General features: G+C 67.2%; 214 protein-coding genes, 2 tRNA genes and 1 riboswitch (2 of these 217 cut by a window edge). Of the genes, 125 read left to right on the top strand and 91 right to left on the bottom strand.

Going from position 1 to position 227,473, the window contains the following annotated elements; all coding sequences use genetic code 11:
- The 7 genes from ACL9RL_RS10095 to ACL9RL_RS10065 all read left to right on the top strand — a co-directional run.
- A protein-coding gene (locus tag ACL9RL_RS10095; protein ID WP_422780112.1) for a glycogen debranching N-terminal domain-containing protein crosses the window boundary here: on the top strand, positions 1-27 show its 3' end. 693 nt of this gene lie to the left of the window's left edge; the window shows 27 of its 720 coding nt (coding positions 694-720); the start codon falls outside the window, past its left edge; its stop codon occupies positions 25-27.
- 21 nt (positions 28-48) lie between these two features.
- Positions 49-1,236 carry an amylo-alpha-1,6-glucosidase gene (locus tag ACL9RL_RS10090; RefSeq protein WP_422780111.1) on the top strand — a complete coding sequence of 396 codons (1,188 nt, stop codon included), beginning with the start codon at positions 49-51 and terminating at the stop codon, positions 1,234-1,236.
- A 210-nt stretch (positions 1,237-1,446) separates the two neighbouring features.
- On the top strand, positions 1,447-2,718 hold the full coding sequence (locus ACL9RL_RS10085) for a DUF6350 family protein (protein WP_422780110.1): 1,272 nt from the start codon (positions 1,447-1,449) through the stop codon (positions 2,716-2,718).
- Positions 2,719-2,727: 9 nt separating this feature from the next.
- Positions 2,728-3,384: a phosphoribosylglycinamide formyltransferase gene (gene purN, locus ACL9RL_RS10080; RefSeq protein ID WP_422780109.1), complete on the top strand. Its 657-nt coding sequence runs from the start codon at positions 2,728-2,730 to the stop codon at positions 3,382-3,384.
- Positions 3,381-4,988: a bifunctional phosphoribosylaminoimidazolecarboxamide formyltransferase/IMP cyclohydrolase gene (gene purH, locus ACL9RL_RS10075; RefSeq protein ID WP_422780108.1), complete on the top strand. Its 1,608-nt coding sequence runs from the start codon at positions 3,381-3,383 to the stop codon at positions 4,986-4,988. The genes purN and purH overlap by 4 nt, the downstream gene beginning before the upstream one ends.
- Before the next feature lie 133 nt (positions 4,989-5,121).
- Positions 5,122-6,363, top strand: a complete 1,242-nt coding sequence (ddaH, locus tag ACL9RL_RS10070) for a dimethylargininase (RefSeq protein ID WP_422780107.1) — start codon at positions 5,122-5,124, stop codon at positions 6,361-6,363.
- 102 nt (positions 6,364-6,465) lie between these two features.
- Positions 6,466-6,837, top strand: a complete 372-nt coding sequence (locus ACL9RL_RS10065; RefSeq protein WP_422780106.1) for a hypothetical protein — start codon at positions 6,466-6,468, stop codon at positions 6,835-6,837.
- Between the two features lie 403 nt (positions 6,838-7,240).
- Here the strand turns inward: ACL9RL_RS10065 and ACL9RL_RS10060 are convergent, their stop codons facing one another.
- Together ACL9RL_RS10060 and ACL9RL_RS10055 are read right to left on the bottom strand one after the other, a co-directional pair.
- Complete coding sequence (locus tag ACL9RL_RS10060; protein ID WP_422780105.1) at positions 7,241-7,492, bottom strand: hypothetical protein; 252 nt, start codon at positions 7,490-7,492, stop codon at positions 7,241-7,243.
- A gap of 637 nt (positions 7,493-8,129) precedes the next feature.
- The gene (locus ACL9RL_RS10055; RefSeq protein ID WP_422780144.1) at positions 8,130-10,571 is read right to left on the bottom strand and encodes an ATP-binding cassette domain-containing protein; all 2,442 of its coding nucleotides are present in this window, start codon (positions 10,569-10,571) and stop codon (positions 8,130-8,132) included.
- A 773-nt stretch (positions 10,572-11,344) separates the two neighbouring features.
- Between ACL9RL_RS10055 and ACL9RL_RS10050 the strand changes: the two genes are divergently transcribed.
- From ACL9RL_RS10050 to ACL9RL_RS10035, 4 genes are all read left to right on the top strand, one after another.
- Positions 11,345-11,785, top strand: coding sequence for an OsmC family peroxiredoxin (locus ACL9RL_RS10050; protein ID WP_422780104.1), 441 nt, complete (start codon positions 11,345-11,347; stop codon positions 11,783-11,785).
- A 156-nt stretch (positions 11,786-11,941) separates the two neighbouring features.
- Positions 11,942-12,787, top strand: coding sequence for a helix-turn-helix transcriptional regulator (locus ACL9RL_RS10045; protein WP_422780103.1), 846 nt, complete (start codon positions 11,942-11,944; stop codon positions 12,785-12,787).
- Positions 12,788-12,945: 158 nt separating this feature from the next.
- Positions 12,946-14,142, top strand: coding sequence for a mandelate racemase/muconate lactonizing enzyme family protein (locus tag ACL9RL_RS10040; protein WP_422780102.1), 1,197 nt, complete (start codon positions 12,946-12,948; stop codon positions 14,140-14,142).
- Positions 14,139-16,985 (top strand): FAD-binding and (Fe-S)-binding domain-containing protein, encoded by a 2,847-nt coding sequence (locus ACL9RL_RS10035; protein WP_422780101.1) that lies wholly within the window; start codon positions 14,139-14,141, stop codon positions 16,983-16,985. Before ACL9RL_RS10040 ends, ACL9RL_RS10035 begins: the two co-directional genes overlap by 4 nt.
- A 123-nt stretch (positions 16,986-17,108) precedes the next feature.
- On the opposite strand, the gene ACL9RL_RS10030 is transcribed toward ACL9RL_RS10035, so the two are convergent.
- From ACL9RL_RS10030 to ACL9RL_RS10020, 3 genes are read right to left on the bottom strand one after another with little or no spacing between them, the layout of a single operon-like run.
- A complete protein-coding gene (locus ACL9RL_RS10030) occupies positions 17,109-17,855 on the bottom strand; it encodes an SDR family NAD(P)-dependent oxidoreductase (RefSeq protein WP_422780100.1) in 747 nt (248 codons plus the stop codon).
- Positions 17,852-18,703 carry a fumarylacetoacetate hydrolase family protein gene (locus ACL9RL_RS10025; RefSeq protein WP_422780143.1) on the bottom strand — a complete coding sequence of 284 codons (852 nt, stop codon included), beginning with the start codon at positions 18,701-18,703 and terminating at the stop codon, positions 17,852-17,854. The genes ACL9RL_RS10030 and ACL9RL_RS10025 overlap by 4 nt, the downstream gene beginning before the upstream one ends.
- A 29-nt stretch (positions 18,704-18,732) precedes the next feature.
- Positions 18,733-20,052 carry an enolase C-terminal domain-like protein gene (locus ACL9RL_RS10020; protein WP_422780099.1) on the bottom strand — a complete coding sequence of 440 codons (1,320 nt, stop codon included), beginning with the start codon at positions 20,050-20,052 and terminating at the stop codon, positions 18,733-18,735.
- Between the two features lie 291 nt (positions 20,053-20,343).
- Between ACL9RL_RS10020 and ACL9RL_RS10015 the strand changes: the two genes are divergently transcribed.
- The 4 genes from ACL9RL_RS10015 to ACL9RL_RS10000 all read left to right on the top strand — a co-directional run bounded on the left by ACL9RL_RS10015 (position 20,344) and on the right by ACL9RL_RS10000 (position 25,809).
- A complete protein-coding gene (locus tag ACL9RL_RS10015; RefSeq protein ID WP_422780098.1) occupies positions 20,344-22,515 on the top strand; it encodes an alpha-galactosidase in 2,172 nt (723 codons plus the stop codon).
- A gap of 113 nt (positions 22,516-22,628) precedes the next feature.
- On the top strand, positions 22,629-23,477 hold the full coding sequence (locus tag ACL9RL_RS10010) for a carbohydrate ABC transporter permease (RefSeq protein ID WP_422780097.1): 849 nt from the start codon (positions 22,629-22,631) through the stop codon (positions 23,475-23,477).
- A 9-nt stretch (positions 23,478-23,486) separates the two neighbouring features.
- Positions 23,487-24,443 carry a carbohydrate ABC transporter permease gene (locus ACL9RL_RS10005; RefSeq protein WP_422780096.1) on the top strand — a complete coding sequence of 319 codons (957 nt, stop codon included), beginning with the start codon at positions 23,487-23,489 and terminating at the stop codon, positions 24,441-24,443.
- 4 nt (positions 24,444-24,447) lie between these two features.
- Positions 24,448-25,809: an ABC transporter substrate-binding protein gene (locus ACL9RL_RS10000; RefSeq protein ID WP_422780095.1), complete on the top strand. Its 1,362-nt coding sequence runs from the start codon at positions 24,448-24,450 to the stop codon at positions 25,807-25,809.
- A 57-nt stretch (positions 25,810-25,866) separates the two neighbouring features.
- On the opposite strand, the gene ACL9RL_RS09995 is transcribed toward ACL9RL_RS10000, so the two are convergent.
- Positions 25,867-26,157: a hypothetical protein gene (locus ACL9RL_RS09995; protein WP_422780094.1), complete on the bottom strand. Its 291-nt coding sequence runs from the start codon at positions 26,155-26,157 to the stop codon at positions 25,867-25,869.
- A gap of 241 nt (positions 26,158-26,398) precedes the next feature.
- Here ACL9RL_RS09995 and ACL9RL_RS09990 point away from each other — a divergent pair, with 241 nt between their 5' ends.
- Positions 26,399-26,740, top strand: coding sequence for a hypothetical protein (locus tag ACL9RL_RS09990; RefSeq protein WP_422780093.1), 342 nt, complete (start codon positions 26,399-26,401; stop codon positions 26,738-26,740).
- Between the two features lie 74 nt (positions 26,741-26,814).
- On the opposite strand, the gene ACL9RL_RS09985 is transcribed toward ACL9RL_RS09990, so the two are convergent.
- From ACL9RL_RS09985 to ACL9RL_RS09960, 6 genes are all read right to left on the bottom strand, one after another.
- Positions 26,815-27,849: an LLM class flavin-dependent oxidoreductase gene (locus ACL9RL_RS09985; protein WP_422780092.1), complete on the bottom strand. Its 1,035-nt coding sequence runs from the start codon at positions 27,847-27,849 to the stop codon at positions 26,815-26,817.
- Positions 27,846-28,889, bottom strand: coding sequence for an adenosine deaminase (gene add / locus ACL9RL_RS09980; protein ID WP_422780091.1), 1,044 nt, complete (start codon positions 28,887-28,889; stop codon positions 27,846-27,848). The genes ACL9RL_RS09985 and add overlap by 4 nt, the downstream gene beginning before the upstream one ends.
- 86 nt (positions 28,890-28,975) lie before the next feature.
- Positions 28,976-29,782 (bottom strand): amino acid ABC transporter ATP-binding protein, encoded by an 807-nt coding sequence (locus ACL9RL_RS09975; RefSeq protein WP_422780090.1) that lies wholly within the window; start codon positions 29,780-29,782, stop codon positions 28,976-28,978.
- On the bottom strand, positions 29,779-30,708 hold the full coding sequence (locus ACL9RL_RS09970) for an amino acid ABC transporter permease (RefSeq protein ID WP_422780089.1): 930 nt from the start codon (positions 30,706-30,708) through the stop codon (positions 29,779-29,781). Before ACL9RL_RS09970 ends, ACL9RL_RS09975 begins: the two co-directional genes overlap by 4 nt.
- Positions 30,705-32,003 (bottom strand): LLM class flavin-dependent oxidoreductase, encoded by a 1,299-nt coding sequence (locus ACL9RL_RS09965; protein WP_422780088.1) that lies wholly within the window; start codon positions 32,001-32,003, stop codon positions 30,705-30,707. Before ACL9RL_RS09965 ends, ACL9RL_RS09970 begins: the two co-directional genes overlap by 4 nt.
- A gap of 1 nt (position 32,004) precedes the next feature.
- Positions 32,005-32,901, bottom strand: coding sequence for an ABC transporter substrate-binding protein (locus ACL9RL_RS09960; RefSeq protein WP_422780087.1), 897 nt, complete (start codon positions 32,899-32,901; stop codon positions 32,005-32,007).
- Positions 32,902-33,212: 311 nt separating this feature from the next.
- Between ACL9RL_RS09960 and ACL9RL_RS09955 the strand changes: the two genes are divergently transcribed.
- Positions 33,213-34,367 (top strand): LLM class flavin-dependent oxidoreductase, encoded by a 1,155-nt coding sequence (locus ACL9RL_RS09955; RefSeq protein WP_422780086.1) that lies wholly within the window; start codon positions 33,213-33,215, stop codon positions 34,365-34,367.
- 298 nt (positions 34,368-34,665) lie between these two features.
- On the opposite strand, the gene ACL9RL_RS09950 is transcribed toward ACL9RL_RS09955, so the two are convergent.
- The gene (locus ACL9RL_RS09950) at positions 34,666-35,343 is read right to left on the bottom strand and encodes a class I SAM-dependent methyltransferase (RefSeq protein WP_422780085.1); all 678 of its coding nucleotides are present in this window, start codon (positions 35,341-35,343) and stop codon (positions 34,666-34,668) included.
- Positions 35,344-35,471: 128 nt separating this feature from the next.
- Here ACL9RL_RS09950 and ACL9RL_RS09945 point away from each other — a divergent pair, with 128 nt between their 5' ends.
- Positions 35,472-36,557 (top strand): Gfo/Idh/MocA family protein, encoded by a 1,086-nt coding sequence (locus ACL9RL_RS09945; protein WP_422780084.1) that lies wholly within the window; start codon positions 35,472-35,474, stop codon positions 36,555-36,557.
- Here ACL9RL_RS09945 and ACL9RL_RS09940 read toward each other — a convergent pair.
- The gene (locus tag ACL9RL_RS09940; protein WP_422780083.1) at positions 36,539-37,186 is read right to left on the bottom strand and encodes a TetR/AcrR family transcriptional regulator; all 648 of its coding nucleotides are present in this window, start codon (positions 37,184-37,186) and stop codon (positions 36,539-36,541) included. The two genes, ACL9RL_RS09945 and ACL9RL_RS09940, sit on opposite strands and share 19 nt — an antisense overlap.
- Complete coding sequence (locus tag ACL9RL_RS09935; protein WP_422780082.1) at positions 37,183-38,979, bottom strand: glycoside hydrolase family 3 protein; 1,797 nt, start codon at positions 38,977-38,979, stop codon at positions 37,183-37,185. The genes ACL9RL_RS09940 and ACL9RL_RS09935 overlap by 4 nt, the downstream gene beginning before the upstream one ends.
- A gap of 195 nt (positions 38,980-39,174) precedes the next feature.
- Here ACL9RL_RS09935 and ACL9RL_RS09930 point away from each other — a divergent pair, with 195 nt between their 5' ends.
- Positions 39,175-40,503 carry an MFS transporter gene (locus ACL9RL_RS09930; protein WP_422780081.1) on the top strand — a complete coding sequence of 443 codons (1,329 nt, stop codon included), beginning with the start codon at positions 39,175-39,177 and terminating at the stop codon, positions 40,501-40,503.
- Positions 40,500-41,273 (top strand): tyrosine-protein phosphatase, encoded by a 774-nt coding sequence (locus ACL9RL_RS09925; protein WP_422780080.1) that lies wholly within the window; start codon positions 40,500-40,502, stop codon positions 41,271-41,273. The genes ACL9RL_RS09930 and ACL9RL_RS09925 overlap by 4 nt, the downstream gene beginning before the upstream one ends.
- A gap of 92 nt (positions 41,274-41,365) precedes the next feature.
- On the opposite strand, the gene ACL9RL_RS09920 is transcribed toward ACL9RL_RS09925, so the two are convergent.
- The 4 genes from ACL9RL_RS09920 to ACL9RL_RS09905 form a co-directional block, all read right to left on the bottom strand.
- Positions 41,366-42,313: a formylglycine-generating enzyme family protein gene (locus ACL9RL_RS09920; RefSeq protein ID WP_422780079.1), complete on the bottom strand. Its 948-nt coding sequence runs from the start codon at positions 42,311-42,313 to the stop codon at positions 41,366-41,368.
- 15 nt (positions 42,314-42,328) lie between these two features.
- Positions 42,329-43,870 (bottom strand): arylsulfatase, encoded by a 1,542-nt coding sequence (locus ACL9RL_RS09915; protein WP_422780078.1) that lies wholly within the window; start codon positions 43,868-43,870, stop codon positions 42,329-42,331.
- Positions 43,871-44,229: 359 nt separating this feature from the next.
- Entirely contained in the window at positions 44,230-45,096 is an 867-nt protein-coding gene (locus ACL9RL_RS09910) for a hypothetical protein (protein WP_422780077.1), read from the bottom strand.
- Positions 45,093-45,719, bottom strand: a complete 627-nt coding sequence (locus tag ACL9RL_RS09905) for an RNA polymerase sigma factor (protein WP_422780076.1) — start codon at positions 45,717-45,719, stop codon at positions 45,093-45,095. The genes ACL9RL_RS09910 and ACL9RL_RS09905 overlap by 4 nt, the downstream gene beginning before the upstream one ends.
- 185 nt (positions 45,720-45,904) lie before the next feature.
- On the opposite strand from ACL9RL_RS09905, the gene ACL9RL_RS09900 reads away from it, so the two are divergent.
- The 5 genes from ACL9RL_RS09900 to ACL9RL_RS09880 all read left to right on the top strand — a co-directional run bounded on the left by ACL9RL_RS09900 (position 45,905) and on the right by ACL9RL_RS09880 (position 54,055).
- Positions 45,905-47,110, top strand: a complete 1,206-nt coding sequence (locus ACL9RL_RS09900; protein ID WP_422780075.1) for an FAD-dependent oxidoreductase — start codon at positions 45,905-45,907, stop codon at positions 47,108-47,110.
- A 636-nt stretch (positions 47,111-47,746) separates the two neighbouring features.
- Entirely contained in the window at positions 47,747-49,630 is a 1,884-nt protein-coding gene (locus ACL9RL_RS09895) for an ABC transporter ATP-binding protein (RefSeq protein ID WP_422780074.1), read from the top strand.
- Positions 49,627-51,444 (top strand): ABC transporter ATP-binding protein, encoded by a 1,818-nt coding sequence (locus tag ACL9RL_RS09890; RefSeq protein ID WP_422780073.1) that lies wholly within the window; start codon positions 49,627-49,629, stop codon positions 51,442-51,444. Before ACL9RL_RS09895 ends, ACL9RL_RS09890 begins: the two co-directional genes overlap by 4 nt.
- A 174-nt stretch (positions 51,445-51,618) precedes the next feature.
- Positions 51,619-52,296: a LuxR C-terminal-related transcriptional regulator gene (locus ACL9RL_RS09885; protein WP_422780072.1), complete on the top strand. Its 678-nt coding sequence runs from the start codon at positions 51,619-51,621 to the stop codon at positions 52,294-52,296.
- Complete coding sequence (locus tag ACL9RL_RS09880) at positions 52,289-54,055, top strand: sensor histidine kinase (RefSeq protein ID WP_422780071.1); 1,767 nt, start codon at positions 52,289-52,291, stop codon at positions 54,053-54,055. Before ACL9RL_RS09885 ends, ACL9RL_RS09880 begins: the two co-directional genes overlap by 8 nt.
- Before the next feature lie 28 nt (positions 54,056-54,083).
- Here ACL9RL_RS09880 and ACL9RL_RS09875 read toward each other — a convergent pair whose 3' ends face one another.
- Complete coding sequence (locus tag ACL9RL_RS09875) at positions 54,084-54,410, bottom strand: MGMT family protein (RefSeq protein WP_422780070.1); 327 nt, start codon at positions 54,408-54,410, stop codon at positions 54,084-54,086.
- Positions 54,411-54,431: 21 nt separating this feature from the next.
- Entirely contained in the window at positions 54,432-54,887 is a 456-nt protein-coding gene (locus ACL9RL_RS09870) for a GNAT family N-acetyltransferase (protein WP_422780069.1), read from the bottom strand.
- Positions 54,888-55,190: 303 nt separating this feature from the next.
- Between ACL9RL_RS09870 and ACL9RL_RS09865 the strand changes: the two genes are divergently transcribed.
- Positions 55,191-56,408 carry an NADP-dependent isocitrate dehydrogenase gene (locus ACL9RL_RS09865; RefSeq protein WP_422780068.1) on the top strand — a complete coding sequence of 406 codons (1,218 nt, stop codon included), beginning with the start codon at positions 55,191-55,193 and terminating at the stop codon, positions 56,406-56,408.
- Positions 56,409-56,646: 238 nt separating this feature from the next.
- Here the strand turns inward: ACL9RL_RS09865 and ACL9RL_RS09860 are convergent, their stop codons facing one another.
- Positions 56,647-57,462, bottom strand: a complete 816-nt coding sequence (locus ACL9RL_RS09860) for an SDR family oxidoreductase (RefSeq protein WP_422780067.1) — start codon at positions 57,460-57,462, stop codon at positions 56,647-56,649.
- Positions 57,463-57,642: 180 nt separating this feature from the next.
- On the opposite strand from ACL9RL_RS09860, the gene ACL9RL_RS09855 reads away from it, so the two are divergent.
- Positions 57,643-58,173, top strand: a complete 531-nt coding sequence (locus ACL9RL_RS09855; RefSeq protein ID WP_422780066.1) for a winged helix-turn-helix transcriptional regulator — start codon at positions 57,643-57,645, stop codon at positions 58,171-58,173.
- A gap of 33 nt (positions 58,174-58,206) precedes the next feature.
- Here ACL9RL_RS09855 and ACL9RL_RS09850 read toward each other — a convergent pair whose 3' ends face one another.
- Together ACL9RL_RS09850 and ACL9RL_RS09845 are read right to left on the bottom strand one after the other, a co-directional pair.
- Positions 58,207-58,830 carry a dihydrofolate reductase family protein gene (locus tag ACL9RL_RS09850; RefSeq protein WP_422780065.1) on the bottom strand — a complete coding sequence of 208 codons (624 nt, stop codon included), beginning with the start codon at positions 58,828-58,830 and terminating at the stop codon, positions 58,207-58,209.
- Positions 58,827-59,429 (bottom strand): hypothetical protein, encoded by a 603-nt coding sequence (locus tag ACL9RL_RS09845; RefSeq protein ID WP_422780064.1) that lies wholly within the window; start codon positions 59,427-59,429, stop codon positions 58,827-58,829. Before ACL9RL_RS09845 ends, ACL9RL_RS09850 begins: the two co-directional genes overlap by 4 nt.
- A gap of 101 nt (positions 59,430-59,530) precedes the next feature.
- Between ACL9RL_RS09845 and ACL9RL_RS09840 the strand changes: the two genes are divergently transcribed.
- Entirely contained in the window at positions 59,531-60,802 is a 1,272-nt protein-coding gene (locus ACL9RL_RS09840; RefSeq protein WP_422780063.1) for an ROK family transcriptional regulator, read from the top strand.
- Positions 60,803-61,032: 230 nt separating this feature from the next.
- Complete coding sequence (locus tag ACL9RL_RS09835) at positions 61,033-64,122, top strand: alpha-mannosidase (RefSeq protein WP_422780062.1); 3,090 nt, start codon at positions 61,033-61,035, stop codon at positions 64,120-64,122.
- Positions 64,123-64,193: 71 nt separating this feature from the next.
- On the opposite strand, the gene ACL9RL_RS09830 is transcribed toward ACL9RL_RS09835, so the two are convergent.
- Positions 64,194-64,619, bottom strand: a complete 426-nt coding sequence (locus tag ACL9RL_RS09830) for a hypothetical protein (protein WP_422780061.1) — start codon at positions 64,617-64,619, stop codon at positions 64,194-64,196.
- 229 nt (positions 64,620-64,848) lie between these two features.
- On the opposite strand from ACL9RL_RS09830, the gene ACL9RL_RS09825 reads away from it, so the two are divergent.
- The 6 genes from ACL9RL_RS09825 to nagB all read left to right on the top strand — a co-directional run bounded on the left by ACL9RL_RS09825 (position 64,849) and on the right by nagB (position 71,228).
- Complete coding sequence (locus ACL9RL_RS09825; RefSeq protein ID WP_422780060.1) at positions 64,849-66,102, top strand: ROK family transcriptional regulator; 1,254 nt, start codon at positions 64,849-64,851, stop codon at positions 66,100-66,102.
- 69 nt (positions 66,103-66,171) lie between these two features.
- A complete protein-coding gene (locus tag ACL9RL_RS09820; RefSeq protein WP_422780059.1) occupies positions 66,172-67,521 on the top strand; it encodes an extracellular solute-binding protein in 1,350 nt (449 codons plus the stop codon).
- Between the two features lie 97 nt (positions 67,522-67,618).
- Positions 67,619-68,578, top strand: a complete 960-nt coding sequence (locus ACL9RL_RS09815) for a carbohydrate ABC transporter permease (protein WP_422780058.1) — start codon at positions 67,619-67,621, stop codon at positions 68,576-68,578.
- On the top strand, positions 68,575-69,495 hold the full coding sequence (locus ACL9RL_RS09810) for a carbohydrate ABC transporter permease (RefSeq protein WP_422780057.1): 921 nt from the start codon (positions 68,575-68,577) through the stop codon (positions 69,493-69,495). The genes ACL9RL_RS09815 and ACL9RL_RS09810 overlap by 4 nt, the downstream gene beginning before the upstream one ends.
- 49 nt (positions 69,496-69,544) lie before the next feature.
- Positions 69,545-70,456, top strand: a complete 912-nt coding sequence (locus tag ACL9RL_RS09805) for an ROK family protein (RefSeq protein ID WP_422780056.1) — start codon at positions 69,545-69,547, stop codon at positions 70,454-70,456.
- Positions 70,449-71,228, top strand: coding sequence for a glucosamine-6-phosphate deaminase (nagB, locus tag ACL9RL_RS09800; protein ID WP_422780055.1), 780 nt, complete (start codon positions 70,449-70,451; stop codon positions 71,226-71,228). Before ACL9RL_RS09805 ends, nagB begins: the two co-directional genes overlap by 8 nt.
- A 317-nt stretch (positions 71,229-71,545) precedes the next feature.
- Here the strand turns inward: nagB and ACL9RL_RS09795 are convergent, their stop codons facing one another.
- Positions 71,546-73,468, bottom strand: coding sequence for a BglG family transcription antiterminator (locus ACL9RL_RS09795; RefSeq protein ID WP_422780054.1), 1,923 nt, complete (start codon positions 73,466-73,468; stop codon positions 71,546-71,548).
- Positions 73,469-73,661: 193 nt separating this feature from the next.
- On the opposite strand from ACL9RL_RS09795, the gene ACL9RL_RS09790 reads away from it, so the two are divergent.
- The 6 genes from ACL9RL_RS09790 (at position 73,662) to ACL9RL_RS09765 (ending at position 79,498) form a co-directional block, all read left to right on the top strand.
- Positions 73,662-73,979: a PTS sugar transporter subunit IIB gene (locus ACL9RL_RS09790; RefSeq protein ID WP_422780053.1), complete on the top strand. Its 318-nt coding sequence runs from the start codon at positions 73,662-73,664 to the stop codon at positions 73,977-73,979.
- A gap of 160 nt (positions 73,980-74,139) precedes the next feature.
- Positions 74,140-74,421, top strand: a complete 282-nt coding sequence (locus ACL9RL_RS09785) for an HPr family phosphocarrier protein (protein WP_422780052.1) — start codon at positions 74,140-74,142, stop codon at positions 74,419-74,421.
- A complete protein-coding gene (gene ptsP / locus ACL9RL_RS09780; RefSeq protein ID WP_422780051.1) occupies positions 74,408-76,204 on the top strand; it encodes a phosphoenolpyruvate--protein phosphotransferase in 1,797 nt (598 codons plus the stop codon). Before ACL9RL_RS09785 ends, ptsP begins: the two co-directional genes overlap by 14 nt.
- Entirely contained in the window at positions 76,201-77,790 is a 1,590-nt protein-coding gene (locus ACL9RL_RS09775; RefSeq protein ID WP_422780050.1) for a PTS mannitol transporter subunit IICB, read from the top strand. Before ptsP ends, ACL9RL_RS09775 begins: the two co-directional genes overlap by 4 nt.
- 119 nt (positions 77,791-77,909) lie before the next feature.
- On the top strand, positions 77,910-78,347 hold the full coding sequence (locus ACL9RL_RS09770) for a PTS sugar transporter subunit IIA (protein ID WP_422780049.1): 438 nt from the start codon (positions 77,910-77,912) through the stop codon (positions 78,345-78,347).
- Positions 78,344-79,498, top strand: coding sequence for a mannitol-1-phosphate 5-dehydrogenase (locus tag ACL9RL_RS09765; RefSeq protein ID WP_422780048.1), 1,155 nt, complete (start codon positions 78,344-78,346; stop codon positions 79,496-79,498). The genes ACL9RL_RS09770 and ACL9RL_RS09765 overlap by 4 nt, the downstream gene beginning before the upstream one ends.
- Positions 79,499-79,772: 274 nt before the next feature.
- On the opposite strand, the gene ACL9RL_RS09760 is transcribed toward ACL9RL_RS09765, so the two are convergent.
- From ACL9RL_RS09760 to purU, 5 genes are all read right to left on the bottom strand, one after another.
- Entirely contained in the window at positions 79,773-81,131 is a 1,359-nt protein-coding gene (locus ACL9RL_RS09760; RefSeq protein ID WP_422780047.1) for an FAD-binding oxidoreductase, read from the bottom strand.
- Complete coding sequence (nagA, locus tag ACL9RL_RS09755; protein WP_422780046.1) at positions 81,128-82,327, bottom strand: N-acetylglucosamine-6-phosphate deacetylase; 1,200 nt, start codon at positions 82,325-82,327, stop codon at positions 81,128-81,130. Before nagA ends, ACL9RL_RS09760 begins: the two co-directional genes overlap by 4 nt.
- Entirely contained in the window at positions 82,324-82,677 is a 354-nt protein-coding gene (locus ACL9RL_RS09750; RefSeq protein WP_422780045.1) for a YrdB family protein, read from the bottom strand. The genes nagA and ACL9RL_RS09750 overlap by 4 nt, the downstream gene beginning before the upstream one ends.
- A 318-nt stretch (positions 82,678-82,995) precedes the next feature.
- Entirely contained in the window at positions 82,996-84,615 is a 1,620-nt protein-coding gene (locus tag ACL9RL_RS09745) for a DUF222 domain-containing protein (RefSeq protein ID WP_422780044.1), read from the bottom strand.
- A gap of 276 nt (positions 84,616-84,891) precedes the next feature.
- Positions 84,892-85,791 carry a formyltetrahydrofolate deformylase gene (gene purU, locus ACL9RL_RS09740; protein ID WP_422780043.1) on the bottom strand — a complete coding sequence of 300 codons (900 nt, stop codon included), beginning with the start codon at positions 85,789-85,791 and terminating at the stop codon, positions 84,892-84,894.
- A gap of 223 nt (positions 85,792-86,014) precedes the next feature.
- Between purU and ACL9RL_RS09735 the strand changes: the two genes are divergently transcribed.
- On the top strand, positions 86,015-87,229 hold the full coding sequence (locus ACL9RL_RS09735; RefSeq protein ID WP_422780042.1) for an MFS transporter: 1,215 nt from the start codon (positions 86,015-86,017) through the stop codon (positions 87,227-87,229).
- A gap of 17 nt (positions 87,230-87,246) precedes the next feature.
- Here ACL9RL_RS09735 and ACL9RL_RS09730 read toward each other — a convergent pair whose 3' ends face one another.
- The 7 genes from ACL9RL_RS09730 to ACL9RL_RS09700 form a co-directional block, all read right to left on the bottom strand.
- Entirely contained in the window at positions 87,247-89,325 is a 2,079-nt protein-coding gene (locus tag ACL9RL_RS09730; RefSeq protein ID WP_422780041.1) for a sigma-70 family RNA polymerase sigma factor, read from the bottom strand.
- 563 nt (positions 89,326-89,888) lie between these two features.
- Positions 89,889-91,394 (bottom strand): family 20 glycosylhydrolase, encoded by a 1,506-nt coding sequence (locus tag ACL9RL_RS09725; protein WP_422780040.1) that lies wholly within the window; start codon positions 91,392-91,394, stop codon positions 89,889-89,891.
- 198 nt (positions 91,395-91,592) lie between these two features.
- On the bottom strand, positions 91,593-92,384 hold the full coding sequence (locus tag ACL9RL_RS09720) for a DeoR/GlpR family DNA-binding transcription regulator (protein ID WP_422780039.1): 792 nt from the start codon (positions 92,382-92,384) through the stop codon (positions 91,593-91,595).
- Positions 92,385-92,400: 16 nt separating this feature from the next.
- A complete protein-coding gene (locus tag ACL9RL_RS09715) occupies positions 92,401-93,312 on the bottom strand; it encodes a class II fructose-bisphosphate aldolase (protein WP_422780038.1) in 912 nt (303 codons plus the stop codon).
- Positions 93,309-94,262, bottom strand: a complete 954-nt coding sequence (locus tag ACL9RL_RS09710; protein WP_422780037.1) for a 1-phosphofructokinase family hexose kinase — start codon at positions 94,260-94,262, stop codon at positions 93,309-93,311. The genes ACL9RL_RS09715 and ACL9RL_RS09710 overlap by 4 nt, the downstream gene beginning before the upstream one ends.
- Positions 94,259-95,338 (bottom strand): ROK family protein, encoded by a 1,080-nt coding sequence (locus ACL9RL_RS09705; RefSeq protein WP_422780036.1) that lies wholly within the window; start codon positions 95,336-95,338, stop codon positions 94,259-94,261. Before ACL9RL_RS09705 ends, ACL9RL_RS09710 begins: the two co-directional genes overlap by 4 nt.
- On the bottom strand, positions 95,338-96,282 hold the full coding sequence (locus ACL9RL_RS09700; protein WP_422780035.1) for an SIS domain-containing protein: 945 nt from the start codon (positions 96,280-96,282) through the stop codon (positions 95,338-95,340). Before ACL9RL_RS09700 ends, ACL9RL_RS09705 begins: the two co-directional genes overlap by 1 nt.
- A gap of 174 nt (positions 96,283-96,456) precedes the next feature.
- A riboswitch (ZMP/ZTP riboswitch) is annotated at positions 96,457-96,576 on the top strand.
- A gap of 17 nt (positions 96,577-96,593) precedes the next feature.
- Between ACL9RL_RS09700 and glyA the strand changes: the two genes are divergently transcribed.
- Both glyA and ACL9RL_RS09690 read left to right on the top strand, forming a co-directional pair.
- Positions 96,594-97,895, top strand: a complete 1,302-nt coding sequence (glyA, locus tag ACL9RL_RS09695; RefSeq protein WP_422780034.1) for a serine hydroxymethyltransferase — start codon at positions 96,594-96,596, stop codon at positions 97,893-97,895.
- Between the two features lie 283 nt (positions 97,896-98,178).
- The gene (locus tag ACL9RL_RS09690) at positions 98,179-99,054 is read left to right on the top strand and encodes a bifunctional methylenetetrahydrofolate dehydrogenase/methenyltetrahydrofolate cyclohydrolase (RefSeq protein WP_422780033.1); all 876 of its coding nucleotides are present in this window, start codon (positions 98,179-98,181) and stop codon (positions 99,052-99,054) included.
- Between the two features lie 80 nt (positions 99,055-99,134).
- Here ACL9RL_RS09690 and ACL9RL_RS09685 read toward each other — a convergent pair whose 3' ends face one another.
- The 3 genes from ACL9RL_RS09685 to galT all read right to left on the bottom strand — a co-directional run bounded on the left by ACL9RL_RS09685 (position 99,135) and on the right by galT (position 102,495).
- Positions 99,135-100,040 carry an endonuclease domain-containing protein gene (locus tag ACL9RL_RS09685; RefSeq protein ID WP_422780032.1) on the bottom strand — a complete coding sequence of 302 codons (906 nt, stop codon included), beginning with the start codon at positions 100,038-100,040 and terminating at the stop codon, positions 99,135-99,137.
- Between the two features lie 146 nt (positions 100,041-100,186).
- Positions 100,187-101,347: a galactokinase gene (gene galK / locus ACL9RL_RS09680; protein ID WP_422780031.1), complete on the bottom strand. Its 1,161-nt coding sequence runs from the start codon at positions 101,345-101,347 to the stop codon at positions 100,187-100,189.
- A complete protein-coding gene (gene galT / locus ACL9RL_RS09675; protein ID WP_422780030.1) occupies positions 101,344-102,495 on the bottom strand; it encodes a galactose-1-phosphate uridylyltransferase in 1,152 nt (383 codons plus the stop codon). The genes galK and galT overlap by 4 nt, the downstream gene beginning before the upstream one ends.
- Before the next feature lie 82 nt (positions 102,496-102,577).
- Here galT and ACL9RL_RS09670 point away from each other — a divergent pair, with 82 nt between their 5' ends.
- Positions 102,578-103,420 (top strand): DeoR/GlpR family DNA-binding transcription regulator, encoded by an 843-nt coding sequence (locus tag ACL9RL_RS09670; protein ID WP_422780029.1) that lies wholly within the window; start codon positions 102,578-102,580, stop codon positions 103,418-103,420.
- Positions 103,421-103,554: 134 nt separating this feature from the next.
- Here ACL9RL_RS09670 and ACL9RL_RS09665 read toward each other — a convergent pair whose 3' ends face one another.
- Positions 103,555-104,559, bottom strand: coding sequence for a lysostaphin resistance A-like protein (locus ACL9RL_RS09665; RefSeq protein ID WP_422780028.1), 1,005 nt, complete (start codon positions 104,557-104,559; stop codon positions 103,555-103,557).
- A gap of 69 nt (positions 104,560-104,628) precedes the next feature.
- Here ACL9RL_RS09665 and ACL9RL_RS09660 point away from each other — a divergent pair.
- Positions 104,629-104,701 (top strand) — tRNA-Lys (locus tag ACL9RL_RS09660).
- 34 nt (positions 104,702-104,735) lie between these two features.
- Here the strand turns inward: ACL9RL_RS09660 and ACL9RL_RS09655 are convergent.
- Positions 104,736-105,458, bottom strand: a complete 723-nt coding sequence (locus tag ACL9RL_RS09655) for a hypothetical protein (RefSeq protein WP_422780027.1) — start codon at positions 105,456-105,458, stop codon at positions 104,736-104,738.
- Positions 105,459-105,522: 64 nt separating this feature from the next.
- Positions 105,523-106,062 (bottom strand): DinB family protein, encoded by a 540-nt coding sequence (locus ACL9RL_RS09650; RefSeq protein WP_422780026.1) that lies wholly within the window; start codon positions 106,060-106,062, stop codon positions 105,523-105,525.
- Between the two features lie 168 nt (positions 106,063-106,230).
- Here ACL9RL_RS09650 and ACL9RL_RS09645 point away from each other — a divergent pair, with 168 nt between their 5' ends.
- Entirely contained in the window at positions 106,231-106,653 is a 423-nt protein-coding gene (locus tag ACL9RL_RS09645; protein WP_422780025.1) for a DUF2510 domain-containing protein, read from the top strand.
- 571 nt (positions 106,654-107,224) lie between these two features.
- Here the strand turns inward: ACL9RL_RS09645 and ACL9RL_RS09640 are convergent.
- Complete coding sequence (locus ACL9RL_RS09640; protein ID WP_422780024.1) at positions 107,225-108,151, bottom strand: SMI1/KNR4 family protein; 927 nt, start codon at positions 108,149-108,151, stop codon at positions 107,225-107,227.
- Between the two features lie 284 nt (positions 108,152-108,435).
- Between ACL9RL_RS09640 and ACL9RL_RS09635 the strand changes: the two genes are divergently transcribed.
- The 3 genes from ACL9RL_RS09635 (at position 108,436) to ACL9RL_RS09625 (ending at position 110,891) form a co-directional block, all read left to right on the top strand.
- Positions 108,436-109,065 carry a DNA-directed RNA polymerase subunit beta gene (locus ACL9RL_RS09635; RefSeq protein WP_422780142.1) on the top strand — a complete coding sequence of 210 codons (630 nt, stop codon included), beginning with the start codon at positions 108,436-108,438 and terminating at the stop codon, positions 109,063-109,065.
- 309 nt (positions 109,066-109,374) lie between these two features.
- The gene (locus ACL9RL_RS09630; RefSeq protein WP_422780141.1) at positions 109,375-109,992 is read left to right on the top strand and encodes a sigma-70 family RNA polymerase sigma factor; all 618 of its coding nucleotides are present in this window, start codon (positions 109,375-109,377) and stop codon (positions 109,990-109,992) included.
- Positions 109,989-110,891, top strand: a complete 903-nt coding sequence (locus ACL9RL_RS09625; RefSeq protein WP_422780023.1) for an anti-sigma factor — start codon at positions 109,989-109,991, stop codon at positions 110,889-110,891. Before ACL9RL_RS09630 ends, ACL9RL_RS09625 begins: the two co-directional genes overlap by 4 nt.
- A gap of 51 nt (positions 110,892-110,942) precedes the next feature.
- On the opposite strand, the gene ACL9RL_RS09620 is transcribed toward ACL9RL_RS09625, so the two are convergent.
- From ACL9RL_RS09620 to ACL9RL_RS09565, 12 genes are all read right to left on the bottom strand, one after another.
- Positions 110,943-111,944 carry an NAD(P)-dependent alcohol dehydrogenase gene (locus tag ACL9RL_RS09620; protein ID WP_422780022.1) on the bottom strand — a complete coding sequence of 334 codons (1,002 nt, stop codon included), beginning with the start codon at positions 111,942-111,944 and terminating at the stop codon, positions 110,943-110,945.
- The gene (locus ACL9RL_RS09615; RefSeq protein WP_422780021.1) at positions 111,941-112,168 is read right to left on the bottom strand and encodes a helix-turn-helix transcriptional regulator; all 228 of its coding nucleotides are present in this window, start codon (positions 112,166-112,168) and stop codon (positions 111,941-111,943) included. Before ACL9RL_RS09615 ends, ACL9RL_RS09620 begins: the two co-directional genes overlap by 4 nt.
- The gene (locus tag ACL9RL_RS09610) at positions 112,162-112,602 is read right to left on the bottom strand and encodes a hypothetical protein (protein WP_422780020.1); all 441 of its coding nucleotides are present in this window, start codon (positions 112,600-112,602) and stop codon (positions 112,162-112,164) included. Before ACL9RL_RS09610 ends, ACL9RL_RS09615 begins: the two co-directional genes overlap by 7 nt.
- Before the next feature lie 190 nt (positions 112,603-112,792).
- Positions 112,793-113,572, bottom strand: a complete 780-nt coding sequence (pstB, locus tag ACL9RL_RS09605; protein WP_422780019.1) for a phosphate ABC transporter ATP-binding protein PstB — start codon at positions 113,570-113,572, stop codon at positions 112,793-112,795.
- A 21-nt stretch (positions 113,573-113,593) separates the two neighbouring features.
- Positions 113,594-114,691, bottom strand: a complete 1,098-nt coding sequence (gene pstA / locus ACL9RL_RS09600; protein ID WP_422780018.1) for a phosphate ABC transporter permease PstA — start codon at positions 114,689-114,691, stop codon at positions 113,594-113,596.
- Positions 114,691-115,635 (bottom strand): phosphate ABC transporter permease subunit PstC, encoded by a 945-nt coding sequence (gene pstC, locus ACL9RL_RS09595; protein WP_422780017.1) that lies wholly within the window; start codon positions 115,633-115,635, stop codon positions 114,691-114,693. Before pstC ends, pstA begins: the two co-directional genes overlap by 1 nt.
- A gap of 160 nt (positions 115,636-115,795) precedes the next feature.
- Positions 115,796-116,887 (bottom strand): phosphate ABC transporter substrate-binding protein PstS, encoded by a 1,092-nt coding sequence (gene pstS / locus ACL9RL_RS09590; RefSeq protein WP_422780016.1) that lies wholly within the window; start codon positions 116,885-116,887, stop codon positions 115,796-115,798.
- A gap of 334 nt (positions 116,888-117,221) precedes the next feature.
- On the bottom strand, positions 117,222-118,439 hold the full coding sequence (locus ACL9RL_RS09585; protein WP_422780015.1) for an ice-binding family protein: 1,218 nt from the start codon (positions 118,437-118,439) through the stop codon (positions 117,222-117,224).
- 115 nt (positions 118,440-118,554) lie between these two features.
- On the bottom strand, positions 118,555-119,490 hold the full coding sequence (locus ACL9RL_RS09580; RefSeq protein ID WP_422780014.1) for an NUDIX hydrolase: 936 nt from the start codon (positions 119,488-119,490) through the stop codon (positions 118,555-118,557).
- Positions 119,487-121,685 carry an RNA degradosome polyphosphate kinase gene (locus tag ACL9RL_RS09575; protein ID WP_422780013.1) on the bottom strand — a complete coding sequence of 733 codons (2,199 nt, stop codon included), beginning with the start codon at positions 121,683-121,685 and terminating at the stop codon, positions 119,487-119,489. Before ACL9RL_RS09575 ends, ACL9RL_RS09580 begins: the two co-directional genes overlap by 4 nt.
- Before the next feature lie 116 nt (positions 121,686-121,801).
- On the bottom strand, positions 121,802-122,734 hold the full coding sequence (gene mshD / locus ACL9RL_RS09570; protein WP_422780012.1) for a mycothiol synthase: 933 nt from the start codon (positions 122,732-122,734) through the stop codon (positions 121,802-121,804).
- Positions 122,706-123,395 carry a response regulator transcription factor gene (locus ACL9RL_RS09565; protein ID WP_422780011.1) on the bottom strand — a complete coding sequence of 230 codons (690 nt, stop codon included), beginning with the start codon at positions 123,393-123,395 and terminating at the stop codon, positions 122,706-122,708. Before ACL9RL_RS09565 ends, mshD begins: the two co-directional genes overlap by 29 nt.
- Before the next feature lie 112 nt (positions 123,396-123,507).
- Between ACL9RL_RS09565 and ACL9RL_RS09560 the strand changes: the two genes are divergently transcribed.
- From ACL9RL_RS09560 to ACL9RL_RS09545, 4 genes are all read left to right on the top strand, one after another.
- Positions 123,508-123,798 (top strand): hypothetical protein, encoded by a 291-nt coding sequence (locus ACL9RL_RS09560; RefSeq protein WP_422780010.1) that lies wholly within the window; start codon positions 123,508-123,510, stop codon positions 123,796-123,798.
- Positions 123,799-123,933: 135 nt separating this feature from the next.
- The gene (locus ACL9RL_RS09555; RefSeq protein WP_422780009.1) at positions 123,934-124,656 is read left to right on the top strand and encodes an FABP family protein; all 723 of its coding nucleotides are present in this window, start codon (positions 123,934-123,936) and stop codon (positions 124,654-124,656) included.
- 1 nt (position 124,657) lies between these two features.
- The gene (locus ACL9RL_RS09550; protein WP_422780008.1) at positions 124,658-125,788 is read left to right on the top strand and encodes a YgfZ/GcvT domain-containing protein; all 1,131 of its coding nucleotides are present in this window, start codon (positions 124,658-124,660) and stop codon (positions 125,786-125,788) included.
- A 14-nt stretch (positions 125,789-125,802) separates the two neighbouring features.
- Positions 125,803-126,948, top strand: coding sequence for an FUSC family protein (locus ACL9RL_RS09545; RefSeq protein WP_422780007.1), 1,146 nt, complete (start codon positions 125,803-125,805; stop codon positions 126,946-126,948).
- Positions 126,949-126,986: 38 nt separating this feature from the next.
- Here ACL9RL_RS09545 and ACL9RL_RS09540 read toward each other — a convergent pair whose 3' ends face one another.
- A complete protein-coding gene (locus ACL9RL_RS09540) occupies positions 126,987-127,799 on the bottom strand; it encodes a class I SAM-dependent methyltransferase (protein ID WP_422780006.1) in 813 nt (270 codons plus the stop codon).
- Positions 127,800-127,830: 31 nt separating this feature from the next.
- Here ACL9RL_RS09540 and ACL9RL_RS09535 point away from each other — a divergent pair, with 31 nt between their 5' ends.
- The 3 genes from ACL9RL_RS09535 (at position 127,831) to ACL9RL_RS09525 (ending at position 130,841) form a co-directional block, all read left to right on the top strand.
- Positions 127,831-128,583 (top strand): phosphoglyceromutase, encoded by a 753-nt coding sequence (locus ACL9RL_RS09535; RefSeq protein ID WP_422780005.1) that lies wholly within the window; start codon positions 127,831-127,833, stop codon positions 128,581-128,583.
- 187 nt (positions 128,584-128,770) lie between these two features.
- Positions 128,771-129,682 carry a hypothetical protein gene (locus ACL9RL_RS09530; RefSeq protein WP_422780004.1) on the top strand — a complete coding sequence of 304 codons (912 nt, stop codon included), beginning with the start codon at positions 128,771-128,773 and terminating at the stop codon, positions 129,680-129,682.
- 91 nt (positions 129,683-129,773) lie between these two features.
- Positions 129,774-130,841, top strand: coding sequence for a chaplin family protein (locus ACL9RL_RS09525; RefSeq protein WP_422780003.1), 1,068 nt, complete (start codon positions 129,774-129,776; stop codon positions 130,839-130,841).
- A 109-nt stretch (positions 130,842-130,950) separates the two neighbouring features.
- Here ACL9RL_RS09525 and phoU read toward each other — a convergent pair whose 3' ends face one another.
- Positions 130,951-131,619 carry a phosphate signaling complex protein PhoU gene (gene phoU / locus ACL9RL_RS09520; protein WP_422780002.1) on the bottom strand — a complete coding sequence of 223 codons (669 nt, stop codon included), beginning with the start codon at positions 131,617-131,619 and terminating at the stop codon, positions 130,951-130,953.
- Between the two features lie 166 nt (positions 131,620-131,785).
- On the opposite strand from phoU, the gene ACL9RL_RS09515 reads away from it, so the two are divergent.
- Positions 131,786-132,952: a sensor histidine kinase gene (locus tag ACL9RL_RS09515; RefSeq protein ID WP_422780001.1), complete on the top strand. Its 1,167-nt coding sequence runs from the start codon at positions 131,786-131,788 to the stop codon at positions 132,950-132,952.
- On the top strand, positions 132,949-133,632 hold the full coding sequence (locus tag ACL9RL_RS09510) for a response regulator (RefSeq protein WP_422780000.1): 684 nt from the start codon (positions 132,949-132,951) through the stop codon (positions 133,630-133,632). Before ACL9RL_RS09515 ends, ACL9RL_RS09510 begins: the two co-directional genes overlap by 4 nt.
- 121 nt (positions 133,633-133,753) lie before the next feature.
- Here the strand turns inward: ACL9RL_RS09510 and ACL9RL_RS09505 are convergent, their stop codons facing one another.
- Positions 133,754-134,281 carry a hypothetical protein gene (locus tag ACL9RL_RS09505; protein ID WP_422779999.1) on the bottom strand — a complete coding sequence of 176 codons (528 nt, stop codon included), beginning with the start codon at positions 134,279-134,281 and terminating at the stop codon, positions 133,754-133,756.
- A gap of 198 nt (positions 134,282-134,479) precedes the next feature.
- Here ACL9RL_RS09505 and ACL9RL_RS09500 point away from each other — a divergent pair, with 198 nt between their 5' ends.
- Complete coding sequence (locus ACL9RL_RS09500; protein ID WP_422779998.1) at positions 134,480-134,962, top strand: CarD family transcriptional regulator; 483 nt, start codon at positions 134,480-134,482, stop codon at positions 134,960-134,962.
- Positions 134,963-135,086: 124 nt separating this feature from the next.
- A complete protein-coding gene (gene ispD / locus ACL9RL_RS09495) occupies positions 135,087-136,322 on the top strand; it encodes a 2-C-methyl-D-erythritol 4-phosphate cytidylyltransferase (protein WP_422779997.1) in 1,236 nt (411 codons plus the stop codon).
- A gap of 78 nt (positions 136,323-136,400) precedes the next feature.
- Here ispD and ACL9RL_RS09490 read toward each other — a convergent pair whose 3' ends face one another.
- Complete coding sequence (locus ACL9RL_RS09490; RefSeq protein WP_422779996.1) at positions 136,401-137,576, bottom strand: winged helix DNA-binding domain-containing protein; 1,176 nt, start codon at positions 137,574-137,576, stop codon at positions 136,401-136,403.
- 40 nt (positions 137,577-137,616) lie between these two features.
- Here ACL9RL_RS09490 and cysS point away from each other — a divergent pair, with 40 nt between their 5' ends.
- Both cysS and rlmB read left to right on the top strand, forming a co-directional pair.
- On the top strand, positions 137,617-139,095 hold the full coding sequence (cysS, locus tag ACL9RL_RS09485) for a cysteine--tRNA ligase (RefSeq protein WP_422779995.1): 1,479 nt from the start codon (positions 137,617-137,619) through the stop codon (positions 139,093-139,095).
- A 19-nt stretch (positions 139,096-139,114) separates the two neighbouring features.
- A complete protein-coding gene (rlmB, locus tag ACL9RL_RS09480; RefSeq protein WP_422780140.1) occupies positions 139,115-140,110 on the top strand; it encodes a 23S rRNA (guanosine(2251)-2'-O)-methyltransferase RlmB in 996 nt (331 codons plus the stop codon).
- 121 nt (positions 140,111-140,231) lie between these two features.
- Here the strand turns inward: rlmB and ACL9RL_RS09475 are convergent, their stop codons facing one another.
- From ACL9RL_RS09475 to ACL9RL_RS09465, 3 genes are all read right to left on the bottom strand, one after another.
- Positions 140,232-141,518: a DUF4032 domain-containing protein gene (locus ACL9RL_RS09475; RefSeq protein WP_422779994.1), complete on the bottom strand. Its 1,287-nt coding sequence runs from the start codon at positions 141,516-141,518 to the stop codon at positions 140,232-140,234.
- A gap of 80 nt (positions 141,519-141,598) precedes the next feature.
- Positions 141,599-142,708 (bottom strand): ABC transporter ATP-binding protein, encoded by a 1,110-nt coding sequence (locus ACL9RL_RS09470; RefSeq protein ID WP_422779993.1) that lies wholly within the window; start codon positions 142,706-142,708, stop codon positions 141,599-141,601.
- On the bottom strand, positions 142,696-142,845 hold the full coding sequence (locus tag ACL9RL_RS09465; protein ID WP_422779992.1) for a hypothetical protein: 150 nt from the start codon (positions 142,843-142,845) through the stop codon (positions 142,696-142,698). Before ACL9RL_RS09465 ends, ACL9RL_RS09470 begins: the two co-directional genes overlap by 13 nt.
- A gap of 107 nt (positions 142,846-142,952) precedes the next feature.
- Here ACL9RL_RS09465 and ACL9RL_RS09460 point away from each other — a divergent pair, with 107 nt between their 5' ends.
- Both ACL9RL_RS09460 and ACL9RL_RS09455 read left to right on the top strand, forming a co-directional pair.
- Entirely contained in the window at positions 142,953-143,921 is a 969-nt protein-coding gene (locus ACL9RL_RS09460) for a DsbA family protein (RefSeq protein ID WP_422779991.1), read from the top strand.
- A gap of 119 nt (positions 143,922-144,040) precedes the next feature.
- Positions 144,041-144,116 (top strand) — tRNA-Thr (locus ACL9RL_RS09455).
- A gap of 61 nt (positions 144,117-144,177) precedes the next feature.
- On the opposite strand, the gene ACL9RL_RS09450 is transcribed toward ACL9RL_RS09455, so the two are convergent.
- From ACL9RL_RS09450 to ACL9RL_RS09440, 3 genes are all read right to left on the bottom strand, one after another.
- Positions 144,178-145,341 carry a site-specific integrase gene (locus tag ACL9RL_RS09450; RefSeq protein ID WP_422779990.1) on the bottom strand — a complete coding sequence of 388 codons (1,164 nt, stop codon included), beginning with the start codon at positions 145,339-145,341 and terminating at the stop codon, positions 144,178-144,180.
- A 65-nt stretch (positions 145,342-145,406) separates the two neighbouring features.
- The gene (locus ACL9RL_RS09445) at positions 145,407-145,532 is read right to left on the bottom strand and encodes a hypothetical protein (RefSeq protein WP_422779989.1); all 126 of its coding nucleotides are present in this window, start codon (positions 145,530-145,532) and stop codon (positions 145,407-145,409) included.
- Between the two features lie 64 nt (positions 145,533-145,596).
- Positions 145,597-146,199: a helix-turn-helix transcriptional regulator gene (locus ACL9RL_RS09440; protein WP_422779988.1), complete on the bottom strand. Its 603-nt coding sequence runs from the start codon at positions 146,197-146,199 to the stop codon at positions 145,597-145,599.
- Between the two features lie 166 nt (positions 146,200-146,365).
- Here ACL9RL_RS09440 and ACL9RL_RS09435 point away from each other — a divergent pair, with 166 nt between their 5' ends.
- From ACL9RL_RS09435 to ACL9RL_RS09380, 12 genes are all read left to right on the top strand, one after another.
- Positions 146,366-146,512, top strand: a complete 147-nt coding sequence (locus tag ACL9RL_RS09435; protein ID WP_422779987.1) for a helix-turn-helix transcriptional regulator — start codon at positions 146,366-146,368, stop codon at positions 146,510-146,512.
- A gap of 134 nt (positions 146,513-146,646) precedes the next feature.
- Positions 146,647-147,555 (top strand): phage antirepressor N-terminal domain-containing protein, encoded by a 909-nt coding sequence (locus ACL9RL_RS09430; protein ID WP_422779986.1) that lies wholly within the window; start codon positions 146,647-146,649, stop codon positions 147,553-147,555.
- Positions 147,552-147,944, top strand: a complete 393-nt coding sequence (locus ACL9RL_RS09425; RefSeq protein ID WP_422779985.1) for a hypothetical protein — start codon at positions 147,552-147,554, stop codon at positions 147,942-147,944. The genes ACL9RL_RS09430 and ACL9RL_RS09425 overlap by 4 nt, the downstream gene beginning before the upstream one ends.
- Complete coding sequence (locus ACL9RL_RS09420; protein WP_422779984.1) at positions 147,941-148,150, top strand: helix-turn-helix transcriptional regulator; 210 nt, start codon at positions 147,941-147,943, stop codon at positions 148,148-148,150. Before ACL9RL_RS09425 ends, ACL9RL_RS09420 begins: the two co-directional genes overlap by 4 nt.
- Positions 148,143-149,129, top strand: a complete 987-nt coding sequence (locus ACL9RL_RS09415) for a hypothetical protein (protein ID WP_422779983.1) — start codon at positions 148,143-148,145, stop codon at positions 149,127-149,129. The genes ACL9RL_RS09420 and ACL9RL_RS09415 overlap by 8 nt, the downstream gene beginning before the upstream one ends.
- An 11-nt stretch (positions 149,130-149,140) precedes the next feature.
- Positions 149,141-149,680, top strand: coding sequence for a hypothetical protein (locus tag ACL9RL_RS09410; RefSeq protein ID WP_422779982.1), 540 nt, complete (start codon positions 149,141-149,143; stop codon positions 149,678-149,680).
- A 106-nt stretch (positions 149,681-149,786) separates the two neighbouring features.
- A complete protein-coding gene (locus ACL9RL_RS09405; RefSeq protein WP_422779981.1) occupies positions 149,787-150,071 on the top strand; it encodes a hypothetical protein in 285 nt (94 codons plus the stop codon).
- Positions 150,068-150,598 (top strand): hypothetical protein, encoded by a 531-nt coding sequence (locus ACL9RL_RS09400; protein WP_422779980.1) that lies wholly within the window; start codon positions 150,068-150,070, stop codon positions 150,596-150,598. Before ACL9RL_RS09405 ends, ACL9RL_RS09400 begins: the two co-directional genes overlap by 4 nt.
- Positions 150,595-151,554, top strand: coding sequence for a hypothetical protein (locus ACL9RL_RS09395; protein ID WP_422779979.1), 960 nt, complete (start codon positions 150,595-150,597; stop codon positions 151,552-151,554). Before ACL9RL_RS09400 ends, ACL9RL_RS09395 begins: the two co-directional genes overlap by 4 nt.
- A complete protein-coding gene (locus tag ACL9RL_RS09390) occupies positions 151,551-152,252 on the top strand; it encodes a helix-turn-helix domain-containing protein (RefSeq protein WP_422779978.1) in 702 nt (233 codons plus the stop codon). Before ACL9RL_RS09395 ends, ACL9RL_RS09390 begins: the two co-directional genes overlap by 4 nt.
- Positions 152,239-153,522, top strand: coding sequence for a replicative DNA helicase (locus ACL9RL_RS09385; protein WP_422779977.1), 1,284 nt, complete (start codon positions 152,239-152,241; stop codon positions 153,520-153,522). Before ACL9RL_RS09390 ends, ACL9RL_RS09385 begins: the two co-directional genes overlap by 14 nt.
- A gap of 10 nt (positions 153,523-153,532) precedes the next feature.
- Positions 153,533-154,393 (top strand): hypothetical protein, encoded by an 861-nt coding sequence (locus ACL9RL_RS09380; protein WP_422779976.1) that lies wholly within the window; start codon positions 153,533-153,535, stop codon positions 154,391-154,393.
- Positions 154,394-154,672: 279 nt separating this feature from the next.
- Here the strand turns inward: ACL9RL_RS09380 and ACL9RL_RS09375 are convergent, their stop codons facing one another.
- A complete protein-coding gene (locus ACL9RL_RS09375) occupies positions 154,673-155,179 on the bottom strand; it encodes a hypothetical protein (RefSeq protein ID WP_422779975.1) in 507 nt (168 codons plus the stop codon).
- A gap of 307 nt (positions 155,180-155,486) precedes the next feature.
- Here ACL9RL_RS09375 and ACL9RL_RS09370 point away from each other — a divergent pair, with 307 nt between their 5' ends.
- The 25 genes from ACL9RL_RS09370 to ACL9RL_RS09250 all read left to right on the top strand — a co-directional run bounded on the left by ACL9RL_RS09370 (position 155,487) and on the right by ACL9RL_RS09250 (position 176,448).
- The gene (locus tag ACL9RL_RS09370; RefSeq protein WP_422779974.1) at positions 155,487-156,098 is read left to right on the top strand and encodes a DUF4145 domain-containing protein; all 612 of its coding nucleotides are present in this window, start codon (positions 155,487-155,489) and stop codon (positions 156,096-156,098) included.
- 619 nt (positions 156,099-156,717) lie between these two features.
- Entirely contained in the window at positions 156,718-157,011 is a 294-nt protein-coding gene (locus tag ACL9RL_RS09365; protein ID WP_422779973.1) for a hypothetical protein, read from the top strand.
- 76 nt (positions 157,012-157,087) lie between these two features.
- Entirely contained in the window at positions 157,088-158,476 is a 1,389-nt protein-coding gene (locus ACL9RL_RS09360; RefSeq protein WP_422779972.1) for a hypothetical protein, read from the top strand.
- Positions 158,473-159,918, top strand: coding sequence for a hypothetical protein (locus ACL9RL_RS09355; RefSeq protein ID WP_422779971.1), 1,446 nt, complete (start codon positions 158,473-158,475; stop codon positions 159,916-159,918). Before ACL9RL_RS09360 ends, ACL9RL_RS09355 begins: the two co-directional genes overlap by 4 nt.
- The gene (locus ACL9RL_RS09350) at positions 159,839-160,618 is read left to right on the top strand and encodes a hypothetical protein (protein WP_422779970.1); all 780 of its coding nucleotides are present in this window, start codon (positions 159,839-159,841) and stop codon (positions 160,616-160,618) included. The genes ACL9RL_RS09355 and ACL9RL_RS09350 overlap by 80 nt, the downstream gene beginning before the upstream one ends.
- An 89-nt stretch (positions 160,619-160,707) precedes the next feature.
- The gene (locus tag ACL9RL_RS09345) at positions 160,708-161,181 is read left to right on the top strand and encodes a hypothetical protein (RefSeq protein WP_422779969.1); all 474 of its coding nucleotides are present in this window, start codon (positions 160,708-160,710) and stop codon (positions 161,179-161,181) included.
- Positions 161,182-161,194: 13 nt separating this feature from the next.
- Positions 161,195-162,391: a phage major capsid protein gene (locus ACL9RL_RS09340; protein ID WP_422779968.1), complete on the top strand. Its 1,197-nt coding sequence runs from the start codon at positions 161,195-161,197 to the stop codon at positions 162,389-162,391.
- Positions 162,392-162,462: 71 nt separating this feature from the next.
- The gene (locus tag ACL9RL_RS09335) at positions 162,463-162,897 is read left to right on the top strand and encodes a Gp19/Gp15/Gp42 family protein (RefSeq protein ID WP_422779967.1); all 435 of its coding nucleotides are present in this window, start codon (positions 162,463-162,465) and stop codon (positions 162,895-162,897) included.
- A complete protein-coding gene (locus ACL9RL_RS09330) occupies positions 162,894-163,238 on the top strand; it encodes a hypothetical protein (protein ID WP_422779966.1) in 345 nt (114 codons plus the stop codon). The genes ACL9RL_RS09335 and ACL9RL_RS09330 overlap by 4 nt, the downstream gene beginning before the upstream one ends.
- 1 nt (position 163,239) lies before the next feature.
- Positions 163,240-163,485 carry a hypothetical protein gene (locus ACL9RL_RS09325; protein ID WP_422779965.1) on the top strand — a complete coding sequence of 82 codons (246 nt, stop codon included), beginning with the start codon at positions 163,240-163,242 and terminating at the stop codon, positions 163,483-163,485.
- On the top strand, positions 163,482-163,862 hold the full coding sequence (locus ACL9RL_RS09320) for a hypothetical protein (RefSeq protein WP_422779964.1): 381 nt from the start codon (positions 163,482-163,484) through the stop codon (positions 163,860-163,862). The genes ACL9RL_RS09325 and ACL9RL_RS09320 overlap by 4 nt, the downstream gene beginning before the upstream one ends.
- An 84-nt stretch (positions 163,863-163,946) precedes the next feature.
- The gene (locus ACL9RL_RS09315) at positions 163,947-164,777 is read left to right on the top strand and encodes a hypothetical protein (protein WP_422779963.1); all 831 of its coding nucleotides are present in this window, start codon (positions 163,947-163,949) and stop codon (positions 164,775-164,777) included.
- 89 nt (positions 164,778-164,866) lie between these two features.
- Entirely contained in the window at positions 164,867-165,190 is a 324-nt protein-coding gene (locus ACL9RL_RS09310) for a hypothetical protein (RefSeq protein ID WP_422779962.1), read from the top strand.
- Between the two features lie 98 nt (positions 165,191-165,288).
- Positions 165,289-165,561, top strand: a complete 273-nt coding sequence (locus ACL9RL_RS09305) for a DUF5361 domain-containing protein (RefSeq protein ID WP_422779961.1) — start codon at positions 165,289-165,291, stop codon at positions 165,559-165,561.
- A gap of 39 nt (positions 165,562-165,600) precedes the next feature.
- Positions 165,601-167,856, top strand: a complete 2,256-nt coding sequence (locus ACL9RL_RS09300) for a phage tail protein (RefSeq protein WP_422779960.1) — start codon at positions 165,601-165,603, stop codon at positions 167,854-167,856.
- Positions 167,817-168,686 carry a hypothetical protein gene (locus tag ACL9RL_RS09295; protein WP_422779959.1) on the top strand — a complete coding sequence of 290 codons (870 nt, stop codon included), beginning with the start codon at positions 167,817-167,819 and terminating at the stop codon, positions 168,684-168,686. The genes ACL9RL_RS09300 and ACL9RL_RS09295 overlap by 40 nt, the downstream gene beginning before the upstream one ends.
- Entirely contained in the window at positions 168,683-169,813 is a 1,131-nt protein-coding gene (locus ACL9RL_RS09290) for a hypothetical protein (RefSeq protein ID WP_422779958.1), read from the top strand. Before ACL9RL_RS09295 ends, ACL9RL_RS09290 begins: the two co-directional genes overlap by 4 nt.
- Positions 169,806-170,342: a hypothetical protein gene (locus ACL9RL_RS09285; protein WP_422779957.1), complete on the top strand. Its 537-nt coding sequence runs from the start codon at positions 169,806-169,808 to the stop codon at positions 170,340-170,342. The genes ACL9RL_RS09290 and ACL9RL_RS09285 overlap by 8 nt, the downstream gene beginning before the upstream one ends.
- 720 nt (positions 170,343-171,062) lie before the next feature.
- Positions 171,063-171,461 (top strand): hypothetical protein, encoded by a 399-nt coding sequence (locus tag ACL9RL_RS09280; RefSeq protein ID WP_422779956.1) that lies wholly within the window; start codon positions 171,063-171,065, stop codon positions 171,459-171,461.
- Positions 171,462-171,463: 2 nt separating this feature from the next.
- Positions 171,464-172,165 carry a hypothetical protein gene (locus ACL9RL_RS09275; protein ID WP_422779955.1) on the top strand — a complete coding sequence of 234 codons (702 nt, stop codon included), beginning with the start codon at positions 171,464-171,466 and terminating at the stop codon, positions 172,163-172,165.
- Positions 172,166-172,192: 27 nt separating this feature from the next.
- Entirely contained in the window at positions 172,193-172,597 is a 405-nt protein-coding gene (locus tag ACL9RL_RS09270) for a hypothetical protein (RefSeq protein WP_422779954.1), read from the top strand.
- A complete protein-coding gene (locus ACL9RL_RS09265) occupies positions 172,594-172,980 on the top strand; it encodes a hypothetical protein (protein ID WP_422779953.1) in 387 nt (128 codons plus the stop codon). The genes ACL9RL_RS09270 and ACL9RL_RS09265 overlap by 4 nt, the downstream gene beginning before the upstream one ends.
- 62 nt (positions 172,981-173,042) lie before the next feature.
- Positions 173,043-173,774: an RHS repeat domain-containing protein gene (locus ACL9RL_RS09260; RefSeq protein ID WP_422779952.1), complete on the top strand. Its 732-nt coding sequence runs from the start codon at positions 173,043-173,045 to the stop codon at positions 173,772-173,774.
- Between the two features lie 152 nt (positions 173,775-173,926).
- A complete protein-coding gene (locus tag ACL9RL_RS09255; protein WP_422779951.1) occupies positions 173,927-175,207 on the top strand; it encodes a hypothetical protein in 1,281 nt (426 codons plus the stop codon).
- Positions 175,208-176,139: 932 nt separating this feature from the next.
- Positions 176,140-176,448: a hypothetical protein gene (locus tag ACL9RL_RS09250; protein ID WP_422779950.1), complete on the top strand. Its 309-nt coding sequence runs from the start codon at positions 176,140-176,142 to the stop codon at positions 176,446-176,448.
- A gap of 70 nt (positions 176,449-176,518) precedes the next feature.
- Here the strand turns inward: ACL9RL_RS09250 and ACL9RL_RS09245 are convergent, their stop codons facing one another.
- Positions 176,519-176,878 (bottom strand): hypothetical protein, encoded by a 360-nt coding sequence (locus ACL9RL_RS09245; protein WP_422779949.1) that lies wholly within the window; start codon positions 176,876-176,878, stop codon positions 176,519-176,521.
- 180 nt (positions 176,879-177,058) lie between these two features.
- On the bottom strand, positions 177,059-178,066 hold the full coding sequence (locus ACL9RL_RS09240) for a Fic family protein (RefSeq protein ID WP_422779948.1): 1,008 nt from the start codon (positions 178,064-178,066) through the stop codon (positions 177,059-177,061).
- A gap of 592 nt (positions 178,067-178,658) precedes the next feature.
- On the opposite strand from ACL9RL_RS09240, the gene ACL9RL_RS09235 reads away from it, so the two are divergent.
- On the top strand, positions 178,659-178,955 hold the full coding sequence (locus ACL9RL_RS09235) for a hypothetical protein (RefSeq protein WP_422779947.1): 297 nt from the start codon (positions 178,659-178,661) through the stop codon (positions 178,953-178,955).
- A gap of 20 nt (positions 178,956-178,975) precedes the next feature.
- Here the strand turns inward: ACL9RL_RS09235 and ACL9RL_RS09230 are convergent, their stop codons facing one another.
- Complete coding sequence (locus ACL9RL_RS09230) at positions 178,976-179,242, bottom strand: hypothetical protein (RefSeq protein WP_422779946.1); 267 nt, start codon at positions 179,240-179,242, stop codon at positions 178,976-178,978.
- A 92-nt stretch (positions 179,243-179,334) separates the two neighbouring features.
- A complete protein-coding gene (locus tag ACL9RL_RS09225) occupies positions 179,335-180,612 on the bottom strand; it encodes a tyrosine-type recombinase/integrase (protein WP_422779945.1) in 1,278 nt (425 codons plus the stop codon).
- Between the two features lie 158 nt (positions 180,613-180,770).
- Here ACL9RL_RS09225 and ACL9RL_RS09220 point away from each other — a divergent pair, with 158 nt between their 5' ends.
- On the top strand, positions 180,771-181,697 hold the full coding sequence (locus ACL9RL_RS09220) for a hypothetical protein (protein WP_422779944.1): 927 nt from the start codon (positions 180,771-180,773) through the stop codon (positions 181,695-181,697).
- Positions 181,698-182,161: 464 nt separating this feature from the next.
- Positions 182,162-183,118 carry a DMT family transporter gene (locus tag ACL9RL_RS09215; protein ID WP_422779943.1) on the top strand — a complete coding sequence of 319 codons (957 nt, stop codon included), beginning with the start codon at positions 182,162-182,164 and terminating at the stop codon, positions 183,116-183,118.
- A gap of 120 nt (positions 183,119-183,238) precedes the next feature.
- On the opposite strand, the gene ACL9RL_RS09210 is transcribed toward ACL9RL_RS09215, so the two are convergent.
- On the bottom strand, positions 183,239-183,775 hold the full coding sequence (locus ACL9RL_RS09210) for a nitroreductase family protein (RefSeq protein WP_422779942.1): 537 nt from the start codon (positions 183,773-183,775) through the stop codon (positions 183,239-183,241).
- Positions 183,776-183,778: 3 nt separating this feature from the next.
- Positions 183,779-184,183 (bottom strand): peptide-methionine (R)-S-oxide reductase MsrB, encoded by a 405-nt coding sequence (gene msrB / locus ACL9RL_RS09205; protein WP_422779941.1) that lies wholly within the window; start codon positions 184,181-184,183, stop codon positions 183,779-183,781.
- A 189-nt stretch (positions 184,184-184,372) separates the two neighbouring features.
- Between msrB and ACL9RL_RS09200 the strand changes: the two genes are divergently transcribed.
- The 5 genes from ACL9RL_RS09200 to ACL9RL_RS09180 all read left to right on the top strand — a co-directional run bounded on the left by ACL9RL_RS09200 (position 184,373) and on the right by ACL9RL_RS09180 (position 188,941).
- Positions 184,373-184,693 (top strand): DUF3263 domain-containing protein, encoded by a 321-nt coding sequence (locus ACL9RL_RS09200; RefSeq protein ID WP_422779940.1) that lies wholly within the window; start codon positions 184,373-184,375, stop codon positions 184,691-184,693.
- 24 nt (positions 184,694-184,717) lie between these two features.
- Positions 184,718-185,299, top strand: coding sequence for a LytR C-terminal domain-containing protein (locus ACL9RL_RS09195; RefSeq protein ID WP_422779939.1), 582 nt, complete (start codon positions 184,718-184,720; stop codon positions 185,297-185,299).
- A 280-nt stretch (positions 185,300-185,579) separates the two neighbouring features.
- Positions 185,580-185,783 carry a cold-shock protein gene (locus ACL9RL_RS09190; RefSeq protein WP_422779938.1) on the top strand — a complete coding sequence of 68 codons (204 nt, stop codon included), beginning with the start codon at positions 185,580-185,582 and terminating at the stop codon, positions 185,781-185,783.
- 217 nt (positions 185,784-186,000) lie between these two features.
- Complete coding sequence (groL, locus tag ACL9RL_RS09185; RefSeq protein ID WP_422779937.1) at positions 186,001-187,620, top strand: chaperonin GroEL; 1,620 nt, start codon at positions 186,001-186,003, stop codon at positions 187,618-187,620.
- 343 nt (positions 187,621-187,963) lie between these two features.
- Positions 187,964-188,941 (top strand): hypothetical protein, encoded by a 978-nt coding sequence (locus ACL9RL_RS09180; protein ID WP_422779936.1) that lies wholly within the window; start codon positions 187,964-187,966, stop codon positions 188,939-188,941.
- A 66-nt stretch (positions 188,942-189,007) separates the two neighbouring features.
- Here the strand turns inward: ACL9RL_RS09180 and ACL9RL_RS09175 are convergent, their stop codons facing one another.
- The 5 genes from ACL9RL_RS09175 to aroA all read right to left on the bottom strand — a co-directional run bounded on the left by ACL9RL_RS09175 (position 189,008) and on the right by aroA (position 194,477).
- Positions 189,008-190,702 (bottom strand): ATP-binding protein, encoded by a 1,695-nt coding sequence (locus tag ACL9RL_RS09175; protein WP_422779935.1) that lies wholly within the window; start codon positions 190,700-190,702, stop codon positions 189,008-189,010.
- 10 nt (positions 190,703-190,712) lie between these two features.
- The gene (locus tag ACL9RL_RS09170; RefSeq protein WP_422779934.1) at positions 190,713-191,402 is read right to left on the bottom strand and encodes a response regulator transcription factor; all 690 of its coding nucleotides are present in this window, start codon (positions 191,400-191,402) and stop codon (positions 190,713-190,715) included.
- A gap of 159 nt (positions 191,403-191,561) precedes the next feature.
- Positions 191,562-192,041, bottom strand: a complete 480-nt coding sequence (gene bcp / locus ACL9RL_RS09165; RefSeq protein ID WP_422779933.1) for a thioredoxin-dependent thiol peroxidase — start codon at positions 192,039-192,041, stop codon at positions 191,562-191,564.
- Between the two features lie 21 nt (positions 192,042-192,062).
- Positions 192,063-193,121: a ribosome small subunit-dependent GTPase A gene (gene rsgA, locus ACL9RL_RS09160; RefSeq protein ID WP_422779932.1), complete on the bottom strand. Its 1,059-nt coding sequence runs from the start codon at positions 193,119-193,121 to the stop codon at positions 192,063-192,065.
- A 3-nt stretch (positions 193,122-193,124) separates the two neighbouring features.
- Positions 193,125-194,477: a 3-phosphoshikimate 1-carboxyvinyltransferase gene (gene aroA, locus ACL9RL_RS09155; protein WP_422779931.1), complete on the bottom strand. Its 1,353-nt coding sequence runs from the start codon at positions 194,475-194,477 to the stop codon at positions 193,125-193,127.
- A 109-nt stretch (positions 194,478-194,586) separates the two neighbouring features.
- Here aroA and ACL9RL_RS09150 point away from each other — a divergent pair, with 109 nt between their 5' ends.
- Together ACL9RL_RS09150 and ACL9RL_RS09145 are read left to right on the top strand one after the other, a co-directional pair.
- Positions 194,587-195,198 carry a sigma-70 family RNA polymerase sigma factor gene (locus ACL9RL_RS09150; protein WP_422779930.1) on the top strand — a complete coding sequence of 204 codons (612 nt, stop codon included), beginning with the start codon at positions 194,587-194,589 and terminating at the stop codon, positions 195,196-195,198.
- Positions 195,195-195,446, top strand: a complete 252-nt coding sequence (locus ACL9RL_RS09145) for an anti-sigma factor family protein (protein ID WP_422779929.1) — start codon at positions 195,195-195,197, stop codon at positions 195,444-195,446. Before ACL9RL_RS09150 ends, ACL9RL_RS09145 begins: the two co-directional genes overlap by 4 nt.
- Before the next feature lie 131 nt (positions 195,447-195,577).
- Here ACL9RL_RS09145 and ACL9RL_RS09140 read toward each other — a convergent pair whose 3' ends face one another.
- Together ACL9RL_RS09140 and ACL9RL_RS09135 are read right to left on the bottom strand one after the other, a co-directional pair.
- A complete protein-coding gene (locus ACL9RL_RS09140) occupies positions 195,578-197,311 on the bottom strand; it encodes a cation:proton antiporter (RefSeq protein WP_422779928.1) in 1,734 nt (577 codons plus the stop codon).
- 151 nt (positions 197,312-197,462) lie between these two features.
- Positions 197,463-201,206 carry a multifunctional oxoglutarate decarboxylase/oxoglutarate dehydrogenase thiamine pyrophosphate-binding subunit/dihydrolipoyllysine-residue succinyltransferase subunit gene (locus ACL9RL_RS09135; RefSeq protein WP_422779927.1) on the bottom strand — a complete coding sequence of 1,248 codons (3,744 nt, stop codon included), beginning with the start codon at positions 201,204-201,206 and terminating at the stop codon, positions 197,463-197,465.
- 133 nt (positions 201,207-201,339) lie between these two features.
- On the opposite strand from ACL9RL_RS09135, the gene ACL9RL_RS09130 reads away from it, so the two are divergent.
- A complete protein-coding gene (locus tag ACL9RL_RS09130; RefSeq protein WP_422779926.1) occupies positions 201,340-202,779 on the top strand; it encodes a GuaB1 family IMP dehydrogenase-related protein in 1,440 nt (479 codons plus the stop codon).
- Between the two features lie 35 nt (positions 202,780-202,814).
- Positions 202,815-203,123, top strand: coding sequence for a hypothetical protein (locus tag ACL9RL_RS09125; protein ID WP_422779925.1), 309 nt, complete (start codon positions 202,815-202,817; stop codon positions 203,121-203,123).
- A gap of 174 nt (positions 203,124-203,297) precedes the next feature.
- On the opposite strand, the gene ACL9RL_RS09120 is transcribed toward ACL9RL_RS09125, so the two are convergent.
- Positions 203,298-204,143: a LysR substrate-binding domain-containing protein gene (locus tag ACL9RL_RS09120; RefSeq protein WP_422779924.1), complete on the bottom strand. Its 846-nt coding sequence runs from the start codon at positions 204,141-204,143 to the stop codon at positions 203,298-203,300.
- A gap of 154 nt (positions 204,144-204,297) precedes the next feature.
- Between ACL9RL_RS09120 and ACL9RL_RS09115 the strand changes: the two genes are divergently transcribed.
- The 3 genes from ACL9RL_RS09115 to ACL9RL_RS09105 all read left to right on the top strand — a co-directional run bounded on the left by ACL9RL_RS09115 (position 204,298) and on the right by ACL9RL_RS09105 (position 208,166).
- Entirely contained in the window at positions 204,298-205,596 is a 1,299-nt protein-coding gene (locus tag ACL9RL_RS09115) for an MFS transporter (protein WP_422779923.1), read from the top strand.
- Between the two features lie 219 nt (positions 205,597-205,815).
- Complete coding sequence (locus ACL9RL_RS09110; protein ID WP_422780139.1) at positions 205,816-207,120, top strand: hemolysin family protein; 1,305 nt, start codon at positions 205,816-205,818, stop codon at positions 207,118-207,120.
- Positions 207,117-208,166 carry a hemolysin family protein gene (locus ACL9RL_RS09105; RefSeq protein ID WP_422779922.1) on the top strand — a complete coding sequence of 350 codons (1,050 nt, stop codon included), beginning with the start codon at positions 207,117-207,119 and terminating at the stop codon, positions 208,164-208,166. Before ACL9RL_RS09110 ends, ACL9RL_RS09105 begins: the two co-directional genes overlap by 4 nt.
- Positions 208,167-208,448: 282 nt before the next feature.
- On the opposite strand, the gene ACL9RL_RS09100 is transcribed toward ACL9RL_RS09105, so the two are convergent.
- Together ACL9RL_RS09100 and ACL9RL_RS09095 are read right to left on the bottom strand one after the other, a co-directional pair.
- Complete coding sequence (locus ACL9RL_RS09100; protein WP_422779921.1) at positions 208,449-209,540, bottom strand: NADH:flavin oxidoreductase/NADH oxidase; 1,092 nt, start codon at positions 209,538-209,540, stop codon at positions 208,449-208,451.
- A gap of 62 nt (positions 209,541-209,602) precedes the next feature.
- The gene (locus ACL9RL_RS09095) at positions 209,603-210,226 is read right to left on the bottom strand and encodes an HAD family hydrolase (RefSeq protein ID WP_422779920.1); all 624 of its coding nucleotides are present in this window, start codon (positions 210,224-210,226) and stop codon (positions 209,603-209,605) included.
- A gap of 142 nt (positions 210,227-210,368) precedes the next feature.
- Here ACL9RL_RS09095 and ACL9RL_RS09090 point away from each other — a divergent pair, with 142 nt between their 5' ends.
- From ACL9RL_RS09090 to ACL9RL_RS09065, 6 genes are all read left to right on the top strand, one after another.
- Positions 210,369-211,382, top strand: coding sequence for an ADP-dependent NAD(P)H-hydrate dehydratase (locus ACL9RL_RS09090; protein ID WP_422779919.1), 1,014 nt, complete (start codon positions 210,369-210,371; stop codon positions 211,380-211,382).
- Positions 211,383-211,531: 149 nt separating this feature from the next.
- The gene (locus ACL9RL_RS09085; RefSeq protein ID WP_422779918.1) at positions 211,532-212,068 is read left to right on the top strand and encodes a hypothetical protein; all 537 of its coding nucleotides are present in this window, start codon (positions 211,532-211,534) and stop codon (positions 212,066-212,068) included.
- Complete coding sequence (locus ACL9RL_RS09080) at positions 212,052-212,975, top strand: FAD:protein FMN transferase (RefSeq protein WP_422779917.1); 924 nt, start codon at positions 212,052-212,054, stop codon at positions 212,973-212,975. Before ACL9RL_RS09085 ends, ACL9RL_RS09080 begins: the two co-directional genes overlap by 17 nt.
- A complete protein-coding gene (locus ACL9RL_RS09075; RefSeq protein WP_422779916.1) occupies positions 212,972-214,516 on the top strand; it encodes an FAD-dependent oxidoreductase in 1,545 nt (514 codons plus the stop codon). The genes ACL9RL_RS09080 and ACL9RL_RS09075 overlap by 4 nt, the downstream gene beginning before the upstream one ends.
- Before the next feature lie 95 nt (positions 214,517-214,611).
- Positions 214,612-215,889, top strand: a complete 1,278-nt coding sequence (locus tag ACL9RL_RS09070) for a glycosyltransferase 87 family protein (protein ID WP_422779915.1) — start codon at positions 214,612-214,614, stop codon at positions 215,887-215,889.
- Between the two features lie 3 nt (positions 215,890-215,892).
- Positions 215,893-216,210: a thiamine-binding protein gene (locus ACL9RL_RS09065; protein WP_422779914.1), complete on the top strand. Its 318-nt coding sequence runs from the start codon at positions 215,893-215,895 to the stop codon at positions 216,208-216,210.
- Between the two features lie 347 nt (positions 216,211-216,557).
- Here the strand turns inward: ACL9RL_RS09065 and ACL9RL_RS09060 are convergent, their stop codons facing one another.
- On the bottom strand, positions 216,558-217,280 hold the full coding sequence (locus tag ACL9RL_RS09060) for a hypothetical protein (RefSeq protein WP_422779913.1): 723 nt from the start codon (positions 217,278-217,280) through the stop codon (positions 216,558-216,560).
- Positions 217,281-217,700: 420 nt separating this feature from the next.
- On the opposite strand from ACL9RL_RS09060, the gene ACL9RL_RS09055 reads away from it, so the two are divergent.
- A complete protein-coding gene (locus tag ACL9RL_RS09055) occupies positions 217,701-218,969 on the top strand; it encodes an MFS transporter (RefSeq protein WP_422779912.1) in 1,269 nt (422 codons plus the stop codon).
- Positions 218,970-219,184: 215 nt separating this feature from the next.
- Here the strand turns inward: ACL9RL_RS09055 and ACL9RL_RS09050 are convergent, their stop codons facing one another.
- The 5 genes from ACL9RL_RS09050 to ACL9RL_RS09030 all read right to left on the bottom strand — a co-directional run bounded on the left by ACL9RL_RS09050 (position 219,185) and on the right by ACL9RL_RS09030 (position 225,023).
- Positions 219,185-219,835: a response regulator gene (locus ACL9RL_RS09050; protein WP_422779911.1), complete on the bottom strand. Its 651-nt coding sequence runs from the start codon at positions 219,833-219,835 to the stop codon at positions 219,185-219,187.
- On the bottom strand, positions 219,832-221,064 hold the full coding sequence (locus ACL9RL_RS09045) for a hypothetical protein (RefSeq protein WP_422779910.1): 1,233 nt from the start codon (positions 221,062-221,064) through the stop codon (positions 219,832-219,834). The genes ACL9RL_RS09050 and ACL9RL_RS09045 overlap by 4 nt, the downstream gene beginning before the upstream one ends.
- A complete protein-coding gene (locus ACL9RL_RS09040; RefSeq protein ID WP_422779909.1) occupies positions 221,061-222,236 on the bottom strand; it encodes a sensor histidine kinase in 1,176 nt (391 codons plus the stop codon). Before ACL9RL_RS09040 ends, ACL9RL_RS09045 begins: the two co-directional genes overlap by 4 nt.
- A gap of 115 nt (positions 222,237-222,351) precedes the next feature.
- Positions 222,352-223,557, bottom strand: a complete 1,206-nt coding sequence (metX, locus tag ACL9RL_RS09035; protein WP_422779908.1) for a homoserine O-acetyltransferase MetX — start codon at positions 223,555-223,557, stop codon at positions 222,352-222,354.
- Positions 223,558-223,697: 140 nt separating this feature from the next.
- Positions 223,698-225,023: a bifunctional o-acetylhomoserine/o-acetylserine sulfhydrylase gene (locus ACL9RL_RS09030; protein WP_422779907.1), complete on the bottom strand. Its 1,326-nt coding sequence runs from the start codon at positions 225,021-225,023 to the stop codon at positions 223,698-223,700.
- Positions 225,024-225,327: 304 nt separating this feature from the next.
- Between ACL9RL_RS09030 and ACL9RL_RS09025 the strand changes: the two genes are divergently transcribed.
- Positions 225,328-226,110 carry an SDR family oxidoreductase gene (locus tag ACL9RL_RS09025; RefSeq protein WP_422779906.1) on the top strand — a complete coding sequence of 261 codons (783 nt, stop codon included), beginning with the start codon at positions 225,328-225,330 and terminating at the stop codon, positions 226,108-226,110.
- 156 nt (positions 226,111-226,266) lie between these two features.
- Here ACL9RL_RS09025 and ACL9RL_RS09020 read toward each other — a convergent pair whose 3' ends face one another.
- Positions 226,267-227,473, bottom strand: partial view of an MFS transporter gene (locus ACL9RL_RS09020; protein ID WP_422780138.1) — the 3' portion only. Its footprint extends 275 nt past the window's final position; 1,207 of the gene's 1,482 nt are visible here — the last part of the coding sequence; its start codon lies off the right edge, out of view — the gene reads right to left on this strand; it ends in the stop codon at positions 226,267-226,269.

Below are 227,473 nucleotides of genomic sequence, written 5' to 3'. Positions count from 1 at the left end.
TGGAACGTGGCGGCGCCGGAGACGTAGGACCCACGGCTGCGGCGGTGGATGGACGCGGCGCTCGCCGACCTCGACGCGCTCCGCCTCACGACCACGGCCGCTCCGGGCGAGGAGTTCCTCGCGGCCGGCGCCCCCTGGTTCTTCACCCTCTTCGGACGCGACTCCATCTGGGCCGCGCGCCTCCTGCTGCCGGTGACCACCGGCATCGCGGCCAGCACACTGCGTGTGCTTGCGGGGCTGCAAGGGAGGGAATCGGTCGACTCGACCGCCGAGCAGCCGGGCAAGATCATGCACGAGCTGCGACCGGGCGTCCTGGAGATCCCCGGTGAGGACGTGTCGCTCCCGCCCCTCTACTACGGGACGATCGACGCCACGCCGCTGTGGGTCTGCCTCCTGCACGACGCCTGGCGGGCCGGGATGCCCGACGACGATGTGCTGGCGCTCCTTCCTGCGCTCGAAGCCGCGCTCGTGTGGATGCGCGACTTCGGCGACAGCGACGGCGACGGCTACCTCGAGTACGTCGACACCACTGGACACGGCCTCGCGAACCAGGGGTGGAAGGACTCCGGCGACTCCATCCAGTGGAACGACGGGTCGCTCGCCGACGGGCCGATCGCTTTGTGCGAGGTGCAGGGGTACGCGTACGAAGCCGCCGTGCACGGCGCGGACCTGTTGGAGGCGTTCGGGGGCGAGGGCGCCGCCCAGTGGCGCGAATGGGCTGCTGCACTGCGGGCGCGGTTCAACGACGACTTCTGGATCGACGATGCAGCAGGCGGGTATCCGGCGGTCGCGCTCGACTCCGCGAAGCAGCGCGTCGATTCCGTGACGAGCAACATCGGTCATCTGCTCGCGACCGGGATCCTGGACGATGAGCGTGCCTCGGCCGTCGCAGCGCGGCTCGTGACGCCCCAGTTGTCGTCCGGCTTCGGGCTGCGCACCCTGTCGACCGCCGCCGGCGGCTTCTGGCCGTTGAGCTACCATGGCGGTTCCGTCTGGACGCACGACACGGCGATCGTGATCTCGGGTCTCGCGTCCGCCGGGTTCGGCGCCGAGGCGGCCTCGCTCTCCCGCGGACTGCTCGACGCGGCGGAGGGGTTCGCGTTCCGGATGCCGGAGCTGCACTCCGGGGATGCCGCGGCCGACATCGCGAGTCCTGTGCCGTACCCCGCAGCGTGCCGTCCCCAGGCGTGGTCCGCGGCCGCCGCCATCGCGGTGCATGCGGCGCTTGCGGTCTGAGCCGGTCTGATTCCGCCTGCCGGTCACCTCCGCAATTCAGGAACATTTCACGAATTCAGGACGATTCGGCAGCAGTTTCGCCGAAATCGTCCTGAATTCTGCCAGCGTTCCTGAATTCTGAAAGAGGGATGGGAAGGTGAGGGGCCGAGCGATGGGGAGGGCGTGTGGCTGGCGGGGGAGCGACGGGCGAACGGGTAGGGTCGGAAGCGCATGAATCGCCTCACCGTCGCCCTCCTCGCAGCACTCGATGCCGCGCTCGCCGTGTCCATCGGGATCGGCGCCGCACTCGTCCCCCTCGCAGCCCTCTGGGCGTTCCACTTCGAGCTGTCGCTCGACTGGGCGGTGCTCTGGCGCGGGGCCGTCGACATCTGGGCGCTCGGCAACGGCGCCAGCATGCGCGTCACCCTCGACCCCGGCCTCCTCGCATCGCTCGGCCTCCCGGCGACGACCGAACCGTTCCTCGTCTCCCTCGCCCCGCTCGCGTTCACGATCGCAACGGTCCTCTTCGGTGTGCGCACCGGGATTCGCGCCGCACGGAGCGCCTGGTGGGAGGGCGCGGTCGTCGTGGCCGTCGTCGCCTTCGCCGGGCTCGCGTTCCTCGCGACGCTGAGCGCCGTGAACGTCGGCGTCCGCCCGTCGATCTCGCAAGGGGCGATGATCCCGACCCTGCGCTTCGCCGCCGGCCTGTTCGTCGCGGCGGTCTGGATGCGGTTCGTCCACGATGCGGACCGCGACCCGCTCATCGACCGCTTCCGCGACCTCGGCGATCGCATCCAGGCCGACGTCCGCGTGGTGATCGGGACCGCCGTGCGCGCCGGCACCATGGCGATCGTCGCGATCCTCGCCATCTCTGCCGCCGTGACGGCCCTCGTGATCCTCGTGGGATACGGCAACATCATCAGCCTCTACGAGAGCACGCAGCTCGGCCCCTTCGGCGGACTCATCGTGACCCTCGGACAGATCGTGTACCTGCCGAACCTCGTCCTCTGGACGATGTCGTGGCTCACGGGCCCCGGATTCGCGCTCGGCGTCGGGACGAGCGTGTCGCCCGTCGGCACCCTCGTCGGCCCTGTCCCGGCCATCCCGATCCTCGGCGCACTGCCGACGACGGACTCCGCGTTCGGGTTCGCGACCCTCCTCATCCCCATCGCCGTCGGATTCTGCGCCGCAGCGCTCGTGCGCCGTCGCCTCGTCGGTCGGCTGAGCGGACACAACGTCCTGGCCATGCTCGGCGCCGCCGGTCTCGGCATCGGACTTGTCACCGGCATCGGCCTCGGCGTCCTCGCGGCCATGTCCGCCGGCGCGGCGGGCCCCGGCCGGCTCATCGAGGTCGGACCGAACGGCTGGTCCATCGGACTGTGGTCCGGCATCATCACGGCCGTCGCCGCGATCATCGCGATGGCGGCAGGACCGACCCACCCCGACGATGTCGACCGCCTCCCCGACCTCCACCCGCGATCGGCCACCGCACGCGGGCGATAAGATGCTGGGGTGCTGTCACTCGTCGTGCTGATCTCCGGTGGCGGATCCAACCTCCGCGCCCTCCTCGAGGCATCACGAGACCCTGAATTCCCTGCTCGCGTCATCGCGATCGGGGCCGACCGGGAAGCTGATGGTCTCGTTCACGCGGAAGACTTCGGCATCCCGTCGTTCACGGTCCCGTACTCCTCCTTCGACACCCGTGCGGAGTGGGGTGAAGCCCTCCTCGAACAGATACAGGTCTGGAAGCCGGACCTCCTCGTGCTGAGCGGGCTCATGCGCCTGCTGCCCCCGGTCGTCGTCGATGCGCTGTCACCGCGCATCATCAACACGCACCCCGCGTACCTGCCGGAGTTCCCGGGCGCCCACGGCGTCCGCGATGCGCTCGCAGCAGGCGTCGACCGCACCGGCGCATCGATCATCGTGGTCGACAACGGTGTCGACGCCGGGCCGATCATCGCGCAGGAGCGCGTCGCGATCCTCCCGGACGACACCGAGCACACCCTCCACGAGCGCATCAAACCCGTCGAACGCCGACTCCTCGTCGAGGCGGTGCGCGACATCGCGACCGGCGTCGTCGACCTCGAAGCGCTCTCCCGCGCCGCGCGGACCCCAGGCGAACACGACACAGACCCCACCCAGGCAGCAGAAGGAGCACCACAGGCATGAGCGGTCCCAGCCACGACAAGAGCCTCTATCGCGAACGCGACATCGTCCCCGTCAAGCGGGCGCTCATCTCCGTGAGCGACAAGACGGGCCTCCTCGACCTCGCGGCGGCGCTGTCCGCTGCCGGCGTCGAGATCGTCTCCACGGGTTCCACGGCGTCGACCATCCGCGACGCCGGCCACGCCGTGACCGACGTGTCCGCGGTGACGGGCTTCCCGGAGTCGCTCGACGGCCGGGTGAAGACGCTGCACCCGTCCGTGCACGCCGGCCTCCTCGCGGACCTCCGCCTCGCATCGCACGAAGCCCAGCTCGCCGAACTCGGCATCGAGGCGTTCCAGCTCGTCGTCGTGAACCTGTACCCGTTCGTCGAGACCGTCGCGAGCGGCGCGCAGGGCGACGACGTCGTCGAGCAGATCGACATCGGCGGCCCAGCCATGGTCCGTGCTTCGGCGAAGAACCACGCGAACGTCGCGATCGTCGTCTCCCCTGAGCGGTACGACGTCGTCATCGAGGCCGTCGCTGCCGGCGGGACGACGCTCGCGCAGCGCCGCGCGCTCGCCGCTCAGGCGTTCGACCACACGGCCGCATACGACGCGGCCGTCTCCGCCTGGTTCGCCGATTCCGCCGTCGCGGACGCCGTCGCCTTCCCGACCTCGCTCAGCATCACGGGCAAGCTGGAGAGCGTGCTCCGCTACGGCGAGAACTCGCACCAGGCCGCCGCGCTCTACGTGCGCCCGGGCGGTGCCGGCATCGCCCAGGCCACCCAGCTGCACGGCAAGGAGATGTCGTACAACAACTACGTCGACGCCGATGCGGCGGTGCGCGCAGCGTACGACTTCGCCAACCCGGCCGTCGCGATCATCAAGCACGCCAACCCGTGCGGCATCGCCTTCGCGAACCCGAAGGCGCCGGACGCCATCGCATCCGCGCACCGACGGGCGCACGAGTGCGACCCGGTGTCCGCGTTCGGCGGCGTCATCGCCGCGAACCGGACCGTGACCCTCGGCATGGCCGAGACGGTCAAGGAGATCTTCACCGAGGTGCTCGTCGCCCCGGCATTCGAAGAGGCCGCCCTCGAGGTCCTCAAGACCAAGAAGAACCTGCGCCTGCTGCAGCTCCCGGAGAATTTCTCCCGCGAGGTGCGTGAGGTCCGTCAGATCTCCGGCGGCCTCCTGCTGCAGGACTCCGACCGGTTCGCCGACGACCCGCAGGACACGGCGAAGGGCTGGACGCTCGTCACCGGCGAGGCCGCGGACGACGAGACCCTGCTCGACCTCATCTTCGCGTGGAAGGCGTGCCGCTCGGTGAAGTCGAACGGCATCCTGCTGGCGAAGGGCGGCGCGAGCGTCGGCGTCGGCATGGGCCAGGTCAACCGGGTCGACTCCTGCCACCTCGCCGTCACGCGCGCCGGTGACCGTGCAGCCGGCTCCGTCGCGGCATCGGACGCCTTCTTCCCGTTCGCCGACGGTCTCCAGGTGCTGCTCGACGCCGGCGTCCGCGCCGTCGTCCAGCCGGGCGGTTCCGTCCGTGACGAAGAGGTCATCGCCGCTGCGGCCGCAGCCGGCGTGACCATGTACTTCACGGGGGAGCGTCACTTCTTCCACTGATCCTCCACGCGTGTCGGACAGACTGGTCGTTACCTTCGGGACACCTTTCGATCAGCTGACAAGGTGATGTGAGCCGGGCGGCGCCGCAGACTTCGTGTCTGCGGCGCCGTTGCCATCCCGGTACGCTCGGGGGATGACTGTCACCTGGGGCCGCAAAATCATTGCATCCATCGCCGCCGCGCTCGCGGCCACCGTCGTCGTCTTCATCGGCTCGGTCGTCGCATTCAACATGGTGTACCAGGTGTTCCTGCTGCTCCAACAGCAGGCGGGCGGATTCCCGCTGCTCGTCCAGGTGAGCGACTACTACTTCCAGCCGGCGATCTTCACGCTGCTGATCCTCATCGTCCTCGGCATCGTCGGGGCGTACCGCCACTGGGCGCTCGCCCTCTTCGCCGGCCTCGCCTCCGGTGTGCTCGGGGTCCTCATCGGCCGCATCGTGAAGTCCGCAGTGGCCGGTCAGGCCGTCTCGGGCGACGCCATCGGCAGCACGTGGCAGAACATCGGCGGCATCGACCTCGTGTTCGTCGTCCTCGCGGCTGCGGCTGCGGCCACCATCGGCGTCCTCAGCTACCGCGGCGTCATCGGTATCGCTGCCGCTGCCGCCGACTCAGCTGAACGCCGCATCGCGCTCGTCCGGATGCCGTCCTCGAACCTCGCAGAGGGCATCGTCACGTTCCAGGAGCGCGCCGAGATCAACACCGAGCTCGCCGACAAGCAGTGGGACGCCTACGTCGCAGCCTTCGACGCGCACGGCTGGGAGACCAGCGAGGTCGCCTGGGCCGAACAGCTCGCAGACTCCGTGTTCGTCGAAGACTCGCTCGTCCTCCTCGACGGCGTCGCCGTGGTCACCCGTCCTGGCGCCGAGTCGCGCCGTCCGGAGACCGTTGCAGCCGAGACCGCCGTGCGCGGACTCGGCCTCGAAGTCGCCCGCATCGACGGCGACGCGACGCTCGAAGGCGGCGACGTGCTCGTCGTCGACAAGACCGTGTACGTCGGCCGCAGCACGCGCACGAATGCCGAGGGCGTCCGCCAGCTCCGCGCCATCGCCGCGCCGCTCGGCTACAACGTGGTCGCCGTTCCGGTCACGAAGGCCCTGCACCTGAAGTCCACCGTCACTGCGCTGCCGGACGGCACCGTCATCGGCCACCCCGACCTCGTGGAGGACCCGTCGTTCTTCGGCCGCTTCCTCGCGGTCCCGGAGCTCGCGGGCGTCGCGGTCGTCGTCCTCGCCGACGACACCGTGATGATCTCCGCCGCTGCACCGCTCACCGCCGCACTGCTCGAGGACCGCGGATACACCGTCGTCTCCGTCGACATCAGCGAGTTCGAGAAGCTCGACGGCTGCGTCACCTGCCTGTCCGTGCGCGTCCGCTGACGTGGGACGGAACGACACGTCGCGTCCCGTCGTCCGATCTGCCGTCTCGGCCGTGACGGGCGGGGCCTCGTCGCACGCCCGTCCGGCGGTGGCGGTGGTGTCATGCTGAACCGTCGCCAGGCTGCGCTCCGGCTCGACATCCCGCTCGAGATGGCGCGCCGTCACGGGATCCCGTCATGGGTGCCGGAGGACGAGATCGACCGGCTCGAGGCCGACCCTCCCGCATGGCTCCTGCAGTCGCGGGCTGCGCGCAAGCCGGGCGGCAAGCCCGTGTGGGTCGAGCTCCGATGCGAGGTGTGCGGCTTCACGGAGGCCGCCCGCCCGAAGAAGTGGTGGCCGGACTACACCTATCTGAGCTGCATGCATCACGGCTCCGACGAGTTGCCGGAGCCTGCCGCCGGTCTGCGCCGACGTGAGGTCGACGGCATCGGCAGTCGGTTCATCGGCATCGTCGACGAGGCGCCCGCGGTCTGATCGCGCGAGGCCCCGCCTCCCAGATCACCGCGCACTCTGCAGAACCGCTGCAGGCTCTTCAGAATTCAGGAACTCTTGCGGCATTCAGGACGATTCGGCGCGTTGCGCGCCCGAATCGTCCTGAATGCTGTGAACGTTCCTGAATTGTGCCCACTTAGTTCGCGCTGGTCGGTGGTTGAACATCGCGAAGGCGCTCGCGTCGAAGCAGCTCGAGGTGTGTGAGCAGTGCAAAAATCGCTGACCCGAGGGACAATACCCCGGCGGCCGCGACGTATCGCAGGTCACCCTCGAACCATCCAACCGTGGCCAGCGCACCGAAGCACAGCGTCGAGACGACGGTCAGGCGCCGATTCGACTGCAACCTGGCCGGGGGAGTCCGTCCCATTCCACGCATGGCATCCTCCTAAGCGCAGCCGAGCCGCGCCAGGAGCAGCGCGGACAGAGCGAGCACCCATCCGGCGGGCGTCGATACGAAGTACAGGCTGAACGTCGCGTGGCCGGCACCGACGACACACAGTACTGTCGGTGTGGACGAAGGAATCACTGACATGTTGATGTTGCCAACCTGCTGACCATTGATCCGGATCTGGAGCCAACCGTTGCAGGTGCGCGGGTTGTTGTTCGTCCAGTCGAAACTGTGACCGGTTGCGGTCACACATGTCGTGAAATACTTCCCAGCGGGTTCGCGAGCGTCTCGACTCGGCGATTCGAGTCGTGCGTCAACTGGGGTACTTGTCGCGCGGATGTTGCCGGAACCAGTTGCAGGGGGCGCTGCGATCGCAGCTGTGGGTGATCCGATTGCGAGAGCGAGGCTCGCGACGATCGCGACACCTGCACTCTTCAGTATTGTGAGCTTCATTGCCTACTCCTCGTGCATTCATCGAGATGGGCCACACTGTGCGCTCGTAAGATTGTCTTATATGTCACGACCTGCAAAGTCAAGCGATTGCAATGATGTCCCGCAGCTGAAGGCTAGCGTCGTCCGTCACGACTGGTGCCGGATTTGATGCCGTTCGGACCCCCTTCGGCGGACTCGTCCTGTCAGTTCACGGTTTAGGAGCGGTTCGTAGCGTTCCGAGTGAATCGGTGCGCGGATCTGGTGGATTGTCCTGGAGTTTGGAGATCACGCGCTGGCAGGGTTCGCTGTTCGCAATTCCGGAACTTATGCGCGGTTTTGGCGCGACACGCCGTGTTTGCACCGCGAAGGGTCGCAAACGGCTGCAGAGTTCCGGAATTGTGGACGGCAGCGGGTGGGGCAGCGAGCCGGACGTGCGCGGACGGGCGCGGGAGGGTCAGGCTCCGACGTAGGCGGCGAGATGCTTGCCGGTCAGCGTGCTGCCGTCGGCGATGAGCGCGGCGGGGGTGCCCTCGAAGACGACCGTGCCGCCGTCGTGACCGGCTCCTGGGCCGAGGTCGATGATCCAGTCCGCGTGCGCCATGACCGCCTGGTGGTGCTCGACCACGATGACCGACTTGCCGGACTCGACGAGACGGTCCAGGAGCCCGAGCAACTGCTCGACATCGGCGAGGTGGAGACCCGTCGTCGGCTCGTCCAGGATGTAGACGTCGCCCTTCTCCGCCATGTGCGTCGCAAGCTTCAGCCGCTGCCGTTCACCGCCGGAGAGCGTCGTGAGAGGCTGCCCGAGACTCAGGTAGCCGAGTCCGACGTCGACCAGACGATCGAGGATCGCGTGCGCCGCCGGGGTGCGGGCATCGCCTGAACCGAAGAACGCCTCGGCTTCCGTGACCGACATCGCGAGCACCTCGCTGATGTCCCGTCCACCCAGGTGGTAGTCGAGCACCGACGCGTCGAACCGCTTGCCCTCGCAGACCTCGCACACGCTCGACACGCTCGCCATCACACCGAGGTCGGTGAAGATAACGCCCGCTCCGTTGCAGTTGGGGCACGCGCCCTCCGAATTGGCGCTGAACAGGGCCGGCTTCACGCCGTTGGCCTTCGCGAACGCCTTGCGGATCGGCTCCAGCAGGCCCGTGTAGGTTGCCGGGTTGCTGCGCCGGGAACCACGGATGGCGCCCTGGTCGATCGACACGATCCCGGCATCGGCCGACCCGTGCTGGCGGTGCAGCGAGCCGTGCACGAGCGAGCTCTTGCCCGAGCCCGCGACGCCGGTCACAACCGTGAGGACCCCGAGCGGGATGTCGACGTCGACGTTGCGCAGGTTGTTCTCGTGCGCGCCGCGGATCTGCAGGGCGCCGGTCGAGGCGCGGACGGCGTCCTTGACCGCTGCGCGGTCGTCGAAGTGGCGTCCCGTGAGCGTCTCGCTCGAGCGCAGTTCCTCGACCGTCCCCTCGAACCCGATCGTCCCGCCTGCCGTACCAGCGCCAGGGCCGAGGTCCACGATGTGGTCCGCGATGACGATCGTCTCCGGCTTGTGCTCGACGACGAGGACCGTGTTGCCCTTGTCCCGCAGTTGCAGCAGGAGGGTGTTCATCCGTTCGATGTCGTGCGGGTGGAGGCCGATGGTCGGCTCGTCGAAGACGTACGTGACGTCGGTGAGCGATGAGCCGAGGTGACGGATCATCTTCGTGCGCTGGGCCTCGCCGCCGGAGAGCGAGCCGGCCGGGCGGTCGAGCGAGAGGTAGCCGAGCCCGATGTCGACGAACGAGTCGAGCGTGTCCTTCAACGCGACCAGGAGCGGCGCGACCGACGGGTCGTCGATGCCCGCGACCCACGTCGCGAGATCGCTGATCTGCATGGCGCAGGCATCGGCGATGCTGATGCCGTTGACTTTGGAGGACCTCGCGCCCTCGCTCAGGCGCGTGCCGTTGCACTCCGGGCAGGTCGTGAACGTCACGGCCCGGTCGACGAAGGCGCGGATGTGCGGCTGCATCGCCTCGCGGTCCTTGGACAGGAACGACTTCTGGACCTTGGGGATGAGCCCCTCGTACGTCATGTTGATGTCGCCGACCTTGACCTTGACGGGTTCCTTGTAGAGGAAGTCGTCGAGTTCGCGCTTGGTGTAGTCGCGGATGGGCTTGTCGGGGTTCAGGAAGCCGGAGCCCGTGAAGATCTTCACGCCCCAGCCGTCCGCCGTGTAGCCGGGGATGGTCAGCGCGCCCTCGTGGAGGGACTTGGAGTCGTCGAACAGCTGCGTGAGGTCGATGTCGTTGACCTTGCCCATGCCCTCGCATCGTGGGCACATGCCGCCTGTCACCGAGAAGCTGCGCCGCTCCTTGACCGTCCGGCCGGCCTTCTCCAACGTCACGGCGCCGGCGCCGCTGACGGACGGGACGTTGAACGCGAACGCCTGGGGCGAACCGATGTAGGGGTCGCCGAGGCGGCTGAAGACGATGCGGAGCATCGCGTTGACGTCGGTCGCCGTGCCGACGGTGGAGCGGGAGTTGGCGCCCATGCGCTCCTGGTCGACGATGATCGCCGTGGTGAGGCCTTCGAGGACGTCGACGTCCGGGCGCGACTGGCTCGCCATGAACCCCTGCAGGAAGGCGCTGTAGGTCTCGTTGATCATGCGCTGCGACTCTGCGGCGATCGTGCTGAACACGAGCGAGCTCTTGCCCGACCCGGAGACGCCCGTGAACACCGTGAGGCGGCGTTTGGGAATGTCGACGCTCACGTTCTTGAGGTTGTTCTCGCGTGCGCCCTGGACGCGGATGAGGTCGTGGGTGTCCGCGACGTGTTCCGCGGGGGAGGAAGCGGCGAGAGCGCCGGGAGCGGAGGATCCTGCTGATGCGCTCGGGGGAGTCGAGGTGGTCATGGATGTCAGCCTAGTTGTGTGGTCCGACGGTGCGCTCCCGCCTCGCCTGCACGATGACGCGGCCGTCGGGCATCGTCCACACGTGCACGGATTCGCCGGCGTCGGGACCTCCGTCTGCAGCGGTGGCTGGCCGGGAGCGAGGCGGTCGATGACGATCACCGCGTCCCCGTAGCCGATCTCCGCGACGAGGTTCACGATGCTGCCGCCGTCTCCGAGGGAGCACCGGGTGTCCAGGACGCGGCCGAGCGAGTGGACCGCTCGCGCTCGCTGATCCTGGTAGTCGGCGTGCAGCGAGCGGTCGATGCGGTCCTTCGACAAGCTGTACAGGTAGGCAGCCCACAGCGGCGCCAGGAAGAGCCACGGGAAGACGATCCAGACGCCGTTCCAGAACCAGGGCATCGTGCCGTCCCTGTCCCACGCCCCGAGTGGGATGAGGACCGCTGCGACGGCCGAGATCGTGGCGAGAAGCGGACCGAGGACGATGCGTCGCCTGGTTGTCGCTCGTCTGCCCACCAGCGCGTCGGCCGTGGCTGGGAGCTCGTCGGCCGGCTCGGTGTGCCTGACGAGGCGCAGGATCGCCCGCCTGTCGGCGAGCCTGATGACGTCGAGAGGGCGTTCCGGGAGGACCACGTCTCCATTCTGCCGCCTGTCCGTCACGCGAGATCGTCAACAGGTGATGTCGCAACCCTGAACATTCACCGGCAACGGGTTGCGAGAACGACCGTTCTCTGGTTGACTCTGTCTCGACACATCCCCCAGATGAAGGAGCAGCAATGCCTACTCGTACCGCACGCACCGCCTGGAACGGCGGCCTCAACGACGGCTCAGGCCAGGTCGAACTCTCGAGCTCGAAGATCGGCACCTACGACGTCTCCTTCCCGAAGCGCGCCGCGGAAGAGGCCAACGGCTCCACGAGCCCCGAGGAGCTCCTCGCAGCCGCCCACTCCGCCTGCTACGCCATGCAGTTCTCCGCGATCCTCGGCGAGGCCGGCGGCACGATCGAGGCGCTCGACGTCAAGGCGGACGTCACCCTCGGGCCGGACCCGCAGGGCGGATTCAAGCTCACCGGCATCGCGCTGACCGTGGTCGGCGAGGTCTCCGGCATCGACGAGGCGACCTTCCTCAAGGCCGCAGACGACGCCAAGGCGACCTGCCCGGTCAGCAAGGCGCTCACGGGCGTCGACATCACGCTGAACGCGACGCTCGAGCAGTAGCTCACCCGGTTCACGACGTGAGGGAGGTGCGGCGCCACTGGGCGCGGCACCTCCCTCACGTCGTGGATGCCGTGGATGCAGTGGGATGCACGGGTCATGCATCCTGGGACCAGCGGGGCTAGGACAACGGCCACGGGTGCGCGCACACTTGAGTGCATGCAAACCTGGGAGTTCGGACAAGCCGTGCGGCGATGGCGGGACCGCGTCTCACCGGAGACGGTCGGTCTCCCGCTCGGCGGTCGACGCCGTGCCACGGGGCTCCGGCGGGAGGAGCTCTCCGCGCTCGCCGGTATCTCGACCGACTACCTGACCCGGCTCGAACAGGGGCGATCCACGTCGCCGTCCGCCCAGGTCGTCGAATCCCTCGCGAGGGCGCTGCGTCTGCCCGACGAGGAGCGCGGCCTGCTCTACCGCCTCGCCGGTCACGCGGCTCCCGGCCCCGATGTGGTGCCAACCCGCATCAGCGCGAGCGTCCAACGACTCCTCGACCGCCTCGCGCACACACCGGTCGTCGTCTACGACGCGACGTGGACGCTCATCGTCGCCAACGCGCCGTACGACGCGCTGATGGGGGAAACATCGCTCCGCCGCGGGATCGAACGCAACGGCGTCTGGCGCAACCTGCTCGACGTCGACTCCCGCGTGATCCAATCCGAAGCGGAGCACGCGCTCCTCCAACGCGGACTCGTCGCAGACCTCAGGATGACCGCCAGTCGATACCCGGCCGACCGCGGGGTGAAGCGACTCATCGCCGAGCTCCGGGCGCAGAGTCCTCGGTTCGTCGAACTCTGGGACCTTGGCGACCCGATGCCGCGGCAGGACCCGGCCAGGCGCAAGACCATCGACCACCCGTCCGTCGGCCACATCACTCTCGACTGCGACACCCTCGTCGTCGCAGCTGACGACTTGCGCATCATGGTCTACACGGCTGAGCCCGGAACCGAGGACGCCGAACGGCTGGCGCTCGCCATCGTGCTCGGGACCCAGTCGCTCGTCGAGTAGGACGCGGCACCCAGTCGGTCGTCGAGGAGGGCGCAGCGCCCATCTGCGAAACGCATTCCCCGCATCCGGATGTCGGCGTTGACCCTCCGCTCGACACATGGCGGAATGGGAATGCATGCCACTGAGGCGTGCCGAAGACGCAACGAGGGGTTTCAACGATGACTGTCGAGCTGCCGACCGCACGGGGAGTGCTGTCACCCGAACTGGCCGACCTGATGATCGGGGACGAAGGGTCCGAGATCGTCTCGATCGAGACCTACGCGCTCGCCGTCCCGCTCGCCAGGCCCATCGCGGACTCCACCGCGGCGATGTCCCACTGGACGGTCCCCGTCGTCGAGGTCACCACGCGGGACGGCCGGGTCGGCACGGGCATCTCCGGTGTCCACACGGCCCCGGAAGCGCTCACCAACATCATCTCCGACTACTACGCGCCGGCGCTGCTCGGCACCTCCTCGGAGGACATCCTCGGCACCTGGAACCGCCTGTACTGGCTGCCGACGCACTGGATCGGCCGGGCCGGCGCCGTCCACATGGCCCTCGCGATGGTCGACATCGCGCTCTGGGACCTCGCGGCCCAGCGCGCCGACGTCCCGCTGTGGAAACTGCTCGGCGGGACCCCAGACCCGATCCAGGCGTACAACACCGACGGAGGCTGGCTGAACTCGACCGAGAGCGACCTCGTCCGCGACCTCTCGGCACTCATCGACCAGGGCTGGCGGCGGGTGAAGATCAAGGTCGGCACGTCCGACTGGCAGGAGGACGCGCGCCGGTCCCGGGCCGTGCGGGCGGCCATCGGCGACGACATCACCCTGATGTGCGACGCCAACCAGCGCTGGGACCTCTCGACGGCCAGGCGGATCCTGCCGGTGTTCGAGGAGGTGCGGATGGACTGGGTCGAGGAGCCGTTGCACGCCGACGACCTCGAAGGGCACGCCGCCCTGCAGCGCAGCACGATCCTCGACATCGCAGCCGGTGAGAGCATCTACAGCTACCAGCAGTTCAACAGCTTCATCGCGAATGACGCCATCCGCGTCGTCCAGGTCGACGTGACGCGCGTCGGAGGCGTGACCGAGTGGACGCAGATCGCCGCGCACGCGGGCGCCCGCGGCCTCCGGGTGGCCCCGCACGCCGGCGACATGATGCAGGTGCACCAGCACCTCGTCGGCACGGCCGTGTCCCAGGTCCCGCCGCTCATCGAGTTCATCCCGTGGACGCAGGACGCGTACGTGGAGCGCAGCATCGTCCGGGAGGGCTACCTCGAACGCCCGCAGGCTCCAGGGGCCTCGACGGCGATCCTGCCGAGCGCCCGTCGTGACTGGCAGGTGCGCGGCGTCGGAGCCCTGCGCCGCGCATGAGCGCTGCAGGGGCGGTCGGACTCGACGTCCGGCTCGAGCGTGAGTTCGACGACGCGGGATTCGGGCGGAGCGTTCGTGCCCTCGACCGGCTCGCGATCGCGCACGACGCCTCGCACTACCTGCTCGTCCCCGACGCGGTCCTGACACCCGTTGATGCCGCCGGCGTCTCGGCCGTGTTCCGGGCGAGCGCGTCGAGCGGGCGTCCGATCACGTTCCGCTCCGGCGGGACGAGCCTGTCCGGCCAGGGCGTGTCATCGAGCATCCTCGTCGACACCCGTCGGAACTTCCGCAGGATCGAGGTGCTGGACGACGGAGCCAGGGTGCGCGTGCAACCGGGCGCGACCGTGCGACAGGTGAACGCCCGGCTGGCGAGGCACGGCCGCAAGCTCGGGCCGGACCCGGCGAGCGAGATCGCGTGCACGATCGGCGGCGTCATCGCCAACAACTCCAGCGGCATGGCGTGCGGGATCGAGCAGAACACGTATCGGACGCTCGAATCGATGGCCCTCGTCCTGCCGAACGGCGCGATCCTCGACACGGCGGCCCCCGACGCGGACGAGGCGTTCCGGGTGGCCGCGCCAGCGCTCCACAGCGGCCTCGCATCGCTCCGCGACCGGGTCCGCGGAGACCCTGTGAGCGTCGCGGAGATCCGTCGCCAGTACGCGATGAAGAACACGATGGGCTACGGGCTCAACACCTTCCTCGACTTCACAGCGCCCGTCGACGTGCTCACCCACCTGCTCATCGGGAGCGAGGGGACCCTCGGATTCGTTGCGGAGGCGACCTTCCGGACGGTGCCGCTCGCGTCGAAGTGCGCGACGGGACTGCTCGTCTTCGAAACCCTCGCGGCGGCGACCGAAGCGCTGCCCGGCCTCGTCGAGTGCGGCTTCGCGACTATCGAATTGCTCGATTCGAGGTCCCTCACCGTTGCCCAGAGCCTGCCGGACTGCCCGGCGGAGATCGCAGCGATCGAGGTCGCTGACCACTGCGCGCTCCTGGTCGAATTCCAGGCGTCGACCGATGACGAGCTGTCCCGCCTGCGATCGGATGCAGCCGAGGCCCTCACCGCGCTCGCACCGGCCGGGTTCACCCTGTCATCCGACGCCGGCTCCCGCGCGGCGCTCTGGCACGTCCGGAAGGGGCTCTACCCGGCGCTCGCCGGCTCACGCCGTTCCGGCACGACCGCGCTGCTCGAAGACTTCTCCGTGCCGGTCGGGCGCCTGCTCGACACCTGCGAGGCACTCACCGAACTCCTGCACGTCCACGGCTACACCGACAGCGTCATCTTCGGGCACGCACGCGACGGCAACCTCCACTTCCTCGTCGTCGAGGATTTCCGCACACCGGCCGGCGTCGAACGGTATGCGGCGTTCACTGAGGATCTCGTGCGGGTCGTGCTGGCGCACGGCGGCTCGCTCAAGGCCGAGCACGGGACCGGCCGCGTCATGGCGCCGTTCGTACGCGAGCAGTTCGGTGACGAACTGTACGACGTGATGCGTGAGGTCAAACGCCTGTTCGACCCGCTCGGTCTGCTGAACCCCGGCGTGGTGCTCTCCGACGACCGGACCAGCTATCTCAACGATCTGAAGATCGCGCCAGCGGTGGAGAGCGAGGTCGACCGATGTGTGGAGTGCGGGTACTGCGAACCCACCTGCCCCAGCCGGGACATCACCCTCACCCCGCGGCAGCGCATCGTGCTTCGTCGGGAGATCGAGACCGCGAAGACGGCCGGCGACCAACCGCTGCTGCGTGCGATGGAGGGCGACTACGGCTACCAGGGTGTGGAGACGTGCGCCGTCGACGGGCTGTGCGCCGTCGCCTGTCCGGTCGGCATCAACACCGGCGACCTCGTGCGCCGACTGCGGAGCGAATCGCAGAACGGATTCACACAGGCGGTCGGCGCGGCAGCGGCTGCGAACTGGGGCGCGATCACGGCGGTCGGGGGCGTGGCGCTGTCGGCTGCGAAGCAGGTCCCGGCGCCGCTCGTCGCGGCCGTGACGAACATCGGTCGCAGTGTGTTGGGGAAGGACGTCTTGCCGCACTACTCCGCGGACCTCCCGGGCGGTGGTCGGGTGAGGCGGGCGGCGGGCAATGACCGCGCTGTCGCCGTGTACTTCCCCGCGTGCGTCGGCACGATGTTCGGTCCGAGCGACGGCTCGATGGGCGTGCGGAGCGCCTTCCAACTGCTGTGCGAGCGTGCGGGGGTCGCGTTGACGATCCCGGACGGCGTCCAAGGACTGTGCTGCGGGACGCCCTGGAAGTCGAAGGGGCTGACGAAGGGCTACGACGAGATGCGCGACCGCACGCTGCCAGCCCTGTTCGAGGCGAGCCGCGGCGGAGAGTTGCCCATCGTCTGCGACGCGTCGTCCTGTTCCGAGGGGCTTGAGACGTTGCGATCAGCTGCGGCCAAGGCGGACGGGCGGTATCGGGCGCTGCGCTTCATCGACTCGGTGGAGTTCACGCTGGCGGAGGTCGCACCGCACCTCGTGGTCGAGAACAAGCTCGAGAGCCTCGTGTTGCACCACACCTGCTCATCGACGGCGATGGGCGCGAACGGGGCGATGGACCGGCTCGCGTCGCTCGTCGCCGCCGAGGTCGTCACGCCGCTCGACGAGGGCTGCTGCGCGTTCGCGGGGGACCGCGGGATGCTGCATCCGGAGCTGACGCGCTCTGCGACGGCCGCGGAGGCCGCGGAAGTGGGGGAGCGCCGGTACGACGCCTATGCGTCGTCCAATCGCACGTGCGAGATCGGTATGACCCGTGCGACCGGTCAGCCCTACCGCCACGTCCTCGAAGTCCTGGAGGAGCAGACCCGTCCGGCCCCGTCCGCCGAACACGCCTGAACAACGCCGCGAGGGGAGGCGATGTGTTGTGCAGGGGACCTGCGGACGACACATCGCCTCCCCTCGCGGGATGGGTTGGGTGGGGTGGGATGGTGCGGGATCGGGATGGGGTGAGCGGAACGGTCAGCGGGTGCGGAGGTGCGACAGCCCGCCGTCGACCTCGAGGTCGACACCCGTCGTCGAACCAGACAGCGGACTCGCGAGGTAGAGGATCGCGGCGGCGACCTCGTCCGGAGCGATCAACCGACCGATCGCCTGCCGGTCGTTCAGGGCCGCGCGCTCGCCCTCCGGGTCGCTCGCCTTCGCGAGCAGCCGCCCGACCCACGGCGTATCGGCGGTCCCCGGACTGACCGAGTTCACCCGGATGCCGTCGGCGAGGTGATCCGTGGCCATCGCCCGCGTGAGCGCTGCGACGGCGCCCTTCGACGCCGAATAGAGCGCGCGCTGCGGCAGCCCGCTCGTCGCTGCGACAGAACAGGTGTTCACGATGGCGGCATGCGCCGACCTGCGCAGGTGCGGCAGGGCGGCGGAGGAGACGCGGGCGATGCCGGTCACATTGACGTTCAGCACCCGGGCCCACTCGTCGTCCGAGTAGTCCTCGACCGTGCCCTGCGCACCGATGCCGGCGTTGTTGATCACGATGTCGAGCCCGCCGAAGCGCTCGGCGGCGGCCGTGACCGCCCTGGTCACCGATGCCTCGTCGGAGATGTCTGCCTGGAATCCGACGAGGTCCTCGTCGAGGGCGTCGACCGAGAGATCGAGCACCGCGACGCGGGCGCCGCGCGCAAGGAACTGCCTGGCGGTCGCAAGACCGATGCCCGATGCGCCGCCCGTGACGATGACGGACAGCCCGTCGAAGTCGCCGCTCACGCCGCACCGACGCTCTGCTTGGACGTGCCGAGCCCGGTGATCCCGAGCTCGACGACATCGCCCGCCGCGAGGTAGGGGACGTCAGGGTCGCCCATCGAGACCCCGGCCGGTGTGCCGGTGTTGATGAGGTCGCCCGGGCGCAGCACCATGAACTGGCTCAGGTACCAGACGACGTGCGCGACGCTGAAGATCATGTCCGAGGTGCTGCCGGACTGGCGACGCACGCCGTTGACCGAGAGTTCGAGGGACAGCGCTTGCGGGTCGGGCACCGCTGCCGCCGGGACGAGCCACGGTCCGAGCGGATTGAACGTCTCACAGGACTTGCCCTTGTCCCACTGGCCCCCGCGCTCGAGCTGGAACTCCCGCTCGGAGACATCGTGCGAGACCGTGTATCCGGCGACGTGCGCGAGCGCGTCCTCCGGCGAGTCGAGGTACCTGGCCGTCGACCCGATCACGACTCCGAGCTCCACCTCCCAGTCGGTCTTCTGTGAGCGGCGGGGGATGAGGATCTCGTCGAACGGGCCGATGACCGTGGAGGGATCCTTCATAAACACCACCGGTTCCGCCGGGATCGCCGCACCCGTCTCCAGGGCGTGCTCCCGGTAGTTGAGGCCGATGCAGACGATCTTCCCCGGGCGGGCGACCGGCGCCCCGATGCGCAGGCTCGCGGCGTCGGGGAGTTCCGGAAGGGCGCCGGCCTCCTGCGCCGCGATGGCCGCCTCCTGGCCGCCGCGCTCGAAGAACGAGCCGTCCAGATCCGCGGTGATGGATCGCAGGTCGAAACTCCGCCCATCGACCTGGATCACCGGAACCTCGGAGCCGGACGTCCCGAGCCTGGCGAAGCGCACCCGGCCGGCCGTCTCCTGCTGAGCACCGCTCATCGTGGTGCGACCTCGCGCTGCGCGACCCAGTAGCTGCCGTCCGGGAACGCGTACTCCGCGACGGATGCGGTGTGGATCTCCGCGCTGTACCCCGGCCGGCCAGGCATCGTGTAGTGGCCGTTCTCGACGATGCACGGGTCCGTGAAGTGTTCGTGCAGGTGATCGACGAACTCCGTCACACGGTTCTCCAGCGTGCCGGAGACGGCGACGTAGTCGAAGATCGAGAGGTGCTGGACGAGCTCGCACAGGCCGACGCCGCCGGCGTGCGGGCACACCGGGATGCCGAACTTGTTGGCCATCAGGTACACGGACAGGATCTCGTTGACGCTGCCGAGTCGGGCGGAGTCCAGTTGGCAGTAGTCGATGGCCTCGGCCTGGAACAGCTGCTTGAACAGCACCCGGTTCATCCCGTGCTCACCGGTCGCGACGCCGATGGGGGAGACGGCCTTGCGCACGGCGGCGTGGCCGAGGATGTCGTCCGGGTTCGTCGGCTCCTCGATCCAGAGCGGCTTGAACTCGGCGAGGCGCTCCATCGAGCTGATCGCCACCGGCACGTCCCACACCTGGTTGGCGTCGATCATGAGGTTGGTGTCCCAGCCGATGACCTCGCGCGCGATCGCGAGACGGCGCACGTCGTCCTCGAGGTCGCCGCCGACCTTGAGCTTGACGTGCGTGTAGCCCTCGTCGAGCGCTTCCGTGAGCAGGCGACGGAGCTTCTCGTCGCTGTAGCCCAACCAGCCGGCGCTCGTCGTGTAGCAGGGGTAGCCGCCGATGCGCTCGAGGTCCGCGATGCGCTCGCCGCGGGTGGCGAACTTCTCCTGCAGCATCTCGATGGCCTGCTCGCGGGTGAGCACGTCGGACAGGTACGTGAGGTCGGCGACGTCGACGAGCTGCTCGGGGGTCATGTCGGTCAGGAGCTTCCACAGCGGCTTGCCCGCCTTGCGTGCCGCGAGGTCCCACATGGCGTTCATCACGGCGGCGAGAGCGAGGTGCACAACGCCCTTCTCCGGGCCGAGCCACCGCAGGTGCGTGTCCGACTGCATCTCCCGGTAGACGCCGCCGAGGTCCTGGACGAGCTCGTCGACGTCGCGACCGATGAAGGGCGTCGCGCGCTGCCGTGCTGCCTCGGCGACGAGGTCCGTTCCGCGGCCGATCGTGAAGGTGAAGCCGAATCCGGACAGTTCCGGGTCGTCGGTCTCCAGCGTCACGTAGGCGGCCGAGTAGTCGATGTCCTTGTTCATCGCGTCGGAGCCGTCCATCGTGATGGAGGTCGGGAAGCGGATGTCGTGCACGTGCACGGCCTTGATGAGTGTCACGAGTATCTCTCAATTCGGTTGGTCGGGGTGTCGGGGCGGAGTGCATCGATGGCGGTTCGTGCGGCCTCGCACGCCGACGCCGATACTGGTCCTGACGACACCACTATTGCCGCACGCGCGAGGGGCCGCCTTCAACCGTGAGTTCCGGATGTGCGGCATCCGGTGGACGAATCGGAGGTTTTAGCCATCATCCGTGTCGCATCTTGTGCCACCTTGTGTAGGTTGAGTTATTGACTTAACAAAGTCTGTGCCATAGTTTCAGCACAGAATTAAGTAAGGAAAGAGACGCTGATGTCCCCCACCCCTGCCCCGAGCATCCTGCTCCACGCCCGCGCCGCCGGAGTCTCCCTCCTCATCGAAGTCAGTGACGCACGCCTCCCCGTCGTCCACCACTGGGGCGGCGATCTGGGGACGCTGACCGAAGCCGATGCGCGCGACGTGATCCTCGCATCGGCACCGGTCCCGGCCAACAACAACCTCGACGTGACACTCCTGCCGAGCGTCCTGCCCGAGCAGTGGTCCGGTTGGCTCGGGCGCCCGGGGCTCCGCGGATCGCGCGGCGGACGCGACTTCTCCTCCGTCTTCGAAACCGAGGCCGTCACGCTCGATGGCACGGCGGCGGACGGATACGTCGAGGCCGAAGCAGCCTCCCTCACCGTCACCGCCCGCAGTGCCGCGACGAACCTCACGATCGAGATCACGGTCGAGCTCACCGCGCAGGGCATCGTCCGCCAGCGCGCCACACTCACCAACGACGGCGAGTCGTACCAGCTCGACGACCTCGTGCTCACGCTGCCGTTGCCGACGCTCGCAACGGACATCCTCGACTTCGCCGGGCACTGGGGGCTGGAACGCGTCCCACAGCGCACGAACCTCGCCGTCGGCACCCACCTGCGCGAGAACCGCAAGGGCCGTACCGGGGCCGATGCCGCCTACCTGCTGCACGCCGGCACCCCCGGCTTCGACTTCGCCGGCGGCGAGGTGTACGCCGTGCACACCGGGTTCTCCGGCAACCACACCCACTACGCGGAGCGACTGTGGACGGGCGCTGGCGTCCTCGGCGGCGGCGAACTGCTCGAGTCGGGCGAGGTCGTCCTCCAGACGGGCGAACAGTACGTCTCGCCGTGGATCTATTTCTCCAACGCGGAGGGCCTCGACGCCGTCGCACGCCGGTTCCACCGCTTCCTGCGTGCACGCCCGCAGCACCCGACGACCGTGCGACCCGTCACGATCAACACCTGGGAAGCGGTCTACTTCGACCACGATTTCGAGCGTCTCGCGGACCTCGCCCGCCGCGCGGCGGCACTCGGCATCGAACGCTACGTCCTCGACGACGGCTGGTTCGGCTCCCGTCGCGACGACCACTCCGGACTCGGCGACTGGGTCGTCTCCGCCGACGTCTGGCCCAACGGCCTCGCACCGCTCGTCGACCTCGTCAAGGGGCTCGGCATGCAGTTCGGCCTGTGGTTCGAACCCGAGATGGTCAACCCGGACTCCGACGTCGCCCGAGCGCACCCCGAGTGGATCATCGGCGCCTCCGCAGACCGGTGGCCGATCGCAGCCCGTCACCAGCAGGTCATCGACCTCGCCATCCCGGAAGCGTACGCGCACGTCCGCGACCAGATGCTCGCCGTCCTCGCCGAGGTCGAGATCGACTACATCAAGTGGGACCACAACCGCGACCTCGTCGAGGCAGGCAACCTCCTCACCGGTCGCCCGGTCGTCCACGAGCAGACGCTCGCCGCCTATCGCCTGATGGACGAGCTCAAGGCGGCGCACCCCGGCCTGGAGATCGAATCCTGCGCATCGGGCGGCGGCCGTGTCGACCTCGGGGTGCTGGAACGCACCGACCGCGTGTGGGTCTCCGACAACATCGACCCGCTCGACCGCCAGCTGATGAACCGGTGGACGACGCAGCTCATCCCTGCAGAACTCATGGGCACCCACGTCGCCTCCGGGATCTCTCACACGACCCATCGAGCCAACACGCTCGAATTCCGTGCAGCCTCTGCCCTCTTCGGCCACTTCGGCGTCGAATGGGACCTCGCGAAGGCGACGGAGCAGGAAATCACCGAACTGAGTGCCTGGATCCAGACGCACAAGGAACTGCGTGGGCTGCTGCACGGCGGCGACCTCGTCCGCATCGACCTCGCCGACCCGTCTTGGTACGTCCACGGAGTGGTGTCCGAAGATCAGGCGCACGCCGTTTTCTCGCTCGCGCTCCTCGCATCGCCCATCCACTCCAACGGCGGCGCCGTCCGCTTCGCAGGGCTCGACCCGAAGCGCCGCTACCGTGTCGCCCCGGTCTTCCCGTCCGGTGAGCCTGAGCACCTGACCCCCTGGGCCGGTGGTGTGGTGCTGACCGGCGCCGCACTCATCCGCTCCGGCCTCGAACTTCCAGCGCTGCCGCCATCGAGCGCCTGGATCGTCCGCTTCGACGAGGTCGTCGAAGCCACCAACTGAAGTTCCCCACGCACCGTCGCGGTCCCTCCGCGCCTACAGACAAGGACGTCGTCATGACAACCTCGCTCCCGGTCACGGCCGGTCGAAAGCGCCGCCGTCGGGATGATTCCGGAATGGCATTCTGGTTCATCCTGCCGGCGACCATCGGCCTGCTCGTGTTTATGATCTGGCCGACCCTCCGCGGCATCTATCTGAGCTTCACGAGCTTCAACCTGCTGACGCCGCCGGTCTTCACCGGCTTCGACAACTACATCCGCCTCGTGCAGGATCCGCAGTTCTGGAACTCCCTCTGGGTGACCGTCCAGTACGTCCTGGTCAACATCTCCGTGCAGATCATCGTGGCGCTCGTGATCGCCGTGCTGATGCAGCGGCTGACACGCTCGACGCTGCTGCGCGGCATCGTCCTCACGCCGTACCTCGTCTCCAACGTCGTCGTGGCGCTCGTGTTCCTCTGGATCCTCGACACCAACTACGGCATCTTCAACAAGATGCTCGCGTTCGTCGGCATCGAGAACATCTCCTTCTGGAGCGACGAGCGGTACGCGATCATCACCGTCGCCCTCGTCAACGTCTGGCGGCACGTCGGATACACGGCGTTGCTGCTGTTCGCCGGACTGCAGTCCATCCCGGGCACGATGTACGAGGCCTCCAAGATGGACGGCGCAGGCGAAGTCCGCACCTTCTTCGGCATCACCCTGCCGCTGCTGCGCCCGATCCTCGCGCTCGTGCTCATCATGACCGTCATCGGGTCCTTCCAAGTGTTCGACACGGTGTCCGTCGCCACACGTGGTGGGCCCGCGAACTCCACGAACGTCCTCCAGCTGTACATCTTCAACACGGCGTTCGGCGACTTCGACTTCGGCTACGCATCCGCACTCTCTGTCGCACTGCTCCTCCTGCTGATGATCGTCACGGTCATCCAGTACCGGATGACCCGTGCCGGCCAGACCGACCTGGACTGAGGCGAACCCATGACTGCAACACTGACGGAAACCCGTTCCATCACCACCCCTGGCGGGAAGCAGGACAAGCCGTCCAAGGCCGCCACCGGCCGCCGCGTCTCCATCGGGCGGATCTTCGCCTGGATCGTGATGATCTCCATCGTGGTCGTCACGCTCTTCCCCTTCATCTGGGTGATCCGCTCCGCACTCTCCACCAACGCCGCGCTGCTCGCGAACCCAGAGGCGATCCTCCCGCCGGAGTTCTCCGTCGACAGCTTCAAGCGCGTCTTCGGCCTGCAGACGGGCGCCGAGGCGATCGCGGCCGGCGGCTCCGGACAGTCGATCGACTTCTGGCGCTACCTGCTCAACTCGGTCGTCGTGGCCACGCTCGTGACCGTCGGGCAGATCTTCTTCTCCGCCCTCGCCGCCTACGCGTTCAGCCGGTTGCGCTGGAAGGGCCGCGACGTCGTGTTCGGCGTCTTCCTCGGAGCGCTGATGGTGCCTGGCATCTTCACGCTGCTGCCGAACTTCGTGCTCATCAAGCAACTCGGCCTCATCGACACGCTCCTCGGCATCGCGCTCCCCGGCATGCTCATGGCTCCGTTCGCGATCTTCTTCCTGCGCCAGTTCTTCAACAACATCCCGCGTGAACTGGAAGAAGCGGCGACGCTCGACGGTGCGAGCAAGATCCGCATCTTCTTCGGCCTCATCCTGCCGATGTCGTGGGCGCCGATCCTGACGCTCTCCGTGCTGACCTACATCGGCGCGTGGAACGACTACTTCTGGCCGCTCATGATCTCCTACACGGACCAGTCGCGCGTGCTCACCGTCGGTCTCGGCATCTTCAACGCCCAGACCCCGCAGACCGGTCCGGACTGGTCCGGCCTGATGGCCGCAGCCCTGGTCGCCGCCCTGCCGATGATGATCCTGTTCATGAGCTTCGCGAAGCGCATCGTGAACTCCATCGGCTTCAACGGAATGAAGTGACGTTATGAGAACTCGCACGAAGATCATCGGCGCCGTCGCGGCGCTCGGCCTGGCCACCGGCCTCGTCTCCTGCAGCAGCGGCGACCCGTCGTCGACCGGCAGCGACACCATCTCCTACTGGTTGTGGGACTCCGCCCAGCAGCCCGGCTACCAGCAGTGCGCCGACGCGTTCCAGCAGGAGAACCCGGGCCTGAAGGTCCGCATCACGCAGTACGGGTGGAGCGACTACTGGGCGAAGATCACCGCCGGCTTCATCGCCGGCACCGGCCCGGACGTCTTCACCGACCACCTGTCGAAGTTCGCGGACTTCGTGGACCTCGGCGTCCTCGAACCGTTGAACGACCTCGATGCGACCGCGAGCATCGATCCGGACCAGTACCAGGACGGCCTCTCCGAACTGTGGGTCGGTCAGGACGGCAAGCAGTACGGTTCACCGAAGGACTGGGACACCGTCGCGTTCTTCGCGAACAAGCAGATGCTGGCCGACGCCGGCATCTCCTTGCAGGACCTCAACACGGCGACGTGGAACCCGGAGGACGGCGGCACGTTCGAGAAGATCATCGCTCACCTGTCGATCGACAAGAACGGCGTCAGAGGCGATGAGCCGGGCTTCGACCCGAAGCACGTCGCCGTGTACGGCATGTCGCAGAGCGGCGGCGGCGGCAACCTGGGCCAGACCCAGTGGTCGTCCTTCGCGTTCTCGACGGGCTGGGAGTACGCGAACAAGAACCCGTGGGGCACGAAGACGAACTTCGACGACCCACGCTTCATCAAGACGGTCGAGTGGTACCAGGGCCTCATCGCCAAGGGCTTCACGCCGGATCAGGCGACGACCGCGAACGGCAACTTCGGTGCGAACCAGCAGTTCGCCTCGAAGCGTTCCGCGCTGTCGCAGGACGGTTCGTGGATGATCTCCACCTACACCGACTTCAAGGACATCGACGTGGCCATCGCGCCGACGCCCATCGGTCCGTCCGGTGAACGCGCATCGATGTTCAACGGTCTTGCCGACTCCATCAACGCGCAGTCGCCGCGCAAGGAGCAGGCCGCGAAGTGGGTGGCGTTTATGAGTGGACGCACCTGCCAGGACCTCATCGCGAAGGCCGGTGTGGTGTTCCCGGCTCAGAAGGCGTCGACGGAGCTGTCCGTGCAGGCGCGTCTGGCGAAGGGCGTCGACGTGAGCGGCTTCACCGTCCAGGTCACGGACAAGACGACGCACCTCGCGCCCGTCACGAAGCGTCCGAACCGTGTCGGACTCGCGATGGCGCCGGTGATGGAGGCGATCATGATCGGCAAGGTGAAGCCCGCGCCGGCGCTCACCGAGCTGAACGAGAAGGTCAACAGCATCCTCACCCGAGGCTACTGATGCGCTGAGCTCCTGAGCTCTCGGCCCGAATCCCGGCCCTGACCGCCTTCCGCGCGGTCACGGCCGGGATTCGTCGTTGCCGGAAGCGCTCGACACATGGAAGTCGATGGTCTGATCCGATCCCATCTGCGACTCGATCTCGAAACCGGCGGCGGACACACACGCCGAGAAGCGGAGGAACGCGTCGTAGTACTCGTTCGAGGTGACGACACCGTCGACGAGAGCCTTCCGCTGAGCCGCGGAGGCTTCGTTGTGGATGACCTGCTCAGCGCTATTGAGGTCTGCGCTTTCGGTGCACCCCGTGAGCGCCAGCGCGAGCGCGATGCCGAAGCCCAGTCGAGAGATCATCGCCGAAATGTAGCACAAGACAACGCTCCCGTGCATGATGGTCAGGGATGTATCGTGTCATGCTCATGTGGGGATGCAGAGCATCCGCGAGGGGAGGGGAAACGTGCTTGAGAGACGGACTGTACGACATGTTGCCGTAGGTCGGGGGACTCTGGCGATGCGATGAGGTGCGCTGGCGGCCGTTGCACTTGTGGCGCTGACGGGGTGCTCGCGCGGGTATGAGCTCCGCGAGTCGTTCTGCTTGGACTACGAAGCGGCCTGGCAGGCCTTCATCGATGTCCGCGACGGCGGAGCCGCGACGCCGCAGTCGGTGCTCGACGCGAGCGAAGCACTCCACAAGCGCTGGGAGACGCTCGCGGACAGCGGCGATGCGCCAGACGACGTGACCGAGATGGTCCGTCGCGCGGCGAGCAGCTTCACCTCCGCGTGGATCTCCAGCACGTCGAGTGAACGGAACGCGTACGAGGAGTCGTGGACCAACGGACGCGACTACATCGCCCTGCGGTGCTCGGACATCGGCCTCGACCTGCATTTCGATGGCGACGACGTCCCCGTCGAGATCCCGAGGCTGACGCACGAGTAGCGCCCGAGCTCGTCGAGGGGAGGCGGACTGTCGTTCCGGACTCCGGTGGACGACAATTCGCCTCCCCTCGCGGATCAGGTGTTGGAGGCGTAGCGGCTGGGGATGTGGGGGCGGCCGAGTCGTTCTCGGAAGAGGGGGGAAGGCGCCGGGGTCGCCCCGGTGGGCCGGGCGCCGAGGGCAGCGAGGAGCGTGGGGATGTCGCCTTGCAGGGGCTCGGTGATGATGACCTCGACTCCGTGGAAGCCCTGCGTGAGCCTTGACTGCACCTCGGCCACGATGGCGTCGACCGACGAGGCGGCCACTCGCGCGAGCACCGTGGCGCCGGATGCGAGGAGGGACGTGAGCGCGTCGGGACCCGCTCCGACGACAGCGTCGACTCCAGCAGCTGACGCGGCGACCGCCGGAGCCGCGGAGTCCCCGGCGGAGAACTGCACGATCACGATGTCCGCCCGAGCGACGAGAAGCGGCGACGACAGACCGTGGGCGCCGGGCTCGGTGCGGACGGCGACGAGCGGGTTGCCCTGCGGCGGCCGCGGCGTCACGAGCGGACCCTTGACCTGGAAGTACTGCCCGCGATGGTGGATGTGGTGGATCCTGCTCGCGTCGACGTACCGGCTGGTGGCTGCATCGCGGATCGCCGCATCGTCCTCCCAGCTGTCCCAGAGCTCGCGCAGCACCTCGGCGTACTCCGCCGCCTGCGCATCGAGCTGATCGGCGGACAACGCCGCCGCGTTCGGGAGGTACCGGTCGGCCTCGTCGGTGCGGCGGGGGTCGAGGACGACACCGCCGCGCCCGTTGGACGCGTGGTCGAGCGTCGCGGAGGCCTTTGCGCCGAAGAACGGCTCCGTGTAGTGGGTCGAGGTCGCAGGGAACAGGCCGATGCGCCCGGTGCGCCGTGCGACGAAGGCGGCCGCCTCGGTCGCAGCGAGCCTGGGCCGTCCATCTGCCGCACCCGTCAGGGGATCGTCGAGCGTGACGAGATCGGCGCCTGCCACATCCGCGGACTGAGCAGCGCTGATCAGCTGCTCGACGCCGTCGGCGGTGTCGAGCGCGAGGGCGCTGAGATCAAGAGCGATGACGACGGACGGTGAGGACTGTGAGGCGGTCATCGTGCGCTCCCTGCTCCGCCCGCGGCGGCGTCAGCAGTGCCAACACCGCCAGCGCCAACCGCGCCAACCCCCCAGTGCGCATCAGCGATCGCACGCAGTCGGTCTGCGACCTCGTCACCAGCCAACTGGCCGAGGATCCCGGCCTCGAAGAGCGCGCGCGGGTCCGCCCCGGCCTCGATCGCGAGCCGGTGCTCCACCCCGAGGTCGGTGCCGAACATCGCCGGGTCGTCGGTGTTGATCGTGAGCGGGATGCCTGAGGCGATGAGCTCAGGCAGCGGGTGGTCCTTCCAATCCGCGATGACGCGGGTGCGGAGGTTCGAGGTGGGGCAGACGTCGAGCACGATGTCGCGGTCGATGATCTCGTCGACGAGCGTCGCGTCCTCGATCGCCCTGATGCCGTGGCGGACCCGGTGCGCGTGCAAGACGTCGATGACGTCGCGGACGGATTCCGGACCGGCGTCCTCCCCGGCGTGGGGGACGCTCGCGAGGCCGTGGTCGCGCGCGAACCGGAAGACGTCGGCGAACTTGCTGGCCGGGTCGGCCCGCTCGCGTCCGCCGAGCCCGAGGCCGACGATGCCGCGGTCACGGAACTTCACGGCGTCTGCCACGATCCGCTCGCTGATCTCGATGGGTCGGCGACGATCGAGGTCCGGCGTCAACCGCACCTCGACTCCGGTCTCCTCCCTGGCCGCCTGGATGCCGTCGGTGAAGCCTTCGAAGAGCGCCTGCCCGTCGATGCCGCGGACGTAGTACTGGCCGGGGGAGAAGATGCCCTCGAAGTAGGAGACGCCGAACGACGCCGCCTCCTTCGCGTACTCCACGACCACGCGGCGGAAGTCGTCCGCGTCGAACAGGACGTCCGTGGTGACGTTCCAGACGTCGACGAAGTGGTTGAAGTCGCTGAAGACGTAGAAGTCCTCGAGCTCCTGCAGGGTGTCGACGGGGAGCGTCACCTTGTTCTTCGCCGCCAGCGCGAACAGCGTCTGGGGCCGGATCGCGCCCTCCAGGTGGACGTGGAGTTCGATCTTGGGGTACGTCATGTGCAACTCCGTTGCGTGGTTCGGGGCATGTGGTTCAGTGGTCGTGCGCAGGGCTGGTACGCGGGGCTCGTCGTCAGGGCCGGCTGTCAGGGCGAAGGGACGCTTCCGGTGTTGTGGTGCAGGATCTGTTCCACGAACTGCCGCGTCCGCTCCTGCTCCGGCGCATCGAGGATCTGCGTCGGCGGCCCCTGTTCGATGATCTCACCGCGGTCGAGGAAGACGATCCGATCCGCGATGTTCCGGGCGAACGCCATCTCGTGCGTCGCGAGGACGAGGGTGTACCCGAGGTCGCGGAGTTCGCGGATGAGTGCGAGGACTTCGCCGACCGTCTCCGGGTCGAGCGCCGACGTCACCTCGTCGAGCAGGATGACCTGCGGCTCGGTCGCGAGCGAACGGATGATCGCGACGCGCTGCTGCTGACCGCCGGAGAGCCGGTCCGGGTACTCGTCGGCCTTGTCGGCGAGGCCGAACCTCGCCAGGAGGGCACGGGCGTTGTCCTCCGCGATGCGCTGCGACTGCTTGAGCACACGCCTCGGAGCGAGGGTGATGTTCTGCAGCACGGTGAGGTGCGGGAACAGGTTGAACTGCTGGAAGACGAGCCCGACCTGCTGCCTGACGGTGTTCTGGTCGGCCTTCGGGTCGGTGATCCGCTGTTCGCCCAGCCAGATGTCGCCGGCGATGGGCGCCTCGAGGAGGTTGAGGGTGCGCAGGAGCGTCGACTTGCCGCATCCGCTCGGCCCGATGAGGGCGACGACCTCGTGCGGCTGGATGTCGAGGTTGATGTTGCGCAGCACCGTGTGGGCGCCGTACGCGCTGTACACGCCACGGATGGTGATGGCGGGGGAGAGGGAACCGTCCCGGGCGCCGCCGTCCCGTTCGTCGGTGATGGTCATACTGCGCCTCCGATGCTGCGTCTGATCGCACTGCGGCGCAGCAGGTAGTCGGTGAAGCGGGTGAGCGGGATGGTGATGGCGAGGAAGAGGAGCGCCGCCACGAGGTAGGAGGTGAAGTTGAACGTCGTCGCCGAGTACGCCTGCGCCGCTCTCGACGCCTCCATGGGGCCGATGACGGAGATGAGCGCCGTCTCCTTCTGCAGGGCGATGAACCCGCTGAGCAGCGGCGGCACGACCCGTCGGACCGCCTGGGGGAGGACCACGAACCGCATGGTCTGCCAGTGACCGAGGCCGAGCGCCCTGGCCGCCGAGCGCTGGCTCGGGTGCACGGACTCGATGCCTGCCCGGTAGTTCTCGGCCGCGTAGGCGGAGGACGTGAGGACGCACGCGACGGCACCCCAGAACAGCGGCGAGGTGCTGAGCCCCTCGATCCGCAGCGCTGGCATGCCCATGCCGAGCATGAGGATCACGAGGATCGCCGGCAGCCCGCGGAACAGGTCGATGTAGGCGATCGCGAACACCCGCAACGGGAAGAACACGGGCGAGGACAGGTTGCGCATAAGTGCGAGGACCAGTCCGACGACGAGCACGATGGGCTCGATTAGGAGGAACAGGACGACGTTCAGCAGGAAGCCGTCCCAGACCTTCGGGAAGGAGAGGATGAAGTGCTCCGGGCTGAGGAACGCCGCCTGGAACGCGGCCCACCCGGTCGAGTTGATCGCGATGAGCGACACGATCGTGATCACGAGGACCGTGCTCACGATGGCGACGGTCGAGGAGCCGACGATGTCCTTCCGCCGCCACCACCTGCGCGGCTTCAGGAGCGTCCGGAGTTCCTCGTCGGCGAGCGGGGCCGCCGGGAGGATCGCTGCTGGGCGTGCCGCATCGGTCCGTACCGGCTTCCGGGAGGCGTCGAGGCGGGTCATGCGCCTGCTCCGGCCGAGCCGTGTGCCGTGCGCCCCTGCACGGTCTGGGTCAGGTGGTCGCGCAGGCTGTTGCCGGTGTACTCCGTGCGGAACACGCCGAGCTCCTGCAGCTCCGGCACTACGGCGTCGACGAAGTCGTCGAGCCCGGAGGGGACGACCGACGGATTCACCACGAAGCCGTCCGCGGCGCCCGCCTGGACCCACTCATTGATCTGCAGGGCGACGCTGCGACCGGTGCCGACGAAGTCGCGGCGGGCGCGGACCGTGCTCAGCAGCTGGCGCACCGAGAGGTGTTCCGTCTCGGCGAGGTGACGCCACCCGGCGACGAGCGTCCTGGCATCGCGTTCCCCGCCGACCATGCCGCGCGTGTACGCGTAGGCGTGGTCCCAGTCCGGGTCGAACGAGGGGAGCGGGCCGTCGACGTCGAAGTCGGACAGGTCGCCTCCCCACACCTCTTCGAGCAGGAACGCGGCGACTTTTGGCGTCATCTCGAGGTCGCGCCACTCGCGCTGCCGCTCCTGGGCCTCGGCCTCCGTGTCGCCGAGGACGAACGCGGTGCTCGGCAGGATGAGCGCTTCCGGGTTGCCGTAGGAGCGCGAGCGGCCGCGGATGTCGTCGGCGAACTCCCTCGACAACTCGATGCTGCGGCGGCCGGCGAAGACCGCATCGGCGTAGCGCCCTGCGAGGTCCCGGCCGGCCTCGGAGCCGCCGGCCTGCACGATCACGGGCCGCTCGTCCGGGACGGCGAACGGTGCGGAACCGATTGTGCGCGCCGGGTCCCAGTAGGAGAGGACGTCCTGCACGAACCGCTCGGCGTCCGTGTACCTGTCCTCGTGCCGTCCGAGTCGTCCTGGACGGAAGTTCGTCGTCGCACCCTGCCCGAAGGAGGTGTGCGACGTGACGACGTTCCACCCCGCCCGGCCGTTCGACACCCGCTGGAGGGCGGCGAACTGCCTGGCGACGTGGAACGCGTCCGCGAAGGTGGTGCCGATGGTCGCGACCAGACCGATCCTGCTCGTCTCGGCGGCGAGCGCTGCGAGGAGGGTCAGCGAGTCCGGCTTGTCCAGGATCGCGTGTTCGATGACGCGGTCCCGGTGCTCCTGCAGCCAGTTCGCCTCGGCGAGGAACACGAAGTCGAACAGGCCGCGTTCGGCGCTCCGAGCGAACTGCTCGAAGGCGCCGAACTCGATCTGACTCCCGGCCTGCGGGTGGCCCCACAGGGTGTGGTGGTGATCGTTCGGGTAGAACGCTCCGAGATGGACCGTCCTCACCCCGTCTGGTCGGATGTCGGTCACGTTACTGCGTGTACTCGCGCACGCCCTCTGGGAGGGGCAGCCATTCCTTGACGAGCTTGTCGAGCGTTCCGTCGTCCTGCAGCTCCTTGATGGCCGCGTTCACGTACGGGACGAGCGGGCTGTCGAGGTTGAAGATGAGACCGAAGCCGTGGCTCACGCCGTTGTCCTTGAGGAGGCCGGAGATCTCGAAGTCGGGGAACTGGTTCAGCACGACGTTCTGCGCGATCTGCAGGTCGGCGACGATGGCGTCGACCTGACCGTTCTCGAGGGCCTGGGTGCTGAGCGCGACGGTGTCGTAGCTGAGGACGTCGGTCGGCTTGATCGTGCCGGTGATGTAGCTGTCCTGCGTGGTGCCGGCGACCGTGCCGAAGCGGAACTTCGCGAGGTCCTTGACGCTCTTCGCCTTCGAGGCGTCGGAGCCCTTCTTGGTGATCACGACGCTGCGCGAGACGTAGTACGGGTCGCTGAACGACACCGCCTTCGCACGCTCGTCGGTGATGGAGACCTCCTGGACGTAGAAGTCGAAGTCCTTCGGGCCGGGTGCGTAGGACGCGTTGAACGCCGTGTAGCCCCAGGCGACCTGGTCCTTCTTGAATCCGAGCTTGTCGGCGATCGCGTAGGTGAGTGCGCTCTCGAAGCCCTTGCCGTTGCTCGGCTCGTTGTCGATGAACCACGGAGACCAGACGGGCTCGTCCACGTTGACGCTCAGCGTGTCCTTCTTCAGGAGGTCGAGCTTCGAGATGTCGCCGATCGTGACGGCATCGGAGGCGGTGGTCGCCTTGGGGGCTGCCGGGGCAGCTGCGGTGGAGCAACCGCTCAGGGTCACGAGGACGGCTGCGGCTGCAGCCACCGTCGTGACGAGCAGGCGTGTTCGGGAGAAGGGAGCGCTGCGAACCATGAGGTGTGGTTCCTTTCCAGGTGCAGATCGAGGGGATGTGAGCGTCGGGGAGACTCACGAGAGGTTCCGCGTCAGGCGGATTCGCTGTCGGGCGGAGGGACCGCCGCAGAAGATTCAGACAAGCAGAGAACCGGGACCCTCCGCCCGACTGTTACGTTTCGCGTCGTTCCGATCGCGCGTTCACAGCGGTTTCGGAGGCGGTGGTGGTCATGCGGGCGATCCTGATTGCGTGCCGAGTCGTTTTATGACGAACGGTTTCGCATCACCTGTGGGTTGCTGCGAGCCTGGGAGGGAAAGATTGTTGAGGTGCGATGAGCGCTGTCCCGCTGTCCGTTCTGGACCTGGTCCTGATTTCGAGCGGCACGGACGCCGCCTCCTCCCTGCAGTCGAGCATCGAGCTCGCCCGCGAGGCCGATGCGCTCGGCTACCGACGGTTCTGGACCGCCGAGCACCACCTGTTCCCCGGTGGCGCCGGTGCGGCCGGATACCTGCTCGGGCCGATCATCGCGCGCGAGACGAAGCAGATCCGGGTGGGGACCGCCGTCCTCGTCATCGACAATTACTCACCGCTGCAGGTCGCGGAGATCGCCGGGACCATCGCGGCACTCGGTGGACGAGGTTTCGACCTCGGCATCGGACGGGGTGGCCCGACGGTAGAGCAGCGTGCCGGCGCCCGGGAGACGACGCGACGGCTCCTCGCCGGCGAGCTGGCGCCTGGGCCCGTCGGCCCGAACCGTGAGGAGCAGGGCGTTGTGCTGCCAGCTCCGACGCGGAGCGTGTTCAACGACCACCGTGCCGGCCTGAACGACCGGCTGCTGTCCCGCACGCCCGGCGCGCCGGCGGATTTCGACGAGCAGGTCCGCGACGTGCTCGCGTTCCTCGACGGCTCCTATCCGTCAGGCGACGGGTCGCCCGTGTACGCCGTGCCTGCGCACGGAGCGGACGTCGACCTGTGGGTCCACGGCAGCTCGCCCGGGATCAGCGCGACCGTCGCCGGCAGCCGCGGTCAACGGTTCGGAGCGAATTACCACAACATCCCGTACAGCCTGCTGGCCACGGTCGCCGCGTACCGCGAGGCATTCGTGCCGTCAGCGCAGCTGCAGGCGCCCTACGTCGTGGTGTCCGTCGACGTGCTCGTCGCCGAGACCGATGCGGAAGCCGAGCGCCGCGCAGCACCCTTCGGACACTGGCTCCTGCAGTCCCGCCGCGACTACGCGGCCGGACCGTACCCGAGCCCGGAGGAGGCGCTCGCCGCACCGCTCACCGACGAGGAGCGTGCGATCGTGTCCGACCGGGTTGCGTCGCGCATCGTCGGATCCCCGCAGACCGTCGCGGCCCGGCTGCGTGCGATCGTCGATGCGACGGGCGCCGATGAACTCGTCGTCACGACGTCGGCGCACTCGCTCGCGGACCGCATCGAGTCGTATCGGTTGCTCGCCGAGGTCTGGGGCGGCGCAGAGGGCTGAGCCGCGACGTCGGTGCGGTTGGCGCTGTGACGGCGTGACGCCCTGACGCCCTGACGCTCAGAAGTTCAGAAGCTGGCGATGCCGTTGCCGATGACGAGGACGCCGAACACGATGAGCAGCATCGCCATGACCGTGTTGTGGTTGGCGAGCAGTAGCCCGGTCCGGAAGCTGCGTCCGTGCATCGCCTGGGAGCAGGAGAACCGCGCGACAGAAGGCCTCCGCCGCGCGATCCGTCCTTCTCCCAGGCGGTTCTCCCTCCCTCGTGCAGCGGCCGGCTCGCGGGGTCAGGCGTGCAGCGTCAGGCGCGCGTTGCTCGGACGATGATGTCACGCATCGGGGCGGCGGCATCGTGGTGATGCTCTGCGTCAGCGCCGGGCGTGACGCGCGCGGTCCGGATGCGGGACTCGGCGACCTCCACACGCAGGCCCTCGCCGTCGATCGCGCCCAGCACATCCTCGATACCGAACATGAGCGCCTCGAGGTGGCCGCGATGCGACTCGTCGTCGGATTCTGACACGTCGTGCCCCACGATGAGCAGCGTCCCGCCCGGCGCGACCGCCGCCGCGAGCGACCGGAAGAGCGTCGTCCGAGCAGGCTCCGCGAGGTGCATGAAGTGCGAGGAGACCAGGTCGTAGGAGCGTGCAGCCGGCTGCCACTCGGTGAGGTCGTGCTGCTCCCACCGGATGCGGGCTGCGGCGACGTCGTCGACGGCTTCACAGCGCGCGCGGGCCTTCGCGAGCGCATTCGAGGAGATGTCGACCCCGGTGACGAGCCATTTCCGCTTCGCGAGCCAGAGCGCATCGCCGCCCTCGCCGCTGCCGATGTCGAGCGCCCGTCCAGGGGTCAGGGGCGTCGCCTCGGTGACGAGCACCGCGTTCGGGTCGCCGCTCCAGGTGAGCCCAGGCGCGCCGTAGCGCTGCTCCCAGTAGTCGCGGTCGAAGGTGGGCTCGGGGTCGTGGGTCTGGTCGTGCGGCATGGTGGAACCTCCTTGTCCGATGGTGCCGTGTGCGTCGCCCGGCACCAAGCGCCGTTGCTGAAACGGCAAGTCGGCCCAGTGCGGAGGCCTCGTCCGATGCGCGGCCGCATCCGCGTTAGGGTGCCGGTATGGCAGATTCACGCGCGCAGATCGTGTTCGGCATCATCGGCTCCGGGTGGCGGACGGAGTTCTTCCTCCGCATCGCGGCGGCATTGCCCGAGCGGTTCTCGGTCAGCGGCGTGGTCTCCCGACGCGCTGAGGCGAGGGCCGACCTCACCGCCAGGTTCGGGGTGCGCACGTTCGCGACGCTCGACGAGCTGATCGCCGGGCACACGCCGTCGTTCGTGGTGGTGTCCGTCCCACGAGAGGCCGCTCCCGGTGTCATCCGCGATGTCGTCTCCCGCGGTCTCCCGGTGCTGACGGAGACGCCGCCGGCGGACGATGTCCGGACGCTCGGCTCGCTCAGCCGGCTCGTCGACGACGGTGCGATCATCCAGGTCGCGGAGCAGTACCACCTGCAGCCGATGCTGCGCACGCAGATCGACATCGCCGGCTCCGGCGTCCTCGGCGACGTCAGCCAGGCGCAGGTCTCGGTTGCACACGACTACCACGGCATCAACCTGATCCGCCGATTCCTCGGCATCGGCTTCGAGGACGCCACGATCACGGCCGCTTCGTTCTCCTCACCCATCGTGCTCGGACCCGGGCGGGACGGGCTGGGGCCCAAGGAGCAGGTCATCCGGTCCGAGCAGGTCATCGCGCGGCTCGACTTCGGCGACCGCCTCGGCGTCTACGACTTCACCGAGGAGCAGTACCGGTCCTGGATCAGGGCACCGCGGGTGCTCGTGCGCGGGACGCGTGGCGAGATCGTCGGCGGGCGCGTGGACTACCTGGAGGACTTCCGCACACCGGTCGGGTACGACATCGAGCGGGTGAGCACCGGGCAGGGGTCGAACCTGGAGGGCTACTTCCTCCGCGGGCTGCGCGCAGGCGGGCGCTGGGTCTACCAGAACGAGTTCGCGCCGGCACGGCTCGCCGACGACGAGATCGCCATCGCATCCTGCCTCGTCGGGATGCAGAAGCACGTCGAGGGCGGACCTGCGTTCTCGAGCCTCGCCGACGCGGCACAGGACCAGTACCTGCAGCTGATGGTCCGGCGCGCGGTGGAGACGGGGGAGCCGGTCCGGACGACGCGTCAGGCCTGGGCCGGCTGAGGCGTCGCCGCGCCTGGCTGCGCCGGTGCCACCGCGATCGCCCGGTAGAGCCGGTCGAGCGCGCGGGTGAACACCTCGATGTACGCGATGTCGTCCGGCATCGTCACCGCCTGATCCCGGATGCCCTCGTTCAGCGCGAGCAGTTCCAGGACGAGCTGCCGCGGCTCGGTGTCCGGCAGGACCTCGCCCGAGTCGATGCCGGCCGTGACGATCGGCGTGAGCGCTTCGAGCGATGTCGCGAGCACATCCCGGAGATGCCCTGAGGCCGGATTGCCGTCGAGGAGCGCCTCACCGCTCAAGACCGCGCGGAAGCGGAGGAACGCCGGATCCGCCGCGGCGGCGGCTGCACCGGCGATGATCCGGTCGAACAGGTCGCGGACGCTCGTGGCCTCCAGGAGGTGTTGGGCGGTGTACGCGGACTCGCGGCGTTCGATCACGGCCGTGAAGAGCCCCGACTTCGTCCCGAAGTGGTGCAGCACGCCTGCATCGCTGACCCCGGCGTCGGCGGCGATCCGCGCGATGGAGGTGCGCGTGTAGCCGTAGGTGGCGAAGTGGCGGACGGCCACGGCGATGATGCGCTCCTGGCGGTCCTCCCCGCGCGGCTGCCGCTTGACCGGTCGTGCCGTCATCGGTCGGCTCCGATCCTCGACGCGGGTTGTGGTGCGGCCGCTGTGACGGGCGTTCCGCCGCCCGCCGCCCAGGTGCGTCCGTCGCCGAATCGGAAGACGGGATCCTCGGTGTCGAACGGGACGTCCTCGCGGGAGCGCGCGACGGCGTCGGTCGATCTCGGCAGGTCGAACGGTAGTCGGCCGGTCACCGCGGACCTGCCGAACACGGCGTCGAGCAGCACCTCGTCGTCGACGCCGAACGTGCCGAGCAGCGCGTGCGCGGCATCGGCGATCTCCGGCAGGGCGACCGGGCGTTCGAGGAACACGTCGACGACCGTCGGCACCATCGCGCACAGCTGCTGCAGCCGGACGATCTCCGCCTCCGGGAATTCGAGCGTGCCGCCGTGGAACGCCTGTTCGAGGAGCCCCTCCCGTCGGGTGAACGGTGCGGCGAGGCGGACGATCGCGAGATCGGCCTCTGCGGGAGACGGCGCGATGCTCGCGTACCCGGCGAGCACTGCGGCATCGACGCCCCCCGCCCACACGCGCATGTCGCGGGTGCCCGGGGCGCGCTCGCCGGTCAGCGCGACGACGGAGGCCCGCTGGGCGCGCAGTGCGACATCGACGTGTTCGCGGTCGAGGCCGATCACGGCGGCACGCGCCGGGTCGACCTCGGCGTCGTCGAGGAGTCCGAGCAGCTCGCGGTCGTGCAGGACGCGGATCACGGACTCGGTGAGTCGTTCCTCCGTGACGAGCCCGGCCTCAACCGCGTCGACGATGAGCCCAGGGTCGTCCTCTCCGCCCAGCTGGTCGACGCCGGCGGCGAAGAGCAGCCCGACGCGTTCGACGGGTGTTGTGAGTTCGAGGCCCCAGGCGCGGACGGGCAGCTCGATGCCGAGGCGCGGCAGCGTCATCCCGGTCACGACGTTGAAATCGGTCATGACGACACCGTCGAAGCCCAGGCGATCGCGCAGCAGATCGGTGATGATCGAGCGTGCGAAGGCGAACCCGACCGCGTCGTGCCCGGTGCCGAGCGGCGCCGCATAGCCCGGCATGACCCGGAGCGCTCCGGCTGCGAGGGCAGCGGTGAACGGCGCGAGGTGCGTTTCGAACCGCCCGCCAGGGTAGACCGTGTGCGCGCCCTCCGCGAAGTGCGAGTCCTCCCCGCCTCGCTGCGGGCCGCCGCCCGGGAAGTGCTTGACCGTCGCCGCGACGCTGTGGGATCCGACCGTCCCGCCCTGCAGCCCGCGCACCCAGGCCGCAGCGGTCGCACCGGCGTGATCGGGGTCTTCACCGAAGGTGCCGGCGATGCGCGCCCACCTGGCGTCGGTCGCGAGATCGGCCATGGGGTGCACGGCGACGCTGATGCCGCAGGCGCGCAGCTCCCTGGCCATCACGCGCGCCGACTCCTCGACGAGGTCGGGGTCGAAGGCCGCCGCGAAGCCGACGGGTTCTGGGAACCGGCTGAACCCCGACCCGGTGAGGTTCGTCTGCACGTTGAAGCTGCGGCCGTGACGCGGATCTGATGCGACCTGGACCGGGAGGGCGAGGCGCGTCCGGCGGCCGAGCGCCTGCACCGCGTTGTGCCAGGTGGCGACGGCTTCGGCCGGTGGCGCGTTCATCAGGAGGACGGAGCTGATCCCGCGTTCGACGAGCAGTTCCGTGGCGGGGACGAATCCGAACGGGGACTCGGCCGAGGTGCCCTCCCAGGGCGAGCCGTCATCGTTCGCGACGGTGCGGGCGCAGCACAGCGCTGCCGCCTTCTCCGACAGGGTCATCGAGTTCGCGATGGTCGTGACGCGGGGGCTTGGCATGGTTCTCCTCGGAGCGGACGTGTCGGCCGGAACTGCCGACAGTGCCAGCGTACGGAGCGTGAACAGCCCCATCGGATGAATTTACCTAGTGGTCACTAGGTATTTTCCGTGGCGTCGTTTTGAGGTGCTCCACTGTGCCAGTCAGACCCCCGTCTCACACCCAGAGCGCCCATCGCGCACCCCGGAAGGATCATCATGACCGCTCAGAGCGCACGTCCCCCCGTGCCGACGAGACGCATCCTCGCGTTCTCGCTGCTCGAACTCGTCACCCTCGGCTCCCTCGCCACACCGCTCGTCGTCGCCCTCTCGCTCCGGGTCCTCGACCTCGTCCCCGAGGCGGGCAAGGAGTCGGCGCTCGCCGTCGTGACGGCCGTCGGCGCCGTCGCCGCGCTCATCTCAAATCCCGTGTTCGGCCACCTCTCCGACCGGACCACCAGCCGATTCGGCCGTCGCCGCCCGTGGATCGTCGTCGGCACGCTCATCGGCCTCGGCGGGTCGATCCTCGCGGCAGCAGCCCCGACGCTGCCGGTCCTCGTGATCGCCTGGGCCATCGCGCAGATCGGCTACAACGCGACGACCGCGTCGCTCAGCGGCCTGCTCGCCGACCAGATCCCGGACGAGCAGCGCGCGAAGGCCTCCGGACTGTTCGGCGCGTTCGGGTTCCTCGGGCTCGTCCCGGCGCTCGCCCTCGCAACGCTCTTCGCCGGCAACCTGACCCTCCTGATGCTCACGATGCCGGTCATCGCCGTTGTGGTGACGTTCATCGTCTGCGCCTCGATCCCGGACGCCCCGATCTCCCGCGCGGACAGTGCGCCGATCCGGCTGCGGCAGGTGGCGGCGTCCATGGTGGTCAACCCGTTCGCACATCCGCTCTTCAGTCTCGCCTGGCTGCAGCGGTTCGCGATGCAGTTCGGGTACACGATCGTCGGCACCTTCGGCCTGTTCTACCTCATGCTCCGGCTCGGGATGACGGCGCAGCACGCGGCACCGCTCGTGACGCTCTCGACACTCGTCGGCGCGGCGCTCAACTTCATCGCGGCGTTCGGCGGCGGCTACCTCGCGGCCAGGAAGGGCAACTTCATGCCCTTCCTCGTCGGTTCGGCCGTCCTGCTCGCCGTGAGCCTGCTGATGAAGGCGTTCACGGACAGCCTGCTGATCTTCTGGATCAGCACGGCGCTCGGTGGATTCGCCCTGGGCTGCTACTACGCCGTCGACCTCGCGATCGCCCTCCGCACCATCCCGGAACGGGACGCTGGACGATACCTGGGCGTGTTCAACATCGCGAAGACGCTGCCGCAGTCCCTCGCGCCCGTCGCCGCCCCGTTCGTCATCATGATCGGCGGCACGGACCCCATCGCCGGCGGTGAGAAGAACTATGCGGCGCTGTACGTCGTGGCCGCGGTGCTCGTCCTCGCGTCGCTCGCGACCGTTCCGTGGTTGCGTCCCGTGCTGAAGCGTTCTGCCCCATCCGCCGCTGCCGAGGGTTCCCGGCCTGCGCGGGCCAACCAGGACGTGTCGGCATGAGCGCGGCAGGCATCGGCATCGGCATCGGCATCGGCATCGGCCTCGCCGGAACCGCCAACTTCCGCGACATCGGCGGACTGCCGACGAGTGACGGCGGGTCCACGAGGAGCGGTGTGCTGTACCGCTCTGACGCGTTGCACCGGCTCGATGACGCCGGGCGGGCTTCGCTCGCAGCCCTCGGTGTGGCAACGGTCGTCGACCTCCGCAGCGATGCTGAAGCGCTCGCGATGCCGAACGCGATCGACGAGACGCTCCTGGTCGTCAGGCACGACCTCGCAGCCGGCGCGGTCGGGACGTCGATCGCCTCCCTGCCGACGCTCGACGAGCTGTACCGCACCATCCTCAGGGACGCCGGGCCGGCCCTCGCCGACATCGCGAACGTCGTCGCGGATCCGCACGTCGCAGGCGCGGCGATCGTCATCCACTGCACGGCGGGCAAGGACCGGACCGGGGTCGCGACGGCCGTCCTGCTCGATGCCGTCGGCGTCGACCGGGCCGCCATCGTCGCCGACTACGCGCGGAGTGCCGACAACCTCGCCGGTGCCTGGGCGGATCAGATGCTCGCGGGGATCCGCGCCTCCGGGGTCGAGCCGACACCCGACATCGTGACCCTCGTGACCGCGAGCCCCGCGGAGACGATGGCTCGGACCCTCCTGCATCTCGACGAGCACTACGGCGGTGCGGCGGCATACCTGCGTGCGCACGGGGTGACCGAGGATCAGTTGGGCCTGCTCGCCGAGCGTCTCGTCGAGCGACCCGTCAGCGTTTGAGGTCGCTGGCTGAGGTCCCGGTCTGATGTCACCGTCTGACGTCCCGGTCTGAGGTGGCGGCCGATCAGTCGGCGGTCTCCGGGTGGCTGCCGTCAGGCATCGGCTGCCACCCGGAACCCGAGGTGACTCATCCCGGTGTCGATCATCTGCGCGCGTCGTGCAGCCGGCCGGTAACGCTGGCAGTAGCTGTCCGCGCAGAGGAACGAGCCGCCCTTGACGACCTTCCGCGGAACGGCGAACGCCTCGGACGGATCGATGCTGCCCTCCCTGGTCCCGCCGGACGGGATCGCGGGGGCGCAGCACTCGTGGACCGCTTCATGGCCGCTGTACCAGTCGGACGTCCACTCCCAGACGTTCCCGGCCATGTCGGACAGGCCGTAGCCGTTGGCCGGGAACGATCCGACCGGCGTCGTCGTGCCGTAGCCGGGCAGCGCACGCCACGGGAAGTCGCCGTGCCAGTAGTTGGCGAGGGCGGTGCCCGGCGACTCGGGCGCATCGCCCCACGTGAACGGCGCGCCATCGATCCCGCCGCGCGCCGCGTACTCCCACTCCGCCTCGGTCGGCAGGCGCGCGCCGGCCCACGCCGCGTACGTCTCGGCGTCCTCGGCGGCGATGTGCACGACCGGATGCTCCGCGAGGGCGCCGACCGAGGAGCCTGGGCCGAACGGCCGACGCCAGTTCGCGCCGGGCGTCCACGCCCACCACTGGCTGAGATGCCGCAGGTCGACAGGCCCAGGGGTCCCCGTGAAGACCAGGGAGCCGGGCAGGAGGTTCTCCGCGGGAGCTCCGGGGAAGTCGGCCGGGTCGAGTGGGCGCTCGGCGACGGTCCGGTACCCCGTCGCCCGCACGAACGCGGCGAACTCCCGGTTGGTGACCGTCGTGCGACTGATCCGGAACCCGGCCACGAGCACCCGGTGGGCCGGCGCCTCCTCCTCGTTGTGCACATCGGAGCCCATCGTGAAGCCCCCGCCGTCGATCTGGACGAGATCGAGGTCGGCGCGCGGGCGTGGTGAACCCGCCGGAGAGGCGACCGTGTCCACCACACTCCCGCCCAATCAGTCGCCCCCGGCCAGGAACGCCTGCAGCTTCGCGACGGCCTGATCGATGCTGAACGTCGCCGCCTTCTGCCGCGGCGGGAACTCCTCGAACGTCGCCAGGAACTGCGCGACGAGCGAGGTCGCAGCGAAGATCAGGTAGTCGTTGTCGAAGATCCAGTCGAAGTAGGTGTTCGACGTCTGGTCGGCCCGCTCGAACGGGTCCGTGCGGAGGTTGAACAGCTTCGGCACGCGCAACTCGACGAACGGTTCCATCCACACTTGCAGCGTGCCCTGGACGCGTTGCTCCATAAACACGACCTTCCAGTTGTCGAACCGGAGGGCCAGCACGTCGCCGTCGTCGGAGAAGTACACGAGTCCCTTGCGCGGACTGTGCTCCTCCTCGCCCGTGAGGTACGGCAGCAGGTTGTAGCCGTCGATGTGGACCTTGTAGCTGGTGTCGCCGATGGTCTTCCCGGCTTTCAGGTCCTCGACCGTGTCGAGATCGCCGGCCGCCGCGAGGAAGGTCGGCAGCCAGTCGTGGTGCTGGACGATCTCGTTCGACACCACGCCCGCCGGGATGTGCCCCGGCCAGCGGATGACCTCCGGGATGCGGAATGCGCCCTCCCAGTTGGTGTTCTTCTCGCTGCGGAACGGGGTCATGCCGCCGTCCGGCCACGTGTTCATGTGCGGGCCGTTGTCGGTGGAGTAGATCACGATCGTGTCCTCGGCGATCCCGAGCTCGTCGAGCTGATCGAGGAGGCCGCCGACGACGAGATCGTGGTCGATCATCGTGTCGTGGTACTCCGACTGCCAGCGCCCGGCCTGTCCGACGCTCTCCGGTTTCGGATGCGTGCGGAAGTGCATGTGGGTCGTGTTGACCCAGACGAAGAACGGGGTCTCGGAAGCAGCAGCTCGCCCGATGAAGTCCTTCGCGGCATCGGCGAACACCTCGTCGATCGTCTCCATCCGCTTGCGGGTGAGTGCTCCCGTGTCCTCGATCCGCTGCTTGCCGCGCGGTCCGTAGCGGCCGTCGACGGTGTCGTCGTCGACGTCGGTCGCCCAGGAGTGGATCACCCCGCGCGGCCTGGCGCGGTCGTTGAAGCCGGGGAAGTCCTCGACGGAGGGCCAGTTGGCGGCTTCCGGCTCCTCTTCCGCGTTCAAGTGATAGAGGTTGCCGAAGAACTCGTCGAAGCCGTGCACGGTCGGGAGGAACTCGTTCTTGTCGCCGAGGTGGTTCTTGCCGAACTGGCCCGTCGCGTAGCCGTGCGGCTTCAGGAGTTCGGCGATGGTCGGGTCCTCTGCGCGGAGGCCGAGGTCGGCGCCTGCGATCCCCACCTTGCTGAGGCCCGTGCGGAAGACGCTCTGCCCGGTGATGAAGGACGAGCGGCCGGCGGTGCAGCTCTGTTCGCCGTACGAATCGGTGAACCGCATGCCTTCGTCGGCGATGCGGTCGATGTTGGGGGTGTGGTACCCCATCAGTCCGTCGCTGTAACAGCTCAGGTTGGTGATGCCGATGTCATCGCCCCAGATGACCAGGATGTTGGGCTTTCCACCGGGCACGAGTGCCTCCTTCGCCTTGACCATGGCGCCGACAGCTCTGGCGCCCTCAGGTGACGATCCTGCATCGCCGGGGTCTGCTGCACTTCGCCTGTTCCGGGTGAGTATGACGGAAATCGGTCGCACTACTGACTTCTGGGCGATTTCGGGTTAAACTCATCCCACGACGCCGCGAGCCACCAGTATGGGGTTGGTCAGACGGGGGTCTGTAGGCTCGCGGTCGTCCTTGCAATGCTGGGCGAACGGGTTCGGGTCCCTGTTCGCCCAGCGGCATGTCTGCCCGGCGCGGGGCCCGGCTCGTTCGCCCGGCTTGCGCTTCTTGTGCGGCGGCAGTCTGCGGTGACATGCCGCCGCAGCACTACTCAGCCGATGTGGAAGCTGCCGATCCTCGTCGTCCCGTCGGACGTGAACACGGGAATGTCCCAGCCGTCCGGATGGGCGAGTTCCCGCTCAGCCTGCCAGCGGAGCGCCTCAGCCGGGTTCGACGGCCGCCCCGGATGCTCCGGGCTCGTCGCATCCAGCTCGCCACGGTTGACGTACCCCTGCACCGGCTGCCCGTCCGGGGCGACGCCGGACACGGCGACGAGGTCCGGATCGCCCTCGGCGGTGCCGAACGTCTGGCCGGCGCCGTTGACGCCCAGCCTGGTCGGAACGTGTGCGACGTACTGCAGTGTCGCGGTCCCGGTGAAGCCTGATCCTGGGGTGAAGAAGAAGTAAGTCGTCGTCGCGTCCAGCGGGAAGTCGAACCAGGACACACTGCTCGGTGAGCCGATGTCCGAGCCGCTCCAGCTGCCGTGCGGGTTGTTTCCGTTCGGATCCGTGCCATAGCTGAGGGACCCGGCGGTGAGGGCCGTGACGATCACGCGCGCGTGCGTCGCCTCAGGCGGACGGTCGCCGAGCGGGATCTCCACCGGCCCGGTGAAGCCGATGCCGGTCGGCTCGCCGAGGAGCGAGATGATCGGGGTCCCCGGCACAACGCCGGCAGGCGCCGTGACCGCGTCGCCCAGCTCCGGTTCCGGTTGGCCGGACGGAGGTACCGGCCGAGGCGACGCGGTGATGGAGTCGGTCGCTGCGAACGCGCCGGCAGAGACGCCGGCGCCCGCAATAGCGCCGACGAGGACGAGTCCGATCGCCCAGCCGGTGCGTCGACGAGGCGCCGTGCGTTCCGCGTGCGCGATGAGTCCCGTGCGGATCGCGTCGGAGCGCCTCGGATCGAATGACGCGTTCATGAGGCGTTCCCTTCCGTCAGTCGTGTTCGCGAGGGTGGATCGATGCCCGTGGGAGGAGTGCGCCCGACGCCGCCTCCCGGTGCGGCGGCGCTCGCCGCGGCGAGGCGCTTCCGCAGCCGCGACAGGCGCATCTTCGCCGCCGATTCACCGATCCCGATGGCCGCTGCCGCATCGGCGACGGTGAACCCTTCGAGCGCCGTCATCGCCACAAGTCGCGCGTCCGCGGGGCGCGCCGCTGCCATCACCGCTCGAACCCGCCGATCGCGGTCGGGGTCCGCATCCTCCAGGAGTGTCGCCGGGTCGGGAGCTGCCGTGGGCGGAGGCAGCGTCTCCAGGAATCTCCGGTACCGGTGGCGCGCCCTGAGGTGATTGCGGTGCACGTTGTGCGCCGTGACGAGGAGCCAGGGCAGGAGTGAGCCGTCGACGAAGCGGACCGAGCCGCGTCGTCGCCAGAGTTCGAGGAAGGTCACGGCCGAGAGGTCCTCGGCATCGTGGATGTCGCTCCCCGAGCGGATGAGATGCCGGAAGACGCGGTCCCGGTGATGATCCCAGACCTCGCCGAATGCCCGGGCGTCCCCGCCGAGCAGTCGCGCCCAGGTGGCCTCATCGGTGTTGTGTCCCATGCTCAATAGTGTCCGGACCGGCCGTGATCGTCACACCTGGCTTGCCGATCGCGTCGTCGCGCCGGTCGTGTCGCGGTCGTGTTGCCGGTCGTGTTGCTGGGAGATCGATGGACGATCATGTTCCTGACGAACATGTTCGTTAGAGTGGGGGCATCGACCAGCAGCACCCTCGTGAAGGAGTCACCATGACCACGCACCACCCGATCGCCATCATCGGAGGCGGCCTCGGCGGCCTCACGACCGCCCGCGTCCTGCACACGCGCGGCATCGCATCCACCGTCTTCGAACTCGAACCGAGCCGCGCGGCGCGCGTCCAGGGCGGCATGCTCGACATCCACGAGGACAACGGCCAGGTGGCCGTCGCCGCGGCCGGACTCGTCGAGGAGTTCACCTCGATCATCCACGAGGGCGGCGAGGCGATGCGCATCCTCGACCACACAGGAACGGTGCTCCGTGAAGAGCTCGACGACGGACTCAGAGGCCGCCCGGAGGTCGAGCGGGGTCAGCTCCGCGACCTGCTCATCGACTCGCTCCCGGAGGGCACGATCCAGTGGGGGCGCAAGGTCGTCGCCGTGCGCGCCGTCGATGATGCCGTCGATGGCGGCGGTGGTGTCGAGGGGCGCCACGAGGTCGAATTCGCCGATGGCGAGATCATCACGACCGATCTGCTCATCGGCGCGGACGGCGCGTGGTCACGGGTCCGCGGCCTCGTGTCCGACGCCATCCCGAGCTACACCGGCATCTCCTTCGTCGAGACCGATCTCTTCGACGCCGATGAGCGGCATCCAGCGGAAGCGGCCGCGATGGGCCCGGGCATGCTGTTCGCGCTGCGCGACGACACCGGGATCCTCGGCCACCGCGAGACCGACGGCAGCCTGCACGCCTACCTCGGGTTCCGGGTGGACGAGGACTGGATCGACACGATCGACTTCACCGACGACGATGCCGCCAAGCGTGCGATGCTCGACCGCCTGGACGGATGGGACGACGCCCTCCGCGGCTTCGTCTCCAACGCGGACACCGGGCTGACGGCGCGTCGGATCAATGCCCTGCCCATCGGCCACACCTGGGAGCGGACGCCGGGCGTGACCCTGCTCGGCGATGCGGCGCACGTGATGTCACCGTTCGCGGGGGAGGGGGCGAACCTCGCGATGTACGACGGCGCACTGCTCGCCATCGCGATCGCCGAGCACCCGGGCGACACCGAAACGGCGCTCGCCGCGTATGAGCGCGAGCTGTTCCCACGCTCTGCTGCGTCCGCAGCGGAGTCGGCCGCCAGCCTCGACGTCATCTTCAGCCCGGGTTCGCCGGCCGGACTGCTGGAGCAGTTCGCCCGGTTCGACGAGCTGCGCCCGGGAGGAGCGCCGGCGCAGACGTCCGGCGCCGAGTAGCACGCGCCGCCTGGCGGAAGGAGAACCGCGCGAGGGAAGGACGTTTCCGCGAGGAACGTCCTTCCCTCGCGCGGTTCTCCTGTTCTCGCGACGTGCGACGCGCGCGGCGACTCGCTGCGTCAGGGGAGGATACGCGCCCCACGAGCGGTCCGCCGGGAGAAATATTGCGTTCGAATGCATACAAGCCTTGCGTCGCGTATCCGCAAGCACATAGTCTGATCTGCTGCACCCGCTTCCGCCCGTCGGACCCGTGCGGCTCGATCCCCAGTGTGCTCCCTGTGCACCTCCGGATCGGAGCCACCCAACAGGATGAGGAGGAACGTCATGTCGAACACGACCCCCACCGCGGATATCCCTGGGTATGCTCGTGGCTTCGTCGGCGGTCCAGTCTTCCGTGCCTTCGTCGCCGGACGACGCCTCGCCGTAGCCTCCAGGCCGCTGTAGCCTCTGCCGCCGGAGGACACCGGAGCGTCGGATCACCGATCCGTCCGCCCGCAGCCGTCGGCAACCGACCATCCACGCCGCGCCTCCTGCGCGCGGTCCTGCCGGGTCATCGCACCCGCGCCAGCTCTCGATCTCCATCCCATCCAGCCGGACGACTGCACGTCCGCGCGCACCCACTGAGGATCATCCGCAATGTCATCGACCGGCGACGACCGCCGTACCGACCAATCCGCCGCACAACAACCTCCTGAACACGCAGCTGAACACGCAGCTGAACAGCCGCGCCTCAACACGCTCCGAGCGTTGGCGCGCATCTATCCGTTCGCCAAGCCAGCGATGCCGCGCATCTACCTCGGTATGGGCGCTGCACTCGCGGCTGGCCTCGTCGCGCTCGGCATCCCGCTCATCCTGCAGTCGCTCGTGGACGGTCCGCTCTCCACCGGCGACGCGAACCAGGTGTGGCCCGCCGTGCTGCTCGTCCTCGGGCTCGGCATCGTCGAGGCGATCATGATCGCCCTGCGCCGCTGGTTCGTGCTGACGCCCGGCACGCGCATCGAAGCGAGCATGCGCAACGCATTGTTCGCGAAGCTGCAGGACCTGCCCGTCAACTTCCACGACAAGTGGCAGAGCGGACAGCTGCTCTCGCGCGCCGTGAGCGACCTCGGCCTCATCCGCCGGTGGATCTCCTTCGGCTTCGTGCTGCTCATCGTCAACGGGGTCACGATCGTGATCGGCGCCGTCATCCTGTTCACCTGGAACTGGCTGCTCGGGCTCATCTTCATCGCGCTCGCCATCCCGATCTGGATCTACGGATTCAAGTTCGAGGGCAAGTATTCGGTGATCGCCCGCCGCAGCCAGGACCAGGCCGGCGACCTCGCGACGGCTGTCGAGGAGTCGGTGCACGGCATCCGCGTCCTCAAGGCGTTCGGCCGTGGCAAGCACGCGCTGAAGAACTTCTCCTCGCAGGCCGAGGACCTCCGCGGCACCGAGATCGAGAAGGCGAAGGCGATCGCCGGCATCTGGCTGTGGCTCGTGCTGCTGCCGGACATCGCGTTCGCGTTGTGTCTGCTCGCCGGGTTGTGGCTCGCATCGATCGATCAGCTCACCGTCGGTCAGCTGTTCGCGTTCTTCGCGACGGCGACCGTGCTGCGCTTCCCGATCGAGTCGATCGGCTTCCTGCTCGCGATGACGTTCGACACGCGGACCGCGACGGACCGCTACTTCGAGGTCATGGACTCGGTCAACACGATCACCGATCCTGAGCACCCGAAGACGATCGCTGACCCGAAGGGCGAGCTCGTGTTCGAGGGCGCCCACTTCCGGTACCAGGACTCACCGGAGCGTTACCCGGACATCCTCAACGGCATCGACCTGCGGCTGGAGCCGGGGGAGACGATGGCGCTCGTCGGGCTCACGGGGTCCGGCAAGTCGACGCTCACCGCGCTCACGACCCGTCTCTACGACGTGACGGGCGGCAGCATCAAGGTCGACGGCGTCGACATCCGCGACCTCACGCGTGAGGAACTGCGTCGTCACATCGCGATGGCGTTCGAGGATGCGACCCTGTTCTCCGCGAGCGTCAAGCAGAACGTCCTGCTCGGGCGCGACGACCTGGACCTCGATTCGCCTGAGGCGGACCGGGTGCTGCAGGAGGCGCTCGACATCGCGCAGGCCGGCTTTGTCGCCGAACTGCCGGATGGCGCGGACACGACGGTCGGCGAGGAGGGGCTCAGCCTCTCGGGCGGGCAGCGTCAGCGGCTCGCGCTCGCGCGTGCCGTCGCGGCCCGGCCGGCGATCCTGGTGCTCGACGACCCGTTGTCGGCGCTCGACGTCGACACGGAGGCGCTCGTGGAAGCAGCGCTGCGCCGGGTGCTCGCATCCACGACGGCGCTCATCGTGGCCCACCGCCCGAGCACGGTGATGCTCGCGGACCGTGTCGCGCTCCTCGAGGACGGCCGCATCACAGCGGTCGGCCGCCATTCCCAATTGCTCCAGGACAACGAGCACTACCGCTACGTCATCTCGAGTCTCGAGGACGAAGAACTCGAAGCAGCACGTCAGGAGGTGAACCTGTGACCATCGCATCGGTGACCGGTGTCGAGGGTGAGGAACGCAACGACCTCAGCCGCGAAGAATCCAAGCAGGTCAGGAAGCGCTCCCTGCGTCTCCTGGGCTCGTTGCTGCACCCGCTACGGTGGCGGGTGGTCGGCGCGATGCTCATCGTCGTCGTCTCGACCGCAGCGCAGGTGGCGGGTCCAGCCCTCATCGCGCTCGGTATCGACCAGGCGCTCCCGGCCATCATCGGCCGGATGGACTGGACGCCCGCGATCCTGATCGTCGGCGCCTACCTGCTGAGCGGCGCCGTCGGGGCGCTCCTGATCGCCTGGTACACGGTCCTCGCGGCCCGCATCAGCCAGGCGATCCTGATCGACCTGCGCAAGCGCGTGTTCCTGCAGACGCAGCGTCTGAGCCTCGACTTCCACGAGAACTACACGTCCGGCCGGATCATCTCCCGTCAGACGAGCGACCTGGACGCCATCCGGGAGCTGCTCGACTCCGGCATCAACCAGCTCGTGTCCGGGTTCCTCTACATGGCGTTCACGGCGGCCGCGCTGGTGCTCGTCGACTGGGTGTCAGGGCTGGTCTTGCTCGGGTCGCTCGTGCCGTTGTTCATCCTGACCCGCTGGTTCCAGAAGCGGTCGCAGGTGCTGTTCCGCGACTCGCGGGTGGCGTCGGCGAAGCTCATCGTCTTCTTCGTGGAGTCGATGACGGGCATCCGCGCCGTGAAGGCGTTCCGCAAGGAGAAGCGCAACGAGAAGGAGTTCGGCGGTCTCGTCGAGGACTACCGCGACGTCAACGCGCGTGTCATCCAGCTGTTCGGCGTCTTCGATCCTGGGCTCATCCTGATCGGCAACGTGTCGGTCGCGGTCGTGCTCCTCGTCGGCGGCTTCCGGGTCGCCGACGGGCAGCTCGCGATCGGTGCGCTCCTCGCGGCGCTCCTCTACACGCGTCGGTTCTTCGATCCGATGGAGGAGATGGCGATGTTCTACAACTCCTACCAGTCGGCCGCCGCAGCGCTCGAGAAGATCTCGGGTGTGCTGGAGGAGGAGCCGAGCGTTCCTGACCCCGTGAAGCCCGTCGACCTGTGGACCTCGCGCGGCGAGTTGGCGTTCGACGACGTGACGTTCGCGTATCAGAACGGGAAGGTCATCCTGCCGAGCTTCACGCTCGACATCCCGGCAGGGCAGACGATCGCGCTCGTCGGGACGACCGGTGCGGGCAAGTCGACGCTCGCGAAGCTCATCAGCCGGTTCTACGACCCGTCGGAAGGCGCCGTGAAACTCGACGGCATCGATCTGCGGGACCTGCACCCGAAGGACCTGCGCCGCGCCATCGTGATGGTGACGCAGGAGGCGTACCTGTTCTCCGGGACGGTGGCGGACAACATCGCGATCGGTCGACCGGACGCCTCGCTCGACGAGATCAAGGCGGCGGCGCGTGCGGTCGGAGCCGACGCGTTCATCGAGGCGTTGCCGAACGGGTACGACACGGACGTCAACAAGCGGGGCGGTCGTGTCTCCGCCGGACAGCGCCAACTGCTCTCGTTCGCGCGGGCGTTCCTCGCCGACCCGACTGTGCTCATCCTCGACGAGGCGACGGCGTCGCTCGACATCCCGAGCGAGCGGCTCGTGCAGGACGCGTTGCAGACGCTTCTCGCGGACCGGACGGCCATCATCATCGCTCACCGCCTGTCCACGGTGGCCATCGCGGACCGGGTGCTCGTGATGGAGCACGGGAAGATCATCGAGGACGGGACGCCGGCTGCGCTCATCGGCGGGACCGGACGGTTCGCGCAGATGCACGCGGCGTGGAAGAACTCGCTGGTGTGATCTCCACCCGCTCCCTCGACCGCGTCGTCCGGTGACGGCAAGCCGATGCTGGCACCCAGAACGGGTGCCGGCATCGGCTGTTTTCGGGGAGCGTTTTCCGACAGACGGCTCCGGTGATGGCGGCGGACGACGGCGCGCTACGTGCGCGTCGCGTTTTCCTGCCACAATGACCCCATGGTCACTGCGGATTCGAGTGTGTTGCGTGTCGCCGTCGCCGACGACGCAGTGCTCCTTCGCGAGGGCGTCGGACAGATTCTCGCGGCGAACGGACACACCGTCGTGGCGTCCGTCGGATCCGCCGATGAGCTCGTACCGCTCATCGAGGGCGGGCTCGGCGTCGACGCCGTCGTCCTCGACATCAGGATGCCGCCGACGCACACGGACGAGGGCATCGTCGCGCTCGAACGGCTGCGCGCGAACGGTTTCGACGGCGGAGTGCTCCTGCTCAGCACCTACGCGGTGCCGAGCTACGCCGTGCGCGCCCTCGGCTCCGGCAACGGCACCGGCTACCTCTTGAAGGACCGCGTCGCCGACCCTGGAACACTCGTCCAAGCCGTCGAGACGGTCGCGGCAGGCGGATCCGTCGTCGACCCGGAGGTCGTCGCGCTGCTCGTCGCCGACCGAGGGCGGACCGACGGTCTCGACGACCTCACCGAGCGAGAGCGTGAAGTCCTCACCCTGATGGCCGAGGGGCGTTCCAACTCAGGCATCGCCTCCGGACTGCTCGTGAGCCTCAAGACCGTCGAAGCGCACATCAGCCGCATCCTCGCGAAGCTCGGGCTCGAGGACTCGCCGGCCGACCACCGCCGTGTGCTCGCGGTGATCCGCTGGCTGGAACACCGCGATGGCTAGCCTCGCCGCACCCGGGCGACGGAGCGGAACCAGATCCACACCGACCATGCCGTGGCTGCTGCGCCTCGCGATCGTGTGTGCGGTCATCGTGGTCATCGTGCTGTCCGCCGGGTTCGCGGTGTTCGAGTCCGGGCGGGTCATGGGGACGGAGATCTCCTGGGTCATCGGTCACGTCGTCGCCGCCGTGTGCGCCGGGTTCATCTGGTGGCTGTCGCCCGCGCCCATGCCCGGGTGGGTCATCGTCGCCTATTGCGTCGCGGAGACCGCGTACACCTGGGCGATCGGGATCCAGGCCGGGTGGGCGTGGCCGCTGTTCATCTGGGTCTCGTTCCTGCCGGGCGCGGCCCTCGTCTGGCTTGCCCTCGCCTTCCCGGCCGGGCGGTTACGACGGGGGTTCGATCGGGGTCTGGTGACCACGGCCGTCACGTATCTGGCGGTGTACGCGACGGTCGACCTGCTCATCGGCTCGAGGCATCCGGGGTCGATCTCGCAACCGAGTTCGTACGCGGTGTTCTCCAACCCGGCGCTCGCGGCGGTGCTGTCGCAGGTCCACGCCGCGATCATGGCGATGTTCGCCGTCGTCGTCGCCGTTGTGGTCATCATGCGGTGGGCGAGGAGCACGGGCGCCGCGAGGCAGGTCGCGTTCATCATGCCGGTCGCGTTCCTCATCTGGTTGGCCTTCGGCATCCTCTGGAGTCTCGCCCAGCTGGGTGGGTGGCCGCCGACCGCGCGGCTCATCGTCGAGAACGTCAACGTCCTGTCTGTCGCCTTCGTGCCGATCGCCTATGCGACGGGACTCGTGCGGATGCGTGCGATCCGGGCGCGCGCCGTCGACCTCGTGCAGACCGGCGAGGCGCCGACGGCCACGGGTCACGATCGATGGAACGGCTCGGTGCGGACGGTGCTCGGCGACCGCACGGCGGCGCTCGTCTGGCCGGGGTCGCAGCGCACGTCGTCGGCGGACGCGCGCGGCCGGGCGCTGTCCACCGTCGGGGATCCCGAGTCCCCGCTCGTCTACATCGACCACGATGCAGCTCTGCTCGACAACCCGCTCCTCCTGCGCTCCGTTTCGGCATCGCTGCGCATCATGATCGAGAACGAGCGGTTGACCGCCGAGCTGCGGCAGTCGTTGCGCGAGGTGAACCGTTCGCGACTGCGCATCGTGCGCGCGGCCGACGAGGCGAGGCGCCGGGCGGAACGCGATCTGCACGACGGCTCGCAGCAGCAGCTGTTCTCCGTCGCCCTGCGGTTGCGGATGGCGAGCGATCAGGCGCGGGCCAACGGGCAGGACGAGCTCGCCGACAATCTCGAGGTCACGATCGACCAGCTCGCGAGCGCGATCAAGGAGCTGCGCGAACTGGCGAGGGGGCTGCACCCGGCGCTGCTCTCCGAGGGAGGGCTGTCCCCGGCGCTCGCGGAGCTCGGACGCCGGTGCACGGTGCCGACGAAGGTCATCGTCGACGTGCGCGAACGGCCGAAGCCCATCGTCGAGTCGACGGTCTACTACGTCGTGTCGGAGTGCCTCGCGAACGTGGCGAAGTATTCGCTCGCCTCGTCCTGCGTGGTGGTGGTCCGTGAGGAGGCCGACGACCGATTGGTCGTGACGGTCTCCGACGATGGTGCCGGCGGCGCGGACCCGACCGGCGGGAGTGGACTGCGCGGCCTTGCCGACCGGGTCGACGCGGTCGGCGGCATCATGAGCGTGCGGAGCCCGATGGGGGAGGGCACGGTCATCGAGGTCGATCTGCCGTTGCGGTGACCGGTGCCTGCTCCGGGTGCCAGGTCGCCTATTCCGGCAGGGCGGTCCTCGCCAGGCGGTAGCGACCGCCGGACAGCTCCACGAGCGGTGTGTCCTCCGCTTCGTAGTGTTCGCGAGCGATCTCCTCGTGGCCGAGGGGTGGGAATCCACCTGATCTGACCACGCGCCACCACGCGACACTGTGTCCGTAGTGCGCCATCACCCGTCCGACGCCGCGAGCCGACCGTGAGCCGATGACCGCCGCGACCTGGCCGTAGGTCAGTGCGCAGCCCTCAGGGATCTCGGCGACGACGGCGAGTACCGCCTCGGTGAAGTCGTCGGAGGTGCGGATCGACGGATCGGAGCTGTCACCCATGCCGTTGCTGCGCCCGAACGGTTACGGCAGCTCGATGCGGGCGATGGTCTCGCTGTAGTCGGTCTCGCCGACGGGCTTGAAGCCGACGCGCAGGAAGAAGGCCTCCGGGCCGGACTCGCCGGGCTCGTAGATGACGTTCACATGGTCGAAGCCGCGCTTGCGCGCCTCATCGGTGAGCGAATCGACGGCGAAACGGCCGACGCCGCGACCCTGGTCGTCCGCGTCGACGTTGATGCGCCACAGGGCGGAGCGGAACTCCTCCTGGTGCGCCTCCGGGTCGAAGTTGGCGCTGATGAACCCGACGACTTCATCGCCGTCGAGGACGACGCGCTGCCAGGCGGTGGCCGGGTTGATGACGGCCGCTGCGACGGAGTAGGACACCGGTGCGACGAACTGCTCCTGGCCCGGTTTGAGCGTCAGAGCGTTGACCGCAACGATCGTGGATGCGGACAGTTCTTCCAAACGCAACTCAGCCATGCCCTAAGGGTAACGTGTCGGTTGCTCGCGCTGGTAGCGGGCCAGCCCCACCCACAGCACATGTTCATGTGCGGCGATCCGGGCGCCGCCAGCCGCCGGTTCGCCTCCCGGGGGGCGCCCGCCCGACGATCGCCTGACAGAACTGTCTTGATGTCGAGAGACTTGGCGGGGTCTTGTAGGCTAGGGAGCGGCCGCACCACTGCAGCATCTCGGACGCGGCCCTCTCCATGCCAGGCGGAGCATCCCACCGCGTGCGCACACTCCAGTAGGCCGCTCGAACCGCGGCATCAGAAAGGACAATCTGTGTCGAAGATCAAGGTCGAGGGCACCGTCGTCGAACTCGACGGCGATGAGATGACTCGCATCATCTGGCAGTTCATCAAGGACTCCCTCATCCACCCCTACCTCGATGTGAACCTCGAGTACTACGACCTGGGCATCCAGAAGCGCGACGAGACCGACGACCAGATCACGATCGACGCCGCTCACGCCATCCAGAAGCACGGTGTCGGCGTCAAGTGCGCGACGATCACGCCGGATGAGGCACGCGTCGAGGAGTTCGGCCTGAAGAAGATGTGGCGGAGCCCCAACGGCACCATCCGCAACATCCTCGGCGGCGTCATCTTCCGCGAGCCCATCATCATCTCGAACATCCCGCGCCTGGTGCCCGGCTGGAACAAGCCGATCATCATCGGCCGCCACGCGTTCGGCGACCAGTACCGCGCAACCGACTTCCTCTTCAAGGGTGAAGGCAAGCTCACGGTCGAGTTCACCCCGGACGACGGCTCGGAGCCGCAGAAGTTCGAGGTCTTCCAGTCGCCAGGCGACGGCATCGCGCAGGTCCAGTACAACCTGGACTCCTCGATCCGCGACTTCGCGCGTGCGAGCCTCAACTACGGCCTCAACCGCAACTACCCGGTGTACCTCTCCACGAAGAACACGATCCTGAAGGCGTACGACGGCCGCTTCAAGGACATCTTCCAGGAGATCTTCGACGCCGAGTTCAAGGAGCAGTTCGAAGCTGCCGGCATCACCTACGAGCACCGCCTCATCGACGACATGGTCGCTTCGGCCATGAAGTGGGAGGGCGGCTACGTCTGGGCCTGCAAGAACTACGACGGCGACGTCCAGTCCGACACCGTTGCACAGGGCTTCGGTTCGCTCGGCCTCATGACGAGCGTCCTTGCGACGCCGGACGGCAAGATCGTCGAGGCGGAGGCCGCACACGGCACCGTCACGCGTCACTACCGTCAGCACCAGCAGGGCAAGCCCACGTCCACGAACCCGATCGCGTCGATCTTCGCGTGGACCCGTGGCCTGCAGCACCGTGGCGTCCTCGACGGCAACCAGGAGCTCATCGACTTCGCAGCAACGCTCGAGGACGTCGTCATCAAGACGGTCGAGTCCGGCGCCATGACGAAGGACCTCGCGCTCCTCGTCGGCCCCGACCAGGCGTACCAGACCACGGAGGACTTCCTGGAGACGATCTCCGACAACCTGAAGGCTCGCATCGAGGCGTAATCGCCTTCGCGTTCCGACACTGCGGCGGGCCCGGATCTCACGATCCGGGCCCGCCGTTCGCGTTGGTCCACCGTTCGTGACTGCCCACCGTTTGTGACTGCCCACCGTTCGCGTCTGGCTGCCGTTGGCGGTTCACAACTCAGGACGTCCGCGGCGTGTCGACTGCGACACGCGGCAAACGGGTCGCGACGCGCCGGGGCCGTCCTGAATTGCGAACGAGCGGGATCGATGCGATGCGCTACTTCACGAGGAACGGGTAGAGGACCTCTGGCGGTGAGGAGAGCGCGGACTTGACCCGGCGGGCCGTGTCGTCGGCCGTGACCTCGAACGCACCCTGGTCGAGGCCGTCGAGTGCGGCGCGCACGATGTCGGCCGGATCGTTCTTCGGGGAGTCGATGCCGTTCGTCATCGGCGTGTCCGTGTATCCGAAGTGCAGGCCGAGGACACGGGTGCCCTGCTCGGCCAGCTGGATGCGCAACACGTTCGAGAGCGACCACAGCGCCGCCTTCGTCGCTCCGTATGCGCCGTGCGCCGGCATGCTCGCCCAGCTGAGCGCCGAGTGGACCTGGATGAAGGCGCCGCCGCCGTTCGCGCCGAGGATGGGGGCGAAGGCGCGGTTGATCGCGAGCGGCCCGTACACGTTCACCTCGAACTGCCGGCGGACCGCGTCGAGCGGGGTCGTGAGCGCGTCGTCGTCCTTCGGTGAGACGCCGGCGTTGTTGATGACGATCGTGGTGTCCTGTGCCGCGGCCGCGACCGATGCGATGTCCGCCTCGCTCGTGACGTCGAGGGCGAGCGGGACGACGCGGGCGTCATCCCAGTCCTGCGGGTTCCGCGCGGTGGCATAGACCTTGACTGCGCCGCGGGCGAGGGCCTGCGAGACGAACTCGCGTCCCAGGCCGCCGTTGGCTCCGGTGATGAGGACCACGGCGCCGTTGAGGGAGCCGTCCTGCGATGGCGGCGTCGATGCTGATGTCGATGTTGATGCCGATGCTGATGCCGATGCTGACGGCGCGGTCTGAGCGGAGGGTGCTGCTGAGGAATCGGTTGACATGATGCTCCTGGGTCGGTGGCTAACTTGTACAGTGCAAGTTAGCTCGGCTCGGCCGTATTCCCGTCGGTTCCTCCGATTTTCGGGAAGGCTCGTCGTCGGTCGGGAGGCGCAACCCCCAGGACCTCGTTCTGAGCAGGGCGCGGGGATCGCGTCGTCCGGGCGTGACGTAGCATCGCACGCATGGGATCGCCGCGCAGGACACACTCGGGGGAGTCGCGTCCGTCCAAGCCGGAGCCGCTGTGCTCCATCGAGCGGACGGCGCAGCTGATGGGGGACCGCTGGACGGTCCTCATCCTGCGGGAGGTGCTGCTGTATCGGCTGGAACGGTTCGCCGACATCGAGCGCATCCTGCGCATCGCCCCGAACATCCTCACGGATCGGCTGACCTCGCTCGTCGACGCCGGACTGCTCCGGAAGGTGGAGTATCGCGAGGCCGGGTCGCGGGCCAGGTTCGCGTATCAGCCGACGCCTGCCGGCGAAGACCTCAAGCTCGTCCTCGCCGCGATGCAGCAGTGGGGCGATGAGCACATCCCGCCGGCCGCCGGTGTCACGATCGCGCGCGAGACGGCGAGTGGGCATCGTCCCGTCCATCTGGGCTTCGTCGACGCCGCCGGCGCCGAACACCCGCTCGACGACATCGCCTTCGTCCCCACCGCCGCCTACGAGCCGCGCGAGGGGTCGCAAACGGCGGGTGCGACGCGTCAGGACTAGCCGTTTGCGACCCCTCGCGGGCTGAGGGTGGGGTCAGGCGAGGCGGTAGGTGGCTTGGGTGAGGCCTCCGGGGGAGGCGGAGGTACCGATGAGCGACAGGCGTCGGCTAGTCGGCATCGAATCGAAGAGGGGGAGGCCTTCACCGAGCAGGACCGGTGCGCGGGTGATGGTCAGTTCGTCGATGAGGCCGGCTCGCAGGAAGGTCTGGACGACGCGTCCCCCGTCGACGTAGACGCCTCCGGCGCCGGCGGCGTCGAGTGCGCGCATGGCGTCGTCGAGGGTCGCGACGACCGTGACCCGGGAATCGGTTGATGGATCCAGCGTCGAGCTCAACACGATCACCGGGTGCTCCGGGTACGGCCACGCGTCGAAGGTGAGCACCTTCTCGTACGTCCCGCGGCCCATCACGATGTGGTCGATGCCGGCCAGAAAGGCGTCGTAGTCCGGTGTGCCGTCGCTGTGCAGTGCGGCGGGGTGCGCGATGTGCGACGGGGGATCCGTCAGCCAGTCGATGTCGCCGTCGAGCCGTGCGATGTAGCCGTCGACGCTCGTTGCGATGAACACCCTGCCCGTCCAGGCGCGGGTCGGGGGCGTCGCGGGTGCGGCGGCGGCGTTCGCGGCGGCGGTCGGTGTCGATGGTCGGGTGTCGTCGGTCATGTCCAACTCTCCAGGAGGGATCGGGTGGTGCGGATGGTGCGGGTGTGCTCGGCGGAAGCTGCGTGACGCAGGCGTTCTCCGGCGAGGGTGTCGAGCAGGATCTGCGCCGCGACGGTGTCCTCCGGTGCGCGGGTCAACGCGCCGGAAGCGCGCGCAGCGGCGAGGAGTGAGCGCACGTACGACGCCTGCGCCGCCCATCCCTGCTGCAGGAGTGCACCGAGTTCGTCGTCGAGGAGGTCGTCCAGCAGCATCGCGATGTCGGCAGCGGCCCGCAGGCGGTCGGTCGGCGCGTTCTCGGCGGCATGGTGCTCTGTGCCGCCGGCCCGGGCGGCACCGTTTCCCGCCGCATCGATCCACGCGTGGAGCTCGCGTACGGGGTCGCCGGTGGTCGGCGCGGTCGGGATGCCGTCGATCCAGCGCTCGCTGATCGCGGCCGTCAACCCGCGCTTGGAGCCGAATCGTTTGACGAGGGTCGCAGCGTGCACGCCGGCGGAGGACGCGACCTCCGCGAGGGTCCAATCGACCCGCGGCCGGTCCTGGAGCGCGGCCTCGATGCGCTCCAGGAGCTCATCGTCGGTGTGGGTCCTCGGGCGTGCCATGTCATTAGTAAATCACCGTTGCCGAATTGCCTCAACCCGACCGGGGCATACTGGTCCTGCCGATCCGCTCCGGGCGGCGAGCCTGGATGGAGGGAAATCGCTTGCAACGCGGCACGAATCTCCCAGCGCTCGGCGGCTACAACCAGGCCGTGATCCTCGACCTCATCAGGCGTTCCGGATCGGGGCTCAGCCGGGTCGAACTGGCCGGTGAGACGGGCCTGTCCGGACAGACCGTGTCCAACGTCACCAAGCGGCTGCTCGAGGACGGCATCATCCACGAGAGCGGCAAGAGCAGCACTGGGCCGGGGAAGCCGCGCACGATCCTGCAACTCGAATCGCGTGCTCGGGTCGCGATCGGCGTCCACCTCGACCCCTCCGTCATCACCTACGTCCTCGTCGACCTGGAGGGCGCGGTCATCGGCCACCGGCGCAGTCTCACGCCGTCGCCCATCGATCCGGTGTCCGCGATCGCGACCGTCGTGGCCGCGATCGACGCGCTCACCGCGGAGGCCGGCATCGATCGCGAGCGTGTGCTCGGCGTCGGCATCGCTGCGCCGGGTCCCATCGATGCGGATCGTGGCATCCTCATCGCCCCGCCGCTCCTCGTCGGCTGGGATCGCGTCTCGCTGCGCGATGCGCTCATCGAGGCGACCGGCCTCCCCGTGGTCCTGGAGAAGGACGTCACAGCTGCGGCGGTCGCAGAACTGTGGTTGCAGAGCGGACCGAGCCGCGACAACTTCGCGTTCCTGTACTACGGCACCGGCATCGGCATCGGACTCGCCCTGGAGCACGAGGTGCTGCGGGGCGCGAGCCGCAACGCCGGAGACGCTGGACACATCATGGTGGCCGATGACGGGCCGCTGTGCGAATGCGGCCTCCACGGGTGCCTCGGAAACCTCGTGCAGCCGAAGGCGCTCGTGACCGATGCGATCGCATCAGGGCTGTTCGATGGACCGGAGGTCGCGGATGAGGCGGCGGCGGTCATCGGCGACGGTTCCGAGCTCGACGCCGCGCGGGTGCTGCTCGGCATGGAGCTCATCGCCGCGCTCGCGTCGCGCGGGGATCCGCGGGCGGGGGCGGTCCTCCACGGTGTCGCGTCGCACATCGCGCGGGCGCTCGTGACGATCGTCAACCTGCTCGACATCGACCACGTGGTGTTCGGCGGGCCGTTCTGGTCGCCGATCGCGGCGGTGGTGCTCGCGGAGATGCCGGAGCTCATCGCGAAGCACCCGGCGCTCGTGCAGCCGCATCCTGTTGTGGTGACCGACTCCGCGAGCGGCGACGACGTGACGGCGATCGGGGCTGCGTGCCTCGTGCTCGATCACACCTTCTCGCCCAGGCCGGCCGCGCTGCTCATCTCTGCGACACGCTGAGCGGCGCCTTGAGCGGCGGCCCGGCGATGCGCTGAACGGGGCCCGAGCGACGTCGCGAGTATGGACGGATCGTGCGTGACGGATGAACGGCCGCTGCACGTGTGCACTGATTTCTCCCCGACGTCTTGACACGGGTTAGTCAATTCGATTGAGTTATCCGTGAACCGCGCCGCTGCACTCGCTCCGGGCCGGTCCGATCCACCGTCCCCGCCGAGCTGAAGGAACAGCCCATGCACACGGAATCCGCCCTCATCGAAGCCAGACTGGCCCGATTCACGGCCGAACGACTCGTCCCGGCGACCTACGCCGCCACCGCACCGCTCAGCATCACCGCATGGGAGGCGCCGGGGGAGCCGGTGCCGTTCGCCGAGGCGATGGCCGCTGCTGCGGAGGGTTCGGCGCCCTTCGCCGTCGGAACGCCCTGGGGTCGAGCGTGGGGGACCACCTGGTTCCACGTGACGGGCACGGTCCCCGCCGAGTGGAGCACGGATGGGCGGACGATCGAGATCGTCGTCGATCTCGGGTTCTCCTTCGCCCAGCCCGGTTTCCAGGCCGAGGGGCTCGTGTACGACCCGAGCGGACGCATCGTGAAGGCGCTCGAGCCGCTCAACAACCACATCCCGGTCGAGGTCGGGCCGGGCGGATCGATCGACGTCTGGATCGAAGCCGCCTCCAACCCGGACGTCGCAGGCACCTGGACCTTCGCTCCGACGCCGCTCGGCGACCAGGCGACGGCAGGGACCGCGCCGATCTACGTCCTCCGCCGGGTGGACGTCGCGCTCCTCGACACCACCGTGTGGGAACTCATCCAGGACGTCTGGACGCTGAGCGGTCTCCTGCGCGAACTGCCGCAGGACCTCCCTCGTCGCTCTGAACTGCTCCGCGGACTGGAGCGGATGATCGACGCGATGGACCCGGCCGATGTCGCGGGCTCGGCCGCCGCCGGCCGTGCCGTCCTCGAACCGCTGCTCGCATCGCCGGCCTACGCGAGCGCGCACCGCCTCATCGCCGTCGGTCACGCCCACATCGACTCCGCCTGGCTGTGGCCCGTCCGCGAGACGATCCGCAAGTGCGCCAGGACGTTCTCCAACGTGCTCGACCTCATGGACCGCGACCCTGACTTCGTGTTCGCGTGCTCGTCCGCGCAGCAGTTCGCGTGGATGAAGGAGCACTACCCTGCGCTGTTCGAGCGCATCAAGGTCCGGGTGGCGGAGGGGCGCTTCGTGCCGGTCGGCGGCATGTGGGTGGAGTCGGACACGAACATGCCAGGCGCAGAGGCGATGGCGCGCCAGTTCATCGCGGGCAAGCGCTTCTTCCTGGAGGAGTTCGGCGTCGAGCCGCTCGAAGTCTGGCTGCCGGACTCGTTCGGGTACTCGGGAGCGTTGCCGCAGATCGTCAAGGCGGCCGGTTCGAAGTACTTCCTCACGCAGAAGATCTCCTGGAACGAGACCAACCGGTTCCCGCACCACACCTTCGATTGGGAGGGCATCGACGGCACCCGCGTCTTCACGCACTTCCCGCCGGTGGACACCTACAACTCGACGCTGAGCGGCGAAGAACTCGCCCGTGCGCAGCGCCAGTACGCCGAGAAGGGCGCGTCCAACGTGTCGCTCGTGCCGTTCGGCTTCGGAGACGGCGGCGGCGGACCGACGCGTGAGATGCTCGCGGCGGCCAAGCGCACGGCGTCGCTCGAAGGGTCGCCGGTCGTGGAGCTCGCAACCCCGCGGGCGTTCTTCGAGCAGGCTGAGGCTGGCTACGAGACCCCGCCGGTGTGGTCGGGGGAGCTGTACCTCGAGTTCCACCGCGGCACCTACACCTCGCAGGCGAGGACGAAGCGCGGCAACCGACGCAGCGAGCACCTGCTGCGCGAGGCGGAGCTGTGGGCGGCGACGGCGGCCGTCCGCACGGGGGCCGACTACCCGTACGAGATCCTCGAACGGTCGTGGCACACCGTGCTCCTGCAACAGTTCCACGACATCCTCCCCGGCTCGTCGATCGCCTGGGTACACCAGGTGGCGGAGGCGAACTACGCGGTCGTCGCCGAGCAGGTCGGCGGACTGGTCGATGCCGCGCTCGCGGCGCTCGGGGCGTCGACCGCTGGTACGAACGATGGAGCGGCCGATGGTGCATCCGATGGCGCTTCCGGTGGTGCCGCGCAGCTGGCGGTCAACGCCTCGCCCTACGAGGTCGACGGCATTCCGGCGTTCGGCGCAGGTGAGCCGGCCGTTCGCGAGGCGGCGACGACGACCGCATCTGCGACGGGCGGCTGGGTCCTCGACAACGGGCTCGTCCGGGTGCTGATCGACGCAGCCGGTCGGGTGACCTCCATCCTCGACCTCGTCGCGGATCGTGAGACCGTTCCGGCCGGTGAGGCGGCGTTCGCGCTCCAGATCTTCCGGGACACCCCGAACCAGTGGGACGCGTGGGACATCGACGCGCACTACAAGCGTCACCTCACCGAGCTCGATGCCGCGGATTCGGTGGAACTCGAATCCGACGGATCCGCAACTGGCGGCCGCGCGGCTGTGCGCATCGTGCACCACGTCGGTGCGTCGACCATCACGCAGTCCATCGCACTCGAGCCAGGGCGCCCGACGGTCGACGCCGTCACGACGGTCGACTGGCACGAGCGTCAGAAGCTCCTGAAGCTCGCGTTCCCGGTGGACGTGCGGGCGGAGAGCGCGGCATCGGAGATCCAGTTCGGGCACATCAACCGTCCGACGTTCGTCAACACCTCGTGGGATGCCGCCCGATTCGAGACGTCGGCTCACCGTTGGGTGCATGTCGCGGAGCCGGGCTACGGCGTCGCGGTCGCGAACGACTCCACCTACGGCCACGACATAACGAGGCACACGCGTGAGGACGGCGGGACCACGACGCTCGTGCGCCAGTCGCTGCTGCGTGCGCCCCAGTTCCCGGATCCCGAGGCGGACCAGGGGGTGCACGTCCTGCGTTCGACGCTCACCGTCGGAGCAGACGTCCTCGATGCCGCGCGCGAGGGCTACCGGATCAACCTGCCGTTGCGTCGTATGACGGGGGCCGCCATCGCGCCGATCGTCTCCGTCGACACCGCTGCCGTGGTGATCGAGACCGTCAAGCTCGCGGAGGATCGTTCAGGCGACCTCGTCGTCCGGCTGTACGAGGCGTCGGGCGGACGTTCCGATGCGCGGGTGCGGTTCGACTTCCCGGTCGCGGGCATCGCCAGGACCGACCTGCTCGAGCGCACGACGGGGGAGCAGCCGGAGTTGCCGGCCGACGGCTCCGTCGCGCTCCGTCTGCGTCCGTTCGAGATCATCACGCTCCGGGTGACGCGCGCCTGACGCGCTGACGCCTGTGGGCTGTCCGACCGCACGCACTTCGTGCTGCGCGGTCGGACAGCCTCACGGGCGGCCTAGGAGTTGCAGGTCTTCTGCAGGTCCGTCGCGTCGGTCTGGAACGCGGTGATGCTGTCGCCGAGGGCGCCCTGGTCGGCCTTCGTCGGATCGGCCGCGGCGGCGACGAGCAGGTCGACGACCTTCGTGAGCGACTCCTTGGTGGCGAGCGCCGGCTTCTTGATGTCGTCGTTGGTGATCTTGTCCATGGTCGCGGCGAAGCTCGTGCCGAAGTCCTGGAGGGACTTCGTGGCTGCGGCCGGATCGGTTGCGATGCCGGAGACCGCAGAGGACAGCTTCGCCGTGGTGTCGGTCAGTTCGGTGTTGATGAGCTTGCAGGCGTCCGCCTTGCTCTGGCCGCCGGCCGCTCCACCGCCGGTGCAGCCCGTCAGGAGCAATCCGACGATCGCGAATCCGCCGAGCAGGGCTGCTGTGTTCTTCTTCATACTGTGGTGTTCCCCCTGTGTGCAAGGTGCGGCCGCGCGAGGTGCGGGCCGCCATCCAGGGTAACCGCCGCGTGTCGGACAGCCCAGGGGTTGCGTCCCCCGTTCGGGGCGGTGTGCCGGATTTCCGGCTGATGACAGGGATGCAGCGAATGTAACGAGTGGGTAAACGAGCGGTCGATCGGCCGACTCTCGCTTGCGATGGTTTAGTTCGTACGCTTTACTAACAAACATGACCGGATCAACGACGCGGCGGAACAGCCCGCTTGTGACGCAGCAGGCACAGCCGCTGCGAGCACAGGCTGCGGCGCAGCCGTTGCGGCGTCGCCCGATCCTCGCCCAGGGGAGAACGCTCCGCCCGAGCACCAAGGTCCTCCCGGAGCACGCCCGCGACCACAACCGTGCGCTCGTCCTGCAGACCCTCTACGGCACGGGGGAGATGAGCCGTGCGGACATCGCCCGCGAAACCGGCCTCACCCGCGTCACCGTGTCCGACCTCGTCGCTGAGCTCATCGGCACCGGCATCATCGAGGAGAAGGGGCAGCGGGAGGGCAGCCGTCCAGGCAAGCCGGCCACGCTCATCGACATCAACCGATCCGCACACCAGATCATCGGCATCGACCTGGCGGACGCATCCGTGTTCCGGGCAGCCGTCCTCGACCTCGACGGCGTCGTCCTCGCCCGCGCCGAGATCGCACTCGCCGGAAGCATCGGTGAGGAGGCGATCGCGAAGGTCGTCGACCTCGCCCTCAGGATCGTCGCCGCCGCGACCGCGACCATCCTCGGCGTCGGCGTCGGATCCCCGGGCATCGTCGATCTCGACGGGACCGTCCTCGCCGCCCCGAACCTCGGCTGGAACCGCGTCGCCCTGCAGCAGCGCCTCGAGACCTCGCTCCGCCTCCCGGTCGTCGTCGCGAACGACGCGAACGCCGCCGTCCTGGCCGAATACGGATTCGGCGGCTCCGACGGCGACATCATGCTCGTCACCGTCGGCCACGGTGTCGGCGCCGGCCTCCTCGTCGGCGGCAACCCGCTCTACGGCGGCCGATTCGCCGCCGGTGAGATCGGCCACGTCGTCGTCGGAACCGACGGCGGCAGCCTGTGCGCCTGCGGGAAGACGGCGTGCCTGGAAACCTGGCTCGCGACCCCGCGCATCGACGCCCTCCTCGCCAGGATCGAAGCGTCGTCGCTCGATGAGGCGGAGCAGGAGAGCGCGCGGGATGCGGTCCTGCGTGCGGCCGGGGAACGCCTCGGCATCGCCCTCGCACCCGTCGTGGGTGCGCTCAACCTGAGCGAGATCGTGCTCAGCGGGCCGACAGAACTTCTCGACGGGCCGCTCGCAGCAGCGACCATCGAGACTTTGCGGGGACGGACAATGGCCGAATTCCACGGCGATCTGACCCTCCGCATGACCACGCAGGGGCAGGACATCGTTCTGCGCGGCGCGGCCGTCATGGTCCTCCAAGGACAACTCGGGGTGTCATAGCCGACACCCTCCCTCGATGTGCGGCTATCCCGGCCGCGCTGACAGCACCAAGAGAAAAGGAAGCACACGATGAAGAGAAAGCTCGGTATCCTCGCGCTCGTCACCGCATCAGCCATCGCGCTCGCCGGCTGTTCCTCAGGCGGCGCAGGCGGCGGTGAAGCCAGCGGCTTCGACGCGGCAGGCGCCAAGGACCAGGACATCACGTTCTGGGTCATGGGCGGCGACACCCCGCAGGAACTCCGCGACTACCTCGTCTCCGAGTACAAGAAGGCCACGGGCGGCACCTTGAAGATCGAGGAGCAGACCTGGGGCGACGCGCTCACGAAGCTCACCAACCAGCTCCCCGACGCGAAGAACACCCCCGACGTCACCGAGATCGGCAACACCTGGTCGCCGACGTTCACCAACGCCGGTTCCTTCACCGACCTCAGCCCCATCTACAAGGACCTCGGCGGCGACAAGCTCCTCAAGTCCTTCGTCGAGGTCGGCGAGGTCGACGGCAAGCAGTACGCCCTCCCGTACTACTTCGGTTCGCGCTACATCACCTACCGCAAGGACATCTGGACGGCTGCCGGCCTGACCGAGCCCAAGACGCTCGACGAGTTCAACGCCGACGTCGCGAAGCTCAAGACGCCGACGCAGTCCGGTTTCTACATCGGTGGAGAAGACTGGCGCAACGGCGTCTCGTGGGTCTTCGCCAACGGCGGAGAACTCGCGACGAAGAACGGCGACAAGTGGGAGTCCTCGCTCTCGGACGCGAAGACCCAGAAGGGCCTCGAACAGTTCGCGCAGGTCTTCAAGGACTCCTCGAACGCTCCCGTGACCGAGAAGGACAGCACGCCCTGGGTCAACATCAACAACGACCGCAACGGCGCTCCCGCCGAGGCCGCGACGATCATCGCTCCGGGTTGGGCGCACTGGTCGATCGGTGACTTCACCGGCGACAAGAAGGACGACGCGGGCAACGTCGTCGAGGACGCCAACGGCGCCCCCGTCGAGGTCCGCACCTGGAACGACGACACCTTCGGCGTCTTCCCGCTCCCGGGCAACGACGGCAAGCCGGCTCCGGTGTTCGCTGGTGGCTCGAACATCGCCATCTCCAAGACGAGCACGAAGCAGGCCGGTGCGAAGGAACTCCTCCGCATCATCTTCTCCGACACGTACCAGGAGATGCTCGGCAAGAACGGCCTCGGCCCGGCGAACACGGACTTCGTGTCCTCGCTCGGCGACGACCAGTTCGCGAAGGCGCTCGTCGACTCGGCGCTCAACTCCAAGCTGACCCCCGCCGCTCCCGGCTGGGCAGCGGTCGAGGGCAAGTCCTACCTGGAGGAGTTCTTCGGGAAGGTCGCAGGCGGCGGCGACATCAAGGCGCTCGCCAAGGAGTACGACGACAAGATCAACAAGATCATCAACGGCTGATCGAAGCTGAAATGATCCGACCCGGTCGCCGCGTCACACGCGGCGACCGGGTTTCACCCCCGCAAACCCCCACCACTGACCTGAACGGAGGACGCACGTGACCACGTCGACGCTTCAGCGCACGCCGCGCGCCACCATCAACCGCACCGCGGACCAGAACCGTCGTCGCAAGCGCTTCGCGCCGTACATGCTGCTCATCCCGGCCATCGCCATCCTGCTCTTCGGACTCGGCTACCCGGTCATCTGGCAGATCGTCACGTCGTTCCAGAAGTACGGCGCCCTGCAGCAGCTGGGCGGCCAGGCCGCACCGTTCGTCGGCTTCGACAACTACATCGCCGTCGCGACCAACCCGGAATTCTGGGGCGTCGTCGTCCGCTCGCTCGTGTTCTGCATCGCGACCGCCTTCATCACCCTCGCCATCGGCATGCTCTTCGCCCTGCTCATGACGGTCATCGGCAAAGCGGCCAGACTGACCCTGCAGATCGGTCTGCTCCTCGCCTGGGCCATGCCCGTCGTCGCAGCGACGACCGTGTGGATCTGGCTCTTCGACCGCCGCCGCGGCGCCATCAACTACCTGCTCGACATGATCCCCGGCGTCAACATGAACCGGTTCGACTGGATCGGGACACCGAGCACCTTCTTCATCGTCGCGAGCGTCATCGTGATCTGGATGTCCGTGCCGTTCGTCGCGTTCTCCGCCTACGCAGCCCTCACCCAGGTCTCGGAAGAGGTCCTCGAAGCAGCGGCCCTCGACGGCGCGAGCGGCTGGAAGCGGTTCACGAACATCATCTTCCCGACCATCCGCCCGGTCGTCTCCATCGTGCTCCTCCTGCAGCTCATCTGGGATCTGCGGGTGTTCACACAGATCACACTGCTCCAGGACGCCGGGTCGAAGGGGTCCGACTTCGACCTCCTCGGCACCTACATCTACAAGTCCGGCGTCGCAGGACTCGACTTCGGGCAGGGTTCCGCGATGGCGCTCTTCGTCCTCGCGCTGACGATCGCGCTCAGCTGGTTCTACATCCGCAGTCTCCTCAAGGAGGACAAGCAGTCATGACCGCCACCCTCATCGAAGCCGGTGTACCGGCCGAAACGATCCAGACTGCACCGGCCAGACGGAACGCACGCAGGTCCGGGCGGACGAAGCGCAAGCTCGGCAAGACCCTCCTCGGCGTCCTCGCCGTCGTCATCGGCGTCATCTGGGTCTTCCCCGTCTACTGGATGATCAACTCGGCGCTGCTGCCGAAGAGCTACCTCGAATCCTTCACCCCGACCTTCTTCCCCGTCGAAGCCTCGCTCGGCAACTTCACCGCGGCCATCGCCGACGGGACCTTCTTCACGGCGCTCGGCATCAGCACGGCCGTGACCCTGTCCGCGGTCGTCCTGTGCCTGGTGTTCGCGTTCCTCGCGGCCATCGCGATCAGCCGCTTCCGCTTCAAGGGTCGGACGACGTTTGTGCTCGCCGTGCTCGTGGTGCAGATGCTCCCGGCGGAAGGGCTCTTCATCGCGCAGTACAAGATGATGTCGACGCTCGGCCTCAAGGGGAGCATCGTCGGCCTCAGCCTGCTGTACATCGCGTTCGTCGTGCCGTTCACCGTCTGGATGCTGCGCGGGTTCGTCGCCGGCATCCCTGCCGAGCTCGAAGAGGCGGCCATGATGGACGGCCTGAGCCGGACGCAGGCGTTTATGCGGATCACGTTCCCGCTGCTGGCCCCCGGCCTCGTCGCCTCCGGCGTGTACGCGTTCCTGCAATGCTGGAACGAGTTCACGGTCGCGCTCGTGTTGATGGACCAGTCCACCCAGACGCTGCCGTTGTGGCTGCGAGGATTCGTCCAGCAGAGCACAACGCGCGCCATCGACTGGGGACAGGTCATGGCCGCATCCTCGCTCGTGGCCATCCCGGTCATCGTGTTCTTCCTCATCGTGCAGGGTCGCCTGACGAGCGGACTGGTGAGCGGGGCGGTCAAGGGCTGATGCTCGTCTCCATCCGCGCCGCAGGGCGCAGACGATCAGGCATGCCGACATGAGGGTCGGTCTCGACATCGGCGGCACCAAGACCGATGCCGTCGTGATCGACGCAGAGGGACGGATCGTGCACCGCGTCAGACAGACGACCGGCATGGGACCTGAAGCGGTCGTCGCGACGGCGCTCGACGCCATCGGACGGCTCGCCGACCTCGCAGGGATGCCCCGCGACGGGTTCGAATCGGTCGGCATCGGCATCCCCGGCATGGTCGCGAACGGCACCGGACGCGTCGCGCACGCGGTCAACCTCGACGTCGACGACCTCGACCTCGGCGGGATCCTCGCCGAACGCGTCGGCGTCGTCGTCCGGGTCGAGAACGACGTCAAGGCTGCCGCGCTCGGTGCGAGCCACCTCCTCGGTGCGACGGGTTCACTCGCCTACCTCAATCTCGGAACGGGGCTTGCAGCCGGTGTTGTGGTCGGCGGTCGGCTGTGGCGGGGTTCCGCCGGCATCGCGGGCGAGATCGGACACATCTCCGTCGACCCGGAGGGCGCCAGATGCGCGTGCGGGCAACGCGGGTGCGTCGAGACCCTCGCATCCGGCGGTGCGCTCGCGCGGGAGTGGGGCGGCTCGCACGAGTACCCCGTCCTCGAGCTCTTCGATGCGGCGGACCGCGGAGACGAACGGGCGATCGCGCTCAGAACCAGGCTCGGTCACGGCACCGCCGCGGCGCTCCGCATCCTCGCGCTCACCGTCGACGTCGATCAGGTCGTCATCGGCGGTGGACTCAGCGGGCTCGGCGAACGACTCCACACCGTCATCCGCGACGCCCTCGTCGAGGCCGCAGCAGACTCCCCGTTCCTCGCATCTCTGCACCTCGAGGACCGGGTCGAACTCGTGCCGCCCGGATCCCCGGTCGCGGCGATTGGTGCTGCGCTCGTTGGTATAGGAGAGTTGTCGTATGGCTGAAGTCGTAATCGTCCAGGATGCTGCTGCTGCGGGAGATCTCGTTGCGGACGCGATCATTTCGCTCATCTCGAAGAACCCCGCCGCGGTGCTCGGGCTCGCAACGGGATCCACCCCGCTGTCGGTCTACGAGGCGCTCGCACGGAAGACGGCAGGGCTCGACCTGTCCCAGGTGCAGGGCTTCGCGCTCGACGAGTACGTCGGCCTGCCTGAGGGGCACCCGGAGTCCTACCGCGCGGTCATCACGCGCGAGGTCGTGGAGCCGCTCGGCCTGGTGCCGTCGCAGATCCACACGCCGAACGGCGCCGCTGAGACGATCGAGCACGCCGGAATCGATTACGAGACGGCCATCCGTGCCGCCGGCGGCGTCGACCTCCAGATCCTCGGCATCGGAACCGACGGCCACATCGGCTTCAACGAGCCGGGTTCGTCCTTCGCGTCGCTCACACGGGTGAAGACGCTGACCGAGCAGACCCGTCAGGACAACGCACGGTTCTTCGATTCGGTCGACGACGTCCCCAAGCACTGCATCACGCAGGGCCTCGGAACGATCCTGCGCGCCGAGCACCTCGTGCTGCTCGCGTTCGGTGCGGGCAAGGCCGATGCGATCGCCGCCGCGCTCGAAGGCCCGCTCGCGGCCAACGTCCCTGGCTCAGCTGTCCAGCTGCACGCCCACACGACGGTCGTGATCGACGAGGCTGCGGCGTCCAAGCTGCAGCACGCCGACTACTACCGCTACACGTACGCGAACAAGCCTGCCTGGCAGGGCATCTAGCGGTCGCTGCATTCACCCTTCGACAGGCTCAGGGACCGGACGTCCGGACTCTGGGCCTGTCCTCGTCCTGCGCCACCCCCTCGAGCTCGCCCCAGCCCCAGCCCCGGTCACTGAGCTTGTCGAAGTGCACCAGGCAGTACCTCAGTCCCGGTCACTGAGCTTGTCGAAGTGCACCAGACAGAGACCAATCCCCGGTCACTGAGCCTGTCGAAGTGCACCAGGCAGCACCTCGGGCCCGGTCACTGAGCCTGTCGAAGTGCACCAGGCAGCACCTCGGGCCCGGTCACTGAGCCTGTCGAAGTGCACCAGACAGCACCTCAGTCGTCGATGACGTGCACGAGCTCGTCGATGAAGCTCGCGAAGTCATCGGAGCGACGGATGATGCGCGCGACGCTCGCGCGCTCGGAGAAGACTTCGACGAACTGGTCGAACACTGTCTGGAAGGCCGCCCGCCCGCTCTCGCTGAACGCGACGAGCGCCACGACGCTGACCCTGGCGCCGCCCCAGTCCATCGGCGTCTCGTTGACCGCGATCGCGATGGCCGTCGAGTTCGCACTCATCGCCATCGCGTGCGGGACGGCGAGGGCGTCCGTGAACGCCGTCGACGACATCCGCTCCCGTTCGATGGCGCCCGTCAGGTAGCCCTCGTCGATGACGCCGCGTGCGAGCATCCGCTCACCGAGCAGCCGGATCATCGACTCCTCGTCCTTCGCGTAGGCGTTGCGGACGAACAGCTCCGGGTGGAAGTACTGCAGCAGTTCGTCCTTGATGCTGTTGAGCCTGCTCGCCCGCCGCACACGGCTCACGGCGGTGCGGACGCGTTCGACGTCACCGGCGGTGAGGAACGGTTGGATGAGCACGATGCCGTCGGACGGGGTTGGCGGTTCGATCGTCGTGAGGACGAGGTCGGTGGTGATCGCCGCCCAATCGACGTCGGAGCGCGTGACGACCTCGTGTACGTCGAGGACGTCGCCGAGGAGGCTGCCGACGCGGCTGCGCAGCACCTCGTGCATGTCGTAGTAGCCGGGGGAGACGATCGTCGCTCCCAGCAGGGTGTCCTTACGGGCGTTCTGTTCGAGCTGGGCGCCGACGTGCATCGCGATGTAGGCGATCTCGTCGTCGTTGATGACGATGGCGCCGTGGCGTTGCAGCTGGCTCGCGATGAACACTGCCAGTTCGTAGATCATCGGATAGGAGGTCTTGATCGATCTCGTGAGCGGGTTCCGGGAGTACGACTGGTCGTGGGCGCGACGGATGAGGTTCTGCACGTGCAGGGTCAACCGGATGATGAAGTCCTCGTTGGACAGGTCGACGAGGTATTCCTCGCTCGCGCGGCGGACGGCTTCACGGACGGCGGCGAGGTCGCCGGCATTGACGTAGTCGTCGACGACCCGCTCGGCCGGTGCGCCGCTGCCCGGGGTGATCACCCGCGTCACGAGGAGGTAGGACAGGTAGGTCAGGTCGGCGTCGCCGAGCTGCACCCCGTAGTGCTCCGACACGAGCCGCGACAGGTCCACCGCGACCGCATCCACCTCTGGGGACTGTGGCGTGTGCTCGACCGGCTCGGCCGGCCGATCCTTCGCGACCCGGTCGATGGCGATCGCGATGTGCAACAGCACGTTCGCGATGCCGTACTCGTTGACGTAGTACCCGCGTGCCGTGAGCGCGTTGATGAGGTCGCCCTTGAACGGGCCGAACTCGGCCGGGGCGAACGCCCGTTGCAGCGCTTCGAGCTCGACGAGGCCGCGGTCGGTCTCGTCCCGGAACATCTTGCTGAGGAGCTTGCGTCGTTCGGTCTCACCGCCCGTCATCGTGACCGTGCTGCCGGCCCGTTCGAGCGTGAGCGCCGTTTCGGCGAGCATCGATCGGACACGGGTGAGGTCGCCCTCGACCGTCGATTCGCTCACGTGCAGGCTGCGTGCGGTTTCGAAGACGTCGATGCCCTGCGGGGAGGCGATGAGCAGACGCACCAGTCCGTAGAGCCGATCCTTCGGCGTCTCCGACTCGTGGGCGGAGGCTGCGCGCTGCCGGTACACGGCGTAGCCGTCGCCGTTCAGCCGGTAACCGGACGGGCCGGACTCGACCACGTCGTGCGGCGCCGAGCGCGTGTTGACGGCCGTGACGTAGCTGCGAACGCTGCGCGGGGTGACGCCGAGCACGTCGGCCAGCTCCGTGGCCGTCGTCCATGAACCCCGCTTGGCCAGATGGCCGAGCATCCGCTCGTGTTTCTCGCGTGCCACTTCCACTCCTGGTCGGACTCGATCGTCGACGGTGACCTGTCGCAGTCCTCCTCAACGAGTCAACCACCTCTCGCGGGCAGGTGTCGCCTATTCGAGAACCTTTCCGCATGGGCGGAAGACGATGTGGTGGCGGTCCGGCGCGATGCGGGTGCACGATGACGGAACGAGGTTCGGCAGTTCTGGAGGCGGGTCGATGAAGATCCTGATCATGTGTGGCGCTGGTGCGTCGAGTACGTTCGTGGCTCTCCGAGTGCGGACGGCCGCGGCGGACCGGGGCATCGACGCGTCGGTGAGTGCCGGTGCGCTGTCTCAGCTCAGCGATGGGTTGGACGGAGTCGACGTGGTCCTCCTCGGACCGCATCTCGCTGATCGGTTCGATGAGATCCGCCAGCTGACGAACGACCACGGTGTGGTCGCGGTCCAGCTCCCGGACGACGTGTTCGCGCCGGACGGCGGCGGACGCGCCCTGGACCTCGCCCTCGGTGCTGCTGCGCCGGAACACCATCCCTGAATCCCCCCAAAACCCCCAAACCCCCAACCGTCCGATCCTGCGCGCGTCGACACGTCGACAAGCTCAGCGACCGGCACTGAAACACCCGGTCCACCGGTCCCTGAGCTTGTCGAAGGGCACCACGTCCGGCACGATCCACACACAGCACGGAGGAATCCCCATGGCCACTCGCACCGTTCGCATCGGCTCATCGCACGGTCTGCACGCGCGTCCAGCGAAGCTCTTCACTCAGGCGGCCGGAGCGTCCGGCCAGCCGGTCACGATCGCGAAGGGCAGCGGCAAGGCCGTCAACGGTTCCAGCATCCTCGGCGTCATCTCTCTGGGTGTCGAGCACGGCGACTACGTGACGCTCACGGTCGACGGCGACACCGCGAGTGAAGCAGCCGAGACCCTCCTCGACGAGCTCGCCGAACTGCTGGTGACGGACCATGACGAGCAGTAGGACCGCTTCCCTGTTGCAGGGCATCGGCATCGGTCAGGGCGTCGCAGTCGGACCGGTCGCTCGGATGGCCGCGCCACTGCCGGCACCGGACGACGCGCCGAGCACGCTCACAGTCGAGGCGGAGTCGGCCCGCGCGCAGGCGTCCCTCGGACGTGTCGCCCGTGAACTCGAGGCGAAGGGCCAGGCCGCCGGTGGTGCGGCCCGCGACGTGCTCGAAGCGCAGGCGATGATGGCCGAGGACCCCACCCTGGCCGATGAGATCGCATCGCGTCTCGCCGACGGCAAAACCGCCGAGTGGGCCGTGTACGCGGCGTTCGCCTCCTTCCGCGATCAGCTCGCAGCCATGGGCGGGTACCTGGGCGAGCGCGCGGCGGACCTCGACGACGTCTCCCAGCGCGTCGTCGCCGACCTCCTCGGCGTCCCGGCTCCCGGCGTCCCGAACCCCGGTCATCCGTTCATTCTCGTCGCTCGCGATCTCGCTCCGGCGGACACAGCCCTCCTCGACCTCGACCAGGTCCTCGGCCTCGTCACGAGCGACGGCGGACCGACGTCCCACACGGCGATCCTGGCCCGCGAGAAGTCGATCGTCGCGATCGTCGGCGTCGCAGCGGCCGCTGATCTGGCGGACGGCACGACCCTCGTCATCGACGCGGCAGCCGGCACCGTCATCGCTGACCCGGAGGCGGCAGTGGTCGCCGAGGCGCAGCAGCGCATCGCCGATCGTCTCGCCATCGTGAGCGCACCGATCGTTCCTGGGTCGCTCGCCGACGGCACCCCCGTCCCGCTGCTCGCGAACCTCGGTTCGGCCGACCACGTGGACGAAGCGGTCGCGCTCGGCGCAGAAGGCGTCGGACTCTTCCGCACCGAGTTCCTGTTCCTCGATCAGGCGCTCGCGCCCACCGTCGAGCAGCAGCGGGCGCACTATGTGAAGCTCCTCGCGGCGTTCCCTGGCAAGAAGGTCGTCGTCCGCGTCCTCGACGCCGGTGCCGACAAGCCGCTCGCGTTCCTCAACGACGCGCACGAGGACAATCCGGCGCTCGGGCTGCGCGGACTCCGCGCGCTCCGGGCGAGCGAGGACATCCTGCGCGAACAGCTCACGGCACTCGCTCAGGCCGATGCCGAGACGAACGCCGACCTGTGGGTCATGGCCCCGATGGTCTCCACCGTCGAGGAGACCGAGTACTTCGTGGCCCTGTGCCGCGAGTACGGGTTGAAGACCCCTGGTGTCATGGTGGAGGTCCCGTCGAGCGCACTGCTGGCCGACCGGGTCCTCCAGCACGCGGAGTTCGCGTCGATCGGCACGAACGACCTCACCCAGTACACCCTCGCAGCCGACCGGCTCCTCGGTTCGGTCGGCGCGTTCCAAGACCCGTGGCATCCAGCGGTCCTCCGCCTCGTCCAGCTCGTCGGTGAAGCCGGGCGACGAAGCGGGAAGCCCGTCGGGATCTGCGGTGAAGCCGCGGCGGATCCACTCCTCGCCGTGGTGCTCACCGGACTCGGTGCAACCACCCTGTCCATGTCGCCGTCGGCCCTCGCCGATGTCCGGCACGCACTCCAGCAGTACACGGCGGCCGATGCGGCACGGCTCGCGGAAGCGGCACTGTCCGCCGACAGCGCGGCCGGTGCACGCGCGGCAGCAACTGCCGCAGTCGCAGCCGAAACACCAGCAGCAGCACACCCGAACACGACGTCGGAGGCGGCCCCCACCGCAGCCGGCTCGCTCCCGACGTCCGGAGCGGCCTCCACCGCGACGGACACCAACCTGAAAGAGGCAACATCATGACGACAACGACGTCCACACCCCGGAAGCCGGGAGGTGCCAGGATCGCCGTACAGCGATTCGGCACGTTCCTCTCCGGCATGGTCATGCCCAACATCGCGGCGTTCATCGCGTGGGGCCTCATCACCGCGTTCTTCATCGCAACCGGCTGGCTGCCCAACGGCATCCTCGGCGGTTTCGGCGATGCAGGTCAGATCGGCTGGCAGGGCGCTGCAACGGCCCTCGCACAGGCGCCGGACGGTACGACGTTCCAGCAGTACGTGGGTCTCGTCGGCCCGATGATCACCTACCTGCTGCCCCTCCTCATCGCCAACACCGGCGGTCGGATGATCTACGGTGAGCGCGGTGGCGTCGTCGCCTCGATCGCCACCATGGGTGTCATCGTCGGCAGCAACATCCCGATGTTCATCGGTGCGATGATCATGGGCCCGCTCGCCGCGTGGCTCATGAAGCAGGTCGACAAGCTCTGGGACGGCAAGATCAAGGCCGGCTTCGAGATGCTCGTCAACAACTTCTCCGCCGGCATCCTCGGCGGTCTGCTCTCGGTCGGCGCGTTCTTCGGCATCGCACCGATCATCGAAGCCGTCAGCAACTGGCTCGAGGGCATCGTCGACTGGCTCGTCGCCAATTCGCTCCTGCCGCTCGCGAGCATCTTCATCGAGCCGGGCAAGATCCTGTTCCTCAACAACGCCATCAACCACGGTGTGCTGACCCCGCTGGGTGTCCAGCAGTCCGAGCAGACCGGCAAGTCGATCCTGTTCCTCCTCGAAGCGAACCCCGGCCCTGGTGTCGGCATCCTGATCGCGTTCGCCGTGTTCGGCGTCGGCATGGCCCGCGCGTCCGCTCCCGGTGCGATCATCATCCAGTTCTTCGGCGGCATCCACGAGATCTACTTCCCGTACGTGCTCATGAAGCCGATGCTCGTCCTCGCCGCCATCGGTGGCGGTATGGCCGGCGTCGCGACGAACGTCGCGTTCAACACCGGTCTGCGGGCGCCGGCATCGCCTGGCAGCATCATCGCCGTGCTCATACAGACGGCTCCGGACAGTTATGTCGGCGTGATCCTCTCGGTCATCGTCGCAGCAGCGGTCTCGTTCACGATCTCCGCAATCATCCTGCGGGCCAGCCGCAAGCGCGACCTCGCCAACGAGAATGCCGGAGACCTGACGGCTGCCGTCGCCGCGACCGAAGCCGCCAAGGGCAAGAAGTCGAGTGTCCTCGGCAACCTCGCGGCAGCCGGTGCCGAAGCAGGCGCGAACGTGACGGAGGAGGGCCTCGTCGCCACCCTCGAGCGCGGACCGATCAAGAACATCGTGTTCGCCTGCGACGCCGGCATGGGATCGAGTGCGATGGGCGCGAGCGTCCTCCGCAACAAGATCAAGAAGGCCGGCATCGACGAGGTGACCGTCACCAACAAGGCGATCGCGAACCTCGAGGACAACGTCGACCTGGTCATCACCCAGCGTGAGCTCACCGAGCGGGCGCAGGCCAAGTCGCCGAGTGCCGTGCACATGTCCGTGGACAACTTCATGAACAGCCCCAAGTACGACGAGGTTGTGGAGTTGCTCCGCGAAGAGGGTGCACACTAGGCGCTGAACGCCATTCCCGCCCGCGAGTGCGAAGGGCGCTCGTCGGCGGGATGCCACCGGTTCCACACGCCCTTCACCGGGTGGGCCACCGCCCACCAGCACAGATTGCAGAGGAAGACATGTCGTCGCAGGTACTGACCCAGGACCAGATCAAGATCGTCACCGAACCGGTGACCAAGGAACAGGCGATGCGGCAGGCGGCCGACATCCTCGAAGCGGCAGGCGCCGTCACCTTCGACTACTACGAGGCGATGCTCGCCCGCGAGCAGGCCGTCTCCACCTACATGGGCAACCTCCTGGCGATCCCGCACGGCACGAACGACGCGAAGGACGCCGTCAAGCAGTCCGCGCTGTCCTTCGTCCGCTACGAGAACACGATCGACTGGGGCGGCGACGAGGTGCGGTTCGTCGTCGGCATCGCCGGCAAGGACGGCGGTCACATGGAGATCCTGTCGAAGATCGCCATCATCTTCTCCGAGGAGGAGGACGTCGAGAAGCTGCTCGCTGCGACGACTCCCGAGGAGCTCTACGCTCTGCTGGGCGAGGTCAACGAATGACGAAGGCCGTCCACTTCGGCGCCGGCAACATCGGTCGTGGCTTCGTCGGACTGCTGCTCCACCAGGGCGGCTACGAGGTCGTGTTCGCCGACGTCAACGCCGGACTGATCGACCAGATCGCCGCTGCTGACGAGTACACGGTCCACGAGGTGGGCGATGGCGGGTCCGACACCGTCGTCACCGGGTTCCGTGCGATCAACAGCGCAGCGGACGAGGAGGCGCTCGTCGCCGAGATCGCGACCGCGGACATCGTCACGACCGCTGTCGGTCCGACGATCCTGCGATTCGTCGCACCCGTCATCGCGCGTGGTCTCGACCGTCGTGACGCATCGCTCCCTCCGCTCGCCGTCATGGCGTGCGAGAACGCGATCAACGCGACCGATCTGCTCGCGAGCGAGGTGCGCGCTGCCGTCGGTGACGCTGCGTGGGAGTCGCTCTCCGAGAAGGCCGTGTTCGCGAACACCGCGGTCGACCGCATCGTGCCTGGTCAGCCGGAGGGCCACGGCATCGACGTGACTGTCGAGACCTTCTACGAGTGGGCCATCGAGTCGCCGGCGTTCGGCGGGAACCTGCCGAACCTGCCCGGTGCGCATTTCGTCGAGGATCTGGCTCCGTACATCGAGCGGAAGCTCTTCACCGTCAACACGGGGCATGCAACGGTCGCCTACTACGGTGCGCGTGCCGGCATCGGTCCGATCGCCGAGGCGCTCGCGAACCCCGACATCGCCGCTGCGGTGACCCGGGTGCTGGAGGAGACGTCGAGTCTGCTCGTTGCGAAGCACGGTCTCGATGTCGACGAGTTGCGCGAGTACCGCGAGACGATCCTGCGTCGGTTCGCGAACGTGCATCTGCCTGACACGGTCGAACGCGTCGGTCGTCAGCCGTTGCGGAAGCTGTCGCGTACGGAACGGTTCATCGGCCCAGCTGCTGAACTCGCCGAGCGCGGTCTGTCCGCTGCCGCGCTGGTGGACGCCATCGGCGCCGCGTTGGAATTCGACGTCGCCGATGACGAGCAGAGTGTCGAGTTGCAGCACCTCCTCGGGACGCTGTCTGCTGAGCGTTTCGTCGAGGACGTCACGGGTCTTGCGCCGGAGCACCCGTTGTACGCGGCCGTTCTCGGAGCCGTTGCGGCCCGTCAGTCCGCCCGGTAGTCGTCCGTTCCGCCCCGCTTCGACACGTCGACAAGCTCAGCGTCCGGCATCGCCCGGTCCTGGGCTTGTCGACACTTCGACAGGCTCAGCCCGGTCGCCGGGTGGGTCGACACTTCGACAAGCTCAGTGTCCGGTGAAGCCCGGTCCTGGGTGGGCGGCACTTGGACAGGCGCTGTGGCCGGTGAAGCCCGGTCCTGGGTGGGCGTACACTTCGACGAGCTCAGTGACCCGGAAAGCCCGGCCCCTGAGCTTGTCGAAGGGCGAACCGCAGGACCTAGAAGACCTTCCCGGGGTTCAGCAGATTCTTCGGATCGAACACGGCCTTGATCGACTGCTGCAACGCCAACTGATCCCCACCGAGCTCATCGCCGAGCCAGCGACGCTTCAGGATGCCGATGCCGTGCTCACCTGTGAGGGTGCCGCCGAGGCGCAACGCCGTCTGGAAGAGTTCGTCCGCTGCCTGCCAGATGAGGTCGGGGACCTCCGAGCCGTCGAAGATGAAGTTCGGGTGCAGGTTGCCGTCACCGGCGTGTGCGACCGTCGGGATGACGATGCCGTACTTCCGTTCGATGTCGGCGATCGCCGCGAACATCGCCGCGAGCTGACTCCGCGGCACCGAGACATCCTCGATGAGCGCCGTCCCGAGCGCTTCGAGCGACGGGTGCAGTGCGCGGCGGACGGCGAGCAGGTGCTCGCCCGTCGCGGCGTCTGTCGACAGCTCTGCACGGCCGCCGGCGGCTACGAGGACCTCGGCGATCGCCGCTGCGTCCGCTTCCGACCCAGGACCGTCGGTCTGGATGACCACGTGCGTCTCGCCGGCGAGCGGGGCGGGCAGCCCCAGGTAGCGGTGGATCGAGGCCAGGGCGTTGGGATCGATCAACTCCATGATCGACGGCTGCACACCCGATGCCGTCACGGCTGCGGTCGCTGCAGCTGCCGCGACGACGTTCGGGAAGTACGCGGCGACGGTCGCGACGGCTCCCACCGGGATGCGCCTGATCCGGACGGTCGCTTCCACGATGACGCCGAGGACGCCTTCCGAACCCACCATGAGGCTCGTGAGATCGAGTCCGGTGACGCCCTTGACGCTCCGGTGTCCGAGGGTGAGCAGCCGGCCGTCCGCGAGGACGGCCTTCAGGCCGAGCACCGCGTCACGCGTGACCCCGTACTTCGCACACAGCAGTCCGCCCGCGCCGGTCGCGATGTTGCCGCCGATGGTCGAGATCGCGCGGCTCGCCGGGTCCGGAGCGAACCACAGTCCGCGCTCGCCGAGCATCGTGTTGAAGTCGCCGTTGATGACACCCGGTTCGACGACCGCGAGGAGGTCGGGTTCGTTGACCTCCAGGACGCGGTTCATCGCCAGGGTCGAGAGCACGATCTCTCCTGCCGACCCGAGCGCACCGCCGGCGAGGCCGGTGCCTGCGCCGCGGGTGACGACTGGGGTTCCTGTCGCGTCGGCGATCCGCATCGTGGTCTGCACGTCCTCGATCGACCGTGCAACGACGAGCGCCAGTGGCGGCGACGCGCTCACATGGCCGGACTTGTCCGCACGGGTGACGGCGAGGGCTTCCGGATCGGTGGTGACGGCGTCGCCGAGTGCGGCGTGGAGCTGTTCGAGGACCGATGCGGTCATGCGGCGGCCCCGGCGATGGCACGGCCGTCGGCGAACACGCTGCGGACATTCCAGCCGTGGTCGAGGATCACGGCGTCGGCCGCGTGCCCGACGGTGAGCGTGCCGAAGCGGTGGCCGAGGCCAAGCACACGTGCCGGGGTGGATGTCAGCGCTGCAACGGCGATCGATGGGGCGATGCCGATCTCGACGGCGAGACGGAGCGCGTGATCGAGGGTCAGCGTCGAGCCTGCGATCGAACCCCCGTCGACGAGGCGGGCGACGCCGTCGACGACGTCCACGTCCAGCGAGCCGATCAGGTAGTGGCCGTCCGATGCGCCGGCGGCCGCCATCGCGTCGGTGATGAGGGCGACGCGGCCGGGAGCCTGCTCGAAGACCAGTTTTGCGACATCCGGGTGCACGTGGTGGCCGTCGAGGACGAGTTCGAGTGTGACGCGTTCGTCCTCGAAGCTCGCGATGACGGGTCCAGGCGCGCGGTGGTGGATGCCGTTCATGGCGTTGAAGACGTGGGTGACGAGGCGTGCGCCACCGGTGAAGGCGCGACGGGTGAGGTCCGCATCGGCTTCGGTGTGACCGACGGCGACGACGACGCCGGCCTCGACGAGCACCTCGATCGCTTCGAGCGCGTTCGGGAGCTCGGGGGCGATCGTGATCTGGCGCAGGGTGCCTCGGGAGGCGTCGATGAGCCGTTCCACGATCGCCGGAGCCGGTTCGATGAGTGCGTCCGGGTCGTGGGCGCCCTTCTTGCCGATCGACAGGAACGGGCCCTCGAGGTGGGAACCGAGGACCAGGGGGTCCGATGCCGTGAGGTCTGCGATGACTCCGAGGTTGTGGACGAGGTCGTCGACGGGGTTCGACACGAGGCTGATGAGCGAACGGGTCGTGCCGTGCGAACGGTGGGTTCCGAGGGCGGCGAGGATCTCGTCCGTACCGTTCTCGAAGGCGTGGCCGCCGCCGCCGTGGACGTGCAGATCGATGAAGCCGGGGGCCAGCCAGCCGCCGTGGGCGTCGATGACGGTGGTGTCGGTGTCGCTGGTGTCGGCGGTGTTGTCGGCGCTTGCGTTGCTGTCGGTGACGTTGGTTCGCCAGCCGGTGCCGGTTCCCGTCGCCGTGATGATTCCGGCTTCCGAGGCGAACCAGAAGTCGTCGACCTGTCCGTCGGCGTCGACTTTCTGGGCTGAATGGATGATGAGGGTCATCCGATCTCCTTGCGTCCGTTGATGACGCCGCTCGCGACGGCGACGAGCGCGAACGCTCCCGCGACGATCGGCAGGTCGAGGTTCCACCAGGCGAGAGCCGCTGAGCCGAACAGGAACAGTTCGACGAGGGTGCGACCGTAGAGGTCGACCTGCAGGACGGGCTTGGGGGAGAGGAAGAGTGCCCAGATGAGGATGGCGAGGACGGGGGCGCCGATGCCGATCACGATGTTCCACGGCAGTGGCCAGGCCACAAAACCCCAGAAACCGAGGGTGAAGAAGGCGACGAGGAGGAGGAAGACCCTCAGGATGTCGTTCGGGCGGACCGTTGTTGCAGCTGCTTGTTCTGGCACGGGGCAATTCTACCGGCGTGTGGTGCGGCCCTCGGAGAGCTGTCGAGGCGTCTGCGAGGCTCGCCCTTCGACAAGCTCAGGGACCGGGGGTTGAGGTGCAGGCGGAGGTCAGTCCCTGAGCCTGTCGAAGGGGCTGCGGTTTCGGGCACTTCGACAAGCTCAGTGACCGGGTTCTCGCGTCGGGGGGAGGTCGGTCCCTGAGCTTGTCGAAGGGACTGCGGTTTCGGGCACTTCGACAGGCTCAGTGACCGGGGCTCTGGACGTCTGGCTGCGCTTCGGTCCCTGAGCTTGTCGAAGGGCATGGGCGGACGACGCCGGTCAGCCCGGGCGTTCTAGCCGTACCCGTCCGCCACGCTTCGGTGTGCGGGACCGGTCGAGGTGTGCGGGTGGGATGAACCATGGGGACCCGTCACGCACCCGTATTCCCCATCCGTCGGCGTGGATGCGGTGGTGATGGTGGGTGCACAGCATCACCCCGTTGCCGAGGTCTGTCCGGCCGCCGGCCGACCACCACTCGATGTGGTGGGCTTCCGTGTACGCGGGCGGGTGCGGGCATCCCGTCCAGGCGCACCCGCCGTCACGCTCGGTCAGCGCCAACCGTTGCGCTGGGGAGAAGAGTCTGCGGGACCTCCCGAGGTCGAGGATCTGTGATGGTCCGTTGAGGACCGCGGGGATGAGGTTCGCGTCTCCTGCGAGGCGCCGCACGGCGCCGGCACTGACCGGTTCCGTGACCCCGTCGATGGTGGCGTGTCCGAGCCCGGCCTGCAGCTCGGTGAGGTTCATCCGTACGACGATGCTCACCGGGGCGAGGGCCGTGGACGCTTCCGCGCATCCGGCCGTGTGCCGGCACACGTCGATCAACGCGTCCAAGCGGAGTTGCTCGATCGTTCGCGGATCCGGCATGTCCGTGGCGGGAGCGTCGGGTGCGGTGCCGGAGTCGGTGGTGTCCGGCTCTTGTGCATTCGCACGAGCCTGATCGGGTTCTTCGACGAAGGCCGGGGTGCGCAGGTTCGTGCCGACGATCGCGTCCAAGGCGCCTCGTACCCACATCGCGGACTCCGGATCCAGGACTGCGGTGAGCTTCGTCATCCCATCCGGTTGCTCGATGATCGTCAATGACCGCCGCGACTTCAACACGTGTTCGCGGGGTTCGGTGCCGTCCTCATCCAGGATCGTCCGCCCGACGACAGCAGCCCGGCGGGCGGTGCTCACGCCGACGCCGGTGCAATGATCGACCAGCGTCTCCTCGATCGACGCGACCTTCCCCGGTTCCGACACCTTCGCACCGAGTCGGAGCTCTCGCACGATCGCCGCCGCAGCATCGACCGTCAACGCCACCGGGGCGCCCATCCCGCACCCGATGCCGTCTCCGACGACACGGCCACTGTCGCCGGCAGGATCGGACAACGGCTCGACCGGCGGATGCAGGTGGGAGCCTGGGCGGATCGCGACCGCGACCCTCGGGAACTCACACTCCTGCACCACCCCCAAGAATGAGCGTTTCGGGACGATCGCGGAACCGACATCCACCAGCACCGCCGCACGCGCCAACGACACCCGCCACCGCTCCGACACCACCACCGCAGCCGACGCATGACCCAGACGCTTCGCCAGCCCCTCACCACCACGCTCCTTCCCCGACCGGGCCGCCACCGTCCCGGCGGCAGCGGCCTGCAACCCGTCGAGGGTGTGTTGGAGTTCGCCGAGGCGATCCACCACCCGGATCAGGCCGGCATCGGTCATCGTGTCCAACTCGACTGCGGCGCGACCGCTGGAGGACAACACCTCGCTGGGGGCGGCTGCGTCACCGTTCGTGGCGAACGCGGGCACGGCACCGGTCCACGCGGACTGCAGTTCGTCCAACGCGGTGATGACGTCCTCGAACACCGGCGGCTCGGTGAACCCGGCCGGGGGTGAAGGTGGGGAGGAGATCGACATGGGATAAGCATCGCAGGGACCACTGACACTGCAACAGGTGGGGAATATGATGCTGATCTGGGGTTTATGGGCGACAGGTGTGGGGTGAAACGAGAGCCCTGGGGCGACGGGTGACGGGCAAACGTGGTGGACCCTTCGACAAGCTCAGGGACCGACGGCGGGCGGACCGGGTACGGCGGGCACACGGGGTGGACCCTTCGACAGGCTCAGGGACCGGGGAACCGACGACTTGCGGGGCTGCCCTTCGACACGCTCAGGGACGGGCGTCGAGCCGGATCAGCGGAAGATGATCGTCCGGGCGCCGTCGAGCAGCACACGGTCCTCGGCGAACCACTTGACCGCCTGCGTGAGCGTCCGGCTCTCCTCGTCCTGCCCGATCGCCACGAGCTCCGCGGGGCTCCGAGAGTGATCGACCCGCACGACGTTCTGCTCGATGATCGGCCCCTCGTCGAGGTCGCTCGTGACGAAGTGCGCCGTCGCACCGATGAGCTTCACACCGCGGGCATGCGCCTGCTTGTACGGGTTCGCTCCCTTGAAGCCGGGCAGGAACGAGTGGTGGATGTTGATGGCCTTGCCGGCGAGTCGCTCGCACAGCTCCGGCGAAATGATCTGCATGTACCGCGCGAGGACGACGAGTTCGATGTCGTGTTCCTCGACGACCTCGATCACACGTGCTTCGAATGCCGCCTTGGACGCGGCATCGGTCACCGGGATCGACTCGAACGGCACACCGTAGAAGGACGCGAGGTCGCGCAGCGTGCCGTGGTTGCTCAACACGAGCGGGATCTGCACGGGCAGCTGACCGGCGCGCTGACGGAACAGGAGGTCGTTGACACAGTGCGCCGCCGTCGACCCGAGGACGAGCGTCCGCAGCGGACGGCCGACGACATCGAGCTTCCAGTCCAGATCGTACCGGGCGACGACCGGGGCCAGCGCGACCTCGAACTCGGCACGATCGGCCGACGACTCCACCTGCAGACGCATGAAGAACCGTCCGGTGTCGTTGCTCGAGAACTGCTGGCTCTCGGTGATGTTCCCCTTCGCTGCGACGATCGCTCCACTGACCGCGTGGACGATGCCTGGCTGGTCGTCGCAGATGATCGTGAGCACCCAGTGCACGTGTGCAGAGTGCTCGGGTGTGGTCGTCGACTGGTTCGATGCGTCAGGGGAGGTCACGCATTCAGGATACTGGGGCTGACAGGGCGACTGTGCCCCACAGCGGTATCGCGCTCCACCACCACCCTGGCCCCACGCCACAGTCGTCTTGTAGACTGTCCGACGGTCGCCGGGTATCGGACGGCCCTGGGCGCGCACACCAGCGCGCAGACGAACTCGCCACCGCCACCGCGGCAAGCCGCCTGTGACGACGCGAGTGAACGCCATCGTTGGAATCAATCCGATGACCACATCCGCAGCTTCACCCTCCGTCGGCGTGCCGACTCAACCGGCCTTCCCCTGGGTGGGCCTCCTCGCGCTCTCCGCCGCGACCTTCCTCTCCGTCACTGGCGAGATGATGCCGACCGGTCTGCTCCCCGAGATGAGTTCCTCGCTCGGCGTGAGCGAATCGCAGATCGGCCTCCTCGTGAGCGTCTTCGCGTTCACGGTCGTCCTGACGAGCACGTCGATCATCCACTTCACGAAGTCGATGTCGCGTCACACGCTCCTCGTGATCGTCATCGCGATCCTCGGTGTCAGCACGGCGCTCGGCGCGATCGCCCCGAACTACGAACTGCTCCTCGCGACCCGTGTGCTGGGTGGCCTCGCGCACGGCGTCTTCTGGGCGCTCGTCGGCGCGTACGCCGCCCATCTGGTGCCGAAGGAGCAGATCGCGAAGGCGATCTCGGTGACCGTCGCGGGCGGAACGCTCGCGTTTGTGCTCGGGGTTCCGCTCGGCACGGCGCTCGGTCACGCGCTCGGCTGGCGGCTCGCGTTCGGCGTGTTGGCGGGCATGATGATCCTCGGAGCCGGGCTCGTCTGGTGGAAGCTGCCGCCCGTCGACCGCGAGGAGTCGCACGCGGCGAAGAACGATGCCACCACGAGGCGCGACCCGAGCGTCGGGCCGGTCGCGATCGTCTGCATCTCGGTGGCGATCATCATGATCGGCCACTACTCCTTCTATACCTACATCGCGCCGTATCTGATCGACGTCGTCGGCATCGAGCCGGGTCAGCTCAGCATCCTGCTCCTCGTCTTCGGCATCGCGGGCGCGATCGGCCTGCTGCTCACCGGGACGGTGTTCGCCAAGCGAGCGACCGGCGGACTGTTCCTCGCGCTGGCGACGTCGGCCGTGGCCGTGAGTGCACTCGCCCTGTCGACCGGTTGGCTGCCGGGCGCGATCATCGCCTTCTTCGTCTGGGGCACGGCGTTCGGGATGCTGCCGCCGCTTATGCAGACACGTCTCCTGCACGCCGCCAGCCCTCGGATCCGCGATGCCGCGAACGCGTTCTACACAACGGCGTTCAACACCGGCATCGGCGTGGGGTCTGCGCTCGGCGCCCTGCTGCTCGACCGTGTCGGGTTAGGTGTGCTGCCGTGGGTGTATGTCATCCTCGGTGTGGTGGCGGGGCTCACGCTCGCGACCTCGTCCGTGCTGGCGAGGCGTCGCGCGGCCTGAACGCCGCCCGCCGCCGGCTAGTTCTCGTCGGGGAGTGACTCTGGGAGCGAGCCCGGGAGCGAGTCGGCGCCGGGGAGCCGATCCACCACGTCGACGTTCACCGCATCGGCCGGACCGACCCGGTTCCCCTCGATGTATTCGAGGACGAGGTGACGCGGACGTGCGCCCGGGAACGTGACGGTGAGCGCGTATGCGCCTGACGCGTTGAGCGTGTACACGCCGACGACGTTGCCGTTCGAGGTCAATCGGACCGAGCGGTCCGGGTCGCCCGTGAACGTGAGGTTGCGTGTCGACCCGGCGAGGATGACGTCGCCCTCGCTGACTCCGCTGAGCGTCGGCGGTGCGACGACCGCGGTGCCGATGCGCGGCGACGGGGAGGACGACAGCGTGGTCTTCGGATCGGTCTGCGTGACGCTCAGTGCCACGTCGCCGGCCGACAGGCCGGTGACGGTCACGCTCCAGACGCCGGCGTCGTCGGCGGTCGTCGTCGCCACCGTCGCGCCGTTCTGGTCGAGTACGGTGACGGTCGCGCCGTGGAGCGCACCAGCGCCGGACAGGATCGGCCAGACGTACCCGTCGCCGGTGTCGATGTCTGGCTGGCCGAGCGCGGCCGGCGGCAACACGGGAGGCGTCGTGGGCGTCGTCGTCGGTGGCGTCACCGGTGGCACGGGCGGGCTCACAGGCGTCGCCGGTCGTGTGTCATCGACCGGTGAGACGCGAGGCGATGACGGCTCGACGGGCGCCGGCGGCTCGGTCACGGGCGGAACGGCCGGCTGCACGGGCTTCGGTACAACGGGCGCGGTCTTCGGCGTGGTCGTCGCCGAGTCGTCTGTCGGCGGATCCGCGACCGTCGAAGTGTCCGCAGGCGGAGCCTGAGGGAAGACCATCGGCCCGACGACGAGCGCCGCAGCCGTACCGACGGCGATGACGCCCACGACGATCGCCGCGATGATGCCGCCGGACAATCCGGCCGCTGCGACCCCGCCCGCGGCAGCCCCTGCGCCGGCGGCAGCTCCGGCTCCAGCTCCAGCACCGCCGGCCCCTGCACCGCCGCCAGTTCCCGCGCCACCACCGGCACTCCCGCCGCCAGCACCGCCCGCACCAGCACCACCCGCACCCGCACCGCCCGCACCCGCGCCGACCCCCATCGATGCGGCGCCACCGTGCGCGGCGCCGGCGCCATGCACACCTGCGGCAGACCCGCCGAGCTGGGATGCGCCCACGGCGCCACCGGCGATCGCCCCGCCCGTCACGCCCAGCGGCATCGCCATCGCGACGGCGGCCGACTGGGCACCGGTCTGCAACCATGCCGTGTAGCCGAGGGCGCCGGCCGTGCCCGCCACGAGTGGCAGCAGGACGAGTGCCATCCTCGAACCGACTTCTTTCGCCTCCGCGGCGACGATCGTGCAGCGGGCGCACTCGTCGAGGTGGCCTTCGACCTTGCTCGTGTCGCGCGCACCGAGGTTGCCGCGGGCGTAGGAGCCCAGCCGGGCGATCGTGAACGCGTGATCGGAGTCGTCCTCCACCGACTTCAGGTGCGCCTGGATCCACGCCTCGCGGAGCCCCTCGCGCGCCCGGTAGGCGAGCGCTGCGACCGAGTTCGCCTTCATACCGAGCAGCGGCGCCACTTCGGCGGGGGACATCTGTTCGATCTCCGTGTACCAGAGCACCTCCTGCCATCTGGTCGGCAGGCTGCGGAACGCCCTGGCGCTCAGACTGCGGTCGAGGGCGTCGAGGGAAGCGCCCTCGTTCGTCTCGGGGTCCTCGAAGGAGTCGAGGGTGTCGAGCGATGTCTCACGCTTGGCCCTGCCCCACGCGGCGGCCGTGTTCCGGATCGTGGTGAAGAGGTACGGGCGGAACGCGCCGGTCGGCCCCTTGCCCTTCCCAATGGCCTGGTAGATGCGCGCGAACGACTCGGACACGAGGTCGTCGGGGTCGATGCTGGACGTTACTGAGCGTGCCACCGTCCGTCCGGCGCGCGAATGGCGCCGCCACAGTTCGGCGAACGACTGCGCGTCACCGTCGCGGGCGTCGTCGACGAGCTGAGCGTCGGATCGTTCGGTGAGCGGCGACGCGTTCGTGACGTCCATGCTCATGTGGCCTCCGGGGTTGAGATCGGTGAAAGATGTATCCGATCTGAGAGAGTGCCGGGTGGTCGGATCATGACGCCGTTCCCTTGATTTTGTCAGGATTCCGGGCCTTCGGAGGCGTTCTGGAACTTTTTTCAGAAGTCGCGTCATGATCGGCGACGGTGCGCATCTCTCAGGGTGAAGGAGCGGACTGCGCCGGAGCGATCGATCTGATCGCCGCACGTCTGAGATGTCGAATGGACACACCCGATCTCATGATGTGGCTCGTGGCCCTCGCCACGGCGTCTGCCGCAGCGCTCCTCCTGTCGTCAGCATTCACACGCCGACCCCGGTATCGGAGGTCCAAGCGGTAGTGCCGACGAGGCCACACCTAGGTGGCCGCGACTCGCGACATTCGGCCGTAGCGAGTCGCAGCCGGAACGGACCCGAACCGTTCCGGCTCACGGCGGGTGAGGGGGAGCAGCGATGCTCCACTCGCCGATAGAGGTGGGGATGGTGCCCGGGGGCGGGCACCATCCCCATCGTTCTTTCCACCCCGTGATTCCGGGGCGTTCGCTGCGTCGTGGACGTCAGGCGGACGCGGTCCAGTCGACCTCCGGTGAACGGTGGAATGCGACGCCGGCCGCCGCCCAGTCGTCACCGAGCTCGACGAGACGTGAACGGAATTCGGTCCAGTCCCGCTGACCCCGTGGCGACCAACCGGCCTCTGCGACGGATGCGATGCGCGGGAACACCAGGTATTCGAGGTCGTCGCTCGTCACGACGGTCTCGGTCCAGAGCGGCGCCTCGACGCCCAGGATCTGCTCGTCACCGATGCCGTCGACGATGTCGGCCGGGTCCCAGCCGTAGGACGCCTCGACGCTCGTCGGACCGTCAGCCCACACCAGCCCGAGCGGGGACTCCGCGGTGTACTTCATATCGACATACGCGACATCGGCCGGCGACATGATGACCCGTCCGCCCTGATCGACGAAGGAGCGCAGCTCGTCGGCGTGACCGGCCTCAGGCTCGAGGTAGTTCCAGTACTGGCCCACCGTCCCCGGGACGAGCTCCGGCGACTTGCCCATCTCGTGCCATCCGACGACGGTCTTGCCCGTCCCCGCCGCGATCTCGACGGCCTGCTTCACGAACGCGAGGAAGTCCTCCGCGGTGGTCGCGAGCGATTCGTCGCCGCCGATGTGCAGGTACGGCCCGGGGGTGAGCGCGGCGATCTCACGGAACACGTCGGTGAGGAACCGCTCCGTGACATCGGCGCCGATCGTGAGGCTGGAGAAGCCGACCTCTGTTCCCTCGTACGGTTCGCGGGCGACGCCATCCGGGTTGAGCTCAGGGTAGGAGGCGAGTGCGGCGTTGGTGTGACCTGGGACGTCGATCTCGGGGACGACGATGATGAACCGTTCGGCCGCGTACCCGACGATGGCGCGGTAGTCGTCAGCCGTGTAGAAGCCGCCGGTCCCACCGCCGACGTTTGTGCTCGCGCCGACGCCGGTGAGGGCCGGCCAGCTCTCGATGTGGATGCGCCACCCCTGGTCGTCGGTGAGGTGCAGGTGCAGCGCGTTGAACTTGAGGGCCGCGATCTGGTCGATGTAGCGCTCGACCTGCTCGACCGTGAAGAAGTGGCGTGCGACGTCGAGCATCGCACCGCGGTAGCCGAAGCGGGGCGCGTCCTCGACGGTCGTCGAAGCGATCGTCCAGTCGGCGTCCTGCACCTCGGTCGACCAGTTGGCGGCCGGGAGCAGCTGCCGGAAGGTCTGGACTCCGGCGGCCGTGCCGGCGGGTCCTGCGCCGACGATGTCGACGCCTCGGTCGCTGATGGTGATCCGGTGGGCTTCGCCCGCGATGCCGTCCTCGTCGCCGGCGCTCAGGCGGATGTCGGCCGTGCCGGTACCGGCCGCATCGTCCTCCGCGACGACGGGGAGCGCGAATCCGGTGGAGCGACGCAGCGCTGCCGCCAGACGTTCTCCGACGGCGAGGACCGACGGCGACGCGACGATGCGGCTCGCCTCGCTCACGACGAAGGGGCTGGCCGTCTCATCGGCGATGATGCTGACGGGCTGGGGGATGACGCGTGCCATGGATGTGTCCTCCTGGTCGGGTGGTGCGGGTGGGTTGTGGTGCGGTGGATGTTGGTGCGGTGGGCAGGTGGTGCAGCGGATGGTGGTGCGATGGGCGGTGCACGCGGTGTGCTGCTGTGCCGGATGCATCCGGCACGGCGATCTCCCGACCGCCGACGGGAATCGGTCGCTCGAACCAGTGTGCCGGGTCTGGACGTGTTACGCGACGATGACGTCGTAGCCGGCGTCGACGAACTCGCGGTGCTGCTGGTCGGTGATCCCGTCGTCCGTGATGAGCGTGCGCAACCCCTCGGCCTCAGCGAGGCTCGCGAACGCGCGGCGGCCCAGTTTGCTCGAGTCCGTCACGATGACGCTGCGTGCGGCACGGCGGGCGAGGAGCGCGTTGATCGCGGCTTCTCCCTCGTCGTGGACGGTCGCACCGATCTGCGGGTCGAGGCCGTTCACACCGATGAACGCGAGGTCGAGGCTGATCCTCGCCAGGACGATCTCGCTGTACCCGCCGACCAGTTCGTAGGAGCGTGCATGGACGACCCCGCCCGTCACGACGGTCTTGATCTGCGGGCGGACCACGAGGAGCGAAGCGATGTTGATGGCGTTCGTGACGACCGTGAGGGTCACGTCGGTGCCGTTGGGGTCCCCTGTCAGATCGGGCCTCGCGGTGAGCGTCTCGGCGATCGCGGTGGTCGTTGTGCCGCCGCTCAGACCGACGACGGCGCCGACGGGGACGAGCGCGCTCGCCGCCTGCGCGATCCGCTCCTTCTCCGGCGCCCGTTGCCCCTGCTTGTACCGCAGCGGCAGATCGTAGGCGACGGCGTGCTGGGTCGCCCCGCCACGCGTCCTGGTCAGGAGTTGCTGCGCCGCGAGCGCGTCGAGGTCGCGTCTGGCCGTCGCCGGCGAGATGCCGAGGCGGTCGACGAGGTCCTCGATGCTCAACCGGCCGGCTTCCCCGAGGAGTTCGAGGATGGCGCTCATCCGCTGTGATCGGTTCATGACCGTCGGGTTCGATTCATGGCGCGTCGGATCCTTCGGTCGCAGGGAGATCGGTCGTCCGGATGTCGAGGGAGTCGGTGTCCGGAGAACGGAGATCGGGGGAGAGGAGTCCCACCAGCCTGGCAGCTTCGCGGGCCATCGCATCACGACCCGCCGCGACGTACCGCCTCGAATCGACGAGTGCGGGCTGCTCGTCGAGCGTCGCGCGCACCGCACCGGTGAACGCGGCGTTGAGGTGGGTGGAGACGTTGATCTTCGTCATGCCGGCCCGGATCGCCGCCTGCAGCGTCTCGTCGGGGACACCGGAGGAGCCGTGCAGGACGAGCGGAATGGCGACGGCCTCCGCGATGGCTGCGATGAGGCCGAGGTCGAGGCTCGCGGTGCGCTCGGTCATGGCATGGGAGGAGCCGACGGCGACGGCGAGGGCGTCGACACCGGTCTCGGCGCTGAACGCGGCGGCCTCGCCTGGGTCGGTCCGGACACCGGGGGCGTGCGCTCCGTCCTTCCCGCCGATGACGCCGAGTTCGGCCTCGACCGATGCGCCTGCCCGGTGCGCGTACGCGACGACGCGTCTCGTCGCCGCGACGTTCTCCGCGTAGGGGAGCGCCGCACCGTCGAACATGACCGAGCCGAAGCCGAGGTCCACGGCCGAGCGGGCCAGTTCCTCGTCCTCAGCGTGGTCGAGGTGCACCGCCACGAGCTCCGAGGACGACTCGGCGATGGCGAGCATCGCGCGGGCGATGGGTTCGAGCGAGCCGTGATACCGGACGCAGTTCTCCGACAGCTGGAGGATGACGGGGCGACCGGCGTCTTCGGCGGCCTGGACGAGGGCTTCTGCGCTCTCGACGTGGATGACGTTGAACGCGCCGATGCCGCGATGAAACGCGCGTGCGCCCCTGACGAGGCCGATCGTGGGGACGAGCGTCATCGCCACACCTCGAATCCGACGCGGTCGCCGAGCGCTTCGTGACCGGGCGCGAGTTCGCCGGCGAGCGGTGCGAGGACGGAGGCGGCGGACCACACGACGGCGCGGCGCAGCATCGGCTCGAGCTCCTCGCGCGACCACACGCCGGATGCGACGGTCGTGGATGCGGTCTCCAACAGGCCGACGGCGAGGGCCGCGACGGCGGCATCGCCTGCTCCGGTGGGGTTGCCGGAGAACGAGAGTGGGAGGGCAGCGTGCATGGCGTCCCCCTCGCGCGGGACGGCGAGCATGCCCTCCGTGCCGAGCGAGACGACGACGAGTCCGGCGCCGCGGCCCGTGAGCAGGCGTGCGCCGGCGAGCGGGTCGTCGGTCTTCGTCGTCGCGGCGAGTTCACGACGGTTCGGTTTGAGGACGGCGGCGCCGGCGCTCGCCGCGAGGAGGAGGGCGTCGCCCATCGCATCGACGATCGTCGGGACGCTGGCCGCTCTCGCCGCGTCCACAAGATCGGCTGCGAATCCCTCGGCGGTCGCGGGAGGGAGACTGCCGGAGACGACGAGGCACGACGCCGATGCGAGCTCCCGGCGGACGGCGCCCACGAGCGCGGCCAACTCGGCTTCGTCGAGCGGTGAACCGACCTCGTTGAGCACGGTCGTCGCATCGCCCATCAGATCCACGATGGCGATCGAGGAGCGGGTGGGGGAGCCGACGGGCACAAGCGTGATCGGCAGGCCGGATGCGTCGATATCGGCGGCGAGGAGCGCCCCGCTCGCCCCGCCGGCCGTGGTGACGGCGTGGCTCGGCTGGCCCTGCTGGCGGAGCACACGGGTGACGTTGAGGCCCTTGCCGCCCGCGCGGACGGCGGGTGCGTTGACCCGGTTCGGTTCGCCGACCTCGAGCCGGTCGATCCGGTAGGTGTGGTCGAGTGCGGGATTGGGGGTGACGGTCACGATCATGGGCCGACCTCCGGTTCAGTCGTGGATGGAGTCGTGGATGGAGTGGTGGCTGAGCTGTTGGCGGGGCTCGTGGTGGCTGGGCTGGTGGCCGGGCTGGTGGCGGGGCTGGTCGCGGGTGCAGCGTGCGCTGCCGCCGCTGCATCGCGTGCCCGGAGCGCCGCACCGCAGAGCCCGGCGTCTTCGCCGAGCCGCGCTGGGATGAGCACGGGCCGCCTGTGGAAGGTGAGGAGCGCATCGAGTCGCTCGGTGAGCGGGGTGAAGAGCGCGTCGCCGGCGCTCGCGAGACCACCGCCGATCACGATGGCGCGCGGTGCGATCACCGCGGTCAGCTGGGCCAGCCCGAGCGCGAGCGCGTCGAGGGCCCTCTCCCAGACGTCGACGGCGGCCTGGTCGCCGTCGGCCGCCGCTGCGAGGACCGCCTTCGCCCCGGTCGCGTTCGACCCCGTCCGCGCGTTGTACAGGCGGGTGATGGCGCCGGCCGACCCGATCGCCTCCAGACAACCGCGACCGCCGCAGAGGCACGGCGGGCCGTCCGGATCGACGATCGAGTGCCCGATCTCCCCGGCGAAACCGCCGCCGGCGTAGAGCTCGCCGTTGATGAACACCGCTCCGGCGATGCCGGTGCCGATGACGAGCACGACCACATCGTCGTGTCCGGCGGCTGCACCGATGCGATGCTCCGCCTCACCGGCGGCGCGCACATCGTGCAGGAACGCCACCGGCAGCCCGGTCCGCGCCGCGACGAGATCCCGGAAGGGGACCTCCACCCAGCCGAGGTTCTCCGACTCGACCCCGATACCAGCCACCTCGTCGACGACGCCGGGCACGACCAGACCGAGCCCGGCGATGCGAAGCTCCGGATGTGCGCCGCGGAAGTGCTCCGTGAGTTCGGCGACCCGGTCGATGACGAGCGCCGCCGTCTCAGGGCCGGAGGGCGACGGCTCGCGCAGCAGCTCGATCAGGACGCCGTGCTCGTCGATGAGACCGGCCTTCAGGTCGGTCCCGCCGACGTCGAAGGCGACGACGGCCGAACCGTTGCCGATCGTCGTGACATCGCCCGCGCGAGGCATGGTCATCAGTCCAGGATGACGGAGCGGGTGAGGTTGCGCGGGGAGTCGGGGTCGAGGCCGAACAGCCTCGCCCGTTCGAGGGCGACGCGCTGGGCGCGCACGAGGTCGGCGAGCGGGTCGATCGCCGCGTGCTCGAATCGCGCACCGGTCGCCGTGACCTGGTCCGCGAGACCCTCTGGCGACGCCCCGAACAACCAGGTGACCCGTCCGGGAGCCGCGATGCTGATCGGCCCGTGGCGGTACTCCATCGCCGCGTAGGACTCCGTCCACGACTGCGAGGCCTCGCGCATCTTGAGCGCGGCCTCGTGCGCGAGCCCGACCGTCCAGCCCCGGCCGAGGAAGCTGAACTGCTCCGCTTCGACGAGCGAAGGGTCGAGCCGGCCGTCGATGACCGCCTGGGCGTGCTCGATCGCGCCGCTCAGATCGTGGCCGAGCGATGCGCGCAGGAACGCGAGCGCCGTGGTCGCGAACCGCGTCTGCACGACGGAGCGCTCGTCGGCGAACGGGAGGCCGATGATCGTGTCCGCGACGTCGACGATGGGTGATGCCGTGTCGCCGATGATCGCGATGGTGCGGGTCGCGCTGCTCCGCTCCCGCACCTGCTCGACCAGTTCGAGGACCTCGGTCGTCGTTCCCGATCTGGTGATGGCGATGACGGCGTCGTAGCCGCGATGCGGGAAGGCCTCCGACGCCGCGAACGCGTCGGTCTCGCCGTGGCCGGCGCTCTCACGCAGGTGGGCGTAGGACTGCGCCATGAACCAGGACGTCCCGCACCCGACGACCGCGATGCGCTCGCCGCTCGCCGGAAGGGCTGCGCGCTCGGTCCGGAGCTCCGCGGCGCGTGCCCAGGTCTCCGGTTGCGAGGCGAGCTCCGCGGCCATGTGGGCTCCGGGGATCGGTGCTGCCTGATCTGCGGCTGCTGCGTGATCTGCGGGTGCGTTGTCGGACATGCGACTCCTCTGGTCGGCTCGTCCGCCCGGATCGAGCGGGATCGATGGTGACGTGACAATGATTGCAGATGATCGTTTGATTGCGCTATACGTCAAATCAATCAATCTGATGGGTGGGGTCGGGATCGTCTCCAGGCGCCTCCCAGGGCCTTCTCGGGGCATCCGCTGCTATGCTGGCCGGGTCGCAACTGGCGTATAGAGGGGGCTTCGGCTCCGTCTCAGATGGGTTCACCATCGGGGAGCGACCCTGCACCTGTCAGAGGGCGGATTCGGCCGCACGCCTGGGCCGAGACGAAGAATCTACAATCGTGATGTCCGCCGCTGTCACAAAGGAGCCAGTCTTGTCCGACACCTTCAACGCGCCTCTCTCCGAGGTCGACCCCGAGATCGCTGCAGTCCTCGAGCAGGAACTCGGTCGTCAGCGCAACACCCTCGAGATGATCGCGAGCGAGAACTTCGTTCCGGTCTCCGTCCTGCAGTCGCAGGGCAGCGTCCTCACCAACAAGTACGCGGAGGGCTACCCCGGCCGTCGCTACTACGGCGGATGCGAGTTCGTCGACATCGCGGAGTCGCTCGCCATCGAGCGCGCCAAGAGCCTCTTCGGTGCAGCGTACGCGAACGTCCAGCCGCACTCCGGCGCAACGGCCAACGCGGCCGTGCTGTCCGCCATCGCCACCCCAGGCGACACGATCCTCGGCCTCGAGCTCTCGCACGGCGGTCACCTCACGCACGGCATGAAGCTCAACTTCTCCGGCAAGCTCTACAACGCCGTGTCGTACGGCGTCGACCCCGAGACCTTCCTCGTCGACATGAACGTCGTCCGCGACAAGGCGCTCGAGCACAAGCCGCAGGTCATCATCGCGGGCTGGTCCGCGTACCCGCGTCACCTCGACTTCGAGGCGTTCCGCGCCATCGCCGACGAGGTCGGCGCGAAGCTCTGGGTCGACATGGCGCACTTCGCCGGCCTCGTCGCCGCGGGTCTGCACCCGTCGCCCGTCCCGTACGCGGACGTCGTCTCCTCCACGGTCCACAAGACGATCGGCGGACCGCGCTCCGGCTTCATCGTGAGCCGCGACACCGAATTGGCCAAGAAGCTCAACTCCAACGTGTTCCCCGGCCAGCAGGGCGGCCCGCTCATGCACGTGATCGCCGCCAAGGCGACCGCGTTCAAGCTCGCGGCCACGGCAGACTTCAAGGACCGTCAGGAGCGCACCATCCGCGGTGCACGCTTCCTCGCCGACACGCTCACCTCCGACGCGTCGAAGGCCGCCGGCATCGACGTCCTCACGGGCGGCACGGATGTGCACCTCGTCCTCGCCGACCTGCGCACCTCGAAGCTCGACGGCCAGCAGGCCGAGGACGTCCTCCACGAGGTCGGCATCACGGTCAACCGCAACTCGGTCCCGTTCGACCCGCGTCCGCCGATGGTGACCTCTGGTCTCCGCATCGGCACGCCGGCTCTCGCGACGCGTGGTTTCGGCGACGTCGAGTTCGCCGAGGTGGCGGACATCATCGGTCTCGCGCTCCGTCAGGAGGCCGAGATCGGTGCTCTGCGTGAGCGTGTCACGGCGCTCGCCGAGGCGTTCCCGCTGTACCCCGGCCTCCAGCAGTAGTCCCGCCGGTCCCGGCCGTCGAGCCCCGCTCGGCGGCCGGCCGGCCCGCCCGTCGGTCCCTGAGCCTGTCGAAGGCCCAGCCCCGCTCGGTCCCTGAGCTTGTCGAAGGGCCCAGCCCCGCTCGGTCCCTGACCCTGTCGAAGGCCCCGCCTCGCTCGGTCCCTGACCCTGTCGAAGGCCCCGCCCCAGAACCTCGCCACCATCCCAAACCTCGGTCCCTGAGCTTGTCGAAGGGCCCAAACCCCGGTCCCTGAGCTTGTCGAAGGGCCCAACTGGAGTCACCATGACCGCACAGATCCTCGACGGCACGGCCACCGCCGCCGTCATCAAGTCCGAACTCGCCGTCCGAGTGGCAGCGCTGCGTGATCGCGGTGTCGTCGCGGGGCTCGGCACGGTCCTCGTCGGTGAGGACCCTGGTTCCCAGTGGTACGTCGCGGGCAAGCACCGCGACTGTGCTGAGATCGGCATCGAGTCCATCCGTCGCGACCTGCCGGAGTCGATCACGCAGGACGAGCTGCTCGCCGTCATCGATGAGCTGAACGCGGACGACACCTGCACCGGTTACATCGTGCAGTTGCCGCTCCCGTCGCACATCGACACGGATGTGATCCTCGAGCGCATCGACCCGGAGAAGGACGCGGACGGTCTGCACCCCACGAACCTGGGTCGTCTCGTCCTGAACGTCAACAAGCCGATCAACACGCCTCTCCCGTGCACGCCTCGCGGTGCGGTCGAGCTCGTGCAGCGTCACGGCATCGAGTTGGCCGGGAAGCACGTCGTCGTCGTCGGCCGTGGTGTGACCGTCGGTCGTGCGATCGGGCCGCTGCTGACGCGTCGTGAGTATAACGCGACCGTCACGCTCACGCACACGGGCACCGTCGGCCTGGATGACATCCTGCGGACCGCCGACGTGATCGTCGCGGCAGCGGGCGTCCCCGGCATCGTAAAGGCCTCGGCCGTCAAGCCGGGCGCAGTTGTCCTCGATGTCGGCGTCAGCCGCGCCACGGACCCCGTCACGGGCAAGTCCCGAGTCGTCGGCGACGTCGCTCCCGACGTCTTCGAGGTCGCCTCCTGGCTCTCCCCGAACCCCGGCGGCATCGGTCCCATGACCCGCGTCCAGCTCCTGACGAACGTCGTCGCCATGGCCGAGCGCCGCTAACCCCTCTCCTCCTCTGCCGAGGGGTCACAAAGTGCGGGTGTCCGTCATCCGGACCCGCACTTTGTGACCCCTCGACCGCGTTAATCGGGACGCCAACCGTGTGAGCGGAGCGACTGACGGATCGTGGAGAGGATGTGGGCAGGCGACGAATGGAGATGGCTGCGGTTGACGCGGATCACCCGCCATCCTTCCGCCATGACCGCGTCCAACCGATCGATGTCGTGGAAGATCTGTCCCTCGTCCAGAAAATGCGTTCCGCCGTCGTACTCCACGAGGGTTCGATACTTCGGATAGACGAGATCGCCGAGCGCGAGAAATGTCCCCTGCACGTCGAAGATCGGATGGTTGACCTTCGGCTCTGGCAAGCCGTCGTCGACGATGGCGAGCCGCAATTCGGTCTCCTTCGGCGAATCGGTGCCAGGACGGACACGCTCGTAGGCCGCGCGAAGACGGTTGACACCGCGTCGTCGGCCCATCCTGGCGAGACCGACGAGGAGATCGTGTTGTGTTCCCAGTGGATCGACGCGACGCGTGATGCCGTCGGCGACCATAACGAGTTCGAGTTCGTTCAGGTGCATCCCCAGTTGGCTCCACGCATCGACGGGATGGGACACGACGAGCCCGTGGTGTTCGAGTCTGCGCCAGTGCGATCCGTCGAGCTTGTGGCCGCGAATCCCGCGTCCGCGGGGAGCTCTCATCGGTGAGACGACCGACACGTCAAGCGGAGCGGCATCGAATCGGCGAGGAACGGGCAGACCCCAGATGCGCGCGGCGGTCCCGTGACTGAAGAATGCGCCGGCCGGCATCCGTGTCGAGTACGCGAGGCATCTCGCAATGACACCATCAGCGTATCCCTGCGCCGCGCGAACGCCGTGGAACGGTCGAGTGAGATCCGATGCGCGAAGCCGTGACGCTGACAGGCCTGCGTCGCCGATGCTGAAGGGTTCCCGATCGAGCGGTTCGGGGAATTCTGGACGTCTCGTCATCCGCCCAATACTGGACGCGACGGGCAACCTCCCGTCAGTTTTGTCCACACCCGCGCCCATCCCTCTGCCGAGGTGTCACAAAGTGCGGGTGTTCGCGATGAACACCCGCACTTTGTGACACTTCGACTGAAGCGAGGGAGGGCGGGCTAGAGCTCGCGGGTGGCTCCGGTGGCGGCGTGGACCGTGAAGATGGTCGGGGCGGTGTAGGACGCGGCCGCGAAGGACGCACGGACGGCGTCCGCGACGACTGCGGAACGCGATGAGGGGACGAGCGCGATGGCGGCACCGCCGAAGCCGCCTCCGGTCATACGGGCACCCACCGCACCAGCGGCGAGAGAGGCCTCGACGGCTGCATCGAGCTCGGGGACCGAGATCTCGAAGTCGTCGCGCATGGAGGCGTGCGATGCGACAAGCAGCTCACCGATCGCGCCCGGGCCCTGCTCGCGCAGCGTCCGCACCGTGTCGAGCACCCGCTGGTTCTCGGTTACGACGTGACGCACCCGACGGAACGTCTCATCGTCCATGATTTCCGCCGCACGAGCGAGATCCTCGACGCCGACGTCGCGCAACGACGGAACGCCCAGTGCTGCGGCACCCGCCTCACACGATGCGCGACGCGCGGCGTACCCGCCGGAGACGTGCGCGTGCGCCACGTGCGTGTCGATGACGAGCAGTTCGAGCTGGGCCTGTTCGAAGCCGAGCGGGATGAGGTCGGTTTCGAGCGAGCGGCAGTCGAGGAACACGCCGCAGTCGCGACGGCCGAGGAGCGATGCCGACTGGTCCATGATGCCGGTCGGCGCTCCGACGGCGCGGTTCTCCGCCAGCTGTCCGACTCGGGCGAGCGTCTTGCGGTCGTGGTCGAGGTGCCAGATCTCATTGAGCGCGACGGCGACGGCGGATTCGATCGCCGCCGACGACGACAGACCGGCGCCGACGGGCACGTCGGAGTCGATGAAGATGTCGACGCCTGGCAGCGAGTGCAGCGGTGCGCCGAACTGGCCGAGCGCCCACACGACGCCCAGCGGGTACGCGGACCAGCCTTCGAGGGCGTCAGGGTCGAGTTCGCCGGCGACGCCTTCGACGATGCCGGGGGAGAAGGTGCTCGACACGCGGACGAGGTTGTCCTCGCGCGGGCGGACGGCCGCGACCGTACGGCGGTCGATCGCCATCGGGAAGACGAAGCCGTCGTTGTAGTCGGTGTGCTCACCGATGAGGTTGACGCGTCCCGGCGCCGACCAGATCCCGGTCGGCTCGCTGCCGAACGCGTTCTGGAAGCCGGTGGTCACACTCTGCTGCAGGTCGGTCATACCGGGTTCTCCTCGTCGGCGCGGGCGATCGCGGCCCGCAGGTTCGCTGCTGTCGTTTCTGGTGGGATGTCGCCGATCCAGGCTCCCATGGCCGCTTCGGAACCGGCCAGGTACTTCAGGCGGTCGGCCCCGCGGCGGGGGGAGGTGATCTGGAGGTGCAGGCGGATGTCGTCGCGGTGGACGCGGGTCGGCGCCTGGTGCCAGGCGGCGATGTAGGGGGTCGGGGTGTCGTAGAGCGCGTCGACACCGCGCAGGAGCCGCAGGTAGAGGACCGCGAGTTCGTCGCGTTCTTCGAGTGTCGTTCCGGCGAAGTCCGGGACGTGGCGGTGCGGCATCATGTGGATCTCGACCGGCCAGCGGGCGGCGAACGGTACGAACGCCGTCCAGTGCTCGCCCTGGAGGAGCACTCGCTCGCCGGCCTGCTCGGAGGCGAGGACGTCGGCGAAGAGCGACGGCCCGTACTGCTCCACCGAGTCGATGAGCCGCTGCGTACGCGGCGTGATGTACGGGTACGAGTAGATCTGCCCGTGCGGGTGGTGCAGCGTCACGCCGATCTGTTCGCCGCGGTTCTCGAACGGGAACACCTGCGCTATGGCGTCGAACTGCGACAGTGCGTGCGTGCGCCTCGCCCAGGCCTCGATGACGGTACGCGCGCGCGTGCGGCTGAGCGCACCGAACGATCCCGTGCTCGCCGGGCTGAACGCGACGACCTCGCAGCGACCGACGGAGGTGCGGGTGCGGCCGATGCCGATGGTCGCGAGGTCCTCGACGCCTTCGGGCTGGTTGTCGTCGGCGAGGAGCGGCCCGAAGGACGGCGACTTGTTCTCGAACACGGCGACGTCGTACTGGTCGGGGATCTCCGACGGGTTCGTGGGGCTGGCCGGGGCGAGCGGGTCGAGGTCAGCCGGCGGCAGCATCACGCGGTTCTGGCGGGCGGCGGCGATCGAGACCCAGTCGCCCGTGAGGACGTCCTGACGCATGCTCGCGGTCGGTGGTCGCGCCGCGAGTTCGCGTGCGTCCGGGAGACGGGTCTCCGGAAGCGACGAGTCGACGTCGTCGAAGTAGATGAGTTCCCGTCCATCGGCCAGCGTGTGGGTCTGGCTGGCGATGCGGGGTTCGATCACGAACGGATCGGTGGGTTCAGGCACGGCATTCCTCACGGGAGTTGTCACAACGAAAGGCAAAACCTTTTCATTTCAAAAGTAATGGCAAGTAGCTAGAGTTGCAACTGTGAGCATCCCCGACGCCAGCCAACTCCCAGCCCCCGCGCGACGCGACCACATCCGCGATCTCCTCGAAGAGCGCGGATTCGTGCGGGTGACGGAGATCTCGGAGGCGTTCGGCGTGTCCACGGTGACGGCTCGCGGGGACCTCGACACCCTCGTCGACCGAGGGGATGCCGTCCGCATCCACGGCGGGGCGATGCCCGTCGGCACACGAGGCGGCCCGGAATCGCCGCTCGAAGTGGCCGTGGTCACCTCTGCCATCCCGAAGCAGCGCATCGCCGAGGCGGCAGCTGCGCTCGTGCGGAGCGGTCAGAGCGTCATCGTGGACGTCGGCAGCACGGGGCTCGCGCTCGCCCGTGCGCTCAAGGCGCGGCGGGACCTGAGTGATGTCGTTGTGATCACGAATGGGCTCACGATCGCGTTGGAGCTCGAATCGGAGGTGCCGCGGTTCACGGTCATCGTGACCGGCGGTTCGCTCCGCCCGCTGCAGCACTCCCTGGTGGATCCGCTCGCCGGCCTCGTGCTCGCGAACGTCCACGCCGATCTCGCGTTCATCGGGTGCAACGGCATCGACGTCGATGGCGTCACGAACGTCAACCTGCCCGAGGCGGAGGTCAAGGCGCGTATGGTCGGGGCGGCGGAGCAGGCGTTCGTCGTCGCGGATGCGTCGAAGCTCGGGAGGGCGCGGCTCGGTCGGATTGGCGCGGTGTCGGAGTTCGCCGGACTCATCACCGATTCACGCGCCGACGAGGAGACGATCGCGCGCCTGCGGGACGCAGGCCTCGACGTCACGATCGTCGCGGTCGCCGAGCTCGACGCCGACGACGAGCCGCAACAGCCCCGCTGACCGCGCCGCTCCCTGAGCCCGTCGAAGGGCCCGATCGCCGGTCCCTGAGCTTGTCGAAGGGCCCGCCCCGCGCCGCTCACCCTTCGACAAGCTCAGGGACCGCGCTCCGGCCCAGACCGCGCCAACGCCCGGCCTCAATCGACCGGACGCACATCCTCCGGCATCGGCGGCGCAGTCCGCACGGCCCGCACCGGCTGCGGGGGCAGTGCCGCCCGGCTGACCACGCCGTTGCGTCGTCCCCACCAGGTGCTCACGAGTGCTGCGGCGATGCACAGCGCCATCGGGATCAGCATCCAGGCGCTTCCGACGCCGGCTCCGCGGTTGAAGATCTGATCCGTCTGCGACATCAGTGCCGTCGGGATGAGGAGGAGCACGTTGTTCGTCGCGTGGATGAGGACGGGGGCTTCGAGGCCACCCGTTCCGCGCGCGGCGAGCGACATCGAGGCTCCGAAGACGAGGTAGTACGCGATGAGCCACGGGTCGGCCGCGGCGTGTGCGAGTGCGAACAGTCCGGCGGACACCACGGTCGACACGACGAATGCGGCGATGGGGGAGCGGAACCACGAGCCGACCGAACGCTGGATGAGCCCGCGCGCGCCGAACTCCTCACCGGCCGACTGCAGCGGGGTCGTGACGATCACGATGATGAGCATCGCGATGACGGTGCCGCTCATCGTCACCGGGGAGGCGTCACCCGGCAGGAGCACGGTGATCGCGACGTAGATGACCCACACCGGCACGATGATGAGCGCGAGGCGGCCGAGCCATCGCCACCGGAATGTCCCCTGCACCGAGGTCAGCCAGCGCGGGCGGACGTTGAAGAGGGCCCACTGCAGCAGCATCGCGATGGGCAGGAGTGATGCGAGCGCGAGGTTGTTCCCGGCCATCAACGCCGGGGTCAGCGTCGTGACACCGGAGGCGAGCTGTTCGATGGTGTACTCGCCGGTGGCGAGGTCGATGCCGATGGCGATGGCGCCGAAGATGAACGACATCGTGAAGAACATGGCGATGAGCGCGATGATCGCCACGGCCCCGCGCCACCAGGACGGCGTCGCGCGGAGGCCCTGGTCGTAGGTGAGTGCCGGTTCGGAGTGGTGTGCCGGCGTCTGGATGGTCACCGGTGCTGCTGCGTCGCTCATCGCTCCAGCCTAGGCGTGCGATGGGGTGTGTCACGGAGCGCGTGAATATCTCGTAGAGTAGACGGGTACGGGCCTGTAGCTCAGTTGGCAGAGCATCGGACTTTTAATCCGCGGGTCGTGGGTTCGAGCCCCACCGGGCCCACTTTCTAAATCACAGATCAGATGCCATTTCCTGTTCAGGATTCTGGTGAATCCGATGCGTCGTCTTCGCCGTGGTCGATCTGCTCGGTCAATCGCCGGATGGCGAGTTCGTCGCCGCCTGCGGCGGCGAGCCACAGCCATTCCTGTGCCTCCTCGACTCGGTCGAGTTCCTTGAGCAGGACGTAGAGGTTGTAGGCGGAGAACGCGTCGCCGAGCGCGAATCCGCGGCGCAGAAGCGACTCCGCCTCCTCAAGGTCACCGGCCTCTTCGACGATGTTGGCGAGCGGGATGAAGCTGCCCACCTCGGCCAGTGCCACGCCGGAGCGGAGCACGGCGATCGCTTCGGTGAGTCGTCCGGTCGCTTTCAGGAGAGATGCGAGGTCCGCGCGAGCATCTTCCCAGTGGTCGAGACCCCGTCGGAGCAGCGGCTCGGCTTCGACGTCGTTGTTGAGGTACCAACGCCAATGACCGAGGACGCCCGTGACGTGCAGGGTGAACTCGTCCGGATCGTCGTCTGAGGCGAGGTAGTCCTCGAGGAGTTCGATCGCTCGTGCGACGTTTCCACGTTCCCGTTCGATCCAAGCGAGGTTGAAGTTCCCGGACAGGTATCCCAGCTCGACGGCCCGTCCGTGCACCGCAGCCGCGTCATCGATGCGGCCGACTGCTTCGAGGGCCAGTCCGTACTCCTGCGCGGTCTCGCCGTCGTCGGTCTCGATCCACTTGCGCTGCAGCTCTGCGAGCGACGGCTCCTGTTCCATGCCAACACCGTAGTGCGCCAGGCATCCGCTGCGCGTCATGTGCTGCGAAGATGACGTCACCGCCCTACTCGCCGACGGTCCCGTCGATCGATTCGCGGATGAGATCGGCGTGCCCGTTGTGCCGCGCGTACTCCTCGATCATGTGCACCAGGATCCAACGCAGGCTCGGGGCGTCGCCGTCAGGCCAGGTCCGTTTCGACAATCGGTCGAGTCCGTCGTCCGCCAGCGTCTGCTCGGTGAGCGCGCGTGATCGGTCGACGGAGGCGGTCCACAGCGTCACCAGCGCCTCTGGCATGTCCAGGGCTGCGGAATGCCAGTCCCAATCCGGATCCGCATCCCAATCGGCGGTGTCCCACGGCGCTCCCCGCTCGTGGCCGTGCAGCCACCTGGAGAACCACAGGTCCTCGACGAACGCGAGATGCTTCAGCAACCCGCCGAGCGTGATCTGCGATGCCGCGACCGTCGCTCCCAGCTGCTCGGACGTGAGACCGGACGTCTTCCAGCGGAGCGTCGCCCGCTGGTAGTCGAGGAAGCCCAGCAGCGTGCTGATCTCGTCGGCAGCGAATGGGGGTTCGGGACGCCCTTGGTCGTCGATGCGGGTCATGCGGTGAATGTACGCCCGCGCGCCGCTCTCGGCAACGAGTTGACGACGGTCCGCTTCCCGCACTGCAGTGCACTGAATCGCAACTGAGTCGATCACCCCGATTCGGGGGCTGACGTCGCCGTGCCGGCGTCGATATGGTGAGCGGACCCGAAGAGCACAAGGAGTTCCGTGAGCGACAACAACCCGAACGCAGTCGTCCCGACGGGCGGAACAGCGCCCCTCGCCTCGCAGCTACAGCCCTCGGCGCAGTCCCAGCAGCCGCACCACCTGCACCTGCAGTCGCCGTCGGACGCGGCAATCGCGCCGGGTTGGTACCGTGACCAGGCGGCAGGCGTGCAGCGTTGGTGGGATGGACGCCAATGGACCCAGCATGTCGCGCCTCAGACCCCGCCAGCACAGCAGTTCGCCGTGCAGGCGCCTCCCGCGCAGGTCTACCCCGTGCAGTACGTCGCTCAGCAGCCGCCGTACGCGCAGACCGTCATCGTCCAGCAGAAGCGCGGTGTCAATCACGCACTGCACCTGGTCTTGACGATCCTGACTGTCGGCCTGTGGGCGCCGGTGTGGATCATCCTGGCGATCGCCAACAGCTGACCCGCTGCCAGGCGACTCCCGTCCTACAACTCCACCGCATCGAGCGGCCGAAGACTGCACCGTCGTCAGAATCGTGTTCGGCGGGTCCCGTGGATCGTGTCCGAGCGGGCGGCGACGATCATCGGCAGTCGAGAGTGGGTTGCGACCCACATTCGGAGGTCCGCAGACACCGACCCCGCAACAATGCACATGTAGCGATGGTCAACGGCGAGGTCTCGAGCGTGAATGGGTTCATGGTGCGCAGCTCGATTCCGGAGCATCCGGAGTCGCTCAAGATGCGCCCGAAGCTCTCCGCGCCTTCCTGGGCGTCCAGAGCGCCGCGTGATAGCGATTCGCGAGGAGCGCCTCCCAGAATGACACCTTGAGTTCCGCAACGATGTGGCCGGGCCGCCACCTGTCTCGTCCACGCTTTCGATCGAGGTGGTGTATCGCATCCTCGATCTGAGCGCGATCGTTCGTGCTCAACGTCGCGACCTCCCACCAGTCTTCCTGCCCGAAATGGCGAGCGAGGCAGGTATGCATGGCGTTCCGTACTCCTACTTCGAGTGCTGCGAACGCTCCGAGCACGGCGCTACTTGCCTCGATGTTCCAGGTGTACAGGCGCATGGCCCGAGTCTGGTCGGCTCCGCAAGCTGCGATGTACGGTGCCAGTCGATCCGGTCCGATGATGGTGTGCAGGGCGGAGAGTGACGCGAGGTCCAGCGGCTTCATCTGTTTCCATTCGGCGAGCGCGGACGCTCGTCGCACGCAGAGGGCGTGCAATGAGCGTCCACTCTGGGCGAGTGGCACTCTGATATGATTGCATGTGTAAGCCCCGGACGGGACGCTTTTTGCGTCGGCGCGCCGGGGCGATCACGTTTCCCGAACATGTTCCGGAACCCACACGACACGCGTCTCGCGAGTTCGCGAACGAGCGGCGACTCCCGCCCTGCAACTCCACCGCATCGAGTGGCACGACGTCGGCCGGCGCAGCCGTCGCGAACTCACCGGCATCCGCACGCAGGCGAGGAAGCACAGCGTCGAACGATGCTCCCAGCCGCGTGAGCGACCCGAATCGCACCGACGAGAACACCGGGAATTCGCCATCGGGGTCACGATGATCCGTGTCCCACAGCAGGTGATCGCCGTTCTCGCTCATCGCGAACACCGCCAGGCCGCCGACCAGATCCCACGAACCGTCCGGCTCGACGATCCAGTCGAACCCGTCTTCCCGCCCCGAGGCGTACGCGGCTTGGAAGTTCTTGGTCAGCCGCGCGGCACGCCCCTGGAGGCCGTCCGCGAATCCGTCCAGGACTGGCGGATACACGAGCCACAGTCCGAACAGGCGGCCCCAGCCGGCCTGCTCCACAAAACGGCGGTAGGACGGTGGCAGCCCGAGCCCGTCCGCGAAGCGGTGGTCGGCGAGATACGCGCGGTCGATGTGCGCCGTCGTCGGCTCGCCATCGATCGTGAGGTGCTGCCCGTGTTCTCCGGCAGCCTCGAATGATTCATCGGACACCGACCCATTGTCTCTCCGGACCGCCCGCGATGCGACCGACAACTGATGGGCAAGGCGCATTGCCCGCAGGTCCACAGCACCACACGATCCGCGGCACGAAGGGATCGGCAGCACGAACGGATCCGCAGCACGAACGGATTCACAGCGCCAAGGGGACTCGCTGGCCGAGAAGGCGACTACCGTTGTACGGGCGCACCGGACACGCACCGGAATCGCACCGCGACAGGCACCGCGACAGGCGTGAGCGACACCCTCCACCACCGCTCACGGAGAGGACCATGCTGATGGCAGAAGACTTCCACCGCCCCACGAAACTCCCACCTCGGATGTTCGACGCGTACCAGGGCGGCATCGACCCCGCCGTGCAGAGCCGCGTCGCCCACGAGACGGCCGTCGCGCTGCTCGCGCGCGTCCGGAACGACCCGGACCCGGAGGTCATCGACCGCCTCGTGTCCTACACGGACGAGCACGGCATCGACGCGATCGCCGAACTCTGGTCCCACGCCTCACCGCGCAGCCTTCCCGGCGCGATGTGGCGCATCTACCTGCTCCGACTCCTCATCCGCCAGGATCCGGAGGGCACGAGCTACTACTTCCAACGCGGTGCCGACGTCATCGCGACGATCGACCCCATCGTGGCCGGCGCCTCCATGCCGACGGGGCCGGAGGAGATCATCGCCCTGGCGGACCAGATCCTCCGAGGCCTGTACGTCGGCGACTTCGCGATCGCGCTCGAACGCGCCGCCTCGTTCTGCCGGGTCACCGCCGCCGGTTGTGCGAGCGTCGCCGATGATCGCGACGTCGTCGACCCGGCCAAGGCGACCCAGCTCACCACGAAGGCGGCCCGGTTCAGCACGATCGCCGAAGAACTCGGCAGTTGCGCGAAGCTCTGGCGGAGCGAGTCGCTCGACTGAACTGCGATCCTCCGGGCGTGTCGGGTGAGACCGTGCACCTTGGACATCTGCTGGGAATATTCTCCCCTCGATCATTGCTACACTCTTTCAGCCGGGCCGCATAACCCCGGGCTCCAATATTCGCCGCTCTGAGCGGCCTCGCGCCGAGAGGCGTTTTGCGGCCCGGCTTTTCCATGCCATCAGCCACCGTTCGCTGTGATCTCGCTGAATGCGGCAATCCCAGCCAATCGGATTTCGTCTCCGCACCGAACTGTTGATATGACCGCCGAACTGCACCCGGGCACCACGCACCGTGGTGGCGTCGTGCACATGGTCCAGGAGCGTGAGAAGCTAAGACTCGTGACTACTGGACCGGAAGCCGATGCGCCCCAGGTGTCATTGGCGACGATCCTCGACGGATTGCTCGCCCGTGTCGCCCAGGGAGACCAAGCCGCATTCGGCGAACTCTACGACCACATCGCTCCGCGCGTCCTCGGACTCGTGAAGCGCGTGCTGGTCGACCATGCCCAGTCCGAGGAGGTCACACAAGAAGTGTTCCTCGAGGTCTGGCAGAACGCCACCCGGTTCGAACCGGGAAAGGGAACTGCGACGACGTGGGTGCTCACCATGGCCCACCGACGCGCGATCGACCGGGTGCGAGCATCGCAAGCCGGCCGTGACCGCGACCTCAAGATCGGGATCAGGGACTTCGACCCCGGCTTCGACTCCGTACAGGAGACGGCCGAGATCCGGATCGAACACGAACGCGTGAAGCGCGCGTTCACCAGGCTCAGCGAGCTGCAACGGGAAGCCGTTTCACTCGCGTACTACGGCGGCTACAGCCACAGCGAGATATCGACGCTGCTGGATGTGCCCATCGGGACCGTGAAGACACGGCTCCGGGACGGAATGATTCGATTGCGTGACGAACTGGGGGTGAGGACATGACCGACCGGAATGATGCAGAACTGCTGGCAGCCGGAGACGCGTTGCACACCCTGACTCCTGCCGAGCAGGAACAGTACGACCGTGTGAAGGCCGCGGACGAGTCCGTCCGGGCTGAGGCTGCCGAGTTCGAGGAGACTGTTGCGATGCTCGACCTCGCCGCTCCACCCGTCCAGCCCTCCGCTGGGCTCAAGGCGTCGATCATGGCGTCCATCCAGAACCTGCCGCAGCTGGCGCCGGTCGCTGCTCCGGCTGCTTCGGCCGCCGCCGACGAGACGGCACCGACTTCGACCGCTCCTGAGCCTGCGGCGTCGTCCCAGCCGCTCACCAAACCTCCGGTAGCGGCCCCGACTGCCGTTCCAGCGCCCGCTCCGACGACGAAGGCCGCGTCGGCTGCTGCTGCAGCGCAGGCGGAATCGCCCGGCCCGGCTGCCCGCAAGGCCAGCTCGCGTTGGGCCCGCGGCGCCATCACGGCCGTCGTCGGTGCTGCCGCCGCCATCGCACTCGTCTTCGGCGGCGCGGGCCTCGCCCACGTCCTCGGCGGCGGATCGATCACGCAGACCGTTGCGCTCGCCCAGATCAACGGCGCACCCGACGTCCAGCGCGCAAGGGTCAAGGTCGACGGCGGTGCCGCAACCCTCGTCTGGTCCGGTGAGCTCGGCAAGTCGGCTCTGCTCGTGGACGGCCTCGGCGCTCTGCCGGCCGACAAGGTCTACGAGCTCTGGTACATCAACGGGAAGGGCGCCGTCTCAGCCGGAACCTTCACCACCGGTTCCGGAACGAGCTGGCGGGTCCTTGAAGGCTCGATGAGCGCCGGCGACACCGTCGGCGTGACGGTCGAGCCGCAGGGCGGCTCCAAGCAGCCGACGACCGACCCGGTCGTCATCGTCAAGACCGCCTGATCGCCCGCCTGACGCGCCGGTGCGTCCCGTGCGCTGCGAGACGCTCCGGCGTCACGGGACCAGGATGACCTTGCCCCGTGCGTCTCCGGCGCGAACCCGATCGACCGCTGCGGCCGCCTCGGCGAGCGGGAAGACGTCGCCGAGCTGTGGGACGACCTCACCCGACGCGAGCAGCGCGCCGATGACCGACAGGTCGTGACGATTCGGCTTCGCCATCACCCCGACGAGGTTCTGGCGGATGAGCGGCGAGAGCGCCTGCGCGGACATCTGCCGGCCGGTGCCGCCGAGCCAGCGGCCATCCGTCTCGGAGCCGACGATCACGAGTGTGCCCGTCGGAGTGAGGGCTCGGCGCAACGCGTCGACCGGTCGGTTGCCGCCGGTGTCCAGGATGAGATCCCAGGTGCGCGTCCCGTCCGTGCAGTCGTCGATTTCGTAGTCGATGACGTCGCTCGCGCCGAGGGACCGGACCATGGCGGTGTTCGTGCCGCGGCAGACGCCGGTCACCACTGCGCCGAGTGCGACGGCGATCTGCACGGCGAACGAACCGACCCCGCCGTTCGCACCGATCACGAGCACCCGCTGGCCGGTTACGAGCCGGCCGGCGTCCCGGAGCGCCTGGAGGGCTGTGAACGCTGAGTTCGGCGTGGCGGCTGCCTGTTCGAAGGTCACCCCGGACGGCTTCGGCGCGAGCAGCTCCGGACGGCTCACCGCGTACTCGGCGAACGTCCCGGTGCCGGTGCCGAACACCTCGTCGCCGACGTCGAACCCGGAGACGTCTGCGCCGAGGGCGACGACGACGCCCGCGAGATCGAGACCGCGGATGGGCTGCTTCGGTGCGCGGAGTCCGAACCCGAAGATCCTCGTCGCGTACGGCACACCCGTCATCAGATGCCAGACCCCGTTGTCGACGGCGGTCGCGCGGACCTCGACGAGCACCTCGCCCCGGCCGATCGATGGGATGTCGATCTCGCGCAGTTCGAGGACGTCGGACTCGCCGTAGCCCTCCTGCACAACGGCCTCCATCCGCTGATGCCCCGCTCGTGATGCGCTCATGGGGTTGTGCTCCCCGGGTACTGGAACACGTCATCGAGCGGCACACCGAGCGCCTGGGCGATCTGGAAGGCCGTTTCGAGCGAGGGGGAGTACCTGCCCTGCTCGATGGCGATGACCGTCTGCCTGGTCACGCCGATGCGTGCCGCGAGCTCGGCCTGCGTCATCTCGCCGTTGGCGAAGCGCAGAGCGCGGATGGAGTTCGTGATGCTCGTCGGCTTCACCATGCGGAGAACCCCCTGCGGTATCCGACGACGCGGACGACGGAGGTCGCGACCGCGGACAGTGTGAACGCGAGGTAGATCGTGTTGGCGATCCAGAAGGCCTGCCCATCGGCCATCGCGATCACGAGGGCGAGGATCGCGCCGGCCGCGACGAACCACAGCCCGACGTACTGTCCTCTGCGGTACAGCTCGGCGTCGCGATGGTCCTTGGCGTCCGCGTCCCTGTCGCCGGCGCTGCGGGAGGCGATCGATGCGACGATGCTGAGTACGATCGAGGCGGCGATCGACGCCCCGACGGTCCAGAGGAGCACAGGGACGTAGTCGACCTCGGTCAGCTCGCCCCGGCCGGCAACGGAGATGACGATCGCCAGATAGATGCCGTAGCCGACTGCGGCGAGGATCCCCATGATCCACGCGCGTCGTTCTTCTGCAGTCATGTCCACTCCAATGTCGGGTATTGTTGACATCCCCAAGGTAAAGCGAATCTGACATGAAGTCAAGAATCCTTTACAACCGGACCTCCGGTTCCGGTCGCTGGTCCCGGTCGCTGAGCTTGTCGAAGCGCACCAAACACAGAACCCCCTCCCGGCGCACCGGAAGGGGGTTCTGCGCGTTGCAGCTGACGGTTTATCCGAAGCGTCCGGAGACGTAGTCCTCGGTCGCCTGCACGGACGGGTTGGAGAAGATCGTTGTGGTGTCGTCGTACTCGATGAGCTTGCCCGGCTTGCCGGTGCCCGCGATGTTGAAGAACGCGGTGCGGTCGGAGACGCGCGACGCCTGCTGCATGTTGTGCGTCACGATCACGATCGTGTAGTCGTTCTTCAGCTCGCCGATGAGGTCCTCGATCGCGAGGGTCGAGATCGGGTCGAGCGCGGAGCACGGCTCGTCCATCAGGAGGACGTCGGGGGACACCGCGATGGCGCGCGCGATGCACAGACGCTGCTGCTGGCCGCCGGAGAGGCCAGAGCCCGGCTTGTCAAGGCGGTCCTTGACCTCGTTCCAGAGGTTCGCACCCTGGAGCGACTTCTCGACGAGCGCATCGCCGTCGGACTTCGACATCTTCCGGTTGTTGAGCTTGACGCCCGCGAGGACGTTCTCCTTGATGCTCATCGTCGGGAACGGGTTCGGGCGCTGGAAGACCATGCCGACCTGCCGACGCACGAGCACGGGGTCGACGCCCGCGCCGTAGAGGTTGTTGCCGTCGATGAGGACGTCGCCCTCGACACGCGCTCCCGGGATGACCTCGTGCATGCGGTTGAGCGTGCGGAGGAACGTGGACTTGCCACACCCCGACGGCCCGATGAACGCGGTCACGGTACGCGGCTGGATCTGCAGTGAGACGCCCTCGACCGCGAGGAACTTGCTGTAGTAGACGTTGAGGTCGTTGACTTCGATGCTCTTGGACACGGTGTTCCTTCTGCTCGCGGCCTAGCGGCCGAACTTGGGGGCGAAGATCTTGGCGATGAGTCTGGCGATGAGGTTCAACGCCATGACGATCAGGATGAGGACGAGCGCGCCGGTCCAGGCGCGATCGACGTAGGAGGCGCCATCGGTTCCCTGATTCGCGTACTGCGTGTACACGAACACGGGGAGCGTCATCATGGGGCCGTCGAAGAGGTTGTAGTTCATGCTCTGCGTGAACCCGGCGATGATGAGCAGCGGCGCGGTCTCGCCGATGACACGGGCGATGGCGAGCGTCACACCGGTGATGATGCCGGCGATCGACGTCGGCAGGACCACCTTCAGGACGACGAGCCACTTCGGCACGCCGAGCGCGAAGGCCGCCTCGCGGAGCTCGTTCGGGACCAGCTTCAGCATCTCCTCGCTCGAGCGCACGACCACGGGGATCATCAGCAGGGAGAGCGCGATGGCTCCACCGATGCCGAGCCGCACGCCAGGTCCGAAGAACAGGGCGAGGAGCGCGAAGGCGAAGAGGCCGGCGACGATCGACGGGATGCCGGTCATCACGTCGACGAGGAAGGTGATGCCGCGTGCGAGCGAACCGCGACCGTACTCGACGAGGTAGATCGCCGTGAGGATGCCGATCGGGATCGAGATGATCGAGGTCGCCAGGGTGATAAGGAGCGTGCCGGTGATCGCGTGGAGCGCTCCACCGCCCGCACCGACGACGTTGCGCATCGACAGGCTGAAGTAGTTGATGTCGAACCGGGCCGCGCCTGCGCCGACGACCGTGATCGCGACGGAGACGAGCGGCAGCAGCGCGATCACGAAGGCAGCGGTCACGAGCGTCGTCAGCAGGCGGTCCTTCGCCTTCCGGCGGCCCTCGATGAGGAGCGACGCCGTGTACGTGATGACCGCGTACAGGAGGGCGCCGACGACCACTGCGCCGGTGACGTTGTAGCTCTTGTCGGTCGTGGACTGCTGGACGAGCAGGAAGATCAGCCCGCTCACGATGAGGCTGCCACCGAGGATGGACAGCGGCGCGAACTTCGGCAGCTTGCCGGCGGTCAGCGTGTTGCCGATCGGCCTGGCGTACTGCTGTGCGCGGTTGGTCGTGGCGGTCATCAGTTCGCTCCCGAGAATTCTTTACGACGGTTGACGATGAGTCTGGCGATGAAGTTCACCACGAAGGTGATGATGAAGAGGATCAGGCCGGTCGCGATGAGCTTGCTCACGTCGATGCCGAACGACTCCGGGAAGTTCAGGGCGATGTTGGCGGCGATCGTGTTCGGGTTGCTCGAGGTGAGCAGGAAGAACGAGTAGACCGCAGCCGGCGAGAGGACGAGGGCGACCGCCATCGTCTCGCCGAGCGCACGACCGAGGCCGAGCATCGCAGCCGAGATGATGCCTGGGCGGCCGAACGGGATGACCGCCATCGTGATCATCTCCCAGCGCGTCGCACCGAGCGCCAGTGCGGCCTCCTCGTGCAGCTTCGGCGTCTGGAGGAAGATCTCACGCGAGATGGCCGTGATGATCGGGATGATCATGACCGCGAGCACGAGTGCGACGGTGAGGATCGTGCGGCCCGTACCGGAGACGGTTCCGCCGAACAGCGGGATCCAGCCGAGGTTCTCGTTCAGCCAGGCGAAGAACGGCTGCACGAACGGGGCGAGGACGAGTGCGCCCCAGAGGCCGTAGACGACCGATGGGACGGCGGCCAGGAGGTCGATCACGTAGCCGAGCGCCTGGGCGAGCCTGCGTGGTGCGTAGTGCGTGATGAAGAGGGCGATGCCGAGTGAGAGCGGCACGGCGATCACGAGGGCCAGGATGGCCGACCAGATGGTGCCGAAGACGTAGGGGCCGACGTAGGCCCAGAAGCTCGTCGGTGAGCCGGTGAACGTCTTGGAGTCGGCGACGAGCGCCGGCGTCGCCTGGACGATGAGGAAGATCGCCACTGCCGCCAAAATGACGAGGATCAGTGACCCGGACACGACCGTGAGCGTCGAGAAGACGCGATCACCCGGCCGTTGTTTCACTTTCGGTCGCGCAGCGAGGGCCTCGACAGCCATGTGTTCCCGTTCTCTTGTGGTGGTGCTGGTCGGGTGGTGGTGCTGATGGAGCGGTTCGGGTGTTGCTGGGTGGCTCTGTGGTGCTGGGTGGTGCTGTCCTGCAGATGCTGCGGATCGAGCGTGCCGGGCTGCTGTAGCCCGGCACGCTCGACCGTGGGAATTACTTGATCGACGCGATCGCGTCGGCGACCTTCTTGGAGAGGTCTGCCGAGAGCGGCGCTGCGCCTGCGGACTTCGCGGCGACGGCCTGGCCGTCCTTGCCTGCGAGGTAGCCGGCGTATGCCTTCACGAGCGAACCGATGTTCGCGTCAGCGTACTGCTCGCAGGTGATGAGGTAGCTGACGAGGACGATCGGGTAGTGGGTCGGGTCGGTGGTGACACGGTCCAGCTTGATCGCGATGTCGTTGGCTCCACGGCCTTCGACGAGCGGCGAGGACTCGACGACGGCTGCAGCACCCTCAGGGCTGTACTTGACGAAGGTGTCGCCGACCTTGATCTTCGCGACGCCGAGGTCGCCTGCCTTGGATGCGTCGGCGTAGCCGATGGTGCCGGTGCCGCCCTTGACGGTGTCGACGACGCCGGACGTGCCCTTGGCGCCTTCACCGGTCTGGAACGGGAAAGTGTCGGCTGGAGCTGCGGTCCAGACGTCGGGAGCGTTCTTGTTCAGGTAGTCGGCGAAGTTCTTCGTCGTACCGGAGTCGTCCGAGCGGTGGACTGCCGTGATGGCGGTCGACGGGAGCTTGGCGTCGGGGTTGAGAGCGACGATGGCCGGGTCGTCCCACGAGGTGATCTGGCCGGCGAAGATCTTCGCGGTTGTGGCTGCGTCGAGGTTGAGGTCCTTCACGCCGTCGATCTTGAAGATGATGGCGATGGGGGAGATGTAGACCGGGAGGTCGATCGCCGCGGTGCCGGTCGCGCAAGCGGCGAACGTGCTCTTGAGCTCGTCGTCGGAGAGTGCGGAGTCGGAGCCTGCGAAGTTCACGCCGCCGGCGATGAACGCCTTGCGACCTGCGCCGGAGCCGTCAGGCGAGTAGTTGATCGTGACGTCTGGGTTTTCCGTCTGGAAAGCTGCGACCCAGGCCTCCTGGGCGCTGCCCTGCGACGAGGCGCCGCTGCCGGCGAGGCTGCCCTTGAGGCTGCTCGCGGTGTTGGTGGGCGCTGCTGCTCCGCCTTCGTTGGCTGCACACGAGGTGAGTGCGATTGCTGCGACTGCTGCAACGACCGCTACGCGGCCGAAACGTGAGAACTTCACAGGGTGTCCATTCATTGGTGTGGGCGAGCCGGTGCTGGCTCGTCAGCGACGCTAACCACGAGGCATTACGAGAATCCCCCACATCGGTAAACGGGAGGTGAACGGCCGCTGACTCCTTGTGTTGTTCCCAGGGCCTGCACAAGCCCGTGCGCCCTGTGCGTTCCCCTGCTCTGCGCGTTCCCGTCCCCTGTGCGTCCTCGTCCCCTGCGCGGCCCAGTCTCTCGTACATCCCCTCCCACCGGCCACGCGCATAACTCCTTCGATCCGGGCGGTCGCAGAAACGGAGCCCCGGAATTCCGGGGCTCCGTTTCGGGGCGGGGCTGAATCGAAGGAGTTATGCTCGATCGCGACCGGCTGCGCGGCGACGCGAGACGGCTCGGAAGACCACGAACGCGCCGCCGAGCAGGACGAGCACACCGGACGCCCAGAGGAGCGCGCCTCCGGCGAAGCCCGTCTCCGGGAGCCGTGCCGCGTCGGGGGTTCCGGCACTCACGATCGGCTGTGCGGCGACGGCGGCGATGGTGATCGTGTACTCGGTCGTGACGTCAGGCGCAGCACCGTTACTCGCGGTCACGGTGAACGTGAATGTCCCAACCGTCGTCGGCGTCCCAGAGATGACGCCGGTCGCGGCGTCGATCTGCAGGCCGCCCGGGAGCGTCCCCGTCACGGTGTACGTCGGAGCCGGAGACCCGGTCGCGGTGGCCGGGAACGAGTACGGCGTGCCGACGGTGCCTGTCGGCGGGATCGACGCCTGGACCTCCGGGCTCGTCGTGACGGTGCCTGGCGTCGCCGCGCACCCGGTCGGGGCCGTGATGACGTTCGTGTCGAGCGTCACCGACGCGTTGCTCGCGAGCAGGTGTCCTTCGATCGTCGCACCGGTCACCGCGGTGATGGATTCGGACGCGAGCACCGTTCCGACGAATTGCGCGCCGCCTTGGATCGTCGCCGAACTCGGCACCCGCCAGAACACGTTGCACGCGCTCGCGCCGCCGGTGAGGAGGATGCGCGCTCCCGTGGCGATCGTGAGCGTGCTCGCGGCCTGGAACACCCAGACGGATTCTGCGGTGCCAGCGAGGGTGAGGTCGCCGGAGAGGGACAGCGCGCCGCCCGAGTACACGCCAGGCGTGAGCGAGAGACCGGTGAGGTCCGCGAGGCCGGAGGTGCTCGGGGTGAGGCTGCCGGCCGTGTTGTATGCGACGAGCGCGTCCGCCTGCGCTTGGGCTGCGACGGCATCGGTCGGATGCTGTGTTCCTCCGATGATGCCGGGTGGGAAGCCCGTGATCGATGTCCCGGGGGAGACGCCGAGGTCGCCTGCGAGGACGGAGGGTCCAGTGTTCGTCACCGATTCGCCGCCGAGGACGCTGAACGAGGCAGCGGATCCGAGATCGACGGGTCCGTCGATCGTGGTCGCGGCCCCAGCGGCCCCACCCGTGGCGAGGACAGCGGTGATGCCGAGGCCGATCGCGATTCCGATCGGGAGCCTCGCCCTCGTGGCGGGCAGACGGTGCGAGTGCGGGTCGGCGGTGCGTCGGCTTGCGGAGGTTGCGGTCACAAGAGACCCCGTCCGTTCACGAAGGGGGTCGTCGACGGGAGAGGTCCCGCAGCATCAGCCGCTAGTGAGACCTGTGTACCACGTTCAGGGGGTGCTGCCTAGGATATGGCGACAATCAGGCGCGGGGAAGGTGCGTCTCGATCGCGATAATGCCAGAACTCGGGTTGGTGCGGGAGAGGTGCACGACCGAGAATGCGCCCGTCTCGAGGGACGCGGCGCTCTCGATGTAGGAGCCCTTGCTCGTTCCGGTTGCGAGCGCGATCTCGTGGAGGATCTCCGGCAGGACGGGGCCGTGGCTGCAGAGGATCGCGGTCTTCAATGCGCGGACACGACGACCGACGATACGACGGATGTCGGCTTCACCGCTCTCGTACGCGTCCTGACTGATCAGATCGGTGCGCTTGGGGTCGATGCCCGTCGCCGCGGCGATGGGACTCACGGTGCTGACGCAGCGGACAGCGGTGCTCGTGACGATCTTGCGCGGACCGAACGCCTGCAGCGTCGGCACGATGCTCGCGGCCTGCTTCACCCCGCGGGGGAGCAGCGGACGGGTCGCGTCGGGCCCCGACCACTCGGACGGCTGCGTGGCCTTGCCGTGCCGCAACGCGATGAGCGCGAACGTCTCCGTCACACCCTCGTCGAGCAATGCGGCGAATGCGTCGACGATCTCGACGTCGCGTTCGTAGCTCAGGTGCGTGCGGGCGCGTTTGATGCTGACCCACTCGAGCGCCGCGACCTCGCCGTTGGGGATGAACGTGCTCTCGCGCACCGCCTGCTCGGTCACCTCGGCGGACCAGTAGTGGACGATCTTCTCGCGTCCACTCGACAGCGGATACGTGGAGACGCCGAGCGGTGCGCCGAGGAAGACGCTCAGCCCGGTCTCCTCCTTGATCTCGCGCACGGCGGTCTGCGGCAGGGATTCTCCGGGGTCGACCTTCCCCTTGGGGATGGTGACGTCGCCGTACACGGTCCGGTGGATGACGAGGATGGAGACTTTGCCGTCGATGAGCCGCCAACAGACGGCTCCTGCTGCATAGACGGCTGTGGTCATCGGCGTATCCTCGGTCTGCGTCGTGCGGCGGTTTCGGTCATCAGCGTATCCTGCAGATCGGACAGCCGCGAACCGCTCGCGTCGATGGCATGGCGGGTCCACACACCGTCCGCGTCGAGCCACCACGAGGACGTCGTCTCGTCGAGCGCCCGCTCGAAGAGGTCCGCGATGGACGCCAGGTGCGTCGGATCGGTGAGACGGACGAGGGCTTCGACCCTGCGGTCGAGGTTCCGGTGCATCATGTCGGCGCTGCCGATGAACACGTGCGGGTCGCCGTTGTTGTGGAACGAGAAGATGCGCGAGTGCTCGAGGTAGCGACCGAGGATGGACCGCACCCTGATCGTCTCGCTCATGCCGGCCTGGCCCGGCTTCAACGCGCAGATGCCGCGGACCCAGAGGTCGACGGGCACACCGGCCTGGCTGGCGCGGTAGAGCGCGTCGATGATCGCTTCGTCGACCATCGAGTTGACCTTGATCCTGATGCCGCTCGGCAGGCCGGCCTCAGCGTTGTTGCGCTCCTGCTCGATGTGCTTGAGCAGTCCCTTGCGCAGGTGGCGCGGCGCGACGAGGAGGCGCTTGAACTTCTTCTCGATCGCGTAGCCGGAGAGCTCGTTGAAGAGCCTCGTGACGTCCTTGCCCACCTGGTCGTCGGCGGTGAAGAGGCCGAGGTCCTCGTAGATGCGGCTCGTCTTGGGGTTGTAGTTGCCCGTGCCGATGTGGCTGTAGTGGCGCAGGACGCCCTTCTCCTGGCGGATGACGAGCGCGAGCTTGCAGTGGGTCTTCAACCCGACGAGGCCGTACACGACGTGCACGCCGGCCTTCTCGAGCTTCCTGGCCCAGGAGATGTTGTTCTGTTCGTCGAAGCGGGCCTTGATCTCGACGAGGGCGAGAACCTGTTTGCCGGACTCCGCCGCATCGATGAGGGCCTCGACGATGGGGCTGTCGCCGGAGGTGCGGTACAGCGTCTGCTTGATGGCGAGGACGTCCGGGTCAGCAGCTGCCTGCTCCAGGAACGCCTGCACACTCGTTGCGAACGACTCGTACGGGTGGTGCACGAGCACGTCCTGCTTGCTCACCGCTGCGAACAGGTCAGCTTTGCCGTTGGGCTCGCTCGGCTGGAACTGCAGTGCCGTCGTCGGCACGCGCTTGGGGTACTGGAGCTCCGGCCGGTCGATGCCGGCGAGGCTGAACAGCCCGCCGAGGTCGAGTGGCGCCGGGAGTCGGTAGACCTCCTGCTCGGTGATGTCGAGCTCGCGAACGAGCAGCCCGAGCGTGACATCGTCCATGTCATCGGTGATCTCGAGGCGGATGGGCGGACCGAACCGCCGACGCAGGAGCTCCTTCTCGAGCGCCTGGATGAGGTTCTCGGTCTCGTCCTCTTCGATCTCGACGTCCTCGTTGCGCGTGACGCGGAACACGTGGTGGTCGACGATCTCCATGCCGGGGAAGAGGTGCCCGAGGTGGTTGGCGATGACCTCTTCCAGCGCGATGTACCGCGCGGAGGGTGCTGCGACGTCGGGGTTGGTCGAGCGGCGCTCCTCCGGTCCGACGCGGACGAATCGCGGCATCATCTGCGGAACCTTCAGGCGCGCGAACTCCTCCTTGCCCGTCTTGGTGTTGCGCACCCGGACGGCGAGGTTGAGCGAGAGCCCGGAGATGTAGGGGAACGGGTGCGCCGGATCCACCGCGAGCGGCATCAGCACCGGGAACACCTGGTTGCTGAAGTAGTCGCTCAGGTACTCGCGATCGGCCGCGTCGAGGGTGTCCCAGGTGACGACCGTGACGCCCTGCTCTGCGAGATCCGGACGGACGAGGTCGTGCCAGGCGCGCGCGTGGCGTGCCTGCAGGACGTGCGCCTTCTCGGAGATGTCCGACAGGACCTGGGCCGGCGGGTGGCCGATGTTGGTCGGCACGGCGAGCCCCGTGAGGATGCGGCGCTTGAGGCCGGCGACCCGCACCATAAAGAACTCGTCGAGGTTCGACGCGAAGATCGCCAGGAAGTTCGCGCGTTCGAGCACCGGGAGGACCGGGTCTTCGGCGAGTTCGAGCACCCGCTGGTTGAACGCGAGCCAGCTGAGCTCCCTGTCGAGGTACCGATGCTCCGGCAGTGCTGGGTCGTTGCGTTCGAACGCTGGGTCGAAGTCCTCGTCGTCTCCGTCGAGTCCTACATCGAGCACGGTGGGATCAGCAGGCATGCCTTCATCATGACACCCGGGGCAGTGCGGGCGCGACGCCCTGGGTGAACAGTGAGTAAATGAGCCTTGCCGGTGCCCTGTGGAGGAAGGAGCAGGAGCAGCCGGGGAGCGATCGCTCAGGCGGGCTCGGGGAGGCTCGGTCGCGCGTACTGGACGTCGATCGTGTGATCCGTGAACCCGAGTGACCGGTACAGGCCGACGGCGGCCGTGTTGTCCGCCTCGACGTACAGCGCGATCGTCTCCAGATCGTGCTCGGCGAGCCGACGGAGCCCGGCCTCCATGAGTGCCCGGCCGATGCCGCGTCCCGCCGCATCCGGGTGCACGCCGATCGCGTAGATCTCGCCCTCTGACCCGTCGACCTTCAGCCAGTTCGACCCGATGAGCTGCCCGTCGGCGTCCCAGGCGAGGAGGAAATCATCCGCGTCGAACCACGGCTCCGCCTGCCTCGCCCGCAGGTCGGCGAGAGTCATCCTGCCCTGTTCCGGATGGCTGGCGAAGGCGAGCGCGTTGAGGGCGATCCACGCGGCATCGTCCGTCCCCTGCCGGAAGGGGCGGATCGTGATGTCGGCTCTCACCCGGTTCGCATCTCCCGAGGCCAGAGGAGATGCGATGGCCGCCGACCCGCCTGGGATGCGCAACTGCAGCAGCGTCCGGATCGCCTCGAAGCCGAATGCCGCGGCGAGCCTCCGCGACGCCGGGTGGTCGCCGTGCGCCCAGACCTTGACCGTCGGCGAGCAGCTGGCGAGAATCCCGCCGAGTGCCTTCGTGCCGTAGCCGTTGCCCCGCCACTCCGGATCCACGACGAACTCCAGCTCGCCCTGGCCGAGGACGGCCGCGCCGATCACCGCGAAATCGCTCAGTTCCGCCGGCGGATCCTGCGGTTCGACGGCGAAGATGAGGGTTCGGGCGCCCGATGCGACGTCGATGTGGGACTGGTCGCTGAACGGCGGCTGCCCGTCGATCATGGTCGATGCGCGCACGATCCGATCGAACCCGGCCCGCTGATGCGGGTCGTCGAGGCTAGTGACCCGCAGTGTCAGCCGGTGCATGGTCGTCCTCATAGACGTTGAAGCGGTACCCGACGTTGCGGACGGTGCCGATGAGCTGTTCGAGTTCGCCGAGCTTGGCCCGCAGTCGCCTGACGTGCACGTCGACCGTGCGGGTGCCGCCGAAGTAGTCGTAGCCCCAGACCTCGCTCAGCAACTGTTCGCGGGTGAAGACCCGGGACGGGTGGGTTGCGAAGAACCGCAGGAGTTCGAACTCCTTGAACGTGAGGTCGAGCGGTTTGCCGTGGACCTTCGCCGAATAGCTGGCCTCGTCGATGACCACGCCGGACGCCTGGATCTTCGCGCCGGTCTGCTCCTGCGTCGCCCGTCCGATGGAGAGGCGGATGCGGGCATCGACCTCTGCCGGCCCCGCGCTGTCGAGGATGACGTCGTTGACGCCCCAGTCGGCGCTGACGGCCGTGAGCCCGCCCTCGGTGAGGATGAGCAGGATCGGCATGGACAGGCCGGAGGCCCCGAGGATCTTGCAGAGCGACTTGGCACCGGCGAGGTCCTGCCTGGCGTCCACGATGAGCAGGTCCGCGCTGGGCGCGTTGGCGAGCTGTGCGGGATCCGCTGGGATCTGACGGGTCCGGTGGCTGAGCAGTCCGAGAGCAGGGAGTACCTCAGTGCCAACCGCGGAGGTCAGGACCAAAATTTGCGCCACGCGCGTCCTCTCGACTGAGCTTGGAACCATATTAGGCGCATGTTCCGCCCCGCGTGTGCTGCGCACCGGTCGGCCGGTGGCCCAGACAGCCCCGGTCTGTGACAATGGTGGGGTGAGCGAACAAGCACTGTCACCTCGACTCCGCTGGGTCAGCGTCGTCTCTGTGTGGGCGCTCGCGGTCATCGGTGCGATCGCCTCCGGACTCGTCTATTCGGCCGGTGAGACGTTCTTCGGTCTCGCCGTGACGCTCGGCGTGTGCACCCTCGCCGCGTTCTCGGCCCAGCTCCTCACGAGGCAGAAGGTCGGATTCGTCGACCGGATGTCCACGAGCGTCCTCGGCGCCGTGGTCATCCTCGCCGTCGCGAGCGGCGTCTATGGACTCATCTCCCTGGCCGCGGGGTAGACTTTCCCCATGCTGCTCGCACTCGAACTCTTCTTCATCGGACTGCTCGTCCTCGCCAGCCTCTCGATCGCGTTCGTCTCCGTGATCGTGCTCAAGAACCTGTACCGCGGTCAGCGCTAGTCGCGAGGGTCCTCGATGATCGAGATCCCCACCGGCCTCCCGAGCGAACTCGTTCCGCTCTCCTGGCTCATCGGCGTCTGGGAAGGCACCGGCGTCATCGACTACACGGTCGGTGAGTCGTCCGTCACCCGTGAGTTCGGCCAGCGTGTGAGCTTCAGCCACGACGGCCTGCCGTACCTGAACTACAACTCCTACACCTGGCTGCTCCCGGAGAAGCCCAAGCAGGTCGACGACGACGCTGCGGCAGCAGAGAATGCGACCGAGGATGCAGGAGCAGTCGCCGATGCAGCCGCAGCCGATGCAGCAGCTGATGCAGCCGCCCCGCATGGCGAGGCAGAGATCCTCGAACCGCTCGTCACCGAGACCGGGTACTGGCGACTCGAGCGTCCGCTCATCGAGGGCGACCCGGGTCCAGGCATGCTGCCAGGTGTCGGTCCACGGCCCTTCGGCACGGCGCAGGCCGTCGAGACACTCCGCACCACTACGGGCGCGTTCCCGTTGCAGGTGTCGATCGTGCACCCCAACGGCGTGAGCGAGCTCTACCTCGGGCAGATCAACGGCCCGCGCATCGACCTCGCCACGGACGCCGTCGTGCGCACCGCCGGCGCCAAGGAGTACGCCGCAGCGACGCGACTGTACGGCCTCGTGGAGAACCATCTGCTCTGGGCGTGGGACATCGCGGCCCTCGGGCAGGAACTGCGGACCCACGCGTCCGCGCGCCTCGCGAAAGTCGACTGACATGACCTCCTCCCCGTTCCTCGGATTGCCGGGAGCCGTCGAACAGCCGGATGCGATCGACCACGGCGTGCCGTCCCACTACGGCAGCCCCAACATCGAGCAGCGCCGCATCGAGCAGGGCACGGCTGTCGTCGACCTGTCGAACCGGGGTGTTGTGACGGTGACGGGACCCGACCGCCTCACCTGGCTCAACTCCATCACGAGCCAGGAGCTCCGGTTCCTGCAGCCGGGCGAGTCCACCGAGACGCTGTTCCTCGACATCAACGGACGGATCGAGCACGAGGCGAAGCTCCTCGACGACGGCACGACGCTGTGGCTCATCACCGAGGCTGAGGACGCAGAGCCGATCCGCGCCTGGCTCGACCGCATGCGGTTTATGTTGCGCGTCGAGGTGGCAGATGTCACCTCGGAGTATGCGGTGCTCGGCGGGTTCGCCGCGCTCGCGCTCCCCGCCGCGTCGCCGAACGGTTCGCCGCTCGTGTGGCACGATTCGTGGGCCGGCGTGGTCGTCGGCGGTCACCAGTACGCGCGTGCGGAGCATCCGGCCGCTGCCTGGACCTGGTCGGAGACGATCGTCCAGCGCTCCCAGCTCCCTGAGTTCGTCGCACGCATCCGTGCCGGGGAGCTGTCAGCCGCCGGTTCCCTCGCGGCCGAGGCTCTGCGCATCGCTGCCTGGCGTCCCCGCCTCGCAGCCGAGGTCGATGAGCGCACCATCCCGCACGAGCTCGACTGGCTGCGCAGCGCCGTCCACCTCAGCAAGGGCTGCTACCGCGGGCAGGAGACCGTCGCGAAGGTGCACAACCTCGGGCACCCGCCGAGGCGTCTGGTGCTCTTGCTGCTCGACGGCTCCGACTCCGTGCTGCCGGAAGCCGGTTCCTCGGTGTACCTGAGTGCTCCGGTCGAGGACGAGGAGCGCAAACTCCTCGGCACCGTCACGTCGAGCGCCGTCCACCACGAACTCGGTCCCGTCGCGCTCGCCGTCGTCAAGCGCACCGCGGACGAGACGGCGACCCTCTACGTCGATGCGGCCGGCACGACCGTCACCGCGACGCAGGACGTCATCGTGCCTGGCGACGCCGGCGCGGTCGCCGACGTCCCGCGGCTGCCGCGCCTCGGCGCCGTCCGACGCTGAGCGGGTCTGTCCCCGTGCCGCCCGCGCAACCGGACGACGCGGCATCTGCCGCGGCGGCTTCCGCCAGGCGGACGAAGCGCTGGGCCGTCGCCGTCCGCCGGAAGATCGCGCTCGGACGCGCTTGGAACCGGGTCCTCGAATCCACTCCGGCCATCCTGCAGGTCACGATCACGGCGGTGGCGTCCTACGCGTTCGCCCACTTCGTCCTCGGGCACGCCGCACCGCTGCTCTCGGTGACGGTCGCCGTGTCGAGTCTCGGTTTCGTGCGCGATGCCAGGCCGGTGCGCGTGCTCGAGACGGCCGTCGGGATGAGTGTCGGCATCGCGCTCGCCGAGGTGCTGCTGATCGCGTTCGGCCAGGGCGTCTGGCAGCTCGGGGTGGCGTTGTTCGTGACGCTGGTTGTCGCCAGGTTCCTCTCGCCGGCGGCATCGTTCGCCATCGCCGCGGCCGTGCAGTCGGCGCTCGTGATGCTCCTGCCTGTACCGGATGGCGGCCCGTTCGTCCGCACCCTGGACGGACTCGTCGGCGGTGTGTTCGCGCTGCTCGCGACAGCGCTCATCCCACGTGACCCGCGCAGGGCGGCGTTGCGAGACGGTCGGAAGCTGCTCGACGAGCACGTCTCCACCCTCGCGTCGCTCGTGGCGGCGCTCCGGCTCGGCGACGTCGAAGAAGCCGATCGGGCGCTCGGACGTGCTCGGGGGACCCAGCCTGCCCTCGACGCCTGGCGGGGGACGCTCGATTCCGGCATCGCCATCGCGAAGCTGTCGCCGTTCCTGCGCCGATCCCTCTTCGACCTCGAACGGCAGCGGACGATCCTGGCCGGCGCGGACCTGGCGACGAGGAACCTGCGGGTGATCGCTCGCCGCATCGACTACGTGCTGCGCGACGGCAAGCCCCGGCCTGAGGCCGCGGATCTGCTCGCCAGGATCTCGGTGGCGATCGGCATCCTCGGGCAGTCGCTCGGCGACATCGCGCAGCAGCCCGTCGCACGTCAGACGCTCGTGGAGATCGCCAAGCACCTCGACCCTTCGGCGACGCTGCACGCGGCCCCGGTCTCGGAACAGAACCTCATCCTCGGGCTGCGACCGTACGTCGTCGATCTGCTGACGGCGACGGGCATGTCCACACCTGACGCGCAGGCGACGCTCCCATCGGTCTGATCAGGGGGGTTGCGCAGGCGACGCTCCCATCGGTCTGATCAGGGCAGCGGCGCGACCGCGGACCAGGGGAGCGTCAGTTCGCCGAGTCGCCACCTGCCCGGGCCGCCCTGCACGGGCCAGCCGGCGGCACGCAACGACGCCACGGCGGCGAGCCACCGCTGCACCGGGCTGTAGACCGACAGCGCCGCATGGGTGCGCCACTGCCGATCGAGCTCCGTGAGGAGGGCGTGGACCGGTTCGCCGGGCACGTTGTGGTGGATGAGGGCCTTCGGGAGTCGCTCCGCGACGATCGACGGGAGGTCCAGCTCCGCGAGCCTCAAACTGATGGTGAACGTTTGTGGTCCATTCGGGGTCACGGCGATCCAGCTCGCGATGCGGCCGATCTCGTCGCACGTCCCCTCGACGACCATCCCGCCGGGCGCGAGCCGTGAGGTCATCCGATGCCAGGCGTCGGCGACGTCGGCCTCGTTGTACTGGCGCAGGACGTTGAACGCACGGATGACCGTCGGACGGCCGCCGTCGGCGATCGGCACCTCGAAGCCGCCGAGCCCGAACGACACGTCGGCATCCGGTGCGAACGTCGTCTCACCTGCGCGGACCCTGGCCAGCTGCGCCTCGGCCCTCCGCACCCGCTCAGGCGCGATCTCGAGGCCGAGCACACGCACGTCCGGGCGGACCCGACGCAAGCGCTGATGCAGTTCGAGCGCGGTCACACCGCTCGCGCCGTATCCGAGGTCCACAACGAGTGGTGCGGTGCTTCGACGAAGCACCGGGGAGTGCGCGATCCACCTGTCGACGCGGCGGAGGCGGTTGGTGTTCGTCGTTCCGCGTGTGATGGACCCGACTGGCATTGCTCCATTCTCGCATCGGTATGCTGGGGGCATGCCTGAGACCTACACCCTCGTCCTGCTGCGCCACGGGAACAGCGACTGGAACCAGAAGAACCTCTTCACCGGCTGGGTCGACGTCCGCCTGAGCGATCAGGGCGTCACCGAAGCCAAGCGCGCGGGCGAATTGCTCGCAGAATCGGGGATCACCCCCGACGTCCTGTACACCTCGGTGCTGTCGCGTGCCATCCAGACGGCGAACCTCGCCCTCGACGTCGCGGACCGTCTGTGGATCCCGGTCAAGCGCACCTGGCGTCTCAACGAGCGCCACTACGGCGCCCTGCAGGGCAAGGACAAGGCGCAGACGCTCGCCGAGTACGGCCCGGAGCAGTTCCAGACCTGGCGTCGTTCCTTCGACGTGCCGCCGCCCGCCATCGAGGACGACAACGAGTACTCGCAGGCAGACGACCCCCGCTACGTCGGCATCGACGGCGAACTTCCGCGCACCGAGTGCCTCAAGGACGTCATCGACCGGATGCTGCCGTACTGGGAGTCCGACATCACCGTCGACCTCGCCGCGGGCAAGACCGTGCTCGTCACCGCTCACGGCAACTCGCTCCGTGCGCTCGTCAAGCACCTCGACGGCATCTCGGACGAGGACATCGCCGAACTCAACATCCCGACCGGCATCCCGCTCGTCTACCGGCTCGACGCGGACTTCAAGCCCATCGGGCCTGCGGTCTACCTCGACCCGGAGGCCGCTGCCGCCGGTGCTGCCGCCGTCGCGGCGCAGGGCAACAAGAAGTAGCCCGCCCGCTCGCTCGCCGAGCGTTTCGAGAGACCCCGTCGGGTCGGCCATCGTGTCGATTCCGGCGGGGTCTTCTTGGTGATCCGAGCACACCACACGGCACCGGTCCGGGCGGGCGACTGGGGGTTTACGGACGTCGACGATCGGCGTATCGTGACGACTGTGTCGCCCGAATGGGGGTGTTGCAGTGAACGAATCGGTCGAACGCACACACTTCTCCGTGTGGCGCGCGCTCGCACTCACGGGATTCGCTGCGTCCGCCCTCGCCGCGATCGCCCTCTTCTCCGCTCCTTCGAGTGCAACTGCCGATGAAGCAGCGCCAGGACACGACGCGGGCGGATCCTCGCTGATCGGTGCGGTGACCGGCGTCGTCGGGGCCCTCCAGCAGCCGGTCGATGCGGTCGGTTCCGTCGTCGATTCGGTCTCGTCAGAGGTCGTGGCACCGGTTGCGCAGGCCGTTGATGCGGTCGTCGCGCAGGTCCCCGTGGTGAGCGACGTGGTCGATCAGACGGTCGGCGCGACACCGGTCGCCGATCTGACCGGCGCGGTCACGGGGGTTGCATCCGGCGCGGTTTCGGCCGTCGGTGATGTGGTCGGAGGCGTCGGCGACATCGGTGCACCGGCCGTGCCGCAACCGCCGGCGGTGCAACCGGGCGATCCAGGAGGAACGGCCGGACCTGGTGGACCGTCGACGCAGCCCGTGCAGCCGTCGATCGGACCGCTCCCCGGCGCTGCGCAGGCCGGCACGGCGATCGTTTCCGGCCACGCGGTCTCCGCAGCACGCAGCGCGTTCGATGCCGCGTATCACGCGTTCCTGTCTGGTGCGGCAGCCGGTTCGGCTGTCCAGGCCGACGGAAGTGCGCCGGCCCCGGCCCAACCCGTGCCCACACCGGCCGGCCCCGGTGATCCGGCCGGCCAGGTCGCCGTCGTTCCCGGTGCTTCAGTGGCGCCAGGCGGCGCGGTGACGGGCGGAACCCAGGCCGCAGAGGCCGCACACGACTTCGACGGCATCATCCTGTCGTCGACCCGCAGAGCCCTCGCGAGCGACGACTCACTGCCGTCGTCGCCGACCTTCGATTCAGACACCTCTCCTGACTGACGGGTGAACTCCGCCTGCATCTCGGCGGACACGCACCGAAGTCTCCCTTCCGGGAGCACACAACGTCATGTCAACAAGGAGTAGGAACATCATGAATTCGTATGTCAAAAAAGGGCTGTACTGCGGCCTGTTCGTCGCGGGGTTGACGCTCCTCGGCGCGACGGCCGCCAACGCGGCCGAGAGCTCGGGCGACGACAGTCTGCTGGGCGGGAACCTCGTCGACACCGTCCTGCAGGTGCCGGTCACGATCACGGACAACGCGTTGAGCGTCATCGGCGATTCGACCGCTTCCGCACCGGAGGCCGTTGCTGCGCCGGACACCGCTCCGGCACCGGTCGAACCGGCGCTACCGGCGGAAACCTCTGGTGACGACAGCGTCGCGGGAGGCAATCAGGTGCAGCTGCCGATCAGCATCCCCATCGACTTGAGCGGCAACGCCGTGAGTGTTGTGGGCGATGCGACGTCGGCGAGTGCTGCGCCGGCAGCACCGGCGGCGCCGGCAGCACCGGTGGCTCCCGCGGCGCCGATAGGCACCGCCCAGGCGCCGGTGACCAGCGGCGACGACAGCATCGGCGGCGGCAACCAGATCGCCCCGATCGTGTCGATCCCGATCACCGTGTCCGGCAACAGCATCTCGGTGCTCGGCGACGCCGCGACGGATCACAGCGGCAGCGGGGCCGACCCGGCCGAGCCGGGCACAGGCGCCGCCGTCGCCGCGCCGACGACCTCGGGCGACGACAGCCTGTTGGGCGGGACGCAGCTGCTCGCAGGCATCGGCATCCCGATCACGATCGGCGGCAACGCCGTCTCCGTGATCGGCGATGCGACGAGCGAGGGACCCGGTGCGGGGCCGACGGGGCCGACGGGACCAACAGGTCCGACAGGTCCGACCGGTCCGACCGGTCCGACCGGTCCGACAGGTCCGACCGGACCGAGTGATCCGGGCACTCCCGTCACCCCGGGTGTACCGACGACGTCCGTGACCACGGTCTCGGCCGTGCACGCCGTCACCCAGCCGCGCGGCGGCATCGTCCGGGCCGCAGCCCCCGCCCTGGCGGACACCGGCGTCGAGGGTGCTGCGCTGTTCGGCCTCGTGACCGTGCTGCTGCTCCTCGGGTCGGCCGCGTTCGTCCTGGGTCGTCGTCGCCGTCTCGAGTGAGGCTCGCACCACGGTGAAACGACGATGAGCGGTGCCGGGCCGTGAGGCTCCGGCACCGCTCATCGGTGCGCTTGTTCGTCGGATCAGTGCGAGCCAGATCCGAACGAGGTCAGACCGTGGTGGTCTGCGAGTCGTCCGGGATCCAGTCGCCCGTCGCGAGGTACTGGACCTTCTTCGCGATCGACACGGCGTGGTCCGCGAAACGCTCGTGGTAGCGGGAGGCCAGCGTCGCGTCGACGGTTGCGACCGGCTCGCCCTTCCACGTCTCGCCGAGGACCTTCTCGAAGACACTCGCGTGCAGCTCGTCCACGTCGTCGTCGTCGTTGCGGATCTCATCGGCGATGCGCGGGTCCTGCGTGCGCAGCAGCTCGGTGAGCTTGCGGGCGATCGAGACGTCGAGGCGGCCCATCTCCGCGAACGTGGAACGCAGGCCCTTCGGAACGGCCTTGTCCGGGAAGCGGTAGCGGGACAGCTGAGCGATGTGCTCTGCCATGTCGCCCATGCGCTCGAGCGACGCGCTGATGCGCAGCGCGCTCACCACGATGCGCAGGTCGCGGGCGACGGGCTGCTGGCGGGCGAGGATGTCGATGGCGAGCTCGTCGAGTTCGACGGCGAGCTGATCGATGCGGTTGTCGTTCTCGATGACTTCTTCTGCGATGGCGACGTCGGACGTGCCGAACGACTGGGTCGCCTTCTCGATGGAAATCGTGACGAGCTCCGAGATCTCGACGAGACGATCCTGGACCTCTCGCAGTGACTGCTGGAATACCTCGCGCATGTCTGTAGGTGCCGTCCTTCCGTGACCTGGCGGTTGGCAGGCGTGTGCCCGCTCCGCCGATGATGCCGAACCAAGGTTAACAGTTGGGGCCGCACGCGTGAACAGTCACGAACATCGGGCGGTACGTGCGTCTTCGGGCTCGCTGAAGGCGGCTAACGTGGTACCCATGGACACCATGTGGTTGGTGCTGATCGCGTTGGCACTCGGCCTCATCGTCGGGGGCGGATTCGTCAGTCTCATTCTGATCGCCGTGCGAAGCGGTGAGCGGGCAGCGAGCGTTGTGAACCCCGTCGTCCCGGACGGTGTCGACCAGGTTCTGGAAGCGCTCGACAGTGCAGGCATCGTCATCGACCCGTCGAACAACGTGCTGAAGGCCTCGCCCGGAGCGTTCGCGCTCGGCCTGGTGCGGGACCGCATCCTGACGCAGCCGGAGCTCGTCGACATCGCCGCGGAGGTGCGCCGGACGGGTGAACCAACCACACGCCCCGTCGAGCTGCCGCTCGGGCGCTTCGGCGAGACGACGCGCAGCCTGTCGATCAGAGGCGCCAGGCTCGGCTCGCGGTTCATCATGCTGCTGGCAGAGGACCACACGGAGGCGAGGCGCCTCGATGAGGTGCGCCGCGACTTCATCGCGAACATCAGCCACGAACTCAAGACGCCGATCGGCGCGATCGGCCTATTGTCCGAGGCGCTCGACAGTGCGGCGGACGACGCGGAGCGGGTTCGTAAATTCGCCGGCCGGCTGGCGACGGAGTCCCAGCGGCTGACGAGGATGACCGGTGAGATCATCAACCTGTCCCGCCTGCAGGCCGCCGACGCACTGCACCAGCCGGAGCTCGTCGCCGTCGATCGCGTCATCGCGACGGCCGTCGATCAGAACCGCGTGACGGCGGAATCGATCGGTGTCGCACTGTCCGTGAAGGGTGGCGCCGGACTCGAGGTGTACGGCGATGAAACATTGCTCGTCGTCGCGGTGAACAATCTCATCTCGAACGCCATCCACTACTCGCCGGCCGGATCGCACGTCGGGATCGGAATCCGCGAGGTGCAGGGCGTCATCGAGATCGCCGTCACCGATCAGGGCGTCGGCATCCCGGACGAGGACCGCGACCGCGTCTTCGAACGCTTCTTCCGCGTCGACCAAGCCCGATCGAGGCACACCGGTGGCACCGGACTCGGGCTCAGCATCGTCAAGCACACCGTCCAGAACCACGGCGGAGAGGTCAAGGTGTGGTCGCAGCTCGGCCGCGGTTCGACCTTCACCATCCGACTCCCGAAGGCGACGACCCCGCCGGAGGACATGACCATAGGCACCGCAAGGAGAACCACGTGACCCGCATCCTGCTCGTCGAAGACGAAGCCGCACTGAGCGAACCCCTGAGCTACCTGCTCGAGAAGGAGGGGTACGAGGTCGAGGTCGCCGAGGACGGCCCGAGCGCCGTGCAGGCGTTCACCGCGAGAGGCGCAGATCTGGTGCTGCTCGACCTCATGCTCCCAGGCATCCCGGGAACAGAGGTGTGCCGCCAGATCCGCGCCGTCGCCTCGACGCCCATCATCATGCTGACGGCGAAGGACTCCGAAGTGGACATCGTCGTCGGGCTCGAACTCGGGGCTGACGACTACGTCACGAAGCCGTACTCGACGCGAGAGCTGCTCGCCCGCATCCGCGCCGTCCTGCGTCGCCGCGTCGAGACCGAGCAGGCCGCCGACGAGGTCGTCCTCGAAGCCGGCACCGTGCGCATGGACACCGAGCGCCACGTCGTCGAGGTCAACGGCTCGCCCATCCCGATGCCGCTCAAGGAGTACGAGCTCCTGGAACTCCTCCTGCGCAACGCCGGACGCGTCCTCACTCGCGGCCAGCTCATCGACCGGGTGTGGGGGAGCGACTACTACGGCGACACGAAGACGCTCGACGTGCACATCAAGCGCATCCGCTCGCGCATCGAGGCGAGCCCGTCCGAACCGGTCATGCTCGTGACCGTGCGGGGGCTCGGCTACCGCTTCGAAGCGTGATGGTGAGGCCGCCGGTGCGAAAGCATCGGCGGCCGAAGAACCGCTGCGTGAAACGCAGAACAGGGCGGGGCCGATGCGGCCCCGCCCTGTTCCGTGTGCGGTGAAGTTGGTGGGTCCGGCGTCAGCCGGCGACCGTGGTGCTCGCCGGTGTCGGAATCTCGGACGGCGTCGGAGACGGCGCTTCGGTCGGAACGAGGGTCGAGTACTCGTTGAGCTCCCCGGTCAGGATCGGGACGAGGGCTTCGCCGCCCGTCTCGGTGCCGTACTGGAAGAACACGCGGATGACGGCACCCGGCTTGGCGCCGAGCTCGTCGATGCGGACCGGAGCGTTGCTGTCCGGGCGTCCGTCGAAGCTCGTGATGCCTGGCTCCGCGACGACCTGGAAGCGCTCGCTGTTGCCCTCGACCTCGATGACGACGGTGTGGGCCTTGGTGTCCGTGTTGGAGACGCTGAACACGAGGTTCCCGACGACGCCGTCATCGGAGATGATGAGCGCGTTGCGCACACCGATCTTGCCGACGGTGACGCTCACGCCGTCACTCGCGTCGTAGTGCTTCGTGGTGGCCTGCGGTGCAATCAGGTTGCAACCCGCCGTACCGAGGGCCAGAGCACCGGCCAAAACGATCGATGCGACGATGCGCGCCTTCACAGAACCTCCCAGGGATGACTTCCCCGGGCGTGACGAGTGCCGCTCACCCGGGATGCGCTACGAGTGTATCCCACGGCCGGCCCTCAGGTTGTGCGGCGGCAGCGTCGAGGCGGTTCTGCGCCCCGTTCGACGGGCTGCGGGGCAGGGGCCGCAGGAAGCCGATGTGGTATTCTAGTAGGCGCTGAAGGGACCCGTTTAATGCTCTTTGAAGTTGGAGAAACCGTCGTCTACCCGCATCACGGGGCAGCGACCATCACCGAGGTCAAGACCCGCATCATCAAAGGTGAAGAGAAGCTGTATCTGAAGCTTCGCGTCACTCAGGGCGACCTCGTGATCGAGGTCCCGGCGGAGAACGTCGACCTGGTCGGCGTGCGGGACGTCATCGGTCGCGACGGTCTCGACCACGTGTTCGAGGTGCTGCGCGCGCCGTTCACGGAGGAGCCGACCAACTGGTCCAGGCGGTACAAGGCGAACCTCGAGAAGCTCGCATCGGGTGATGTCATCAAGGTCTCGGAAGTCGTCCGCGATCTCTGGCGACGCGACCAGGAGAAGGGCCTCTCGGCCGGTGAGAAGCGCATGCTCGCCAAGGCGCGTCAGATCCTCACCTCGGAGCTCGCCCTCGCCGAGAAGACCGATGAAGAGGCGGCGGCGACCCTGCTCGACGAGGTCCTCGCCTCCTGAGCAGCGCGATGCGCTCGCGCACGCGCCCCCAGACGCTGCGAGCGCGGCTTGGACCCGGGGAGCGCTCGCGGCACAGCACCGCGCTCATCGCGCCGGGGGATCTCGGTCGGGCTAGGCTCGGAGCATGAGCGAGCTGCCTGAACCCACCGTGGCCGTGATCGTCGTCGCCGCCGGAAGCGGAACCCGTCTCGGCGCCGGCATCGCCAAGGCGTTTGTGGGGCTCGGTGACCGGACGATCCTCGAATCCTCGCTCGACGGCGTCTTCGGGATGGTCGAACCGGCCCAGGTCGTGCTCGTGGTCCCGGCCGATCGGGTCGGCGAGGCGCAGACCATCGCCCGCGGCGCCGCGGGTCGCGCCGTCGACTACGTGAGCGTGGTCGCGGGAGGGGACTCCCGTCAGGAGTCGGTCGCGAGGGGCCTCGCCACGCTCTGGCCGAGTGTGCGCACCGTCCTCGTGCACGACGCGGCGCGCGCACTCACCCCATCCGCCCTGTTCGACGCCGTCGTCGCCTTCGTCGAACGAACGGGCTGGGGCGCGGTGCCCGGCCTCGCGGTCGCGGACACCATCAAACGGATCGATGACGAGGGCCACGTCCTGGAGACCGTCGACCGGTCGACGCTCGCGGCCGTCCAGACCCCGCAGGGATTCCCGAGGGCAGCGCTCATCGAGGCGTACCGCGCAGCAGACCGCGAGTACACGGATGACGCCGCACTGTACGCGTCGGCCGGCCACCAGGTCGCGACGGTGCCCGGCGAGGCGCTCGCGTTCAAGATCACCACGCCGTGGGATGCTGAGCGGGCGGAGCAGGTCATCGCGAAACGCACGGCGACCGGGGCAGACCTGAAGCCGTCGCACCCGGCCCCTGGCGCAGCGGCGCCCGCGGCACCCCTCGACATCCGCACGGGCATCGGCATCGACGTCCACGCGTTCGCCGCCGACGCACCACTGTGGCTCGCCGGCCTGCACTGGCCGGACCAGCCGGGGCTCTCCGGCCACAGCGACGGCGACCCGGTCGCACACGCGATCGTGGACGCCCTGCTGTCCGCTGCCGGGCTCGGCGACATCGGTTCGGTGTTCGGCACGGACGATCCTCGGTTCGCCGGGGCGCACGGCGAGGTGTTCCTGGCCGCGTGCATCGAGCGACTCGCGGAAGCCGGCTTCGTCCCGGTCAACGTCGCGGTGCAGATCGTCGGCAACCGCCCTCGTTTCTCCGCTCGTCGTCTTGAAGCGGAGGCCCTGTTGACCGGCCTCGTCGGGGCACCCGTGAGCGTCGCGGCCACGACGTCCGACGCCCTGGGGTTCACCGGCCGAGGCGAAGGCGTCACCGCGGTCGCCACAGCCCTCATCCGTCGCTCCTAGCCACTGCTCCGGCCCGCGAAGGGTCGCGAATGGCGGGTTGGGCGGCCCGGCACCCGCCGATCGCGACCCCTCGCGGGCTCAGAGCGGGACGGGGGCGGCGATGTCGGGGGAGAGGGCGAGGAACCTCGCGTAGGCGCGGGCGGCGGAGGCGAAGCCGGTGAGGGTGCGCGCGGAGAGCGGTTCGAACGGCGCCGGGGTGATGGTGACAGTTCCCTTGGCGATGCGCCGACGCCAGGTTCCGACGATCCGACCGTCCACAACGATGAGCGGGAGGAAGATCCCGTTCCCGCCCGGCACGATCTTCTCGAAATGCTCCGGCGGCAACACCAGGTCTCTGCCGGTGTACCCGAGGAGGTACTCGTCGAAACCGGGCAGCGCGAGCACCCGACGCGACCGGCCGGCATCGGGATCGGCGGGCTCCACCACGTCCTCGTCGGCCGCCTCCGGTCCGGCGGCCCTATCCTCAGCGATCGACCAGTACGAGAGGTCGCCGTGCACCGTCTCGAGGATGCGGTCGCCCGCCACCGCCCACCCGCGCTTCGCCTGCGCGACCGTGAGTTTCGACCACCAGATGAAGTCCTTCATCGTCGCCGGCCCGTGACCGCGCAGGTAACGCAGAACGAATTCCCCGAGCGCCTCGTCATCGGTCAGGTCGCGCCCGCGCCCGATCCATTCCTCGGTCAGCACGAGCGCCTGCTGGCTCCCGGCGGTCGGCCCCCAGCACACGAGGCCGGTCATCGCGAGCGTGGCGACGAGGTGCGGTCCGCGTTGACCGGTCGTCGCGATGCCGGCGGCTTCGAGCGCCGCCATGAACTCGTCCCTCGTGGCGCGACCGCCGCCGCCGAGGAGCCGCTCCGCGATATCGCGGGCCAGATCGAACGACGCCTGATCCAGTTCCAATTGCCGATGGCGCCCCGCCATGGACGACAGCACACGGGGCGCGGCGAGCCGGACCATCCATCCGAGATCCTCAGCGGCCACGACGTGGAGCGTGCCGCGCATGGGCCAGGTCCGCACGATCTCGCCGCGGTCGAACGAGGCGGTGACGGATGCGGCAGTGGAACCGTGGGAGCGGGACCCGATGGCCCACATCCCCGACGGGAAGTCCTGTGCCTGCACGGCGAGCAGGCGCCTGACGACGTCCGTCGGAGTGCCGAGCGCCCCGGTTCGACCCTGCCAGCAGAGTCCGTGGGACCGGAGTCTGGCCTGGATGAGCGCCGTCTCATCACGCCTGGTCGTGCCGCCTGCTGTCATGGGAACCATTGTGGCGCGAGCCTCCGACTAAACTCATGGGGTGGCTCTCCGACTCTATGACTCGAAAGCGCAGGAACTGCGCGACTTCGTGCCGCTTCGCCAGAACGAAGCAGGGATCTACGTCTGTGGACCCACGGTGCAGTCCTCACCGCACATCGGGCACCTCCGCAGCGCTCTCGTGTACGACCAGCTGCGTCGCTGGCTCGCGCACACGGGCTACCGGGTGACGCTCGTGCGGAACGTGACCGACATCGACGACAAGATCCTCGTGAACGCCGCAGCCGGCGTCGAGGGCGGGTTCGCGCTCGAGGGTGAGGAGTGGTGGGCGCTCGCGTACCGCTACGAACTCGAATTCACGGCCGCCTACAACGCGCTCGGCATCCTGCCGCCCACCTACGAGCCGCGTGCGACGGCGAGCATCCCGGCCATGCAGACGATCATCACGAGGCTCATCGACGGCGGGCACGCGTACGCCGCTGCCGACGAGTCGGGCGACGTCTACTTCGACACGGCATCCTGGCCGCGCTACGGCGAGCTCACGAGGCAGCACGCCGACAACATGGAGGCTGCCACCGACGCCGACCCGCGCGCCAAGCGCGACCCGCGAGACTTCGCGCTCTGGAAGGGCGCGAAGCCCGGAGAGCCGCTCTCGGCGACCTGGGCGTCGCCGTGGGGGAACGGCCGACCCGGCTGGCACATCGAGTGCTCCGCCATGTCCACGACCTACCTCGGCGCCGAGTTCGACATCCACGGCGGCGGCCTCGACCTCCGATTCCCGCACCACGAGAACGAGCTCGCGCAGTCGCTCGCAGCCGGTGACCCGTTCGCCAGGTACTGGTTGCACAACGGCCTCGTCTCGGTGACCGGGCAGAAGATGTCGAAGTCGCTCGGCAACTCGGTGTACGCCGCCGATCTCATCGGCTCGGCCCGCCCGCTCGTCGTCCGTTACTACCTCGGCGCAGCCCACTACCGGTCGACGCTCGAATTCCACGACGGTGCGCTGGAGGAAGCCGAAGCGGCACTCGGCCGCATCGAGGGCTTCCTCGATCGTGTCGGTCGAGCAGGGCTGCTGCCCGGTGGAGTCGCCGAGGCCGGAGTCGCCGGCGCAGCCGCGGCCGCCTCGGCGGCCTCTGTCGTCCCGGAGGCGTTCGCCGTCGCGATGGACGACGACCTCAACATCCCACGCGCGATCGCCGCGATCCACGACGCGGTCCGCGCCGGGAACGCAGCCCTCGACCGCGATGACACGACTGCGGCGCGCGACGCGTCCGTCGCCGTCATCACCATGACCACCATTCTCGGCATCAACCCGCTCGACCCCCAGTGGTCCGAGGCGGACTCGTCGACTGCACACAGCGCGTTGTCGGCGCTCGTGGAGCGCTTGCTCACGGACCGGGCAGACGCCAGGGCCTCCAAAGACTTCGCCGCGGCCGACCGGATCCGCGATGAACTCACGGGGGCCGGCATTACCATCGAAGACACACCGTCCGGAGCACATTGGAGTTTAAGTGGCGAATAGCGCAGGCCGCCCCGGCGGCATGAAGAAGAACAAGAAGGGTCCGCTCAAGGGCACGGGCGGCCTCGGCCGCAAGGCGCTCGAGGGTCGTGGCCCGACCCCCAAGGCGGAGGACCGCGCCTGGCACCCTGCCGGCAAGCGCAAGGCCGCCCAGGAGCGGTACGCCGCTGCCGCCGGCGCGCACGCCAACTCGAAGCCGAAGGTCGCCGGCCGTCAGGGCTCCGGTGCGGGCGGCGCGCGCAAGCCGAAGGCGGGTGACGAGTCGGAGATCGTGACGGGCCGCAACTCGGTGCTCGAAGCGCTCCGCGCGAAGATCCCGGCCACCACGCTGTACGTCGCGACGCGCATCGAGATGGATGACCGCGTGAAGGAGATCATGACGCTGGCGACGCGTCGTGGCATCCCCGTGCTCGAGGTCATGCGTCCGGAACTCGATCGTATGTCCGGGTTCGACTCCGTCCACCAGGGCGTCGCTCTGAAGGTGCCGCCGTACGAGTACGCGCACCCCATGGAACTGCTCGACCAGGTGCTCGCGAAGGGCAAGAACCCGCTCTTCGTGGCACTCGACGGCATCACCGACCCGCGCAACCTCGGAGCGATCATCCGCTCCACGGCCGCATTCGGTGGCGACGGCATCATCCTGCCGCAGCGTCGCAGCGTCGGCCTCACTGCTTCGGCATGGAAGACGTCTGCCGGTGCGGCAGCTCGGACGCCGGTCTCCATGGCGGCCAACCTGACGCAGACGCTCAAGGCGTTCAAGGACCGCGGCGTCTTCGTGATCGGTCTCGACGGAGATGGCGACGTGTCGCTTCCCGGCCTCGAACTCGCCGACCGACCGCTCCTGGTCGTCGTCGGCAGCGAGGGCAAGGGTCTCTCGCGTCTCGTCACCGAGACGTGTGACGCCGTGGTGTCGATCCCGATCTCGGCTGCGACCGAGTCGCTCAACGCCGGCATCGCCGCGAGCGTCACGCTCTACGAGATCGCTCGTCGTCGTGCAGAGGGCAAGGGCAAGAAGTAGGGCCATCCGCCCTTCGACAGGCTCAGGGACCGGATTTCCGGTCCCTGGGCCTGTTCTCGTTTCGCGGGTGATCGCAGCCGTGCCCTCACCGAGTCGAAGGGCGCCGCCCCCAGACCCAGCCCTAGACCAGATCCCGCCAGTCGACCGGACCCGTCGGCGCCGTGTCCACGGGCAGGGTGATGTTCTCCGTCGGCGGCGCGATGATCGTCGCCTCGTCCCTGCGGTGCCGCAGCACGGTCTTGATGTAGGATCCGACAGCCTCGGCGAGCGGGATGTCGCGGGACTGCTCCTGCGCGAGGAACCAACGGTGTTCGAGCAGCTGGTGGAAGACCTCTGCCGGTTCGAGCTTGCCGCGCAGATCGCGGGGGATGGCCTTCACGACCGGTTCGAAGACGCGGATGAGCCACTCGTGGGCCGCACGCTCCTCGTCGAAGCTGTCCTTGCCGAACGACGCCGAGTACGAGTCGAGGTCGTTGAGCAGGCGCCTGGCCTGGTTCTCGCCGGCGTCGAGCCCGGTGAGCCGCAGCAGACGACGCTGGTGGTGCCCGGCATCGACGACCTTCGGCTGGATGCGGACGGTGGATCCCTCGTCGGTCGTCTTGATGGCGAGTTCCTCGATGTCGAAGCCCAGGTCGTTGAGGCGGTGCACTCGTTCGGTGATGCGCCAGCGCTCGGAGGCGTCGAAGGATTCGGAACCCGTGAGTTCCTTCCAGAGCGAGCGGTAGGCGGCGACGATGCCGTTGCTCACGGTGATCGGGTCGAGCTCGGCGTCCACGCGGCCGCCGGCCTCGAGGTCGAGCAGTTCTCCAGCGATGTTGACCCGGGCGATCTCGAGGTCGTTCTCCCGCTGACCGTTCGACAGGCCGCCCTCGTAGAGCTTGCCCGTCTCTGCGTCGACGAGATACGCCGCGAACGCGCCTGCATCGCGGCGGAAGAGCGTGTTGGACAACGAGACGTCGCCCCAGAAGAAGCCGACGATGTGCAGGCGCACGAGCAGGACGGCGAGAGCATCCACGAGCCTCGTCGCCGTGTCGGGGCGCAACGTCCCCTGGAACAGCGCCCGGTACGGCAGCGAGAACTTCAGGTGCCTCGTCACGAGCACACTCGGCAGTTCGCGGCCCTTCTTGTCCGTCCGGTTCGTGATAACCGCGAGCGGGTCGACGCACGGGATGTCGAGACGCTGCAGGGTGCGCAGCATGTCGTACTCGCCCTTCGCCATCTCCGTCGTCGTCTCCTTGACGGCGATGACGTAGCCGGAGAGGTTCGCGAAGCGCACGAGGTGCCTGGAGATGCCCTTGGGCAGCGATGCGATGGTCTCGTTCGGCCACTGGTCGAGGGGAAGCTCCCACGGCAGGTCGAGAAGGGCAGGGTCGACCGTGGCCGCCGTGATGTTGAGTGCACCTGACATTGAGCGATGGGCTCCTTAAACGACTGTGGTCGAGCGGTCGGGAATCGACCGCTCGACCACAGTGGGTGGACCTGAAACCGTTAGAGGCTGGAGGACACGACCGGCTTGTTGCCGAGACGCTCACCGGACTCGGAGTCGAACGCGTGCACGTGGTTGGACGTGGGCGCGAGGTAGACCGTGTCGCCGATGTGGGCGTGGTTGCGGCCGTCGACGCGGGCGACGATGTCGGTGCGCGTGCCGCCGACCTCGGTGTGGCCGTAGAGGTAACCGTCGGCGCCGAGCTCCTCGACGAGGTCGACGGTCACTTCGATGCCGGAGCCTGCGACGCTGGAGACGCTGATGTCCTCGGGGCGGACGCCGACCGTGACGTGCTTCGACGGAGCCTCGGAGATGATCTCGCGCTCGACGGGGATGATGTAGCCGCCCAGCTTGACGCCGCCGTCGGCGACCTCGCCCTGGAACAGGTTCATGGCGGGGGAGCCGATGAAGCCGGCGACGAAGACGTTGTTCGGCTTCTCGTACAGGTCGCGCGGGGTGCCGACCTGCTGCAGGAGGCCGTCCTTCAGCACGGCGATGCGGTCACCCATGGTGAGGGCCTCGGTCTGGTCGTGCGTGACGTAGACCGTGGTGACGCCGAGGCGACGCTGCAGCGAAGCGATCTGCGTACGGGTCTGGACGCGGAGCTTGGCGTCGAGGTTCGACAGCGGCTCGTCCATGAGGAAGACCTGGGGCTGACGGACGATGGCGCGACCCATGGCGACACGCTGACGCTGACCACCGGAGAGCGCCTTCGGCTTGCGGGTCAGGTAGTCCTCGAGGTCGAGGAGGCGAGCAGCCTCGAGCACGCGGGTGGCGCGCTCTTCCTTGCCGACGCCGGCGATCTTGAGCGCGAAGCCCATGTTCTCGGCGACGGTCATGTGCGGGTACAGCGCGTAGTTCTGGAAGACCATGGCGATGTCACGGTCCTTCGGCGGAACGTCGGTGACGTCGCGGTCGCCGATGAAGATGTGGCCGTCGTTGACCTCTTCGAGGCCGGCGAGCATCCGGAGGGAGGTGGACTTTCCACAGCCGGAGGGGCCGACGAGAACGAGGAATTCGCCATCGGCGACCTCGAGGTTGAGCTTGTCGACTGCCGGGCGGGTGCCACCCGGGTAGAGACGGGTTGCGTTGTCGAACGTCACTGACGCCATGATTTTTTCTCCTTCACCGGCAGGTACGTGCCGGACGATCCGTTGTGAATGGACGCGCCCACGTCGACGATGTCGCGTGCGCGGCTCCAGTATGCCATGAGTTGCTGCAAACGCGATGCCTCGCCTGCAGCGGCCATTCAGCGATCTCACCGCCGGATTTAGGACTCTTCCAGGCAATCCCAGTACCATCGGTATGTTCGGCGCTGTCGACCCGCGCCGCGCGACCCCCCTGAAACGAGGATCAATGTCTGGTGCCGGCTCGTCGAACCGACCTACGAAGAACGAACGCCGCGACGCGGCCCGCGAGAAGGCTCGCATCCTGCGCGAGCAGCAGAAGCGCCGTGAGCGCAGGAACAAGGTGCTGCTGCAGGGCGGCATCATCCTGGGAGCGCTCGCGATCGTCGCTGTCATCGCCGTGATCATCGTGACGTCCATCAAGCCGGCCGGCCCCGTGCCGACCGCTGCGCAGCAGGACGGTTTCGTCGTCGGACAGAACCTGACGCTCGTCGGAGCACCTGGTTCCACCGGGACGCCGACGCCATCGGATGAGGCGACGCCGTCATCGGATCCGGCCGCGACCCCGGGCGACACCGCGACGCCGGGCCCGCAGAACGTCGACATCCGCGTCTACCAGGACTACCTCTGCCCGTACTGCAAGCAGTTCGAGACCACGAACGCCGATCAGATCGCCGGCTGGCTGAATGCCGGAGCCGCGACCTACACGATCCACCCGCTCGCAACGCTCACGAACGCATCGCTCGGCACGCAGTACTCGCTGCGCGCCTCGAACGCCGCTGCGTGTGTCGCAGAGTACTCGCCGAACGACTTCTTCAAGTTCAACACGGCCATGTACGAGAAGCAGCCCGCGGAGAACACCGAGGGTCTGACCGATGCGCAGATCAAGGAGATCGCGAAGGGCGTCGTCTCCGGCGGAGAGACGAAGATCAACTCCTGCATCGACGAGGGCACGTACAAGGGCTGGGTCAAGGATTCGACCAACCGCGCCCGTTCCGGCCCGCTGCCCGGCACGACGGTCGCCAAGGTCGAGGGCACGCCGACCATCCTCGTGAACGGCAAGCAGTACACCGGCTCCCTCACGGACAAGGAGCAGTTCGCTGCCTTCGTCCTCGCCGTCTCCAGCGAGAGCTACTCGACGTCCACGCCGACGCCTGAGCCCACCAACACGCAGAGCGAATCGCCGGTCAACGGCTGATCCACTGCCACAGCTGGTTGAAAACGCCGGTCGTCTCCGTGTGAGGCGGCCGGCGTTCGTGTGTTGTGGCACCCGGTTTCGGAGCTGGGCGTCGGCACCGGGTATGATTGTCAGGTCTTGCCGACGTGGCGCAATTGGTAGCGCAACGCTCTTGTAAAGCGTAGGTTACGGGTTCAAGTCCCGTCGTCGGCTCCATTTAGGCCCGGAATTCCGGCGAAGTAGAGCAAATGGCCCCGACTCAAGTCGGGGCCATTCATCATTTACTCATGGTTTTGGTGGCGAAGTCCTGCAGCACGGCGGTCGCGTCAGGGCCCTCGTGACGCTGCCGAACGTAGTGGCTGTTCGTCACCTGCTCCGATGAATGACCCAGCTGATCCTTTGCAGCGCCGACTCCGAGGTGATCGCGCACAACGGTCGCCACGGCCTTCCGGAACGCGCGCGGCGAGATGCCCTGCCACTCGGTTCCCTTAAGCGCAGCCCGCCACTGAGTGCGGAAGTTGTTCGGCGACCGCCAGGTACCGGACGACGACGGGAACACGAACTCGGACGTCGACTCGAGCCGGCGCGCGAGCAGCATCTCCGTCGCGAACGCCGGCAGTTTCAGCACCCGGATCGACGTTGCTGTCTTCGGGTGGTCCTGCACCGTCAGGCGTCCCTCGTCGTTGAGGGCGATAGTCCGTTCGATCGACACGGTCGGGGGTGTGCTTGCGAGGTCAAGGCTCTCCCACTTGAGCGCGAGGAGCTCGCCGGTGCGCGCACCCGTGGCGACGAACATCCACGCAACCTCTGACAAATCGACATTGCGCACTGCACCGCGGCCGTCCCGGCCTTGGTCCCACTCAGTTAGGCGGGCGAGGATCGCCTGCGCATCGGCGCTCGTGGGCGCCTGCACAGGCTTCCGTGCGACCTTCACCGTGGCGACGTCGCGCACTGGGTTGCCCTTGACGGCACCGTGCCTCGTGGCGAGCGCGAACATCTGGGACATGACCACCCGCGCAAGCCTGGCCGTACTCGGCCCGCTGCGCTTCGCCAGCGCCTTCAGATAGCGATCCAGGCGCGGGACGTTCGCTTCGTTGAGTCGGACGTCGCCGAGTCCCTTGACGATGTGGCCGTTGAGGATCTCGCGGTACTTCACCAGTGTGCCGGGCGCGAGGTCGCGTTCCTCGGTCTCTTCCATCCATAGTTTGCCGAGCGATCGGATGGTGGAGTCGCCGGTGAGGTCATCGCCAGCAGGCGCGAGGCGTTCCTTCAGGGCAGTGATGAGTGCACGCTCGGCAGCGGCCGGTGTCGCGCCTTGACGCTCCATGAGGCGGGTCACGCCGTCGCTGTCGCGGTAGTACGTGACGGCGGCCGGCTTGCCGTTTCTTGTCGTGCGCCTGATCGTTCCCCACGTCTCGAGGATGAGCGGAGGGCGGGCCATAAGAGCTCCTGCGGTGTGAGTGTCCGGCTGAGGCTGTTCGTCAGTCTGCTGTTGTGCCTAGTGGCCTATGTCATGGCGCCGATGCACTGCAGGCGGTGAGCGCGGTAGTTCTGGACGCGGTCGACGGTGATGCTGAATTCGTCGGCTACATAGTGGTCGCCGCCGATGTGTTCGATGGTCGAGAACGCCACGGGGCGACGAACTCTACCCAGTAGAACTCGCCCTGACGGTTCGAGTACGCGTGGACGCTACGCATTAGTCTTCCTCGTCGTAACCGTCGATCGGCAGCTCTGACGCAGGGATGAGTTTGTAAGAGCGAAGAAGCCACGCACCGCTACCGGACGCTCGGAACTCATCCCATGCCCACTGGAGTCCATCAAGCTCAGCGAAGCTCAGCAGCGGATGGAACATGCTGTATGCCGTCGAACTCGTTCCCCACCATGTCTGCAGGTCGTGTCCGACGATCTCGTCGAACTCCTTGACCTCCTGCCGGAACTGCTCGAGGTCGTTGCGGAGCTCTCGGGTATCCTCCGCTAGCTCAACGAGTCCAGTCAGGATCTCGCCCGCATGAGCCTCGAGGTAGAGCCTCCGACCGGCGATAGATCCTGGGTTACGTTCCACCATCAGGTCTAGAGGGACTCCAAGGATGTCAGACAGGGCTACGGCCTCACCAATGGACACCTTGCGCTTGCCTGATTCGATCTTGTAAATCGTCTGCTGCGCAAAGTCGAAGCTCCGTGCGCGCATGTCGTCGGCGAGATCTTCCTGCGAGCGCTGCGCGCGAAGGCGAGCCTCTCTGATCGCATGCGCGAAGGCTGCATCGCTTGATTCAAAGCCGCGTGCTTGTCGATTTCCCACGCAGCGAGTTTACGTCAAAACAGCGTTGACGCACAATCCAAAGTCGTGTACAACTATCCAGTGTGATCATTCAAACCAGAAAGGATTAGAACGTATGGAGCTAATGGAGACGCTGACGAAGGCAGTGTACCTGTCGCCCCGGGCAGTCTGCGAGATCGTACCGGGTATGACAACGAACAACCTGGCGCAGCTTCGGTTCACGGGCAAAGGCCCGAAGTTCCTCAAGCCGACGCCGCGCACTGTCGTCTACCGCGAGGCCGACGTCATCGAATGGCTCGAGGCCTCGGAACGCAGCATCACCGGTGCAGTGTGACCAGAACAAGACTCGATCAGGACTCAGCGCATTCATTGGTGTCGCTGCACGAACACTGGCGAGAAGGACAGCGAACGGTGCAAGTAAAAAGCCCGGTGCGGGAACACCGGGCCTGAACAGATTGGAATCTGAAATTGCAAGAACAGATTAACACCACGGCGCTCGTGAGCGCCACCGTGGAGTCGCATGACTTCTACGGTCAGCCCATCGTCACCGTGACGCAGGGCAACGACACGTTCGCGGTCCTCGGTCAGCTGTGCGATCACATGGGCCTGCACGTACAGGCACAGCAGCAGTCGCTCTCCCGGCAGGTATGGGCGAAGGGCATGACATGCGTAAGACACGTCATGGTGCCGGGGGAGTCCCGCGAGTATCCGCGCTACCTCATCAACGTCAAGATTCTCGGAATGTGGCTCGCGAGCATCACGACGAGTCGACTGTCCAACTTGGACGCTCGTGCCACCATCGAGCGCTTTCAGGTCGAACTTGCGGACAAGATCCACGAGTGGTTGACGGCGCCGACTGTGTCGTTCTCCGATGACGAGATCGTTCAGCGTGCGCTGCAGATCACCTCGAACCGTGTGCAGGCGTTGGAAGCGAAGGTCGCCGCGGACGCCCCCAAGGTCGCCGAGGCTGAGACGTTCCGTCAGTCGGCTGGGCAGGCGTTGATCGGTGATCTCGCCAACGCCCTGAAAGTTCATGCTGCGGCGAACCTGCCGGAGGTGAAGATCCTGCACAAGCACGTGTTCGATCACGCCGGCCGTCTGGGGTTGATCATCCGGGGGAACACGGTCCGCAACAACCAGCCGACCGCGCGAGCCGTCGAGTCGGGATGGGTGAAGCCCGCGCGCGCCGACTACGAAACGAACACCCACGGCTCGCAGTCGAAGCAGTACACGAAGCTGACGCCGAAAGGGTACGGACGCTTGTGGGACGGCTGCCTCGCCTGGATCAACAAGTACGGCACGTTGAACCCCAACGTCGCTGACAACTCGAATGCCGAGCTCGCTCTCGGTGCTGGCGACTGGGAGGCCGCATCATGAAGAACCTGTACTACAACCGCGGCACGATCTTCCGCCTGGAGGTCACGTACCCGGCCGCATCCCTCCGTGAGTACGAGGAGCGGGACGCTGAGACCGAGAGCATCGAGACGTTCACCGAGCTCGACCCGAACTGGAAGCCGGAGGGCTGGGAAGCCAGCGCCGATTGGGTCGAGCGTTTCCACACCGACCGATTCTTCTGGCCGGCGGTGAAGCCGTTCTACAACACGAGGTCGACCGCGAACGAGCGTGCCCGGTTGTTCCGAAAATACGGCGCCACGGTCGTTGTGCGCCAGTCGCGGCCGATCGAGTGGGAGTACACGGAAGCCGAGGTCCTCGCCCGACGTGTGCGTGAGCTGGAGGATCAGCTCGCCACGGCTCTGCTCCGATGACCGGGACAGTCGTCACGGAGACGGTGCCCTTGGCGCTGACCGCAGAGCAGGTCAGCGAGATGACGGGCATCGCCGTGCAGACGTTGGCGAACTGGCGAGTGATCGGGAAAGGGCCCCGGTTCTTCAAGATCTCGCGCCTCGTCCGCTACTCGCCGCAGAGCGTGTCCGAGTGGGTCGCCGACCAGTCAGGAGAACCACGTGACTGACGCCTTAACGAAAAACGCCCCGACTACCGCGCCAACGGTGTCGGGGCCAGTACCGAATTCCAACAACCAAGAAGGGATCGATATGTCGATCACAACCGTACCTCAGACCACCGTCAACCGCCAGAAGTTCGAGGCCGCGATCACTGCGGCCAGCGCGCCGGCGGCGTATGGAAGCGAGCGGTGGCAGGCCGCGTTCGCCCACATGCAGAAGCTCGTCCCGGACCTCGAGGTTCTCTCGCCTGGGGCTGCCGGCGAGATCTATAACGACATCGCCGGGCCGGAGGTGGAGGTGTGGAACGGCAAGGCGCCGGCCTGGGCCAACGCGAAGGACAGCGATTGCTCGAGCAGTGTGACCACACTCGGCGATCCCGTTGCGCATTGGTCCTCCGAGAACCTCATCGGATACGACAATGTGGACGCCTTCATCGTGCGTGACGACGAGTACAGCGTCGACACGGACACCATCCACGAGGGCCCTGTCTACCTCCGCGTGTACGTCGGCGCCCATGACCCGATCAACCTCACGTCGGCGGCAGAAGCCCTCACCGTGCACTCTGCGTTGAGCGACAGCGCTCGCCGCTTCGACGAGATCCTGAACCCGCGCCCGACTTTCAGCGACGACGTGTCTGACGACGATTTCGTCAAGCTTGAAGGCATCACGGAGGACGAGGCGTGGGCGCGCGGCAACGAGGTTCTCCCGTCGGTGTATCCGGGAGCGTTTGCCATGCGCATTGACGGCGCCTGCCAGGACATTCCAGCGAACCTTTACCACCAGATCGATGTTCACAAGTCGGACACGGCCCGGATCGAGCTCGTGAAGCCCGCGGGGAAGCCGTGGCGGATCGAAGCAGTTCTCAAGGACGGCTCGCGGACTGTCAACGAGCTTTCGGAGTACGCGGACTGGCTCGCTGAGGCCGTGAAGCGTGCAAGCAAGTTCAACATTGTGGACGGCTTCACCGGTGAGGGCAACGTCGCATGAGCGCCGGGACGATGACTTCGCCTTCGGTCCTCGATGCTCGCGCGGCGCTCGTCGCCCGTCTGCAAACCGACCCGGAGGGTCCGAAAGAGTGGCGGCAACTCCCGCCACCGAACGCGGAGTTCCCGGCCGTGTTCTGCTCGAACGATGTGTGGCCAGGAGTGGACGGGCCGTGGGTCGTGTCCTGCGACGCAGGCCTGTACGCGGCTGATGCTGACGACGCAGTAGCGGTCGCAGCTGCGCTCACGGAAGCGGCCATGCAGGCGCGCGTTCTCAACGCAAAGCACCGCGTCATCGCCCTGCCCGCGTCACGAGTGCACTTCGTCACGGGTCCGGATCCTGTGCTGCTGGTCCGGATGATCGAGCCAGGCCAGGAGGACAACTTCCGAGACGGGTCGCGTATGCGTTTGAAGGGCCTCGAACTCGCGCAGCCCGGCTTTCGCTGGTTCGACGACGGCTACGAGTTCGAGTACCTCGGCTCCTTCGTCCGTCTCGGCGACGGTCTCGTCGCTGGCACCGAGCAGATCATCTTCGCGGAGGTGCCTTGTGGCTAGGTTCACTCCTTCGCCGGCGCAGGCCCGCAAGTACGCCGACTACTCCCACGATGTTCGCGATTCCATCCGGCCTCAGGAGGTCCGCGAAGCGCTCAACGACCAGCTGATGCGCACCGTGATCCGGATTGAGCGGATCCCGAGCCGAAAGCAGTTCATCGTGTACGTGCTCCAGGGTGCGTCCGCTGCCGATCGCAGGACCGCGGAGAAGCTTGCACCAATGCTTGCCCGGGGATGGTGGGCCTACGTCCCCGATGGTTGGTTCCGGTGGCGCAATCCCGATGGCGCGTACCGGTACTGGCAGCTGCGCGGCGAATTGCTGGATGACCCGCTCATGCAACTCGAACTCGAGATGATGATCGACGCGACGACCTCGACGGGGGTGTCGCTGTGACGAATCCGCACGAGCACTATCCGCTGGTTCTGCAGTTCCAGGGCGCCGGCCCACGGCAGATCACGGCCGACGAGGGGTTCCTCATGGTCAAGCACGCGGAGATTTTCGGGGTCAGCGTGTTCGATCTGACGGACGCTGATGTCATGTCGATTCTCTCGGCAGGAGTCATCCCCGATGACGCATCGTCGCTCGCCGATGTTCAGGTGCCCGATGGATGCCCACCTGAACAGAGGGAGAGCGGTTCGACTGTGCCGTATCTGCCGCCGGGGTATCTGTACGGGCTGGACGGCAAGGTCTACCCCACTCGTCCGCGCAAGCCGAATGAAATGGCGGCGGTCGCTGGGCTGAGCCATCGGCTCTCTCACGAGGGTCTTTCGACACGTCAGATCGTCGCTGCGCTCGAGGAAAGGCATGGCATTCGTCGCTCGGTCGGATCCGTGAATGGCGACCTCACCAAGTGGCGCTGTGGCGACTGTTCAGGTGAACCAGATAACCCACCTGAACAGCCAGGCGGTGATGCCGCATGAGCTCGATCCCCGATCCGCACCTCGTGGACGTCGTCGCCCGAGCGAACGGACTCCTCGACGACCTCTGGGCGGAACTGATCGGCCGAGTCGACCAGGGCGACTACGACCACGAGTCCGCCGAACTCATCACCCAACTTCGCGCCCAGCTGGACGCACTCATTACCTCGAACGAAGGAAACCGCACCATGTCACCCACCGCACCCAAGAACAGCCCTCTCGACTCGTTCAAGGAAACCGCGCACCTCGTCAACGACCTCATCGAGCAGGTCGCCGGCTACCTCGGCGAACAGGATCTCCCCGAGGCGCACCAATGGACGCTTGACGTCCTCGATTCCGCGGCCGTGCAACTCGTCGAGGGGCTCGCCCAGCACGTACCCGAGATCGACACCGAGACGCGACCGATGTTCGTCAGCCGCGAACTCGGCAAGGCGAACACGTACGACGACGGCACACCGATCCACCGGCACATCAAGCTCGACGACGACGGGCACGCGGTGACCAGCTTCTACCCGCGTCGCGACGGCGACCCTGTGGAGCACCGCGACCGGCTCGTCGCCCTCCATGACGAGTACAAGCGCCAGGGTGAGGCTGAGGAACTCCTCGCGTCCCTCGAAGACGCGTTCCGGGAGCCGCAGGAGACGCCGGGACACTCGTGGACGGGTCAGGAGAAGCTCGACGTCCTGCGAGGCGCAGAGTCGGCCATCATCGCCGCGCTTCGGCCCACGAACCCGCAGGACTTCGCGGAGGTGCAAGCCGAACTTGAGCAGTGGGAGTTCGATCAGAAGGCACTCGCGGACGTCGGCGCCGTCGACACTCGCGTCGCGACCTTGCTCCTGCAGTTCGTGCAGATCGGAATTCACTCGATCGCCGGTGACGCCGCGCCGGAGACGATCATCCAGTCGTCCGGGATCGTCGCCGCGAAGCTCGCCGACTACATCACCGAGGAGACCCGTTGAGCTACAAAGCGACCAACTGGGCGTACGAGCTCCCGATCACCGGACCGCAAAAGTTCGTCCTCGTCGCCCTCGCCGACATGGCCGATGAGGAGAGCAGTTGTTATCCGGGGCAGCCGCGACTTGCTCAGATGACCGGGTTCTCCGTCGCGACCGTACGGCGAGCGTTGGACAAGCTCGAAGACCGAGGACTCATCGAGAGGGAGCATCGGCACGGCGCATTCGGCTACCGGACGAGCGACCGCTACCACCTCAAGCTCGACGTCTCGGTGGCCGAACCCCTTCCGCTCACTGTGCCTACTGGGCACTCTGCCTTCAAGGCAGACAGTCCATCCCTACCGCTCACTCAGTCCATCCCTACCTCTCACTCTGACGGGGCAGTAGAACCATCAGTTGAACCACCAGAAGAACCACCAGTGGTCATTGACCCGTTCGAAAGGTTCTGGAAGGTCTACCCGCGGAAGGTCAAGAAGGCCGACGCGAAGCGGGCATACAGGAAGGCGCTCAAGGTCGCGACCCCTGAGGAGATCCTCGCCGGGCTGGCCGCGTACACCAAGACCATCCAGGGCAAGGAGCCGGAGTTCATCGCCCACGCGTCGACGTGGCTGAACGGTGAGCGCTGGGACGACGACTACGGCGTCGCCGCTCCGACATCCGCCTACGACCGCAGCAAGGAGTTCCGCCGCGATGACTATTCCTGATCACATCCTGGAGGCCGAGAGGTCGGTCCTCGGTCTCGCGTTGCACTTCGGCGGCGAGATCCTCGATGAGGTGTCGCTCGTGTCGGCCGACTTCGGCGGGCTGCACCACGCAGCCGTGTTCGAGGCGATCGCGCGGCTCCACGCTCGCGGCGAGGTCGTCACGACGACGACGGTGCAGCAGGAACTTCCGAACCACAAGGAAGCGTGGGCGACGCTCGTCGAGTGGGAGACGAGCTACCAGTTCGATCGGCGCACGCTCCCGTCACATGGGCGCCTCGTGGCGGCTCACGGTCTGTATCGTCGGCTGTCCGAGGCGGGCCAGTCGTTCGCGGAGGGGCTGGCGGGCATGGATTCCCCGGACGACCTGTTGGAGTACGCCCGCCGCGCAGTAGAGGACGCTGCAGGTGCGCCGACGACGCGTCTGCGGTACATCGACGAGATCCTGCCCGAGACGGTCCGGAGCATCCAGGCCGGGTCGACGTTCGTCCCGACGCCGTGGACTGGTCTCAACGACATCATCGGCGGGATGCGCCCCGGCAACCTCATCATCGTCGCCGCGCGTCCGGCGGTCGGGAAGTCCGTCGTCGCCAACGGGCTCGCGCTTGAGCTCGCCCGGCACGGGCATGTCGCCCTGTCCTCGATGGAGATGACCGAGAACGAGGTCGTGCAGCGCATGATCGCCGATCGCATGGACATCAACATCGGCAAGCTCAAGGACGGCCAGCTGACCGCCGAGGACGCTGAGCACATCCGGGTGAATCGCGGGCTGCTGCACTTCCCGGTCGCCGTCGACGACCGCGCGGGCATCGGCCCGAGCGAGCTTCGCAGCTTCGTCCGGACGGTCTCGCGTGAGGGCAAGCTCTCCGGCGTCGTCGTGGACTACCTGCAGCTGATGACGCAGAAGGGGTCCAAGGCGGCCAGGCAGGAGCTCGTCGCGGACTTCTCGCGTCAGCTCAAGCTCATCGCGAAGGAGTACCAGGTGCCCGTCATCGCCCTCTCACAGCTGAACCGTGAGAGCGAGGGACAGATGGGGCGAGCGCGGCCGAAGATGTCGCAGCTGCGGGAGTCCGGCGCGATCGAGCAGGACGCCGACGTCATCATCCTGCTCCACCGCGAGGCCGACGACAACGGGCACCTGTCCGACACCGAGATCCTCTTCGACGTTGTGAAGAACCGACACGGCCGCGTCGGCTTCAAGACCTTCACGTGGGAAGGGTCGAGATCCCGCATCACCGACTTCCCCACCTACATCCCGAACTTCCGAGCCTGAGGAGGCACCCATGACCATCACCACCGACATGCCGTGCGTGAACCGCTGCGTTCGCAAGGGCACCGAGACCAACGACGAGCCCGAGCTCCTCGTCGCCCGACACGGTGAGTTCTGCCACCGGTGCTTCACCCGCACCTTCCGCGCCCTCGACCGCGTACCCGCACTGGTGCAGCACATCGTCTCGAACTTCCCCACCTCGATCACGAAGGCGCCGAACGACATCCGCGTCAGCGGGACCGGAGGAGGCCCGACCGTTCCGTTCAACGAGCAGGCGTGGGTCGACGCCGACAAGCTCTACTCCCTGATGGTCACCTACGCCCAGGTCTGGGCCACCGCGCTCGCCGTGTCTCCGCCCGCCCCCGCACGCCGCTCCTGGCGCGACGAACACGGCTACGTCATCGGCCTCCCCGCGAACGAGACCCCGACCACCGCCCGCCGAAACGTCGGCGTCATGTCCGACTGGCTTAAGATCACCCTCGAGGAGATCTTCCGCTGCGACGCCGAATCGGTGAACCGCTTCTCCGAAGCGCTCGCCGAGGTCGGTGAGATCGCAGGCAAGTGGCCGACGGAAGAACGCCCTCGAACGTCGGTCATGCCGCATGTGCAGATCTCGTTCTGCGGCGGCGAGATCAAGTACTGGCCGGCCGGATCTCAGGGCACCGACACGCACGCAGTGTGCACGGCCTGCAGCTACGAGTTCGACCTTGACGAGTACGAGGACGCCGTCACGACCTACCTCGCCGAAAAACAGGAGGCTGCGCGCATGGCCAAGGCCGAGGCAGCCGCCGCGACTCGGGCCGCGAACCGCTCCGATGTCGTGCGCCGACACCTCCTCGGCAAGTACGGCGAGATCGTCGGGAGCCCATCATGATCTGCTCCGCAATCACGACGAACAACGCCGCACGAGACCGGGGAATTGTGAACCGCGGCGCCCGGAAAGGCAGCCATGAATGCATGCGCCCAGTCGTGCCCGACACCCCGCTGAGCCTGTGCGCCGTTCACCTGCTACTCACCGTCCAGACCGTCGATGAGCTCGGCGGGCGCGAAGTGGTCATCTCGATTGCACGGGAGACACCGAGCTGACGACAGAGCGAAGCTGAACGATGCGAGCGTCCCGGCCCTGTTGTGACCGGGACGCTCGCATACGGGGCTACGAAACGAGATCGCGACGTAGTCCGTCGAGGAATTTGGTGACCGGAGCGACACCGGACCGGCTGTCGCCGACTGACAGCGTGAGCGTCGCGAGTGGATAGCCGACCTCCACCGTGAGTACATTCGGCCACACGTAGTAGGGCCGGTCTCCAAATACAGGAGCATCGGTCGACACTGAGAACGACAAGAGCTCTGAACGCGACCAGACGCGGACCTCTGATTTCGACAGGGTATCCGTACTGGCTTCGTCAGTGGCAATGGAAACCGATACGACGTGCTCATCCATCAGGAAGACAAGGTGTCCCGTCAGCAGCCCGGCTTCGTCGATGAGGTCACCCGACAGATGCTGTGGTTCAGTCGCTCCAGTGGCAAGGACGATCGACGACAGGAGCGAAGCGAACCACTTCGGGGGCCTCGAGTAGATGACGTTCCCCCAACTCTCTATCCCGGCGATCCGGGTGTACAGCACGTTGCTCGCTCTCTCGATATGCGGTTCAAGATTCATCGGCCCAGGTCCCCTCAACCGGACACCACCCTGGCAGCCGGTGGTGGCAGCGTATCGCCAACATCGGACACTCGATTTGACAGACACCGTCGTCCGAAAGTTGCTATGATTGTCGTGTTAGGACGTTCCCACCCCGAGGCGAGAACGTCTTTCTGCTTTAATCGCGGACGCCGCGCGGGCTGAGCGATTAGGCTCCGCGATGAGGTCGACGAACTCGAGGTTTCGGTACGATGAGCGCATGTTCTCAGGTACATGCGCATTCTGCGGTAACCAAACGCACTTCACTGCACGGACCGGGCGAGTGGGTATGGGCGAGCCCGTGCGGAACGGCAATGCGGAGCAGCGCTACAACGTGGAGATAAGTGCCACGTGCGACGCTTGCCAAAGGTTCAACTCGGCGTTTGGCCGCACGCGTTACGCGAGCCGGTACTTGGAGCCGGGGAAAATCATGAATGGAAGTGAAGCGGTGCTGGAAGGTGAAGCGATGACGATCGATTCGTGGTCTCCGCCGCCAATGCGTCCCGTTGACACAGCTTTCATCCCCGAAGGCGTTGCAGGGTTCTTCAAGGAAGCACACGACGCGTTCAGTGTCAGTGCTTATCGTGCTGTTCTGCTCCTAGTACGCAGCGTCATCGAAGCCACCGCGAAGGATCGAAAGATCGTGTCCGGCTCACTCGTCCAGAAAATCAACAAGCTTGACGAGGAAGGTCACATTCGTCGCGGCACTAAGGACATGGCTCACGCGCTCCGTATCCTCGGGAACGACATGGCCCATGGGGATATTGACGACGTCCCCACCCCGGAAGATGCCGAAGACGCCCTCACGGTTGCACGCTTCGTGCTCGACGACGTATACGTCGCAGACGCTCGCCGAGCCGACATGATGGCCCGCCGTAATCCACCTGAGCCCGCCCAGTAGTTCAGCCCGAAAGAGGCTCCGATCTGCGTGAAGGAGCCAGGGTATGACTCAGCTCCACAATGCCAACGGGCACCGGCGCCGTGAACTCGTCCGCCGGGTGAAAGCCGAAGAGCGCCTTTGCGCCCTCTGCGACCAACCCGTAGACAAGGCCCTGAAAATAACCCCGGGGGCCCATGGCCCCAAATGCCCTGGCCCCCCATGCCCAGGATGCATCCCCCACCCCATGAGCGGCGAAGTCGACGAAGACATCCCACGATCACGCGGCGGCTCACCATACGACCGCAACAACTGCCACCTCATGCACCGGGCCTGCAACCAATGGAAAAGCAACATGACACTGAACGAAGCACGAGCCAAGTACAACGCCCCACAAGACACACCACGCATCGAAGCATCACCCATCTGGTAACACGCCCGCGTAAAGCAACCTGGGGTGCCCGACGCCGACACAGCGACACCATTGCGACGAACTACAGGCGCGCCCCACACACCACACAACATCAAGGCCGTTTTGGTCGATCCTCACCCCAGGGCAGGACCCCCTCCCCCCAGGGGCCACGGCCCACCCTCGGCATTGGTCCAATCTCTCCCCGACATTTTTTCCACACGGAGGCGCGTGATGACTGTTCGGAAATTGCGTGCAGTCGAGGATGGCGAGAAGCCCAAGACTCGGGTACTCACTGTCGATGTCGCCGCTTCTGAGGGTACAGAGATGGAGCTTCTTGCTGCGATGCGGGATCGGATCGCTGTGGCTGTCGCTGATCCGAATTGCCCCGCTCGTGATCTTGCTGCGCTTACTCGTCGTCTTCGCGAGATCGCGAAGGACATCGAGGCTTTGGTAGCGCGTGAGAACGAGGAGGCTGCAGATGCCGCCAACGCGCCAGACGAAGCCTGGGACTCGGAAGCTATCTGAGGTCACCAAGCACCTCGTCCTTCCGTCAGGGATCGTTTCGACCGGGTATCCGGCTGTCGCTGCTCAGTGTCGAAAGATGGGCGTTGTCCACGACGACTGGCAGCAGGGGCTGGGGCGGGCGATCCTCGCCAAGCGGGCATCTGGACTGTACGCGGCTGGTATCGGCGGTGTCGTACTGTCGACGTGTCGCCAGGTCGGTAAGACGTTCACATTCGGCACGTTGATCTTCGCCTTGTGTGTGCTCATGCCGGGCACGACGGTGTTGTGGACAGCGCACCACACGAAGACCAGCGACGAGACGTTCGAAGCGCTCGAGGCGATGACGTTGCGGTCGCAGATCGCTCCGTACATCGACACAGTGACTCGTGGTAACGGCAAGCAGGCGATTCGGTTCAAGAACGGGTCGCGGATCTTGTTCGGCGCTCGTGAGCATGGTTTCGGCCGTGGCATCCCGGGTGTGACGATCGTCGTGTTTGATGAGGCGCAGATCCTCAAGCAGTCCGCGTTGAACGACATGATCCCTGCCGCGAACACGGTCAAGAACCCGCTGATCTTGTACATGGGCACCCCGCCTGACCCGAAGGACCCCAGCGAGGTGTTCAAAGGTCGCCGGCGGAAAGCGCTCGCAGTCGAGGCTGCACGCGCTTCTGGCGAGACAAAGAAGTCGGACACGTTGTATGTGGAGATCGGCGCAGATACTGGCGCGGATCTCGATGACCCCGAGCAGCACGCGAAGGGCAACCCGTCCTACCCACTCCGCACTCCGGCCGAGTCGATCCAGCGGTTGCGTGAGCAGCTGGGCGATGACGCGAGTTTCGCCCGTGAGGGCTTGGGTATCTGGGATGACGACCAGGAGGGCTCGCGAGCGATCTCGGCCAGCCGGTGGACGGCCACGGGCGTGGTTGCACCACCGGAGGGCACCCAGTCGTTCGGTGTAGCGTTCTCGGTTGATGGCACGCGGCTTGCGCTTGCGGGTGCCGTAGCGCATGGCTCCGATGAAACGCATGTCGAACTCATCGATGCGTCATCTGATCATGGTGGGCTGGCGCCGTTAGCGGATTGGTTCTGCGAGAAGGACAGCAACGGTGTCGCTCGGTGGCGTCGCGCTGGCGTGATCGTCATCGGCGGTTCTGCCGGTGCCGGTGTTCTCAAGCAACTGCTGCTGGATCGCCGTGTGAGTGAGAAGCGCATCAAGATCGTCTCCACCCCGCAGTACCTGCAAGCGTGCGTGATGTTCTCCGACGCGATCGAAACGAAAACAGCTACACACCTCACCTCTGACGGGCAACGCGTCCTCGACGATGCTGTCGCGTTCGTCGACCGCGACAAGCGCGGCGGCTGGATGTCCACCCTTCCTGACGGCGATGAAACACCTGTCGAAGCAGTCTCGCTCGCCCTGTGGGGTGCGCGCACGAACAAGCGGAAGCCCGCTGGATCCAATGAGCGAAAGGCGGTATTCCTGTGACGCTCACCGCTATCAGCACACCACTGGTTCCCGTAGACGAGTCCGACAAGGACATGTTCGGGCGGTTGTTCTCGACGTGGGCGCAGAAGCGTGGACGGAACCTCCTTCGGACTGTGTACTACGAGGGCAAGAACGCGCTCAAGGACTTCGGTATCGCGGTTCCACCGCAGATGCAGAAGGCGTACACGCCGTTGCAGTGGATCTCGAAGGGAGTCCATGCAGTTACCGGGCGGTCTGAGTTCGAGGGGTTCGTGTCCTCTTCGGGCTCCGACGACCCGTTCGGCATGGCTGGGCTACTTGCTGACAACCACTTCCATGAAGAGTTCCCTCAGGCAACGAAGTCGTCCGCGCTGCACGCATGCTCGTTCATCACGGTCACCGAGGGTGATGTTCAGTCGGGTGAGCCTGAGGTGCTGTACCTCGCGCGCGCGGCCGACATGTCTGCCGCAGTGTGGGATCGCCGACGTCGAGCGTTGTCCGGGTTCTTGTCGATCCTCGACACGAACGACGCCGGCCCGACGGAGATGGTGATGTACACGCCCGAGTGGGTGTACTCGCTGGTCAAGGGCAGCCTGGGCTGGTCGGGAACGAAGATCCCGAACCGTCTCGGTGAAGTCACTGTCGCTCGTCTCGCGTTCGAACCGGAACTCAACCGTCCGTTCGGTCACTCGCGGATCACTCGCACTTCCATGGGCCTCACGGATGCCGCCGTGCGGACGCTGCTGCGCGCTGAGGTGTCGGCTGAGTTCTACTCGGCGGACAAGTACTGGTTGTTCGGAGCTGACGTCACCAAGTTCATCGGCGCCGACAAATGGTCCGCGCTGATGGGTCGCATGAACGCGATCGACACCGACGACGCCAACGAGATCAAGATCGAACGGTTCTCGGGATCCTCTCCGCAGCCACACGCGGACCAGATGCGACTCATCCAGGCGATGTTCGCTGATGACCAGGACCTCGACGTGAAGTTCGCTGACGCCTCAAACCCGTCCAGCGCCGACGCCATCTATGCGGCCAAGGAAGACCTCATCGTGAAGGTCCGCAACGCGAACCGCACCTGGGGTCGAGGGGCCGTGAAAGCGTTCCAGCTCGGCGTGCGCCTCCGCGACGGGGGAGACATGTCGGACGAGTTGCGTGCAATGTCGGCCCAGTTCACCGACCCCGCGATCGTGTCGCCTTCCGCACGAGCGGACGCGTTCTCGAAGCTCGCCGCGAACATCGAAGGCTTCGGAGAATCCGCGGTCGGCATGAAGTACGCAGGCCTACCGCTCGAGGACATCACCCAGTTCCAGGCTGAGCGGCAACGAGCAGGAGCATCGTCTCGGATCCAGCAGCTTGTGGAAGCGACAAGGGGGCTGCGGGATGGCAACACCGGCACAGGTGGACGAGTACCGGCAGGCGACGACGTCGCTGACGCTTCTGGCGCAGAACCAGCTGCGTGATGTGCTGTCGGCGTTCGGGCCGAGCTCGAACCCTGCCGCCGTACGTGACGTGCTGCTCCGGTACTTCCCGGACTTCATGACCACGTACGGCGACACGGCCGCTGTCATCGGCGCCGACTTCTATGACCTCGCCCGCAACCTCCCGCCGAGCGCCGGGACCGTGCAGAGCGTGTTCGCGCAGCCCGCGAAAGTGAAACAGTCCGAGGGTGTTGTCCGGTGGGCCGTCGGCTCGCTCTTCGCGGAGGAGCCGAGTTGGGACGGGTTCGAGGGTTCCCTTCTTGGAGCGGCGCAGCGCCTGATCATGCAACCGTCGCGACAGACCGTCGACCTCATGTCGCGAGCCGACGCCCGGTCAGGCAAGGTCGCTGCCGTCGGATGGTCGCGCATCATTCACCCGGAACGTGCCCGCACGAGGAAGTCGTGCGACTTCTGCGTCATGCTCGCCGGCCGCGGACCGGTCTACCGGTCCGAAGCGTCCGCCGGAGCCGTTGTGGGGCGCGGGTCGACACGAACGGGTTTCGACGAGAACGGCAAGCGGCTCTCGGGCGGCCGTGGCGGCGGCATCAGAGCCCGGAGTACCCAAGAGCTTGCGGCGGAGTTCCATGACGGCTGCAACTGCACCACGTCACCGACGTTCTACGAGATCCAGGACAGGCCAGGCGAGCGGTTCCCGCAGGTCCTCGTCCCGATTCCCAACTGATCTTCCACCTTCTGGTGGAGCACTACCCCTCGTCCAGCGACTGGGCTGAGGTTCGCGCGGCGCGACTGCCGCATACACACGGAGGAAGCATGTCAACGGATATCCCGGCCCCGGCCGAATCGATCGAACCACCCGCAGGCCCGGAAGGCGCGACGCCTGACGAACCGTTGGGTGAGCCCGGTCTCGCCGCACTCAAGTCAGAGCGCGAGGCACGCGCCGCAGCTGAGAAGGCGGCGAAGGATGCCCTCGCGAAGGTCAAGGCGTTCGAGGACGCTCAGAAGACCGACGCCGAGAAGCAGGCCGAACGGCTGGCTGAGTTCGAGCGTGAGAACGCCGAGTTGAAGTCAGCGAAGACACGCGCCGAAGTGGCCGCGGCCAAGGGAGTACCGGCGTCTCTGCTTTCGGGCAGCACGCAGGACGAACTCGAGGCTTCGGCAGATGCGCTCCTCGCCTTCAAGGGTGAAACACCGCCGCAGAAACTCATCGTCCCGGGCGAAGGCAAAGCGCCGGCCGCTCCGGGGCAATCCATGGACGACTGGCTGCGTCAAGCAGCCCAGAACTGAAAGGAGCTAGCTCATGGCTGGCTACAACGAAATCATCAACCGGTCCGGTGCAGGCGCACCGGCTGTCCCGGAACCCATCGCGAACGAGATCATCAAGGAGCTCCCGAAGGCGTCGGTTCTGCTCGACCGTGCCCGCAAGGTACGACTGTCCTCGAAGACGCTCAAGCAGCCCGTGCTGTCGGCGCTGCCCGACGCGTACTGGGTGAACGGGGACACGGGTCTGAAGCAGACCACCAAGGCGGAGTGGGACAACCTCACCATCACGGCCGAGGAGCTCGCCGCGATCGTCGTCATCCCCGACGCGCTCTTCGACGACTCGAACGTACCCCTGTGGGACGAGGTCCGCCCCCTCCTCGTCGAAGCCATCGGCCGCAAGGTCGACGAGGCAGGCCTCTTCGGTGTGGACAAGCCCGGCACGTGGCCGACCGCCGTTGTTCCCGGCGCGATCGCCGCAGGAAACTCGATCTCGGAAGGCACCGGCGTCGACCTTGCCCAGGACGTCGCCGGCCTCGGTCGACTGCTCGCTGAGGATGGTTTCGCCGCGAATGGGTTCGCGTCCAAGCCCGGACTCAACTGGCAGCTCGTCGGCCTCCGCAACGAGAACGGCACCCCGATCTACACGCCATCTCTGGCACAGGGCGTGCCGTCCTCGCTCTACGGATACCCGCTCAACGAGGTGCTGAACGGCGCATGGGACCCCGACGACGCGACACTCCTCGCGGCGGACTGGTCGAAGTTCGTGATCGGTGTTCGACAGGACATCACGTTCCAGATCTTCGACACTGGCGTGATCTCCGACGGTGACGGCAAGGTCATCGTGAACCTGATGCAGCAGGACGCGAAGGCACTGCGTGTGGTGTTCCGTGTCGGATTCCAGGTCGCGAACCCGCTCACGCGCGTCAACCCGGGCAGCACCCGCTACCCGGCCGCGGTCCTCACCCCGTCGCTGGTCCCGCCGGTTGTTGAGCCCGTGCTCAACTCCGTCGCCCCGACGAGCGCTGCTGCCGCCGCGACCGTCACGCTGACCGGAACCGGGTTCACCGGCGCAACCCAGGTCAAGTTCGGAACCGCGAACGCAGCGAGCTTCACCGTCGTCTCGAACACGTCCATCACCGCCGTGGTCCCGGCCGGCGCAGCAGGCTCGGCCGCGATCCGTGTGATCAAGGGCGCGCTCGATTCAGACGCTGTGGCATTCAGCCGGACGGCGTAACACCCAGGCAAGAGGGGCGGAACCTCCCGGTTCCGCCCCTCAACTCTGACCCATCTACACGAGGAGGCATCATGGCGTGGACATCACCAGACGATGTGACCGGCGCGTGGATCGGTGAGGGCGTACCAACTGACACCGAACAGATCCGGAAGTGGATCAACCGTGCTGAACGGGAGATCAAGTATCGGGTGCCCGGACTTCAGAAACGCATCGACGCTGAAGCTGCCGAACCGACTCCGCGGACTGATTTGATCGAGACTGCGCAAGATGTCGTCGCGGCAATGGTCACCCGAGTGTTCCGGAACCCGGAAGGCATCCGGCAAACGAACGTCACGACCGGGCCATACACCGCTTCGAAGACGTACGGCGGCGATGTTCCAGGCGGGCTTGGGCTCACCGACGACGAGCTCGCGAAGCTGCAGGGCGCAGGCGCGGGCGCATTCAGTATCGACCTGATCCCGACGACGTCCCCATTCGCTGCCGGACCGCACGGGGTGTCGCCATGATGCGCGGCGTCACCCTGTACGTTCACCGCGAGGCTTTCATTCCGGGTGCCACTGACGCGCATGGGAACGCGGCGGAATCGTGGGCGGCGCCGGTTCGAGTCGGCATCTACGCCTACAACCCGGGCACCACCGAAGAACCAGTCCTGCCCGGCCACGATCGAGTGATCACAGCACCATCCATCTATTTCCCCTCGACCGTGTCCATGTCACCCCGCGACCGAATCACGGTCGAGGGAGATCCGCAACCGTGGGAAGTCGACGGCGAGACCTTGCAGTATCGGAACCCGTTCGACGCCTCCATGAACGGCAACACGGTGAACCTGAAGAGGGTGAGTGGTTGACATGCAGAAGCCTCAAGTGAAGCTGAAAATGAAAGCCATCCGTGCGGTTCTGAAATCGAACGAGACTCAAGCAGAAGTCGCTCGGCGGGCACGCCGTATGGCTAACGCCGCCGGCCCCGGATTCGAGTCCGTGGTGAAGCCGCACAAGTTCACGGCCCGCGCGTTCGTGCAAACGTCGAACGCGACCGGACGACGCCGACAGGCGAAAGAGGCCGTGCTCGAGCGAAGCTTGGACGCCGGCCGATGACGACGCTTGTCGACGTAGAAACGCTCGTGGTCGCGTTCCTCAAGCCTGCTGCGTTCGCAGCTGGCGCGAGCATCGGGACGAAGGTGCCGAACCCGCGACCGAAACGGTTCGTGCGTGTCACCCGTACCGGAGGAACCGCCACCAACCGGGTGCTCGAGCGGGCGCAGATCACGATCACCGCCGAAGCAGAGTCCGGCCCGGAAGCATTCAACCTCGCATCCGCGTGTCGTGCGGAGTTCCTGAACAACACGACCAGGATGCCGCTGGTTCGTGGCGTCGAAGAGACGACCGGGCCGTACTACAACCCGGATCCAGACACCGGCAACGATCGGTACACGTTCACCGAATCCATGTCGGTGCGCGCCGCCCGCAACTGAGCCATCACCCAACATCGACCCTCACCACACGGTGGGGGTTTTCTCATGCCGGGCGTGTGTTCGGCGACCAGGAAGGACATACTCATGACGGTCAACTCCGCCAACGCCCGGATCTTCGGTTCGGACTCCGACGCGATCTACCTCGCCCCCATCGGAACCGCCCTCCCGACGACCATCAACGGTCCGCTCGACGCCGCATTCGAGGATGTCGGTTGGTTGCACTCCGACGGCGTGACCGAGGCATTCACCGGTTCGAAGACCGAGATCCGCGGACACCAGGGCGCTCGCGTCGTCCGCACCCGCATGGAAACCCCCGGCACGACCCTGTCGTTCCATGCACTCGAGTCGAAGGCGCAGACCAAGTCGTTGCGCTACATCGAGTCGAACGTCTCGAACACCGCAGGCGTTCGGAAGGCAACCCGGTCGCCCGGGCAGAAAGTGTCTGCGCGCGCGGCCGTCATCGACGTGTTCGACGCCGATGACATCACCGTGAAGGAACGGTGGGTCTTCGAGCGCATCGAGATCGTCGCCGACGGTGATCGTGTGTTCGTGAACTCGGACATCGCCGGGTTCCCGTTCCTCGCGCAGGTCATCAGCGACTACACCACGTACGAGTCTGCTGGGTCGGCCACGAGCCGGAACTGGAACCTCGCCCTCACCGGAACACCCGCCGGCGGCACCTACACCGTCACGGTGAACGGCTCGACGACCGCACCGATCGCGTACAACGCTGCCGCCACGGCCGTCGCTGCCGCGATCAACGCTCTCTCCGGCGTCATTGGCATCACCGGCGTCACCGCGACTGGCACGAGCCCGATTGCGATCACGTTCCCAGCGGTCGTGACCCTCACCGCGAACGGCTCCGCACTCACCGGCGGAACCACACCGGCTGTCGTCGTCACCGCAGCACCGTAAGACGTGGCCGGGCGGGAATCCCCTGGTGATGGCTCGCCCGCCCGGTCACACCCAGAGCCATCACCAACACCCACAAAGGAGTCATCACCATGACCGCACCCAAGAAGCCCCAGGACCACCAGGCGAAAGCCCCCACCGTCAAGACCGTCGAAGGAGGACGAGAAGTCACCATCAACGGGCTGACCGTGACCGTCGCTGACGAAGCGCTCGACGACTTCGAACTCCTCGATGACCTGAACTCGCTTGAAGCAGAGCAGAAGGCATCCCGCCTGCCGTCGATCCTGCGTCGTCTCGTCGGCGACGACTACGCGGCCGTTCTCGAAGCGCTCCGCGACAAGAAGACCGGCCGCGTGTCCGTCGGCGCTGGCTCCACATTCATCAAGGAGCTGTTCGGAGTCCTCAACCCAAACTGATGCTGCTGGCAGAGGCCTACACCCACCACCGTGGGCCTCTGCTGGCATCCCTCCAAGCCGTCTACGGGCTCCGCCTCCGTGACCGGCCACTGTCGGAGATGACCGAGCTCGTCGCCTGGCTTCCGCCGGGGTGTGCGCTCTGGCGCTCTGTCGGCGGCCCGCTCGCGTGGTCCGAAGAAACCCATCAGCTGAACATCATCGAGTTCCGTCTGCGCGTGCTGGATTGGCGGCGCACACCAGACGGCGAAAAGGGCAAGAACCAGCCCAAACCGCCGGTGCCGCCTCCGTACGCGGGAGACGTTCGTGCGGGCGACGAGCACGCCGAGAAACAGGCCGCTGCGCACCGCCGCAGGCAACAGCACGCCACATAGCCGGAACCCGGCGCCACAAATCGACCGGAGGTGATCCATTTGACCGCGGTCGAAATCGCTGACGCCTACATCGCGCTCTACGCGAAGATGCCAGGCGTCAAGGGTGACATCGAGAAGAGCCTCGGCGGATCCGATGTCCAGGGCGCCGCGGACGATGCTGGTAAGAAGTCCGGCAACTCGTTCACCGCCGGTCTCGGCAAGATCATCAAGGGCGGAGCCATCGCACTTGCTGCGACAGCTGCGGCCGGTCTCGGCGTGGCTCTCGTCAAGGGCTTCGGGCGACTCGACGCGATCGATACCGCTGAGAAGAAGCTCACCGGGCTCGGGCAGAGCACCGAGAACGTCACCGCGATCATGGACAACGCCCGCGCCGCAGTCAAGGGCACGGCGTTCGGTCTCGGCGATGCGGCCACCGCTGCGGCATCGCTCGTCGCAGCGAACATCAAGCCCGGCGAGCAGTTGCAGGGCGTGCTGAAGTCAGTGGCGAACAGTGCGGCGGCGGCCGGTGTCGGCATCGGTGACATGGGGTCGATCTACGCCAAAGTGTCCTCTCTCGGGAAGGCACAGAACGACGTCCTGCAGCAGGTCGCCGACAAGGGCATCCCGATCTATCAGACGCTCGCGGACAAACTCGGCGTGACCACCGATGAAGTCTTCAAGATGGCGTCGGCTGGCAAGATCGGGTTCGCCGAGTTCGAGGACGCGATGACTACCGCGTCCGGGACCGTCGCTGACGAGATGGGCAAGACCCTCCCCGGGGCGCTCGACAACTTCTTCTCGTCACTCGGGCGCATCGGTGCAGGTCTCCTCGGCGGTATCTACCCGCTGCTCGCGCCCTTGGTGCAGGCAATTACCTCGGCGCTCGGACCAGTGGAGGACTTCGCGGCGAAGATCGGCGAGAAGATCGCCGGCGTCGTCGCACCAGCCATCCAATGGCTCATCGATCTGTTGAACGGTGGGCTTGATCTCGGCGGCTTCGCTGAGCTCCTGTCCTACATCTCGCCGCTCGGGCTCGCGTTCAAGATCCTCGAACCGGTCCTCCCGACACTCATGCAGGGCCTCGTGGACATCGGTGCCGCGCTCGGCGGCGCACTCATCACAGCGCTGCAAGCCGTGGTCCCGGCGATCACAACACTCGCCACCGTGCTGTCCGGCGTGCTCGCCGCGACACTGCCTCAGTTGGTCCCGCTGCTTGAGACGATCGCTGGCGCGTTCGGCACACTCCTCGTCGCCGTCGCACCGCTCGTTGGCGAGCTGATCACAGCACTTGTGCCCGTGTTCAACCTGCTCCCACCGATCGTCGAGACACTCCTCGAGGCGCTCATGCCGATCATCCCTGTGGTGATCGATCTCGCCTCGTCGCTGATATCGACGCTCATCCCGATCATCGTGGGCTTGCTCGACGCGATTTTGCCCGTCATTCCGACGGTGCTCGATCTCGCGATGACGCTGGTATCGATGCTCGTTCCAGTGATCGAGCAGCTCGCACCGATCTTGGTGGCGTTGGTTGATGCGTTCGCCCCGCTGCTCGGTGTGATCCTCACTCCACTGATCGGTTTGATCACGGCACTCATGCCGGTGATCACCCCGCTGCTCGATGTGTTCATCGAGCTGCTGCAACCGATCCTTGGGCTGATCACGCCGCTGCTCGATCTGGTGAACCTGATCCTGCCGCCCCTCACCCAGATCATCGGGATCCTCGCGACGATGCTGTCCGACCAACTGTCGACGGCGTTCAAATTCCTGATGCCGATCATCAAGGGCGTCGTGTCGATGATCACCGATGTGCTCACTCCGGTCATCAAGGGCATCACCGATGTCCTGGGTGGTGTCATCACGTTCATCACGGGCGTGTTCACCGGCAACTGGCGGCAGGCGTGGGACGGCATCGTGCAGATCTTCTCCGGGATCTGGAACGGGATCACTGGCGTTGTGAAGGGTGTCATCAACGGCATCATCGACCTCATCAACGGTGTCATCGGTGGCATCAACGAGATCGCCTCGGGCGTGAAGAACGCCACCGGCGGCGCTATCAACCTCTCGATCGGAACGATCCCGAAGCTTGCGCAGGGCGGAATCATCGCCGCTCGCCCCGGCGGGATGATCGCGACGATCGGTGAAGGCCGATACGACGAAGCGGTGGTCCCGCTGACGCCCGAGTTCAAGGCGGCGATGGCCGGCGGTGGCGGCAAGCAGGTCACGCTCGTGCAGAAGATCACCACCGTACAAGACGACCCGCGCGTGCAGGCTCGCCAGTGGGGTCGCGAGATGCTGAGAGGACTGAACGCCCAATGAGCACGCTGACTCTTGCCGGGACTGAGTTCCGAGACTTCGCCGTCTCGGGATGGGTGTTCCAAGACCTCACCGACTGGTACACCCTCACCGATGACAAGATGCCCGACGAGGAGAAACCGCAGGGGCACGGGGCGTTCGGCGTTGCCGAGTCCCTGCGGTCCGCCGCGGTCGTGTCGTTTCGCGCCGTCTACCTCGGCGACTCAGACGATGAAACATTGGCTGCCGCCGAGCAGCTCATGGCGGCAATCGCGACCGGGCCCGTCGAGATGCTGTACAGCGACGCGCTCCGAACGACCGCCCGCACTGTCAGCGTCCGCACGGCGCCGATGCATGACGCGTTCGACGGGACCATTGGCGAGTTCGAGTTCGATTGCCTCGCCCGGGATCCGCGCCGATACTCGGTGGGGGATTCGTGGCAGTCCACTGGCCCTGCAGTCGACGGTGCAGGTCTTGTGTGGCCTGCCGTGTGGCCGCTGGTCTGGCCCGGTGGTGGGTCTGATGGGCGCGTCACATTGCAGAACGTGGGGTCGGCTCCGGCCGCACAACGGTACCGGCTGAACGGCGGGTTCACGTCGGCTCTACTGACGAACACTGCGACAGGTCAGCGGATCGGGTTCAACCGTCCCGTTCCCGTGGGTTCGGTGGTGGAGATCGACACCAGGACTCGTCAGGCGTGGATCGATGGGCAGTCCGACGTGTCCCGGTACTTGATGTTCAGAGAGTGGTGGGACGTGCCGAAGTATTCAACCGTGCGTGTCCAGTTCGATGTGAACGGCGCAGTCGGTAGCCCGAGCATGGATGCGTTGATGCGGTCTGCGTGGTTCGCATGACCCGGTACTACGTCTTCGAAACCCTCACCGGGAACCAGGTGGCAGAGTTCACGCCGTCGAAAGCGTCATGGTCGCTGGCAACGAACACGCCGGACACGGTCGATGTGACGTTGGATCTGAACGATCCGGCGACGCTCGCGCAGGACTGGCGGAACCTCGGCACCCCGTGGAAACACTCGATCGCAGTGGAGGAGCATGGCCGGTTCATTGGTGGGCCGATCATGCCGTACGACTGGGACGAAGACAAAGCCGACCTCAAACTCACCGCTCGAGGTCCGAAGGTTATCCTCGACCGCAACCTCGTCTTGCCGGTCTCTGCTGTGACCGGTTCTCTAGTTGGCGCTGACGGCCTTCCGAACCCGGCCTACGACACCAACTTGTCCGGGACGGACTACGGCACATTCGGGAAGAAGCTCGTCCTGCAGGCTATGCAATGGCCTGGCCTCGGCTTGCCGATCGTCTTCCACGACGACCGCCCCGACAGCTACGTGAAGAACTACACAGGCATCGCTCTGAAGACTGTCGGCGCCGCGCTTGACGACCTGTGTGGTCTGGACGGTGGGCCGGACATCCGATTCCAGCTCACCCGCAATGGGCCTGATGGGTTCCAGTGGGTGTACGAATCAGGTACGCGTGCGCAACCGCGCCTGCAAGGCCAAATCGCACACACCTGGGAGCTTAACGCGGACGAAGCCACCGGGTCTGGACTGTCGGTCGGTTCTGACCCGACCGGGATGGCGTCCATCTCCTGGGCGACCGCTGGCCGCTCAGATGACCGCGTGCTGCTCTCGCGAGTCATCGACACACGCCTGATTGACAGCGGCTACCCGTTACTGCAGGTCGTCGACTCTTCCCACTCATCCATCTCTGAGCAGCCTTCGTTGGACTCCGTCGCTACAGAGAACCTCCGGACGGCTGGTCGGCCGGCGGAGTTCTGGTCGTTCAAGGCTCGCCTGGCAGCATCACCATTCTTGAACGAGTACAACACAGGCGATCTCATCACGATCGTGGTGCAGAACAGCAAGTATCAGTCGGTCGGACAGTTCACCCGCCGCATCGCTGCAATCTCAGGAGACGAGAAAGGCATGTGGGCGAAGATCACATGTGGGGAGGTCTACGGTGGCTGATCCGAAAGCACCCGGCGACGGGTACGACGTCCTGATCAACAGGCTCGCGACTATGGAGCGTCGGATGGATGAGCTCGAGATCTCGACGGGAACGCAGCGGAACCGAACAACTGCGAATCTGCCAATCCCGGGTGTCGGGACGGCGACGACGACGAACATCGGGTTGCTGTCATCGTCCTGGATCACCTACGCCACGGTCACGATCCCTGTCCCTCTGGGCAAGGGAACGGCAACGATCATGGCGTTCGCCAACGGGGCGTTCCTCGACATGACTTCTGGCGGTGTGACGGCATTGTCCGCGCGCATCGTCATCGGCGACACGAACATCTCCCCAGCCGCACCGGGCGCAAAAGACGCTGGCGCGTCCCGCGTGAACAACATCGTCCAGCTTGGCTACTCCGCTGTTCTTACCGGCATCGACACAACAGTCAAAGCCGAACTTCAAGTGAACCCGTTGAACGCGTCAGCGTTCCCCGCGCAGGCGCAGAACTTCGCGTCGATCACGATCAACGCCGCGTTCACCGCCTGACACTTATCTGCTTCTCTCTCAGCGCCTCCCGGGGCGCTTTTCTTATGTAAGGGGTCCATTGTGGCGCTCACGAACTCATTTCCGACGGGTCTTCCGGCGGGGTTGTCGATTGTCGACACCAGGAAGGCGCTTGCTGGTCTGATCGTTCAGAACGCGGTTGGCGCGCCGAGACTAGGCGTGTTGTCGTCGTCGACCCCGTTGCTGGTCGCGGCGACGGCGTCTATGGCTTACACGGTTGCGGCGGCGAGTTTCGCAACGAGCAGGACCGGCCAGGGCGTCGAGCTTGTTGCGAACGACGGCGCGGTATCGGTTGCAACGACGGCAGCTCCTGCTTCGAACTCGCGCATGGATGTTGTGTGGGTGCGTTCTCGGTTCACAGCATCTGGCGATGCTGCCGGGACTCCGGAGTTCGGGGTGACGCAGGGCGTCGCATCGGGGACTGTTCCGCCGCCGAAGCCGTCAATTCCAGCTGGAGCGTTGGAACTCGCGACAGCACAGATCCCCTCGACGGCAACAGCAACGAACTCATCTGGCGTCATCATCACCCAGACGCACCAGTTCACGGCCGCAGCTTGGGGTGTTGTTCCGTTCCGGAGCACCGTTGATCGTGACGGATGGATTCCGTCTGCAGGGCAGTACGGTTCAGTGAATGGCCAACTGTTCGTCTCCAATGGAACGGCATGGGTTGGCAGCGGAACGACACTATTCTCTGCTCGTCGGTTGAACGCTCAGAGTTGGAACGACCCGGGCGGGTTCCAACTGCTGTCTACGCTGTGGGGTTCGCCGGAGGTCAACGACGGTGTCGGTTCGTTCGTCGGTGGCGCGTTGACGATCACCACACCAGGTTGGTATGACATCACCGCGTATCTCCGTCTCACAGCGGCGCGCACGCCGTTTGGTCTTCGGGTGATGCTGAACTCCACCAACCCGGCCGACTTCGATCAGACGATCGCGTACGACGCCCCTTCTGGCAGCAGCGTCAACGCGACCGCGATCACAACTCACAAGCTCGCGGTCGGTGATGTGCTGCGCGTGTACGCGTTCGTGGCGGCGGGGTCTGCCGCTGGCTCGGCGAAGCAGGACGCGAAGTTCGACCTCCGTTTCCGCCGAGGGGAGTGATCATGGCACGCACGATCGAAGCCGTCGAGGCGTGGGCTCGTCAGAACCCGCTCTACACCTACAAGGACGGGACTGGTCGAACAAAGTCATGGGCTGGCCTGTGTGAAGCCTTCGTGAACAATGCCGGCGGTTTCAATCAGTCATTCGGTAGCGCGATGCTCGCCGGGGACGCGTCCGGGTGGCTCAACCCGAACTGGCGAGAGGCCGGACGCGGATCCATTCACTACTGGGCTGGTGTCGGCGGCGACGGGCATGTCGCGTTCGACCTCGGAGGCGGGCGGCTCCTCATGGCGTCGAGCTCCGTCACCGAACGGTGGGGGACAGCGATGGGGACGATCTCCTTCACTGACTACGCCCGCCTTGGAATCCCGTACCGAGGTCACACCAAGCGACACGGGACCGAGCAACTCGCTCCGTCTAGTCAAACAGCAGGAACTATCGAGGAGGACGACATGTCATTCACTGACGAAGACCGAAAGAAGCTGAACGCTGTCTATGACGCCGTGTTCTTGGAAACCCCCACCAGCCGCGGAACGCCAGCGGGAATCCTCAACACCCTCGGCAGGGTCTACGACGGTCTGTTCAAGAAGACGACCGTGACATCGGCAACGACCGGCCAGGGCGACCTGCCAGGCGGCACGCTGACGTCGCTGTCCGCGATCACGCAGGACCTCGCCGCGGTGAAGAAGAAGCTCGGCGCCTGACCCCCTCGACCCTGGGAGGGGTAACACATGCCTGAATGGATTCAGGATCTCATCGGCGATGTGACGCTCGTGCAGGTGCTGCTATGGGTGGCCCTGGTCGTGTTCTTCGTGGTTGTCGTGAAGAAGGCGTGGAAGCCCCTCACCGAGTTCGTCGCCCTCGTGAACGCGTTGAAGGAACTCCCGGAGTTCATCACCCAAACGAAGTCGACGCTGGCGACACAGAACCAAACTCTCGCAACCCAGAACCAGACCCTCGCGGTCATCAAGCACGAAGTCCTGCCGAACAGTGGCGGGTCGATGCGTGACCAGGTTGACCGCATCAAGCACAAGCTCGACAACGACAACGACCGCCTCGACGGTCTCGACCAGAAGGTCGCAAGCCTCGAGCTGAAACAGATCGAACCGTACCGACCTCAGAAGGGCACACCATGAGCAAGCACGCAGCACCTCGCATCTGGTTCGAGAACCAGCGCGTCATCCGCACGTTCCTGCAGACCGTCGCTGGCACCCTGGCCGGTGTTGCGACGTTCGTCGGCATCCTGGCGGCGTTCGCCCCACAGTTCCTTGAAGCGATCCGCGAGATCCTGCCGGAGGACTGGTACGCGGGCGGGCTTCTCGTCGTGGCGTTCATCGGTACCCTCGCGGCCGTGCTCGCGAAAGTCATGGCGTTGCCGCTCGTGAACACGTTCCTGACGAAGTTCGGTGCGGGATCCGTGCCGAAGTCGAAGGTTGGCCTTGTGCTGGCTGTGGAGCAGGCGCAGCGCGAGGAACACGCGGATGAGCAGGCACGTCAGGCTCGTGGGGATTTGCTGTGACGGTGATCCGTCTTCGCACACTGGGGGACCAGTTGGGAGAGCCTGGCCCGATTGGTGCGAAGTTGACGGCAACAGCAACGTCGATCCGGGTTGATGGTGCGGAGGTCACGTTCCCGAAGATCGTGAACGCGGTGTTGACGGGCGCGGCCGATGAGTCGATCGAACTCGTCGCGCCTGGCTCTTCGTGGGCGTGGCGGATTGATGTGTTCCCGTCGCCGTCCGCGTCGGTGTTGCGGGGCGTGTACACGTTCGACGATGTTCCGGTGATCGACTGGGCGGACATGACCCGGATTGACCCGTCCACTCTGGAACCGTTGAACCCTCTCCCACCGTCCGCTGCGGAGATCCTGGCTGACGCTTCGGATGCTCGTGACACGGCGTTGGGTGTTGCTGCTGGTCTTCCTGCTGCGGCGTCTGGTGCTGTTGCGTCGGAGGTGACGTCTCAGGTTGACCCGAAGGTGCAGGTGGCGGTGCAGGCGGCGTCTGATGCTGGCACGGCGGCTTCTGGGGCTCATGGGTCGGCGGTTGCTGCTGAGGGGTTCAAGGTTGACGCGAAAACGGAAGCAGACCGGGCAGCCGGCGCTGCGACGACCGTCGTCGCGTCGGCGTTGTTCCCGGCCGCGACGGCGATTGAGTACGACCCGTCCGGAAACGTGACGAAGGTCACCGAGAACGCTGTGGTCACGACGTACACGTACAACCCTGACGGCACCGTGCACACCGATACTCGTGCTGGTGTGACGCGCACGTACGTGTATGACAGCTCCGGCAACCTGATCCGAATCGAGGCATGATGGACCCCGTAACCCTCGGTATGGCAAAAGCCGACACGCGGCGAGCTGTTGCTGGGCTGCGGCCGTTGAGTTGGGCGCAGGTTCCGCCTGCACTGTTCGCACTGGACAAAGCGCTCGCGAATCGTGACACCGCGCGCGTGAACATCGTCGGTGTGGGTGATTCCTTGTTCGAGGGCATGTCGGCGTCGGTGTTCACGAAGGTCATTCTGATGCGCCTCGCTGACCGGCTCCGCGAACGATTCCCGACGCCCGGGCAGGGCGACACCACCCGCTCGGGCGGATTCGGTTACGTCCCGGCAGCATGGCCCGTCGAGGGCAGCCCGATTGCGCCGCAAGAAATGATCCCGACCTACACGGGCACGGTAACCAAGGCCATCAGCGGGACCGTTGGGTTCGGCCTGGGACGTAGGTATGCGCAGCTCGCTGCTGGCGCGTCAGTGACGTTCAAGCCGGTCCGTTGTACCGGTTTCGATATTGAGTGGGCTGCCGTTGTCACGACGGGTGCGAGCTTCGCCTACTCGGTCGATGGCGGCGCGCCGGTCACGGTTTCAACATCCTCCGCTCGGACAACATCGACACAAGCATCGAACGTCGGTGACACGACGATCACGGTCGCCGCGGTGCAACAGGACTGGCGTCCCGGGGCGATGGTCATCATCGAGACCGGCGGCAACAACGAGACCGTGAATATCGCGTCGGTCGCTGGAAATGTCGTCACCCTGGCAACCGCGCTCACGAAAGCTCACGCGGCAGGCTCGCCCGTCGCGGCGCACTCTAACGGCGGGTATCTCACGTCTGTGCGCGGCCTGGCGCCCGGGGCACACACGGTCGCGATCACGACAACGACTGGTGCGTTCATCCTCGGCGTCGACTACTACCTCAACGACGACGGCAAAGGAATCCACGTCTACAACTCGGGACATTCCGGGATACGTGCCGACCAGTACCTCACCAATGGGGCAACGGACAAGTGGTCTCAGTCTGTGGCCGTTCGACGCCCAGCCGCGATCGTGTGCGACCTGATGATCAATGACTCCGGGGTACAGACTCCGGCTCAGGTCGTCGCGAACCTCGCCGCATTGAAAGCGCGTATCGACGCGGACGTGGCCGCACGAGGACTCCCTCGCCCCTCTTGGGTGCAGGTGATCCCGTACGAGATCGACCCAGCGAACAACCGATACCAGGGCACTCCGTGGGCGTCGTATGTTGACGCTATCCACGGGTGGGCGAGAACGGACACGACTGGGCCAGGTGGTTCATCGGGTGTGTTCGTGATCGATCTCGGCAGACGAATGCCAAGATCCGACCAGAACGTCGGCCCGTATGGGGACCCGACCGCTTACTACCTTGCGTCGGACAAGATCCACCCGCTCGACACCGGCACAGACGCGTTCGCACTGTGGTCATCGCGAGCACTCCCAATCGAACAATGACCCACCTCAGCCCCTCCTGGTTTCACCCTTCACTGGGTGGGACCGGGAGTGGCTGTTTTGGTGTTCGTTGAGGTGTCGTTGCGTGCACACCTTGTGGCCCATGTTGGAGGAAGCCTTGGGGAATCGTCGATCTCTCGATAGGCTCAACCCGTTGTGATGACCCCTCGGGTGGGGTCATCATGGCTGAGGCTCGTGAGTGCGTTCGGTGTTCGCATGAGCCAGGAGGGCCGGTTGTGTTCCTATCGGGTGAACGCTAACTTGGCCTGAGCGCAAGGGGTCGCCTCTCCTCTTGCGCTCTGCAACACGGGCCGTTCTCAGCCACCGCCGGCTGCGGCTCGGTGGGTTCAGCATGTCCGAACACATGCTGAACCCACGCTCATTCCTGCCGATGCCGCGGTACGAGACGCGGGTGGATGCCGGACTTCCCAGGGTCCGGCACCCGATTCGGGTCTGCGGTCAGAGTCGCTTGATGCGCCATCGAGAGTTCCTGACCACGTTCCCAAACGTATACCGGTCTGACCCTGAGCGGAAGCACCGTTCGCCCGTTGGCGGGCCACTGCACACTATTGGGCCCCGTCTGGGCTCACCTTCGGGTGGGTTCAGACGGGGCCGTTCTGTGCCGCAGAGAGAGTCTGACTGTAGTTCTCAGAGGTACCCGTATGTCATGCTGGTGATTCTTCAGACCCAACAGCCAGAGAAGGGTTATAGGCTTGCCACATGACGAACCTAGCGACGACCACATTCCGGGGCCTCTCGCACGGGGCAATGGTAGGAGTTACGGGCGACACGTCGAGAGCAGTCCTGATGCGGGTGACCTTGCAACAGAATCGCAAGGCGAAGTCGATCAAGTCGAAGAGCTCCGCCCGAGTGGAACGACGGAACAGCTCTCCAGCTTCGAAATAGCAATGTCGCACCAGGGGCCACTGCCTCCGGTGCCGACGCTCGCCGGATACGACCAGATCGTCCCCGGGGCAGCCGAAAAACTCGTCAACGAGCATCTTTACGGCGAGCGAGTCGGGAGCAACGCGATCAGGCGGCTCACGAACGCCGAGAGCTTCGCTGTGGTTACTGGCGCGGTCGGCGCGCAGATCTTGACCATAGGCGGATTGGTGGCTGCTGTGGTCTTGGTTGTGAACGGTTACTCCGCGTATGCCATCGGCGCCATCATCCCCGCGATCCTTGGCGCGAGTGCGCAGGTCGTGCGCGCTTCTCGCAAGGGACCGCCAGTGGAGGAGCCCTAACCTTCCAACGCTCCCTTGCGGTGGGTGGCGGCCGCAGCGGTTGAGGAGTACGATCGCTCCCAACCCGAGATCAGCCCCTTCCTCGTCTTTCCGGAGACGAGGAAGGTGCCGTTTTGTTGTTCCCGCGGTAGTGGTCGAGGAGCGCGCGTGCCGTCGGGCGCGGGTAGTCGCGTGCGTCCTTCCTCCCCGCCGCGAGGTGGTGTTGCCAACCGCGGGAAGCCGACGAGTAGTCCCATGCTGCGGCCGCCGCGTCCTCGAGGGTGCGCCAGTACCCGATGAGTTCCCGCGCCTCTGATGTGGGCGCCCAGGTGACCAGCCGGAACCAGTACTCACGGTTCCCGAGCCGCCCGTACGTCAGCTTCCGGATCACCGCGTACGGCGAATCAGCACCATCGTCGGTGAGTTCCCACTCGACGGGAACAGCTTTCATCACAGGATGCCAGGGCACGGGGATCTCCAACAGGGTGCGGTCGTGGTGCGCCTGGCCGCGCGACAGCATCCTACGACGACACCCCTGACATTCAAGCGAACTTGAATCCACGGGTGCCCGGTTCAAGAAACCGGGCCGAAACTTGAATGGGAGTAGACCGAGCTCCCGCGTGCTAACCCATCAGGAAACGTCGCGTCGCTCAAACACTGGAGCATATGCTCCATACTCAGGCTGCGGCATGAATGCATCCATTCTCCAGATGCACGATTCATATTTTCCGCTCGGACGCTCTTTGATGAGTTCTAGCTCGATTAGCTTCCCCATGTCGCGGCGAAAGAGTCGGTCACTCGTCCCATCGTAGAAAGAGGAAATGTCTGGAGTGAGGTAACGGACTTCCTTGCGGCTGTACTCCACCCCTGGCAGCATCGCCAGAACTACAGCCCTACGCCTGCGAGCGATGTCAGTGGCTGGCTCATGTTGGAACCTCTCATGCACATAATTGATCCATGCCACACCGCGTTGCTGAACCTGAACAGTCTGGACCTGTTCGCGCAGTTGGTCACGGAAGCCAAGTGCGCTATATGCAATGAACCCCGCAACGTCGCGCTGCTTGGATGCTGCGTCAAGCTTCTCGTAGTAGCGGGTTCGAGTGCGGTTGTAGTAGTCGGAGAGCACATTTGTGCTGATCCAAGGCACGAGCCCGGAGTGCGCCAAGATGGCGCACTCGATCAGCCGTGCAGTTCGCCCATTCCCGTCGCCGTAGGGGTGAATCCACGCGAGGTAGAGGTGTGCCAGTGTCGCTGCGAAGAACGTCAGGAAGAACGCTTCGTCCTTCGTTGAGGTTCTCGCTGCTGAGTCCATGATCTCGTTGATCCAGTCGCAAAGCTTCTGCATGAGAAAAGGAACGTCTTCGGCCGGTGCCCCGCGATATGTCCCGACTACAACGGATACAGTTCGATACTCGCCAGGGGTCACATAGTCGGCAACATCGAGCGAACTGAGAAGTTGTGAGTGCTTCTCGTTTACCCATTCCGGTGTCAGACGAAAGGCGCCATCGGCTGCATAGACTTCTTGGCGCACGCGGCCCAGTGAATCCAGAACGTTTCGCACCTCCTGCTCAAGGTACTGCTGTGATTCGGGGAGGCGGCGATCGTTCACAAAGATGTCATCGACCTCGTCCTCGCTCAAAGTGTTTCCTTCGATTGCGGCTGAGGCTAGTGCTCCCCTCCGCATGTAGACGCCAGCAAGCTCCCAAGCCACTCGTGGCTGAAGCGGCGTTCCGACAAGGTGCTGACACTTCGAGTAGCTCTCACCAAGGTGAGCCCAGGTCAACTCTCGAAGGCTCGTCGGGTCAAAGGTGAAGGTGAGCCATGGGTGGGCTGACTCGTAGGACCGTCCGGAGGATTGCATGCGTCATCTTAACAAACAATGCCGTTTTTTGTCCAACCTTGTGTCCACGGGGATGACCAAAAAGTCCGGCTCCTGGGGCGGCGCTTTCGCTTCACCCCGACACGCACGATCGAAGCAGACGGTACCGACTACGCGGCCGCGAGCTCGGCTCTTGTCCTGCCTGACGGGTGGGTTGTGCTCTCGAAACGAGTCGTGAGCTAAACCGTTCCGAGGCCGCGAACTCGCGGCAACGAAGAACGCTTCACTGACTCACGGATCCCACCATCGGACGTGGCCACGGTCACCAGCTGCAACCGAGTGAACGTGTACGACGACAGGGTGAAGATGCGCCGGGCAAGCAACGCCACCTCACCTGGCTAGAGTGTCGGGCATGAAGCATCTTCACTACGCAGGACAAGTGCTTGCGATCTCTGACGGCCTGGCGAGCATGATCACCGAGGCAGTCTCGGACTTCTTGTTCGCCGGCAAATCAGCTGTCTGGCCGGTGGCGGGCTACCAGGATGAACGCGAGGTGGTCGCCCAGATGCAGTTCGGCCCGGGGATCCCTTGGCTGATCGTGGATTCATGGCTACCTGACGAACGCGTGCCGGCGCGACACGATGACGATTCGATTGCGTACATCGAAGGGGAGAAGTACTCGCTGGACAGCGATCTTCCGGAGGACTGATCCGGCAAGAGCGGTAGCTCTCATTCGCTGAGTGGCGCCGTGACCGCCACATCGTTCGTGCAGAACCATTCTTGGTACGCCACCCCAGCTTTCATGCCGCGATCGAAAGCATCCTCGAGACCCGTGTCGTCGCGCGTAGCGCTGCTGACACCGCGGTTGTAGGCATCGGTCACGGCCGCGTTGATGGCAAACGCGGCGCCGAGTCCTGCGGCCACGAGCAGCAAGAGCGCGGCAGTGCCGACGATGATCCAGATCAGGAGCTTGGGGGAGCGGGCGGTTGTGGTCATCGGGCGAGCGTATTAAAGGCGGCTCCGCATTAAAAGAGATGCCGTTGCTTAAACAGAGAAGCTCAGTGCACAGAAGCCACGCCTTTTGGGGTCTAGCCCGTGGGCGCTTGGACGAATCTCATCGAACAGCTCGTGCAACGCCAAGTGCGCCCCTGGGCGATCACGGCCGAACCGCAGGACGTGCAGCGCGGCGAGCTCGCCCTAGCTTCATCTGCTAGCTGTTCCGAGTATTGCTTCATGGCGGCTTCCAGGCGCGGGCGGTTCCCGAGGGACTTGTACGAGCGGCTCATCGCACGAGTGGAGTGGCCGAGGATCTCGACGATGATGTCCTCGGGCACGCCAGCTTCGTACATGAGGTCAACGGCTGTGTGGCGGAGGTCGTGGAGGCGCACGTTTTTCGTGACTCCATAGTCCGCGCGGGTCTCTCGCCATCGCCTCGAGTCGCGGTCGGGGTCGATCGGTCGCCCTTGATCGGTGAAGACGAGACCGAAGGGGTTCGGGGGAGCGGAGCGCCGTTGCTCCTCGATGATGGACTTCAGTGGGTCGACGAGCGGGATGATTCGCCATCCTGCCCGCGACTTCGGCCGGGTGAGGAATAGGCCGCCTCGCAGTTGCCGATACTCGAAGTCGGCCGGTGCCACCAGACGGGGTGGTGTCGTCGTGTGGTCGAGAGGGAAGCGCTGTAGCTGCCAGGACAAGTCGAGGACGTCGGTGACGCGGTCCCATTCGAGACCGATCACTTCACCGCGCCGGGCGCCCGTCAGAATTGATGTTGCCCAGCGGGCGCCCCACACTTCGTCTTGGCGAAGGCGTTTGAGTACGGCGCGTGCTTCGTCAGCGTCGAGGACCTCGACTGTCGTGTGCGGCCGGCGTGGCGGGCGAACCATCCTGGCCGGGTTGAAGTCGATGAACCGCTCCCTGACTGCGTCCTCGAATGCCGCAGACATGACCCTGTACGTGTACAGGCTGAAGTTCTGTGACAGTCGGAGCTCGTCTGTCATTCTCGTCCCGACGCGCCTGATCTGCGCTGCGGTGACGCTGTCGAGCTTCGTCCTTCCGATGACGGGGATGATGTGTTTATCGATGATGTTCGCGTACCCGAGTCGTGTGGACGGGCGAACGTTTGGTCGGACGGTGGTCGTCATCCAATAGTGCAACCACTCTTCGACGGTGGGATCGACTAGGGAGAGCTCGCCTCGCGCCTTCATCGCTTTCTGGAACGCGGCCATCTTCCGCTCGACGACGTCACGGTCCTTCGACCTGATCGTTCTTCGGCGCCGCTTGCCGCCGATCGATGCGAGCTCAAGGGTGGCGGTCCAGAGCCCGCGCTCTGGGCTGTAGAAGATCGAACCGGTTCCTTTTGCACGCATCCCTGCCTCTTCCCTCGACGGTGTGTGGCAGGACTCTACGCGCCGTTTGATCGAGCACAAAGCGCCCGTGTCCATATGGACAGGTATTGCTTACATATGGACAGGTCGCCTCGTAGATCGCCCTCCGTGTGGCCGCAACCTGTGCTTGGCTTGATCGCATGGACGTCGGTGAAGAGTGGGTCGATCGTCAGCGTGACCAGGACGCTTCGGTGCGTGCGGTGATCGTCGCGATAGGGCCGCAGAAGAGGCCGCGGATTAATGTTCGCTTTCCTGACTCGATTGACCTGGGAGCAGTCCAGGATGTTCCGTCGACCCGGCTTCGTGCCCCGTGGGCTGAGGTTGACGAACATGACGCCCGTCTGGCGGCATGGATCAGAATGCGCCAGGACGTTCTGTCCGAAGCCGAGGAATCTGCTATCGACACAGTCTTCGACCTGCTCATCCCGATCGAGGTTGCCTGGAACGATTGGCGAGACGTCAAGTACTCAACTGTCGTCTGCGACGAGACTAGCCTCTCGGAACTGGCTGGACTCGATCTGGCTGCGCTCAGGACAGATCTCCAGACGACGGACGAACCTGAAGGGCGGCGCTTCACACCCGCGGCGACTCTGCTCATAGCCGAGTCGGTCGCGCGCTCACATGCCGATGTCGTGCTCAAGTGGATCGAGAATGACGAGAAAGAGGTTCGGGAGCGAGTGAAGAAGGGTCGTGAGACTACCGACCTCGACGGGAAGCCCTACAGGACATCCCGGGAGTGGGAGTATCACGTGTACCTCGAGCGTCACCGGCCTGTGAACGAATTGCTTCGCCAATGGTGTGGGCATCGCGTGGTGACCGCCTTCGAGCGCTTGGCAGCTGCGGAAGCTGAGGTGTTTCGTCTCGATGGGGTGATCGAAGATCTCATTCGAGTTGCTGAACACCACGAAATGGCAGACAAGTTCGAGCGGGTGCTCCGTCACCTCGAAGAGGACCGAATTACTCCGTACAACGTGCGTGTTGACATCGCCCGCCCGTTGCAGCCTGGCGAGATCCCTGTGCGCATCGAATACACGAGGCGCTGGGGTGGGTATCGAGCCCAGTACTAGCGCAAGCGGCAGTATTCCATGGCCCGTCGAGATGTCACCGGGAACCATGAGTGCCATAGAATTGTATCTAGTCATTGTTTATTCATGGTTTTGAGCGGGATTCACGCATATTTCCCGGGTAGCTCCGGGATGTAGATTCCGCTCTACGACTGTGATCCGGGACCATTCGGGACATGCCGGTATGCCTGTGTTTCAAAGCGTAGGTTACGGGTTCAAGTCCCGTCGTCGGCTCCATTTCTTCTCCGCTCCGTGGCCCGCATCGTCGCCCCGCGTCTCCGAGCACATCTCGCTCGTCCAGAATTCAGGAACGCCTGCGGAATTCAGGACGAAATCGCCCGCTTCGGCACCGAATCGTCCTGAATCGTGGAGAAGTTCCTGAATTGCGCCGGGTCGCGGGACGGCGCTGGAGAGCGCCGGAGAACACTGGACAGCACCGAACCGCAGCGAACAGCACCGAGGAGCACGTGAACACGCCGAAGACCGCACCGATCCCCGCGTGGGCCGCCCTCCTCATCGCGATCGGGAGCGGCGCGCTCATCGCGGTGCAGGCCCGTATCAACGGGCAGCTCGGACAACGCCTCGACGACGGATTCCTCGCTGCGGCGATCTCCTTCGGCGGCGGACTCATCGTCCTCCTGATCGCGCTCGCCATCTCGCCCGTCGGGCGCAGGGGAGTGCGGACGGTGGTCGGCGCCGTCCGCACACGCGAATTGCCCTGGTGGACGGTGCTCGGCGGGACGGCCGGTGCGTTCCTCGTGCTCTCGCAAGGACTCACCGCTGCAGCGCTCGGCGTCGCCCTCTTCACCGTCGCAGTGGTCGCGGGGCAGACCGCGAGCGGACTGGTGCTCGACCGCATCGGGTTCGGGCCGGGCGGGCGCGTGCTGCTCACCGCGCCGCGCGTGATCGGCGCCGGCATCGCGCTCATCGCCGTCGGCCTGGCCGTCTCGGGGGAGTTCGGCGGCTCGATCCCGCTGTGGATGCTCGTCCTGCCGCTCATCGCAGGACTCGGCGTCTCCTGGCAGCAGGCCGTGAACGGCCGGGTCCGTGTACGGGCGCAGTCCACGCTCGCGGCGACCGCCATCAACTTCGTCGTCGGGACGATCGCGCTCTGCATCGCCGCCGTGGTCCACATCGCGATCGTCGGTCCGCCCAATGCACTCCCGACCGAGCCGTGGCTCTACATCGGCGGGCCGATCGGCTGCATCTTCATCGCCGTCGCCGCATTCCTCGTCGAGCACACCGGGGTGCTCATCCTCGGCCTCGGCACGGTCGCGGGGCAGACACTGTGCGCACTCGCACTCGACGTGTTCCTGCCCGGTTCGGACGGCGCCGTGCATGTGACGACCGTCATCGGGACGCTGCTGGCGTTCGTCGCCGTGGCCGTCGCGTCGATCCGTCGCCGGCGTCCCGTCACGGCTTGAGGCCCGCACCAACGCAGAAAACCTCCGTTCTCGTACTGGACGGCCGACCGCGATGGTCGGGTCCCATGAGAACGGAGGTTCGGCGATGCGGTGCAACCGCAGAGCCGCGGCAGCGCCTGACTACGGCATGCGGCTCAGGTGCGCTTTCGCATTGACGGCCTTGCGACGGCCGATGCGCGCGTTGGCAGGCTTGCCGCCGACGTAGAGCCAGCCGAGCAGGAGCTCGTCCTTGCCGAGGCCGTGCGCCTTCCGCACGGCTTTCGCACGCGTATACGTGCCGGTCCGCCAGAGCACACCCCAGCCGGCGTCGTCGAGCAGCAGGCTCAACACGTGTGCCACTCCGGAGGCCACGGCCTCCTGCTCCCAGGACGGCACCTTCTCGCTCGGCTTGACCGTCGCGACGACGGCGAGCAGCAGCGGGGCGCGCATCGGCTTCGTCGAAACGCCCTTGTCACCCGTCGCCTTCGCGATGGCGCGACCGAGCTTCACCCGGTCGTCGCCCCGCAGCGTGATGACGCGCCACGGGCGCATCGAACTGTGATCGGCGACACGACCAGCCGCGGTGAGCAGGTGCAGGAGCTCATCACGGTCCGGTGCGTCGTCCGTGACCTTCGACCACGAGCGACGCTGGAGGACCGCCTCATACAGTTCAGTCATCGACTACTCGGCGGCCGCTTCGAAGTTGAGCGCGATCGAGTTCATGCAGTAGCGGTCGCCGGTCGGGGTGCCGAAACCGTCGTCGAACACGTGACCGAGGTGCGAGCCGCACGTCGCGCAGCGCACCTCCGTGCGCACCATACCGAGCGAGTTGTCCTCGATCAGCTGCACAGCCTCCGGCCGCACCGACTCGTAGAAGCTCGGCCAACCGCAACCGGAGTCGAACTTGGTCCCGCTCTTGAAGAGCTCCGCATTGCAAGCGGCGCAGGTGTAGAGGCCCGCGCGGCCCTCATCGAGGAGCTCACCCGTCCACGGCCGTTCGGTGGCTGCTTCTCGGAGCACCGCGTACTGCTCGGCTCCGAGCTCTTCTCGCCACTGGTCTTCGGACTTCGAAACTTCGTACGTCATGCTGCTCCATCCATCCTTGTCATCCTACGCGCGAGCACGCGGCTCGGCTCATTCTGTAACGCAGGAGGGGCTGTGAACCTTCCCGACGACACCGGTGAACATCATGCCCCACCGGTCTCGATGCCTGCTGCCGCTGCACCGACAAATAGGATGGGGTGTCAGCAAACCGGGAGCCGGGAGGAGGATCCGATGCACGCAGCGTCGAATGAGCACGCCGACAGCGGATCCGAGCGCTCGGACGGCCCCGGTGGCGACGCTTCGGGTTTGAGCGAGCGCGACGCCGCGATCCTCGAGTTCGAGTCGCACTGGATGCGGCACGTCGGCGCGAAAGAAGCCGCCATCCGGGAGCGGTTCCAACTGTCTCCCGCACGCTACTACCAACTGCTCGGGGCGCTCATCGACTCACCGGTCGCGCTCGCCCACAACCCCATGCTGATCAAGCGATTGCAGCGCACACGAGACGCTCGCCTGTCGGCGCGCGGCAGCTCGGCCCCCGGCCGGGGCGTGTGACGCCAGACCCACGGAGACCACGACATGGCACAGTCCTTCCCACCCGATCGTTTCGATGACGTGACCGACCTGAAACGGGTCGGCGCGCATCGTGCGCCGGCACCCAAGGGACGCGGCTGGATCGCGTTCCTCTGGGCGGTCATCGCAACGCTCGTGCTGGTCGGCATTGGCACGTGGGCGCTCTTCTCCCTCAACTCCAGCGTCGACTTCTTCCAGGGGCCGTCGAAATCGCCGAGCTCATCGGCCAGCGAGACGCCGTCCGCGACGCCGGAGCCGGTCGCCCCCGTCGTCGATCCGGAGGCGAACATCCTCGTCCTGAACGGGACCCCGACCTCCGGTCTGGCGAGCGAGGCGTCCACGAAGCTCGCCGGAGCGGGATTCACCCAGTCCATCTCCACGAGCGATGCGAGCACCGACACGGTCGAGAAGAGCGGCATCTACTACCAGGACCCCTCGCAGGAGGGTGCGGCGCGGGCCATCTCCAACGCGCTCGGCGGCATCCCGATCGAAGTCAGCCAGCAGTACGCCATCCCCACCGAGGAAGGCGACACCCCCATGCTGCGGATCGTCGTGGTGCTCGGGGCCGACTACCAGCCGGCCGGCTGAGCCCAGCGATCGTCCCCGGCGCGTCCGCTTCCGAAACCGAGCGGTCCGTCACCGAGTGTTTCGGCTGTGTTTCACGCGTGTTGAGTTGACGTAATACTCCGAAGAATTTCTCGAAAACCGCGTGATTTCGCGGGGTGTCCGCCGCTAGTATCTGGAATTGGCCGCTCGTCCCGGTTCTGGGTCGACCCGTCGATCCGGAGCAGGCGATCACCGCAGTCCGCGGTGGGCCCGGTCCCGGCATCAGCCGGCGCCGCTTGCACGCAGCTATAGGAGTAAGAACATGGCGAACGGAACCGTCAAGTGGTTCAACGCTGAAAAGGGCTTCGGCTTCATCACGGTGGATGGAGGTGGCCAGGACGTCTTCGTGCACTACTCCGCGATCGACATGAACGGCTACAAGTCTCTCGAAGAAGGTCAGGCCGTTGTGTTCGACGTCGGCACCGGGGCGAAGGGGCCCCAGGCGGAGAGCGTCCGTCCGGCGTAAGACACAGAACGCATCGGGACCCGATCCCGTCGTCGCCGCCCACTGCGCAGTGGGCGGCGACGTTGCGTTTCACCCGGCCGAGTCCGTTCCCGGGAGTTCGCTCCGGGCGTCCCGTCTCACTTGCACTCCCACACCCTGAGTGCCAGAATCGTCTTAGCACTCGATCTCTCTGAGTGCTAACAACGTTCATGACGTCCGGGAGGGACGAAAAACACACATGGCTAAGATCATTGCTTTCGACGAGGAGGCCCGTCGGGGTCTCGAGCGTGGACTCAACATTCTTGCTGACACGGTCAAGGTCACCCTTGGACCGCGCGGTCGCAACGTTGTCCTCGAGAAGAAGTGGGGCGCCCCCACGATCACCAACGACGGCGTTTCCATCGCCAAGGAGATCGAACTCGACGACCCGTACGAGAAGATCGGCGCTGAGCTGGTCAAGGAGGTCGCCAAGAAGACCGACGACGTCGCTGGCGACGGCACCACCACCGCCACCGTCCTCGCTCAGGCGCTCGTCCGCGAAGGCCTGCGCAACGTCGCAGCCGGCGCAGACCCCATCAGCCTGAAGCGTGGCATCGAGAAGGCAGTCGCAGCAGTGACCGTCGAGCTCATCGCCAACGCCAAGGAGGTGGAGACCAAGGAGGAGATCGCAGCGACCGCTTCCATCTCCGCCGGCGACACCACCATCGGCGAGATCATCGCCGAGGCGATCGACAAGGTCGGCAAGGAAGGCGTCGTCACCGTCGAGGAGTCGAACACGTTCGGCACCGAGCTGGAGCTGACCGAGGGCATGCGCTTCGACAAGGGCTACCTGTCGCAGTACTTCGTCACGGACCCCGACCGCCAGGAAGCAGTCTTCGAGGACCCCTACATCCTCATCGCCAACCAGAAGATCTCCGCGATCAAGGACCTGCTCCCGATCGTCGACCAGGTCATCCAGTCCGGCAAGCAGCTCCTCATCATCGCTGAGGACGTCGACGGCGAAGCACTCGCAACCCTCGTCGTCAACAAGATCCGTGGCATCTTCAAGTCCGTCGCCGTCAAGGCTCCTGGCTTCGGCGACCGCCGCAAGGCTCAGCTGCAGGACATCGCCATCCTCACGGGTGGTCAGGTCATCTCCGAGGAGGTCGGCCTCAAGCTCGAGACCGTCACCCTCGACCTGCTCGGTCGTGCACGCAAGGTCGTCATCACCAAGGACGAGACCACCATCGTCGAGGGTGCTGGCGACGCCGAGGCGATCGCCGGTCGTGTTTCGCAGATCCGCAAGGAGATCGAGAACACCGACAGCGACTACGACCGTGAGAAGCTCCAGGAACGTCTCGCCAAGCTCGCCGGTGGTGTCGCAGTCATCAAGGCCGGCGCCGCTACGGAGGTCGAGCTCAAGGAGCGCAAGCACCGCATCGAGGACGCTGTCCGCAACGCGAAGGCTGCTGTCGAAGAGGGCATCGTCGCCGGTGGTGGCGTTGCGCTCATCCAGGCAGGCAAGACCGCGTTCGAGAAGCTCGAGCTCACGGGCGACGAGGCAACCGGCGCGAACATCGTCAAGGTCGCCATCGACGCACCGCTCAAGCAGATCGCTCTGAACGCAGGCCTCGAGCCCGGCGTGGTTGCAGACAAGGTCCGCAACCTGCCCGTCGGACACGGCCTCAACGCCGCGACCGGCGAGTACGTCGACATGCTCGCTGCCGGCATCAACGACCCGGTGAAGGTCACCCGCTCCGCGCTGCTCAACGCAGCGTCGATCGCTGGTCTGTTCCTCACCACCGAGGCCGTCGTCGCCGACAAGCCGGAGAAGAACGCGGCTCCGGCCGGCGACCCCACCGGTGGCATGGACTTCTAGTCCGCACAGTTCAACACGCAACGGGCGTCTCCCTTCGGGGAGGCGCCCGTTCGCTGTTTGGAATGGAGCACTTTCGGCGTGTTCGGCGTCAGCACGGGCCGCTCTTCAATATTGTCGGCCGATCGACTCATAATTGTTGCGCTGCTTCGACTGTCCCACGATCTGTCGTCCCTAGGATTGCGACATGAGACCTCTGGGGGCGGCCATACTGGTCTGCGCAGCATTCTTGACCGGCTGCGCGCACACAACAACTCCGGCACCATCGACACCTGCAGCGGAGGCGTCGTCGTCGCCGACGCCGGTCCTGCCGACGCGTCCAACGTCAACGACCGGCCTCCGATGTGTGGATTTGATCCCACTTTCCACAGTCACCGCAACGCTGGGGGTGCAGGTGGATCCCGAACCCATCCAGGCGGACGCTCAATTTCGTGACGCCCGATTCATCGCAACAGACTCCGTCGGCGGGCTGGCCTGTTTGTGGGGCACGGGTCGATTGAACGCTGCAGCGCTGGCATCACGAGTGTACGTTGCGGTGGTGCCTGACGCCGCAGCGGACTGGGAACGTTATGCCCCCGTCGTACAAACTGATTCCAGCGGATCAAGCAATACGGAGATCGTGTGTGATCCGCTCGGCTCCGGCGCCGCACAGTCACACGCCTGCACGGCCACGATGCTGGTCGGCGCTGCATGGGTGGAGACGAGGCTCTCTGGCGTGGGCACTGGCGAAGGCCTGACTGGACAACAAGCTGAATGCCGTGTGGACGAGCTCCTGGCGGCGCTAGCGGCATCGTTGACGCCGGTCGCTGCAAGTCCCCGTGAGATATGGACAGGGGTGGCGGGAACGCAAGCCCTACCTGCGGCCTGTGACGAGATGGTGTCATCCGATGCCGCAACGGACGTCCTCGATCTCGGCACCGAGATTAGTGTGACGGATGATCAGGATCGATGGTACCTGCTTGAATCGAGTGCCGCGGCAGCCGCTGGCACCCTGCGCTGTTCTTTTATGTTGGCTCAGACGGAAAACGGTGTGTCGGCCGGTACTCTCATCGCGGCGAGGGGTGGAGCCTGGGGATATGACCTCGTACGTCGCTATGTCGCTGCCGAAGGCCCACTCGAAACGGTGTCGATCGACGGAATCCCACGAGAGAACGCATTCATCGTGTGTTCTGAAGACGACTCGTGCGAGGTGAACCTGTCCGTGCGCGGCAACTGGATCCAGCTCACCGTCTGGCAGACAGACGAGCATCCTCTCACCGCGGCCGACATGCGTGACCGTTCGATTGCATTGGCGGCGACCGTGGTCGGCAACCTGCGAGCGTGAACCTCCCGCTCCACCGGTCGGTCCGTGCGAGCACGCATGAATCCGGTCGAGCCGCGCTGAGCGCGCTCAGGACTCGACGGCTGGGGGCTGCTGCGCTTCAGCGACGGGTCGTGCTGACGGAGCGAGCGGCAGCACCACACGGAACGTCGCGCCTCCACCCGGCGTCTCGGTGACCTCGACGCGGCCGCCGTGGGCCGCGACGATCGACGACACGATGGCGAGACCCAATCCGCTGCCGCCGGTCTCGCGCGTGCGCGAACTGTCTGCTCGCCAGAAGCGCTGGAAGATCTTCTCGCGGATCTGCGGAGGGATGCCCTCACCGTGGTCGATGACGGAGATCGTCGCCGTTCCGGCGCGCTGATCCGCCCCGACACCGAGCTCGATCGGGCTTCCGGCCGGTGTGAACCGCAGGGCGTTGCCGATGAGGTTCGTGACGACCTGCCTGACCTTGTTCTCCTCGCCGAGCACGACAGGGGGCACCGGGAGCGACAGCGGTGCGGTTGGGGTGGACCCGTCCGGACCTGCCGGTTCGGAACTGGACGGCCTCGAACGCTTGCGGAACCTGGCGAAGGCCGCGCCGGCGAAACTGATCGGAGCGGTCTGCGCCATCGTGGGGTCCTGCGTGGGTACCGGCTCGGCCGGGGCCGCGATGGCGTCAGGTGCTCCAGTCGGTTGCGCCGGCTCATCGAGGACGACCGTGACCTTGCGACCGGGCGCCTGAGCGGTCGTGTCGAGTGCTGCATCGCGGGCGATCGGCAGGAGATCGACCGGCGTGAGGTTGAGCGGCCTGGTCTCGTCGAGCCTGGCGAGCTGCAGGAGGTCCTCCACGAGCGCACCCATCCGGATGGCTTCCTTCTCGATGCGATCCATCGCCTGCGCGACGTCCTCCGGGGTCTGCAGGGCGCCCATCCGGTACAGCTCCGCGTATCCGCGGACGGAGACGAGCGGGGTTCGCAACTCATGGCTGGCGTCGCCGACGAAGGTCCGCATCTGCTCGATCGTCTTCCCGCGGTCGGAATAGGCGCGGTCGATGCGGGCGAGCATCGTGTTGAGGGATCGGCTGAGCCGACCGACCTCCGTGTTCGGGGTCGAGCCGGCGACGCGCTGGCTGAAATCGCCGTCGGCGAAGGCCGCGGCCGTGCGCTCGACCTGTCTGAGCGGTTCGAACGTCCCGGTCACGAGCCATCGTGTGAGCAACGCACCGACGATGATGATGAGCACACCGAGCACGAAGAAGATCGTCAGATAGGTGGCGATCGTGTTGTCGGTGCTCTGCATCGAGATCGCGACGAACGCGACGCCCGTCTGACCGTACGCGTTGACCGTGTACGGCACCGTGACGGCGTGGAAGACGATCGTCTTCGTCGCGTTCGTGACATCGAAGATGCCGGTGCCGCCGATCGCGAGGTCCTCCGACGTGAATGTCGTCGGGAAGTCCGGCAGGGTCGCCGGATCACGATTGGAACCCGTGTGCCCCGCAAGAGACCCGCCCGGGTTGTAGATCGCGATGTAGATGTCGTCGGGAACCGATTCTTCCGTGAGCGTCAGCTCGCCGGTGTCCGGGTCGATCGTGCCGGCGAGCCGGCCCTTCGCCGAGGACATCAACCGGTCGTTCGCCTGCTGGGTCAGGACCTCCTTGAGCAGCGGAGTCGTCCCCATGCCCGCGACGAGCAGCCCGAAGGCGAGGACGAGAACGGTCACCCCGGTGATCTTGGTGCGCAGCGAAACGCCAGTCCACCATGCGGACACGGAATCGGTCATAACAGGCGGACTACGCCTTTCCGGCCTTCAGCATGTAGCCGAAGCCGCGCTTGGTCTGGATGAGCGGCTCGGTGGAGAACTGGTCGAGCTTCCGGCGCAGGTAGGAGATGTAGCTCTCCACGATGCCGGCGTCGCCGTTGAAGTCGTACTCCCAGACGTGGTCGAGGATCTGCGCCTTCGACAGCACGCGGTTGGGGTTCAGCATGAGGTAGCGCAGCAGCTTGAACTCGGTGGGGCTGAGATCGATGGGGGTGTCGCCGACGAGGACCTCGTGCGTGTCTTGGTCCATCGTGAGTTCGCCCGTGCGGATGACCGCGTCCTCGTCGGCCTGCATGGTGCGACGGAGGATGGCCTTGATGCGCGCGACGATCTCGTCGAGGCTGAACGGCTTGGTGACGTAGTCGTCGCCGCCGACGGTGAGGCCCGTGATCTTGTCCTCGGTGTCGTCCTTCGCGGTGAGGAACAGGATGGGGGCGGTGTACCCGGCGCCACGGAGGCGCTTGGTGACGCCGAAGCCGTTCATGTCGGGGAGCATAACGTCGAGGATGATGAGGTCCGGTTCCTCTTCGAGCACTGCCGAGATGGCTGCAGCGCCGTTGCCGACCGCTCGGACGGCGAAGCCGGCGAAGCGGAGGCTCGTGGTGAGGAGGTCACGGATGTTGGGTTCGTCGTCGACGATGAGGATGCGGGGTCCGGTCATGAGGACAATTCTCTGCGAGTTTCTTGAGAACTGTCTGGGAGTGCTGACGAGGGTGCTTTGAGTGGACCGAGCGGACGGGATGCGCGGTGTGCCTGGTGACATCGAACCCGGCGGCGGCCTGTGGACCGGGGCCGCCCATCGCATCCCGCCGCTGATCGATCAGGCGTCGAGACCGAGCGCCTTCCGGAGGCTCTTGACGTGACCGGTCGCCTTGACGTTGTACTTGGCGAGCGTGATGCGCCCGTCGCCGTCGACCGCGAACGTCGAGCGGAGAACACCGGTCACGAGCTTGCCGTAGAGGTTCTTCTCGCCGTAGGCGCCATAGGCGTTGTGCACCGCGAGGTCGGCATCGCTCAGCAGCGGGAAGTTCAGCCCCTCGCTCTCCTGGAACTCCTTGAGCTTCGACGGCTCGTCCTTCGAGATGCCGAGCACCTGATAACCGGACGATGCGAGCGAGGACAGGTTGTCCCGGAAGTCGCACGCCTCCTTGGTGCAGCCCGGCGTCATCGCGGCCGGGTAGAAGTACACGATGACCTGCTTGCCCGCGTAGTCTGCGAGCGAGACGGGAGCGCCGTCCTGGTCGGTGAGGGTGAAGGCTGGGGCGGTGTCGCCTGCGGACAAGCGGATCGGTTCGGTCATGTGTTCAGCCTACCGATCGGCTCAGTACGCCTCCGCCTTGAGGGTCGCGAACGTCGCAAGCAGGCGCTGCAGCGAGTCGAGACGTGCGACACCCGCCTCGCCGAGACGCCCCTCGGCGACAGCCTCGTTGATGGCGCAGTCCGGGGCGTCAGGCAGGTGTGTGCAGCCGCGAGGGCAGTCCTCCGCGATCTCCGCGAGGTCGGTGAACGACTTCAGGATGTTGTCCGTGTCGACGTGCCCCAGTCCGAACGAGCGGACGCCGGGGGTGTCGATGACCCAACCCGTTCCGGCCGGATCCACCACCCGCAGCGAAACCGTCGAGGACGAGGTGTGGCGCCCTCGACCGGTGACGACGTTGACGTGCCCCGTCGCCCGGTCGGCACTCGGCACGATGGCGTTCACGAGCGTCGACTTCCCGACGCCGGAGTGGCCGACGAAGACGGTGTCGTGCCCGATGAGCGCCTCGGTGATCTCCTCCAGCGGCATCGCATCGGTCCGGCTGCGGAACACCCGGAGCCCGAGCCCCGCGAAGTTCGCCAGGAACTCGTCCGGGTCCTGCAGGTCCGTCTTGGTGATGCAGAGCATGGGGGTGATGCCGGCGTCGAACGCTGCGACGAGGTAACGGTCCACGAGGCGGGCGCGGGGCTCCGGGTTCGCGGCGGCGACGACGATGAGCATCTGATCGGCGTTCGCGACCACGATCCGCTCCATCGCGTCCGTGTCGTCTCCGCTGCGTCGGAGCAGCGTGGTGCGGGGTTGTATGCGCACGATGCGGGACAGCGTGCCCTCCGTGCCGCTCGTGTCGCCGACCACGTCGACGCGGTCGCCGGTCACGATCGCCTGCTTGCGCAGCTCGCGCGCACGTGTCGAGGTGAGCTCACGCTCGTCCGGCGTGCCCTCGTCGAGGAGCACCGAGTACCGGCCGCGGTCGACGCCGAGCACCCGGGCGGTCAGCGCGTCGCGGTGTTCCGGACGCGTCTTCGTGCGCGGTCGGTTGGCTTTCGGGTTCGGCCGGACGCGCACGCTCGACTCGTCGAGCTCCAATTCGTCGTCATCGTCGTCGTCTGCCCACCAGCTCATCGATCAGGCCCCGAGCATGGTCTGCCACAGCTGCGTGAACTGGGGCAGCGTCTTGGCGGTCGTCGCGACGTTCTCGATCTTCACGCCTGGCACAACGAGACCGAGGATGGCGCCCGTGGTCGCCATGCGGTGGTCGTGGTAGCTGTGCCATTCGCCGCCGTGCAGCGGCTTCGGCTCGATGCGCAAGCCGTCCTCGAGTTCCGTGACCGCTCCGCCGAGCTTGTTGATCTCGGTCGCGAGCGCTGCGAGGCGATCGGTCTCGTGGTGGCGGATGTGGCCGATGCCCGTGATGGTGGACGGGCCGTCGGCCAGGGCGGCGAGGGCGGTGAGGGCCGGGGCGAGCTCTCCACCGGTGGTGAGGTCGATGTCGACCGCGGTGATGCGGTCGCCGCCCGTGACCGTCAGACGGTCGCCGTCGAGGGTGACCGTCGCGCCGAACAGCGGGAGGAGGTCGACGAGGTCTGCCCCCACCTGCGTCGTCGACGCCGGCCAGCCCTTGAGTGTGACGCTGCCGCCCGTGACGAGCGCGGCGGCGAGGAACGGAGCCGCATTGGAGAGGTCGGGTTCGATCGCGATGTCGCGAGCCCCGATCGTGCCGGGGGCGACGACCCACTCGCCGACGGCAGGGCTCTCCACGATCACGCCGCGCGCTGCGAGGGCGGCGATCGTCATCTCGATGTGGGGGAGGCTCGGCAGGCGCTCGCCGGCGTGGACGAGGTGCAGTCCGTCCTCGAAGCGGGCCGCCGACAGCAGCAGACCGGAGACGAACTGGCTCGACGACGACGCGTCGATCGTCAGCGTGCCGCCCGCGACCCTGCCGGTGCCGTGCACGGTGAACGGGAGGGAACGACGGCCGTCATCGCTCAGGTCGACGCCGAGTTCCATGAGCGAGGTGATCATCGTCCCCATCGGACGGTTCCTGGCCGACGGGTCGGCATCGAACACGGTCGGGCCGAGGGCGAGCGCCGCGACGGGAGGCATAAAGCGCATGACCGTCCCGGCGAGACCGCACTCGACCGTTGTGCTGCCGGTGAGCTCCTCCGCCGGGGTCACGAGCCAGTCCGCCCCGAACGCGCCGGAGGCCGGACGCTCCTGGATCGTGGTGCCGAGCGCACGCAGCGCCTCGACCATGTTGTTGCTGTCCATCGAGTGCAGCGGCGCCTTGAGCAGCGACGGCCCGTCGGCGAGGGCTGCGAGGACGAGCTCTCGGTTGGTGAGGGATTTGGATCCCGGAAGCGACACCGTCGCGTCGATGGGGCCGGCTGCGACGGGCGCGGGCCACGCTTCATCTGGGCGTTCTGGCTCGGCATCGCCATACACGTCGAAATCTGGTGCGGAATACGGATTGGTCAACATTGGTTCCAACAGTAGTCGGGGTTACACGGAAGAGGAGAAGCGGATGTCGTCAGCTGTGCTGGAACGCGCGGAAAGCCCGGTGATCGGGGTGCCCGTAGACTGGCAGGTGATGACTTCCGTCGACCCAGAACCACGCCCGGCGAAGCCGGATCCCAGAACGCTGTTCGAAGAGCAGGCATTGCCGTTCATCGACCAGTTGTACGGCGCTGCCATGCGCATGACGAAGAACCCGGCGGACGCGCAAGATCTCGTCCAGGAGACCTTCGTTAAGGCGTTCGCCGCATTCGGACAGTTCGAGCAGGGGACCAACCTCAAGGCATGGCTGTACCGCATCCTCACCAATACGTACATCAACACGTATCGGAAGAAGCAGCGGGAACCGTACCAGGGGACGATCGACGAGCTCGAGGACTGGCAGTTGGGCGGTGCTGAGTCGATCAGCGCCACGTCCAGCCGTTCGGCCGAGGCGGAAGCGATCGACCACCTGCCGGACAGCGATGTCAAGAACGCACTGCAGGCGATCCCGGAGGACTTCCGGCTCGCGGTGTACCTGGCTGACGTCGAGGGCTTCGCGTATCAGGAGATCGCCGACATCATGAAAACCCCCATCGGGACGGTGATGAGCCGGCTGCACCGTGGCAGACGACTCCTCCGTGACCTGTTGGCCGATTATGCCGAAGAGCGTGGATTCGTTGTTCGGAAGCAGGAGAGCACAAAATGAGCGACTGTGGCTGCGAGAAAGCCAAATCAGATCTGGAAGAGTACCTGCGTCAGGAAGTGTGCAGCACCGAGGCCTCGGACATCCGGGAACACCTCGAGAACTGCGCAGACTGCCGTGACGAGGCGCTTGTGTCGCGCACGCTGACGGAAGCCGTCCAGCGCGCGTGCAAGGAAGCTGCACCCGAGGACCTGAAGAGTCAGGTGCTCGCCAGTCTGCGCGCTGCGCAGGCGACGCACGAGCCGGCGTAGCGCGACTCTCGCGTCGCGCGCTCGCGTGAGCGCTACCCTGCGCCGCGAGCGCGGGGTGTGCGCAACCCGCGCTCGCGGCAAGGACCCGCGCGTGCGCGAGCGCATCGCGCTGCACGGTTGCGAGATGGACGTCAGGCGTTGTCGATCTGGTCGAGGCGTGACTCCTCGAGGTCGAGCATCTGTTGAGCGCGAGCGAGCGCGGCTGAGGTGTACGACCCTGCCGCCCGCGCATCGAGGAGCGCATCGCGTTCCGCGTCGAGTACTCGGCGTCGCAACTGCCGATACTGCTCGTGCGGCCCGACGTCGGAACTGTCGTCGACACGCTCAGTCTCGGTCCCGACCTTGACGAGGCTGCTCGCCCGGACGCGCTCGACGACCGCCTGATCGAAGGGCTTCCCCTCGTCGGTCGTGAGATCGGGGGCATCGAGCAGCGAGACGCCGACCGTCGAGATCTCCTCGACGAGCTCGAGCAACTGCGTCCGCATGGCCTGCTTGTCGTTGCCGCCCACCCGGCTCAACCGGATGACGAGCGGCAGCGTCCCACCCTGCAGGAGCAGCGTCACGATGGCGACGACGAACGCGATGAGGACGAGCTCCGGCTGGTACGGCGTCTCCTTCGGGAGCGACTGGGCGGCGGCGAGCGTCACCACACCGCGCATCCCCGACCACGCCAGTACCGCGCCGCCCCGCCAGCCGAGGCCCTCGCGTTCGAGGAAGTCGAGGTGCGCCTCCCACCGCCGGAACGACTTCGACGCGACGGCCCGCCGCTGCACCACCCGCGGATCGGTCGGCTCGGGGACCGCGGTCGTGCGTTCGTCGAACCGCTCCTTGTACTGCTCCATCCGCGGCCGGTTGGCAAGCGCCTTCCGCTCGTCCCGCCGCAGCGACCACACGAGCCCGCCGACGAAGAAGATCCGCACGACGATCAGGACCACCGTGACCAGCAGTCCGAGCACGATGGTCGCGATGAGGCCGATGCGGTGGTCCGACTGCACCTGGCCGACGATCGACTTGAGCTCGAGGCCCATCAACAGGAAGACGCTGTTCTCGAGCAGGAACTGCGCCGTCCGCCAGTTGATCCGCTCGCTGATCCGATCCTGGGCGGTGAACCACTTCGCACTCTGATGCCCGGTCACGAGCCCGGCGACGACGACCGCGAGCACGCCGGAGGCGTTGACCGACTGCGTCGGGAGGTACGCGATGAACGGGACGGCGAAGGAGATCACGGTCGTGAGCACCGGGTCCTTGAGCCAGGCGCGGATCCGCACCGTGACGAGGCCGGTCACGAGTCCGATGGCGATTGCGACCGATGCGGCGAAGAGGAAGTCCCCTGCCACCGCCCAGAGCGACACGGCTCCAGCGGTCGCGGCGATCGCGGATCGCAGCAACACGAGTGCCGACGCGTCGTTCACGAGGCTCTCGCCCTCCAGGACGCTCACGAGCCGTGACGGCATCCCGAGACGCTTGCCGATGGACGTGGCGGCGACGGCGTCCGTCGGACTCACGACGGCGCCGAGCGCGATGCCGGCCGCGAGGCTCAGATCGGGCAGGATCGTCGAGAGAATCAGGCCGATGACGACGGACGACACGATGACGAGCACAACCGACAGCCCGGAGATCGCCTTCAGATTGCGTCGGAAATCGACGAGCGGCACGTTGACGGCCGCCGCGTAGAGGATGGGCGGGAGCACCCCCATCAGGATCCACTCCGGCTTGATCTCGAGCGCCGGGACCGCCGGGATGAGACTCAACCCGAGTCCGACGAGCACCAGGACGAGCGGCGCGGCGACCTGCAACTTGCTGGCGAAGGCGGCGACGGCGACGATCGTGACGATGCCGACGACGGCGAGAAGGGCGTACTCCATTCGTTCAGCCTATTGCGCCGGGCGCGACAGATGATGGTGGACGGCTGGTCGCGCACCCCGACACAGCAGTGAGCCTGCCGAGAACCGTCCGGACATGCGGAACGGCCGCCCCGGAGCATCGGGACGGCCGTTCGACGGGTGGTGCGGGTGACTACAGCGTGAGCGCCGTCTTCAGCAGTTCCGCCTGCTCGCCGGCGTGACGCTTCGCAGAACCGGTTGCCGGCGATGCGGACGCCGCACGCGAGACGACGCCGATGGAGCGCCCCTGCAGCTGCTTGGCGACCTCGAGCGCGATGAACGGCCACGCGCCCTGGTTCTCCGGCTCGTCCTGCACCCACACCAGTTCGGCGTTCGGGTACTGGGCGACGATCTCGTTCAACTCGACCGCGGGGGTCGGGTAGTACTGCTCGACGCGGACCAGCGCGATCTCCGGGTTCGGGTTCTTCTCCAGCTCGCTGAGCAGGTCGTAGTGGATCTTGCCGGCGTGGAGGAGGACGCGCTTGACCGCGGCCTTGTCCGTGATGCGTGCGTCATCGAGGACCGGCTCGAACTTGCCGTTCGTGAAGTCGGACACCGAGCTCGTCGCACCGCGCAGACGCAGCATCGCCTTCGGGGTGAAGACGACGAGCGGGCGACGGGGGCGTGCGTACGCCTGGCGACGCAGCAGGTGGAAGTACGACGCAGGCGTCGACGGACGGGCGACCGTCATGTTGTCCTCGGCGCACAGCTGCAGGAAACGCTCGATGCGAGCCGACGAGTGGTCGGGGCCCTGTCCCTCGTAGCCGTGGGGGAGCAGGAGGGTGACGCTGGAACGCTGCGACCACTTCTGCTCGGCAGAGGAGATGAACTCGTCGATGATGGTCTGCGCGCCGTTGGTGAAGTCACCGAACTGCGCCTCCCAGAGGACGAGGGCGTCGGCGCGTTCCACCGAGTAGCCGTACTCGTATCCCATGACCGCGTACTCGCTGAGGAGCGAGTCGTAGATCCAGAACCGCGCCTGGTTGTCGCTCAGGTTCGCGAGCGGCAGCCACTCCTGACCGTTCACACGGTCGTGGAGGACGGCGTGGCGCTGCACGAAGGTTCCACGACGCGAGTCCTGACCGGACATACGCACCGGGGTGCCCTCGATGAGGAGCGAACCGAGCGCGAGGAGCTCGCCGAATCCCCAGTCGATGTTGCCGCTGCGGCTCATCTCGAGACGCTTCTGCAGCAACTGCTGGACCTTCGGGTGCACGGTGAACCCGGCCGGCTTGTTGTTGAACGCGTCGCCGATGAGCTGCACGACCGACTCCGGAACACCGGTCGTCGCGAGCTCGCCCTCGTAGCCGTCCTCGTCGACGTCGGATGTGACGATCGGCGTCGGCGAGGTCTGCGCGGCGTGCGTCTCCATAAAGGCCCGCTCCAGGCGGTCCTGGAAGTCGCGGTGCGCCGCCTCGTACTCCTCTTCCGTGATGTCGCCGCGGCCGACGAGCGCCTCGGTGTACAGCTTCCGGACCGAGCGCTTCGCCTCGATCAGGTTGTACATGAGCGGCTGCGTCATCGACGGGTCGTCGCCCTCGTTGTGACCGCGACGGCGGTAGCAGACGAGGTCGATGACGACATCGCGCTTGAACTCCTGGCGGTACTCGAATGCGAGCTCCGCGACGCGGACCACCGCCTCCGGGTCGTCGCCGTTCACGTGGAAGATGGGCGCCTGGATGGTCTTCGCGACATCGGTGTTGTAGATCGACGTGCGTCCCTCGCCGGGAGGCGTGGTGAAGCCGACCTGGTTGTTGATGACGACGTGCACGGTGCCGCCGGTGCGGTAGCCGCGCAGCTGTGAGAGCTGCATCGTCTCGACCACAACGCCCTGACCGGCCATGGCGGCGTCGCCGTGGATGAGGATGGGGAGCGTGCCGAACGCGCCGATCGGGCCGCGGTCCTGCTTGGCGCGGACGATGCCTTCGAGCACGCCGTTGACGGCTTCGAGGTGCGAGGGGTTGGCCGCGAGGTACACCGGGATGTCCGAGCCGTTCTCCGCGCGGAAGGTGCCCTCCGTGCCGAGGTGGTACTTGACGTCGCCCGAGCCGTGGCTGGACTGCGCCTGCGTGCCCTCGAACTCGCGGAAGATCTGACCGTAGGTCTTCCCGGCGATGTTCGTCAGCACGTTGAGGCGGCCGCGGTGCGCCATGCCGATCGCGACCTCGTCGAGGCCGGCGACGGCAGCGCCCTGCAGGATCGTGTCGAGGAGCGCGATGGTCGATTCCCCGCCTTCGAGGGAGAAGCGCTTCTGACCGACGTACTTGGTCTGCAGGAACGTCTCGAACGCCTCTGCCTCGTTGAGCTTGCCGAGGATGCGCATCTGCTCGTCGTGCGACGGCTTCTCGTACTTGCGCTCGACCTTGTTCTGGATCCACTTGCGCTGGGCCGGGTCCTGGATGTGCATGTACTCGATGCCGGTCGTGCGGCAGTACGAGTCGCGGAGGACGCCGAGGATGTCGCGCAGCTTCGCCGTGCGGGCGGAGCCGAACGCGCCGGTGACGAACTCGCGGTCGAGGTCCCAGAAGGTGAGGCCGTGGGTCGCGATGTCGAGGTCGGGGTGCGAACGCTGCACGTACTCGAGCGGGTCGATGTCCGCCATGAGGTGGCCGCGCACGCGGAACGCGTTGATGAGTTCCTGCACACGGGCCGTCTTGTCGACGGCGTCGGCGAGGTCGACGCTGATGTCGGGAGCCCAGTGGATGGGGTCGTACGGGATGCGGAGGGCCGCGAAGATGTCCTCGTAGAAGTTGCGTCCGCCGATGAGCAGCTCGTGGACGACCTTCAGGAACTCACCGGATCCTGCGCCCTGGATGACGCGGTGGTCGTAGGTGCTCGTGAGCGTGATGGTCTTGCCGATGGCGAGCTCGTTGAGCGTGCGCTCCGAGGCGCCCTGGAACTCGGCCGGGTACTCGAGGGCGCCGGCGCCGATGATGCAGCCCTGGCCCTTCATCAGTCGCGGGACCGAGTGCACGGTGCCGATGCCGCCCGGGTTCGTGAGTGAAACCGTGACGCCCTGGAAGTCCGGCGCCGCGAGCTTGTTCTGGCGTGCACGCGTCACGAGGTCCTCGTACGCCGTCAGGTACTCGTTGAACGTGAGCGTGTCGGCACGCTTGATTCCGGGAACCATGAGGGCGCGGGTGCCGTCCGGCTTCGGGAGGTCGATCGCGATGCCGAGGTTGATGTGCGCCGGCGCGACGACCGTCGGCTTGCCGTCGGCCTCCTCGTAGTACACGTTCTGGCTCGGGAAGTCCTTGAGTGCACGGATGAGCGCCCAACCGATCAGGTGGGTGAAGCTCACCTTGCCGCCGCGCGCACGCTTCAGGTGGTTGTTGATCACGATGCGGTTGTCGATCATGAGCTTGGCCGGGATGGTCCGGACGCTCGTCGCGGTGGGGACCGTGAGGCTCGCATCCATGTTGGTGGCGAGGGACTTCGCCATGCCCTTCAAGACCGTGACCTTGTCCTGCGGCTCGACCGTCTCGGCGTCGTCCGTGCTCGGCTTCTGCACCTGCTGCGGGCTGGTCACCGGCGCGTCGGCCGGGATCGGGGCCGGCTTCGCCTGCACCGAGGTGGTGCGCGCGACCGGCTGCGAGCCGATGATCGGGATGGGGGTGGTGGGCGGGTTGGGGCCGTCGATGCTCTGCGCGCCGGTGGCGGGCTGCGCTGCCTCGCCTGCTGCGGTCGCGGGCGTCGCCGCCGTGGCTGCTGCTTCCTTCACCGGGTGGTAGTTCTCGAGGATCGGCCACCACGACCGGTCCACGGAATTCTTGTCGACGATGTACTGTTCGTACATTTCGTCGACGAGCCATTCATTGGCTCCGAATTCGCTCGTTGCGCCGTCCTCTGCGCCCACACCGGTCATCTGGCTCGACACCGTCGATCGCCCACTCTCTCCGTTGAATTCTTGCTGTATGCGGGCAGCGACGATGCCCGCAGGATCCAGTGTTCAAGCCTAAACCCATTCGCTGACGGCTGCGCTCAGACATGGGGCGGGATACGTTGTTCACATGAGGTTCATCGGTGAGATTCCCAGCCACGACCTGACCTACTCGGACGTGTTCCTCGTTCCGGGCCGCTCCGACATCGTGAGCAGGCTCGACGTGGACCTCGCGCCGGACGATCGGACGGGGGCCACGATCCCCATCGTGTCCGCGAACATGAACTCGGTGACGGGGCCGAGACTCGCGGCGACGCTCGCGCGGCGTGGTGGTCTCGGCGTGCTGCCGCAGGACATGCCGTTGCAGGACCTCGATGCGGCGATCCGCTGGGTCAAGTCGCAGCCGGTCGCCTTCGACACGCCCCTCGTGATGGCGCCGGGCGACACCGTCGCAGACGCGCTGCGGCGGATTCCGCCCGTCGAGGGCCACGGCATCGTGCTCCACGACGATGCCGGACGGTATGCGGGCTGCATCACGGCGTCGCGACTGGCGACCGCGTTGCCCGATGCGCAGCTCGGCGACCTGGTGCACGGTGCGCTCGCGAGCATCGACGCCGACGACGTGACGGGCGGGCGCGCCGCGTTCGACCTCATGGTGGCGGCCGAACTCGACTTCGCCCCCGTCCTGCACCACGGTGCGGTCGTCGGGACGCTCAGCCGCAAGAGCGCGCTTCGGGCCACCCTGTACCGGCCGGCCCTCGACGGCGACGGACGACTGCGCGTCGCTGCGGCCCTCGGCATCAACGGCGACATCCAGGCCAAGGCCGAAGCGCTCGCCGCCGCGGGGGTCGACGTCCTCGTCATCGACACCGCTCACGGACATCAGGAGGGGATGCTTCGCGCGATCAAGGCGGTCAAGTCGTTGGGGCTCGGCGTCCCGATCGTCGCGGGGAACGTCGTCACGGCGTCCGCCGTACAGGACCTCGTCGATGCTGGCGCGGACATCCTGAAGGTCGGTGTCGGCCCTGGCGCGATGTGCACGACCCGCATGATGACCGCGGTCGGCCGCCCGCAGTTCTCCGCGGTGCTCGAAACGGCTGAGGCGGCACGGGCGCTCGGCGCGCGGGTGTGGGCCGATGGCGGTGTCCGGTACCCGCGAGATGTCGCGCTCGCGCTCGCCGCCGGGGCGTCGTCGGTCATGATCGGGTCCTGGTTCGCCGGGACGATCGAGGCGCCGGGCGAACTCAATCGCGGTGCGGACGGGACCCTGTTCAAGGAGAGCTGGGGGATGGCGTCGACGAAGGCCGTCCACGAACGGTTCGGCCGCCTCGACCCGTACGAACTCGCACGGAAGACGCTCTTCGCCGAGGGGATCTCGTCGTCGAAGATCGCGCTCGACCCGTTGCGGCCGTCCATCGAGGACTTGCTCGACATGATCACGTCCGGGGTGCGGTCCTCGTTCACGTACGCCGGCGCATCGAGTGTCGCCCAATTCCACGAGCGTGCGCTCGTCGGTGTGCAGTCGGCCGCTGGGTATGAGGAGGGCAAGGCGCTGCCGGTCTCCTGGTAGGCCCGGATCCCGGGTGCGCGTGCGACACTGGTCGCATGGCAACTCGACGACCGGCAGCTGGCGACCATGGTTTCGGACTCGGCATGCAGGTGCTCGTGCAGACGGACCCGGCTGCGGACGCGTCGAACGTCGAGTACGTCTCCGGCGTCATCGTCGCCCCTGGCCGGTCGCGTTCCGCGGCGTTCGTCACCATCTGGACCGAGGACCTGACGACGTGGATCGTCGAGTTCGACGAGCCGTTCACCGGTCCGGACGGCAGCGGCCCGCACGATTCTGCCGAGGTGCGCGAGACCTACCTCCTCCCGGCACCCCTCGCAGAGGAGCCGGCGACCGTCCCCGCCTGATCCGTCTCGCCCCTCATCTCTGTTCGTCCGCCCATCCGTCCATCTCTTCCCACCCGGTACTTGCAGAATTCAGGACGATTCCGACAATTCAGGACGATTCCGGTCGCCTGTGGCCGGAATCGTCCTGAATTCAGCAAATGTTCCTGAATTGTGAAGGAGTGGAGGAGAGGTGGATCAGGCCAGGGAGCGGTCCATGATGGCGGAGGTCAGGGCCGCGACGGGTTCGGAGGCCGCCGAGGGATTCGCGAGGAGCGTGAAGTCGACCGCTCCGAGCTCCGGCAGGCCGAAACGACCGCTCAGCATCACGAGGTCGGCCGGGATGAGGCTGCGCGGGAACACCGCGACGCCGAGGCCTGCGCGCACGGCTGCGAGCACCCCGTTGACCTCTCTGGTGCTGCAGGTGATCCGCCACGTCCGCCCCGCGCCCTCGAGCGCATCGATCGCCAGCTGACGCGACAGGCTCGGATCCTGGTACGCGATGAGCGGCACCGGCATCCCGGGTTCGATCGTCGTCTTCTCGAGGCCGACCCACACCATCGAATCGGTGCGGACGAGTGAACCCTCCTCGTTCCCCGGCGTCATCTTGATGAAGATGAGGTCGAGCTGCCCGGCTTTCAGTCGCCGGTAGAGCGGACCGCTCTGGTTGACCGTGAGTTCGAGGTTGATCTGCGGATGCAGCTGCCTGAAGTGGCGCAGGATGCGGGGGAGCTGCGTCATCGCGAGGTCGTCGGCCGCCCCGAATCGAAGTTTGCCGCGCATCGCCGATCCGGTGAAGTAGCTCTCAGCGGCAGCATGCGCAGCGAGGATGCTCCGAGCGAACCCCGCCATCGCGTCGCCGTTGTCCGTGAGCCTGACATCCCTCGTGTCGCGGACGACGAGCCAGCGGTTCGCCGCATCCTCGAGCTTCCGGATGTGCTGGCTCACCGTCGGCTGGCTGAGTCCCAACTGCGCTGCGGCCCTCGTGAAGCTCTTGGTCTCCGCCACCGCGAGGAAGGTGCGGAGGAGCGCCGGATCGAACATGCCACAGCCTCTCATTGAAGAATCGAATAGGACTTATAGGACCGATTTTCTTCTGGAATGACGATACCGCGAATAGCGTTGACGGCGGGATCCACCCACTCGCATCGCCAATCCATACATCACGCACTCGACATACGAAACGCTGGACATTCTCGTGACACCACCGACGGAGACCGCCGTCCCCCTGCCCCCACCCACCGCTCAGATGCCGATCGTCGGCGTCCGCCCTGCCTGGCGCGACACCTTCGCCTCGCTCCGCGTGCCCAACTTCCGACTCTTCACCATCGGCCACATCGTCGCGACGACGGCGATCGGCATGCAGCGCATCACCCAGGACTGGCTCGTCCTGCAGCTCTCCGGAAGCGTTGCGGCCGTGGGGATCACGGTCGCCCTGCAGTTCGCGCCGATGCTGTTCTTCGGGCTGTACGGCGGCGTCCTGGCCGACCGGTACCCCAAGCGGGTGCTGCTCATGATCACGCAGTCGATCGCGGCCGTGCTCGCCGTCGTCCTGTCGGTGCTCGCTCTCACCGGCTCCGTGCAGGTGTGGCACATCTACCTCATCGCGTTCATCCTGGGGCTCGTGACCGTGGTGGACACCCCGGCCAGGCAGTCCTTCGTCACCGAGCTGGTCGGTCCCGCCCGGCTCCCGAACGCGATCAGCGTCAACTCCGCCGTGTACCAGCTGGGCCAGCTCATCGGCCCGGCGGTCGGCGGAATCATGATCACGGCCATCGGTTCCGGCTGGTCCTTCGCGGTCAACGCCGTCGCCTGCGCCGGCGTGGTCCTCACGCTGTCGCTCATGAACGTCGCCGCGCTGATGCCGGCCCCCGTCGTCGCCCGTGCGAAAGGGCAACTCGTCGAAGGGCTGCGCTACACGGTCCGGAAATCAGCCATCCTGTGGACGATCGTGATGCTCGCCTTCGTCTCGGTCTTCGCGCTCAACATGCCCGTGCTCCTCGCCGCGTACGCGTCCGACGTGTTCGACATCGGCGCCGGCGGGTACGGGCTCCTCAACTCGCTCGTCGCGGCAGGAGCGCTCGCCGGGGCGATCGCCTCGACGAGGCGGGGCGGAGTCGACCTCCGCATCGTGCTCGGCGCTGCTGCGGCGCTCGGCGCGTTGCAGGCGCTGACCGGGGTGATGCCGACGCTCGCGCTGTTCGGTGCGCTCCTCATCGCCGGCGGTGTCGCGTCGCTCCTCTTCATCACCGCGGCGAACTCGCTCGTGCAGTTGTCCTCGAACACGGCCATCCGGGGTCGGGTGATGTCCGTCTACGTGCTCGTGCTGCTCGGCGGCCAGGCGGTCGGGGGACCGGTCATGGGCTGGCTCGTCGAGCGGGCCGGACCGCACATCGGCATGATCGTGTCCGGCGGCGTCCCGCTGCTCGCGGCTGCGGCGATCGGTCTGGTGCTGCTGCGTCAGCGACGCGTGCGAGCCCGGGCTGCTGCGGCCTGAGGCGCCGTCCGGCCGCCGTCGGACCGCCACTGGAAGGGTGTCGACCAGTCGCAGCACCGGCACCAGATCGCCGTGGGCGAAACTTCAGCCACGCGCGCACTCTCTCCGGTAGACTCGTCCGCACAATGGACGACCCTCCTCCTGATAGTTCCGACAGTTCGCCCACCCACAGACCCCGCTCCGCGCGCGTAGGGGGTGCCCGTGCTTTATGAGTGGATCATGCTCGGCGTCGGACTCGTCCTGACGCTCGGCACCGGCCTGTTCGTCGCCTCGGAGTTCGCACTCGTGAACCTCGACCGCGCGGACCTCGAAGCCAGACGCGACCGAGGCGAGAGCCGCCTCACCATGACGATCGCGGCGCTCAAGCTCACCTCGACGCACCTGTCGAGCGCGCAGCTCGGCATCACCCTCACCACGCTCCTGACCGGTTACACGATGGAGCCGGCGATCTCCTCGCTCCTCAACGGTCCGCTCACGGCCCTCGGCATCCCCGACGGGGTCGTGGTCGTGGTCGCGAGCATCTCCGCGATCGTGATCGCCACACTGCTCAGCATGATCATCGGTGAGCTCGTGCCCAAGAACTTCGCGCTCGCCCTGCCCCGCCAGACGGCGAAGATCGTGATCCCGTTCCAGACGGCGTTCACCTTCGTGTTCAAACCAGCGGTCGTCGTGCTGAACGGCAGCGCGAACGGGCTCATCCGTGCATTCGGCGTCGAACCGAAGGAAGAGCTCTCCGGCGCGCGCACGGCGGAGGAACTGTCCTCCCTCGTTCGACGCTCCGCCATCGAGGGGACCCTCGAAGCCGACACCGCGACGCTCCTGAACCGCACGCTGCTGTTCTCCAACCACACGGCGTCCGATGTGATGACGCCGCGCCCGCGCATCGCCTCCATCCAGAAGGGCGAACCGGCGCAGGCCGTCCTCGAACTCGCGCGCACCACGGGCCACTCCCGGTTCCCGGTGACAGACGAGGACGTCGACGACGTCATCGGCGTCGTCCACGTGAAGCAGGCCATCGCGGTCCCGCGGGAGCGTCGGGCGGAGGTCCCGGTGTCTGCGCTGCAGTCGCCGGCGCTCCGCGTGCCGGAGACCATGAAGCTCGACGTGCTGCTCAGCCAGCTGCGCGGCCGCGGCTACCAGATGGCCGTCGTCGTCGACGAGTACGGCGGAACCGCCGGCGTCGCGACGCTTGAAGACCTCGTCGAGGAACTCGTCGGCGAGGTCGCGGATGAACACGACCGCACGCGGGCCGGGGTCGTCCGCGGACGTGATTCGATCACGTTCCCAGGCAGCCTCCGCCCGGACGAACTCCTCGAACGCGCCGGAGTCAACGTGCCGGAGGACGGGCCGTACGAAACCGTCGCCGGATACGTCATGAGCGTCCTCGGACGCCTCGCGGTCGTCGGCGACGTCCTCGAACTCCCCGACGGCGTGCTGCGGGTCGAACGATTGGACGGCCGACGCATCGACCGCATCCGCTTCACCCCCAATCCGGAACCGACCGAGGACGGTGATGCAGCATGAGCGACTGGGCAGGCCTTGCATGGCTCTTCGTGCTGCTGCTCGCCAACGCGTTCTTCGTCGGCGCAGAATTCGCCGTCATCTCGGCGAGGCGCTCGCAGATCGAGCCGCTCGCCGAACAGGGCAAACGCAGCGCCAAGACGGCGCTGTGGGCGATGGAGCACGCGACGCTCATGTTGGCGACGAGCCAGCTGGGCATCACGGTGTGCTCGCTGCTCATCCTGAACGTCTCCGAGCCGGCGATCCACCACCTCCTGGAGATCCCGCTGCACCTCACGGGGCTGCCGGAGGAGAGCATCGGGACGATCGCGTTCATCATCACGCTGCTCCTCGTGTCGTACCTGCACGTGGTGTTCGGCGAGATGGTGCCGAAGAACCTGTCGTTCTCGGTCCCGGACCGTGCCGTGCTACTGCTCGCGCCGCCGCTCGTGTTCGTCGGGCGAGTGTTCCGGCCGATCATCGTCGCGCTGAACGCCGTGTCCAACGCGATCGTGCGCCTGTTCGGCGTTGAACCGAAGGACGAGGCTGCGAGCGCGTTCACCCTCGACGAGGTCGCGACCATCGTGAACCAGTCGACGCGCGAGGGCGTGCTGACCGACTCGACGGGGGCGCTCGTCGCCGCGTTCGAGTTCACCGAGAAGAAGGTGCGCGATGTCGCACTGCCGTTGCGCTCGATCATCACGCTCCCCGAGACGGCGACGCCGTCGGATGTGGAGCGTGCGGTCGCAACCTACGGCTACTCGCGGTATGTGATCGTCGACGAGGAGCAGGCGCCGCTCGGCTATCTGCACCTCAAGGACGTGCTGCGATTCGACGACCTGGCGGACAACGGCGACGAGTCGCGACCTGTCCCGGCGAAGCGGATCCGTCAGCTCGTGTCGGTCTTCGAAGGCTCGGACGTCGAGGACGCCCTGACCACGATGCGCCGCTCGGGGGCGCACGTCGCCCGGGTGTTCGACGAGGAGGGCAACACGACCGGTGTGCTGTTCCTCGAGGACATCATCGAGGAACTGGTCGGTGAGGTGCAGGACGCCACGAGGCGTCGCTGATCCGTCGAGTGGCCCTCGGTTCCGGACAGGCTCCGGTCTCGACGGTCCACTCAGGCCACGACCTGTATCCCGCGATTTGGCATAACTCCTTCAAATCGGCGGTGCCGACAGAAAGACCCCCGGAAATCCGGGGGTCTTTCTGTTTCGCCGTGCAGATTGAAGGAGTTATGCGCGTGTGTGGTCGGTGAGGGATCGCGGGTTTGGGCGGCACTGCGGGGCGGCTGCGCTGCGGGGACGGCGGGAGAGCGGGGAGGGCGGTCGGGTCAGGAGCTGGTCAGCTGGTCAGGCGCGGGGCTTGGCCCGGAGGTACTGGCCGGGCCAGATGGCGGCCTGGACCTCGGCTGAGGCGCCGAGTTCCTCGGCGGCCCGAAGCGGGAAGTGCGGCTCGCGCAGGGCCTGACGGGCGACGAGGACGGCATCCGCCTGTCCGTTCGCGATGATCGCCTCGGCCTGGGCAGGCTCCGAGATGAGTCCGACCGCGCTCGTCGGCACGCCGGATGCCCGCACGTGCTCCGCGAAGCGCACCTGATAACCGGGACCCACCGGGATCACCTGTTCGGCGATGATGCCGCCGGAGGAGATGTCGAAGAAGTCCGCGCCGTGCTCGTTCGCCCAGCCGGCGACGGTGGCGATGTCGTCCTCGTCGAGTCCGCCAGGGGTCCAGTCGGTGGCCGAGAACCGGACGAAGAGCGGCAGCTCGGGCGGGACGACCTCCCTGACGGCGTCGACGACGCGGAGCAGGAGTCTGGCGCGATTCTCCAGGCCGCCGCCGTACTCGTCGGTGCGATGGTTGGCGAGCGGTGACAGGAACTGGTGCAGGAGGTAGCCGTGGGCGGCGTGCAGCTCGATGACCTCGAATCCGGCGTCGACAGCGCGGACCGCCGCTTCCTGGAAATCGGAGACGACGCGGTCGATGCCGTCTCGGTCGAGTTCGATCGGTTCATCGGACCCCGTGAATGCCACGGCGGACGGTGCGACCGTTTGCCAGCCGCCCTCTGCCACGGGGACGGTTCCGGTCCCTGTCGTGCCCCACGGCGCGTACGAGGAGGCTCGTCGCCCGGCGTGCGCGAGCTGGATGCCTGGGACGGCGCCGTGCCGCCGGAGGAATGCCGTGACCGGCTTCCACGCATCGCGCTGCTCGTCATTCCAGATGCCCGTGTCCTGCGGGGAGATCCGGCCCTCCGGGCTCACGGCCGTCGCCTCGGTGAGGATGAGGCCGAAGCCTCCGGCAGCAAACTGTCCGAGGTGGACGAGCTGCCACGTGGTGGGCACGCCGTCCTGCGCCTCGACGGAGTACTGGCACATCGAAGCGACCCACAGACGGTTGCGAAACTCGACGCCTCGGAGGCGGTACTGGTCGAACAGGGACGGCATTGGGCTCCTCTGATGCTCTGGCGTCGTGCTGGACGGAGTCCGCATGCCTCGTGGCCGGCGGACTACGGCGTTTGCGACAACCCCATCAGGAAGTCGCGCATTCCCGCCGCGCCGGTGAAGTGGTGTGCAGTGCCGCCGACGGCGATGGCCGCCTCGACGTTCTCGACGCGGTTGTCGATGAACACGAACTGGTCCGCGGTGATCCCGAGCGCGTGGATGGTCTCGATGTAGATGGCAGGATCCGGCTTCACGAGGTCCATCTCCGCGCTGACGAACACCCGCTCGAAGAAGCGCGAGAGCGGACCGTGCCGGTAGAAGCCGCCGAAGTCGGTGCCGGCGTTGGAGAGGATGGCGAGGCGCGTCCCGCCGGCGTGGAGCTCTGCGATGGCGTCGAACACCTCCGTGTTGATGCTCAACCAACTCCGGAAGTCCGCGATCCAGAGACGTTGGATGGTGGCATCGGACCAGCTCGCGCCCACCTCCTCACGGATGGTGTTCCAGTAGTCGACGATGCTCAGCGAACCGAGGTCGAGGGCGTCGCGGTGGTGCCAGTACGGCGGCCAGAACAGCTCGGCGTCGACGTCGGCGATGGCGAGGATCGCGTCGCGGTCGGCTTGCACCGGGGTGACGGAGATGACCTCGCCGTAGTCGAACACGACCACCCGGCCTGGGATGCTGATCGGCATGGACCGTCCTTTCGGTTGACTCCCAACGCTAGCCGAAGCGCATGCCGCGGAGCCGTTCTCCACAGGCTCGGATTCTCGACCCGTTCCTCCACATCCCGATGAGACCGGGTGCCGGTCGAAGCGTTCGCCGTATCGTATGGGCATGACCGAATGGAACGAGCGGGATGAGCGGGACGAACGGACAGAGCCGAGTGAGCCGAGCGGGTCACCCGAGTGGACGGCGTGGACCGAAGCGCAGGCAGCCGAGTGGATCGTCCATCCGGTGCCGTCGGACGACAAGTACTCGCGCGGCGTCCTCGGCGTCGTGACGGGTTCTGAGCGGTATCCGGGCGCCGCCGTCATCGGCGTGGAGGCCGCGGCAAGGACCGGCGTCGGCATGATCCGATACCTCGGCGCTGCGCTGCCGACCTCGCTCGTCCTGCAGCGCAGGCCGGAGGTCGTGACCGCGACGGGACGGGTGCAGGCGTGGCTCGTCGGCTCCGGTCTGGACGCGGATGTGTTGACCGGCGACGAGGCAGAACGGATCGTCGCCGCGTTGCGGTCCGAGGTGCCGACGATCGCCGATGCCGGCGCGCTGCGTCACGTCGTCGCGGCGCGGGCCGTTCGTGCGCCAGGGACGGCTCCTGCGGCGGAGCGGTGGGACGAAGATGAAGCCTGGCGCATCGTTGTCACGCCGCACGCCGGAGAACTGGTCAGGATGCTCGGCGACCTCGGGATCGCATCGGACGTCGCTTCCGTGCACGCCGATCCGGTCGGGTCGGCGGTCCAGGTCGCCAGTGCCCTCGGTGTCGTTGTGGTGCTGAAGGGTGCGGTGACCCACGTCGCGGCCCCCGACGGCAGCGGCATCACGGTCACCGGCGGTCCGGCCTGGCTTGCGACGGCCGGTTCCGGCGATGCGCTCGGGGGCATCCTCGGCGCGCTACTGGCGACGAACGCGTCGCGGATCGCCGCCGACCGGCGGGCGCTCGTGGGCGTCGCAGCAACGGCTGCGATGCTGCACGCGCTCGCAGGCCGAGCGGAAGCCGCCAACGGACCGCTTGTGGCGCTCGATGTCGCAGAGGCAGTGCGGGGCGTCGTCGCATCGCTCATCGCGGACGTCGGGTCCTCCGGCAGGCCTGTCGGCGAGCCTGTCGGACAGGGGGAGCCGCCACGCTGAGACACGGGTCACGCAAGGCTGACGGGGATCGCACGAGGCCGCCGACCGACCGGTAGAGATCGATTCCCAGCCTGCTACGAGGTCCCACACAGAAACCACCAACAGACTTGGATTCCGCAGTTCTGCAGTCCACCATGAGGAGCCCCACGATGAACCGTTCAACGTCTGCGACCACCACCCCGGAGGGCGGGCCGCGGCTCACCCGCTCGGCCGGCAAGGCCACCATGGTGGCATTCGTCGGCCTGGCGCTCGCCGGCACCCTCGCCGGTTGCGCATCCGCCGCCGATGCCTCAGGAACGGCGACGGGAAGCACAACGGACACCACGACCACCGCCCCGACCGCAGCAGCGACCACCGGCGGTTCAGACGCCGCCGCATCCGGTGCGACGTACAAGGACGGCACCTACACCGCGAAGGGCAGCTACCAGTCGCCAGGCGGCGACGAGGGCCTCACCGTCACCCTCACACTCGCCAAGGACGTCGTGACGAAGGTCGACGTCGTCTCCGGCGCCGTCAGCCCGAACGGCAAGCATTACCAGGCGCAGTTCATCTCCGGCATCCAGGCGGAAGTGGTCGGCAAGGACATCGACCAGCTCAAGGTGTCGAAGGTCGCCGGATCCTCGCTCACGAGCGGCGGATTCAACGAAGCCGTCGACGAGATCAAGGCGGATGCCCAGGCCAAGTGATCGGGTGATCCGCGCGGGGCGGCCATTCGACGCGATCGGCACCACCTGGCAGATCGACGCCGAACGGCCGCTCTCCGCGGAACTCGCACAGGCCATCGACGACCTCGTCGAGCGGTTCGACCGCACCTACTCGCGGTTCCGCGGCGATTCCGTCGTCTCGCGATTCGCCGCTGGTCCGACGAGCGAGCGGTTCCCGACGGACTCGGTCCGGCTGTTCGCGTTCTATCGCGAGCTGTTCGACGCGACGTCAGGTGCCGTCAGCCCGTTCGTGGGGGCATCGCTCGAACGCCTCGGATACGACGCCACGTACTCACTGACCCAAGCGGGGCAGCCCGTCGCCGCTCCGCTCTGGGACGACATCGCCCGCTGGGACCCTGAGACGAGGACCCTCACGACAACACAGCCCGTCGTCATCGACGTCGGTGCAGCCGGCAAGGGGCTGCTCGTCGACCTCATCGGTGAACTGCTCGCGGCCGACGGACTCCGCCGCTTTACGGTCGACGCGTCCGGCGACCTCCTGCATCGACAGCCCTCTGACGATGCGGACGGCACAGGGGGAGCGGTCGACGGGTTGCGGATAGCGCTCGAGCACCCCTACGACCCGTCGAAGGCGATCGGTGTCGCCACCATCACCGGTGGGTCGCTGTGTGCATCCGCCACGAATCGGCGGGCGTGGGGCAACGGCCTCCACCATGTGATCGACGGTCGCACAGGCCTGCCGACCAACGAGGTCGCGGCCACCTGGACGACCGCTGCCGATACGATGCACGCGGACGGTCTCGCGACCGCACTGTTCTTCACCGACCACACCACGCTCTCCACTCGATTCGCGTTCGAGAGCGTTCGCATGTTCACCAGCGGCCTCGTCGACTACTCGGCCGTATTCCCAGGGGAGTTGTTCACATGATCGGAGCCGGTCGCCTCGGCTATCTGCTGGACACCGTGCTCGGGCGCGTCACGATGTACCGGCTGGTCACGCTCTCGCTCGGGACGATCGCGCTCCTCGCGTTCATCCTCTCGCTCACCGGGACCCTCGCGTACACCCCGCTCGCCCTGCTCGCATCGCTCGCTGTGATCCTCCTGGTCGGATACGGGTCGAACCGGCTGTTCGGCCTGCTCTTCCGGGTGCGCCCGCACAGCGAATCGGCGGTCATCACCTCGCTGCTGCTGTTCTTCATCTTCTTCCCGACGTCCGACCCGTACGCACTGCTGTGGCTCGGGATCGCGTCGATCGTCGCGCAGGCGAGCAAATACCTCATCGCCGTCCGGGGCAGACACATCGTGAACCCGGCCGTGGCAGCGGCGGTCGTGATGGGACTGGTCGGTGGCTCAGGCGTGACCGGACCGTCCGCATCGGCCTGGTGGGTCGCGAACCCCTACCTGCTGCCGGCCGTCGTCGTCCTCGCGTTCCTCGTGCTGTACCGCACCCGCAAGCTCACCATGGCGCTCCTGTTCATCGTGGTCGCCTGGGTGCTCGTGACCGTTCGGCTCCTGATGAGCGCGCAGACCGTCGATGCCGCCCTCGCGACGCCCGTCATCTCCTACCCGATCGTGTTCCTCGCGGCGTTTATGCTCAGCGAGCCCCTGACCCTCCCGCCGCGCAGATGGCAGCAGCTCGTCGAAGCGGTCGTCGTCGCAGTGGTGTTCTCGGTGCCGTACTCGTTCGGTCCCGTGTTCTCCTCGCCGGAGCTCGCCCTCCTCGTCGGCAACCTGTTCGCGTTCGCCGTCGCGGCGAGGAGCGGCATCCGGTTGCGGCTCGAACGCACAACGAAGCTCACCCCGACGTCCGTCGAATACACCTTCTCGGCAACGAGGCCCGTCGCCTTCCGGGCCGGCCAGTACCTCGAACTCACCGTCCCGCACCGCCGAGCCGACGTCCGTGGAACGAGGCGTGCGTTCAGCATCGTGTCGCCGCCGGAGGACGGGACGACGCTCCGGGTCGCGATGCGCGTCCCGGAGCGCGCGAGCTCGTTCAAGCGCGCGCTCGCGACGCTCCCCGTCGGCGGCACGATCAGCGCGACGGGCGTGTGGGGCGATTTCACGCTCCCGCGGGATGCGGCCAGGCCGCTCCTGCTCATCGCGGCCGGCATCGGCGTGACCCCGTTCGCCAGCCAGCTCTCGCAGCTGCACCTGCGCGGCGAGCAGCGGGACGTCGTGGTCGTCTACGTCGTCTCGGATCCGGCAGAGCTCGCGTACGCGGCCGAACTCGAGGCGTGGGGCGTGCGCGTCTTCGTCGGCGCCGCCGAAGCGCCTGCGCACCTCCCGGTCGGTTGGACCTATCTCGGGCCTGGGCGCATCGATCATGACCGACTGCTGGCGGCTGTGCCGGACCTGACGTCGCGGGAGGTCCTCATCTCCGGTCCGCCGTCGATGGTCGACGGGCTCCGGCCGGCCCTCCGCGGCGTCGGCGTGACGCGCGTGCGCTCCGACGTGTTCAGCGGGTACTGAGCGACGCCTTCGGCCCGGAGGGCGTCGCCGCGCGCGATGGCGCGCTCTCATCCGATCCACAGCGCGAGGACCGCACCGGCCCCTAGGATGGGTCCGTGACTCGCCGATGGCTTCTCTGGTCCGGCTTCGCCGTGGTCCATGTCCTCCTCATCTGGTTGTGCCTCGCAGCACCCGGGCAGCCGATCGGCGACGTGACGGGTGTCTACCTGCCGTGGGTCGAGAACGCGGTGAGCGGCGGACCGATCCCGGGCGTCGACGTGAGCTTCGTGTATCCGATCCTCGCAATCGTCCCGATGCTGATCCCACTGCTCGCAGGGCCGGCCTGGTACGGCTTCGCCTGGGTCGTCCTCGTGTCGATCCTGAACGCCGTCGCGTTCGGGGTGCTCATCGGGAACGGCGCGTCGAAGCATCGGACGGCTGCCGCCTGGTGGTGGCTCGGCTTCCTCGTGCTGCTCGGGCCGATCGCACTCGGGCGCATCGATTCGGTGACCGTCCCCATCGCGATCCTCGGCCTGCTCTGGGCCGCCGGGCGTCCACGACGCGCCACGATCCTGCTGACGCTCGCCGCGTGGATGAAGATCTGGCCGGCCGCACTCGTCGGTGCGCTGGTGATCGCGTTGCGTCGCAGGCTCACGGTGCTGCTGACGGCCGTGATCACGGCCACGGCGGTGCTCGTCGTCGGGTTCGCGATCGGAGGCTCGCACGTGCTCAGCTTCGTCACGGAGCAGACCGGTCGCGGGCTCCAGGTCGAGTCGCCCATCGGCAACATCTATCTGTGGATGGCGGTCGCCGGTGTGCCTGGGAGCGGGGTCTACTACGACCACCAGATCCTCACGTTCCAAGTCTCCGGGCCGGCGGAAGCCGCCGTCGCATCGATCATGACGCCGATCCTCGCCGTGGCCGTGCTCGCGGTCATCCTCGTCGGGATCCTCGCGGTGCGACGCGGACGCCACGTCGTACAGGTACTGCCGGCGCTCTCACTTGCCTTCGTCCTGACCTTGATCGTGTTCAACAAGGTCGGTTCGCCACAGTTCGTGACCTGGCTCGCCGCGCCGGTCATCCTGGGGATCGTGTATCGGGGCCGCCGCTTCGCGACCCCGGCTCTGCTCGCACTCGCGATCGCCGCGCTCACCCAGATCTTCTACCCGTACCTGTATGTCGCCCTGTTGAGTGAGAACCCGGCGCTCGTGACCGTGCTGACGCTGCGCAACGTCGCCTACTTCCTGCTGCTCGGCTGGGCCGTCTGGTCGCTCATCGTGCCGCCGAAGACCGAACCGGTGTTCGGTCAGGGCCGGCCCGCCCGCGCGCACGCCCCGCACACCGCACACAACCCGATCGGACCGGTCCGTCCGGTCGGTCAGAATCTGGAGTGACCCATGCTCGTAGCCTTCTCCGTCGCACCATCCGGAAACGGCAATGCGGACGGCTCCGTCCACGACGCCGTTGCTGCTGCCGTCGCGGTCGTCCGTGAATCCGGCCTGCCGAACCACACCGACTCGATGTTCACCACGATCGAGGGCGAGTGGGACGAGGTGTTCGACGTCGTGAAGCGTGCGACCGAGGCTGTCGGTGCGTTCGGGAGCCGCGTGTCGCTCGTGTTGAAGGCCGACATCCGCCCGGGCTACACGGGCGAGCTCGACGCGAAGGTCGAGCGGCTCGAGGTCGCACTCGAGGAGCGGGCGTCCGCGGAGTAGGTCCGCGGGTAGCTGCGACTCACCTCCCGCTCCGGCGCCCCCGCCTGAGACAAGGAGAACCGCACGAGGGAAGGACGATCTGCGCAGATCGTCCTTCCCTCGCGCGGTTCTCCTTCTGCCGTGTTGCTCCTGTGCCGTAATGGCAGAGGCGTGGCAAGGTGCTGGAAGCTACGTGCGTCGCACTCGTCGCTCTCAGCGCAGTGCACCGGTTGTCGGGATCTCGTTGCCGTTTGCGTGCGATATGGAAAAGGCAAGCCGCGTGAGGGAAAGACGGGCTGGGCAAGACGCCTTCCGCTCGCGCAGTTCCGTGTCTACGACTAGATCAAGCTCCTCACGCTGAAGTGCAGCTAGGCGTGGGAATTCGCATAGTCGATGCAGGCGATGATGACACCCTCAGAGATTCCGATGACGGCGGCGAGACAAGCAGCGCAGGCGATGCCGAACGTTACGACACAGGCTGCGCCACACAAGCCGCTCAGCAGTGCAATTATCCAAGCAGGAACGCCCGTGTTGTTGAGGCATTTGCCGAGTTCTCCCCACCAGTCGCCGCTTCCTTTTGCGTCGAGCAGAGTTGTCGCGTCTCCGACATTCTTGGCTGCTGCCGCAGCAGTGATGTGTTCGAAGAAAATCTGCGTGGTGTCCTGCCAGGCACGGAGGGACCCGCCGCCTGCTCCGTCCTCCGTGAATTGCAGTTCAACGGTGTTTGCGACCTTCCCGTCGGCGGTGAAGAGCACTGTGTAGCTTGATTGCGTCGAGATACCGGCACCCGCGAGAGGGAACCGTACGGCAGCCAGGCCGTCACTCATGGTGATCGTCTGCGCACCCACGACATCGACAACACCGTCCCCACGCACGTCTACGTGCTCACTAGCCGCGCTGACATAGTCAGAGACCACGCCATTCGTGCTCGTTGCCGTTGCTGCGTGCCCAACTGCTTCTTCGATGAAGTGCGCAATCGATGCTCCGCTTGCGGCATCCTGTGGAGGCGCCGCCCCGAGGGTCGCGAGGGAGAGCGCGAACGCTACTGCCGAAGCGACGACGGCGCGACGCTGATTCGATTTGGTGATCATGTGATTCTCCTTTGACTCAATGCGAAGCATGCGAGAGCAGAGATCGCCGTGATTGGGCAGAGCACCCAGAACAGTACGGTGAACGGCGATTGGAGCGTCGTTGCGAGTACCGGCAGCGTTCCCGCGAGAAGCGTCAGTCCGACCCCCAGTCCACGGAGGTAGTTGCGCTCACCGGGGGTCGGAGTTCCACGTCACTTTCCAAAGGAATCACCTCTTCATTCAGCGATGTCAGTCGCGTCGGCTTCGGGCCTTCGCTGTTGTCGGTTTTGTAACCGTATTTTCCGAAGTCTTTTACGTCTAGACATTATTGATGTATGTACCTTTTGTGATGAGAATGTTGCCGTATAGACATCACTTGTCGCAGGACGCAGTGTATCGAATCGATTCGATGGGCGAGGGGAGTGGCCCTATACTTTCGCTATGCCCACCACCATGGACGGGTCGACGCAGCTGTCGCCGACCCGCATTCGTCTTGCCCTCTTAGCGCTCGCCGTGGGCGCGTTCGGCATCGGCACGACCGAGTTCGTCGCCATGGGGCTGCTGCCCAACATCGCGAACGACCTCCTGCCTGACCTCTACGCGACGAGTCATGAGCAGGCGAACGCGCAGGCAGGGCTCCTCATCACGGCATACGCGCTCGGCGTCGTCGTCGGTGCGCCGACGATCGCGGCGCTCGTCGCCAGATTCCAGCGGCGCAAGGTGCTCATCTGGTTGGGCGTCGCGTTCACGGTCGCGACCCTGGCATCGGCGGTCCTGCCGAGCTTCGGCCTCGTCCTGGCGTCGCGGTTCATCGCCGGCCTGCCGCACGGTGCGTACTTCGGCATCGCGGCACTCGTCGCCGCGAGCCTGATGGGCCCCGGGAAGCGGGCCCGCGGTGTCGCGCTCGTGCTGACGGGACTCACGATCGCCAACGTCATCGGCGTTCCGTTCGCGACCTGGGTCGGGCAGAGTCTCGGCTGGCGGTCGGCGTACGTCATCGTCGCCATCATCTTCCTGCTCGCCACGATCGCGATCTGGTTCGCGGTGCCGGCTCAGCCCGGAAATCCTGGACAGACGATGCGCAAGGAACTCGCGGTGTTCAAACGCACGCAGGTGTGGTTCGTGCTCGCGATCGGGTCGATCGGGTTCGGCGGACTGTTCGCCGTCTACAGCTACGTCGCCCCGCTCGTGACCGAGATCACGAAGGCGCCGGAGACGCTCGTGCCGTGGGTCCTCGCGACGATGGGACTCGGCATGACGGCGGGCAACCTCGTCGGCGGACACTTGGCGGACAAGAGCGTGCAGAAGACCCTGTACCTGTTCTTCTCGCTCATGATCGTGATGCTCGTCGCGCTCGCCCTGACGGCCGCATGGATCCCGACGCTGTTCCTCTTCATCTTCGCGGTCGGATTCTCCTCGCAGGGGATCGGGCCGACCATCCAGACGCGTCTGATGGACGTCGCCCGCGACAGCCAGTCCATTGCAGCGGCCCTCAACCACTCCGCGCTCAACATCGGGAACGCGATGGGCGCGCTCTTCGGCGGCCTCGTCATCGCCGCCGGGTTCGGCTACCTGTCGCCGGTGTGGCTGGGCGCCGGGATGACGGTCGCAGGGCTCCTGCTCGTGATCCTGAGCTTCGCGGTCGAGCGCAGCCGTCAGCGTCGCGGCATCGTCACCGGGGCGATCGCGACGGCCGGCGCACGCGGGTAACTGGCAGTCTCCCGGGTCAGCGCGATGCGCTCGCGCGAGCGCGGGGTGGATCCGCACCGCGCTCGCGGCGAAAACGCGCACTCGGCGTGTGGACCCGCCGTGGGCGCATGGACCCGCGGTCGCGACACGGGCCCGCGCGTGCGCGAGCGCATCGCGCTGGGGACCGGGACAGCGACCGAACGGGACCGAACGGGACCGGTCGCGACCGGACGAGACTAGTCGACGATGATGCCGTCGACGATGGCGCGCTTGCGCAGCGCGACCTTCGTCCCGACGTCGATGCCGGCGTTCCGGTACTTCTCGCGGATGCGCTTGAGGTAGCTCTTCGCGGTCTCGTCGGAGATGCCGAGGTTCTCAGCCACCATCTTCACCGGCTCGCCCGCGGCGTAGAGCGCCATCACACGTCGCTCCTGCGCGCTCAGACGAGGCCCTGAACCCGTGGCGCCGCTCGCGAGCGCGAGGTCCAGCTCCGGGGAGATGTACGACTCGCCGCGCGACGCAGCACGGAGGGCGTGCACGATGGTCTCGGCGTCCTCGCTCTTCGCGAGGTAACCGAGCGCACCAGCGGCCAGCGCCTCCCGCACAACGGCCGGATCGCTGTACGTGCTCATGAGCACGGTCGTGACACCGGTCGTCTTGAGCGTCGCGAGCTTGACCGCGACCGGGACGTTGTCCTTCAGGTCGACGTCGAGCAGCAGGACGTCGACCGGGAACTCCGGATGCGTGAGCAGCTCGGGCCAGGACGGTGTGACCACAACGACTTCGATGTCCTCCGCGACGCTCCGGATCCACTCCGTGAGCGCGCCGAGCAGCATCCGGTGGTCATCGACGATGCCGATCCGGATCCGTGTGTGCTGTGACGTCATTGACGTTCCCCTTTCCGCTGACTCGCGGCAGGATTGTCGACGAAGCTGTCGATCTCGATCCTGATGCGAGATTTCTGGTACGTGTCCGCATAGCTGCCGACGCGGCTGAGCGCCTCCCACACGGCTGGTTCCACCTTGGCGCGCTGGATGCCGGTCGCTTCGAGTGCGATCGGGATCGTGAGCGGGCCGGGTCGACCCTGGTGTTCCGTGCGGTCGAGCGGTCCGAGCGTCAGGACAGCGGTTGCCCCCTGCGCGTCGGTCTCCCCGAGGAGCAACCATACTGCAGAGAGCAGGCCATCCCGCTGATCTGTTGAGAGATACGTCGCGAGTCGTTCTGGGTCGCGGAGGCGTGCGCCGTCCGCGAGGACCGTCGATTCGGTGAACGCGTGCTCGAGCCAGGTCTCGCGGCCACCACGCGTCAGATGCCGGCGGAGTTCGGTGGCGAGGCGCGATGCGCGCGCGGCGAGCTCCGGGCTGAGCGGGAGGGCGACGGAGCCGTCCGCGACGCCGTCGAACAACTCCTCGGCCTCGAGGTCGAGTGTCACGAGCTCTTCGGAGTCGAAGAAGCCGAGGGCGTCCCTCGCGCTCGCAACCGTGCTCGCGACCATCACCCGGTCGAGTTCCCTGCGGACGATCCGCCGGTACTGCGAGACGATGGCCGAGGCGATGAGCGGGGGCGCGATCGTGATGGCGCCGACGAGGATCTCGATGCCGAGGGTCACGCTCGATGCGCGTGCCTCGGTGAGGAGCGCGAGGACGAGGAGGATGCCGAGGGTGACGCTCGCGACGACGATGTCGCGGACGGGGCGCAGGGTGACGGCGGCGAGCAGCACACCGCCGACCGCTGCCGCAGCCGTCGGATACAGGCCGATGACGTTCTGCCCCCACACCGCGACGAGGTCGAGGACGACGACGACGCCGAGTTCCACGAGCAGCACCGTGAACACCCGGTCCGAGAGGTGGAAGCCGTCGCGGCGCACGAGCAGCAGCGTCGAGCCGATCGCGAAGATGAGGATCACCCACGCCAGGAGGGCGAGCATCGGATCGGGGTGGTACGGCAGGTACAGGACGAACCGGACCAGCGCGTACAGCACGAGGACGAGCCCGGACACCGACAGTCCGACGCCGAGCTGACTCGTGCCGAGCGTCGACCGCTGCCGGTCGAGGGCGCGCCGGTGACGGTATCGCTTCGTTGGACTGGTCGGGTCAGGCATCGTCTCGGAGGTCACGACTGCGGCACCTCCAGGATGACGGTCGTGCCGGCCCCTGGCGCGGCGAACACGCGTGCACGCCCGCCGACGTCCTCGATGCGGGCGATGACCGATTCAGCGATGCCCAGCCGCCCTGGAGCGACGGTGCGCGGGTCGAAGCCGTCGCCGGTGTCGGTCACGAGGAGTCTGACGGTCGACTCGTCGCTCGAGACGGTGACGTCCGCCGTGTCGACGCCGGCATGGCGCCTGACGTTCTCCAGGCATTCGCTGAGGGCGAGGAGGAACGCTTCGCGAACGGGCTGCTCCAGTTCGACCCGGCCGCCTCCGTACACGTTGACGGAGAGTCCGCGTGCGAGGAATCGTTCCGTGACGGTGCTGATGCCGTCGTCGAGCGACATCTCCGGGCCGCGCTGCAGGATGTACGTGCCGGAGGAGACGGGGGTGAGCTCCTCGCCGAGCCGGAGGCTGCGGAGCAGGTGTGCGTCATCCCGCGCCTGCGATCGGAGGGCCTCCTCGTCGACGCCCTTGCCGGAGTGCGCGAGCAGGGTCAGGGTTGCGAGCGCCGTGTCGTGGAGCAGCCTGGCGTCCTGTCTGCGCTGGGCTTCTGCCTGACTCGCGACCCGTTCCGTGTTGAAGGCGTTGCCGATCGTGTCGACGCGGCGGATGAGGCGCGGGATACTCGAAGCGAGCCACAGGGCGAACGCCCCGATCGTGATCCACATCACGAAGGTCAGCCCGACGGCGGACAACGACCCGCCCGTCTGGACGGTGACGAGGGAGACGGTGACGATGGTCACGGCGAAGAGGCCGAGCAGCAGCGGCCACGCCGGACGAGGGGTGACGAGCCTCGCGGTGATCGACCCCATCCCGAAGGCCGCGATGATCCCGGCGGCGCTGACGGCGGCGACGTTGTCGGTGTTCCGTCCGACCTCCGACGACCCGCCGATGACCACGAGGATCGTGAGGCCGATGACGAACAGGACGCCGATCCAGATGAGATTGGTGTACCGCTCGGCCGCGATGTGCGCGAGAGCGAGCGCTGCGATGAGCGCGAGGAGGACGATGTACGTCGTCGGCGTCACCACTCCGGGCACGCTGAGTATCACGGCTGCGGTCACGCACCCTGCGAGACCGAACAACCGCGTCGTCCGCAGCAGCAATCGCCGCTGAATCCTCGCCACGCGTTCCATGGAGATGCACCTCTGGAGTCACCTTATCGGGTGGCACCCGTGGCGGGGTATTTTCTGCGACAACTGTTGATCAGTGGTCGGATCGTCCTGTCCTGGCGCGGATCTCGGTCAGCGGTCAGGCGTCGAGCAGTCGTCGCAGATGCGGTCCGACGAGAGCGTTCTCGATCAGGAAGCCGTCGTGCCCGAAATCGGAGGAGATGACCGCCGGAAGCGTGCCGTCGAGGTTGCCGGAGAGGTGCATCGCGATCTCCTCCTGACCGGACACCGGGAACAGCCGGTCGCTGTCGATGCCGAGGACGAGCGCCGGCCCCGCGTACCTCCGGAGCGCAGCGCCGATGCCGCCTCGATCGCGGCCGACGTCGTGCGAATTCATCGCCTCGACGAGCACGATGTAGCTGCCGGCGTCGAAACGGCGCGTGAACTTGTTGCCGTGGAAGTCGAGGTACGACTCCACCGCGAACCGGCCGCCCTTCCCGAGCGGGCTGACGCTCGACTGCCAGCTGCGTTCGAAGCGAGCATTGAGTTCGCCCGGGCTGCGGTAGTTGAGCAGCGCCATCCGACGTGCGAGTGCCAGTCCGCGGTGCGGCCCGTCGCCGTCCGGTGCGTCGTAGTAGTCGCCTCCCTCGAAGTGCGGGTCCGTGCGGATGGCCTCGAGCTGCACGAAGTTGAGCGAGATCTGGTCGGCCGTGGTGATCGGGGGAGCCGCGATGACGGCGAGCCGTTCCACCTCATCGGGGTAGGTGACGGCCCATTCGAGCGCGTGCATGCCGCCCATCGACCCGCCGACCACGGCAGCCCAACGGTCGATGCCCAGGTGGTGTCCGAGACGGTGCTGCGCCTCGACCTGGTCGCGGACGGAGGTGTAGGGGAAGCGCGAACCCCACTCGACCCCGTTCGGGGCGAAGGACGATGGTCCGGTGCTGCCCTGGCAGCCGCCGATCATGTTCGGTGCGACGACGAACCACTTGTCCGTGTCGATCGCGAGCCCAGGTCCGACGATGCCGGGCCACCAGCCGGCCGTCGCGTGGCCGTTGCCCGCCGCGCCGAGGACGTGACTGTCGCCCGTGAGCGCGTGCAGGAGCAGGAGGGCGTTGTCGCCGTTCTCCGACAGGGTGCCCCAGGTCTCGTAGGCCACACGGGCGTGCGGGACGAGGCCGCCGTGCTCGAACTGTAGTTCGCCGATGGCCGCGAACAGGCGGTCGCCCGGACGGTCGCCGTCGCGCCATGCGCCGCTCGACGGCGGGTTGGCGAGGAGCGCTCCCACCTCCGCTTCGGTCACGAAACGGGACGGGACGCTGTCTTCGGGTGTCTGCCAGTCCATAGACCACCATTCTCGTGCACCCGTGGCATCGGCATTGACTGTGTTACGACGCGGGCGCAGACGACGGACCCCGCCTGACGCGCTGGGCGTCGGCGGGGTCCGAAGTGGTGGTGCTGTGGTCGTGCTGTGTTGCAGTCCGATCAGACGCGGGCGGCGTCCGCGACGAGCTTCGCAGCGGCGAGGCCGGCCGTGAGGTCCGCCTTGATGTCCTCGATGTTCTCGAGGCCGACCGAGAGTCGCACGAGGCCGGGCGTGACGCCAGCCGTCAGCTGCTGCTCAGGCGTCAGCTGCGAGTGCGTCGTCGAGGCGGGGTGGATGACGAGCGAACGGACGTCGCCGATGTTCGCGAGGTGCGAGAACAGGTCGAGCGAGTTCACGAACGCACGGCCGGCGTCGACGCCGCCCTTGAGCTCGAATGACAGGACCGCCCCGACGCCCTTCGGTGCGTAGCGGTTGGCCGCCTCGTACCATGGGCTCGACGGCAGGCCGGAGTAGTTGACGCTCGCGATGTCGGGGTGCGCGTCGAGCCACTCTGCGACGTCCTGCGCGTTCTGCACGTGACGCTCGATGCGGAGGCTGAGGGTCTCGATGCCCTGGATCAGCTGCCAGGCGCTCGCCGGAGCGATCGCGGCGCCGAGGTCGCGGAGCAACTGCACACGCGCCTTGATGATGTAAGCGAGGCCGTCGCCGACCGCGTCCGTGTAGACCGCGCCGTGGTAGGAGGGGTCGGGCGTCGTGAGGCCTGGGAAGCGCTCGGCGTTGCCCGTCCAGGAGAACGTGCCGCCGTCGACGATGACACCGCCGATGACCGTGCCGTGACCGCCGAGGAACTTCGTGGCCGAGTGGACGATGATGTCGGCGCCGTGCTCGAACGGACGGATGAGGTACGGGGTCGCGATCGTGTTGTCGACGATGAGCGGGACGCCGGCCTCGTGGGCGACGTCCGCGACGAGGCGGATGTCGAGGACGTTGATCTTCGGGTTGCCGATGGTCTCGGCGAAGAACAGCTTCGTGTTCGGGCGGACCGCGCGGCGCCACTCTTCTGCGTCGTCCTGGTTCTCGACGAAGGTGGTCTCGATGCCGAGCTTCGCGAGCGTGTACTTGAAGAGGTTGTACGTGCCGCCGTAGATCGACGATGAGGAGACGATGTGGTCGCCGGCCTGCGCGATGTTGAGGACCGCGGAGGTCTCAGCGGCCTGGCCGGAAGCGAGCAGGAGGGCGCCGGTGCCGCCTTCGAGGGCTGCGACGCGCTCCTCGACGACCGCCTGGGTCGGGTTCTGGATGCGCGTGTAGATGTTGCCGAACTCGGCGAGGGCGAAGAGGTTCTTCGCGTGGTCCGCGTTGTTGAAGACGTAGCTCGTGGTCTGGTAGATCGGCGTTGCGCGGGCGTTCGTCACCGGGTCCGGCTGTGCGCCGGAGTGGATCTGCTTGGTTTCGAAACGCCAGTCGGCGGATGCTTCGGTCATGGTGTCCCCTTGTCGATCGGGTAGCGGTGGGTCGTTGTCTGTGGTCGTGCGTGTGTTGTGCCGTGCTCGTCGGAACACGCACGGTGGAGGGTGTGGTGGTCCTGCGCCGACGCCCGCGGTGCGATGCTTCGGTGCACCGCCTGTGAACGTCGTGAAGCCAGGGTACCCGTGTGGATGGCATCGGCAAGGAGTCCGGAAACACGGCGTAATCGCCTGGGGGCGGGCACCCGCGAAAACACGCGGATCCTGCGGGGCCCAGGCGCCTGCGGGAGTGCTGTGAACGCTCCGTGGGTACGCTTGGAACATGACGACGAGACGTGTTGTGGTGACCGGTGCGAGTTCTGGGATCGGTGAGGCGACGGCGCGTTCGTTCGCCGCCCGCGGATGGGACGTCGTCGCGGTCGCGCGCCGTGCCGACCGCCTCGATGCGCTCGTCGCGGAGATCGGCGGGGTCGCGGTGGTCGCGGATCTGACGGTGCAGGCCGATGTCGATGCGCTCGCAGCGCACGTGGCGGAGCTGGGCGGCGCGACGGCGCTCATCAACAACGCCGGCGGCGCGTTCGGGCTCGCGTCCGTGGAGGACGGCGACGTCGAGGACTGGCGACGGATGTTCGACATCAACGTGCTCGGCACGAAGCGTGTGCTCAGCGCGCTGCTGCCGCAGTTGCGCCGGGGAGCTGCCGAGCAGGGCGTCGGAACGGCGTCGATCGTCGGCATCACATCGATCGCCGGCCACGTCGCCTACGAGGGCGGCGGCGGTTACAACGCGGCGAAGTTCGCCGAGCGGGCGCTGTTCGAGGTGCTGAGACTCGAGTTGAACGGTGAGCCGATCCGGGTCATCGAGGTGGCTCCTGGCATGGTCGCGACGGAGGAGTTCTCGCTCGTGCGCTTCGGCGGCGACAAGTCCAGAGCCGATGCGGTGTACCGGGAGGTGCCGGAGCCGCTCGTCGCAGAGGACGTAGCCGAGGCCATCGTGCACGCCGTCGAGCTGCCCGGTCACGTCAACCTCGACCACATCACGATCAAGCCGGTCGCGCAGGCGGCCCCCTACAAGCTCGCCAAGGGTCCGCTCTCCTTCAAGTCCTGAGCTTCCGTCGTCCCCGCCAATCGTCCCCGCCCGCTCCCTGCTCCGTTCGGACTCTTCGCAGAATTCAGGAACATTCGCCTCGGTAAGCGCTTCACGGTGTTGGGTAAGCGTCTTCCTGTCCTGAATTCTGCAAATCTTCCTGAATTGCGGAAGAGGTCAGGGGGTGGGGGAGGACGTGGGGGAGGGCGCGGGGAGCGGGTCCGGGACGGGATCGGCGTCCGCGAAGGCCAGCTTCGGGACGAAGAAGAGCAGGACGGCCGCGACGAGTGCACCACCGCCGCAGACCGCCCAGACGATGAGGTAGCCGCTGAGGCTCGACGCCGAAGCGGTCACCGCGGCTGAGGCGCCGGCGAACAGCACGACTCCGAAGACCGCGGACGCGAACGAGCCGCCGATCGTCTTCGTCGTGTTGGTGAGTGCCGATGCGACACCCGTCTGCCCGCGAGGTGCTGCCGCAGCAGCGGCGGCCGGCATCGCTCCGACGAGTGCACCAGAGCCGATGCCCGCGATGCACATGTTCATAAACACCTGCCACGTCTCCAGATGGAACGGCAGGAAGAGCAGATACCCGGCCGCGACGAGGAACGCAGCGACGATGAGGGCGAAGCGCGGCGTGCGCCACTTCGACACCAGCGGGAACAGGAGCGCGCCGATGATCATCGAGATGAGATACACGCCGATGAGCGTCGAGATGTCACCGGCATCGAGCCCCAGCCCGTAGCCGTTCTCCCGCGGCGTCCCCGCGTAGGTGCTGAGCGGCGCCTGGGCCCCCAGGAGGCTGATGCCGATGAGGCCGGCCGTGAGCTGCACCGGCCACATGTTCGGCTGGCGCAGGACGCGGAGGTCGATCGCCGGGTCTTCCTGTCGCAACTCGTACCGGCCGAACGGAACGAACATAACGACCCCGAGCACGATGATCGCCCACACCCACCAGGTCTCCGGTCCGTTGAGCCGCAGGAACGTGAGTCCTGAGGTGATGAGCAGGAGGGCGAGCGAGAGCAGGACGAACCCGCCGAGGTCGAGTTTCCGGCCGGGGAGCGGCTCCGACTCCGGCACGCCGAACAGGATCGCGAAGAACACGAGCGAGACGGCGACGGCCGGCAGCATCAGCGTCACCTGGACGTTGCCGCCGAGGGCCTCGAAGATGCGGCCGCCGGACAGGGCGCCGATGATCGCGCCGGCCTCCAGCGCCACGACGAGCAGACCGGCCGCGCGCCTGGTCTGCGAGGCGCCGGTGTTCGTTCGTCGGCCGCGCTCGAAGATGAGCGCGATCTCCAGCGGCAGCCACACGACGTAGAAGCCCTGCAGCGCCCATGCAGCGAGGAACGTCCAGAAATTGTCGGCGAAGACGAGCCACCAACTG

Origin of the sequence: Plantibacter sp. Mn2098 (assembly GCF_049319745.1) — a bacterium.
GTDB lineage: Bacteria > Actinomycetota > Actinomycetes > Actinomycetales > Microbacteriaceae > Plantibacter.
The sequence above is the reverse complement of the archived record's forward strand: the minus strand, read 5'-3'. Positions and strand labels throughout refer to the sequence as shown.

Bases quoted from the DNA above. Each gene is read 5' to 3' on its own strand.
- ACL9RL_RS10090 (WP_422780111.1), top strand. From the start codon at position 49: ATGGACGCGGCGCTCGCCGACCTCGACGCGCTCCGCCTCACGACCACG.
- ACL9RL_RS10085 (WP_422780110.1), top strand. From the start codon at position 1,447: ATGAATCGCCTCACCGTCGCCCTCCTCGCAGCACTCGATGCCGCGCTC.
- purH (WP_422780108.1), top strand. From the start codon at position 3,381: ATGAGCGGTCCCAGCCACGACAAGAGCCTCTATCGCGAACGCGACATC.
- ddaH (WP_422780107.1), top strand. From the start codon at position 5,122: ATGACTGTCACCTGGGGCCGCAAAATCATTGCATCCATCGCCGCCGCG.
- ACL9RL_RS10065 (WP_422780106.1), top strand. From the start codon at position 6,466: ATGCTGAACCGTCGCCAGGCTGCGCTCCGGCTCGACATCCCGCTCGAG.
- ACL9RL_RS10055 (WP_422780144.1), bottom strand. From the start codon at position 10,571: ATGACCACCTCGACTCCCCCGAGCGCATCAGCAGGATCCTCCGCTCCC.
- ACL9RL_RS10050 (WP_422780104.1), top strand. From the start codon at position 11,345: ATGCCTACTCGTACCGCACGCACCGCCTGGAACGGCGGCCTCAACGAC.
- ACL9RL_RS10045 (WP_422780103.1), top strand. From the start codon at position 11,942: ATGCAAACCTGGGAGTTCGGACAAGCCGTGCGGCGATGGCGGGACCGC.
- ACL9RL_RS10040 (WP_422780102.1), top strand. From the start codon at position 12,946: ATGACTGTCGAGCTGCCGACCGCACGGGGAGTGCTGTCACCCGAACTG.
- ACL9RL_RS10035 (WP_422780101.1), top strand. From the start codon at position 14,139: ATGAGCGCTGCAGGGGCGGTCGGACTCGACGTCCGGCTCGAGCGTGAG.
- ACL9RL_RS10015 (WP_422780098.1), top strand. From the start codon at position 20,344: ATGTCCCCCACCCCTGCCCCGAGCATCCTGCTCCACGCCCGCGCCGCC.
- ACL9RL_RS10010 (WP_422780097.1), top strand. From the start codon at position 22,629: ATGGCATTCTGGTTCATCCTGCCGGCGACCATCGGCCTGCTCGTGTTT.
- ACL9RL_RS10005 (WP_422780096.1), top strand. From the start codon at position 23,487: ATGACTGCAACACTGACGGAAACCCGTTCCATCACCACCCCTGGCGGG.
- ACL9RL_RS10000 (WP_422780095.1), top strand. From the start codon at position 24,448: ATGAGAACTCGCACGAAGATCATCGGCGCCGTCGCGGCGCTCGGCCTG.
- ACL9RL_RS09995 (WP_422780094.1), bottom strand. From the start codon at position 26,157: ATGATCTCTCGACTGGGCTTCGGCATCGCGCTCGCGCTGGCGCTCACG.
- ACL9RL_RS09985 (WP_422780092.1), bottom strand. From the start codon at position 27,849: ATGACCGCCTCACAGTCCTCACCGTCCGTCGTCATCGCTCTTGATCTC.
- add (WP_422780091.1), bottom strand. From the start codon at position 28,889: ATGACGTACCCCAAGATCGAACTCCACGTCCACCTGGAGGGCGCGATC.
- ACL9RL_RS09975 (WP_422780090.1), bottom strand. From the start codon at position 29,782: ATGACCATCACCGACGAACGGGACGGCGGCGCCCGGGACGGTTCCCTC.
- ACL9RL_RS09970 (WP_422780089.1), bottom strand. From the start codon at position 30,708: ATGACCCGCCTCGACGCCTCCCGGAAGCCGGTACGGACCGATGCGGCA.
- ACL9RL_RS09960 (WP_422780087.1), bottom strand. From the start codon at position 32,901: ATGGTTCGCAGCGCTCCCTTCTCCCGAACACGCCTGCTCGTCACGACG.
- ACL9RL_RS09955 (WP_422780086.1), top strand. From the start codon at position 33,213: ATGAGCGCTGTCCCGCTGTCCGTTCTGGACCTGGTCCTGATTTCGAGC.
- ACL9RL_RS09950 (WP_422780085.1), bottom strand. From the start codon at position 35,343: ATGCCGCACGACCAGACCCACGACCCCGAGCCCACCTTCGACCGCGAC.
- ACL9RL_RS09945 (WP_422780084.1), top strand. From the start codon at position 35,472: ATGGCAGATTCACGCGCGCAGATCGTGTTCGGCATCATCGGCTCCGGG.
- ACL9RL_RS09940 (WP_422780083.1), bottom strand. From the start codon at position 37,186: ATGACGGCACGACCGGTCAAGCGGCAGCCGCGCGGGGAGGACCGCCAG.
- ACL9RL_RS09935 (WP_422780082.1), bottom strand. From the start codon at position 38,979: ATGCCAAGCCCCCGCGTCACGACCATCGCGAACTCGATGACCCTGTCG.
- ACL9RL_RS09930 (WP_422780081.1), top strand. From the start codon at position 39,175: ATGACCGCTCAGAGCGCACGTCCCCCCGTGCCGACGAGACGCATCCTC.
- ACL9RL_RS09925 (WP_422780080.1), top strand. From the start codon at position 40,500: ATGAGCGCGGCAGGCATCGGCATCGGCATCGGCATCGGCATCGGCCTC.
- ACL9RL_RS09910 (WP_422780077.1), bottom strand. From the start codon at position 45,096: ATGAACGCGTCATTCGATCCGAGGCGCTCCGACGCGATCCGCACGGGA.
- ACL9RL_RS09905 (WP_422780076.1), bottom strand. From the start codon at position 45,719: ATGGGACACAACACCGATGAGGCCACCTGGGCGCGACTGCTCGGCGGG.
- ACL9RL_RS09900 (WP_422780075.1), top strand. From the start codon at position 45,905: ATGACCACGCACCACCCGATCGCCATCATCGGAGGCGGCCTCGGCGGC.
- ACL9RL_RS09895 (WP_422780074.1), top strand. From the start codon at position 47,747: ATGTCATCGACCGGCGACGACCGCCGTACCGACCAATCCGCCGCACAA.
- ACL9RL_RS09885 (WP_422780072.1), top strand. From the start codon at position 51,619: ATGGTCACTGCGGATTCGAGTGTGTTGCGTGTCGCCGTCGCCGACGAC.
- ACL9RL_RS09880 (WP_422780071.1), top strand. From the start codon at position 52,289: ATGGCTAGCCTCGCCGCACCCGGGCGACGGAGCGGAACCAGATCCACA.
- ACL9RL_RS09875 (WP_422780070.1), bottom strand. From the start codon at position 54,410: ATGGGTGACAGCTCCGATCCGTCGATCCGCACCTCCGACGACTTCACC.
- ACL9RL_RS09870 (WP_422780069.1), bottom strand. From the start codon at position 54,887: ATGGCTGAGTTGCGTTTGGAAGAACTGTCCGCATCCACGATCGTTGCG.
- ACL9RL_RS09860 (WP_422780067.1), bottom strand. From the start codon at position 57,462: ATGTCAACCGATTCCTCAGCAGCACCCTCCGCTCAGACCGCGCCGTCA.
- ACL9RL_RS09855 (WP_422780066.1), top strand. From the start codon at position 57,643: ATGGGATCGCCGCGCAGGACACACTCGGGGGAGTCGCGTCCGTCCAAG.
- ACL9RL_RS09850 (WP_422780065.1), bottom strand. From the start codon at position 58,830: ATGACCGACGACACCCGACCATCGACACCGACCGCCGCCGCGAACGCC.
- ACL9RL_RS09845 (WP_422780064.1), bottom strand. From the start codon at position 59,429: ATGGCACGCCCGAGGACCCACACCGACGATGAGCTCCTGGAGCGCATC.
- ACL9RL_RS09835 (WP_422780062.1), top strand. From the start codon at position 61,033: ATGCACACGGAATCCGCCCTCATCGAAGCCAGACTGGCCCGATTCACG.
- ACL9RL_RS09830 (WP_422780061.1), bottom strand. From the start codon at position 64,619: ATGAAGAAGAACACAGCAGCCCTGCTCGGCGGATTCGCGATCGTCGGA.
- ACL9RL_RS09825 (WP_422780060.1), top strand. From the start codon at position 64,849: ATGACCGGATCAACGACGCGGCGGAACAGCCCGCTTGTGACGCAGCAG.
- ACL9RL_RS09820 (WP_422780059.1), top strand. From the start codon at position 66,172: ATGAAGAGAAAGCTCGGTATCCTCGCGCTCGTCACCGCATCAGCCATC.
- ACL9RL_RS09810 (WP_422780057.1), top strand. From the start codon at position 68,575: ATGACCGCCACCCTCATCGAAGCCGGTGTACCGGCCGAAACGATCCAG.
- ACL9RL_RS09805 (WP_422780056.1), top strand. From the start codon at position 69,545: ATGAGGGTCGGTCTCGACATCGGCGGCACCAAGACCGATGCCGTCGTG.
- nagB (WP_422780055.1), top strand. From the start codon at position 70,449: ATGGCTGAAGTCGTAATCGTCCAGGATGCTGCTGCTGCGGGAGATCTC.
- ACL9RL_RS09790 (WP_422780053.1), top strand. From the start codon at position 73,662: ATGAAGATCCTGATCATGTGTGGCGCTGGTGCGTCGAGTACGTTCGTG.
- ACL9RL_RS09785 (WP_422780052.1), top strand. From the start codon at position 74,140: ATGGCCACTCGCACCGTTCGCATCGGCTCATCGCACGGTCTGCACGCG.
- ptsP (WP_422780051.1), top strand. From the start codon at position 74,408: ATGACGAGCAGTAGGACCGCTTCCCTGTTGCAGGGCATCGGCATCGGT.
- ACL9RL_RS09775 (WP_422780050.1), top strand. From the start codon at position 76,201: ATGACGACAACGACGTCCACACCCCGGAAGCCGGGAGGTGCCAGGATC.
- ACL9RL_RS09770 (WP_422780049.1), top strand. From the start codon at position 77,910: ATGTCGTCGCAGGTACTGACCCAGGACCAGATCAAGATCGTCACCGAA.
- ACL9RL_RS09765 (WP_422780048.1), top strand. From the start codon at position 78,344: ATGACGAAGGCCGTCCACTTCGGCGCCGGCAACATCGGTCGTGGCTTC.
- ACL9RL_RS09760 (WP_422780047.1), bottom strand. From the start codon at position 81,131: ATGACCGCATCGGTCCTCGAACAGCTCCACGCCGCACTCGGCGACGCC.
- nagA (WP_422780046.1), bottom strand. From the start codon at position 82,327: ATGACCCTCATCATCCATTCAGCCCAGAAAGTCGACGCCGACGGACAG.
- ACL9RL_RS09745 (WP_422780044.1), bottom strand. From the start codon at position 84,615: ATGTCGATCTCCTCCCCACCTTCACCCCCGGCCGGGTTCACCGAGCCG.
- ACL9RL_RS09735 (WP_422780042.1), top strand. From the start codon at position 86,015: ATGACCACATCCGCAGCTTCACCCTCCGTCGGCGTGCCGACTCAACCG.
- ACL9RL_RS09730 (WP_422780041.1), bottom strand. From the start codon at position 89,325: ATGAGCATGGACGTCACGAACGCGTCGCCGCTCACCGAACGATCCGAC.
- ACL9RL_RS09725 (WP_422780040.1), bottom strand. From the start codon at position 91,394: ATGGCACGCGTCATCCCCCAGCCCGTCAGCATCATCGCCGATGAGACG.
- ACL9RL_RS09720 (WP_422780039.1), bottom strand. From the start codon at position 92,384: ATGAACCGATCACAGCGGATGAGCGCCATCCTCGAACTCCTCGGGGAA.
- ACL9RL_RS09715 (WP_422780038.1), bottom strand. From the start codon at position 93,312: ATGACGCTCGTCCCCACGATCGGCCTCGTCAGGGGCGCACGCGCGTTT.
- ACL9RL_RS09710 (WP_422780037.1), bottom strand. From the start codon at position 94,262: ATGATCGTGACCGTCACCCCCAATCCCGCACTCGACCACACCTACCGG.
- ACL9RL_RS09705 (WP_422780036.1), bottom strand. From the start codon at position 95,338: ATGACCATGCCTCGCGCGGGCGATGTCACGACGATCGGCAACGGTTCG.
- ACL9RL_RS09700 (WP_422780035.1), bottom strand. From the start codon at position 96,282: ATGTCCGACAACGCACCCGCAGATCACGCAGCAGCCGCAGATCAGGCA.
- glyA (WP_422780034.1), top strand. From the start codon at position 96,594: ATGTCCGCCGCTGTCACAAAGGAGCCAGTCTTGTCCGACACCTTCAAC.
- ACL9RL_RS09690 (WP_422780033.1), top strand. From the start codon at position 98,179: ATGACCGCACAGATCCTCGACGGCACGGCCACCGCCGCCGTCATCAAG.
- ACL9RL_RS09685 (WP_422780032.1), bottom strand. From the start codon at position 100,040: ATGACGAGACGTCCAGAATTCCCCGAACCGCTCGATCGGGAACCCTTC.
- galK (WP_422780031.1), bottom strand. From the start codon at position 101,347: ATGACCGACCTGCAGCAGAGTGTGACCACCGGCTTCCAGAACGCGTTC.
- ACL9RL_RS09665 (WP_422780028.1), bottom strand. From the start codon at position 104,559: ATGAGCGACGCAGCAGCACCGGTGACCATCCAGACGCCGGCACACCAC.
- ACL9RL_RS09655 (WP_422780027.1), bottom strand. From the start codon at position 105,458: ATGGAACAGGAGCCGTCGCTCGCAGAGCTGCAGCGCAAGTGGATCGAG.
- ACL9RL_RS09650 (WP_422780026.1), bottom strand. From the start codon at position 106,062: ATGACCCGCATCGACGACCAAGGGCGTCCCGAACCCCCATTCGCTGCC.
- ACL9RL_RS09635 (WP_422780142.1), top strand. From the start codon at position 108,436: ATGGCAGAAGACTTCCACCGCCCCACGAAACTCCCACCTCGGATGTTC.
- ACL9RL_RS09630 (WP_422780141.1), top strand. From the start codon at position 109,375: ATGGTCCAGGAGCGTGAGAAGCTAAGACTCGTGACTACTGGACCGGAA.
- ACL9RL_RS09625 (WP_422780023.1), top strand. From the start codon at position 109,989: ATGACCGACCGGAATGATGCAGAACTGCTGGCAGCCGGAGACGCGTTG.
- ACL9RL_RS09620 (WP_422780022.1), bottom strand. From the start codon at position 111,944: ATGAGCGCATCACGAGCGGGGCATCAGCGGATGGAGGCCGTTGTGCAG.
- ACL9RL_RS09615 (WP_422780021.1), bottom strand. From the start codon at position 112,168: ATGGTGAAGCCGACGAGCATCACGAACTCCATCCGCGCTCTGCGCTTC.
- ACL9RL_RS09610 (WP_422780020.1), bottom strand. From the start codon at position 112,602: ATGACTGCAGAAGAACGACGCGCGTGGATCATGGGGATCCTCGCCGCA.
- pstA (WP_422780018.1), bottom strand. From the start codon at position 114,691: ATGACCGCCACGACCAACCGCGCACAGCAGTACGCCAGGCCGATCGGC.
- pstC (WP_422780017.1), bottom strand. From the start codon at position 115,635: ATGGCTGTCGAGGCCCTCGCTGCGCGACCGAAAGTGAAACAACGGCCG.
- ACL9RL_RS09580 (WP_422780014.1), bottom strand. From the start codon at position 119,490: ATGACCACAGCCGTCTATGCAGCAGGAGCCGTCTGTTGGCGGCTCATC.
- ACL9RL_RS09575 (WP_422780013.1), bottom strand. From the start codon at position 121,685: ATGCCTGCTGATCCCACCGTGCTCGATGTAGGACTCGACGGAGACGAC.
- mshD (WP_422780012.1), bottom strand. From the start codon at position 122,734: ATGCACCGGCTGACACTGCGGGTCACTAGCCTCGACGACCCGCATCAG.
- ACL9RL_RS09555 (WP_422780009.1), top strand. From the start codon at position 123,934: ATGATCGAGATCCCCACCGGCCTCCCGAGCGAACTCGTTCCGCTCTCC.
- ACL9RL_RS09550 (WP_422780008.1), top strand. From the start codon at position 124,658: ATGACCTCCTCCCCGTTCCTCGGATTGCCGGGAGCCGTCGAACAGCCG.
- ACL9RL_RS09540 (WP_422780006.1), bottom strand. From the start codon at position 127,799: ATGCCAGTCGGGTCCATCACACGCGGAACGACGAACACCAACCGCCTC.
- ACL9RL_RS09535 (WP_422780005.1), top strand. From the start codon at position 127,831: ATGCCTGAGACCTACACCCTCGTCCTGCTGCGCCACGGGAACAGCGAC.
- ACL9RL_RS09525 (WP_422780003.1), top strand. From the start codon at position 129,774: ATGAATTCGTATGTCAAAAAAGGGCTGTACTGCGGCCTGTTCGTCGCG.
- phoU (WP_422780002.1), bottom strand. From the start codon at position 131,619: ATGCGCGAGGTATTCCAGCAGTCACTGCGAGAGGTCCAGGATCGTCTC.
- ACL9RL_RS09515 (WP_422780001.1), top strand. From the start codon at position 131,786: ATGGACACCATGTGGTTGGTGCTGATCGCGTTGGCACTCGGCCTCATC.
- ACL9RL_RS09500 (WP_422779998.1), top strand. From the start codon at position 134,480: ATGCTCTTTGAAGTTGGAGAAACCGTCGTCTACCCGCATCACGGGGCA.
- ispD (WP_422779997.1), top strand. From the start codon at position 135,087: ATGAGCGAGCTGCCTGAACCCACCGTGGCCGTGATCGTCGTCGCCGCC.
- ACL9RL_RS09490 (WP_422779996.1), bottom strand. From the start codon at position 137,576: ATGACAGCAGGCGGCACGACCAGGCGTGATGAGACGGCGCTCATCCAG.
- rlmB (WP_422780140.1), top strand. From the start codon at position 139,115: ATGAAGAAGAACAAGAAGGGTCCGCTCAAGGGCACGGGCGGCCTCGGC.
- ACL9RL_RS09475 (WP_422779994.1), bottom strand. From the start codon at position 141,518: ATGTCAGGTGCACTCAACATCACGGCGGCCACGGTCGACCCTGCCCTT.
- ACL9RL_RS09470 (WP_422779993.1), bottom strand. From the start codon at position 142,708: ATGGCGTCAGTGACGTTCGACAACGCAACCCGTCTCTACCCGGGTGGC.
- ACL9RL_RS09465 (WP_422779992.1), bottom strand. From the start codon at position 142,845: ATGGCCGCTGCAGGCGAGGCATCGCGTTTGCAGCAACTCATGGCATAC.
- ACL9RL_RS09460 (WP_422779991.1), top strand. From the start codon at position 142,953: ATGTCTGGTGCCGGCTCGTCGAACCGACCTACGAAGAACGAACGCCGC.
- ACL9RL_RS09450 (WP_422779990.1), bottom strand. From the start codon at position 145,341: ATGGCCCGCCCTCCGCTCATCCTCGAGACGTGGGGAACGATCAGGCGC.
- ACL9RL_RS09435 (WP_422779987.1), top strand. From the start codon at position 146,366: ATGACAACGAACAACCTGGCGCAGCTTCGGTTCACGGGCAAAGGCCCG.
- ACL9RL_RS09425 (WP_422779985.1), top strand. From the start codon at position 147,552: ATGAAGAACCTGTACTACAACCGCGGCACGATCTTCCGCCTGGAGGTC.
- ACL9RL_RS09420 (WP_422779984.1), top strand. From the start codon at position 147,941: ATGACCGGGACAGTCGTCACGGAGACGGTGCCCTTGGCGCTGACCGCA.
- ACL9RL_RS09410 (WP_422779982.1), top strand. From the start codon at position 149,141: ATGACTTCGCCTTCGGTCCTCGATGCTCGCGCGGCGCTCGTCGCCCGT.
- ACL9RL_RS09405 (WP_422779981.1), top strand. From the start codon at position 149,787: ATGCGCACCGTGATCCGGATTGAGCGGATCCCGAGCCGAAAGCAGTTC.
- ACL9RL_RS09395 (WP_422779979.1), top strand. From the start codon at position 150,595: ATGAGCTCGATCCCCGATCCGCACCTCGTGGACGTCGTCGCCCGAGCG.
- ACL9RL_RS09385 (WP_422779977.1), top strand. From the start codon at position 152,239: ATGACTATTCCTGATCACATCCTGGAGGCCGAGAGGTCGGTCCTCGGT.
- ACL9RL_RS09380 (WP_422779976.1), top strand. From the start codon at position 153,533: ATGACCATCACCACCGACATGCCGTGCGTGAACCGCTGCGTTCGCAAG.
- ACL9RL_RS09375 (WP_422779975.1), bottom strand. From the start codon at position 155,179: ATGAATCTTGAACCGCATATCGAGAGAGCGAGCAACGTGCTGTACACC.
- ACL9RL_RS09370 (WP_422779974.1), top strand. From the start codon at position 155,487: ATGGGCGAGCCCGTGCGGAACGGCAATGCGGAGCAGCGCTACAACGTG.
- ACL9RL_RS09365 (WP_422779973.1), top strand. From the start codon at position 156,718: ATGACTGTTCGGAAATTGCGTGCAGTCGAGGATGGCGAGAAGCCCAAG.
- ACL9RL_RS09360 (WP_422779972.1), top strand. From the start codon at position 157,088: ATGGGCGTTGTCCACGACGACTGGCAGCAGGGGCTGGGGCGGGCGATC.
- ACL9RL_RS09350 (WP_422779970.1), top strand. From the start codon at position 159,839: ATGGCAACACCGGCACAGGTGGACGAGTACCGGCAGGCGACGACGTCG.
- ACL9RL_RS09345 (WP_422779969.1), top strand. From the start codon at position 160,708: ATGTCAACGGATATCCCGGCCCCGGCCGAATCGATCGAACCACCCGCA.
- ACL9RL_RS09340 (WP_422779968.1), top strand. From the start codon at position 161,195: ATGGCTGGCTACAACGAAATCATCAACCGGTCCGGTGCAGGCGCACCG.
- ACL9RL_RS09335 (WP_422779967.1), top strand. From the start codon at position 162,463: ATGGCGTGGACATCACCAGACGATGTGACCGGCGCGTGGATCGGTGAG.
- ACL9RL_RS09330 (WP_422779966.1), top strand. From the start codon at position 162,894: ATGATGCGCGGCGTCACCCTGTACGTTCACCGCGAGGCTTTCATTCCG.
- ACL9RL_RS09325 (WP_422779965.1), top strand. From the start codon at position 163,240: ATGCAGAAGCCTCAAGTGAAGCTGAAAATGAAAGCCATCCGTGCGGTT.
- ACL9RL_RS09320 (WP_422779964.1), top strand. From the start codon at position 163,482: ATGACGACGCTTGTCGACGTAGAAACGCTCGTGGTCGCGTTCCTCAAG.
- ACL9RL_RS09315 (WP_422779963.1), top strand. From the start codon at position 163,947: ATGACGGTCAACTCCGCCAACGCCCGGATCTTCGGTTCGGACTCCGAC.
- ACL9RL_RS09310 (WP_422779962.1), top strand. From the start codon at position 164,867: ATGACCGCACCCAAGAAGCCCCAGGACCACCAGGCGAAAGCCCCCACC.
- ACL9RL_RS09305 (WP_422779961.1), top strand. From the start codon at position 165,289: ATGACCGAGCTCGTCGCCTGGCTTCCGCCGGGGTGTGCGCTCTGGCGC.
- ACL9RL_RS09290 (WP_422779958.1), top strand. From the start codon at position 168,683: ATGACCCGGTACTACGTCTTCGAAACCCTCACCGGGAACCAGGTGGCA.
- ACL9RL_RS09275 (WP_422779955.1), top strand. From the start codon at position 171,464: ATGGCACGCACGATCGAAGCCGTCGAGGCGTGGGCTCGTCAGAACCCG.
- ACL9RL_RS09270 (WP_422779954.1), top strand. From the start codon at position 172,193: ATGCCTGAATGGATTCAGGATCTCATCGGCGATGTGACGCTCGTGCAG.
- ACL9RL_RS09265 (WP_422779953.1), top strand. From the start codon at position 172,594: ATGAGCAAGCACGCAGCACCTCGCATCTGGTTCGAGAACCAGCGCGTC.
- ACL9RL_RS09245 (WP_422779949.1), bottom strand. From the start codon at position 176,878: ATGAAAGCTGTTCCCGTCGAGTGGGAACTCACCGACGATGGTGCTGAT.
- ACL9RL_RS09235 (WP_422779947.1), top strand. From the start codon at position 178,659: ATGAAGCATCTTCACTACGCAGGACAAGTGCTTGCGATCTCTGACGGC.
- ACL9RL_RS09230 (WP_422779946.1), bottom strand. From the start codon at position 179,242: ATGACCACAACCGCCCGCTCCCCCAAGCTCCTGATCTGGATCATCGTC.
- ACL9RL_RS09225 (WP_422779945.1), bottom strand. From the start codon at position 180,612: ATGCGTGCAAAAGGAACCGGTTCGATCTTCTACAGCCCAGAGCGCGGG.
- ACL9RL_RS09220 (WP_422779944.1), top strand. From the start codon at position 180,771: ATGGACGTCGGTGAAGAGTGGGTCGATCGTCAGCGTGACCAGGACGCT.
- ACL9RL_RS09210 (WP_422779942.1), bottom strand. From the start codon at position 183,775: ATGACTGAACTGTATGAGGCGGTCCTCCAGCGTCGCTCGTGGTCGAAG.
- msrB (WP_422779941.1), bottom strand. From the start codon at position 184,183: ATGACGTACGAAGTTTCGAAGTCCGAAGACCAGTGGCGAGAAGAGCTC.
- ACL9RL_RS09200 (WP_422779940.1), top strand. From the start codon at position 184,373: ATGCACGCAGCGTCGAATGAGCACGCCGACAGCGGATCCGAGCGCTCG.
- ACL9RL_RS09195 (WP_422779939.1), top strand. From the start codon at position 184,718: ATGGCACAGTCCTTCCCACCCGATCGTTTCGATGACGTGACCGACCTG.
- ACL9RL_RS09190 (WP_422779938.1), top strand. From the start codon at position 185,580: ATGGCGAACGGAACCGTCAAGTGGTTCAACGCTGAAAAGGGCTTCGGC.
- groL (WP_422779937.1), top strand. From the start codon at position 186,001: ATGGCTAAGATCATTGCTTTCGACGAGGAGGCCCGTCGGGGTCTCGAG.
- ACL9RL_RS09175 (WP_422779935.1), bottom strand. From the start codon at position 190,702: ATGACCGATTCCGTGTCCGCATGGTGGACTGGCGTTTCGCTGCGCACC.
- ACL9RL_RS09170 (WP_422779934.1), bottom strand. From the start codon at position 191,402: ATGACCGGACCCCGCATCCTCATCGTCGACGACGAACCCAACATCCGT.
- bcp (WP_422779933.1), bottom strand. From the start codon at position 192,041: ATGACCGAACCGATCCGCTTGTCCGCAGGCGACACCGCCCCAGCCTTC.
- rsgA (WP_422779932.1), bottom strand. From the start codon at position 193,121: ATGAGCTGGTGGGCAGACGACGACGATGACGACGAATTGGAGCTCGAC.
- aroA (WP_422779931.1), bottom strand. From the start codon at position 194,477: ATGTTGACCAATCCGTATTCCGCACCAGATTTCGACGTGTATGGCGAT.
- ACL9RL_RS09150 (WP_422779930.1), top strand. From the start codon at position 194,587: ATGACTTCCGTCGACCCAGAACCACGCCCGGCGAAGCCGGATCCCAGA.
- ACL9RL_RS09145 (WP_422779929.1), top strand. From the start codon at position 195,195: ATGAGCGACTGTGGCTGCGAGAAAGCCAAATCAGATCTGGAAGAGTAC.
- ACL9RL_RS09140 (WP_422779928.1), bottom strand. From the start codon at position 197,311: ATGGAGTACGCCCTTCTCGCCGTCGTCGGCATCGTCACGATCGTCGCC.
- ACL9RL_RS09130 (WP_422779926.1), top strand. From the start codon at position 201,340: ATGAGGTTCATCGGTGAGATTCCCAGCCACGACCTGACCTACTCGGAC.
- ACL9RL_RS09125 (WP_422779925.1), top strand. From the start codon at position 202,815: ATGGCAACTCGACGACCGGCAGCTGGCGACCATGGTTTCGGACTCGGC.
- ACL9RL_RS09120 (WP_422779924.1), bottom strand. From the start codon at position 204,143: ATGTTCGATCCGGCGCTCCTCCGCACCTTCCTCGCGGTGGCGGAGACC.
- ACL9RL_RS09110 (WP_422780139.1), top strand. From the start codon at position 205,816: ATGCTCGGCGTCGGACTCGTCCTGACGCTCGGCACCGGCCTGTTCGTC.
- ACL9RL_RS09105 (WP_422779922.1), top strand. From the start codon at position 207,117: ATGAGCGACTGGGCAGGCCTTGCATGGCTCTTCGTGCTGCTGCTCGCC.
- ACL9RL_RS09100 (WP_422779921.1), bottom strand. From the start codon at position 209,540: ATGCCGTCCCTGTTCGACCAGTACCGCCTCCGAGGCGTCGAGTTTCGC.
- ACL9RL_RS09095 (WP_422779920.1), bottom strand. From the start codon at position 210,226: ATGCCGATCAGCATCCCAGGCCGGGTGGTCGTGTTCGACTACGGCGAG.
- ACL9RL_RS09090 (WP_422779919.1), top strand. From the start codon at position 210,369: ATGACCGAATGGAACGAGCGGGATGAGCGGGACGAACGGACAGAGCCG.
- ACL9RL_RS09085 (WP_422779918.1), top strand. From the start codon at position 211,532: ATGAACCGTTCAACGTCTGCGACCACCACCCCGGAGGGCGGGCCGCGG.
- ACL9RL_RS09080 (WP_422779917.1), top strand. From the start codon at position 212,052: ATGCCCAGGCCAAGTGATCGGGTGATCCGCGCGGGGCGGCCATTCGAC.
- ACL9RL_RS09075 (WP_422779916.1), top strand. From the start codon at position 212,972: ATGATCGGAGCCGGTCGCCTCGGCTATCTGCTGGACACCGTGCTCGGG.
- ACL9RL_RS09065 (WP_422779914.1), top strand. From the start codon at position 215,893: ATGCTCGTAGCCTTCTCCGTCGCACCATCCGGAAACGGCAATGCGGAC.
- ACL9RL_RS09060 (WP_422779913.1), bottom strand. From the start codon at position 217,280: ATGATCACCAAATCGAATCAGCGTCGCGCCGTCGTCGCTTCGGCAGTA.
- ACL9RL_RS09055 (WP_422779912.1), top strand. From the start codon at position 217,701: ATGCCCACCACCATGGACGGGTCGACGCAGCTGTCGCCGACCCGCATT.
- ACL9RL_RS09050 (WP_422779911.1), bottom strand. From the start codon at position 219,835: ATGACGTCACAGCACACACGGATCCGGATCGGCATCGTCGATGACCAC.
- ACL9RL_RS09040 (WP_422779909.1), bottom strand. From the start codon at position 222,236: ATGGAACGCGTGGCGAGGATTCAGCGGCGATTGCTGCTGCGGACGACG.
- metX (WP_422779908.1), bottom strand. From the start codon at position 223,557: ATGGACTGGCAGACACCCGAAGACAGCGTCCCGTCCCGTTTCGTGACC.
- ACL9RL_RS09030 (WP_422779907.1), bottom strand. From the start codon at position 225,023: ATGACCGAAGCATCCGCCGACTGGCGTTTCGAAACCAAGCAGATCCAC.
- ACL9RL_RS09025 (WP_422779906.1), top strand. From the start codon at position 225,328: ATGACGACGAGACGTGTTGTGGTGACCGGTGCGAGTTCTGGGATCGGT.